General features: G+C 70.6%; 221 protein-coding genes and 1 tRNA gene (2 of these 222 cut by a window edge). 116 read left to right on the top strand and 106 right to left on the bottom strand.

The window, feature by feature from the left end; all coding sequences use genetic code 11:
* A protein-coding gene (locus JUB10_RS08090; RefSeq protein WP_207455323.1) for a CCA tRNA nucleotidyltransferase crosses the window boundary here: on the top strand, window positions 1–1,025 show its 3' portion. The gene continues 403 nt to the left of window position 1, outside the view; the window shows 1,025 of its 1,428 coding nt (coding positions 404–1,428); the start codon falls outside the window, past its left edge; the stop codon is at window positions 1,023–1,025.
* A 123-nt stretch (window positions 1,026–1,148) separates the two neighbouring features.
* On the opposite strand, the gene JUB10_RS08085 is transcribed toward JUB10_RS08090, so the two are convergent.
* A complete protein-coding gene (locus JUB10_RS08085) occupies window positions 1,149–2,228 on the bottom strand; it encodes an inositol-3-phosphate synthase (RefSeq protein WP_207455322.1) in 1,080 nt (359 codons plus the stop codon).
* Window positions 2,229–2,364: 136 nt separating this feature from the next.
* On the opposite strand from JUB10_RS08085, the gene rpsF reads away from it, so the two are divergent.
* Genes rpsF through rplI form a run of 4 tightly spaced genes read left to right on the top strand, consistent with a single transcriptional unit; the run spans window position 2,365 to window position 4,035 of the window.
* Window positions 2,365–2,748 carry a 30S ribosomal protein S6 gene (rpsF, locus tag JUB10_RS08080; RefSeq protein ID WP_207455321.1) on the top strand — a complete coding sequence of 128 codons (384 nt, stop codon included), beginning with the start codon at window positions 2,365–2,367 and terminating at the stop codon, window positions 2,746–2,748.
* Between the two features lie 3 nt (window positions 2,749–2,751).
* The gene (locus JUB10_RS08075) at window positions 2,752–3,267 is read left to right on the top strand and encodes a single-stranded DNA-binding protein (RefSeq protein WP_207455320.1); all 516 of its coding nucleotides are present in this window, start codon (window positions 2,752–2,754) and stop codon (window positions 3,265–3,267) included.
* A gap of 41 nt (window positions 3,268–3,308) precedes the next feature.
* Entirely contained in the window at window positions 3,309–3,572 is a 264-nt protein-coding gene (gene rpsR / locus JUB10_RS08070; protein ID WP_012039648.1) for a 30S ribosomal protein S18, read from the top strand.
* 10 nt (window positions 3,573–3,582) lie between these two features.
* The gene (rplI, locus tag JUB10_RS08065) at window positions 3,583–4,035 is read left to right on the top strand and encodes a 50S ribosomal protein L9 (protein ID WP_207455319.1); all 453 of its coding nucleotides are present in this window, start codon (window positions 3,583–3,585) and stop codon (window positions 4,033–4,035) included.
* Window positions 4,036–4,320: 285 nt separating this feature from the next.
* On the opposite strand, the gene JUB10_RS08060 is transcribed toward rplI, so the two are convergent.
* On the bottom strand, window positions 4,321–4,485 hold the full coding sequence (locus JUB10_RS08060) for a hypothetical protein (protein ID WP_207455318.1): 165 nt from the start codon (window positions 4,483–4,485) through the stop codon (window positions 4,321–4,323).
* 413 nt (window positions 4,486–4,898) lie between these two features.
* On the opposite strand from JUB10_RS08060, the gene dnaB reads away from it, so the two are divergent.
* Window positions 4,899–6,269 (top strand): replicative DNA helicase, encoded by a 1,371-nt coding sequence (gene dnaB / locus JUB10_RS08055; RefSeq protein ID WP_207455316.1) that lies wholly within the window; start codon window positions 4,899–4,901, stop codon window positions 6,267–6,269.
* A 262-nt stretch (window positions 6,270–6,531) separates the two neighbouring features.
* Window positions 6,532–6,696 carry an SDR family oxidoreductase gene (locus JUB10_RS08050; protein WP_242682331.1) on the top strand — a complete coding sequence of 55 codons (165 nt, stop codon included), beginning with the start codon at window positions 6,532–6,534 and terminating at the stop codon, window positions 6,694–6,696.
* Window positions 6,697–6,861: 165 nt separating this feature from the next.
* On the opposite strand, the gene JUB10_RS08045 is transcribed toward JUB10_RS08050, so the two are convergent.
* Complete coding sequence (locus JUB10_RS08045; RefSeq protein ID WP_207455315.1) at window positions 6,862–8,115, bottom strand: MFS transporter; 1,254 nt, start codon at window positions 8,113–8,115, stop codon at window positions 6,862–6,864.
* A gap of 255 nt (window positions 8,116–8,370) precedes the next feature.
* Here JUB10_RS08045 and JUB10_RS08040 point away from each other — a divergent pair, with 255 nt between their 5' ends.
* Window positions 8,371–10,824: a glycoside hydrolase family 2 TIM barrel-domain containing protein gene (locus JUB10_RS08040; protein ID WP_207455314.1), complete on the top strand. Its 2,454-nt coding sequence runs from the start codon at window positions 8,371–8,373 to the stop codon at window positions 10,822–10,824.
* A gap of 86 nt (window positions 10,825–10,910) precedes the next feature.
* Here JUB10_RS08040 and JUB10_RS08035 read toward each other — a convergent pair whose 3' ends face one another.
* Complete coding sequence (locus JUB10_RS08035; RefSeq protein ID WP_207455313.1) at window positions 10,911–13,232, bottom strand: alpha-L-rhamnosidase; 2,322 nt, start codon at window positions 13,230–13,232, stop codon at window positions 10,911–10,913.
* A gap of 245 nt (window positions 13,233–13,477) precedes the next feature.
* Here JUB10_RS08035 and JUB10_RS08030 point away from each other — a divergent pair, with 245 nt between their 5' ends.
* The 8 genes from JUB10_RS08030 to JUB10_RS07995 all read left to right on the top strand — a co-directional run bounded on the left by JUB10_RS08030 (window position 13,478) and on the right by JUB10_RS07995 (window position 26,900).
* On the top strand, window positions 13,478–14,494 hold the full coding sequence (locus JUB10_RS08030) for a LacI family DNA-binding transcriptional regulator (protein ID WP_207455312.1): 1,017 nt from the start codon (window positions 13,478–13,480) through the stop codon (window positions 14,492–14,494).
* Between the two features lie 427 nt (window positions 14,495–14,921).
* On the top strand, window positions 14,922–16,628 hold the full coding sequence (locus tag JUB10_RS15045) for a PKD domain-containing protein (protein WP_207455310.1): 1,707 nt from the start codon (window positions 14,922–14,924) through the stop codon (window positions 16,626–16,628).
* A gap of 149 nt (window positions 16,629–16,777) precedes the next feature.
* Window positions 16,778–19,540 carry an alpha-L-rhamnosidase gene (locus JUB10_RS08020; protein ID WP_242682388.1) on the top strand — a complete coding sequence of 921 codons (2,763 nt, stop codon included), beginning with the start codon at window positions 16,778–16,780 and terminating at the stop codon, window positions 19,538–19,540.
* Between the two features lie 423 nt (window positions 19,541–19,963).
* Window positions 19,964–21,658 (top strand): ABC transporter substrate-binding protein, encoded by a 1,695-nt coding sequence (locus JUB10_RS08015; protein WP_207455306.1) that lies wholly within the window; start codon window positions 19,964–19,966, stop codon window positions 21,656–21,658.
* A gap of 29 nt (window positions 21,659–21,687) precedes the next feature.
* Window positions 21,688–22,629 carry an ABC transporter permease gene (locus JUB10_RS08010; RefSeq protein ID WP_207455305.1) on the top strand — a complete coding sequence of 314 codons (942 nt, stop codon included), beginning with the start codon at window positions 21,688–21,690 and terminating at the stop codon, window positions 22,627–22,629.
* Entirely contained in the window at window positions 22,626–24,389 is a 1,764-nt protein-coding gene (locus tag JUB10_RS08005) for a dipeptide/oligopeptide/nickel ABC transporter permease/ATP-binding protein (protein WP_207455304.1), read from the top strand. The genes JUB10_RS08010 and JUB10_RS08005 overlap by 4 nt, the downstream gene beginning before the upstream one ends.
* Entirely contained in the window at window positions 24,386–25,207 is an 822-nt protein-coding gene (locus JUB10_RS08000) for an ABC transporter ATP-binding protein (protein ID WP_207455303.1), read from the top strand. Before JUB10_RS08005 ends, JUB10_RS08000 begins: the two co-directional genes overlap by 4 nt.
* Before the next feature lie 124 nt (window positions 25,208–25,331).
* Window positions 25,332–26,900 carry a glycoside hydrolase family 43 protein gene (locus tag JUB10_RS07995; RefSeq protein ID WP_307859152.1) on the top strand — a complete coding sequence of 523 codons (1,569 nt, stop codon included), beginning with the start codon at window positions 25,332–25,334 and terminating at the stop codon, window positions 26,898–26,900.
* A gap of 534 nt (window positions 26,901–27,434) precedes the next feature.
* Here the strand turns inward: JUB10_RS07995 and JUB10_RS15040 are convergent.
* Window positions 27,435–28,445, bottom strand: coding sequence for a LacI family DNA-binding transcriptional regulator (locus tag JUB10_RS15040; protein WP_207455302.1), 1,011 nt, complete (start codon window positions 28,443–28,445; stop codon window positions 27,435–27,437).
* 258 nt (window positions 28,446–28,703) lie between these two features.
* On the opposite strand from JUB10_RS15040, the gene JUB10_RS07985 reads away from it, so the two are divergent.
* The 5 genes from JUB10_RS07985 (at window position 28,704) to JUB10_RS07965 (ending at window position 37,741) form a co-directional block, all read left to right on the top strand.
* Window positions 28,704–29,903, top strand: a complete 1,200-nt coding sequence (locus tag JUB10_RS07985; RefSeq protein ID WP_207455300.1) for an MFS transporter — start codon at window positions 28,704–28,706, stop codon at window positions 29,901–29,903.
* 44 nt (window positions 29,904–29,947) lie between these two features.
* The gene (locus tag JUB10_RS07980; RefSeq protein WP_207455299.1) at window positions 29,948–32,434 is read left to right on the top strand and encodes a glycoside hydrolase family 78 protein; all 2,487 of its coding nucleotides are present in this window, start codon (window positions 29,948–29,950) and stop codon (window positions 32,432–32,434) included.
* The gene (locus JUB10_RS07975) at window positions 32,434–34,689 is read left to right on the top strand and encodes a glycoside hydrolase family 3 C-terminal domain-containing protein (protein ID WP_207455298.1); all 2,256 of its coding nucleotides are present in this window, start codon (window positions 32,434–32,436) and stop codon (window positions 34,687–34,689) included. The genes JUB10_RS07980 and JUB10_RS07975 overlap by 1 nt, the downstream gene beginning before the upstream one ends.
* A gap of 69 nt (window positions 34,690–34,758) precedes the next feature.
* Window positions 34,759–36,207: an NAD-dependent epimerase/dehydratase family protein gene (locus JUB10_RS07970; RefSeq protein ID WP_207455289.1), complete on the top strand. Its 1,449-nt coding sequence runs from the start codon at window positions 34,759–34,761 to the stop codon at window positions 36,205–36,207.
* A gap of 70 nt (window positions 36,208–36,277) precedes the next feature.
* Window positions 36,278–37,741: a M23 family metallopeptidase gene (locus JUB10_RS07965; RefSeq protein WP_207455282.1), complete on the top strand. Its 1,464-nt coding sequence runs from the start codon at window positions 36,278–36,280 to the stop codon at window positions 37,739–37,741.
* Window positions 37,742–37,948: 207 nt separating this feature from the next.
* On the opposite strand, the gene JUB10_RS07960 is transcribed toward JUB10_RS07965, so the two are convergent.
* Both JUB10_RS07960 and JUB10_RS07955 read right to left on the bottom strand, forming a co-directional pair.
* Complete coding sequence (locus tag JUB10_RS07960; RefSeq protein WP_207455280.1) at window positions 37,949–38,278, bottom strand: hypothetical protein; 330 nt, start codon at window positions 38,276–38,278, stop codon at window positions 37,949–37,951.
* 138 nt (window positions 38,279–38,416) lie between these two features.
* Window positions 38,417–39,265 (bottom strand): alpha/beta fold hydrolase, encoded by an 849-nt coding sequence (locus JUB10_RS07955; RefSeq protein ID WP_307859151.1) that lies wholly within the window; start codon window positions 39,263–39,265, stop codon window positions 38,417–38,419.
* A 126-nt stretch (window positions 39,266–39,391) separates the two neighbouring features.
* Between JUB10_RS07955 and JUB10_RS07950 the strand changes: the two genes are divergently transcribed.
* The gene (locus tag JUB10_RS07950; RefSeq protein ID WP_207455279.1) at window positions 39,392–40,024 is read left to right on the top strand and encodes a DUF308 domain-containing protein; all 633 of its coding nucleotides are present in this window, start codon (window positions 39,392–39,394) and stop codon (window positions 40,022–40,024) included.
* Window positions 40,021–40,281, top strand: coding sequence for a hypothetical protein (locus tag JUB10_RS07945; RefSeq protein ID WP_207455277.1), 261 nt, complete (start codon window positions 40,021–40,023; stop codon window positions 40,279–40,281). Before JUB10_RS07950 ends, JUB10_RS07945 begins: the two co-directional genes overlap by 4 nt.
* Here JUB10_RS07945 and JUB10_RS07940 read toward each other — a convergent pair.
* The gene (locus JUB10_RS07940; protein WP_207455276.1) at window positions 40,275–40,835 is read right to left on the bottom strand and encodes a CGNR zinc finger domain-containing protein; all 561 of its coding nucleotides are present in this window, start codon (window positions 40,833–40,835) and stop codon (window positions 40,275–40,277) included. The genes JUB10_RS07945 and JUB10_RS07940 overlap by 7 nt on opposite strands.
* A 71-nt stretch (window positions 40,836–40,906) precedes the next feature.
* Here JUB10_RS07940 and JUB10_RS07935 point away from each other — a divergent pair, with 71 nt between their 5' ends.
* The gene (locus JUB10_RS07935) at window positions 40,907–41,896 is read left to right on the top strand and encodes an EamA family transporter (protein WP_207455274.1); all 990 of its coding nucleotides are present in this window, start codon (window positions 40,907–40,909) and stop codon (window positions 41,894–41,896) included.
* Here the strand turns inward: JUB10_RS07935 and purB are convergent.
* Together purB and JUB10_RS07925 are read right to left on the bottom strand one after the other, a co-directional pair.
* Entirely contained in the window at window positions 41,854–43,251 is a 1,398-nt protein-coding gene (gene purB / locus JUB10_RS07930; protein WP_207455272.1) for an adenylosuccinate lyase, read from the bottom strand. The genes JUB10_RS07935 and purB overlap by 43 nt on opposite strands.
* On the bottom strand, window positions 43,248–43,688 hold the full coding sequence (locus JUB10_RS07925) for a low molecular weight protein-tyrosine-phosphatase (RefSeq protein ID WP_207456023.1): 441 nt from the start codon (window positions 43,686–43,688) through the stop codon (window positions 43,248–43,250). The genes purB and JUB10_RS07925 overlap by 4 nt, the downstream gene beginning before the upstream one ends.
* A 193-nt stretch (window positions 43,689–43,881) precedes the next feature.
* On the opposite strand from JUB10_RS07925, the gene JUB10_RS07920 reads away from it, so the two are divergent.
* Complete coding sequence (locus JUB10_RS07920; protein ID WP_207455270.1) at window positions 43,882–44,163, top strand: hypothetical protein; 282 nt, start codon at window positions 43,882–43,884, stop codon at window positions 44,161–44,163.
* The gene (locus JUB10_RS07915) at window positions 44,163–45,626 is read left to right on the top strand and encodes a hypothetical protein (RefSeq protein ID WP_207455268.1); all 1,464 of its coding nucleotides are present in this window, start codon (window positions 44,163–44,165) and stop codon (window positions 45,624–45,626) included. Before JUB10_RS07920 ends, JUB10_RS07915 begins: the two co-directional genes overlap by 1 nt.
* Before the next feature lie 16 nt (window positions 45,627–45,642).
* Here the strand turns inward: JUB10_RS07915 and JUB10_RS07910 are convergent, their stop codons facing one another.
* A complete protein-coding gene (locus JUB10_RS07910; RefSeq protein ID WP_207455267.1) occupies window positions 45,643–46,047 on the bottom strand; it encodes a phage holin family protein in 405 nt (134 codons plus the stop codon).
* 62 nt (window positions 46,048–46,109) lie between these two features.
* On the opposite strand from JUB10_RS07910, the gene JUB10_RS07905 reads away from it, so the two are divergent.
* The 14 genes from JUB10_RS07905 to JUB10_RS07840 all read left to right on the top strand — a co-directional run bounded on the left by JUB10_RS07905 (window position 46,110) and on the right by JUB10_RS07840 (window position 58,688).
* Complete coding sequence (locus JUB10_RS07905) at window positions 46,110–47,186, top strand: histidinol-phosphate transaminase (protein WP_307859149.1); 1,077 nt, start codon at window positions 46,110–46,112, stop codon at window positions 47,184–47,186.
* 22 nt (window positions 47,187–47,208) lie between these two features.
* The gene (locus tag JUB10_RS07900) at window positions 47,209–48,336 is read left to right on the top strand and encodes a thiamine pyrophosphate-dependent dehydrogenase E1 component subunit alpha (protein ID WP_207455265.1); all 1,128 of its coding nucleotides are present in this window, start codon (window positions 47,209–47,211) and stop codon (window positions 48,334–48,336) included.
* On the top strand, window positions 48,333–49,307 hold the full coding sequence (locus JUB10_RS07895; RefSeq protein WP_207455263.1) for an alpha-ketoacid dehydrogenase subunit beta: 975 nt from the start codon (window positions 48,333–48,335) through the stop codon (window positions 49,305–49,307). The genes JUB10_RS07900 and JUB10_RS07895 overlap by 4 nt, the downstream gene beginning before the upstream one ends.
* 29 nt (window positions 49,308–49,336) lie before the next feature.
* A complete protein-coding gene (locus JUB10_RS07890; protein WP_207455261.1) occupies window positions 49,337–50,839 on the top strand; it encodes a dihydrolipoamide acetyltransferase family protein in 1,503 nt (500 codons plus the stop codon).
* A 103-nt stretch (window positions 50,840–50,942) separates the two neighbouring features.
* A complete protein-coding gene (locus tag JUB10_RS07885) occupies window positions 50,943–51,989 on the top strand; it encodes a metal ABC transporter substrate-binding protein (RefSeq protein ID WP_207455259.1) in 1,047 nt (348 codons plus the stop codon).
* A 5-nt stretch (window positions 51,990–51,994) separates the two neighbouring features.
* Entirely contained in the window at window positions 51,995–52,786 is a 792-nt protein-coding gene (locus JUB10_RS07880) for a metal ABC transporter ATP-binding protein (RefSeq protein WP_307859148.1), read from the top strand.
* Complete coding sequence (locus tag JUB10_RS07875; protein ID WP_207455251.1) at window positions 52,779–53,672, top strand: metal ABC transporter permease; 894 nt, start codon at window positions 52,779–52,781, stop codon at window positions 53,670–53,672. The genes JUB10_RS07880 and JUB10_RS07875 overlap by 8 nt, the downstream gene beginning before the upstream one ends.
* Window positions 53,672–54,505: a metal ABC transporter permease gene (locus tag JUB10_RS07870; RefSeq protein ID WP_207455249.1), complete on the top strand. Its 834-nt coding sequence runs from the start codon at window positions 53,672–53,674 to the stop codon at window positions 54,503–54,505. Before JUB10_RS07875 ends, JUB10_RS07870 begins: the two co-directional genes overlap by 1 nt.
* Window positions 54,502–54,897 carry a Fur family transcriptional regulator gene (locus tag JUB10_RS07865; protein ID WP_207455247.1) on the top strand — a complete coding sequence of 132 codons (396 nt, stop codon included), beginning with the start codon at window positions 54,502–54,504 and terminating at the stop codon, window positions 54,895–54,897. Before JUB10_RS07870 ends, JUB10_RS07865 begins: the two co-directional genes overlap by 4 nt.
* 629 nt (window positions 54,898–55,526) lie before the next feature.
* Window positions 55,527–55,763 carry a 50S ribosomal protein L28 gene (gene rpmB / locus JUB10_RS07860; protein ID WP_027464952.1) on the top strand — a complete coding sequence of 79 codons (237 nt, stop codon included), beginning with the start codon at window positions 55,527–55,529 and terminating at the stop codon, window positions 55,761–55,763.
* A complete protein-coding gene (gene rpmG / locus JUB10_RS07855; protein ID WP_096419968.1) occupies window positions 55,763–55,930 on the top strand; it encodes a 50S ribosomal protein L33 in 168 nt (55 codons plus the stop codon). The genes rpmB and rpmG overlap by 1 nt, the downstream gene beginning before the upstream one ends.
* A 5-nt stretch (window positions 55,931–55,935) precedes the next feature.
* On the top strand, window positions 55,936–56,241 hold the full coding sequence (gene rpsN, locus JUB10_RS07850) for a 30S ribosomal protein S14 (RefSeq protein ID WP_207455245.1): 306 nt from the start codon (window positions 55,936–55,938) through the stop codon (window positions 56,239–56,241).
* Window positions 56,242–56,311: 70 nt separating this feature from the next.
* The gene (locus JUB10_RS07845) at window positions 56,312–56,599 is read left to right on the top strand and encodes an HU family DNA-binding protein (RefSeq protein WP_207455237.1); all 288 of its coding nucleotides are present in this window, start codon (window positions 56,312–56,314) and stop codon (window positions 56,597–56,599) included.
* A gap of 109 nt (window positions 56,600–56,708) precedes the next feature.
* On the top strand, window positions 56,709–58,688 hold the full coding sequence (locus JUB10_RS07840; protein ID WP_207455229.1) for a cytochrome c oxidase assembly protein: 1,980 nt from the start codon (window positions 56,709–56,711) through the stop codon (window positions 58,686–58,688).
* Window positions 58,689–58,707: 19 nt separating this feature from the next.
* On the opposite strand, the gene JUB10_RS07835 is transcribed toward JUB10_RS07840, so the two are convergent.
* On the bottom strand, window positions 58,708–59,688 hold the full coding sequence (locus JUB10_RS07835) for a hypothetical protein (RefSeq protein ID WP_242682330.1): 981 nt from the start codon (window positions 59,686–59,688) through the stop codon (window positions 58,708–58,710).
* Between the two features lie 114 nt (window positions 59,689–59,802).
* Between JUB10_RS07835 and JUB10_RS07830 the strand changes: the two genes are divergently transcribed.
* Window positions 59,803–61,107 carry an ATP-dependent DNA helicase gene (locus JUB10_RS07830; RefSeq protein ID WP_307859147.1) on the top strand — a complete coding sequence of 435 codons (1,305 nt, stop codon included), beginning with the start codon at window positions 59,803–59,805 and terminating at the stop codon, window positions 61,105–61,107.
* A gap of 46 nt (window positions 61,108–61,153) precedes the next feature.
* Here the strand turns inward: JUB10_RS07830 and JUB10_RS07825 are convergent, their stop codons facing one another.
* Both JUB10_RS07825 and JUB10_RS07820 read right to left on the bottom strand, forming a co-directional pair.
* Window positions 61,154–61,678 (bottom strand): hypothetical protein, encoded by a 525-nt coding sequence (locus tag JUB10_RS07825; protein WP_207455222.1) that lies wholly within the window; start codon window positions 61,676–61,678, stop codon window positions 61,154–61,156.
* Between the two features lie 114 nt (window positions 61,679–61,792).
* Window positions 61,793–62,200, bottom strand: coding sequence for a DUF4383 domain-containing protein (locus tag JUB10_RS07820; protein WP_207456018.1), 408 nt, complete (start codon window positions 62,198–62,200; stop codon window positions 61,793–61,795).
* 233 nt (window positions 62,201–62,433) lie between these two features.
* Here JUB10_RS07820 and JUB10_RS07815 point away from each other — a divergent pair, with 233 nt between their 5' ends.
* The 3 genes from JUB10_RS07815 (at window position 62,434) to JUB10_RS07805 (ending at window position 64,220) form a co-directional block, all read left to right on the top strand.
* Entirely contained in the window at window positions 62,434–63,303 is an 870-nt protein-coding gene (locus JUB10_RS07815; protein ID WP_207455220.1) for a hypothetical protein, read from the top strand.
* Between the two features lie 81 nt (window positions 63,304–63,384).
* The gene (locus tag JUB10_RS07810; protein WP_207455218.1) at window positions 63,385–63,906 is read left to right on the top strand and encodes a DinB family protein; all 522 of its coding nucleotides are present in this window, start codon (window positions 63,385–63,387) and stop codon (window positions 63,904–63,906) included.
* 77 nt (window positions 63,907–63,983) lie between these two features.
* The gene (locus tag JUB10_RS07805) at window positions 63,984–64,220 is read left to right on the top strand and encodes a glutaredoxin family protein (RefSeq protein ID WP_207456016.1); all 237 of its coding nucleotides are present in this window, start codon (window positions 63,984–63,986) and stop codon (window positions 64,218–64,220) included.
* Here the strand turns inward: JUB10_RS07805 and JUB10_RS07800 are convergent, their stop codons facing one another.
* Entirely contained in the window at window positions 64,221–65,759 is a 1,539-nt protein-coding gene (locus JUB10_RS07800) for an FAD-dependent monooxygenase (RefSeq protein ID WP_207455217.1), read from the bottom strand. It abuts the gene before it with no gap.
* 124 nt (window positions 65,760–65,883) lie between these two features.
* Window positions 65,884–66,771: a CPBP family intramembrane glutamic endopeptidase gene (locus tag JUB10_RS07795; protein WP_207455216.1), complete on the bottom strand. Its 888-nt coding sequence runs from the start codon at window positions 66,769–66,771 to the stop codon at window positions 65,884–65,886.
* A 156-nt stretch (window positions 66,772–66,927) separates the two neighbouring features.
* Here JUB10_RS07795 and JUB10_RS07790 point away from each other — a divergent pair, with 156 nt between their 5' ends.
* Complete coding sequence (locus JUB10_RS07790) at window positions 66,928–68,877, top strand: sensor histidine kinase (protein ID WP_207455215.1); 1,950 nt, start codon at window positions 66,928–66,930, stop codon at window positions 68,875–68,877.
* Entirely contained in the window at window positions 68,874–69,518 is a 645-nt protein-coding gene (locus JUB10_RS07785) for a response regulator (protein ID WP_207455213.1), read from the top strand. Before JUB10_RS07790 ends, JUB10_RS07785 begins: the two co-directional genes overlap by 4 nt.
* 10 nt (window positions 69,519–69,528) lie before the next feature.
* Here the strand turns inward: JUB10_RS07785 and JUB10_RS07780 are convergent, their stop codons facing one another.
* Window positions 69,529–73,059, bottom strand: a complete 3,531-nt coding sequence (locus JUB10_RS07780) for a proline dehydrogenase family protein (protein WP_207455211.1) — start codon at window positions 73,057–73,059, stop codon at window positions 69,529–69,531.
* Between the two features lie 81 nt (window positions 73,060–73,140).
* Between JUB10_RS07780 and JUB10_RS07775 the strand changes: the two genes are divergently transcribed.
* A complete protein-coding gene (locus JUB10_RS07775; RefSeq protein WP_207455209.1) occupies window positions 73,141–74,034 on the top strand; it encodes a LysR family transcriptional regulator in 894 nt (297 codons plus the stop codon).
* Window positions 74,035–74,438: 404 nt separating this feature from the next.
* Here the strand turns inward: JUB10_RS07775 and JUB10_RS07770 are convergent, their stop codons facing one another.
* Window positions 74,439–74,606, bottom strand: a complete 168-nt coding sequence (locus tag JUB10_RS07770) for a hypothetical protein (RefSeq protein WP_207455208.1) — start codon at window positions 74,604–74,606, stop codon at window positions 74,439–74,441.
* Between the two features lie 188 nt (window positions 74,607–74,794).
* On the bottom strand, window positions 74,795–76,012 hold the full coding sequence (locus JUB10_RS07765) for an MFS transporter (RefSeq protein ID WP_207455206.1): 1,218 nt from the start codon (window positions 76,010–76,012) through the stop codon (window positions 74,795–74,797).
* A 167-nt stretch (window positions 76,013–76,179) separates the two neighbouring features.
* Between JUB10_RS07765 and JUB10_RS07760 the strand changes: the two genes are divergently transcribed.
* Entirely contained in the window at window positions 76,180–77,493 is a 1,314-nt protein-coding gene (locus tag JUB10_RS07760) for an MFS transporter (protein ID WP_207455205.1), read from the top strand.
* A gap of 620 nt (window positions 77,494–78,113) precedes the next feature.
* Here JUB10_RS07760 and JUB10_RS07755 read toward each other — a convergent pair.
* Genes JUB10_RS07755 through nadE form a run of 3 tightly spaced genes read right to left on the bottom strand, consistent with a single transcriptional unit; the run spans window position 78,114 to window position 80,413 of the window.
* Window positions 78,114–78,827 (bottom strand): VIT1/CCC1 transporter family protein, encoded by a 714-nt coding sequence (locus JUB10_RS07755; protein WP_207455203.1) that lies wholly within the window; start codon window positions 78,825–78,827, stop codon window positions 78,114–78,116.
* Between the two features lie 51 nt (window positions 78,828–78,878).
* Window positions 78,879–79,583 (bottom strand): hypothetical protein, encoded by a 705-nt coding sequence (locus JUB10_RS07750; RefSeq protein ID WP_207455201.1) that lies wholly within the window; start codon window positions 79,581–79,583, stop codon window positions 78,879–78,881.
* Window positions 79,584–79,591: 8 nt separating this feature from the next.
* Window positions 79,592–80,413 carry an ammonia-dependent NAD(+) synthetase gene (nadE, locus tag JUB10_RS07745; protein ID WP_207455200.1) on the bottom strand — a complete coding sequence of 274 codons (822 nt, stop codon included), beginning with the start codon at window positions 80,411–80,413 and terminating at the stop codon, window positions 79,592–79,594.
* A gap of 68 nt (window positions 80,414–80,481) precedes the next feature.
* Here nadE and JUB10_RS07740 point away from each other — a divergent pair, with 68 nt between their 5' ends.
* From JUB10_RS07740 to JUB10_RS07730, 3 genes are all read left to right on the top strand, one after another.
* On the top strand, window positions 80,482–81,411 hold the full coding sequence (locus JUB10_RS07740; RefSeq protein WP_207455193.1) for a cation diffusion facilitator family transporter: 930 nt from the start codon (window positions 80,482–80,484) through the stop codon (window positions 81,409–81,411).
* An 86-nt stretch (window positions 81,412–81,497) separates the two neighbouring features.
* Entirely contained in the window at window positions 81,498–81,728 is a 231-nt protein-coding gene (locus tag JUB10_RS07735) for a DUF2188 domain-containing protein (protein WP_207455191.1), read from the top strand.
* Window positions 81,725–82,675, top strand: coding sequence for an SDR family NAD(P)-dependent oxidoreductase (locus JUB10_RS07730; protein ID WP_207455189.1), 951 nt, complete (start codon window positions 81,725–81,727; stop codon window positions 82,673–82,675). The genes JUB10_RS07735 and JUB10_RS07730 overlap by 4 nt, the downstream gene beginning before the upstream one ends.
* Here the strand turns inward: JUB10_RS07730 and JUB10_RS07725 are convergent.
* From JUB10_RS07725 to JUB10_RS07705, 5 genes are all read right to left on the bottom strand, one after another.
* Window positions 82,655–83,929: an MFS transporter gene (locus tag JUB10_RS07725; RefSeq protein ID WP_207455188.1), complete on the bottom strand. Its 1,275-nt coding sequence runs from the start codon at window positions 83,927–83,929 to the stop codon at window positions 82,655–82,657. The genes JUB10_RS07730 and JUB10_RS07725 overlap by 21 nt on opposite strands.
* 218 nt (window positions 83,930–84,147) lie before the next feature.
* On the bottom strand, window positions 84,148–87,384 hold the full coding sequence (locus tag JUB10_RS07720; protein WP_207455186.1) for a rhamnogalacturonan lyase family protein: 3,237 nt from the start codon (window positions 87,382–87,384) through the stop codon (window positions 84,148–84,150).
* A 397-nt stretch (window positions 87,385–87,781) separates the two neighbouring features.
* A complete protein-coding gene (locus tag JUB10_RS07715; RefSeq protein ID WP_207455184.1) occupies window positions 87,782–88,090 on the bottom strand; it encodes a hypothetical protein in 309 nt (102 codons plus the stop codon).
* Between the two features lie 59 nt (window positions 88,091–88,149).
* Complete coding sequence (locus tag JUB10_RS07710; RefSeq protein ID WP_207455182.1) at window positions 88,150–88,857, bottom strand: cache domain-containing protein; 708 nt, start codon at window positions 88,855–88,857, stop codon at window positions 88,150–88,152.
* Window positions 88,854–89,678, bottom strand: coding sequence for a FadR/GntR family transcriptional regulator (locus JUB10_RS07705; protein ID WP_307859146.1), 825 nt, complete (start codon window positions 89,676–89,678; stop codon window positions 88,854–88,856). The genes JUB10_RS07710 and JUB10_RS07705 overlap by 4 nt, the downstream gene beginning before the upstream one ends.
* A gap of 148 nt (window positions 89,679–89,826) precedes the next feature.
* Between JUB10_RS07705 and JUB10_RS07700 the strand changes: the two genes are divergently transcribed.
* From JUB10_RS07700 to JUB10_RS07680, 5 genes are all read left to right on the top strand, one after another.
* Window positions 89,827–90,903, top strand: coding sequence for an ABC transporter ATP-binding protein (locus JUB10_RS07700; protein WP_207455178.1), 1,077 nt, complete (start codon window positions 89,827–89,829; stop codon window positions 90,901–90,903).
* A 51-nt stretch (window positions 90,904–90,954) separates the two neighbouring features.
* A complete protein-coding gene (locus JUB10_RS07695; RefSeq protein ID WP_207455177.1) occupies window positions 90,955–92,142 on the top strand; it encodes an extracellular solute-binding protein in 1,188 nt (395 codons plus the stop codon).
* A 72-nt stretch (window positions 92,143–92,214) separates the two neighbouring features.
* On the top strand, window positions 92,215–93,117 hold the full coding sequence (locus JUB10_RS07690; RefSeq protein WP_307859145.1) for an ABC transporter permease: 903 nt from the start codon (window positions 92,215–92,217) through the stop codon (window positions 93,115–93,117).
* Window positions 93,118–93,124: 7 nt separating this feature from the next.
* Entirely contained in the window at window positions 93,125–93,934 is an 810-nt protein-coding gene (locus tag JUB10_RS07685; protein WP_207455176.1) for an ABC transporter permease, read from the top strand.
* A gap of 49 nt (window positions 93,935–93,983) precedes the next feature.
* Window positions 93,984–95,006 (top strand): FAD-dependent monooxygenase, encoded by a 1,023-nt coding sequence (locus JUB10_RS07680; RefSeq protein ID WP_207455175.1) that lies wholly within the window; start codon window positions 93,984–93,986, stop codon window positions 95,004–95,006.
* 91 nt (window positions 95,007–95,097) lie between these two features.
* On the opposite strand, the gene JUB10_RS07675 is transcribed toward JUB10_RS07680, so the two are convergent.
* Window positions 95,098–95,667 carry a hypothetical protein gene (locus JUB10_RS07675; RefSeq protein WP_207455174.1) on the bottom strand — a complete coding sequence of 190 codons (570 nt, stop codon included), beginning with the start codon at window positions 95,665–95,667 and terminating at the stop codon, window positions 95,098–95,100.
* A 171-nt stretch (window positions 95,668–95,838) separates the two neighbouring features.
* Here JUB10_RS07675 and JUB10_RS07670 point away from each other — a divergent pair, with 171 nt between their 5' ends.
* Window positions 95,839–98,214, top strand: a complete 2,376-nt coding sequence (locus JUB10_RS07670) for a multicopper oxidase domain-containing protein (RefSeq protein WP_242682329.1) — start codon at window positions 95,839–95,841, stop codon at window positions 98,212–98,214.
* Between the two features lie 38 nt (window positions 98,215–98,252).
* Here JUB10_RS07670 and JUB10_RS07665 read toward each other — a convergent pair.
* A tRNA-Gly gene (locus JUB10_RS07665) sits at window positions 98,253–98,326 on the bottom strand.
* Between the two features lie 56 nt (window positions 98,327–98,382).
* Here JUB10_RS07665 and dcd point away from each other — a divergent pair.
* From dcd to JUB10_RS07640, 5 genes are all read left to right on the top strand, one after another.
* On the top strand, window positions 98,383–98,988 hold the full coding sequence (gene dcd / locus JUB10_RS07660) for a dCTP deaminase (RefSeq protein ID WP_207455173.1): 606 nt from the start codon (window positions 98,383–98,385) through the stop codon (window positions 98,986–98,988).
* Between the two features lies 1 nt (window position 98,989).
* Complete coding sequence (locus tag JUB10_RS07655; RefSeq protein WP_207455172.1) at window positions 98,990–99,328, top strand: DUF6578 domain-containing protein; 339 nt, start codon at window positions 98,990–98,992, stop codon at window positions 99,326–99,328.
* A gap of 56 nt (window positions 99,329–99,384) precedes the next feature.
* Window positions 99,385–99,822, top strand: a complete 438-nt coding sequence (locus tag JUB10_RS07650; protein ID WP_207456006.1) for a helix-turn-helix transcriptional regulator — start codon at window positions 99,385–99,387, stop codon at window positions 99,820–99,822.
* Window positions 99,823–99,826: 4 nt separating this feature from the next.
* Complete coding sequence (locus JUB10_RS07645; RefSeq protein WP_207455171.1) at window positions 99,827–100,228, top strand: VOC family protein; 402 nt, start codon at window positions 99,827–99,829, stop codon at window positions 100,226–100,228.
* Between the two features lie 68 nt (window positions 100,229–100,296).
* Window positions 100,297–101,364 carry an aminotransferase class V-fold PLP-dependent enzyme gene (locus JUB10_RS07640; RefSeq protein WP_242682328.1) on the top strand — a complete coding sequence of 356 codons (1,068 nt, stop codon included), beginning with the start codon at window positions 100,297–100,299 and terminating at the stop codon, window positions 101,362–101,364.
* An 82-nt stretch (window positions 101,365–101,446) separates the two neighbouring features.
* On the opposite strand, the gene idi is transcribed toward JUB10_RS07640, so the two are convergent.
* Window positions 101,447–101,989 (bottom strand): isopentenyl-diphosphate Delta-isomerase, encoded by a 543-nt coding sequence (gene idi / locus JUB10_RS07635; RefSeq protein WP_207455169.1) that lies wholly within the window; start codon window positions 101,987–101,989, stop codon window positions 101,447–101,449.
* A 111-nt stretch (window positions 101,990–102,100) separates the two neighbouring features.
* On the opposite strand from idi, the gene JUB10_RS07630 reads away from it, so the two are divergent.
* The 5 genes from JUB10_RS07630 to JUB10_RS07610 are packed head-to-tail and all read left to right on the top strand — an operon-like array spanning window position 102,101 to window position 106,197.
* Window positions 102,101–102,970, top strand: a complete 870-nt coding sequence (locus JUB10_RS07630; protein ID WP_207455168.1) for a phytoene/squalene synthase family protein — start codon at window positions 102,101–102,103, stop codon at window positions 102,968–102,970.
* Window positions 102,967–104,640 (top strand): phytoene desaturase family protein, encoded by a 1,674-nt coding sequence (gene crtI / locus JUB10_RS07625; protein WP_207455167.1) that lies wholly within the window; start codon window positions 102,967–102,969, stop codon window positions 104,638–104,640. The genes JUB10_RS07630 and crtI overlap by 4 nt, the downstream gene beginning before the upstream one ends.
* A complete protein-coding gene (locus JUB10_RS07620; protein ID WP_207455166.1) occupies window positions 104,640–104,960 on the top strand; it encodes a lycopene cyclase domain-containing protein in 321 nt (106 codons plus the stop codon). Before crtI ends, JUB10_RS07620 begins: the two co-directional genes overlap by 1 nt.
* Complete coding sequence (locus JUB10_RS07615; protein ID WP_207455165.1) at window positions 104,957–105,307, top strand: lycopene cyclase domain-containing protein; 351 nt, start codon at window positions 104,957–104,959, stop codon at window positions 105,305–105,307. The genes JUB10_RS07620 and JUB10_RS07615 overlap by 4 nt, the downstream gene beginning before the upstream one ends.
* Window positions 105,304–106,197 (top strand): prenyltransferase, encoded by an 894-nt coding sequence (locus JUB10_RS07610; protein ID WP_307859144.1) that lies wholly within the window; start codon window positions 105,304–105,306, stop codon window positions 106,195–106,197. Before JUB10_RS07615 ends, JUB10_RS07610 begins: the two co-directional genes overlap by 4 nt.
* Before the next feature lie 208 nt (window positions 106,198–106,405).
* On the opposite strand, the gene JUB10_RS07605 is transcribed toward JUB10_RS07610, so the two are convergent.
* On the bottom strand, window positions 106,406–106,672 hold the full coding sequence (locus JUB10_RS07605) for a hypothetical protein (RefSeq protein ID WP_207455164.1): 267 nt from the start codon (window positions 106,670–106,672) through the stop codon (window positions 106,406–106,408).
* 135 nt (window positions 106,673–106,807) lie between these two features.
* On the opposite strand from JUB10_RS07605, the gene JUB10_RS07600 reads away from it, so the two are divergent.
* Window positions 106,808–107,737: an aldo/keto reductase gene (locus JUB10_RS07600; protein ID WP_207455163.1), complete on the top strand. Its 930-nt coding sequence runs from the start codon at window positions 106,808–106,810 to the stop codon at window positions 107,735–107,737.
* A 131-nt stretch (window positions 107,738–107,868) separates the two neighbouring features.
* On the opposite strand, the gene JUB10_RS07595 is transcribed toward JUB10_RS07600, so the two are convergent.
* Window positions 107,869–108,669 carry an isocitrate lyase/PEP mutase family protein gene (locus tag JUB10_RS07595; RefSeq protein WP_207455162.1) on the bottom strand — a complete coding sequence of 267 codons (801 nt, stop codon included), beginning with the start codon at window positions 108,667–108,669 and terminating at the stop codon, window positions 107,869–107,871.
* A gap of 32 nt (window positions 108,670–108,701) precedes the next feature.
* Entirely contained in the window at window positions 108,702–110,066 is a 1,365-nt protein-coding gene (locus JUB10_RS07590; RefSeq protein WP_207455161.1) for an MFS transporter, read from the bottom strand.
* A 237-nt stretch (window positions 110,067–110,303) separates the two neighbouring features.
* On the opposite strand from JUB10_RS07590, the gene JUB10_RS07585 reads away from it, so the two are divergent.
* From JUB10_RS07585 to JUB10_RS07530, 12 genes are all read left to right on the top strand, one after another.
* Window positions 110,304–111,614: an ABC transporter substrate-binding protein gene (locus JUB10_RS07585; RefSeq protein WP_207455159.1), complete on the top strand. Its 1,311-nt coding sequence runs from the start codon at window positions 110,304–110,306 to the stop codon at window positions 111,612–111,614.
* Between the two features lie 73 nt (window positions 111,615–111,687).
* The gene (locus JUB10_RS07580; protein WP_207455158.1) at window positions 111,688–112,779 is read left to right on the top strand and encodes a carbohydrate ABC transporter permease; all 1,092 of its coding nucleotides are present in this window, start codon (window positions 111,688–111,690) and stop codon (window positions 112,777–112,779) included.
* A complete protein-coding gene (locus tag JUB10_RS07575) occupies window positions 112,776–113,660 on the top strand; it encodes a carbohydrate ABC transporter permease (RefSeq protein WP_207455157.1) in 885 nt (294 codons plus the stop codon). Before JUB10_RS07580 ends, JUB10_RS07575 begins: the two co-directional genes overlap by 4 nt.
* Window positions 113,660–115,075 carry a glycoside hydrolase family 1 protein gene (locus JUB10_RS07570; protein WP_207455156.1) on the top strand — a complete coding sequence of 472 codons (1,416 nt, stop codon included), beginning with the start codon at window positions 113,660–113,662 and terminating at the stop codon, window positions 115,073–115,075. Before JUB10_RS07575 ends, JUB10_RS07570 begins: the two co-directional genes overlap by 1 nt.
* A 33-nt stretch (window positions 115,076–115,108) precedes the next feature.
* Window positions 115,109–116,131, top strand: a complete 1,023-nt coding sequence (locus JUB10_RS07565) for a LacI family DNA-binding transcriptional regulator (protein ID WP_207455154.1) — start codon at window positions 115,109–115,111, stop codon at window positions 116,129–116,131.
* Window positions 116,132–116,478: 347 nt separating this feature from the next.
* Entirely contained in the window at window positions 116,479–118,332 is a 1,854-nt protein-coding gene (gene dnaK, locus JUB10_RS07560) for a molecular chaperone DnaK (RefSeq protein WP_207455153.1), read from the top strand.
* A gap of 4 nt (window positions 118,333–118,336) precedes the next feature.
* Window positions 118,337–118,960 (top strand): nucleotide exchange factor GrpE, encoded by a 624-nt coding sequence (locus JUB10_RS07555; RefSeq protein ID WP_242682327.1) that lies wholly within the window; start codon window positions 118,337–118,339, stop codon window positions 118,958–118,960.
* 18 nt (window positions 118,961–118,978) lie between these two features.
* A complete protein-coding gene (locus JUB10_RS07550) occupies window positions 118,979–119,959 on the top strand; it encodes a DnaJ C-terminal domain-containing protein (protein WP_207455150.1) in 981 nt (326 codons plus the stop codon).
* 3 nt (window positions 119,960–119,962) lie between these two features.
* Window positions 119,963–120,388 carry a heat shock protein transcriptional repressor HspR gene (locus JUB10_RS07545; protein WP_207455147.1) on the top strand — a complete coding sequence of 142 codons (426 nt, stop codon included), beginning with the start codon at window positions 119,963–119,965 and terminating at the stop codon, window positions 120,386–120,388.
* A gap of 38 nt (window positions 120,389–120,426) precedes the next feature.
* Window positions 120,427–121,044, top strand: coding sequence for a hypothetical protein (locus tag JUB10_RS07540; protein ID WP_207455145.1), 618 nt, complete (start codon window positions 120,427–120,429; stop codon window positions 121,042–121,044).
* A gap of 79 nt (window positions 121,045–121,123) precedes the next feature.
* Window positions 121,124–123,280: an ATP-dependent Clp protease ATP-binding subunit gene (locus JUB10_RS07535; protein WP_207455144.1), complete on the top strand. Its 2,157-nt coding sequence runs from the start codon at window positions 121,124–121,126 to the stop codon at window positions 123,278–123,280.
* A gap of 102 nt (window positions 123,281–123,382) precedes the next feature.
* A complete protein-coding gene (locus JUB10_RS07530) occupies window positions 123,383–124,183 on the top strand; it encodes a DNA-formamidopyrimidine glycosylase family protein (RefSeq protein WP_207455143.1) in 801 nt (266 codons plus the stop codon).
* Window positions 124,184–124,192: 9 nt separating this feature from the next.
* On the opposite strand, the gene JUB10_RS07525 is transcribed toward JUB10_RS07530, so the two are convergent.
* Window positions 124,193–124,825 carry a dihydrofolate reductase family protein gene (locus JUB10_RS07525; RefSeq protein ID WP_207455141.1) on the bottom strand — a complete coding sequence of 211 codons (633 nt, stop codon included), beginning with the start codon at window positions 124,823–124,825 and terminating at the stop codon, window positions 124,193–124,195.
* A 25-nt stretch (window positions 124,826–124,850) separates the two neighbouring features.
* Entirely contained in the window at window positions 124,851–125,468 is a 618-nt protein-coding gene (locus tag JUB10_RS07520) for a dihydrofolate reductase family protein (protein WP_207455140.1), read from the bottom strand.
* 118 nt (window positions 125,469–125,586) lie between these two features.
* Here JUB10_RS07520 and JUB10_RS07515 point away from each other — a divergent pair, with 118 nt between their 5' ends.
* Entirely contained in the window at window positions 125,587–126,636 is a 1,050-nt protein-coding gene (locus JUB10_RS07515) for a zinc-dependent alcohol dehydrogenase family protein (RefSeq protein WP_207455139.1), read from the top strand.
* 337 nt (window positions 126,637–126,973) lie between these two features.
* Here the strand turns inward: JUB10_RS07515 and JUB10_RS07510 are convergent, their stop codons facing one another.
* A complete protein-coding gene (locus JUB10_RS07510) occupies window positions 126,974–127,510 on the bottom strand; it encodes an MOSC domain-containing protein (protein ID WP_207455137.1) in 537 nt (178 codons plus the stop codon).
* The gene (locus JUB10_RS07505) at window positions 127,507–129,192 is read right to left on the bottom strand and encodes a long-chain-fatty-acid--CoA ligase (RefSeq protein ID WP_207455136.1); all 1,686 of its coding nucleotides are present in this window, start codon (window positions 129,190–129,192) and stop codon (window positions 127,507–127,509) included. The genes JUB10_RS07510 and JUB10_RS07505 overlap by 4 nt, the downstream gene beginning before the upstream one ends.
* A 138-nt stretch (window positions 129,193–129,330) precedes the next feature.
* Here JUB10_RS07505 and JUB10_RS07500 point away from each other — a divergent pair, with 138 nt between their 5' ends.
* From JUB10_RS07500 to JUB10_RS07490, 3 genes are all read left to right on the top strand, one after another.
* Window positions 129,331–129,627 carry a metal-sensitive transcriptional regulator gene (locus tag JUB10_RS07500; RefSeq protein WP_207455135.1) on the top strand — a complete coding sequence of 99 codons (297 nt, stop codon included), beginning with the start codon at window positions 129,331–129,333 and terminating at the stop codon, window positions 129,625–129,627.
* 15 nt (window positions 129,628–129,642) lie between these two features.
* The gene (locus JUB10_RS07495) at window positions 129,643–129,978 is read left to right on the top strand and encodes a heavy-metal-associated domain-containing protein (protein WP_207455133.1); all 336 of its coding nucleotides are present in this window, start codon (window positions 129,643–129,645) and stop codon (window positions 129,976–129,978) included.
* A gap of 75 nt (window positions 129,979–130,053) precedes the next feature.
* Window positions 130,054–132,222, top strand: coding sequence for a heavy metal translocating P-type ATPase (locus tag JUB10_RS07490; RefSeq protein WP_207455131.1), 2,169 nt, complete (start codon window positions 130,054–130,056; stop codon window positions 132,220–132,222).
* Between the two features lie 215 nt (window positions 132,223–132,437).
* Here JUB10_RS07490 and JUB10_RS07485 read toward each other — a convergent pair whose 3' ends face one another.
* The 11 genes from JUB10_RS07485 to JUB10_RS07435 all read right to left on the bottom strand — a co-directional run bounded on the left by JUB10_RS07485 (window position 132,438) and on the right by JUB10_RS07435 (window position 143,322).
* Window positions 132,438–132,824, bottom strand: coding sequence for a hypothetical protein (locus JUB10_RS07485; protein ID WP_207455130.1), 387 nt, complete (start codon window positions 132,822–132,824; stop codon window positions 132,438–132,440).
* Window positions 132,821–133,276, bottom strand: a complete 456-nt coding sequence (locus JUB10_RS07480) for a hypothetical protein (RefSeq protein ID WP_207455129.1) — start codon at window positions 133,274–133,276, stop codon at window positions 132,821–132,823. Before JUB10_RS07480 ends, JUB10_RS07485 begins: the two co-directional genes overlap by 4 nt.
* Window positions 133,277–133,359: 83 nt before the next feature.
* A complete protein-coding gene (locus JUB10_RS07475; RefSeq protein ID WP_207455127.1) occupies window positions 133,360–134,466 on the bottom strand; it encodes an ABC transporter permease in 1,107 nt (368 codons plus the stop codon).
* Window positions 134,463–135,344, bottom strand: a complete 882-nt coding sequence (locus JUB10_RS07470) for an ABC transporter ATP-binding protein (protein ID WP_207455125.1) — start codon at window positions 135,342–135,344, stop codon at window positions 134,463–134,465. Before JUB10_RS07470 ends, JUB10_RS07475 begins: the two co-directional genes overlap by 4 nt.
* A 246-nt stretch (window positions 135,345–135,590) precedes the next feature.
* Window positions 135,591–136,247 (bottom strand): response regulator, encoded by a 657-nt coding sequence (locus JUB10_RS07465; protein ID WP_207455119.1) that lies wholly within the window; start codon window positions 136,245–136,247, stop codon window positions 135,591–135,593.
* Complete coding sequence (locus JUB10_RS07460) at window positions 136,244–137,581, bottom strand: sensor histidine kinase (RefSeq protein ID WP_307859143.1); 1,338 nt, start codon at window positions 137,579–137,581, stop codon at window positions 136,244–136,246. The genes JUB10_RS07465 and JUB10_RS07460 overlap by 4 nt, the downstream gene beginning before the upstream one ends.
* A 184-nt stretch (window positions 137,582–137,765) precedes the next feature.
* Window positions 137,766–138,827 (bottom strand): threonine aldolase family protein, encoded by a 1,062-nt coding sequence (locus JUB10_RS07455; RefSeq protein ID WP_207455117.1) that lies wholly within the window; start codon window positions 138,825–138,827, stop codon window positions 137,766–137,768.
* A gap of 321 nt (window positions 138,828–139,148) precedes the next feature.
* Complete coding sequence (locus JUB10_RS07450; RefSeq protein ID WP_207455115.1) at window positions 139,149–140,576, bottom strand: DUF6421 family protein; 1,428 nt, start codon at window positions 140,574–140,576, stop codon at window positions 139,149–139,151.
* A gap of 140 nt (window positions 140,577–140,716) precedes the next feature.
* Entirely contained in the window at window positions 140,717–141,169 is a 453-nt protein-coding gene (locus JUB10_RS07445; protein WP_207455113.1) for a GNAT family N-acetyltransferase, read from the bottom strand.
* Window positions 141,170–141,290: 121 nt separating this feature from the next.
* Window positions 141,291–142,421: a glycoside hydrolase family 26 protein gene (locus JUB10_RS07440; protein WP_307859141.1), complete on the bottom strand. Its 1,131-nt coding sequence runs from the start codon at window positions 142,419–142,421 to the stop codon at window positions 141,291–141,293.
* 58 nt (window positions 142,422–142,479) lie between these two features.
* Entirely contained in the window at window positions 142,480–143,322 is an 843-nt protein-coding gene (locus tag JUB10_RS07435) for an exodeoxyribonuclease III (RefSeq protein WP_207455111.1), read from the bottom strand.
* Window positions 143,323–143,379: 57 nt separating this feature from the next.
* Between JUB10_RS07435 and pyrE the strand changes: the two genes are divergently transcribed.
* Genes pyrE through JUB10_RS07420 form a run of 3 tightly spaced genes read left to right on the top strand, consistent with a single transcriptional unit; the run spans window position 143,380 to window position 146,852 of the window.
* Complete coding sequence (gene pyrE / locus JUB10_RS07430; RefSeq protein ID WP_207455109.1) at window positions 143,380–143,931, top strand: orotate phosphoribosyltransferase; 552 nt, start codon at window positions 143,380–143,382, stop codon at window positions 143,929–143,931.
* A complete protein-coding gene (locus tag JUB10_RS07425) occupies window positions 143,928–145,367 on the top strand; it encodes a hypothetical protein (protein WP_207455101.1) in 1,440 nt (479 codons plus the stop codon). Before pyrE ends, JUB10_RS07425 begins: the two co-directional genes overlap by 4 nt.
* Window positions 145,368–145,376: 9 nt before the next feature.
* Window positions 145,377–146,852 carry a flavin monoamine oxidase family protein gene (locus tag JUB10_RS07420; RefSeq protein WP_207455099.1) on the top strand — a complete coding sequence of 492 codons (1,476 nt, stop codon included), beginning with the start codon at window positions 145,377–145,379 and terminating at the stop codon, window positions 146,850–146,852.
* On the opposite strand, the gene JUB10_RS07415 is transcribed toward JUB10_RS07420, so the two are convergent.
* Together JUB10_RS07415 and JUB10_RS07410 are read right to left on the bottom strand one after the other, a co-directional pair.
* Window positions 146,853–147,560, bottom strand: a complete 708-nt coding sequence (locus JUB10_RS07415) for a Pr6Pr family membrane protein (protein ID WP_207455091.1) — start codon at window positions 147,558–147,560, stop codon at window positions 146,853–146,855.
* 4 nt (window positions 147,561–147,564) lie between these two features.
* Window positions 147,565–148,365, bottom strand: coding sequence for an HAD-IIA family hydrolase (locus JUB10_RS07410; protein ID WP_207455089.1), 801 nt, complete (start codon window positions 148,363–148,365; stop codon window positions 147,565–147,567).
* 266 nt (window positions 148,366–148,631) lie between these two features.
* Here JUB10_RS07410 and JUB10_RS07405 point away from each other — a divergent pair, with 266 nt between their 5' ends.
* Window positions 148,632–149,288 (top strand): TrmH family RNA methyltransferase, encoded by a 657-nt coding sequence (locus JUB10_RS07405; RefSeq protein ID WP_207455080.1) that lies wholly within the window; start codon window positions 148,632–148,634, stop codon window positions 149,286–149,288.
* Here the strand turns inward: JUB10_RS07405 and JUB10_RS07400 are convergent.
* Window positions 149,285–149,575 (bottom strand): hypothetical protein, encoded by a 291-nt coding sequence (locus tag JUB10_RS07400; protein ID WP_207455078.1) that lies wholly within the window; start codon window positions 149,573–149,575, stop codon window positions 149,285–149,287. The genes JUB10_RS07405 and JUB10_RS07400 overlap by 4 nt on opposite strands.
* Before the next feature lie 184 nt (window positions 149,576–149,759).
* On the opposite strand from JUB10_RS07400, the gene JUB10_RS07395 reads away from it, so the two are divergent.
* Window positions 149,760–151,046, top strand: a complete 1,287-nt coding sequence (locus tag JUB10_RS07395; RefSeq protein ID WP_207455076.1) for an adenylosuccinate synthase — start codon at window positions 149,760–149,762, stop codon at window positions 151,044–151,046.
* Window positions 151,047–151,627: 581 nt separating this feature from the next.
* Here the strand turns inward: JUB10_RS07395 and JUB10_RS07390 are convergent.
* The 31 genes from JUB10_RS07390 to JUB10_RS07240 form a co-directional block, all read right to left on the bottom strand.
* Window positions 151,628–152,239: a maleylpyruvate isomerase family mycothiol-dependent enzyme gene (locus tag JUB10_RS07390; protein ID WP_207455074.1), complete on the bottom strand. Its 612-nt coding sequence runs from the start codon at window positions 152,237–152,239 to the stop codon at window positions 151,628–151,630.
* A 251-nt stretch (window positions 152,240–152,490) separates the two neighbouring features.
* Window positions 152,491–152,757, bottom strand: a complete 267-nt coding sequence (gene csrA / locus JUB10_RS07385) for a carbon storage regulator CsrA (RefSeq protein WP_207455071.1) — start codon at window positions 152,755–152,757, stop codon at window positions 152,491–152,493.
* A 48-nt stretch (window positions 152,758–152,805) separates the two neighbouring features.
* Complete coding sequence (locus JUB10_RS07380) at window positions 152,806–153,687, bottom strand: hypothetical protein (protein WP_207455069.1); 882 nt, start codon at window positions 153,685–153,687, stop codon at window positions 152,806–152,808.
* A 19-nt stretch (window positions 153,688–153,706) separates the two neighbouring features.
* Window positions 153,707–155,746 (bottom strand): flagellar biosynthesis protein FlhA, encoded by a 2,040-nt coding sequence (locus tag JUB10_RS07375; RefSeq protein WP_207455066.1) that lies wholly within the window; start codon window positions 155,744–155,746, stop codon window positions 153,707–153,709.
* A complete protein-coding gene (locus JUB10_RS07370; RefSeq protein WP_207455064.1) occupies window positions 155,743–156,846 on the bottom strand; it encodes an EscU/YscU/HrcU family type III secretion system export apparatus switch protein in 1,104 nt (367 codons plus the stop codon). The genes JUB10_RS07375 and JUB10_RS07370 overlap by 4 nt, the downstream gene beginning before the upstream one ends.
* The gene (locus tag JUB10_RS07365; RefSeq protein WP_207455994.1) at window positions 156,846–157,604 is read right to left on the bottom strand and encodes a flagellar biosynthetic protein FliR; all 759 of its coding nucleotides are present in this window, start codon (window positions 157,602–157,604) and stop codon (window positions 156,846–156,848) included. Before JUB10_RS07365 ends, JUB10_RS07370 begins: the two co-directional genes overlap by 1 nt.
* An 8-nt stretch (window positions 157,605–157,612) precedes the next feature.
* Window positions 157,613–157,885, bottom strand: a complete 273-nt coding sequence (gene fliQ, locus JUB10_RS07360; RefSeq protein WP_207455062.1) for a flagellar biosynthesis protein FliQ — start codon at window positions 157,883–157,885, stop codon at window positions 157,613–157,615.
* On the bottom strand, window positions 157,885–158,697 hold the full coding sequence (gene fliP / locus JUB10_RS07355; protein ID WP_207455060.1) for a flagellar type III secretion system pore protein FliP: 813 nt from the start codon (window positions 158,695–158,697) through the stop codon (window positions 157,885–157,887). Before fliP ends, fliQ begins: the two co-directional genes overlap by 1 nt.
* Window positions 158,694–159,137, bottom strand: coding sequence for a FliO/MopB family protein (locus JUB10_RS07350; RefSeq protein WP_207455050.1), 444 nt, complete (start codon window positions 159,135–159,137; stop codon window positions 158,694–158,696). The genes fliP and JUB10_RS07350 overlap by 4 nt, the downstream gene beginning before the upstream one ends.
* Window positions 159,138–159,139: 2 nt before the next feature.
* A complete protein-coding gene (fliN, locus tag JUB10_RS07345; protein ID WP_207455048.1) occupies window positions 159,140–159,835 on the bottom strand; it encodes a flagellar motor switch protein FliN in 696 nt (231 codons plus the stop codon).
* Window positions 159,832–160,719 carry a flagellar motor switch protein FliM gene (locus JUB10_RS15035; protein ID WP_307859139.1) on the bottom strand — a complete coding sequence of 296 codons (888 nt, stop codon included), beginning with the start codon at window positions 160,717–160,719 and terminating at the stop codon, window positions 159,832–159,834. The genes fliN and JUB10_RS15035 overlap by 4 nt, the downstream gene beginning before the upstream one ends.
* A gap of 66 nt (window positions 160,720–160,785) precedes the next feature.
* Complete coding sequence (locus JUB10_RS07335) at window positions 160,786–161,640, bottom strand: OmpA/MotB family protein (RefSeq protein WP_207455046.1); 855 nt, start codon at window positions 161,638–161,640, stop codon at window positions 160,786–160,788.
* On the bottom strand, window positions 161,640–162,404 hold the full coding sequence (locus JUB10_RS07330) for a motility protein A (protein ID WP_207455045.1): 765 nt from the start codon (window positions 162,402–162,404) through the stop codon (window positions 161,640–161,642). Before JUB10_RS07330 ends, JUB10_RS07335 begins: the two co-directional genes overlap by 1 nt.
* Entirely contained in the window at window positions 162,404–162,670 is a 267-nt protein-coding gene (locus JUB10_RS07325; RefSeq protein WP_307859138.1) for a flagellar FlbD family protein, read from the bottom strand. Before JUB10_RS07325 ends, JUB10_RS07330 begins: the two co-directional genes overlap by 1 nt.
* A 222-nt stretch (window positions 162,671–162,892) precedes the next feature.
* A complete protein-coding gene (locus tag JUB10_RS07320) occupies window positions 162,893–164,068 on the bottom strand; it encodes a flagellar hook protein FlgE (RefSeq protein ID WP_207455043.1) in 1,176 nt (391 codons plus the stop codon).
* 46 nt (window positions 164,069–164,114) lie between these two features.
* Window positions 164,115–164,528: a flagellar hook assembly protein FlgD gene (locus tag JUB10_RS07315; RefSeq protein WP_207455042.1), complete on the bottom strand. Its 414-nt coding sequence runs from the start codon at window positions 164,526–164,528 to the stop codon at window positions 164,115–164,117.
* A 7-nt stretch (window positions 164,529–164,535) separates the two neighbouring features.
* A complete protein-coding gene (locus JUB10_RS07310) occupies window positions 164,536–165,774 on the bottom strand; it encodes a flagellar hook-length control protein FliK (protein ID WP_207455041.1) in 1,239 nt (412 codons plus the stop codon).
* Entirely contained in the window at window positions 165,771–166,400 is a 630-nt protein-coding gene (locus JUB10_RS14870; RefSeq protein ID WP_207455040.1) for a C40 family peptidase, read from the bottom strand. Before JUB10_RS14870 ends, JUB10_RS07310 begins: the two co-directional genes overlap by 4 nt.
* Window positions 166,397–166,825: a flagellar FliJ family protein gene (locus tag JUB10_RS07300; RefSeq protein WP_207455039.1), complete on the bottom strand. Its 429-nt coding sequence runs from the start codon at window positions 166,823–166,825 to the stop codon at window positions 166,397–166,399. The genes JUB10_RS14870 and JUB10_RS07300 overlap by 4 nt, the downstream gene beginning before the upstream one ends.
* Window positions 166,822–168,135, bottom strand: coding sequence for a FliI/YscN family ATPase (locus JUB10_RS07295; protein WP_207455038.1), 1,314 nt, complete (start codon window positions 168,133–168,135; stop codon window positions 166,822–166,824). Before JUB10_RS07295 ends, JUB10_RS07300 begins: the two co-directional genes overlap by 4 nt.
* Window positions 168,132–168,755 (bottom strand): FliH/SctL family protein, encoded by a 624-nt coding sequence (locus tag JUB10_RS07290; RefSeq protein WP_207455037.1) that lies wholly within the window; start codon window positions 168,753–168,755, stop codon window positions 168,132–168,134. The genes JUB10_RS07295 and JUB10_RS07290 overlap by 4 nt, the downstream gene beginning before the upstream one ends.
* Complete coding sequence (locus tag JUB10_RS07285; protein WP_207455036.1) at window positions 168,745–169,761, bottom strand: flagellar motor switch protein FliG; 1,017 nt, start codon at window positions 169,759–169,761, stop codon at window positions 168,745–168,747. Before JUB10_RS07285 ends, JUB10_RS07290 begins: the two co-directional genes overlap by 11 nt.
* Window positions 169,758–171,350, bottom strand: coding sequence for a flagellar basal-body MS-ring/collar protein FliF (fliF, locus tag JUB10_RS07280; protein WP_207455035.1), 1,593 nt, complete (start codon window positions 171,348–171,350; stop codon window positions 169,758–169,760). Before fliF ends, JUB10_RS07285 begins: the two co-directional genes overlap by 4 nt.
* Entirely contained in the window at window positions 171,350–171,649 is a 300-nt protein-coding gene (fliE, locus tag JUB10_RS07275; protein WP_207455034.1) for a flagellar hook-basal body complex protein FliE, read from the bottom strand. The genes fliF and fliE overlap by 1 nt, the downstream gene beginning before the upstream one ends.
* On the bottom strand, window positions 171,649–172,041 hold the full coding sequence (locus JUB10_RS07270; protein WP_207455033.1) for a flagellar basal body rod protein FlgC: 393 nt from the start codon (window positions 172,039–172,041) through the stop codon (window positions 171,649–171,651). Before JUB10_RS07270 ends, fliE begins: the two co-directional genes overlap by 1 nt.
* On the bottom strand, window positions 172,041–172,382 hold the full coding sequence (gene flgB / locus JUB10_RS07265; RefSeq protein WP_207455032.1) for a flagellar basal body rod protein FlgB: 342 nt from the start codon (window positions 172,380–172,382) through the stop codon (window positions 172,041–172,043). Before flgB ends, JUB10_RS07270 begins: the two co-directional genes overlap by 1 nt.
* Before the next feature lie 111 nt (window positions 172,383–172,493).
* Window positions 172,494–172,775 (bottom strand): hypothetical protein, encoded by a 282-nt coding sequence (locus tag JUB10_RS07260; protein ID WP_207455031.1) that lies wholly within the window; start codon window positions 172,773–172,775, stop codon window positions 172,494–172,496.
* Window positions 172,775–173,182: a flagellar export chaperone FliS gene (gene fliS / locus JUB10_RS07255; protein WP_307859137.1), complete on the bottom strand. Its 408-nt coding sequence runs from the start codon at window positions 173,180–173,182 to the stop codon at window positions 172,775–172,777. Before fliS ends, JUB10_RS07260 begins: the two co-directional genes overlap by 1 nt.
* Entirely contained in the window at window positions 173,179–174,522 is a 1,344-nt protein-coding gene (gene fliD, locus JUB10_RS07250) for a flagellar filament capping protein FliD (protein ID WP_207455030.1), read from the bottom strand. The genes fliS and fliD overlap by 4 nt, the downstream gene beginning before the upstream one ends.
* A gap of 91 nt (window positions 174,523–174,613) precedes the next feature.
* Entirely contained in the window at window positions 174,614–175,471 is an 858-nt protein-coding gene (locus JUB10_RS07245) for a flagellin N-terminal helical domain-containing protein (protein ID WP_207455029.1), read from the bottom strand.
* Between the two features lie 109 nt (window positions 175,472–175,580).
* The gene (locus tag JUB10_RS07240; protein ID WP_207455981.1) at window positions 175,581–176,384 is read right to left on the bottom strand and encodes a sigma-70 family RNA polymerase sigma factor; all 804 of its coding nucleotides are present in this window, start codon (window positions 176,382–176,384) and stop codon (window positions 175,581–175,583) included.
* A gap of 317 nt (window positions 176,385–176,701) precedes the next feature.
* Between JUB10_RS07240 and flgN the strand changes: the two genes are divergently transcribed.
* From flgN to JUB10_RS07190, 10 genes are all read left to right on the top strand, one after another.
* Window positions 176,702–177,238, top strand: a complete 537-nt coding sequence (gene flgN, locus JUB10_RS07235) for a flagellar export chaperone FlgN (protein ID WP_242682325.1) — start codon at window positions 176,702–176,704, stop codon at window positions 177,236–177,238.
* Window positions 177,235–178,599, top strand: a complete 1,365-nt coding sequence (gene flgK / locus JUB10_RS07230; protein WP_207455028.1) for a flagellar hook-associated protein FlgK — start codon at window positions 177,235–177,237, stop codon at window positions 178,597–178,599. Before flgN ends, flgK begins: the two co-directional genes overlap by 4 nt.
* Entirely contained in the window at window positions 178,599–179,486 is an 888-nt protein-coding gene (locus JUB10_RS07225; protein WP_207455027.1) for a flagellin N-terminal helical domain-containing protein, read from the top strand. Before flgK ends, JUB10_RS07225 begins: the two co-directional genes overlap by 1 nt.
* Window positions 179,483–179,857, top strand: coding sequence for a flagellar assembly protein FliW (gene fliW / locus JUB10_RS07220; protein ID WP_207455026.1), 375 nt, complete (start codon window positions 179,483–179,485; stop codon window positions 179,855–179,857). The genes JUB10_RS07225 and fliW overlap by 4 nt, the downstream gene beginning before the upstream one ends.
* Before the next feature lie 64 nt (window positions 179,858–179,921).
* Window positions 179,922–180,512, top strand: a complete 591-nt coding sequence (locus JUB10_RS07215; RefSeq protein ID WP_307859136.1) for a GNAT family N-acetyltransferase — start codon at window positions 179,922–179,924, stop codon at window positions 180,510–180,512.
* Between the two features lie 30 nt (window positions 180,513–180,542).
* A complete protein-coding gene (locus JUB10_RS07210; RefSeq protein WP_207455024.1) occupies window positions 180,543–181,250 on the top strand; it encodes a histidine phosphatase family protein in 708 nt (235 codons plus the stop codon).
* The gene (locus JUB10_RS07205; protein WP_207455023.1) at window positions 181,234–182,094 is read left to right on the top strand and encodes an NAD(P)H-hydrate dehydratase; all 861 of its coding nucleotides are present in this window, start codon (window positions 181,234–181,236) and stop codon (window positions 182,092–182,094) included. Before JUB10_RS07210 ends, JUB10_RS07205 begins: the two co-directional genes overlap by 17 nt.
* A gap of 37 nt (window positions 182,095–182,131) precedes the next feature.
* Window positions 182,132–182,479 carry a chorismate mutase gene (locus JUB10_RS07200; RefSeq protein ID WP_242682324.1) on the top strand — a complete coding sequence of 116 codons (348 nt, stop codon included), beginning with the start codon at window positions 182,132–182,134 and terminating at the stop codon, window positions 182,477–182,479.
* A gap of 31 nt (window positions 182,480–182,510) precedes the next feature.
* Window positions 182,511–183,074, top strand: coding sequence for a dihydrofolate reductase family protein (locus JUB10_RS07195; RefSeq protein ID WP_207455022.1), 564 nt, complete (start codon window positions 182,511–182,513; stop codon window positions 183,072–183,074).
* A 68-nt stretch (window positions 183,075–183,142) separates the two neighbouring features.
* Window positions 183,143–184,063, top strand: a complete 921-nt coding sequence (locus tag JUB10_RS07190; RefSeq protein ID WP_307859135.1) for an SDR family NAD(P)-dependent oxidoreductase — start codon at window positions 183,143–183,145, stop codon at window positions 184,061–184,063.
* A 52-nt stretch (window positions 184,064–184,115) separates the two neighbouring features.
* Here JUB10_RS07190 and JUB10_RS07185 read toward each other — a convergent pair whose 3' ends face one another.
* The 12 genes from JUB10_RS07185 to purD all read right to left on the bottom strand — a co-directional run bounded on the left by JUB10_RS07185 (window position 184,116) and on the right by purD (window position 196,280).
* Window positions 184,116–185,393, bottom strand: a complete 1,278-nt coding sequence (locus JUB10_RS07185; protein ID WP_207455020.1) for a uracil-xanthine permease family protein — start codon at window positions 185,391–185,393, stop codon at window positions 184,116–184,118.
* A 190-nt stretch (window positions 185,394–185,583) separates the two neighbouring features.
* On the bottom strand, window positions 185,584–187,941 hold the full coding sequence (purL, locus tag JUB10_RS07180; protein WP_207455977.1) for a phosphoribosylformylglycinamidine synthase subunit PurL: 2,358 nt from the start codon (window positions 187,939–187,941) through the stop codon (window positions 185,584–185,586).
* Window positions 187,942–188,168: 227 nt separating this feature from the next.
* Window positions 188,169–189,134 carry a DUF559 domain-containing protein gene (locus JUB10_RS07175; RefSeq protein WP_207455019.1) on the bottom strand — a complete coding sequence of 322 codons (966 nt, stop codon included), beginning with the start codon at window positions 189,132–189,134 and terminating at the stop codon, window positions 188,169–188,171.
* A gap of 186 nt (window positions 189,135–189,320) precedes the next feature.
* Window positions 189,321–190,019 (bottom strand): phosphoribosylformylglycinamidine synthase subunit PurQ, encoded by a 699-nt coding sequence (gene purQ / locus JUB10_RS07170; RefSeq protein ID WP_207455018.1) that lies wholly within the window; start codon window positions 190,017–190,019, stop codon window positions 189,321–189,323.
* A complete protein-coding gene (purS, locus tag JUB10_RS07165; RefSeq protein WP_207455017.1) occupies window positions 190,019–190,291 on the bottom strand; it encodes a phosphoribosylformylglycinamidine synthase subunit PurS in 273 nt (90 codons plus the stop codon). The genes purQ and purS overlap by 1 nt, the downstream gene beginning before the upstream one ends.
* A 297-nt stretch (window positions 190,292–190,588) precedes the next feature.
* Window positions 190,589–191,359, bottom strand: coding sequence for a dimethylargininase (gene ddaH, locus JUB10_RS07160; protein ID WP_207455016.1), 771 nt, complete (start codon window positions 191,357–191,359; stop codon window positions 190,589–190,591).
* 25 nt (window positions 191,360–191,384) lie between these two features.
* Window positions 191,385–192,098: an AAA family ATPase gene (locus JUB10_RS07155; RefSeq protein WP_207455015.1), complete on the bottom strand. Its 714-nt coding sequence runs from the start codon at window positions 192,096–192,098 to the stop codon at window positions 191,385–191,387.
* Window positions 192,099–192,127: 29 nt separating this feature from the next.
* Window positions 192,128–192,739, bottom strand: coding sequence for a nucleoside/nucleotide kinase family protein (locus JUB10_RS07150; RefSeq protein WP_207455014.1), 612 nt, complete (start codon window positions 192,737–192,739; stop codon window positions 192,128–192,130).
* A gap of 4 nt (window positions 192,740–192,743) precedes the next feature.
* The gene (locus tag JUB10_RS07145) at window positions 192,744–193,604 is read right to left on the bottom strand and encodes a VOC family protein (RefSeq protein WP_207455013.1); all 861 of its coding nucleotides are present in this window, start codon (window positions 193,602–193,604) and stop codon (window positions 192,744–192,746) included.
* A gap of 84 nt (window positions 193,605–193,688) precedes the next feature.
* Complete coding sequence (locus tag JUB10_RS07140; protein ID WP_207455012.1) at window positions 193,689–194,144, bottom strand: GNAT family N-acetyltransferase; 456 nt, start codon at window positions 194,142–194,144, stop codon at window positions 193,689–193,691.
* A 37-nt stretch (window positions 194,145–194,181) separates the two neighbouring features.
* Complete coding sequence (locus JUB10_RS07135) at window positions 194,182–195,036, bottom strand: phosphoribosylaminoimidazolesuccinocarboxamide synthase (protein ID WP_207455011.1); 855 nt, start codon at window positions 195,034–195,036, stop codon at window positions 194,182–194,184.
* On the bottom strand, window positions 195,036–196,280 hold the full coding sequence (gene purD, locus JUB10_RS07130; RefSeq protein WP_207455010.1) for a phosphoribosylamine--glycine ligase: 1,245 nt from the start codon (window positions 196,278–196,280) through the stop codon (window positions 195,036–195,038). Before purD ends, JUB10_RS07135 begins: the two co-directional genes overlap by 1 nt.
* Before the next feature lie 222 nt (window positions 196,281–196,502).
* Here purD and JUB10_RS07125 point away from each other — a divergent pair, with 222 nt between their 5' ends.
* Both JUB10_RS07125 and JUB10_RS07120 read left to right on the top strand, forming a co-directional pair.
* Window positions 196,503–196,865, top strand: a complete 363-nt coding sequence (locus JUB10_RS07125) for a sterol carrier family protein (protein WP_207455009.1) — start codon at window positions 196,503–196,505, stop codon at window positions 196,863–196,865.
* Window positions 196,866–196,928: 63 nt separating this feature from the next.
* Window positions 196,929–197,264 carry a hypothetical protein gene (locus JUB10_RS07120; RefSeq protein ID WP_207455008.1) on the top strand — a complete coding sequence of 112 codons (336 nt, stop codon included), beginning with the start codon at window positions 196,929–196,931 and terminating at the stop codon, window positions 197,262–197,264.
* A 20-nt stretch (window positions 197,265–197,284) separates the two neighbouring features.
* On the opposite strand, the gene purM is transcribed toward JUB10_RS07120, so the two are convergent.
* Window positions 197,285–198,373, bottom strand: coding sequence for a phosphoribosylformylglycinamidine cyclo-ligase (gene purM / locus JUB10_RS07115; RefSeq protein ID WP_207455007.1), 1,089 nt, complete (start codon window positions 198,371–198,373; stop codon window positions 197,285–197,287).
* 91 nt (window positions 198,374–198,464) lie between these two features.
* Here purM and purF point away from each other — a divergent pair, with 91 nt between their 5' ends.
* Both purF and JUB10_RS07105 read left to right on the top strand, forming a co-directional pair.
* On the top strand, window positions 198,465–199,919 hold the full coding sequence (gene purF, locus JUB10_RS07110) for an amidophosphoribosyltransferase (RefSeq protein WP_207455006.1): 1,455 nt from the start codon (window positions 198,465–198,467) through the stop codon (window positions 199,917–199,919).
* 656 nt (window positions 199,920–200,575) lie between these two features.
* A complete protein-coding gene (locus JUB10_RS07105; protein WP_207455005.1) occupies window positions 200,576–201,427 on the top strand; it encodes an aldo/keto reductase in 852 nt (283 codons plus the stop codon).
* Between the two features lie 52 nt (window positions 201,428–201,479).
* Here JUB10_RS07105 and JUB10_RS07100 read toward each other — a convergent pair whose 3' ends face one another.
* Window positions 201,480–201,968: a VOC family protein gene (locus JUB10_RS07100; RefSeq protein WP_307859133.1), complete on the bottom strand. Its 489-nt coding sequence runs from the start codon at window positions 201,966–201,968 to the stop codon at window positions 201,480–201,482.
* Between the two features lie 110 nt (window positions 201,969–202,078).
* Entirely contained in the window at window positions 202,079–202,282 is a 204-nt protein-coding gene (locus JUB10_RS07095) for a DUF3073 domain-containing protein (RefSeq protein ID WP_207455004.1), read from the bottom strand.
* Between the two features lie 112 nt (window positions 202,283–202,394).
* Here JUB10_RS07095 and JUB10_RS07090 point away from each other — a divergent pair, with 112 nt between their 5' ends.
* The gene (locus JUB10_RS07090; RefSeq protein ID WP_207455003.1) at window positions 202,395–203,519 is read left to right on the top strand and encodes an FAD-dependent oxidoreductase; all 1,125 of its coding nucleotides are present in this window, start codon (window positions 202,395–202,397) and stop codon (window positions 203,517–203,519) included.
* Window positions 203,520–203,606: 87 nt separating this feature from the next.
* On the opposite strand, the gene JUB10_RS07085 is transcribed toward JUB10_RS07090, so the two are convergent.
* The gene (locus tag JUB10_RS07085) at window positions 203,607–204,227 is read right to left on the bottom strand and encodes a histidine phosphatase family protein (RefSeq protein ID WP_242682323.1); all 621 of its coding nucleotides are present in this window, start codon (window positions 204,225–204,227) and stop codon (window positions 203,607–203,609) included.
* Between the two features lie 53 nt (window positions 204,228–204,280).
* On the opposite strand from JUB10_RS07085, the gene modA reads away from it, so the two are divergent.
* Both modA and JUB10_RS15140 read left to right on the top strand, forming a co-directional pair.
* Window positions 204,281–205,021: a molybdate ABC transporter substrate-binding protein gene (gene modA, locus JUB10_RS07080; protein WP_207455002.1), complete on the top strand. Its 741-nt coding sequence runs from the start codon at window positions 204,281–204,283 to the stop codon at window positions 205,019–205,021.
* Window positions 205,018–206,883 carry an ABC transporter permease gene (locus JUB10_RS15140; RefSeq protein ID WP_374191695.1) on the top strand — a complete coding sequence of 622 codons (1,866 nt, stop codon included), beginning with the start codon at window positions 205,018–205,020 and terminating at the stop codon, window positions 206,881–206,883. The genes modA and JUB10_RS15140 overlap by 4 nt, the downstream gene beginning before the upstream one ends.
* Here the strand turns inward: JUB10_RS15140 and JUB10_RS07070 are convergent.
* A complete protein-coding gene (locus tag JUB10_RS07070) occupies window positions 206,871–207,020 on the bottom strand; it encodes a hypothetical protein (protein WP_207455001.1) in 150 nt (49 codons plus the stop codon). The genes JUB10_RS15140 and JUB10_RS07070 overlap by 13 nt on opposite strands.
* A 91-nt stretch (window positions 207,021–207,111) precedes the next feature.
* Between JUB10_RS07070 and JUB10_RS07065 the strand changes: the two genes are divergently transcribed.
* The 3 genes from JUB10_RS07065 to JUB10_RS07055 are packed head-to-tail and all read left to right on the top strand — an operon-like array spanning window position 207,112 to window position 209,484.
* Complete coding sequence (locus JUB10_RS07065; protein WP_207455000.1) at window positions 207,112–207,450, top strand: PadR family transcriptional regulator; 339 nt, start codon at window positions 207,112–207,114, stop codon at window positions 207,448–207,450.
* A complete protein-coding gene (locus JUB10_RS07060; protein WP_207454999.1) occupies window positions 207,447–208,415 on the top strand; it encodes a permease prefix domain 1-containing protein in 969 nt (322 codons plus the stop codon). The genes JUB10_RS07065 and JUB10_RS07060 overlap by 4 nt, the downstream gene beginning before the upstream one ends.
* Before the next feature lie 37 nt (window positions 208,416–208,452).
* A complete protein-coding gene (locus tag JUB10_RS07055) occupies window positions 208,453–209,484 on the top strand; it encodes a zinc-binding dehydrogenase (protein WP_207454998.1) in 1,032 nt (343 codons plus the stop codon).
* A gap of 133 nt (window positions 209,485–209,617) precedes the next feature.
* On the opposite strand, the gene JUB10_RS07050 is transcribed toward JUB10_RS07055, so the two are convergent.
* On the bottom strand, window positions 209,618–211,675 hold the full coding sequence (locus tag JUB10_RS07050; RefSeq protein ID WP_307859132.1) for an amylo-alpha-1,6-glucosidase: 2,058 nt from the start codon (window positions 211,673–211,675) through the stop codon (window positions 209,618–209,620).
* 138 nt (window positions 211,676–211,813) lie between these two features.
* Here JUB10_RS07050 and JUB10_RS07045 point away from each other — a divergent pair, with 138 nt between their 5' ends.
* From JUB10_RS07045 to JUB10_RS07025, 5 genes are all read left to right on the top strand, one after another.
* Window positions 211,814–212,905 (top strand): LacI family DNA-binding transcriptional regulator, encoded by a 1,092-nt coding sequence (locus JUB10_RS07045; RefSeq protein ID WP_207454996.1) that lies wholly within the window; start codon window positions 211,814–211,816, stop codon window positions 212,903–212,905.
* Window positions 212,906–212,916: 11 nt separating this feature from the next.
* Window positions 212,917–214,152 (top strand): sugar ABC transporter substrate-binding protein, encoded by a 1,236-nt coding sequence (locus JUB10_RS07040; protein ID WP_207454995.1) that lies wholly within the window; start codon window positions 212,917–212,919, stop codon window positions 214,150–214,152.
* 121 nt (window positions 214,153–214,273) lie between these two features.
* Window positions 214,274–215,407 (top strand): carbohydrate ABC transporter permease, encoded by a 1,134-nt coding sequence (locus JUB10_RS07035; protein ID WP_242682321.1) that lies wholly within the window; start codon window positions 214,274–214,276, stop codon window positions 215,405–215,407.
* Between the two features lies 1 nt (window position 215,408).
* Window positions 215,409–216,323: a carbohydrate ABC transporter permease gene (locus tag JUB10_RS07030; protein ID WP_207454994.1), complete on the top strand. Its 915-nt coding sequence runs from the start codon at window positions 215,409–215,411 to the stop codon at window positions 216,321–216,323.
* A gap of 204 nt (window positions 216,324–216,527) precedes the next feature.
* Window positions 216,528–216,680 carry a hypothetical protein gene (locus JUB10_RS07025; protein ID WP_207454993.1) on the top strand — a complete coding sequence of 51 codons (153 nt, stop codon included), beginning with the start codon at window positions 216,528–216,530 and terminating at the stop codon, window positions 216,678–216,680.
* Between the two features lie 262 nt (window positions 216,681–216,942).
* Here the strand turns inward: JUB10_RS07025 and JUB10_RS07020 are convergent, their stop codons facing one another.
* The 5 genes from JUB10_RS07020 to JUB10_RS07000 all read right to left on the bottom strand — a co-directional run bounded on the left by JUB10_RS07020 (window position 216,943) and on the right by JUB10_RS07000 (window position 222,121).
* Complete coding sequence (locus tag JUB10_RS07020; RefSeq protein ID WP_207454992.1) at window positions 216,943–217,281, bottom strand: fluoride efflux transporter FluC; 339 nt, start codon at window positions 217,279–217,281, stop codon at window positions 216,943–216,945.
* A complete protein-coding gene (locus tag JUB10_RS07015) occupies window positions 217,278–217,655 on the bottom strand; it encodes a fluoride efflux transporter FluC (protein ID WP_207454991.1) in 378 nt (125 codons plus the stop codon). The genes JUB10_RS07020 and JUB10_RS07015 overlap by 4 nt, the downstream gene beginning before the upstream one ends.
* A complete protein-coding gene (locus JUB10_RS07010) occupies window positions 217,652–219,709 on the bottom strand; it encodes an APC family permease (RefSeq protein ID WP_207455958.1) in 2,058 nt (685 codons plus the stop codon). The genes JUB10_RS07015 and JUB10_RS07010 overlap by 4 nt, the downstream gene beginning before the upstream one ends.
* 133 nt (window positions 219,710–219,842) lie before the next feature.
* Complete coding sequence (locus tag JUB10_RS07005; RefSeq protein ID WP_207454990.1) at window positions 219,843–221,501, bottom strand: MDR family MFS transporter; 1,659 nt, start codon at window positions 221,499–221,501, stop codon at window positions 219,843–219,845.
* A complete protein-coding gene (locus tag JUB10_RS07000; protein ID WP_207454989.1) occupies window positions 221,498–222,121 on the bottom strand; it encodes a TetR/AcrR family transcriptional regulator in 624 nt (207 codons plus the stop codon). The genes JUB10_RS07005 and JUB10_RS07000 overlap by 4 nt, the downstream gene beginning before the upstream one ends.
* A gap of 71 nt (window positions 222,122–222,192) precedes the next feature.
* Between JUB10_RS07000 and JUB10_RS06995 the strand changes: the two genes are divergently transcribed.
* Window positions 222,193–222,873 carry an HAD family hydrolase gene (locus tag JUB10_RS06995; protein WP_207454988.1) on the top strand — a complete coding sequence of 227 codons (681 nt, stop codon included), beginning with the start codon at window positions 222,193–222,195 and terminating at the stop codon, window positions 222,871–222,873.
* Between the two features lie 30 nt (window positions 222,874–222,903).
* Here the strand turns inward: JUB10_RS06995 and JUB10_RS06990 are convergent, their stop codons facing one another.
* On the bottom strand, window positions 222,904–223,737 hold the full coding sequence (locus JUB10_RS06990; protein WP_207454987.1) for a putative RNA methyltransferase: 834 nt from the start codon (window positions 223,735–223,737) through the stop codon (window positions 222,904–222,906).
* Window positions 223,738–223,823: 86 nt separating this feature from the next.
* Here JUB10_RS06990 and JUB10_RS06985 point away from each other — a divergent pair, with 86 nt between their 5' ends.
* Window positions 223,824–223,988 carry the 5' end (the start) of a MerR family transcriptional regulator gene (locus tag JUB10_RS06985; RefSeq protein WP_207454986.1) on the top strand. Its footprint extends 588 nt past the window's final position, so 165 of the gene's 753 nt are visible here — the first part of the coding sequence; its start codon is at window positions 223,824–223,826; the stop codon falls past the right edge of the window.

Here is a 223,988-nt window from a genome sequence, read left to right as displayed (position 1 = left end):
TGCGGGTGCCGCAGAAGCAGCTCGTCGACCCCTCCGGCGGCCTCGACGACATGCTCGCCCAGCTGCTGCGCACCCCCGTCGACCCCGCGACGAGCTTCGGCGACGACCCGCTGCGCATCCTCCGCGCCGCGCGCTTCACCGGTCAGCTCAATTTCACGGTTGAGGAGGGCACCCTCGCCGCGATGGAGCAGCTCGCGCCGTCGCTGTCGATCGTTTCGGCCGAACGCGTGCGGGACGAGCTCGTGAAGCTGCTGTCGGCGGATGCGCCGCGCCGCGGCATCCGGCTGCTCGTCGACACCGGGGTGGCCGAACTCGTGCTGCCCGAGATCTCGGCGCTGCGGCTCGAGATCGACGAGCACCACCACCATAAGGACGTGTACGAGCACTCGCTCACCGTCGTCGACCAGGCGATCGACCTCGAGAAGCAGCGGACCCCCGACCGCTCCCCCGACCTGGTGCTGCGTCTCGCCGCGCTGCTGCACGACATCGGCAAGCCCGCCACCCGCCGCCTCGAGCCGGGTGGGGCCGTGACGTTCCACCACCACGACGTCGTCGGCGCGAAGCTCGCGACGAAGCGGCTCAAGGAGCTGCGCTTCGACACCGCGACCATCAAGCAGGTGGCGCGGCTCATCGAGCTGCACCTGCGGTTCTTCGGCTACAGCGAGGGCACCTGGACCGACTCGGCCGTGCGCCGCTACGTGCGCGACGCCGGCGACCTGCTCGACCGCCTGCACATCCTGGTTCGGGCGGATGTCACGACCCGCAACCGCCGCAAGGCCGACCGGCTCGCCTTCGCCTACGACGACCTCGAGGAGCGCATCGCGGCGCTCGCCGAGCAGGAGGAGCTCGACGCGATGCGCCCCGAGCTCGACGGCGAGGCCATCATGCGGGTGCTCGGGCTGAAGCCCGGCCGCGAGGTGGGCGAGGCCTACCGTTTCCTGCTCGAGCTGCGCCTCGAGGAGGGTCTTCTGGGCCCGGATGCCGCGGAGCAGCGCCTGCGCGAGTGGTGGGCCGCCCGAGTCTGACGCTCTCTCGGCGGTCGAGTGGCCGCCTCGGCGGCGTATCGAGGCCCTGCTACCCGCCCGAAAGCGCAGAAAGTGCTGCATCCGTCACCGGAAGCAGCACTTTCCGCACTCTCGAGGCCGAGCTCAGGCCCCAGGATGCGCCGCGATGAACTCCTCGAGCAGCTGCCGCGCCACCGGGTCGGGGTACTGCTTCGCCGGGGACTTCATGAAGTAGGCGCTCGCCGACTCGAGGGGGCCCCCGAGCCCGGCATCCGCCGCGATCTTGGCCGCGCGGATCGCGTCGATGACGACGCCGGCGGAGTTCGGGGAGTCCCACACCTCGAGGCGGTACTCCAGGCTCGTCGGCGCACCGCCGAAGCCGTGGCCCTCGAGGCGCACGAACGCGACCTTGCGGTCCTCGAGCCACGGCACGTGGTCGCTCGGCCCGATGTGCACGCCCTCGGCGGGCAGCGTCGTCGTGTCGAGGTTCGAGGTGACCGCCTGCGTCTTGGAGATCTTCTTCGACGCGAGCCGCTGCCGCTCGAGCATGTTGCGGAAGTCCATGTTGCCGCCGACGTTCAGCTGGTACGTGCGGTCGAGCACGAGCCCGCGCTCCTCGAACAGCCGCGCGAGCACGCGGTGGGTGATGGTCGCGCCGACCTGGCTCTTGATGTCGTCGCCCACGATCGGCACGCCGGCCTCGGTGAACTTCGCGGCCCACTCCGGGTCGCTCGCGATGAACACGGGCAGCGCGTTGACGAACGCGACCCCCGCGTCGAGGGCGGCCTGCGCGTAGTGCTTCGCCGCCTCCTCGCTGCCGACGGGCAGGTAGCAGACGAGCACGTCCGCACCCGTTTCACGGAGAACGGATGCCACGTCGACCGGCTCCGCCGACGACTCCTCGACCGCGTCGCGGTAGTACTCCCCCAGTCCGTCGAGCGTCGGTCCCCGCAGCACGGGCACCCCGATCTCGGGAACGTCGGCGAAGCGGAGGGTGTTGTTATGTCCGGCGAAGATCGCGTCGGAGACATCCGTGCCCACCTTCGTCGCGTCGACGTCGAATGCGGCGACCACCTCGATGTCGCGGATGCGGTGCGGCCCGAACACGGTGTGCATGAGACCGGGGACGAGTTCGTCGTCCGAGACGTCCGCGTAGTGGAAGAGGCCCTGCACGAGGGAGCTCGCGCAGTTGCCGACGCCCGCGATGGCCAGGCGGATGCTCATTCAGTTGCTCCTTGAGGTTCTGATGCGTACCGAACTACACTAGGCAGGTTGCCCGGGCCCCTATGGCCATGGGCACGATGCATGACCCTCCTGTCACAGACCGTCTGTGGCCGCTAAGACCAAAGGAGGTGGGTTAGTGACGCATCAGTACGAACTCATGGTGATCCTCGATCCGGAGATCGACGAGCGCACCGTGGCTCCCAGCCTCGATCGGTTCCTCAACGTCATCCGCAACGATGGTGGAACGATCGACAACATCGACATCTGGGGTCGCCGTCGTCTCGCCTATGAGATCAAGAAGAAGTCCGAGGGCATCTACGCCGTCGTCAACTTCACCGCGAACACCGCCGCGACGCAGGAGCTCGACCGCCAGCTCGGTCTGAGCGAGGCCGTGCTGCGCACCAAGGTGCTCCGCGCCGAGGAGGCCATCGCGCAGGTCGCCGCCGCGACCAAGCGTGCCGACGAGCGCGCCGCCCGCAAGGCCGCCGCCCCCGCCCGTCCCGCGAAGGCCGCCGAGTAGTCGATGGCCGGCGAGACCGTCATCACCGTCGTCGGTAACCTCACCGCCGACCCGGAGCTGCGTTACACGCAGAACGGCCTGGCCGTCGCGAACTTCACGATCGCGTCGACGCCGCGCACGTTCGACCGTGCCAGCAACGAGTGGAAGGACGGCGAAGCGCTGTTCCTCCGCGCCAGCGTGTGGCGTGACTTCGCCGAGCACGTCGCCGGATCGCTCACCAAGGGCTCGCGAGTCATCGCGACCGGGCGCCTCAAGCAGCGCTCGTACGAGACCAAGGAAGGCGAGAAGCGCTCCACCATCGAGCTGGAGGTCGACGAGATCGGCCCCTCGCTCCGGTATGCGACCGCGCAGGTCACCCGTGCATCGGGTGGCGGCGGAGGCGGCAGCTTCGGCGGCCGCGGCGGTTCGCAGGGCGCTGTGAGCGACGAGCCGTGGGGCTCCCAGTCCTCCTCGGGCGGCGCTGCCGCTCAGGACGTGTGGAGCAACCCCGGCGGCTACAACGACGAGACCCCCTTCTGATCCGTAGCGGTCAGACGGAATAGACCAGAAAGAAGAAAGACATGGCTGGAAAGAGCAGCGGCGACCGCCGCAAGCCGCTCCGCGGGGCCAAGGGCGGCAAGAACGCCGCTCCCGCGAAGTCGATCCGCGTCGGCGTCATCGACTACAAGGACGTCGCCACGCTTCGCAAGTTCATCTCGGAGCGCGGCAAGATCCGTGCCCGCCGAATCACCGGTGTCTCCGTGCAGGAGCAGCGCCTCATCGCCCGCGCCGTGAAGAACGCGCGCGAGATGGCTCTGCTGCCGTACGCGGGCTCGGGACGCTAGGAGTCACCCGATGTCGAAGCTCATTCTCACGCACGAGGTCTCCGGCCTCGGCTCCGCCGGTGACGTCGTCGACGTCAAGCCCGGTTTCGCCCGCAACTACCTGATCCCGCAGGGCTTCGCCGTGGCGTGGTCCCGTGGTGGCCAGAAGCAGGTCGAGGCGATCAAGGCGGGCCGCGAGGCCCGCGAGCTCGCCACGATCGAAGAGGCCCGCGACCTCAAGGCGCGCCTTTCGGCCGCGACCGTCACGCTGACCGTCAAGGCCGGCGCCGAGGGTCGTCTGTTCGGTTCGGTCCGCCCGGCCGACATCGCCGACGCGGTCAAGGCCGCCGGCATCGCCGAGATCGACCGCCGCAAGGTCGAGATCCCGACGCCGATCAAGTCGACCGGTGACCACGAGGCGACGATCCGTCTCCGCGAGGACCTCGTCGCGACGATCAACCTCCAGGTCGTCGCCGCGAAGTAGTCGCGACACGATCAGCAACCGGCGGTGGGCCCTCACGGGTCCGCCGCCGGTTGTCGTTAACCCGGATGCCGCGTGGCCGCGGTCGCTCGAGGTGAAGTGTCGGGTGAGCGGAGGGCACGAGCAGCGAGCCGGGTGTGCTCTTTCCGGCCCAGAGCGGGCGCTGGCCGCCCTCTCACGCGTTCAGACCGCCGTCCCCCTCGCACACCGCCCATGAGCCTGCAAGGCGGCGCTCAGGGCGGCTCAGCGGGCGCGACCGCCGATTCCTCCCGTCGAGGCCGGACCGCCCTACCGCACGTCGCAGCTCGCGCTGAACCAGTCGCCGGCGATCGACCGGTCGCCGGCACCGCGTGTCGTCGTCGAGGTGCCCGGATGACGGGCGATGCTGATCCCGGTCGGGGCGCTCGTCGTCGTGGATCCGGCGCCCCTAGCGGCTCCGAGGATGCGGCCCACCAGCCCCCCTTGAGGGGGTAAGGTTCCCCCCTTTGTGGGGTCATTTATCCCCCTGTTTGTGCACAGGGTGACCGGATTTCCCACAACCTTGAACCACAGGTCGAAGGTGTGTGCATTCCACATCCTGTGACGAGGAAAAGTCCTGGTCAAGCACCTCTGCGGGTTCTTCCCCACAGGGGTTATCCCCAGTCTTCCCCACATGCCGATCCGGTGAACTGCGGATGAACCGGAGACTTCTCCCCAGAGTTATCCACAGGCCGCGTTTGGCGCCGCGCCGGGGCCGTCCGTACGGTGGGCGCACGACTCGGACGGGGTGAGCCTGCCGCGGGAACCGATGTCGTGGGGTGCGGCTACACCTTCCCGTGAAGCCGAAGACATCCGTTTCGGTGTTGGGGAGCACGGAGGGAATCACTGTGTCGATCGCACATCTCGGTCTCGCTGACTCGCCTCGCCCGCAGGGCGCGGTCGCGGAGCGGACCCCGCCGCACGACCTGCTGGCGGAGCAGAGCGCGATCGGCGGCATGCTGCTCAGCAAGGACGCCGTGGCCGACGTGCTGGAGGTCGTGCGTGCCGCCGACTTCTACATGCCGAAGCACGAGCTGATCTACAACGCGATCCTCAGCCTGTACTCGCACGGCGAGCCCACCGACGTCATCGCCGTCACGGACGAGCTGACCAAGTCGGGCGAGCTCAGCCGCGCCGGCGGCCCCGAGTACCTGCACAGCCTCACGAGTCTCGTGCCCACCGCGGCCAACGCGGGCTTCTACGCCTCGATCGTCGCCGAGAAGGCGGTGCTCCGCCGCCTCGTCGAGGCCGGCACCCGCATTGCCCAGATGGGCTACGCGAGCGAGGGCGAGGTCACCGACCTCGTCAACAGCGCCCAGGCCGAGGTCTACTCGGTGATGAGCGAGTCGGAGTCGGAGGACTACGTCCCGCTGAGCGACGCCGTGCACACCGCCCTCGACGAGATGGAGGCGGCCGCCCACCGCGGTGACGGTCTCACCGGCGTGCCCACCGGCTTCGCCGACCTCGACCAGTTGACCAACGGCTTCCACGGCGGGCAGATGATCGTCGTGGCGGCCCGCCCCGCCATGGGTAAGTCGACGCTCGCCCTCGACTTCGCGCGCGCGGCATCCGTCAAGAACGACATGCCGAGCATCTTCTTCTCCCTCGAGATGGGGCGCAGCGAGATCGCGATGCGACTGCTGTCGGCCGAGGCCAGCGTGCCGCTGCAGGCCATGCGCAAGGGCACGGTCGAGAGCCGCGACTGGACGACGATCGCGTCGACCCGCGGTCGCATCAACGACGCTCCGCTGTACATCGACGACAGCCCGAACATGACCCTGCCGGAGATCCGTGCGAAGTGCCGTCGCCTCAAGCAGAAGGCGGGCCTCAAGATGGTCATCATCGACTACCTGCAGCTCATGACGTCGGGCAAGAAGGTCGAGAACCGCCAGCAGGAGGTCTCGGAGTTCTCCCGTGCGCTCAAGCTGCTCGCCAAGGAGCTGCAGGTGCCCGTGATCGCCCTGTCTCAGCTGAACCGTGGTTCCGAGCAGCGTGCCGACAAACTCCCCGTGATCTCCGACCTGCGCGAGTCGGGCTCGATCGAGCAGGACGCCGACATGGTGATCCTGCTGCACCGTGAGAGCGTCTACGACAAGGAGAGCCCGCGTGCGGGCGAGGCCGACCTCATCGTGGCCAAGCACCGCAACGGCCCGACCGCGACGATCACGGTCGGCTTCCACGGGCACTTCTCACGCTTCGCGGACATGCCGCGCGTGTAGCTGCGTCTGTGGCGGATCACACAAAGTGTCGTTGAGCCATGCAAAGTGTCGTTGTGTGTCACTAGCGACACTTTGCTTGGCAGAGGCTCCGCGAGGTCGCGCAGAGGCGAGTGCGAGCTCTCGGGCGGCTGTTGCTGTTGCAGTCGAGTCAGGATGCTGTAGCAACGGCCGCGCCTCAAGTTCGCGATGACGGCTGTCGAAACCGCGCCGCGCCGCGCCCATCCCATCGCGAAATCGGGGCTCCACGGTCCGAAGAGCGATCTTGCAGGATGCCGAGTCCCGAGCGGCGATCGTGTCTCGCATCCCGCTCGGGCGGCCGGGGCGTCCGGGCGATGTGGAGGGCATCATGATCTACCTCGCCAGCGACGAGTCCGACTTCGCCACGGGTGCACTCTTCCGCGTCGACGGCGGGATGACGACGCTCTAGTTGGACGACCACAGCTGCTGTGTCTGCTGCTGTGGCGCGACAGGGGTGGGCCTACCGCTGCAGGGGTCCGTCGGGCTCCCGTGCCTATATCCACCGACCACGCCGTCGTCGCGCGGCGGAACTACGCGCTCGTCAGCACGGAGCGCTGCGTTGCGATGGGCGAGGTCAACGAGAATTGCGCGCTTCCAGGCTGGTCCGGGACGAGGCGGAGGGGGGCGCGATCAGCGGCCTTGCGACTAACAGGACGAGCAACGACGCAGCGGCGAAGGCTGCAGCGGTAAGGGGCAGCGTCCGGAGCCCCAACTCGTCTATCGCAACGCCGCCGACTACCGCGCCGCCCCCAATCGCGATGTTGAAAGCGGTGGTTTGCAGCGCGGCCGCCGTCGAACGCTGGCGCGGCGGAACGATCCGCATCATCCTGGCCTGAAGCAGCATCGGCACGACCGCGAACACCATCGCCTGCAGCAGCGCAAGGAGCACCAGCGCGGCGACGCTCCAAGCAGCCGTAACGAGGAAGAGCGCACTGAGGGCTGCTACCAGCGCGATCGCCACCACCAACGAAGCGTCTGGGTAGCGGTCTGCGACACGCCCCATAACGGACACGGCAACGAGTGACGCGAGGCCTGTGGCGAGAAGGAACAGTGGAATCGCGTCGGACGGAATCGATGCGATCTCTCCGAGCCACACCACCGAGTACGTGCCGTAGCTCGTCTGCCCTGTTACGACAAGGAGAATCATCAAGCAGATGATGAAGATGGCAGGGAAGGCGGAAGACCCTCGACCCGAGCGATTCCGGTCGGCGACGTCTGAGGCGGTCGGGTGCGTGACCGCCGGCAGCAAGAGGACGACGAGGACTACCACCAACCCCGCGACAACAGCGAGAGTTCCGAACGCCATCCGCCATCCGAAGGCCTGACCGAGCGCATTGCCCAGCGGCACCCCGAGCACTCCCGCGAGGGAACCTCCAGCCGCGGTGAGCGCGGTGGCGCGCCCGAGCTGATCAGGAGGAACTAGGTCGGCGGCGTAAGCGGCGGCGACAGACCAGAAGAGGCCGTGCGCCACGCCGCCTGCCCCACGCGCGATCACCAGGATCTCGAACGTCGGAGCGAAAGCGGTGAGCGCGGTCGCAAAAGCGATGCCCACAAGGGCGACCACGGCGAGTGCTTTGCGGGGTACGCGACGAGTGAGTCCCGCTAGCGGCGTAGTGGTGATTACTACGGCGGCAGCGAAGACCGTGACCATTTGGCCTACGTCGGTCACCGGTCGCCCGAAAGTAGCAGCGATGTTGGGAAGCAGACCGCCGGGCAGGAACTCGGTCGACATGGACACGAAGATTGCAGCGGCAAGGATCAGCAGCCCTCGGCGTGGGAAGTGCGCGCCAGAAAGTGTGCGTTGTTCGAGTCGGCCGACGAGCGACACGGGTTGCCTTCTCATACCCTGGACGCTGCTCAAGCTGGCAGGCGCGCAACACCGCAAGGGGCGGGGGTTCCCACGCTACAGAGCGGTTGACAGACCGCTCTCCATGTGACTCCGATTTGCGCAAGCGCCGTTCGCCGTGTTGCCCACGGCCAGGCTGACGAGTATGCACGATGGAACAAGCCGGCCGAGCCTTCCCGTCGGTACACCTATGAGCCTGGAGCCTGCGCGCTCACGAATCAGCTCGAACGGAGCACCATGAGCAAGCACCTGTTCAACGACGACTGGACGGTCCGTCGAAAGATCAGTGGATTCACCGATCTGATGGGAGGCGCTGGATCGGAGAAGGTCACTCTTCCCCACGACGCGATGATTCATTTCGAACGATCCGCCGAGGCCATCGGGGGCGCGTCGGCCGCGTTCTTCCCCGGTGGAGAGGTCGAGTACACCAAGCGATTCGCCGTGCCCGTGGAATGGCGTGAGCGGCGAGCGACGCTGGAGTTTGAAGGCGTGTACCGCGACGCCATGGTGTATGTGAACGACGAGTTCGCAGGTCAGTGGAAGTACGGCTACTCAGTGTTCCGCGTTCCCCTCGACGCTCAGCTGCGGTACGGCCAGGAGAATGTCGTGCGCGTGGAAGCGCGCGCGGGGCAGGATTCACGCTGGTACACCGGCCTTGGCATCTACCGGGACGTTCACCTCGTCGTCACGCCACTCACACACATCGTGGACGACGAGATCCGGGTCACGACTCCGGACGTCGACGCCGAGCGCGCTGTGGTCGAGACGGCGGTGCTGGTACGGAACGCGAGCCCGACTACGCAGACCCTGACGTTGCAGGTGGAGTTGCGAGACGGCGACGGGAGGGTCGTCGCAGTCGATCACAGCCCGGTCACGATTCGCCCCAATACGACGACGACGATGCGCAACCGGCTCTACGTCCAGAACCCGCAACGTTGGAGTGTCGAGGATCCCAACCTGTACGTCTTCCAAGCCCGTCTGCACGACGAGAAGAGCGGAGTCGATCATCAGGTGGACACGACCTTCGGCATCCGAACCCTTCGATTGGACCCGAAATACGGCTTGCGCATCAACGACGAGCCGATCAAGCTCCGAGGCGCGTGCATTCATCACGACAACGGTCCATTGGGTGCTGCAACCATCCGTCGTGCGGACGAGCGTCGCATCGAGTTATTGAAAGCCGCAGGGTTCAACGCAATCCGTAGCTCGCACTGCCCAGCGAGCCCCGCGATGTTGGACGCGTGTGATCGGCTCGGCATGCTCGTGTTCGACGAGACGTTCGACGCTTGGACCGAGATGAACAAGCCGTACGACTACACCCTTGACTTCCCAGAATGGTGGGCTCGCGATGTCGATGCGATGGTGCGAAAGGACTTCAATCATCCGAGCGTCGTTCTGTACTGCATCGGCAACGAGATTCACGAGTACGGCTCAGGCTTCGGTGGCTCGCTCTCGAGGGAGATCGCCGAGCGGATTCGTTCCAGTGATGAAACGCGGTTCGTCACCACCGCGATCAGCAGCTTCTGGGCCGTCGCGGGTGAAGTCATCGATGACCTGAAGAACCGGTTGGCCAGCGCCACCGCTCGCGGCGTGAACGACGTAATGAACGAGATGAACGAGTTCTTCGAGGAAGTCACCGTGTCGGACATCGTGACCACTCGGACCGCTGAGTCCCACGCCGCCGTGGACATTGCGGGCCTCAATTACGCGGAGGCGCGCTACGCCTCGGACGCGTCGATCTTCCCCAACCGCGTAGTTCTCGGAACAGAAACGAATCCGCGCGTGACTGCCAAGTCGTGGGCGGCGACTCTTGCACACGACCACGTGATCGGCGGGTTTACCTGGACGGGATGGGACTACCTCGGCGAAGTGGGACTAGGGCGCACCGACTACACCGACGACCCGGAGATTCGAGGAGGCGGCGACCCGGAGTTCCCCTGGCTCACGGCATGGGCCGGCGATCTGGACATCACCGGTCATCGCCGTCCGCAGTCGTACTACCGGGAGATTGTGTACGGGCTCCGGAAGGAGCCATACATCGCCGTACTTCGCCCGCAGCAGTACGGTCGGCGCAAACTCGAGTCGCAGTGGGCCTGGAGCGACTCGGTCTCGAGCTGGACCTGGGACCTGCCAGCTGACGCGCGCGCTGAAGTCGAGGTCTACAGCGATGCGGACGAGATCGAATTGGTTCTGAATGGACGTTCTCTGGGGCGCTTACCAGCAGGGTCCGCACACGGGTACCGCGCGCGTTTCGATGTCGCTTACGAGCCCGGCGAATTGTCCGCGATCGCCTTCCGCGGAGGTCGGGCCAGTGAGTGCACGATCCTTCACACCGCACAGGACCGTGTCCTGGTGGCCAGCGTCGACCGCCCTCACATCCGAGCCGATTCCACTGATCTCGCCTACGTTGCCGTCGAGTTCCGCGATCAGCTCGGATACCTCAACACTGCAAGGGACAGCGTCGTTGAGGTTTCGGTAAGTGGTCCGGGCGCCCTTGTGGCCCTAGGCTCCGCTCGGCCGTCGACGATGGAGCGCTTCGACGCCGCCGCGTGCACAACCTTTGACGGGCGCGCCTTAGCCGTCGTACGGCCCACCAGCGAAGGACGGATTGCCGTCACGGTGACCTCGGAGGGCGCGACAGCGGGGGTAACCATCACCGCCGGCGCGGATCTCGCTGCCCGGGGGAACTGATCTGCAGTGTTCCGACGACGACCTCGACACGAGCGAGAGCTGAACCGTCGGACCGATCAGCAACGCGCGGCCGTGGTCCCAGGAGATCACCTCAGAGATCGACGAGCGGGGTTCGAAGCAGCTTCTTCAGCTGAATCCATATGCGCGCGGAGAGGGGCGCGCAACTCGTGTGTTCCCGGGCCCCGTTCGACTGGCGTCTGCCCTTCCAGTTCGATGGAGGCGACGGTGCCATCGGGTACGACGACACTCACGTTGATTTCCCCGTCCTTCACCGCCCAGTCAACGGACGCGGTGCCGAAGGGCGTGTGATGCGTGGCGCCAGCATCGACGATCGGACCCCTCGGGCGAGGCGCGATGCGGATGCGCGAGTAGCCCGGTTCCGCAGGCGCGATCCCGGCCACGGTCGAGTGCAGCCACTGAGCAACCGAGCCGAGGGCGTAGTGGTTGAACGAAGTCATCTCACCGGGGTTGATCGACCCGTCGGGGAGCATGCTGTCCCACCGTTCCCAGATGGTCGTCGCGCCCATTTCCACGGCGTAAAGCCACGACGGCACCTCAGTCTGCAGGAGCAACGCGTACGCGTCGTCGAAGGCATCGGCCGCTGCGAGTGCGTCGAGGATGAGGGCGGTGCCGACGAAGCCGGTGCCGATTCGGTGACCTGCAGCTCGCACAAGTTGGACCAGCCTCTCGCTGGCTACTCGGCGCTGGTCGTCGTCGTCGAGCAGGTCGAGTGTCAACGCGATCGCGTAGGCGGTCTGGGAGTCACTCGTCATCAATCCGCTAGTAGTGATGTAGTTCCGACGGAACGCCGCCGCAATTTCGTCGCCGAACCTTTGATACCGAAGTCGATCCTCTGATCGGCCTGTGACTGCGGCCGCCTTCGAGAGGACTCGGCACGAGTGCGCAAAGTACGCCGTGGCGATTAGGTCAGGTGCCGTAGCGCCGGCCGCCGGGTCGTCCGACGGAGCGATCGGGTCCAGCCAGTCACCGAACTGGAAGCCATTCCGCCAGATGAGGTCGTCGTCGACGGCTGAGGCGACACCATCAACCCAGCGCCGCATGAGCTCGTAGTTCTCCTCGAAAAATGCCGCGTCGCCGGTGGCTTCGTACACGGCGTCGGGGACCAGGGTTGCGGCGTCGCCCCAGACCGCCGCGCGAACGTCTTGGAACTGGTCAATCGCCTTCGCGCGCTCGGGAAACGGAACTTCCGGCACGAAGATCGGGATGCGCCCGTCGTCGCGCTGCTCCGCCGCGACGTCTCGAAGCCAGCCGCGTAGGAATCCCGATGCGTCGTAGAGGAACATGGCGGTCGCTGCGAAGATCGCTATGTCCCCCGTCCAGCCGAGTCGCTCGTCGCGCTGCGGGCAATCCGTCGGCAGAGAGACAAAGTTGCCTCGCGTGCTGGCTACGACGTTCTCGTGCAACTGCGCCAGACCCGGATGAGAGGTGCGGAACCAACCCGTGCGGGTGAGATCGGTGTGAACGAACACCGCCTCGATGCCGTCGGCGAGGGAGTGCTCGTTCGGCCAGCCCTCGACCTGCACGTAACGGAAGCCGTGGTAGGTGAATGACGGCTCCCACTGCTCTACCCCCTGACCGCTGAAGACGTATGAGTCCGTCGCGGCCGCCGATCGGAGCGGCCTCACGCCCAACTCACCGTCCTCGAGGACCTCGGCGTGCTTGAGGACTACTTGCGTGCCGGCCGCGCCTCGAGTGCGGATCCGTGTCCACCCGACGATGTTTCTGCCGAAGTCAATGATGGTCGCGCCACTTGGTGTTGTGATGACTTGTTGCGGTCGGAGTGTTTCGGTTCGGCGTACAGGCGGAGCCGTGGGAGGTTCGAGACGCGCGAGATTCTCTTCGACCACCGTGACGGGCAGCCATCCAGACGAGTCAGCGGCTAGCGCTGCCGCAAGCCTCGCGTCGTAGCGCTCGCCGTCGTAAAGCTCCGCGGAGAGCGTCGGACCGGGTCGCCAGAACCACGAGGAGTCAGTGGCGACGATGTGCACTTGCCCCTCGGGCTCCTCAATCCTCAACTCGGCGATGACGGCCGGACTCTTGCCGTAGACCTCACGTTGCCCGAAGAAGCCGATTCGTCCCGAGTACCACCCGGGACCGACCTCGGCCTCGATGATGTTCTCACCGGCTCTCAGGAGTTGTGCGACATCAGTCGTCGAGTACGTCAATCGATGCCGATAGCTCTGCCAGCCGGGCTCCAGCACGCTGTCGCTGACCACCACCCCGTTGATACGGATCACACCTATGCCGTGAAAGGATGCCCGCAGCTCCGCGGCCGCTCCCTCACTCGCAACGGTGAATCTCTGGCGGAACACGGGCAAGTTGCCGTCGACGCCGCCATTCGAAATGAAGGTCGCGGTCCAACTGGACTCGAAACTAGTGCCGCTCATCGTTTTTCTCCGTGGTCTGCAAGTTGATTGTCGCCACGAGATCGAGGCGCGCTGAAGGTCCTCTGCCGCCAAGCCGATGGATGCAGTCCACAGAGCGTCTGAGCCGGCTTCAGCACTCCAACTCCCTCGTTGTTCGCGCGATGCAGCCAAAGCCGCACGCAGATGCTGCGACAAACACCAGAACACTCCCATCGCCGCAAGCGTGCTTCAATGTGGCAGGACTGAGTTGCGCAAACGGGGCAAAGATGGTGGTTGACGGGTCGATCACGCTGCAAGCCGTCGCGCGCCGTGCCGGCGTTTCGGTCGCGACCGCGTCTCGAGCGTTGGCGGGACGGGGTGATCTGGCGCGTACGACCCGAGAGCGCGTCTTCCAAGCTGCGAACGAGCTCGGCTATGAGAAGCCCACGGGCGCTCGAGGCAGACGGACGACTCTTGATCCTCGCCTCATCGAGGTAGTGCTTGGGAGCTTCGACGACGCGTGGACCGATGCCATCACGAGCGGTGCGAGGGAAGCCGCGTTTCGTCTGGGATTCGACCTAGTTCTGACACTCGAACGTGCAGATCCAGATGATGACTGGCCGGCCCGCGTCGCGACGCGACGACCGTCCGGAGTGATCTTGGGAATCATCCGTCCGACGTCGGCACAATTGGAACGGATAAGCGGCTTGCAAATTCCTATCGTGCTTCTCGAGCCGCGATCCGATCCGGGAGGGGCGCTCGCGAGCATCGGTACCACGGACGAGCAGGGCGGGTATGACGCTGGCCGGGTGCTGATCGCGAGCGGCTACGCGCGGTTCATCGTCGTGACGGGCGAGCCGCGTTACCGGTTCGGCCGCGCTCGTGAAGACGGGTTCAGGCGCGCGATCAAGGAGCAGCACCCCGAGGCCGAAATCATCCGGGTGCACTCGGAGTGGACAGATGCGCGTGTGACGGAAGCGATGCTGCAAGCGCTCACGTCCGATCGAACGCCCGTGGGCGTCTTCGCCTGCAACGACGAGATGGCGCTCACGGTCTACCGAGCAGCGCGGCAGGCGGGGCGCGCAATCCCGGAAGATGTCGGGGTAGTCGGCTTCAATGACGAGCCACGTGCCGCTCGGGCGCAGCCACCACTCACCTCCGTGCGTCAACCGCTTCGGGCGATGGCGGGCCGAGCTGTCGAACTAGTTGCGCAGCTTCGCGGGCACGAGAGCGAGACTTACGAGCGCATCGAGCTTCCCAGCGAACTAGTAATCCGCTCGTCCACCCTTGCGAGTTCTTTGTAACGGTGGACGCGCGGCCACCTAGCAGCGATTCCGTCGTTTGTTGCGGCGAGCTTCGGGTTGGATCCTCAGGTCGGCCGTTGCCCTCCGTCTTCCACCAGCGGTACAGCCTCCTCCGCGCTGCGTGCTGACCCGGGGTGAACGAGGGGAGGTCTCGATGAGCAGCTTGCGCAAAAAGCGAGCTGCGGCGTGCTTCGGGTCGCGTCCCAAGCTTGACTGCGACATGCGCCTTCAAAGCGCCGCGCGCGCCAAGGTTGCTCTCCACATCCACCAATGACGATGGAAAGACGCAATGAATCGAATCCACACGAGAGCCTGCGCTGCGACGGCGCTTGGGGCACTCATACTCTCCTCGATAGCGTTCGGGCCCGCTACAGCTGCAAGCGCCGCCGCGGCCCCTTGCGCCGTCGACAGCCGAGGCGCGATGCAAGTGACAAACGACTGCATCGACCAGCAGTACAACAAGCCGGTCGTCGACGAAGAAGTAGACGTAGCCTCACCCGTTCCTCATCGGAGGATCTCGGGTCATTTCGAGGGCACCAACATCAGCTTCAACATCTACTTACACGCCAGCAATCAAAAGGATCAGTGGCAGGGTCGCTTCTTCCAGTTCACCTATCCCACGACCTTCTCCCCGGAGCAGAACACGGCCAAGGCGGATGACCGCGCCATCGGCTTCGCGCTGACCACCGGCGGCTACGCCGTACAGGCTGGCAACGGTTCCGTCTCGCTCGGGTATCGCCATGGTGCTGCTGCGGCCAAGTTCGCGGAGAAGCTAGCGGCGGCTTACTACGGCACCGACCGCGAGATTTACGGATACCTGTACGGTCCGAGCGGCGGGTCCTTTCAGACGGTCGGTGCGGCCGAGAACACGACGGGCGTGTGGGAGGGCTTCGTCCCGATGGTGCAGGCGGTGCCTACACCGAACAGCTACAACTTCAACGGCAGAGCTGCGGCCGAACTCATCCTGTCCGACAAAGCCGCGGACATCCGCGACGCCCTGCTGCCCGGAGGCAGCGGGGACCCGTACGCCACACTCGATGCCGCCGAGAGCGCCATGCTGACAGAGGTTCATCGTCTCGGCATCCCGTGGGAGGGTTGGGAAAACCCCAACTACCTACTCGGCTACGACCCCGCCTACTTCGGCACGGGTCTTGACTCCGATTCACCGCTCGCCTACGACCCGACCTACGTGGAGGACTTCTGGAAGGCGCCTGGCTACCTCGGCACCGAGCAGACCCCCCTTGGTGAGCGTGTCCGGCAGGAACTCGCCGAAATGGGCGATACGCCTGGCCACCGCTGGAACATTGCGAAGCGCTTCGCCTACCGGTACCAACTGCCGGCCGAGGACGCCGGATGGATCGCGCTCGACCAGTTCCGGAACGAAGACGGCGCTCCGCTCTATCCACAGCGAGCAGTCAAAGAGCCAGGCTTCTCCGGCTTCGTGTCCGGCAATACCGCCTTCGATGGATCGATCAACGGAAAGATGATCGTTGTCTCCAACCTTCACGACGTGGACGCGTTGCCCATCCACACGGACTGGTACCGCCAACGAGTAGAAGCGAGCCTCGGCGACGCGGCCGACGACGCCTACCGCGTGTACTTCAACGATCACGCCGATCATCAGGACGCGCCCCCCACAGGCGAACGGGCCGCGAGTCTCGTCGACTGGTACGGGATTGTCGAGCAGGCCCTGCGTGACTTGTCAGCGTGGGTCGAGCACGACGAACCTGCTCCCGCTTCCACGGTCTACACCGTGGAGGATGCTCAGATCGTCCTGCCCGCTAAGGCAAACCAGCGGGAGGGGCTGCAGCCGACCGTCAAGCTGCACGGTGACCGCGAAGGGTTGCTTCGCGCCGAAGCGAACGAGACCGTCAAGCTAAGCGCAACAATCCAGGCACCTGTCGGGAAAGTGGTGAGGGTCGAATGGGACTTCGACGGGGACGGCACGTACGAGGACGGGCCGGCCGTGAAGCAGCCGCGTAGCACCGTGACGGCCTCGACCAAGCACCAGTTCAAGACAGCCGGCACCTATTTCGTGAGCGTTCGCGTAACGACCCAACGGGACGGCGACAGGGACGCTGTCCACGCATTGGTTTCCAACATCGAACGCCTGCGCGTGGTCGTCTCTCCCTGACGATCGGACGGGTGGGTGGAACCGTCTGAGTTCCGCCCACCCGTGCTTCGCGCTTCGCGGTCAACCTGAGAAGCGTCTCGAGAGTCGAGACCAGAACATCTCTCAAAGGCCGCTCGTTCGACTCGAGCACACTCGACAGAAAGGTGACCATGTTCCTCGCGAGCGCCGACGAAGGCAGCGTTACCGATCGGGCGGAGCCGTTCGAGCTCACCGTCGAGCGAATGACAGAACCCATCGGCGTTGCGACCGCGACGCCTCTCTTCGGGTGGAAGGTCCCGGCAAGCCGCACACAAATGGCCTATGCCATTGAGGTGCGCTCGTCCGCGAATGACGTCGTTTGGGCCACAGGCCGCCGCGAAGGCTCGCTTTCCGTCGACGTGAACTACGCCGGAAGCCCGCTCGAATCCGACACCCATTACTCCTGGCGTGTGCGCGTCTGGGCATCGGACGGGTCCGAAGCTGAAGCAGCTTCGACCTTCGAAACATCGCTTCTGCGTAAGCACGACTGGAAGGCGCGGTGGCTGGTGCCGCATCAGCGACGCACAGTCGTGGAGAGGTACACGATCCGCCAGATCGTCGACGACAACGCGCACCCGATCGGTCCACCGGAGGAACGGCTGCACCCGCCGCAGCACGTGCGCCAAGAGTTAGAACTTGCGTCTGCCCCGACTCGGGCGCGCCTCTATGCGACCGCGCGGGGAATCTACACCGCGGCCATCAACGGCACCGAGGTCGGTGATGAGGTCCTGGCTCCCGGGTATGACGCGTACTCCCAGCGCCTCTCATTCCAGTGCTACGACGTCACCGAGCTGCTCGCCGCAGGTACCAACGTCATTGGCATGACGGTCGCAGACGGCTGGTTCGCCGGACGTGTCGGAATCACGGGATCAAGCGCTCCGTACGGCGACGAGTTGGCCGTGATCTGGCAGCTGTCCCTTAGCTTCCCGGACGGTAGCCATCGCGTCGTGTGCTCCGGCGATGGAGCGGCTCTATCGCACCGCGGTGGGTGGGACTACTCGGATCTCTTCATCGGCGAGCGTTTCGACGCCGCGTCCGAACAGCACGGCTGGTCGACCGCGTCGTTCAAGCCCGATGGTTGGAACGCTGTGGAGGTTCGGCGAGACGACCTGGACGGGCTCGTTCCCTTCGCAGGCGAGCCTGTGCGTCGGATTATGGAGCTAGAGGCAACCGTGGAGCGACGCGGTTCCGACTCGTACCTTGTCGACCTTCAGCAAGTCATTGCGGGTCGGTTGCGTCTGCGCGTGCGAGCCGAGGTGGGGACGGTCCTGACGATCCAACACTCGGAGGTAATCCTTCCGGACGGCTCCTTCTTCGACAACATCGTCGGACCGAACAAGGATCAGCGCGATCTCTTCGTCGCCGGCGGGGTGGAGGTCGAGGAGTTCGAGCCGACCTTCACCTTTCACGGGTTCCGGTATGCAGCTATCACCGCTACCGCGCCTTTCGAGCTGATTGATGCCCGAGGCATCGTCATCGCGTCCGATCTCCGAATCACGGCGGACTTGCGGACCTCGGACGAGCGCATCAACCAGCTGCACCGTAACGTCGTTTGGTCTCAGCGTGGCAACTTCCTTTCCATCCCCACGGATTGCCCGCAACGTGAGCGAGCAGGATGGACCGGGGATGTGCAGGTATACGCTGCCTCGGCGGCAACGAACATGGACGTCCGCGCCTTCGCCGAGAGGTGGCTCGCGAATGTCCGTGCCGAGCAAGCGGCGGACGGCAGCATTCAGCCGGTGATTCCCATCATCCCGACAATGCTCGACGGTGGACCGAGCGACGTGCTCGCAGCCGCGGGCTGGGGTGACGCTATCGCGCTCGTCCCATGGACGCTCTACGGGCGTTACGGCGACCGTCGAGTGCTCCTCGACAACTTCGAGGCCATGTTGCGATGGGTCAACTACCAGCAGGACCAGGCGTCAACACTTCCCGAGCGGATCGCGGGTGGTTCGGCTGACCCCGCCTCCGTGCAGCGCCACCGCAAGATGTGGAATACCGGCCTCCAGTTCGGTGACTGGCTGGCTCCGAGCATCGTGGCCGAGGGCGGCGATCCGGTCGACATGGCGCAGCCGCATCTCCGTAGCGAGATTGTCACCGCGATGTTTCACGCCCACACGACTGACGTTGTGGCTCGCGTCGCCTCCGTTCTTGGCCGCACCCAGGACGCAGAACGGCTCGCGACTCGAGCGATCGACATCCGCGCGGCCTTCATCGACGAATACGTCCGAGATGGGGAACTACCGCTCGACCTGCAGGGACTTTACGTACTCGCGCTCGCCTTCGACCTTGTCCCGCTCAACCAGCGAGACGCGGCGGTCCGTCGATTGCGAAGCCTGATTGAAGCACGGGACTACCACCTCGATACCGGGTTCCTGTCGACGCCCTACCTGCTCGACGTCCTATGGGAAGCAGGAGAGAAGGAACTCGCGAGGACGCTGCTCTGGCAGAACTCGGCGCCGTCCTGGCTGTACGCCGTCGACGCTGGCGCCACCACTGTGTGGGAATCGTGGGAAGCGGTTGCGCCCGACGGTACTCCGTCTCGCTCGTCCATGAACCACTACGCGTTCGGATCCGTGGACGACTGGCTCTTTCGACGGCTCGGCGGCATCGAGCCGATGCTTCCGGGTTATTCGGAGGTGAGGATCGCGCCGGACGTGCTTGGACCGCTGGGATCGGCCAGTTCCTGGATCGACACGGTCCGCGGAAGGATCGCGGTCGAGTGGAATCGGGACGGTGACGAGGTCTTGCTAGACGTTCGCCTTCCCCCTGCATGCGCGGCGACACTCGAGGTCGGCGGCCACATCGAGCGGATTGAGGCAGGCACCACGCACTTCACACGTCGAATCGTCGTCGTGCCGACCGTGCCGACCCGTCGGGCGGAAACTGCATGAATGACGGGGCCCGATCGAGATTGGTCGTCGAGCAATCGGTGGGCAGAGGAGCTCAATGCGAGCCTCCATCGCCGCTAGGGCAATGCAGCGGGCAGTTCCAGTACGTCCTCAGAAGCTTGTGGAACCGACACTGGTGAGATGACGCTTGCGGAGGAGATTCGCGCTTGTGCTTTCGAGCACCCTCATCAAACTTCGGCGTCCGCCACGCGCTGATTGTGCTGCCCGTGTGTGCCTTGCGTTCGATCGTTGGGCGCGATTGATCGGGTGCGAGCGGGCCAGGTGAGGCGCGCTTTCGGCGCCGCGGCACTATCCGGCGCCGGCGCAACAGTGGAACTACGTTGCCGCCGACGGCTCGTCGAGTGGCCTGACAAACAGTCGGGTCGACTCGAGACCCGGCGGAGCCGACCGCCCCGAGAGGCCCTAGTGGCGCCGCGCTTCGGGCGATCGTCGCTGCTGGAAGGCCTGATGGAAAAGGGGTTCGGTTTTTGCGCAAACAGTTGGCGGAGGTTTCGCTGTTTTGTCACCCTTGCCTCGGGACGGCCGGCCTTCCCGGTCACGTGCCACACCTGCAATCGCAACCACAACAAAGGAGTTGACATGCGTACGACAATGCGCCGCACGCTCGCCGTTCTGGCAGTGCCGGCAGCGGCCGCCATCGCCCTGGCTGGATGCACGGCCGGAGGAACCGAGAACAACAACGGTTCGGGCGACTCGAGCACCCTTAGCCTCGGCATGACCGCAGACCTGACGGGCGGTTGGGACGTCGTCGACCAGCCGCCGTACCAGGGCTGGGGTGTGGAGGCTGTGTACGACAACCTCGTTCGGTGCATGCCCGGCGGTGGTCTCGAGCCCGCGGCTGCCGAGTCGTTCGAGATCAGCGATGACCGGCGTTCGTTCACTGCGGTTCTGCGGGACGGGATGGAGTATTCGGACGGTAGCGCTGTGGATGCCGCCTCCGTGCAGGCCTCGTTCGAGGTCATCAAGGAGACCGCGTCCGACCGCTACGGGGATATCACGTTCGATGTCCCCGACGAGAAGACCATCACCATCACTTGGCCTGACCCGCAGCCTCTCATGGAGCTTCGCGTCTGCTTGCCGTGGATCGCGAGCACTGAGTACCTCGCCTCGGAAAACCGAGCGGCAGCGCCGGTCGGGTCGGGGCCTTACACCCTGGACCAGGGTGCGTCCACCAGCGGCTCGATTTATTCGCTCGTCAAGAACCCGGACTTCTGGAACGCCGACGCCTACCCCTACGAGCGCCTCGAGCTTCGCGTCCTGGCCGACGAGACCGCGAGTCTCAATGCCTTGAAGACCGGCCAGATCGACGGCACCATCATCACTGCGGGATCGTACGAAGAGGCGGAGAACGCGGGGCTGAACATCTCCAGCTCCGGCACGGGGCTCACCATGCTGCACCTCACCGACCGGCTCGGCGAGAAGATCCCAGCGCTCGGCAATGTCGACGTAAGGCGTGCGATGAACATGGTTCTCGACAAGCAGTCGATTGTTGACTCCCTGTATGACGGCCACGCCGAGCCGATCTGGCAGCCGTTCCAAAAGGGTCACGAGGCCTACATTGAGGACCTCGAAGAGCCGTACCCGTACGACGTTGAGAAGGCGAAGCAGCTGATGGCGGACGCCGGGTTCGAGGACGGGTTCACGTTCACGGTTCCGACGATGGAAGGCCAGGCGTGGACCGTCATGCTGCCTTACGTCAAGCAGCAGCTAGCCGAACTGAACATCACGGTGGAGGAGACGGCTCTGAGCGGCCCGGACGCCATCGCGGAACTGCTCAGCGGGGACTACCCGGTTCCGCTGTGGACCGTCGGCGGCATCTCGTCGCTCGAGGACGCCAGCATCCACATTCTGCCCACCGGCTTCTGGAACGTCTCTCACCAGTCCGATCCCACCGTCGAGGCACTCTGGCAGCAGATCCTCACGGCGGACGATGAGCAGCGTGTCGAGCTGCAGCAGGAGCTCAACCAGTACGTCATCGACCAGGCCTGGTTCGTGCCGATCCTGTCGCCTGACAACCTGTACGCCTCCGGCGACGGCGTCACCGTCGACGAGATCAGCGACCCGTTCGGGCTGCACCCGCGCCTGATCGACTTCAAGTAAACGGCGGCGGTCGAGGAACGGATCCGCTCATGCTTCTCACTCTTCTCACGCGGCTGGCACGCTCACTCGGAGTGTTTCTGCTGGTCACCATCGTGACGTTCAGCCTTATGTACAGCAACGGCCCGGGCGTCGCCCGAGCCACGCTGGGCCTGAGTGCCACGGAGGAAGACGTGCAGCGCCGCATGGTGGAGCTGGGCCTCGACCGCCCCCTCCTGATTCAGTACCTGGACTGGCTCGGCGGGGTCTTCACCGGCAATCTAGGGAACTCCTTCTTCACGGGTGAAGCCGTGACCTCGGCACTCGCGAACAGGGTTCCGGTCACTCTCTCCTTGACCATCGCGACGGTGCTGATCACGATCGTGATCAGCGTGCTCGCGGGCGTTGCCGCCGCCTACTACGGCGGCTGGATCGACCGCGTCGTTCAATTCTTTGCGAGCATTGGGGCCGCTGTGCCGCCATTCATCGTCGCAGTCATCCTGGTTTTCGCGTTCGCCGTCAGCACGCCCCTGTTTCCTGCGACGGGTTACGTGCGACCGGCTGAGAGCGTCACTGGCTGGCTCACTTCGATCACGCTGCCGGTGATTGCTCTCCTCGTCGGCTCGATCGCCGGCGGAGCCGCTCAAATCCGCGGTGCCGTGCTCGACGCGCTCTCCCGCGACTTCGTCCGCACGTTACGCGCTCGCGGCCTATCGGAACGCGCAGTAGTTCTGCGGCACGTTCTGCGGACCGCCTCCGGCCCAGGGCTCATCGCGTTCGGCCTGATCATGATCGGGCTGCTCGGCGGCGCGCTCTTCGTCGAGCTCGTCTTCGCGCTCCCGGGCATCGGGCAGCTCGCGGTTCTCTCCGCCACCGCCGGCGACGTGCCCATGGTCATGGGAGGCGTCCTCTCGATCATCGTGATCGTGCTCGTGGTCAATTTCTTGGCCGACTTCTCCAACGCGCTACTCAATCCGAAGGCGAGGGCGCGATGAGCCTCCGACCGACCACGACCTCGCTCGCGACGGTGCTGGCTCCGCGAGCGAAGCCTCGCCCGCTGCTCGTCCGGCTCCTGCTCAATCCGCTCGGCGCTCTCTCGGTCGGTTTCCTGCTGATCGTCGCAGCCGCTGGCGCCTTCGCTCCTCTGCTCTCCCCGGTCGACCCGAACTTCACCGATCTTGCGGCCACAAACGCGGCACCGTTCTCGGACGGACACCCTCTCGGCGGCGACTCATCCGGGCGGGATGTGCTCTCCCGTCTCCTCTACGGCACTCGAGAGACGATGCTCGCGTGCGTCATCGTGCTCGCGGTGTCGATGGCATTCGGAGTCGTCGGAGGCCTCATCGCCGGCTACTACCGCGGCAGGGTCGAAACGGTCCTCGAGTTCGTCGCGGACACGATCATGACGCTCCCCGGGCTCGTTCTCCTGATCGCGCTGTATGCGCTAACGGGGCCCAACATGGTCGCCGCGATGTTCGTATTCGGCATCATCATTGCGCCGAACTTCTTCCGGCTGGTCCGAGCCGTTGTAGTTTCCGTGCGCAACGAGCTCTACGTGGACGCGGCAAAGGTCGTCGGGCTGTCGGATCTACGAATCGTGGGACGACACATCCTCTGGGCAGTCCGCGGCCCGATCGTCATTCAGTCAGCCTTTGTCGCCGCGGCGGGCATCAGCATCCAAGCCGGGGTGGATTTCCTGGGGCTCGGCGACCCGAGCAAACCCTCCTGGGGAGTCGTGCTGCAGGACTCGTTCCGCTCCATCTTCCGCAATCCTGTGGCCATCGTCTGGCCCTCGCTCCTGATCAGTCTCGCGATCCTCGCTCTGGTGCTACTCGGGAACGCCCTTCGCGACGTTCTCCAGGCCGCCGGATCCGCGCACCCCCTGTCGTCCTCGCGGCGCCGACAGCTTGCCCGCGAGGCGCAGCCCGCTCCTGCCGACTCGCGCTCCTCCGACTCCGTGCTAGCGATCCGCAACCTACGCGTCGGCTATCCCAGCGGCCAGAACACGGTGCGGGCGGTGCTACACGGTGTGGACTTCGATCTTCGGCGGGGAGAGATTCACGGTCTCGTCGGCGAATCCGGGTCCGGAAAGTCGCAGGTTGCCTTCTCAATCCTCGGCATTCTTCCCAAGGAGGCGGTCGTCCTCAGCGGAAGCATCTGGCTCGACGGCGCGGATCTGCTACGCGACAAGGCGGCGCTGCGAGCGGCGCGGGGCACGCGCATCGGATACATCCCCCAGGAGCCGATGTCGAACCTGGACCCCTCTTTCACTATCGGCGACCAGCTGATTTACGGGCTGCGCGCCGCACGAAAGATGTCCAAGAGCGAAGCGCGCAAGCGCGTCCTGACACTCCTCGATCGCGTGGGCATCGTCGACTCTCAGCGAGTGATGAAGATGTATCCGCACGAGATCTCCGGCGGCATGGCTCAGCGCGTGCTCATCTGCGGTGCGGTCGCGCCAGACCCCGACATCATCATCGCCGATGAACCAACGACAGCCCTCGACGTCACAGTGCAGGCCGAGGTTCTCGAGCTGCTGCGAGAGCTCAGTCGGGAGCGAGGACTCGCGATGATCCTCGTGACTCACAACCTCGGCGTCGTCGCTGACCTTTGCGAGTCGGTGAGCGTCATGCAGGGCGGCGAGATCGTCGAGCGCGGGTCCGTCGACGAGATCTTCCGAGAAGCAAAGAATCCCTACACGCGGGACCTCCTCGAGTCATCGCGAGCCGTCGAGCTGTTGGAGGTCGAGTCGTGAGCCAACCGATCCTCGAGGTCGAGAATCTCGTCGTTACATTCGGCCATGGCCGGCACGCCAAGACGGTGATCTCTGACGTCTCGTTCGCCCTGCATGCCGGGGAGACCCTGAGCATGGTCGGCGAGTCCGGCTCGGGAAAGACGACTATCGGACGAGCGATCCTCGGGCTTGCTCCTGTGTCCGGAGGCACAGTCCGGTACCGCGGGGAAACCATCAGCAACATCTCGCGCAACGCGCGACGCAAGATCGCGCGCGAGGTGCAGGTGATCTTCCAGGACCCGTACTCCTCGCTGAACCCCTCAATGCGCATTGAGGACATCCTGGTCGAGCCGATGGCGGCGGCCGGCGTCGGCGGAGGACGGGCGCGGGTGCGGGAGTTGCTCGACGCCGTCGGCCTGCCCAGCGACGCGGCTAGCCGCTACCCGCGTGAGTTCTCAGGCGGGCAGCGGCAGCGAATCGCCATCGCGAGAGCGCTCGCGTTGGAGCCGTCGGTCATCATCTGCGACGAGCCGACGAGCGCGCTTGACGTCACCACGCAAGCGCGAGTCCTGAAGCTGCTGAAGGACATTCAGGACGCCACCGGGGTTGCCTACCTTTTCATCAGCCACGACCTCGGCGTCGTTCACAACATCAGCGACCGCATTGCGGTGCTGTATCGCGGCGAAATTGTGGAGCTCGACGACGCCCGGACTGTTGCCATGCATCCCAAGGACGAATACACCAGGAAACTCCAGATGGCCGCCCCTGTCGCCGACCCTCAGCTCCAGAAGGAGCGGCGGTCCGCCCGACGCGCGGTCCTGTTCGGGAGCACGGCCTGAGGCGCATTCGCCGGTGTCGTCGTACCAGGCAAAAGGTGGGTCGACCGACAAAGCCGAGCCTGGCACAGACCGTTCCGCGCGCTGGCCTCCAAACGTCCCACACTCGAGACAGGACTTCTACTTCGTGACTACTACCCACGAGACCCACTCCGGCCCAGCGCTCTCTGATACGCCTGGCGCTCTCGGCGCAAGTTCTCGCAATCAAGCGCTGCGGCAGGGGGACCAACGCCTTCTCTCAGCCGCCGAGGAGCCGATCCTCCCTGGCTTCTACCCTGACCCGACCATCTGTCGGGTAGGCGCCGACTACTACCTCGCCAACTCGAGCTTCGAGTACTTCCCCGGCGTTCCTCTGTTCCACAGCACTGACCTCGTGAGCTGGACTCAGCTTGGGCACATCCTGACTCGGCGCAGCCAGTTCCGGCGCGGCGATGACCGGCCGTCGACGGGCATCTACGCCGGCACCCTTCGGCACCGCGACGGTCGGTTTTGGTACGTGACCACCAACGTGAGCGACTTTGCTGCCGGACAGCTCATTGTGTCTGCAGTGGATCCGTCAGGGCCTTGGAGCGAACCGACCTTCGTGCCTGATGCTGTTGGCATCGACCCTGACCTCTGTTGGGACGAGGACGGAACCTGCTTCATCACCTGGAAGGCGATGGATTTCGTCGTCGAGACGGGCATCCTGCAGGCACCGATCGACCTCGCTACCGGCGAGCTCCTCGCCGCCCCCTATCCCATCTGGCAGGGAAGCGGGCTCGATGCGGCAGAGGGTCCGCACCTTTATCGAATCGCCGACCGGTGGTATCTCGTCCTCGCCGAAGGTGGAACCGAGCGCGGACACTCCGTGACCGTCGCTCGCGGGCCCCACCCGTGGGGACCCTTCGAGGCCTGTCCGGCGAACCCGATCTTCTCCCACCGCAGCACCGTGACGCACCCGGTTCAGAACGTGGGTCACGCTGACCTCGTTCAGACGGAGCACGGTGATTGGGCAGCGGTTTATCTCGGCGCACGAGCGCGAGGCTCTACGCCCGGGTTCCACGTGCTTGGCCGCGAGACCTTTCTTGCGGGAATCAGCTGGGTGGATGGCTGGCCGGTTTTCGAGGAGTCGCGGTTCGACGTGCCGCGAATGGATCTCAGCTGGACAGACGACTTCTCCTCCGACCAACTCGATTTCCGCTGGGTGGTTCCAGGCGGGGAACCCTCTTCCTTTGTGTTCCGTCGCGGAGCGAGCGGGCTGGCTCTGCAGACAGCGCCATCGGCACTGCTGTGCACTCGTGTGCGCGACCTCGGGTGGCGCGCGGAGGCGGTCGTCGAGGGCGCTGGCTCGTTCTCGCTCCGTCTCGACGACCGCCACTGGTACGGCCTGGAACTCGACGAGGGCCGAGTGACTGCGCGCGCACAAATGGGTGACGTCCGGCACACGCTTGCTTCCGCAGAGATGACGGCTGATTCCGTGACGCTGGTGATCGAATCGGTGCCCCCAGCGACGCCCTCGGTCCCTCTGGGTCAGGCTGGCCCCGACGATATCGTCCTGTCCGTACGACTCGGAGCCGAGACGCGCGAGCTCGGGCGGCTCGATGGTCGGTATCTATCGACCGAGGTAGCGTCCGGGTTCACTGGCCGCATGCTCGCAATTGGGGCGACGATGCAGTCGCCTGCTCGTGTCTGCTCCGTCGTCTACCGGCCGCAGTAGGGACCGCTTCGCCCGCGGAGGCGATCGGCGCAACGGGGGCGAGCTCCGGCAGCGGAAGACGCAATCGCCTGCCGCCTTCCGGGCCCGCTATTTGAAGACCTCCTGAAGATCAGATCGTTGCGCACGCTACTGACCCGCCCGCCCACCAAACCCCTCGCTACTCACGTGGGCAGAAGCGTTCACCATCGTGGTCCTGCCCGCCGCCCATACTGCTTCGCTGGTTCGCGGCAGACGCCCGGGAAGGGGAGCGCTCCACTAAGACTTCAGCGGCTCCATGTCTGTCCCTGAGGCGGTGCTCGAGTTGGCAGTGGTGGTGGCTCTGTTGACTGTCGTTCCAGATCTCGACGCCACTCTCGTTCGTCGACTGCCCTCTCACGCTCCCGAGCCATCGCTTTCGCTGCCGCCTTCGGTGTTCAAGCAGGACCGACGGGGTCGCGGGCGGAGTCTTGATGCTGTTCGGACAGAAAGCCGCGTCCCTCAGACGCGTCTGACGCCAGTCTTCACGGCCCAATCAAGCGGCGGGCCGCGCCGGGGCTAGCGCTTCGGAGCCGGCCCTGTCGATGCCCGAGCCACCAGCTCGGCGCGGGTCTCCGGCGGCATCGAGGGAGCAGCAGCGCCTTCGGCGGCGCTCAGGGCGAGCGCGGCGATGTACCGGCCGAGCCCGGCAGTGTCGACACGGACTGTCGAAAGCTGCGGCTCGAGGATGGCGGCGACGGGCGCGTCGTCATGACCGACCACGGACAGGTCCTGTGGCACGTCGAGTCGACGTCTCAGTGCCGCGCCCACCAAGGCGACGGCGACATCATCGTTGTAGGCGGCGACGGCAGTGATGCCTCTTCGAAGCATCTCGTCCAGGGCACTTTCAGCGGAACCCGGGTCGAGACTGACCGAGAGGGTGAGCGGCGGGGCCAGTTGCAGAACCTTCGCGGCCCCTTCCGCTCGCGCTCGCCGGGTGGCGACCAGATCGGCGATCCGTGAGTCAGCAGATTCGGCGAATGCGACCCTGCGATGCCCGAGGCTCTCGAGGTGCGTCATCTGGAGCAGTGGACCCTCCTCGGGGTACTCCTCCGCACCGAGGTCGTCCGGGTTCGGGACGATCGCCGGAATGCCGGCGGCGCGCAGCGAGGCGATCTGCTCACTTGTGAAGCGTCCGGTGACCGAGAGCACCACGTCGGGCGCCAGAGTCTCCCAGAGCGGTCGCGCCTGTCCCGTGGGATGCGCCGTGTAGGTGATGAAGCTGTAGCCCGCTTCGTCGAGAACGAGCGACGCCTCTTCCAGGTGCCGCCGCAGGCTGAAATCGAGTGGCCAATCGGGGAGAACGGCCAGGACGATGCGGCTGCGCCCGCTCGCCAAGGCTCGCGCGGCTGTGTGCGGGCGGTAGCCGAGTCGCCGCGCCTCGTCCAGCACCCGCTTCTTCGTCTGCTCCGAGATCGTCTGACCGGCCGTCTCGTTGAGCACGAAGCCCACCGTCGCTCGCGAGACTCCGAGAGACCGCGCGATGTCGGCCGCAGTGACGCGTCGGTGCGAGAGATCTGATCGAGCCACCGTGCTCGTCCTCCATCCTCACGCAGCGGCTACTTGCGCGTGCTAGTTGCCAACGCTAGCATCGCCTCCATTGCTAGCCCGCGCTAGTTCGCCTTCGACAATGGAGTCCCCTTGAGCACTCGCGACGACAACTTCCACGTCACGCCTCCAGCTACTGCTTTCCCCATCGCCAGTTCCACGACCGAGGAGCCGCCGAATGGAGGTCGGGTCGCCGAGACCCCCGAGGTCCCGAAAGTGGGGGCTCGCTACATCTGGCTGATGGTTCTCGCTCAGTTCGGTGTGTTCGTGGCGTTCATCACACCGCTGGCGATCTCCCTGGCGATCCGCGTGCAGGAACTGGCACCGGGCCACGAGGAGTACCTCGGTTACATCACCGGCGCCGGCGCGTTCGTGGTGATGCTCACGAGCCCCTTCTTCGGCGTCTTCAGCGACCGCACCCGTACGCGGATCGGCCGGCGGCGCCCCTGGATGATCGCGGGGATGTTCGTCGGCGTCATCTCGCTGTTCGTGATGGCACTCGCCCCCACGGTGCCCGTTCTCGGGCTCGGCTGGATCCTCGCGCAGCTCGGTTGGGGTCAGGTGCTCAGTAATCTCCAGATCTCGACCGCCGACCGGCTGCCGGAGTCCCAGCGTGGCAAGGTCGCCGGCCTCACCGGCTTCGCCACTCAGATCGCGCCGGTCTTCGGCGTGATCATCGCCGGATCGTTCACGACGCAGAACGTCCTCCTGTTCATCCTCCCGGGCATCGTCGGAGTGGTGTTCGTGACGCTGTTCGTCACGCTGGTTCACGAGGACGACAGCCGAGGAAACACCTTCGGAGACAAGCTGAACGCGGTCACGCTGCTCGGTAAGTACCTCTACAACCCCCGCCGATACCCCGACTTCTCGTGGAACTGGCTCGGGCGCTTCCTCTTCTACTTCGGTCTCACCCTGAACACGACGTTCACTGCGTTCTTCTTCGCCTCGAAGCTGGGCGTCGCCGTCACCGACGTCGCCGGACTCATCGGCACCCTCGGAGCGGTCGGCATCCTCGCGGTGACGGTCGGCGCGATCGGTGGCGGGTTCCTCTCCGACCGCCTGCGGCGCCGCCGACTCTTCGTGCTCGCCGGCGGGGCCGTGTTCGCCGCAGGAGCGGTCCTCATGGCCTTCGCCCCCGACCTGCCGCTGCTGTTCGTCGGTTCGCTCCTCACGTCCGTCGGGATCGGTGCGTTCTCGGCCGTGGACCAGGCGCTCCTGCTCGACGTGCTTCCTGAGCGCGACACCGACGCGGGCCGCTTCATGGGCATCACCGGCTTCGCAACCTCCATTCCGCAGGCCGTCGCGCCTCTCATCGCTCCGCTGTTCCTGGCGATCGGCGCTGTCGGCGACGCGAAGAACTACACCCTGCTGTACGTCGTCGCGGCCGCGATCACACTGCTGGGCGGCCTCGTCGTCCTCCGCATCAAGTCCGTCCGCTGACAGTCGTCGGCTCAATTCGCTCGAATCTCCGAGAGGTATCTCAAGTGGCAGCAACCACGTGGCGCGCGTCCTTCATCAGTGCTTCCGAGCCCGCGCAGGAAGGCGACCCGGCGGTCTACTTCCGGCGCAAGTTCCAGACGGAGGGGGACGTGCGCCGCGCGGTCCTGCAGGTCACCGCACTGGGCATCGTCGAAACTCATCTCAACGGCGCCCGCCTCGGCGAGGACGTCCTCGCTCCCGGCTGGACCTCCTACCGCCACCGCCTCAACGTGACGACTCACGACGTGACCGCGTTGCTGAGGAACGGGGAGAACGTCCTCGGTGCCGTCGTCGGCGAGGGCTGGGCAGTCGGACGACTCGGGTGGGAGAACAAGCGCCAGCACTACAGCGACCGACCCGCGCTGTTCCTGCAGCTCCAGCTCGAGTACGACGACCGCACCGAGATCATCGGCTCCGACGAGAAGTTCTCCGTGGGTGCCGGTGCGGTCCGAGGCAACAGCATCTACGACGGCGAGACCTTCGACGCACGGCTGGAACCGACCGGCTGGACTCAGCCGGGATTCGACGCGGCCGGCTGGAGCGCCGCACAGCTGTTCGACTGGAACCTCGACGCCCTCATCGAACCGTCCGGTCCCGCCATCCGGCGAATCGAGGAACTCGCACCCGTCGAGATCCTCACGAATGCGGCAGGCAACCCGATCGTCGACTTCGGGCAGAACATCTCCGGGTGGGTGCGGCTCACCGTGACAGGCGATACCGGCCGCACCGTGACCCTGCGACACGCGGAACTGCTGAACCCGGCGGGTGAGCTGGAGGTCGAGACCAACCGCACTGCCGCTGCCACCGACCGTTACACCTTGCGCGGCGGCGGGGAGGAGACCTGGGAGCCGCGGTTCACCTTCCACGGGTTCCGCTACGTGGAGGTCGACGGCTGGCCGGGCGAGCTCACCATTGACGCACTCCGCGCCGTCGTAGTGCACAGCGAGATGCGGCGTACCGGTTGGTTCGAGACCTCGGACCCGCTCATCAACCGTCTCCACGAGAACAGCGTGTGGTCGATGCGGGGCAACTTCGTCGGCGTTCCGACGGACTGCCCGCAACGCGACGAGCGCCTCGGCTGGACCGGTGACATCAATGCGTTCGCGCCGACCGCGAGCTTCCTCTACGACGTCCGAGGAGTTCTCGGCTCCTGGCTCGAGGATCTGCACGTCGAGCAGAAGGAGAAGGGCTTCGTGCCCTGGGTCGTCCCCGACATCCTTCCCAACCCGTCCTCTCCTACGGCCCTCTGGAGCGACGTGGCGGTCAGTCTCCCGTGGGCGATGTACCGCGAGTACGGCGACCTCGAGATCCTCCGGCACAGCTACGACTCGATGGCCACGTTCATCCGGCAGGTCGCGGGATTGCTCGACGAGAACGGACTCTGGAGCTCGGGCTTCCAGTACGGCGACTGGCTCGACCCCGACGCCCCCGTCGACAATCCGGCCGGCGGCAAGACGGATCGGCATCTCGTCGCGTCCGCCTACCTGTGCAAGACCACAGCTGAGATGGCGGAGACCGCCGAGCTCCTCGGCAAGCGTGACGACGGCGTCGAGTTCCGTGCACTCGCGGATCGAGTCCGACTGGCGTTCCTCGATGAATACGTGAGCCCGAACGGCCGCGTCGTGAACGAGTCCGCAACCGCGTACGCGCTTGCCATCACCTTCGGGATCCTCAGCGAGCAGCAGCGCCGGACCGCCGGAGCGCGGCTCGCCGCGCTCGTCGCGAAGGCCGGTTACAAGATCTCCACCGGATTCGCCGGAACACCGCTGCTGACGGATGCCCTCAGCAGCACCGGTCACCTCGACGAGGCGTATCTGCTGCTGATGCAGAAGGAGCGCCCTAGCTTCCTCTACCCGGTGACCATGGGGGCGACGACGATCTGGGAGCGCTGGGACTCGGTGCTCCCCGACGGCACCCTCAACTCGACCGGCATGACCTCGCTCAATCACTACGCGCTCGGCGCCGTCTCGGACTGGCTGCACCGCGTCGTTGGCGGGCTGTCGGCCCTCGAGCCCGGCTACCGTCGCATCCGAATCGCCCCGAAGCCCGGCGGTGGCCTCACCTACGCCCGCGTCGCTCACGACACCGTCCATGGACGAGCCGAGGTGACCTGGCGCCTCGACGGCGGGGAGATGCGGCTCGACGTCCTGGTGCCCGACGGCGTCACGGCCGTCGTCGAACTGCCGTTGCATCCTGAAGGACGTATCGAAGAGGCGGGTGCGGGCACGCATTCGTGGCACTACGAAGTGCCCGAGCTCGAACGACCCCAGTACACGATGGACACGCCGCTTGCGACGCTGGCTGACGATCCCGCCGTCTGGCAGCAGATCACGGACGTGTTCCAGACGCACTTCCCCGGTATCCCACTGGACGGCAAGTCACCGGAGGCGGCAGCGATGTCCCTCGCCGTCGTCATGCAGTACATCCCGGGAGCGCCGCCGACGCTCGAGGATGACTTCCGCCGCGCACTGACCCTCGAAGAGGCCCGCTGATGACGAACTTCGACCCGTCCACGCTGACCCTCGAGCAGAAGGCGTCCCTGTTGTCAGGTCGCGACTTCTGGTCGACGAAATCGGTCGAGGACGAGGGCATCCCCTCGATCGTGCTCACCGACGGACCCCACGGGGTCCGCCTGCAGGAAGGGGAAGCGGACCACCTCGGCATCAACGAAAGCGTTCCCGCGACGTGCTTCCCGCCGGCGGTCGCGGTCGGATCCTCCTGGGACCCCGAGGTGGCACAGGAGGTCGGTGCAGCCGTAGGACGCGAGGCGCGAGCGCTCGGCGTCAGCGTGCTCCTCGGCCCCGGAGTCAACATCAAGCGCTCCCCCCTCTGCGGGCGGAACTTCGAGTACTACAGCGAGGATCCGCTGCTGTCCGGTGCCCTCGGGGCAGCTCACGTGCGGGGCCAGCAGGGCGCCGGCGTCGGGGCCTCGGTGAAGCACTTCGCCGCGAACAACCAGGAGACCGAGCGGATGCGCGTCAGCGCCGACGTCGACGACCGAACCCTCCGCGAGATCTATCTCCCGGCGTTCGAGCGAATCGTGACCGAGGCGAATCCGGCCACCGTCATGTGCTCGTACAACAAGATCAACGGCGTCTACTCCTCAGAGAACCGCTGGCTCCTCACCGACCTGCTCCGCGGCGAGTGGGGCTTCGCGGGCGCCGTCGTGTCGGACTGGGGTGCCGTCAGCGACCGCGTCGCGGCCCTCGCGGCGGGGCTCGACCTGGAGATGCCCGGCTCCGGCGGAGGCACGGACCAGCAGATCATCGACGCGGTGCGCTCCGGAGCGCTCGACGAAACAGTCGTCGACGAAGCCGTCCGCCGAGTCGTCGCCCTCACCGCGCTCGCGCCGAAGAACGACCACACCTTCGATGCAGACGCTCATCACGCCCTCGCCCGCCGCCTCGCCACGGAGAGCGCCGTGCTGCTCAAGAACGACGCGGGAGTGCTTCCCCTGGAGGGCGTCGGGGCGACGATCGCTGTGCTGGGCGAGTTCGCCGAGAAGCCCCGCTTCCAAGGAGGAGGCAGCTCCCACATCCGGCCGACCCGCGTCGACGTGCCTCTCGACGCCATCAAGGCACACGCGCAAGCACGGAACATCGAGGTGGTCTACGCGCCTGGATTCTCCATCGACGACCGCGGTGATCAGGACGCGCTCCGCGCTGAAGCCGCAAAGGCGGCCGCCGGAGCCGACGTGACGGTGATCTTCGCCGGCCTCGGGGAGAAGGACGAGTCCGAGGGCTTCGACCGTTCCGACATCGCCCTTCCCGCGGCGCAGGTCGCCCTCATCCGCGAGGTCGCCCAGGTGGCACCGCGAACGGTCGTCGTACTCAGCAACGGTGGCGTCGTCTCGCTCGAGGGCTGGCATGACGACGTCGATGCGATTCTCGAGGGGTTCCTGCTCGGGCAGGCCGGAGGCACGGCCCTGGCGGACATCCTGTTCGGAATCGCCGAGCCCGGCGGCCGTCTCGCTGAGACGATCCCGCTTCGTCTGCAGGACGTGCCGAGCTACCTGAACTTCCCGGGCGAGCAGGGTCACGTCCGGTACGGCGAAGGTGTCATGGTCGGCTACCGGGGCTACTCGACCGTCGGCACCGACGTGCGCTACCCGTTCGGCCACGGCCTCGGCTACACGACGTTCGACAGCCGGGATTTCTCCGCCGAGATCACTGGCGACGACACCGCGAGGGTGACCGTCACCGTGACGAACACCGGTTCGCGCGCGGGCAAGCACGTCGTCCAGATCTATGTGGCGACACAGGCGGGACCGGTGCGCCGCCCGGCGAGAGAGCTGCGGGCGTTCAAGAAGGTCGCGCTCGAGGCGGGAGAGAGCCGGGTCGTCGAACTGTCTCTCCATCGCCGTTCGTTCGCGTACTGGGACGTAGAGCTGCAGCGCTGGGTAGTCGCCCCGGGTGAGTACCGGGTCCAGCTCGGTCAGGACGCCGCCACCGTCCTCGCCGAAGTTGCGGTGCAGATCGTCGGGGACGTGATCATCCCTGAGCTCTCCTTCGACTCGACCGTCGGGGACTGGTTCGCGCACCCGATCGCAGGACCGGCCCTCATGCAGGGGATGACGGCGGCGATGAGCGAGGAGCAGCGCGCACAGGCGGCCGACCAGCAGGAGCAGCTGCGGATGGTCGAGTCGATGCCGATGAAGCAGTTCCTCGGTTTCCTGGGCGGAGCGATCCCGATCGAGGCATTGGAGCAGCTCATCGAGGCGAGCAAGGCCCCGAGGACCGTCGGGTGAGCACCGCCACGACGACGCTTCGCGCAGCGTTTCACGGTGGCGACGCGGATCGGCTGCGGGGGCGTCTGAGTGACTGAGAAGAAGCGTGTGTTCCTCACCGGTGCCGCCGGCAACTGGGGGCGCTACATCCTCCGCGAGTTCGCCGAGCGCGCCGACGAGTTCGACGTCGTGGCACTCGTGCTGCCGACGGGGAAGGACATCGCGGCGATCCGCGCGTTCGAAGGCATGCCGAACCTGCAGGTGCGGTTCGGCGACTTGACGGACTACGCCGCGGTCGAGGCGTGCGTGAAGGGCGCAGACTACGTGCTGCACGTGGGAGCGGTGGTCTCGCCCTTCGCGGACGAGCACCCCGAACTCGCCCATCGGGTGAACGTGGGCAGCATGCGGAACATCATCCGCGCGGTACATGCCCAGCCCGACCCCTCCGCGGTCGCCGTGGTCGGCATCGGCACGATCGCCGAAACGGGCGACCGCAATCCGCCCCACCACTGGGGTCGAGTGGGGGATCCGCTCCGCGTCGCCAGGTACGACGAATACGGGCAGAGCAAGATCATCGCCGAGAAAGCGCTCGTCGACTCCGGGCTGCCGAAGTGGGCGTGGCTCCGGCAGACCGGCATCTTCCACCCGGGCGTGCTCGAGATCCGCGACCCGATCATGACTCACTCGCCCTTCGGCGGCGTCATGGAATGGGTGTCCGTCGAGGACGCGGCCCGCCTCATGGTGAACGTCTGCGGCAACGACGTGCCCGACGAGTTCTGGGGCGGCATCTACAACATCGGCGGTGGCGAGAGGTGGCGCCTCACCAACTGGGAGCTGCAGCTGCGCATCTCCGGGGCGCTCGGCGTCAAGGACGTGAAGCGCTGGTACGACCGCAACTGGTTCGCGACCCGGAACTTCCACGGCCAGTGGTACACCGACTCCGACCGCCTCGAGGAGCTCGTGCCGTTCCGGCAGGACACCCCCGACGCTGCCCTCGAACGCGCGGTCCGCGCGAACCCGGCGCTCCGCGCGGCCGGGCGCGTACCCGCGTGGATCGTCAAGAACCTCGTGCTCAAGCCGCTCACCCTCAAGCCTCGCGGCACGATGTCCTTCATCCGCGACGGTGACGAGGAGAAGATCGCGGCATACTTCGGGTCTCTTGACGAATGGCAGGCCATCGGAGACTGGTCGACGTTCTGGCCGCCCCGGCCCGAGAGAACTCCGTCCCTCCTCGATCACGGCTATGACGAGAGCAAGCAGCAGAGCGAGTGGACGCTGAACGACATGGCGGATGCCGCGCGGTTCCGAGGCGGTCGAGTGCTGTCCGACCGCATGCGCGTCGGTGACATCGCCACGCCCCTCGATTGGGCCTGCGCCCAGGGGCACGTCTTCAAAGGAAGTCCTCGCCTTGTGCTGACCGGAGGACATTGGTGCCCGGAGTGCGTCCGTGACACCGCCGCGTACGCTCAGCAGGCTGAGAGCAGCCCATTCCTCGCACAGCTCGAGGCGGCGCTGCCTGTCGGCACTCGGGTGCCCTAGGCCGTCGGTCACGCACCCCAGTCGGAACGATCGCGAGGTTTTCCCAAGGCGGCCGCCCGACCGTGGAGGCATGACCGCGAGTACTGCCGCTTCGGCCACCCAAGACAAGGGGCTGCTGACGCCGACCGGGCGCCGGAGCCTGCTGAAGCCCGCCCGCCGGGCGGAGCGTAGAGAGGCCGATCAGCTGGCGAAGAGGAAGCGTCGCCAACTGCGGCGAGCCGCCGCCCGGTCGCTCGGGGCGACGGCCCTCGCCGTGGGCCTCACCGTGCTGCTCAGCGTGCCCTCTGCACCTGCGGTGAGCGCAGGAGGTGCAGCTGTGGGGAAGCTGGCTCCGGCAGCGCTCTGGATGCCGACTCTGACGGTCGCCACGCGGGCGACGGACGCCGCGGCCGAGACTCCGCCGGTGCCGGAGGGTGACGGGCTGGTCGGCGACGGAACGGGAGGACCCGTCACCGTCGACGAGCTTCTGAACGCCACGCAGTATCCCGTGCGATGGCCCTTCGACGGCCCCGTACGGGTCTCGAGCGACTTCGGTCCCCGGGTGGCGCCGTGCGCCGGCTGCTCGAGCTTCCACCGGGGCACCGACTTCGTGCCGGGCGATGGCGCCCCCGTCTACGCGATCGCCGACGGGGTCGTTCGAGTGGTCAGTGACAAGGGCGGACTCGGCGTGCACGTGGTGATCGAGCACGTGATCGACTCTCAGATGATCACCAGCACCTATGCGCACATGCAGACCGGGTCCGTCCCGCTCGTGGTGGGTCAGACCGTCGAGGTCGGCGACGTCGTGGGCCGCGTGGGCAACACGGGAAACTCGACCGGCCCGCACCTGCACTTCGAGCTGCACCTGAACGGCATCGAGGCCATCGACGCCTACGCCTGGCTCACGAAGTACGCCGGCTCCGCTCTGGGAGGGGGCGCCGGAACGGTTGTGGGGCATCACTCCCATGACCACGGCGCTGCTGCTCCGAGGTCGGGGGCGGGCTCTTCGGGAGCCGACGCACCTGCCTCCGACTGGACCCTCGACACGCAGCGCACGACCGCACCCGGGTACGAGAACGGCGCACCGCCTGCTGCGGGGCCCACTCCTGCTTCCGGCGCCACGGGTCCAGTACCCGGTCGCACGCCCGGACCGAGCCCGACGCCTGATCCGAGCCCGACGCCGAAACCCACTCCGACGCCCGAGCCGACGCCGACCCCCACGCCCAGCCCGAGCCCGACGCCGACGCCGACGCCCCAGCCAACGCCGACCCCGAGCCCGACGCCCAGCCCCAGCCCGACGCCGGAGCCGAGCCCGAGCCCGACGCCGGAGCCCACGCCGACGCCGACGCCGACGCCCCAGCCAGCCCCGACGCCGACGCCCGAGCCGACTCCCGAGCCGACTCCGGAGCCCGCCCCGGCCCCTGAGCCGACCGCGACGCCGGAGCCCAGCCCCGCCCCCGCGCCGAGCCCGACTCCCGAGGCCTCACCCGCATCAGAAGCGAGCCCGACGGCGGAGCCGAGTCCGGCCCCCGAGCCGAGCCCAGCCGCCGGCTGACCGCCCACGCGAGACGCCCCGATCCCTCCTTGCAGGGTCGGGGCGTCCTCGTTGTTCCGAGGCTCCGAGCGATTGGAGCGATTGGAGCGATTGGAGCGATTGAAGCGGCGGGAGCGCAGCTCTTGTCGAAATGCGCGGTTACTACTGGCCACACCGGCAACGGGTGCGCACGAAGCGATCCGGATTGGGACATCGCGGCGTCGCACATCACCGCCGCGCCGACCGACCCCCGACCGCGGTGAGGAAGGCGGCGACGACCGCGCACAGCGTGGCGAGTTGCAGAGGGATGAGCGCGGCGACGATCACTCCGGTGACGAGGGCGATCAGCGACGACACCAATGCCCCTCGCGTCCGTGACCACAGCAGCGTGACGGTCACGTACGAGGTGCAAAACGCCACGGTGATCAGGCCGGGCAACGTCGCGGGAATGAAGACCAGTACTGGCCCTGCCACGAGGGCGCCCAGGATGGTGCCGGCGAGGGTCCCGAAGAGAACGCCGCGGCCTCGCCCCGGTCGTTCCTCCGGCCGCTCCCTCATCTCGCTCGGACGCTACCAGTCTCACTTGGCAGCGAACCGTCTCCATCGAGGAGATTGGAGAGGTCGCGCAATCGTTCCGATTGGGCAATGCGCGGCGCCACTGTCGCCGCGCTCGTAGCGGGATGGAGCGATTCCACCTCACCCCCGAGCTCCCCGCACCCGCGCGATCGTCTCCGCCGCCACGCGCTCCGGCGCGAGTTCCGGCAGCCAGTGCGTCTCGTCGAGTTCGACAAACCGGTAGCCGGCGGCCACCTGCCGCTCCGTCAGCTCCGCAGCATGCCGGCCCAACGCGAAGTCCCGCTTTCCCCACACGTACGTCGTCGGCACTCTGACGGGGCGACCGGCGGCACCGCGGTCCCGGCGGTCCGGCAGTGCCATCCCCCGGTACCAGTTCAGGGCACCGGTCAGGGCGCCCGGCTCCTGCAGCAATCGCTCGTACTCCGTGGCGTGGGACGCAGGCAGCCCGGATGCCTCGAGCATCCGCGTCATCCGACCGCGCAGCGCCGCTTCGGGCAGCCGTGGCAGCTGGAAGAAGCCCATGTAGGCGGAGCGGAGCAGCTGGGCCGACCGCGGCAGCGACGCGAGCATCGCCCGTGGATGCGGCGTCGACAGCACGGTCATGCTCGCCAGCCGGGCCGGTGCGACCGCGGCGAGGTGCCACGCGACGAAGCCGCCCCAGTCGTGCCCGACGAGGTGCACCGGCGCGGCACCGACGGCGTCGATCAGGCCGAGCACATCGCGGGAGACCTCGGCGGCTCGGTAGTCGCTCCGCCTCGGCGGCCTGGCCTCCCGCGAATAGCCCCGCTGATCGAAGGCGAGGGTGCGGAGGCCTGCGTCGTGCAGCAGGGGTGCGACCGACGACCAGGTCTGACGGGAGCCGGGGAAGCCGTGCAGGAGCACGACCACCGGGCCGTCGAGCGGCCCGCCGTCGGTCACGTCGAAGCGCAGTCCGGAGCGGGTGAACGAAGCGATACGGTCGGCGGGCACGTCCCGATCGTCCGAGGCGCACCTGGGCGTTCGCCGCCCGGCCGCACCCCGGCGGCGTGCAGGAGGCCGCGAGTAGACTGTCGCAGCGCTCGCGCCCGCAGCGCCCGAACGGAAGGGGATGGTCGAGTGCCGATCTCCCTCCCCACCGCTTCCGCGCGGTCCGCGTACTGGCGCGTGCTCGCCGTGCGCGCCGCGGCCGCTCTCGCGCTCGCCCTCGTCATCACGTTCTCGCAGGACCACTCCGCGCGGCTCGGGCTCGTGACTTTCGGCGTGTTCGCCGTGGCATCCGGGGCCCTGACGCTCTGGCTGACGCTGCGCTCGGGACTTCGCCGGTCGACCGCCACCCTGCTGCTCGTGCAGGCCGTCGTCGGGATCGTGAGCGGCGCCCTCGCCCTGCTGTTCGCCGACGCCGGCACGGGGGTCTTCCTCGCGATCGTCACCGCCTACGCGTTGATCGCCGGGGCCCTGGAACTCGTCGCGGGACTGCGCGAGCGACGCACGTCAGCGCTGTCCCGAGAGTGGATCGGCGCGGGCGCGCTCACGGTCCTGCTCGCGGTGGCCCTGCTGCTGCTGCCGCCGGATCTCGCACAGGACTTCAGCGGACCCGACGGGGTCGCCCGCCAGCTCACCGCCGCCATCGTGGGCGTCGGGCTGCTCGGCGCGTGGGCCGCCATCGTGGGCGTGTACTCGGCGATCGGCGCGCTCAGTGTGCGCGGGGCGCGGAAGCATCCGGTCGAACGAGCAGGAGGAGCATCATGAGCGAGCCACGCCGTCGGGACAAGACCCGGCCTCTCGAGCTCGTCGGGCTCAGCGCCATCTTCGGTGTGTTCACCGGCTTCGTCGTCACGGTGGTCACGCGCGACCTCGTGCTCGGCATCATCTTCGGCGGCGTCGCCTTCATCGTCGCGCTCGTGATCTTCGCGATGCTCGCCCTCGCCGTGCGCGGCGACACCGACGGCCGCACGCACCTGTACGAGGACCCCTCCGACGGACCGGACGGCCCGCGCGCTCACTGACCCGGCTCGCCCGCCTGGCGCTCGCGGAACGCGACCATGTTCATGCGGTTGCCGCAGCGCACGCTGCAGTAGCGCTTCGACCCGTTGCGCGACAGGTCGACGAGCAGCCCCTCGCAGTCGTCGGCCGCGCACACTCTGAGCCGGCCCATTTCGTCGGTGCGCAGCACGTCGACGAGAGCGAGCGCGATCTCCACCCGCATGCGCTCGGCGAGCGGGGCATCCGACTCGGTCGCGTGCAGGTGCCAGTCGAAGTCGTCGTGCCGCACGAGCTGCGGCAGGGCTTTGCCCTCGACGAGCATCCGGTTCACCTCCACGACGGCGTCGTCGCGCTCGAGGCGCCAGATCCGCCGCACGAGGTCGCGCGTCGCGGTTACCTCGGCGAGCTCGGCGGCGTCGTTGTCGCGCCGTCCCGTGTAGCGGTGCTCGTCGAGCAGCTCGGTGAGGCGCTCGGGCTTCGCGAGCTCGTCCTCGCCCGTGCGGGAGGCGGACGGGTCGGTGTTGGCGAGCGCCACGATGAACTCCAGCGTCACCTCCGTGTCAGGGGCGAAATGCAATTTGACTCCTTATCGCGCTGACTCTACCGTCAGGAGCGTAACCGTTTCGTGCTCCTGACAGGAGGTGTGCCGTGCGCTCGAAGACCACCACGGGTTTGCTCGTCGCCGTGTCCGCGTCGCTGGCGTTCGGCCTCTCCGGAACCCTCGCGAAGCCGCTGCTCGAGATCGGCTGGAGCCCTGCCGCCGCCGTCACGGCCCGCTCGATCATCGGCGGCGCCGCGCTCGCCGTGCCGGCCCTCATCGCTCTGCGCGGGCGCTGGTCGCTCGTGTGGCAGGGGCGCACGCGCATCCTCCTCATGGCGCTCGTCGGCGTCGCCGCGACGCAGTTGGCGTACTACGCCGCCGTCCAGCGCATCCCCGTGAGCACCGCGATCCTCGTCGAGTACGTCGCGCCGGTGCTGCTGGTGCTGCTCGGCTGGGCGACGACGCGACGGATGCCGCGGGCGCTCGTGCTCGGCGGATCGGTCGTCGCCATGGTCGGCCTCTCCCTCGTCGTCTCCCCCGCGGGTGGCGCCCTCGACGTGCTCGGACTGACCTTCGCCGCGATCGCCGCCGTCGGCTGCGCGGTCTACTACCTCGTCGCGGGGCGCCCGAGCGAGGGGCTGCCGCCGGTCGTGCTCGCCTCCGCCGGGCTGCTCATCGGCGGCATCGCGCTCGGGGTGGTCGGTCTCACCGGGCTCGTGCCGTTCACGGTCGCGTTCGGCGACGTCGACGTCGCGGGCGCCGCGCTCCCCTGGTGGATCCCGTTACTCGTGCTCGGCGTGCTCTCGACCGGCTTCGCGTACGCGGCGAGCATCGCCGGCTCCGAGCTGCTCGGCTCGCAGCTCGCGTCGTTCGCGGGGCTGCTCGAGGTGGTCGCCGCCGCGCTCTACAGCTGGCTGCTGCTCGGCGAGGCGCTCACCCCCGCGCAGGCACTCGGCGGACTGCTGATCCTGGTCGGCATCGCCCTCGTGAAGTGGGAGCCGCGGCCGAGGCCGGCACTCCTCGAACCCGAGGTGCCGGCACTCGACCCCGAGGATCAGACGGATGTCTCCGGACGCGCGATCGCGTCGACCAGCTGAGCGGCGAGGCCCGCGTACCCGGCGGGCGTCAGCGCCGTGAGGCGCTGCTTGGCAGCATCCGAGATGTCGAGTCCGTCGATGAACTCGGCGAGTTCGGCCGCTCCGACACGGCGCCCGCGCGTGAGGTCCTTGAGCACCGCGTAGGGGTCCGCGATCGAGCTCGTGCCCGCGGTCACCTCGGCCCGGATGACGGTCTGGATGGCCTCGGCGAGCACCTCCCAGTTGGTGTCGAGGTCGGCCTGCAGCATCTCCTGCGACAGCGCGACCTCGCCGAGCCCACGGGTGATGTTGTCGATCGCGAGCAGCGAGTGGCCGAGGGCGACGCCGATGTTGCGCTGCGTCGTCGAGTCGGTGAGGTCGCGCTGCAGGCGCGAGGTGACGAGGGTCGCGGCGAGGCTGTCGAGCAGCGCCGACGCGAGCTCGAGGTTCGCCTCGGCGTTCTCGAACCGGATCGGGTTGATCTTGTGCGGCATCGTCGACGAGCCCGTGGCACCCGGCTGCGGGATCTGGGTGAAGTAGCCCATCGAGATGTAGGTCCACATATCGGTGCACAGGTTGTGCAGTACGCGGCCCAGGTGGCTGATGCGCTGGTACAGCCCGGCCTGCCAGTCGTGCGGCTCGATCTGCGTCGTCAGCGGCGTCCAGACCAGGCCGAGCGACTCGACGAACTCACGCGAGATCGCGGGCCAGTCCTGGGTGGGATCGGCGGCGACGTGCGCGGCGAACGTGCCGGTCGCGCCGCTGAACTTGCCGACGTACTCCGTCTCCTCGATCTGCTTCGTCAGCCGCTCGAGGCGGTGGACGAAGACCGCGAACTCCTTGCCCATCGTGGTGGGCGTCGCGGGCTGCCCGTGCGTGTGGGCGAGCATGACGGCCTCGCGGTGCTCGATCGCCATCGAGCGGAGCTTCTCGAGCAGCGTGTGCAGGCGCGGCAGCCACACGGAGCGCACGGCCGCGCTGACAGTGAGGGCGTAGGAGAGGTTGTTGATGTCCTCGCTCGTGCAGGCGAAGTGCGTGAGCTCGGCGATCGCCGAGAGTCCGAGCTCGTCGAGCTTGGCGCGCACGAGGTACTCGACGGCCTTGACGTCGTGGCGCGTCCGCGCCTCGATCGTGGCGAGCTCGTCGATCTCTTTCTGCCCGAAGTCGGCGACCAGGGCGCGCAGCGCGCGGGCCTGGTCCTCGCTCAGCGGCGACGAGCCGAAGAGGCCGTGACCGGTGAGGTAGAGGAGCCACTCGACCTCGACGTGCACGCGGGCACGGTTGAGGCCGGCCTCGGAGAGGTGCTCCCCGAGCTCGGCGACCGCCGGGCGGTAGCGGCCGTCGAGCGGACTGATGGGCTGGTCGGGCAGCGTCATGCGGCTCCCTGTCGTAGTGCGGGTCGGATCTGGGCGAACAGCGCGCGGGCCGAGTGCTCGATCTGGGCGAGCGTGTGGTCGAACATCGCATCATCCGAGTAGTACGGGTCGGCGACGTCGAGCCCGGCGCGGTCGGGGTCGAAGGCGGTGAGCAGGTGCACCTTCGCGCGCTCCTGCTCGGTGGGCGCCCACGCCCGCAGCACGCGTTCGTGCGAGCGGTCGAGGGCGATGACGAGGTCGAGGTCGGCGAACCACGACGGCTCGAACTGCTTCGCGCGGTGCGCGGACCCGTCGTAGTCGCGGCGGATGAGGGCGGTGAGCGTGCGGGGGTCGGCGCGCTCGCCCACGTGCCAGTCGCCGGTGCCCGCGCTCGTCACCTCGACGGAGTCCTCGAACCCCTCCTCGCGAGCGATGGCGCGGAAGACGGTCTCGGCCATCGGCGAGCGGCAGATGTTGCCGGTGCAGACGAAGCAGATGCGGAAACGGGCGCGCTCGTCGCCGGTCCCGTCGAAGTCCACCCCGCGATTCTGTCGCAGATCCCCTCTCCTTCCCAGTCGGGATCTCGGCGGCGGTCTTCACCGACCGCCTATCGGCCGCCCGTCGGCGGGGGTCCCGGACGAGCATGGAACGGTGGCAGGAACCGGGGGGATCACCGATGGACTCGTGGCGGGAGCGCGCCGGGCCGTGGTCGACGACCTCGCCGCGCAGGCGACACTGCTCGCCCGGGTCGTGACCGCGCTCGACCGCGCGGTGCTGTCGACGCCGGCCGTGCCGTCGACCTGGCAGGGCGCCGCCGCGCGGGCGTTCGCGACGCGACGCGACGAGCTGGCCCGCCGGCTGCTGCTCGCCGAGGAGCGGGCGGATGACGCGCGCGGCGCCACGCTCGCCGGCCGAACCGTCCTGGGCGGCTGATGGCGGCCCCGGGCGACATCACGGTCACGACGGGCGGCGTCTCGGTCGTGACCGACGACCTGCTGCACGTCGCCACGCAGCTCGACAAGGTGGAGTCGGCGGTGCTGGAGGCGCTCGCCGCGACCCGCACGGCGCAGCTCGAGGTCTCCCCCGCGCGGCTGCGGTTCGTCGACGCCCCCGCCACCGCATTCGCCGCCGAGGCCGGGCTCGCCGAGCTGCTCGTCACGCTGCCCGGCCTCGCCGTCGAGGCCGCCGAGCTCGCGCAGGGCGTGCGGATCGCGGCGGAGCAGTACGACTTCGCCGAGGTGTCCGCCCACGACGCCGCGTGGACGCTCACCGCGCTCGCCGCGTGGCTCGTGAGCCGCCCCGCCGCAGGCGCGAACGCCGTCGTCGACCGGATGGGACTGCCGGTGCCGGTGCCGCCCGAGCTGAGGGGACTGCTCGAGCGGGCGGGTCTCGCGGTGCCCCCGGCCATGGCGCCTGGCACAGACTTCGCGGAACTGGTGGCCGAGCCGCGCTTCCTCGCGGGCGTGCGGGCGCTCGCCGACGACGCGGCCGCCCGGGTGGACCTGCTGCACGCGCTGCTGCCGCTCTTCGGCGTGCCCGCTGCCGCCCTCGCCCTGAGCCGCGGCATGCGCGCCCCCCTCGCGCCGCCTCTCCCTCATGGGGGGACCGCGCTGCCCGCGACCGTGGCGCCGCTCCCCTCCGCACCGAACCGCGCCGTCGCGACCGGCACCGTGACCCCGGTGCTCGCGCCCGTCACGGTGCGTCCCTCGGGCGGGGCCACGGCGACGACGGCACCGACCGGCGTGGCCGATCGGCTCGCCCGCATCCCGCCCGGGGCCGGCGCGCAGGTGCGCGTGGAGACCTACCGCGCGGAGGACGGCAGCGAGGTCGTCGAGGTGTTCGTCGCCGGCACCGACAGCAAGGCGCCGGTCGTCGGCGGCGACAATCCCTGGGACTGGGAGAGCAACGCGGTCGCGGCCGTGGGCGACGAGTCATCCGACTCCTATCGGGCGACGGTCGCGGCCCTCGAGGAGGCCGGCGTCGATTCCGGGACGCCGGTCAACGTCACCGGGTACTCGCAGGGGGCGCGGATCGCCGCGCTGCTCGCTGCGAGTGGCGACTACAACGTCAACGCGGTGCTCGAGGCGGGCGGTCCGTCCGGCGACGTGCACCTGCCCGCCGACGTCGCCCATGTGGCTCTGCAGCACGACGACGACTTCGTGCCGGCGCTCGGCGGATACCCCGACGACCCGAACGTCGTCGTGGTCGGCCGCGAGGCGCTCACCGCTCCCCCGGGCGACGTGTGGGACGCGCACGCGATCGAGCGGTACCGCGAGACGGGCGAGCTGGCCGACGCCTCACAGGACGACGCCCTGGTACGGGCGATCGGCGCGATGGACGTCCTGCCCGCCGGGGCCGGGGGTACGCGGCAGGACTACCTCGCGAGGCGCGGGTGAGCGGGGCGTGGCCGGGTCAGTCCTTCCGGCGACGCGGGGCGGTCAGCGGCCGCAGCGCGACGCCGATGATCCAGCTCAGGATGCCGAGCACGAGCGCGCCGAGCACACCCCACCAGAACCCGTCGACCTGCAGACCGAACCCGAGCGCGTCGGAGATCCCGGCGACGATCAGCAGCAGCACCCCGTTGACGATGAACGCGATGAGCCCGAACGTCACGAGATACAGCGGGAAGGCCACGATGCGGATGAGCGTGCCGATGATCCCGTTGACGAGCCCGAAGATCAGCGCCACGAGCAGGAACGTCAGCACGGTCGCGGTCGTGTCACCGGGCGGGTACGGCAGCACGTCGACCCCGGAGACGATCAGGGTGGTCAGCCACAGGGCCACCGCGTTCACGACGAGGCGCACGAGGAACGACATGGCCACAGCATGGCAGCCGAAGGGGCCGAGCCCGGGGCATCCGGCGTCCCTAGACTTCCCGGGTGACCGAAACGACGCCGCACGTGCGGCTGCGCCCCGAGATCCTCGCGCTCGCCGCGTACCGGCAGGGCAAGCCGGCCGCCCCCGACGCCTTCAAGCTGTCGAGCAACGAGAACCCCTACCAGCCGCTGCCCGCGGTGATGGAGGCGCTCTCGCACTCGAACGTCAACCGCTACCCCGACGGCGCCGCGACGCTGCTGCGCGAGCGGCTCGCCGAGCGGCACGGGGTGGGCGCCGAGCAGGTGCACGTCGGCGCCGGCTCGATCTCCCTGCTGACGCAGCTCGTGCTCGCCGCGAGCGGCCCCGGCGACGAGATCGTCTTCTCCTGGCGCTCCTTCGAGGCCTACCCGGGCCTCGCGACGGTCGCCGGCGCGACGGCGGTGCGGGTGCCGAACACCCCGGAGCACGCGCACGACCTCGACGCGATGGCCGCCGCGATCACCGAGCGCACCCGCGTCGTGATCGTCTGCAGCCCGAACAACCCCACCGGCACCGTCGTGTCGCAGGCAGCCTTCGACGAATTCCTCGCGAAGGTGCCGCCGACCGTGCTCGTGCTGCTCGACGAGGCGTACCGCGAGTTCGTGACCGACCCCACGGCCGTCGACGGCCACTCGATGCGGCACCCGAACGTCGTCGTGCTGCGTACCTTCTCGAAGGCCTACGGTCTCGCGGGTCTCCGCATCGGCTACGCGGTCGGTCCGGCCTACATCCTCAACGCGGCCCGTTCCACCGCGATCGCCCTCAGCGTCACCGAGCCCGCCCAGCGCGCGGCCCTCGTGTCGCTCGATCACGAGGACGAACTGCTCGAGCGCGTCGCGGCCCTCGTCGAGACCCGTGACCGCGTCTGGCAGGCGCTCGTCGAGCAGGGCTGGGACGTGCCGAAGCCCCAGGGCAACTTCGTCTGGCTGCCCACGGGAGACGCCACCGAGGCGGCCGCGGAGGTCTTCGAGCGGCACGGGATCGTCGTCCGGGCCTTCGCGCCGGAGGGCTTGCGGATCTCCATCGGAGAGCCGGAATCTGTCGATGCGCTCCTAAGGGCTGCCGGTGAGGTTGTCCGCAACCTACTGAAGCGGGCCTAGACCCGGCGGTTAGATTGTGAAGATGCCCGGAACCGCAGCCACGACGGCACAGCCCTCCGCGACCGTGCAACTGCTCTCTCCGGAGGGCACGCTGCGGAACGACGCGCAGGCCGAGGAGTACCTCCCGTACATCCAGGCCCTGACCGAGAACCAGCTCCGTGAGTTCCACCGCCACATGGTGCTCGTGCGCTCGTTCGACATCGAGGCGACCAACCTGCAGCGGCAGGGACAGCTCGCGCTGTGGGTGCCGAGCCTCGGCCAGGAGGCCGCGCAGGTCGGCTCCGGCTTCGCCGCGCGCCCCCAGGACCACATCTTCCCCGCCTACCGCGAGCACGTCGTCGGCATGATCCGCGGCATCGATCCCGTCGACATCCTCCGGATGCTGCGCGGCGTGACGCACGGCGGCTGGGACCCGGCCGCGCACAACAACTTCCACCTCTACACGCTCGTCATCGGTTCGCACGCGCTGCACGCGACCGGCTACGCGATGGGCGTCGCGTTCGACGCGGCATCCGGCACCGGCGACCCCGACGTCGACCAGGCCGTGCTCGTCTACTTCGGCGACGGCGCCACCAGCCAGGGCGACGTCAGCGAGGCGTTCGTCTTCGCGTCGAGCTACAACACCCCCCAGGTGTTCTTCCTGCAGAACAACCACTGGGCGATCTCGGTGCCGGTGACCGTGCAGTCCCGCACCCCGCTCTACCTGCGCTCGACCGGCTTCGGCATCCCCGGCATCCAGATCGACGGCAACGACGTGCTCGCGAGCTACGCCGTCACGACCGCGAACCTCGACGCCGCCCGCAGCGGCGCCGGCCCGCGGTTCATCGAGGCGCTGACCTACCGCATCGGTCCGCACACCACGAGCGACGACCCGAGCAAGTACCGCGATCCCGCCGAGTTCGAGCAGTGGCGCGCCCTCGACCCGCTCCCCCGCTTCGAGGCCTATCTCCGCGGCCTCGGCGAGGGCGACCAGTTCTTCGCGCAGATCGCCGAGGAGGGCAAGGACCTCGCGGCCGACGTGCGCCGCCGCACGCTCGAGGTCGGCGCGCCCGAGGCATCCTCGATGTTCGCCAACGTCTACAGCGAGGAGCACCCGCTCATGACCGCGCAGCAGAAGTGGCTCGAGGACTACGAGGCGGGACTGGCATGACGCAGCTGTCGATGTCGAAGGCGATCAACCAGGGGCTGCGCCGCGCCCTCGCCGACGACCCCAAGGTGCTGCTCATGGGCGAGGACATCGGCGACCTCGGCGGCGTCTTCCGCGTCACCGAGGGCCTCAAGGCCGAGTTCGGCGGCCGCCGGGTCATCGACACCCCGCTCGCCGAGTCGGGCATCATCGGCACGGCGATCGGTCTCGCGATGCGCGGCTACCGTCCCGTCTGCGAGATTCAGTTCGACGGGTTCATCTTCCCCGGCTTCGACCAGATCACGACGCAGCTCGCCAAGCTCACGAGTCGGCACGAGGGCACGCAGGCCTTCCCCGTCGTCATCCGGGTGCCCTACGGCGGTCACATCGGCGCCGTCGAGCACCACCAGGAGAGTCCCGAGGCGTACTTCGCCCACACGGCCGGCCTCCGCGTCGTCAGCCCCTCGACCCCGCACGACGCCTACTGGATGATCCAGGAGGCGATCCGCAGCGACGACCCCGTGATGTTCTTCGAGCCCAAGAGCCGCTACTGGCCCAAGGGCGAGCTCGACGAGACCGCGAGCGGCTTCCCGCTGCACGCCACCCGCGTCGTGCGCGAGGGCACGGATGCCACGCTGATCGGCCACGGCGCCATGCTCAGCGTGCTCACCCAGGCGGCCGACATCGCCGCCGAGGAGGGCACGAGCCTCGAGGTGCTCGACCTGCGCAGCATCTCCCCCATCGACTGGGAGCCGATCTTCGCCTCCGTGCGCAAGACCGGCCGCCTCGTCGTCGCCCAGGAGGCACCCGGCTTCGTCAGCGTCGCGAGCGAGATCGCGGCGAGCGTGAGCGAGGCCTGCTTCTACTCCCTCGAGGCGCCCGTGCTGCGCGTCGCCGGGTTCGACGTGCCGTTCCCGCCCGCGAAGCTCGAGTCCGTCTACCTGCCGGACGCCGACCGCGTGCTCGACGCCGTCGACCGTTCGCTCGCGTACTGACGCAGCTCACTCACCACCGAAGGAGCCCCGTGGCCAAGTCCGAGTTCCCCCTGCCCGACGTCGGCGAGGGCCTCACCGAGGCCGAGATCGTGTCGTGGAAGGTCGCCCCCGGCGACACGGTCGCCGTGAACCAGGTGCTCGTCGAGATCGAGACCGCCAAGTCGCTCGTCGAACTGCCCTCGCCGTTCGAGGGCACCGTCGCCGAGATCCTCGTCGCCGAGGGCGACACCGTCGAGGTCGGCCGCCCCATCATCACCGTCGACTCCGGCGCACCGGCGGCGGATGTCTCGGCGCCCCCCGCCGAGGACACCGGAGCGCCCGCCAAGCCCGAGCCCACCCTCGTCGGCTACGGCACGGCCGGCCACGGCACCTCCCGCCGCCGTCGCGGAGCCGCGGCCCCGGCACCCGCCGCGCCCAGCACCGCCGTGCCCGCCGCCCCGACCGTCGCTCCGGATGCCGAGCCGCACGCGGCCGCGGCCGCGCAGGTCGTCGGCGACGTCAAGCCCACAACCGGGCCCAACCCCGACGTGCCGCCCGCGCAGCCGGAACTCGCCACCTGGGCGCAGCCCTCGACCGAGCCCGCCGCGGCATCCGTCGCTCCGGCCCCGGCTCCGGCGCCCGCTCCGGCGCCCGCGTCCTCCCCCGCCGAGACGCCGACCGGAGTGCTCGCGAAGCCGCCGGTGCGCAAGCTCGCGAAGGACCTCGACATCGACCTCGCCACGGTCACCGCGACCGGCCCGGCCGGCGACGTGACGCGCGACGACGTGCTGCGGCACGCCCGCCAGGCGAGCGCGCTCGCCGCCGCGGCCCCCGCCCCCGCGCCGCAGCCCGCGCAGGGCGACGGCCGCGAGGAGCGCATCCCGGTCAAGGGCGTGCGCAAGGCCATCGCCGGTGCCATGGTCGCGAGCGCCTTCACCGCGCCGCACGTCAGCCTCTTCGTCGACGTCGACGCCACCCGCACCATGGAGTTCGTCAAGCGCCTCAAGAACTCGAGCGAGTTCGAGGGCGTGCGCGTCTCGCCGCTGCTCATCATGGCCAAGGCGATCATCTGGGCCGCCAAGCGCAACCCGACGGTCAACTCGCAGTGGACCGACGACGAGATCATCGTCAAGAACTACGTGAACCTCGGCATCGCCGCGACGACCCCGCGCGGTCTGCTCGTGCCGAACGTCAAGGAGGCTCAGTCGATGAGCCTGCTCGAGCTCGCGACCGCGCTGCAGGGCCTCACCCTCCGCGCCCGGGAGGGCAAGACCTCCCCCGCCGAGATGGCCGGCGGCACCATCACGATCACGAACATCGGCGTCTTCGGCATGGACACCGGAACCCCGATTCTCAACCCCGGCGAGGTCGCGATCGTCGCCCTCGGCACGATCAAGCAGAAGCCCTGGGTCGTCGACGGCGTCGTGCAGCCGCGCTTCGTCACGACGGTGGGCGCGAGCTTCGACCACCGCGTGGTCGACGGCGACGTCGCCTCGCGGTTCGTCGCCGATGTAGCGAGCATCCTCGAGGAGCCGGCGCTGCTGCTCGAGTGAGGCCCGAGACTCGCGCGCATTAGTGAGAACGGTTTTTGACAACAGTTCTCAGCAGGACTATCGTCGCCGTGTCCAATAATCGTTCTCACTTAGAGAGATTCCGATGCGCCGGCTCGTTCCCACCGCCCTGCTCGCCTCGTCCGCCCTCCTGCTCGCGGGCTGCGCGACGTCCGCGACCCCCGCGGGCGGTTCGAGCAGCGCCGCGGGAGCCGGAGGCGAGGGCCTGAGCATCGTCGCGACGACCACCGTGGTCGCCGACTTCACGCGCAACATCGTCGGCGACGCGGCATCCGTCACTCAGCTCATCCAGCCGAACCAGTCGTCGCACAGCTACGACCCCAGCGCCGCGGACCTCACCGCGCTCGGCACGGCCGACGTGCTCGTCGTCAACGGCGCGGGCCTCGAGGAGTGGCTCGACGACGCGATCAGCGCCTCGGGCTTCGACGGCACGCTCATCGACTCCAGCGAGGGCATCGAACTCGCGGAGGGCGCCGAGGCGCACGCCCACGAGCACGAGGGCGAGGAGCACGCGGACGAGGAGCACGCCGAGGAGGAGGGTGAGGCGCACGAGCACGCCGAGGACCCGCACATCTGGACCGACCCCGGCAACGCGCTCGTGCAGGTGCAGAACATCGCCGACGGCCTGATCGAGGCGGATGACGCCAACGCCGACGCGTTCGCGCAGAACGCCGAGGACTACGAGGCGAAGCTCACGGCGCTCGACGAGTGGATCACCGCGAGCGTCGAGCAGGTGCCCGCCGAGCAGCGACTGCTCGTCACCAACCACGACGCCTTCGGCTACTTCGTCAGCGCCTACGGCCTGACCTATGTCGGCGCCGTCATCCCCAGCCTCGACGACAACGCAGAGGTGAGCGCCGCCGAGATCGACGAGCTTGTGCACGAGATCGAGCACACCGGTGCCAAGGCCGTCTTCTCCGAGACCTCGCTCTCCCCCGCGGCCGCCGAGACGATCGCGAGCGAGGCCGGCGTCGAGGTGTACGCCGGCGACGACGCCCTGTACGCCGACTCGCTCGGCCCCGTGGGCAGCTCCGGCGCCACCTACATCGACAGCATCGAGCACAACGTCACCCTGCTCGTGCAGTCCTGGGGAGCCGAGCCCACGCCGCTGCCCGAGGTCTTGTCACAATGAGTACGGTGACCGCTCCGACTCCGATCGAGACCGCGCTCCCCACCGCCGTGAGGCTGGGGGGCGCGGCTTTCGCGTACGGGTCGACCGTCGCGCTCACCGGCGTCACCGGTGACCTGCCCGCCGGCACCGCGCTCGCCCTCATCGGCCCGAACGGCGGCGGTAAGTCCACACTCCTGCGCGGCCTGCTCGGCCTCGTCGGCGTCGCCGCGGGCGAGCTCGACGTGCTCGGCACCCGGCCCTCCGCCGCCCGCTCGCGCATCGGCTACATGCCGCAGAGCGACGAGATCGACCCCGAGTTCCCCATCTCCCTCGCGCAGGTCGTGATGATGGGCCGCTACCGCTCGATCGGCTGGGCCCGCCGCCCCGGGCGAAGGGACCGCGACGCCGTCGCCTCCGCCCTCGAGCGCGTCGGCCTCGCCGACCGCGCCCACGACCGCTTCGGCGAGCTGAGCGGCGGACAGCGCCAGCGCGGCCTGCTCGCCCGTGCGATCGTCAGCGAACCGAGCCTCGTGCTGCTCGACGAGCCGTTCAACGGCCTCGACCAGGCCAACCGGGACGCGCTGCTGGCGATCGTCGCCGAGCTCAAGGCATCCGGAACCGCGCTCGTGCTCTCGACTCACGACCTCGACCTCGCCCGCGCCGCGTGCGAGCAGTCGCTGCTGCTCAACGGGCACCAGGTCGCGTTCGGGCCGACGCACCGGGTGCTGACGCTCGAGAACCTCGAGGCGCTCTACGGCGACGTGCAGGTGGAGCTCGACGAGCACACCCTCGTGGTGCCCGGGCACGACCATGGTTGACCTGCTCGACGCCCTCTTCACCGCGTACGAGCTGCCGTTCATGCGGTGGCCGCTGTTCGCCCTCGTGATCCTCGGCGTCACCAGCGGCATCATCGGCGTGCTGGTGACGCTGCGCTCGCTCGAGTACCTCAGCGACGGGCTCGTGCACGCGGTCTTCCCCGGCATCGTCATCGGCTTCGCGGTCGCGTCGCGCCCCGGCCTGCTCGTCGGCGCCACGATCGCCGCCGTCGTGGCCGCGGTCGCTCTGACGCTCGCCGCGCGACGGGTGGTCGGCAGCGACGCCGCCATCGCGGTCGTTCTCGTGAGCATGTTCAGCATCGGCGTGATCGTCGTCTCGCGGCAGTCCGACTACGCCGGACAGCTCGAGGAGCTGCTCTTCGGCCGGCTGCTGACCGTGCAGGCCGCGGATGTCACCGCGACCGCCGTGCTCTGCGGCATCGCCCTGCTGCTCGTGCTGCCCACCTACAAGGAGCAGCTGTTCCGCGCCTTCGACGCCAAGGCGAGCGAGGCCTCCGGGTACCGCGGCATCGCGCTCGACCTCGCCCTCAACGTCGCCGTCGCGCTCGTGATCGTCGCCGCCGCGAACGCGATCGGCAACCTCCTCGCGCTCGCGCTGCTCATCGTGCCGGGCGCGATCGCCCGCCTGGTCTCGCGCGGGCTCGGCGCGCTCGTGCCCGTCGCCGTCGTGTCGGCGGTCGTGGCCGGATGGCTCGGGCTGAGCGCCGGCTACGCGGCATCCGTCGGCTACGGCGTGCCGCTGCCCGGCGGCGCGACCGTCGTCGCGATCCTCGTGCTCGCCTACCTCGTGCTCGTCGTGGCGACCCGCGGCATCCCGGCGCTGCTGCACCGGCGCCGCTCCCCCGCCCTCGCCCGCGGGGAGGCGTGATGGGCTACTTCGAACGCGCGCTGCTCGAGGCCGTGCTCGCCGGCGGCCTCGCCGGGCTCGTCGGCACCCTCGTCGTGCTGCGCCGACGGGCGTTCTTCACGACGGCGCTGACGCACGCGACGTTCCCCGGCGGTGTCGCGGCCGCGATCGTCGGGGTGCCCGTCGCGCTCGGCGCCGCCGTCGTCAGCGTGCTGCTCGTGGCGATGATGACCGCTCTCGGACGCGTGCGCGGCCAGGGCCCCCAGATCGCCTCCGGCATCGTGCTCACGTTCGGCTTCGCGCTCGGCGTGCTGCTGCAGTCGTTCTTCCCGTCGCTCCCCGTCGACGTCGACAGCTACCTCGTCGGCTCGATCCTCACGACGACGCCGTTCGACCTCGTGCTCACGGGCGCCGTGCTCCTCGTCGCCGTCGTCGCGCTCGTCGTCGCGGGCAAGGAGATCGTGTTCGACAGCTTCGACCGCATCGGCTACCGCGCCGCCGGCTACCGCGGCTGGGTGCCGGAACTCGTCTCCCTGCTGCTCATCGCCGCGACCGTCGTCACCATCATGCCCGCGGTCGGCTCGATCCTCGCGATCGCGCTGATCGTCGCGCCGGCCGCCGCGGCCCGGGCGCTGACCCGTTCGATCGGCGGCACCCTCGTGGTCGCTCCCCTGCTCGGGATGCTCTCCGGCATCGCCGGGCTCTACGCCTCGTCGCTGTTCGCGATCAGCGCCGGCGCGGCCATCTCGCTGGCCGCCGCGCTGGTGTTCTTCGTCGCGCTCGTCGTGGCCGGGCTGCGGCGCTCCGTACTCAGCCGCCGGATGCCCGGCACGGCTACCATCGAGGCGGCATGAAGCGGAACACGTGGCAGCGCGAGGCGGTGCGCAACGCCCTCGGCGAGTCCGAGGGCTTCGTCAGCGCGCAGGCGCTGCACTCCGGCCTGCGTGAGCAGGGCTCGTCGATCGGCCTCGCGACCGTGTACCGCGCGCTCGCCGACCTCGCGAGCGAGGGCGAGGCGGACTCGCTGCAGCAGGAGGGCGAGGCGCTCTACCGCGCCTGCACCCCCGGCAGCCACCACCACCACCTCATCTGCCGCAACTGCGGGTTGACCGTCGAGATCGAGGCCGACCCCGTCGAGCTCTGGGCGCAGCAGGTCGCCGCCGAGCACGGCTTCACCCAGGCGGAGCACGTCGTCGACGTGTTCGGGGTCTGCGCGAAGTGCGCGGCCGCCGGCGCCACGCGCTGAGCCTCTCGCCGCTGCTGCCGCTGGGCGGCATCCGGATGCCTCGGGCCCAGTCCCCCTCGGGCCCCGTCCCCTTCGGGCTTCACCCTGGGCCGCGGCAGCCCGGGGTCGCCGAGAGTACCAAACTGCTAAGCGCCGCAGGGCGGGACAGCAGAATCCGTACACTCGCGGGCGGGCGGGTATGGGCGCGGACCGCTGGGCGGCCGCGGCCACCGGGGGTGCCGTGAGCTCTGGGGCATCCTCAGCGAGCAGCGAGTGTGCGGTAAGTGCTGCGTTCCGCGGCAGAAACAGCACTCGGTGCACAGTCGGCGGGGTGGGCGGGTCGCGATACGGCCGTTTCGCGCCTACTCGACCGGCGAGTGTGCAGAAAGTGCTGCATCCGGCGGCAGAAGCAGCACTTAGTGCACAGTCGGCGAGGCGCGGGAGTCTCGATACGGCCGTTTCGCGCCTACTCGACCGTCGGGAGGACTCAGCCTTGCCGTGGCATCCGTGGTGCCGTACTCTTGATGTTTGGCCGCGCGGGACATCCGCGCGTTCACCTGTACGCACCCCCTCTTCTCGAAGCGGGGATCTCGCGTGCCGACAAGTGACCTTGGGTAGGGCGATCGCCCTACGGTAGCTAGGAGGAAACCGTGGCAGCAGTCTGCCAGGTGACCGGAGCCGTTCCCGGTTTCGGACACAACATCTCACACTCGCACCGCCGCACGAAGCGTCGGTTCGACCCGAACGTGCAGAAGAAGACGTACTACGTCCCCTCGCTGCGCCGTAACGTGACGCTGACGCTCAGCGCGAAGGGCATCAAGGTCATCGACGCCCGCGGCATCGAGTCCGTGGTCAAGGACCTTCTGGCCCGTGGGGAGAAGATCTGATGGCCAAGCAGCAGGACGTCCGCCCGATCATCAAGCTTCGGTCGACCGCCGGTACCGGGTACACCTACGTGACCCGCAAGAACCGCCGCAACGACCCCGACCGCCTCGTGCTGAAGAAGTACGACCCGGTGGTCCGCAAGCACGTCGAATTCCGCGAGGAGCGCTAACCACAATGGCCAAGAAGAGCAAGATCGCCAAGAACGAGCAGCGCAAGGCCGTCGTCGCGCGCTACGCCGAGCGTCGCGCCGAGCTGAAGAAGGCTCTCGTCGACCCGAACGGCACCGACGAGTCCCGCGAGGCCGCCCGCCTCGGTCTGCAGAAGCTCCCCCGCGACGCTTCGCCGATCCGCGTCCGCAACCGCGACGCGATCGACGGACGCCCCCGGGGCAACCTCCGCGACTACGGAATCTCGCGTGTGCGCTTCCGGAAGATGGCCCACCAGGGCGAACTTCCCGGTATCACGAAGTCAAGCTGGTAGGTTTTCCGCGGTTCTCTGAGTATTGACACTCAGGGGAGTAGCTGATTGCTTAGGTCCGAGGAGGACAAATATGGCTGAAAACTCTCTCAACCGTACCGAGCTCGTGGCAGCGATCGCTGCCGAGTCCGGCCAGAGCCAGAGCACTGTGAACGGCGTCATCGACGGCCTGTTCTCGGTTCTCTCGAAGTCGGTCGGCGAGGGCACGAAGGTTTCGATCCCCGGTTGGCTCGCCGTCGAGCGCACCCACCGCGCCGCTCGCACGGGTCGCAACCCGCAGACCGGTGAGTCGATCGAGATCGCCGAGGGTTACGGCGTCAAGATCAGCGCCGGCAGCAAGCTCAAGGCTGCCGCCAAGTAAATCTGCTTCACGCGCGAAAAGGGGATGTCCATGACATCCCCTTTTTCGCGTTGAGCGACGGATGACCCGGGCCCAGCGCTCGGGCTCCGTGGAACGAATAATGGTCGTGATGCCTCGAACGCTCCGCGTGGCCGGGCCTGCCGCCCTGCTCGCCGCCGCCCTTCTCGCGCTCGTGCTCGCGCTGGGTTACGGCGGGGGCGCGGCGCCGCTCGCGCTGCTCGATCCCGGGCCCGTCGTGCGCTGGGGTCTCCCGGCGGCGAAGCTCGTGGTCAACCTCGGGGCAGCGCTCGCGATCGGCGCGCTGCTGCTGACGTGCTTCGCGTTCCGCCGCGACTCCCCCGCGTACAACCGCTCCCTCGACCTCGCAGCCGCCGGCGCCGGCCTGTGGACCGTCGCGGCCACCGCCACCGCGTTCTTCACGTTCCTCAGCATCTACGCGGTGCCCGTCACGCTCGACGAGCGGTTCGGCGCGCAGCTGTCGACGTTCTTCACGACCATCGAGCTCGGCCAGGCCTGGCTCGCCACGATCCTCATCGCCGCGGGCGTCACGGTGCTGTGCTTCGCCGTGCGCAACCAGACCGCGCTCGCGTTCGTGTTCGGCTTCGCCGTGATCGGGCTCGTGCCGATGGCCCGGCAGGGTCACGCCGGCGGCACGGAGAACCACGACGAGGCCGTGAGCGCCCTGCTGCTGCACCTCATCTTCGCGGCCGTGTGGCTCGGCGGGCTGCTCGTCATCCTGCTGGTGCGCAAGCAGCTCGCGGAGGGCGAGCTCGGTCGCGTGCTCACCCGCTACTCGACCGTCGCGCTCGTCAGCTTCGTCGTCGTCGCGATCAGCGGCTACGTCAGCGCGGCGATCCGCGTCGGCGGCTTCGACGGCCTGGGCACGGAGTACGGCGTGCTCGTGCTCGTCAAGGTCGCGGCCCTCGGCGCGCTCGGCCTGTTCGGGCTCGTGCACCGCCGCGTGCTCATCGACCGCATCGTGCGCGGCGACGAGGGGCGGCCGTTCTGGCTGTTCGTCGTGGCCGAGCTCGCCTTCATGGGCATCGCGAGCGGCGTGGCATCCGCCCTCGCCCGCACCGCTCCCCCGGTCGACGAGGTCGCCGCGACCGACCAGACCGCCCCCACGCCCGCCGAGCTGCTGACCGGCGAGGCGCTGCCGCCCGAGCTCACGACCGCCCGGTACTTCACCGAGTGGCGGATCGACCTCGTCTGGCTGCTGCTGACGGCGTTCCTCGCGTTCTTCTATGTCGCCGCCGTCGTGCGCCTGCACCGCCGGGGCGACCGCTGGCCGCTGCGCCGCACCCTCCCCTGGCTCGCCGGGCTCGCCCTGCTCGCCTACGTGACCAACGGCGGCGTCAACGTCTACGAGAGCTACCTCTTCAGCGTGCACATGCTCGCGCACATGCTGCTGACGATGGCGGTGCCGCTGCTGCTCGTGCTCGGCGCCCCCATCACGCTCGGGCTGCGCGCCATCCGCAAGCGCGAGGACGGCACCCGCGGCGGCCGCGAGTGGCTGCTGCTCTTCGTGCACTCCAAGTTCGCGGCCGTGCTCACCAACCCGATCGTCGCCGCCGTCATCTGGGCCGGCTCGCTCTGGCTGTTCTACTACTCGCCGCTGTTCCGCTGGGCGACGACCGACCACCTCGGTCACCAGTGGATGATCGTGCACTTCCTGCTGTCGGGCTTCCTGTTCGCGCAGGCGCTCGTCGGCATCGACCCGCTTCCCTACCGCGCCCCCTACCCGCTGCGGCTCGTGCTGTTGCTCGCGACGATGGCGTTCCACGCGTTCTTCGGGCTCGCCCTCATGCAGGGCACCGGGCTGCTGCTCGCGGACTGGTACGGCGCGATGGGTCGCGACTGGGGCCTCAGCGCCCTCGCGGATCAGCAGGCCGGCGGCGGCATCGCGTGGAGCATCGGCGAGATCCCGACGCTCGCGATGGCCGTGCTCGTGGCCGTGCAGTGGAGCCGCAGCGACGCCCGCGAGACGAAGCGCCTCGACCGTCAGGCCGAGCGGACGAACGACGCCGAGCTGAACGAGTACAACGAGATGCTCGCGCGGATGCAGAAGACGCCGACGTCGCGGCGGTAGCGCCCGCTGCCGGCTGGGCTCAGCTCGCGCGGATGTCGATCCCGCCGTCGTCGCCCACCGTGATCGTGTAGGCCACCTGGAACGGCACGTCCTCGTCGAGCGTCGACACCGTGCCGTCGAAGATCGACACGACCTCGACGACGAGGTGCGCGGCGCCGGATGCCGCGGGCATCACCCACTCCCCGGGCGCCGCGCCCGGCTGCAGGCTCACCTGCGGGTACTGCGCGATCGACCAGCGCGGCACGCCGCGGATGCGGTCGCCGATGACCCGTCCGAACGGGCAGCCGGTCGGCTGCAGCACCTCCTGGGTGGCGCACTGCTCGTCGAGGTAGCTCTCGAGTTGCTCCTGGATCAGCCCCACGAACTCCTCCGAGGCCTGCGCCTGGAGTTCCGTGCGCACCGTCGACGCCGGCTCGGTGACGGCGACCTCGACGTCGTCCGTGGTCACGAGCCGTGACTCGTGATCGAGCTCGTACGCGGCGGGCACCAGCACCGCGTATGCGGCTGGCGCGGCGGCATCCGTCACCGTCACGGTGCCGACCTCGTAGTCGTCGATGCCGCGCGGGGTGATCTCGAGCGTCGCGACGGGGGAGTCGACGAAGCTCCAGCGGGCGAAGAGGCCGAGCAGCGCGGACTCCGGCGTGATCGTGAACCGGGTGCGATGCGTCGAGCCGGCGAGGGAGTACTCGGCCGTGACCGCGCGGGTGCCGTCCGAGGCGTCGGCGACGTTGGTGATCCGGATGCCGCGGGGCCCGCTCAAGGCGCCGGTCGCCGCGAGGGCGTCGTCGGCGCCGTCGGGCAGCTCGACGCCCGGGGTCGTGAGGGCGCCCTCCGCGTCGCCGCGGGCGAGCGCCTGCAGGTATCCCGACACGAAGCCGGACGCGCTGTACAGCGTGAGGTTCAGGGCGGTGACCGTCGCGGCGAAGGCCAGCGCGAGCGCCGCGAGCAGCACGAGCACGAGGGTGCGCCGGGGCCGCCTGTCCTCCCCAGCCCCCGTCATGCCGCAATCCTAGGGTCGCGGCCCGCTCCCGCCCCCGCGGCGGAACGAGCGGGTACCCTGGGGCGCGTCGCCGCCCGCCCGGCGGCGCTTCGCCCGCGCCCTCGGAGGATCGTCGTGACCGACCTGCCGCTCTCACCGGAGCAGAAGGCCGTCTTCGACCTCATCGAGAACAGCCGGGAGCACTTCTTCGTCACCGGCCGCGCGGGCACGGGCAAGTCGACGCTGCTGAACCACCTGTCGTGGCACACGTCGAAGCAGATCGTCATCTGCGCGCCCACCGGCGTCGCCGCGCTCAACGTCGGCGGGCAGACGATCCACTCGCTGTTCCGGCTGCCGATCGGGGTCGTCGCCGACTCCGAGCTCGAGCAGACGCCGGAGCTCCGCAAGCTGCTCAACACGATCGACACCCTCGTCATCGACGAGGTCTCGATGGTCAACGCCGACCTGCTCGACGCGATGGACCGCAGCCTGCGGCTCGCGCGGCAGAAGAAGCACGAGCCCTTCGGTGGCGTGCAGGTCGTGCTGTTCGGCGACCCGTACCAGCTGGCACCGGTGCCGGGCGACGGCGAGGAGCGGGCGTACTTCCGCGACCGCTACCGCTCCATCTGGTTCTTCGACGCGAAGGTGTGGGAGCAGACGCCGCTCACGATCATCGAGCTGCGCGAGATCCACCGCCAGCACGACGACGACTTCAAGGCGATGCTCACGGCAGTGCGGCACGGCCGGGTCACCGCCGACATCGCCGGCGCCTTGAACGCCGCGGGTGCCCGCCCCGCGCCATCCGACGACGTCATCACGCTCGCGACCCGCAACGACACCGTCAACCGCATCAACAAGGCGGCCCTCGAGCGCCTGCCGGGGCGCGCGCTGACGGCGAAGGCGGAGATCAACGGCGAGTTCGGCGGGCGCGCGTACCCGGCCGACGAGGCCCTGCAGCTGAAGGTCGGCGCCCGGGTCATGTTCCTGCGCAACGACCAGGACCAGCGCTGGGTGAACGGCACGGTCGGCACTGTCTCGAAGATCGGTCAGACGGTGTTCGTCGAGGTCGGCCAGGAGGAGTTCGAGGTGCTGCCGCAGACGTGGGAGAAGTACCGCTACTCCTATTCGCAGGCGACGCAGGAGCTGAAGAAGGAGGTCGTCGCCGAGTTCACGCAGTTCCCCCTGCGGGCGGCGTGGGGCGTGACGATCCACAAGTCGCAGGGCGCGACGTACGACCGCGCGATCGTCGACCTCGGCAGCCGGGTGTTCAGCCCGGGCCAGACCTACGTCGCGCTCAGCCGCATCACCTCGCTCGGGGGGCTGTACCTGACGCGGCCGCTGCGTCCTGCGGACATCATCGTCGACCTCGACGTGCGGCGGTTCATGGCGGATGCCCGTGCGGCGTCGAGCGTCAAGACGGCGGCACCCGCCGCGAGCTGACCGGCGAAGGGGGCGGCGTGCGCCTAGTGCCCGTGCCCGGCGGCGCCTAGTGCCCGTGCCCGGCGGGCTCGGTGATGCCGTGCTCGCCGTGCGGGACGGCGTAGAGGCCGGCCTCGCTCGCGGCCAGCGCCGGGGTCGTGATGGCCGCGACGACCGCGGCGCCCGCGGCGAGCCCGAGCAGGTAGCGCCCGGCGGCGGGCGCGGGCCGCACGGCATCCGCCCGTCCCGACCGCAGCTGGATCGACAGCGTGATCGCGATGAAGAGGTTGAAGAGCGTGCCGAGCGCCATGGGCACGAGCGGCAGCAGAGAGGCGGCGCCATCGGCGCCGAGGATGCTCGCGACGAGCAGCAGCGCCCAGATCGCGACGGGCACGAGGGCCAGCAGCCGCGTGGCGCGGGGGAGCGGGAGACGGTCCCGGGTGAGCGCGAGGAGGGCCCAGGCGAGTTCGGCCGCGCCGACCAGGAACATCGCGATGCCCAGGGGGAGAGGAGAGCTGACGACGACCGAGAGGTGGATCACGCCGGCGCCGAGGGCTGCCGTCGCGAGCCACGCCTTGACGATCTGTGACATCAGCTCTCCTTCCGTCCCTGTGGTGGGCGCCGCTGGGTGCGACGGTGCCCGTGTTCGAGTAGTGAGACGGGCCGGCGTGGAGTCACGCCGGCCCGGTCCCGAGGGTGTGGTGGATCAGACGGTCGCGGCGCGAGCGTTGCGCTCGGCGCCGAGGCCCACGACCAGCAGCAGGGCGGCGCTGAGGAAGTGCAGCACGTTGTCCGCACCGTTGATCGCGAGGATGTTGGCCGGGCTGTCGGTGATGAAGAGGCCGACGATGCCGAGCAGCAGGTAGGCGGCACCAACCGTGGTGTTGGTGGCCTTCGCCGCGCTGACGCTCGAGAGGCCCGCGAGGAGCAGGGCCGCGCCGATCAGCAGGTGCGCGACGTTGTGGAAGATGTTGACCTCGAAGATGCCGAGGAGCAGGCCACCCTCGGGGTCGAAGAAGCCGACTCCGCTTGTGACGAAGAACCCGAGGATTCCGACGAGAAGATAGACAGCTCCGAACACGACACCCAGCAGACGGTTGGGGGACTTGCTCAGAGGCGCTGCGGTGTTGCTCATTCCATTGCCTCCTAATGCAGTTGAGTTGCGACCGAAGTAGCCGCACATCTCAAGTTCGTACCCCTCGTTCCTGCGGTTTGGTCATTTCTGAGTGCGTGCTGCACATAACCGAGTCGCGAGTTGTACGTCTGTTGCTAGACAAACTAGGGAAACCCTCGATGTCAAGTCCAAACTTCCTCGCGGACCGGAGTGTTAGACCTTCGTGAGAAGGGATGCACCACGTGACGGGCGACGAGGCCGAGTACGAACGATTGGGCGCGGATGACGCCGCGCTGTCGTTGTTTCGCGCGGTTTACCGCGGCTCCGGCGACCCGCTGAAGGTGCTCGAGCGACGTTTCCGCCCGGATCCGGAGATCGAGCGGCGGCGCCGGATGCTGCGCGAACGGGCGTTCTCCCGCGACGGAGATCCCAGCGAACTCGCAGCTTTCGAGCGTCGTTTGCAGGAGGAGGACGAGGCCGTCGAGGCCGCGCTGCGGGCCGTCCGCACACCCGACTCGGGCGGCGACGGCGCGGGGCGCGGCGATGTCCGCCCCCAGGAGGCTGCGGGCGAGCGAGCACAGGGCCGCGAGAGAACACAGCCGGGGGAGGAGCGCGCCACGGCGTCCGTGCTCCGCGGCCGACTGCTGCTCGCGGGCGTCGCGGTCGTCGCGTTCGTGCTGGGCGCCGGGGTGTTCTGGGCCGGCGGCAGGCTCGCCGAGACCACGGCGGGCGACCCCCTCGCGAACGCCGACCCCTACGCGAACACCCTCGAGCAGGTGCGCGAGCGGGAGCAGGAGGACCGCGACCGGCTGCCCACGTCGGTGACCGCGCGGGTGGTGCAGCAGTCCAGCCGCATCATCGTCGACGCGTTCTACCCCTCGGAGACGATGCGGTCGCCGTGGCGGGTCTTCATCGCCGAGGACGAGCTCGGCTACCGCCTCTGCTTCATCGCGGTCTACGAGCGCGTCGAGAACTCGGTGCTGTGCGTGCCGGAGGGCTCTGCGGACAACGTGCGGTTCGCCGCGTACGCCGAGAACGGCGACACCCTCGCCGTGGACATCGACGCGGGGCGCATCTTCGCGGCGACCTCGCTCGGCGACTGACTCGGGCGAACGGCAGGAATCCGACGGAACGGTGGCCCTTCCGCCGCGGACGCGCCGCGGTCGCTCTGCCAGCATGTGGCCATGCCGATCACGCCCGACACGAAGAACTGGACCTGGGTGCTCGAGCGCGCCTGCCCCGAGTGCGGATTCGACGCCTCCCGCCTCGACGGTGACGAGGTCGCCCGGCTCATGCGAGAGAACGCCGCGGCCTGGCCCGCCGTGCTCGGGCGCGCCGACGTGCGCGAGCGACCGGATGACAGCACGTGGTCGCCCCTCGAGTACGGCGCCCACGTGCGCGACGTCTTCCGGGTGATGACGCGGCGCGTGCAGCTCATGCTCGACGCCGACGACCCCGAGTTCGAGAACTGGGACCAGGACGCGACGGCGCTCGAGGAGCGCTACGCCGAGCAGGACCCGGCGACCGTCGCGCGCGAGCTGCAGGACGCGGGGGAGCGCTTCGCGCAGCGGCTCGAGACCGTGCCCGCGGATGCCTGGGGGCGGAGCGGCCACCGCTCGGACGGCTCCGACTTCACAGTGACGACCCTCGCCCGCTACGCGGCGCACGACCCGGTGCACCACCTCTGGGACGTGCGCGAGCGCTGATCGCGCAGGGCGATCGACCGCGGCCAGCGGCGCCGCGAGGCATCCGTCTAGGCTCGACGCTCGTGTCTGACATCACGATGTACGGAGCCGACTGGTGCGGCGACTGCCGCCGCTCGAAGAAGCTGCTCGACGGCCTCGGCGTGGACTACGCCTACGTCGACCTCGTCGCCGAGCCTGACGCCGCCGACAAGGCGCACGCCATCAGCGGCCGCACGAACATCCCCGTGATCGTCTTCCCCGACGGCAGCCACCAGGTCGAGCCGACCGACCCGCAGCTGCGGGAGAAGCTCGAGCAGCTCGGCGCCCTGCGCTAGTCAGCGGAGCGCCGACCGCAGGTAGGCGAGCGCCCCGGTGACGTCGTCGCCGCCGGCGCGGTACCCGATGTAGCCGTCGGGCCGGATGACCCAGTGGGCGACGTCTCCGCGGCGGAGCCCCAGGCGGTGGTGCGCCGCCGGGTCGCGCACCTCGTCGACGTGCACGGTCTCGAGCAGCGAGCCCCACTCGTGGGCGATGCCGTCCTGCGGCCAGCTGCCCGGTGGCCCGGCGAGCACGATCGCGAACGCCGTCGCCGGAAGGGCGCGCTGCAGCGTGCCGTCGCGCAGCGGGGCATCCGGCAGCCGGTCGCCGGCGCGCGGGCCGCGCTTCAGCCGCGGCTGCCCCTCTCGCGTGAGCGCGCGGCGGCGGTAGCGCACGTCGAGCTCGCCGATCATGCGGAACGCCCGTCGGCGTAGCGGCGCCGACCGCCGCAGCGTCGCGACCGCGAGCCCCGCGACGCGGGGGCGCACGACCCGCAGGAGCGGACTCCGCGAGGTCGCGAGGGCGAACGCGCGATGGGTCGCGGCGACGACGGCCCGGGCCACCGGCATCCGCTCCTCCTCGTACGTGTCGAGCAGCGGCTCGCCCGCCTGGCGGTTGCAGACGAGCGCGAGCTTCCAGCCGAGGTTCACGGCGTCCTGGATGCCGGTGTTCATGCCCTGCCCGCCCGCGGGGCTGTGGATGTGCGCCGCGTCGCCCGCGAGGAAGACCCGGCGCACCCGGAACCGCTGCGCGGTGCGGCTGTGCACCGTGAACATCGTCAGCCAGACCGGGTCGTGCAACCGCAGTCGCGCGCGCGGGTAGCGGTCGACGACCGCCTGCAGCCGCTCGAGCGTGACCTGCTGCTCGGTCATGCCGCGGGGCGCGCCCACGATCAGGCGGAACGAGGCGGGCGACCCGAGCGGGAAGAGCACCAGGGGTCCGGCGGCGCCGACGAAGAAGTGCAGGCGCCCGCGGTCGACGCCCTCCGCCTCGACATCCGCGAGCAGGAACGCCCGCGGTATTGCGGCGCCCGCGAACCCGATCCCCAGCGCGTGCCGCACGGCGCTGTGCGCGCCGTCGCAGCCGACGACGTAGCGGGCCCGGATGTCACGCTCGCCCGTCCCGGTGCGCACCGTGCACGTGGTCTCGTCCGCCCCCTGCCGCAGCTCGACGAGCTCGACGCCGCGCTCGACCTCGACGCCCTCGGCCGCGAGGCGGGCGGTGAGGATGCGCTCGGTCTCGGCCTGCGAGAGGAAGAGCAGGAACGGGTAGCGGGTGTCGGCGACGGAGGGCTCGAACAGCGTGAGCGACCGGTCGTGCCCGCCGGCGTGCATCACGAGCGTCGTCGCGGTGCTGCCGGCCGCGACGAGCTCGTCGGCGACGCCGAGGCGGTCGAGCACCTCGAGGGTGCGGGCCTGGATCGCGAGGGCGCGCGACTCGTGCACGGCGTCGGGGGCGCGGTCGAGGATCCGGAACGGGATGCCCTGCCGGCGCAGCTCGAGCGCGAGCGCGAGTCCCGTCGGGCCGGCGCCGACGATGAGCACATCCGCGTCCACCTCGCCCAGGTTCCTCCTGCCTGCGGCACGGCGTCAATGCACCTCTACCCCTGCGCCGCCCAGGGCTGTCGCAACACGGAAAGGGCGGGGCGGACAGTGCCCGCCCCGCCCGAGGGTCGGAAATTCAGTAGGTCTTCGACGAGCGCCACAGCGGCGCCGTCACGAGAACGCCGACCACGGTGCACAGCGTCGTGACGACGCCGCCCTCCCCGGCCCACAGGTGCGCCGAGTCCGAGAACACGGTCGCGGGCTCCGCCACGAGGTAGAGCGACGCGTTGAGCGCGGCGTGCATCACGAGCACCGGCCAGATGCTGCGGGTGCGGAGCCGCAGGTGCACGAGGGGGAAGGCGAGCGCGACGCACGAGACGGCGAACATCGTGACCGCCCAGGCGACGGGGGTGGAGTCGGCGACCGCGCCCGGCACGAACAGCATCATCGGCACGTGGAACGCGGCCCAGGCGAGCCCGACGATCACGGAGGTCGCTACGCGCGACCGGCGCTGCGCGACCCGCACGGCCAGGAACGAGCTCCAGCCCAGCTGCTCGAACAGTGCGAGCACCATGAACGGCACGACGCCGAGCACGAGCCCGAGCGCGACGGTGAGCGCCGGCGGCATCCCGCCCGCGCCGAGCGCCGCGGCGTCGAAGCGGGCGAGACCGGTCGCCCACACGACCGCGAAGCCGAGGAGCGACGCGACGACGCCGACGAGCCACGCGGCGCCGAGGCGGCGCCAGGGGACGCGGCGGAAGCCCCAGTCGAGGCGGCCGCCGCCGGCGAGCCAGGTGACGAGGGCGGCGATGCCGGGGGCGAGCGACTGCCCGAACAGGGCGAGCTGCGCGCCGACCGGCGCCTGGTCGAGGTGCGCCATGTCGACGCCCTGACTGCGGGCGTAGGCGACGGCCGGCAGCACGATCGCGGCGAGCGTGAGGCCGAACACCGCGAACTGGGCCTTGGGGCGCAGCCGGGGTGCGGCGGTGACGGGGGAGGAGGTGGTGTCGAGTGAGGTTGTCATGCCGACGAGTCCACCGAGCGGACGGACCCGGATGCCTCGGGCGCTGGTCCCCTTCCGGGCTCGACCGCCGACCGGGACCGCGACCGAAAGGGGTCCCGGGTGATTCCGGACCCTGGTCCTATTCCGGTGGAGGCGAGCAGGCCTCAGGATGTGGCCATGACCCGCGCGACGACCCGCCTGCCGTGGCTGATCCCCGCGACGACGGCGGTGCTCGTGCTGCTCGGTTGCCTCTTCGCCGTCGCGGCCGGCGCGGCCGAGACGGGCTACCTCGTGCTCGACGCGGTGGTCGGGGTCAGCTACCCGCTCGTCGGCGCGATGATCGCGTCGCACCGCCCCCGCAACCCCGTCGGCTGGCTGTTCTGCCTGAGCGGCGCCGGGCTCGCGCTGCAGGCGTTCACGGGCGGCTACGCCCTGCTCGGAGCGGAGGAGGGCTGGCCGCTCGCCGCGCTCGCCGCGTGGGTCAGCAACTGGGTGTTCTTCCTCGGCTTCGGTCCGCTGCTCCTGCTGCCGGTGCTCGTACCCGACGGCCGCCTGCCGTCGCCGCGCTGGCGCCCCGTGCTCCGGGTGCTCGTCGCGCTGCTCGTGGTCGTGCAGGTCATGTTGATGTTCCGCGACGAGCTCTGGGTGTGGGGCCGGGTCTCGCCGAACCCGGTCGGGTTCCTGTCCACCGACGCGGTGATCGCACCTGCGTTCGGGGTGCTCGTGGTCGCGCTCGCCGTGGCGGCGGTCGCCGCGCTGTCGGTGCGCCTGCGTCGTCCGCGCGGCAACGAGCGGCGGCAACTCGTGCCGGTGCTCGCGGCGGTCGGCATCCTGGCCCTCGCGGTCGTCGCCGACGCGCTGCTGCCGCCGCTGTCGCCGCTCGGCATCGCGCTGCTCTCCACCGCCCTGCCCCTCGTGCCGATCGCGGTCGCGCTGTCGATGTTCCGCTACCGCCTGTTCGAGATCGAGATCTACCTGCGGCGCACCGTCGTCTACGCCGTCGTCGGCGTCGTGCTGCTCGCGCTCTACCTGCTCGTCGTCACGACGCTGCACGCCCTGCTCGGCCGGCAGACCGACGTCGTCGTGCAGCTCGTCGGCACCGCGATCGTCGCCGTGACGTTCGCGCCGCTGCGCGATGCGGTGCAGCGGGCGGTCGCACGCCTGCTCTTCGGCAGCAGGGGTGACCCGGCGCGGGCTCTGTCGGATTTCGGCCGGCGGCTCGAGGCGAGCGCCGACGCGGGGCGCCTGGTCGACGACGCCGCGCACGCGCTCGCCGCGACGCTGCGGCTGCCCGGGGTCGAGATCGCGGATGCCTCCGGCCGCGTGCTTTCCCGGGCAGGCGCCGTGCCCGCCCGGGCGCACGAACTTCCGCTCACCGCGGCCGGCCGTGCCGAGGGCACGCTGCGGGTGGCGCCGCGGTCCGCGGGCGAGCAGCTCTCCGCGGGGGACCTCGCGGTGCTCGACGAGCTCGCCCGGCAGCTCGGGGTCGCGCTCGCCGCCGTGCGACTCGGCCACGAGGTGCAGCAATCGCGCGAGCAGCTCGTCGTCGCGCGGGAGGAGGAGCGGCGCCTGCTGCGCCGCGAACTGCACGACGGGCTGGGGCCGGGGCTCGCGGCGATCGGCCTCGGACTCGACGTCGCGCAGGCGAAGGCCGGTCGCGACGTCGGCCTCGACGGCGTGCGTCAGCTCACCCGCTCGCTCGTCGCCGACGTCCGGCGCATTGTGCACGACCTCCGCCCCGCGTCGCTCGACGAGCTCGGGCTGCTCGGCGCACTCGAGGATCTCGCGCTCGCGGCATCCGGCGCCCAGATCGTCGTCGAGGGCGACCGGGAGGCGCTGCAGCACCTGCCCGCCGCGGTCGAGGTCGCCGCCTACAGGATCGCGCAGGAGGCCCTCGGCAACGCGCTCAAGCACTCCGGGGCATCCGCCATCGCCGTCCGCGTCGAACGCGAGCCGCACGCGCTCGTCGTCACCGTGACCGACGACGGCGTCGGCGTGCCCGCCGCGGTGACCGAGGGCGTCGGCAGTGGCAGCATGAGGGAGCGCGCCGCCGAGCTCGGCGGCAGCCTGCGGCGAGAGGCCTCGGCCGCGGGAGGGACCATCGTGGAGGCGGTGCTGCCGTTGTGACCGAGACGCCGCTGCGAGTCGTGCTCGCCGACGACCACCCCCTGCTGCGCCACGGGCTGCGCAGTCTGCTCGAGGAGGTCGGCGCCGCCGAGGTGGTGGGCGAGGCCGAGACGGGGGAGCGGGCCGTGGAGCTCGCCCTCGAGCTCGAGCCCGACGTCGTCGTGATGGACCTCGCGATGCCCGGCGCGGGCGGCATCGAGGCGACCAGGGCGATCATCGACGCCCGCCCCGACATGGGCGTGCTCGTGCTGACGATGAGCGAGGACGACGCCTCGGTGTTCGCCGCGCTGCGCGCCGGTGCCCGCGGCTACGTGCTCAAGGGCAGCGACGGCGGCGACTTCCTGGGTGCGGTGCGCGCGGTCGCCCGCGGCGAGGCGGTCTACGGGCCGGGCGTCGCCAGTCGGATCAGCCGCTTCCTGACGGCCGGCCCGTCGCCGACGCCGTTCTCCGACCTCACCGCCCGCGAGCGCGAGATCCTCGACCTGCTCGCCGACGGGCTGAGCAACGCCGACATCGCCGCGAAGCTCTTCCTGAGCATGAAGACGGTCAAGAACCACCTGACCAGCATCTTCGCCAAGCTGCAGGTCGCCGACCGGGCGCAGGCGGCCGTGCGGGCGCGTCAGGCGGGCCTCGGCAGCTAGCGCGGGAGCGTCAGAGCACTCCCTCGGAGAGGTGGTTGGGCGTGCCGAAGCGGTGCGCCGTCACGCTGACCGCCTGCTCGCGCAGGAACGGCAGCAGTTCGAGCCGGCCCGACTCGGTGACCTCGCCGGCCCACACCGCGATGTCCGGGCGGCCACCGGTGGCCGCGGTCACGGTCGAGGCGGGGGCACCGATGAGGCGGATGCGGTGCGGGGCGGCATCCGCGATCCGGGAGAGCCAGGCGGCGTCGTCTTCGACCGCGATCGGCACCGGCAGCTCCGCCGCGAGGGCAGGAGGCAGCGGCAGGGCCGAGCTCACGCTCACCGGCGCGCCGGCCGCGGTCGCGGCTAGCAGCACCCGGGCGAGCTCGTCGACCGTGCCGCCTTCGGCGAGCCGCACGACCACGGGCGCGTCGACCGGCAGGTAGCGGAACACGTTGCGCTCGGAGGCGAGCCCCGAGACATCCGTCGGGGCGAAGTGTGACCCGAGCGCGGCGGCGTCGCTGCCTGCCGCCCGGGTCAGCGACTCACCCGCACCGGCGGCGCGCAGCAGCCGCGCCACCTGATCGGGGACCGGCGCGGAGAGGGATGCCTCACTGCGCGACCACGAACCCAGGCCGACGAGGTAGTTCGGCCCGCCCGCCTTCGCACCGGGGCCGACCGCCGACTTCTTCCAGCCGCCGAACGGCTGACGCCGCACGATCGCCCCGGTGATGCCGCGGTTGACGTAGAGGTTGCCCGCCTGCACGGTCGAGAGCCAGGTGACGAGCTCGCCGGCGTCGAGCGAGTGCAGCCCGGAGGTCAGGCCGTAGTCGACCTCGTTCACGATCGCGATCGCCTCGTCGAGCGTGTCGGCGGTCATCACGCCGAGGATCGGCCCGAAGTACTCCGTGCGGTGGAACGCCGAGCCGCGGCGCACGCCGGCACGAATGCCGGGGCTCCACAGCCGACCCGCGGCGTCGAGCTTCTTCGGCTTCAGCACCCAGCGCTCGCCCTCGCCGAGGGTGGTCAGCCCCTCGAGCAGCTTGCCCTGCGCGGGCTCGATCAGCGGGCCCATCTTGGTGCCGGCGTCGCTCGCGGGGCCGACCTCCAGCGAGGCGACGGCGTCGAGCAGCTGGTTGCGGAAGCGGCGCGACTTCGCCACCGACCCGACGAGCACGACGAGGGACGACGCCGAGCACTTCTGCCCGGCGTGCCCGAAGGCGCTCGTCACGACGTCCTTGACGGCGAGGTCGAGGTCGGCGCTCGGGGTCACGATGATCGCGTTCTTCCCGCTCGTCTCCGCGAGCAGTGGCAGGTCGTGCCGGAACGAGCGGAACAGCTCGGCTGTCTCGTACGCGCCGGTGAGGATGACGCGGTCGACGAGCTCGTGCGCGATGAGCTGCCGACCGAGTTGCTGCTCGTCGACCTGCACGAGAGCGAGCACGTCGCGGGGCACGCCCGCCTCCCACAGCGCCTCGGCGACGAGGGCGCCGCAGCGCTCGGCGAGGGCCGCGGGCTTGAACACGACCGAGGAGCCGGTCGCGAGCGCCGCGAGCACGCCGCCCGCGGGGATCGCGACGGGGAAGTTCCACGGGGGAGTGACGAGCGTGAGCGTCGCGGGCGTGAAGCGCGCGCCGTCGACGCGGTCGAGCTCCAGCGCGGCATCCGCGTAGAAGTGCGCGAAGTCGATCGCCTCGCTCACCTCGGGGTCGCCCTGGTCGAGCGTCTTGCCCGCCTCCGCGGCCATCACCTCGAGCAGCTCCGCCCGGCGCGACTCGAGCACCTCGCCGGCGCGGTGCAGCACGGCCGCGCGCTCGGCGGCGGGCAGCGCGGCCCAGGCCGGGGCGGCGGATGCCGCGGCGCGAAGGATCTCGTCGAGCGCGCGCTCCTCGGTGATCCGCGCGGCCGCCACGGTGTCGACGCCGAGCCGCGACGACGGCACCCGGGCGAGGATCGCCGCGCCCCACTCGCGGTTCTCGGCGACGGCGGGGTCCGTGTCGGGGGTGTTCTCGAAGTGGCCGAGGGTCGGGCGCGTCACCGCGGCGAAGCGGTCGGCCGTGCGGTGCGAGGGCGGCACCGAGTCATCCAGAGCCTCGACGGATGCCCGGTAGCGCTGCTCCTCGCGGGCGAACAGCTGCTCGTTCTCGTGCAGCTCGAACACCGCCGACATGAAGTTGTCGTGCGAGGCGCCCTCCTCGAGGCGGCGGATCAGGTACGCGATCGCGACGTCGAACTCCCTGGGCGCGACGACCGGGGTGTAGAGCAGCAGCCCGCCGACCTCGCGGCGCACGGCCTCCGCCTGGCCCTGGGCCATGCCGAGCAGCATCTCGAACTCGATGCCGCCGGTCACGCCGCGCTGCTGGGCGAGCAGCCAGGCGTGCGCGACGTCGAAGAGATTGTGGCCGGCGACGCCGAGGCGCACGTTGCGGATGCGCTCGGCGTCGAGCGCGTAGTCGAGCACGCGCTTGTAGTTGGTGTCGGAGTCCTGCTTGCTGTGCCAGGTGGCGAGCGGCCAGCCGTGCACATCGGCCTCGACGCGCTCCATCGGCAGGTTCGCGCCCTTCACGAGACGCACCTTGATGCCGGCGCCGCCGCGGGCGCGCCGGGCGGCAGCCCAGTCCTGCAGCCGGATCATCGCGGCGAGGGCGTCGGGCAGGTAGGCCTGCAGCACGATGCCGGCCTCGAGCCGCTCGAACTCGGGGCGATCGAGCAGGCGGGTGAAGACCGCGATCGTCAGGTCGAGGTCCTTGAACTCCTCCATGTCGAGATTGATGAACTTCGCCGGGCTCGCCGCGGCGGCGCGGGCGAAGAGGGGCGCGAGCTGCTCGACGATGTCGTCGACGGCGTGCTCGAACGCCCACGGGTTGTGCGGCGCGACCGCCGCGGAGACCTTGATCGAGACGTAGTCGACGTCGTCGCGGGCGAGCAGGCGGTGCGTGCCCTCGAGGCGACGAGCGGCCTCCCTCTTGCCGAGCACGGCCTCGCCGAGCAGATTGACGTTGAGCCGGATGCCCTCGCGCTTGAGGTGCCCGATCGCGGGCCCGAGCTTGCGGTCGGTCGCATCGACGATGAGGTGGCCGACCATCTCGCGCAGCACGCGCCGGGCGATCGGCACGACGACGTCGGGCAGCACCGGGGCGACCAGCCCGCCGACGCGCACGGCGGCGCGCATCGGCAGGGGCAGGAACTTCGGCACGCGCGGCGCGATCTCGGCGAGCTTGCGGGCGGCGACGCGGGTGTCCTCGGGGCGCACCACTCCGTCGACGAAGCCGACCGTGAAGTCGAGCCCGTCGGGGTCCTTCAGCACGCCCGCGAGCTGCTTCGCGGAGCCGTCGACGGGGAACTGCGCGGCCTCGGTGAGCCAGCGGCGCACGAGCGCGACGACGTCGTCGGTGAGCGCGAGGTGCTCGGCGCGGTCGAGGGTGGTGCGGTCGGCGGTCGCCTCACGGACCGGGGTCGCCGGGCGAGGGTCGGCCGGGGTGGCCGGACGCGGGTCGGCCGGGGTCGCCGGGCGGGGGTCGGCCGCGCCGGTGCGGTCGGTCTCGGGCAGCAGGTCGGTCATGCGATCAGTATCGGAAGCACGAGGAGTAAGCAAAAGCGGATGTTTCTAAGCGATATCGATCAGCAGGGCTAACCTTTCCTCGTGCTCGACGTGCGCCGCCTCGCCCTCCTTCGGGAGCTCTCGATCCGCGGCACGCTCGCCGCCGTCGCGGAGTCGGTGCACCTCTCGCCGTCCGCCGTCTCGCAGCAGCTCGCGCAGCTCGAGAAGGAGGCCGGCGTCGAACTCCTGCGTCCCGCCGGGCGGCGGGTGCAGCTCACGCCGGAGGCGGAGATCCTCGTCGCGTCGGCGACCGAGGTGCTCGACGTGCTCGAGCGGGCGCAGGCGGCGCTCGAGGTGGCATCCGTCTCGGTGCGCGGCACCGTGCGCGTGGCCGTGTTCCAGTCGGCGGCGCTCGCGCTCATGCCGGCGGCGCTCACCGCGATGCGCGAGCAGCACCCCGACGTGCGCATCGAGATGACCCAGCACGAGCCCGAGCAGGCGCTGCACGACACGTGGGCGCGCGACTTCGACATGGTGGTGGCGGAGCAGTACCCGGCGCACGCGGCGCCGCGGCATCCGGGGCTCGAGCGGCAGGAGCTGACGACGGATGCCATCCGGCTCGCCGTGCCCGCCGACTCGCCCATCCGCTCGCTCGACGACGCCCGCGGCGCGGCCTGGGTGATGGAGCCCTACGGCGCCGCCTCGCGGCACTTCGCGGAGCAGCGCTGCCGCCAGGCGGGCTTCGAGCCCGACGTGCGCTACCAGACCGCCGACCTGCAGGCGCAGATGCGCCTCGTGGAGTCGGGCAACGCGGTCGCGCTCATGCCCGACCTCATCTGGACGGGCCGCGGCACGACCTCGCGGCTAGTCGACCTCGCGGATGCCCCGCGGCGGCAGATCTTCACGGCGCAGCGGGGGGCGGGGGCGGCGTCGCCCGCGATGCGTGAGTTCGCGCGGGTGCTGCGGGAGGCGGCGGGGCACCTGGAAGGTGTGTAGCGCTGCCCCTTTGCTGGCGGTGGTCGCTATCGGAGGAGATTCCGGCCATCTGGGTCGGATTTGGGCCGGAAGTGGCCGTTTCTCCTCTGTTAGGCGCCGCCGCTGCTCTGGCTCGCTGACGTTGGTCGCTCACGGGGGAGATTCCCGCGACCCGGGTCTGATTCGGATCGGGTGCGGCTATTTCTCCTCCGCTGGGCGCGGGTGCCGCCGCCCGATCGATAACGGAGGCGTTTCGCGCCCGTGGCGTGGGGAGTGGACGCAGAACGGGGCGAAACGCCTCCGCAATCGATCGCGGGTGCAGGCAACGAAGGAGATTCCGCCGTTCCAGGTCGGATGCCAACCGGCTCGGCCGATTTCTCCTTCGACAGCCGCACTCGCAGCAGGGAAGCAGCCGCGAGGTCGGCTCAGGCCAGCTCGGGCGGCGTGTGCCCCAGCCGCGCCATCACGGCGTGGCTGAAGTCACGGCAGACGCCGCACTGCGGCTCGCTCGGGTGACCGCCGTCGCAGTGCGCGCAGAACAGGAAGCCGTTCACGGCGGAGCGCCCGCCGCCGCAGTCGCACGGCGAGCTCATGGGGTCGTGGTGCTTGTCGGCTGAAGCATGCGGAGACGGTACACGCGGGTCGTGGTCCGGCGTGATTCGGCCGCGTAACAGTCGTGTGAAGAAGCGTCGCATGATGATCGGGACCGAGCCTCCGCCGATCCGGGCACCGAGTGTAGGGCCGTTCGGCCCCCTGTGCCGACTCGACGGATGCCGTCGGCTCACGCCCGGGCGTCGTCGATCCCCCGCAGCGCGAGCGCGAACCCCACGCTCGCGGCGAGCAGTACGCAGCCGGCCGCCACGAACACGACCGGCACCCCCGCGGCGCCGGCGAGCACGCCGCCGAGCAGCGCGCCGAGCGGCATCCCGCCCCAGACGAGCGTGCGGTAGACGCCCTGCACCCGCCCGAAGAGCACCTCGGGGATGAGGGTCTGCCGCAGCGACATCGTGAGCACGTTCCACACCATGACGCCGCCCGCGCCGGTGGCGAGCAGCGCCGCCGCGGCGACCGGGTTCGTCGTGAGTCCGGTGCCCAGGGCGGAGAGCCCGGTGACCGCGCACCCCGCGACGAGTCCCGCCCGCCGGCCGATCGCCCGCGAGACCGCGGGCGCGACGAGACCGCCGAGCAGTCCGCCGACGCCGGCCGCGACCAGCAGCAGCCCGTACGCGGCATCCGGGATCCGCAGCACCTCGAGGGCGAACAGCACGAGGATGCCGTTGATCGCCGACTGGGCGAGGCTCGTCGTCGCCGCGATGAGGGTGAGGCGACGGATGACGCTGTGCCCCCACAGCCACCGCAGGCCCTCTCCGATGTCCGAGCGGATGGACGGCAGAGCGCCCTCGCGTGACGGCGCCCGCACGCCGCGCACCGAGAGCACGAGTACGGCCGCGAGGGCGAAGCCCACCGCGTTGAGCGTCAGGGGCGATGCGGCGGAGAGTGCGAACAGCGCGGCGCCGAGCGGGGCGCCGAGGAACGTCTGCCCCAGCGCCTCCTCGACGGTCAGCAGGCTGTTCCCGCGGTCGAGGTTCCGTTGCGTCACCACCTGCGGCAGCAGGGCGCGGGCCGCGCTGTCGTAGACCGTCTCGGCGGTGCCGAGCACGAACGCCACCACGTAGAGCGCGACGATCGACCCGGCATCCGTCACGACGAGCAGCGCGAGCGCCGACAGCGTGACGGCGCGCAGGCCGTTCGCGACCGCCATCGCCGTGCGCCGGTTCACGCGATCGACGACGGCACCGCTGACGATCGCGAAGAGCAGCCACGGCACGAACGCGAACGACGTGAGGCCGGCGACGAGCACCGGGTCGCGGGTGTACGACGCGGCGAGCAGCGGCAGAGCGGTGCGGCCGAGCCCGTCCCCGAGGTTCGAGACGCCGCTCGAGGCGAAGAGCCGCCAGAACGGGGCGCCGAGCCCTCCGTCGGCCGGCTTCGCGCTCACGTGTTCACGATAGGGGCCGTCGTTCGCGTGAGGGCTCGACTGGTCAACGCACCGCTCACCGGCGCCCGCAGCGACTCGCCACTCACCGACACCCTGACCACTCGGCGTCAGTACGGGGGCGATAGGGCGGATGCCTCCGGGCGTGGCCCCCGGTAGCCTCGACCCTCGTGAGTCGGCGCGGAACGGAGGGCACCATCGCGCGCCGCATCACCGAGACCGTCCTGCCGGAGCGACTCGGCCGCGGCTTCCGCTGGCTGCTCGCCTCGTCGTGGACGTCGAACCTCGGCGACGGGATCGCGCTCGCCGCGGGTCCGCTGCTCGTCGCCTCCCTCACGCAGAACGCGGTGCTCGTCGCGCTCGCCGCGACGATCCAGTGGCTGCCGCCGCTGCTGTTCGGGCTGCTCGCCGGCGTCATCGCCGACCGGCTCGACCGGCGCCGCGTCGTGGCATCCGTCAACCTCGTCCGGGCGGTCGTGCTCGCCCTGCTGACGGCCGCGATCGCAACGGATGCCGTGTCGATCGTGATCGTGCTCGGCGCGCTGTTCCTGCTGTCGACGGCGGAGGTGTTCGCCGACAACAGCGCGCAGTCGCTGACCCCGACGATCGTGGCGCGCGACGACCTCGCCGTGGCGAACTCGCGGCTGCAGACCGGGTTCCTCACGCTCAACCAGATGGCCGGTCCACCGATCGGGGCGGCTCTGTTCACGGTCGGCGCCGCGTGGGCGTTCGGCGTGCAGGCGGTGCTCGTGCTGCTCGCGGCCACGCTCGTGGTGCGGGTGGCGCTGCCGCCCGACGAGCATCCGGATGCCGCGAAGAGCCACCTCTGGCGGGACATCGCCGAGGGCATCCGCTGGACCTTCCGGCACGCCGCCGTGCGCACGCTCGTGCTGACGATCGCGATCTTCAACGTGACCTTCGGCGCCGCGTGGTCGGTGCTCGTGCTCTACGCGGGGCAGCGGCTCGGCCTCGGCGAGATCGGGTACGGACTCATCACCACGGTCACCGCGGTCGGCGGGCTGCTCGGCATCGCGAGCTACGGGTGGATCACCAAGCATGTGAGCCTCGGCAACCTCATGCGCATCGGCCTCATCATCGAGACGCTCACCCACCTCGCGCTCGCGCTGACCACGAGCCCGGTCGTCGCGCTGCCGGTGTTCTTCGTCTTCGGCGCGCACGCGTTCGTCTGGGGCACGACCGCCGTCTCGGTGCGGCAGCGCGCGGTGCCGCGCAAGCTGCAGGGACGCGTCGGCAGCGTCAACACGCTCGGCGTGTTCGGCGGCCTCGTCGTGGGCTCCGGCATCGGGGGAGTGCTCGCCGAGCTCTACGGCGTCACGGCACCGTTCTGGTTCGCGTTCGCGGGCTCGGCGCTCTTCGTCGTGCTCATCTGGCGGCAGCTGCGGCACGTCGCGCACGACGACGAGCGGGCGGATGCCGCGGGCGACGAGCGTCCGGATGCCGCGGGCGGCGTGCCGGCGGCGTAGCCCCTTCGTGCCCGGAGGAGGCCGCGTGGCCGGCCGTTTCGTGAGGCGGCTCGTTCCTTTGGCAGGACATCCGTGATGACGCGCCGCCCCGCGGCATCAGTCACTCGGCGCGTCCCCGCGATCTGTCCTGCTGTAGGCGCAGTCACGTTGTGTAGGACCGCAGCCCTGACGCGCCGGCCCCTGACCCGCAGCACCGAAGGGTCGCGCCATCCCTCCTACACAGCGTGAGCGGGCGTGCGGACGCACGACCGCGTGGCCGACTGGACGCGCAACGTGGGCGGGTGACTGAACGCGCGACGTCGAGCGGTGACACGCCTGCACAATGAGCGCAGCGGACACGAACGCGTGCCGAACACGGCACCACGTGGCGTCTGTAGGAACGCGGTCACCGACACGCCGCCTCGCGGCCGGCAGCATCGGCGTGTCGCGCCGCCGCTCCTACACGAGCCACGCGGTGCGACGCCGGCGCAGCGGACACGAATGCGTGCTCAGCACGGCTGCATGTGGCGTCTGTAGGAACGCGCTCACCGACACGCCGCCCCGCGGCTCCGAAACACCGGCGTGTCGCGCCGGCCGCTCCTACACAAGCCACGAGGATGCGACGCCGCCCGGCGAAGGTCTCAGCCGATCGCGGTCCCCAGCAGCGACCCCAGCGCGAACGTCGCCCCGAGCGCGAGCGCCCCGCCGACCACGACGCGCAGCGCCGGCCGCGCGGCCGACGTGCCGCCGAGCCGGGCGCCCACGGCCCCGGTGAGGGCGAGCGCCAGCAGCACGACGGCGAACGTGACGGGCACGCGCACGGCATCCGGCAGCAGGATCGCGGCGAGCGGCAGCACCCCGCCGAGCAGAAACGCGACGGCGGATGCCGCGGCCGCGTGCCACGGCGAGACGAGGTCGTCCTGGTCGATTCCGTGCTCGACCTCGAGGTGCGCGGCGAGCGCGTCGTGCTCGGTGAGCTCGCGGGCGACCCGGTCGGCCGTCTCGAGGGAGAGGCCCTTCGCGCGGTAGATCGAGGCGAGCTGCGCGAGTTCCGCGTCGGGCTTGGTGGCGAGCTCGCGCTGCTCCATCTCGACGAGGGCGCGCTCGCTGTCGCGCTGGCTGCTCACCGAGACGTACTCTCCGAGCGCCATCGACACCGCGCCGCCGAGGAGGGCTGCGGCACCCGCGGTCGCGATCGGCGCGATCTCGCTGGTCGCCCCGGCCACGCCGACCACGATCGCCGCGACCGACACGATGCCGTCGTTCGCGCCGAGCACTCCGGCGCGCAGCCGGTTGAGCCGACCGTTGACGCCGCCGGTACGCGTCTCCTCCTGAGGGTTCGTCACCGCCGTCATTCCGTCAGAGTGACACCGCGACGACTGGACCGCCAGCCAGGAAAGGCTTGCCTACCCGGCTCGCGGCTCGTCGATGTCGGGCCCCTGGATGCGCTCGTACGTCGGCTGGCGCACGCGCTTGACCCAGTCGTAGTTCTCCGCGCCGGGCACCGGATGCCGCACGGCGTCGAACCGGATCGGCACGTCGAGCGCGCCGGGTTCGCGCGTCAGGTCGAGCTCGGCGAACGGGCGCCACCGGCCGCGGGGCGACGCGGCGTACAGCCGCAGCCGCCACGGCTCCTGCTCGAGCCGCTCCGCGAGCGCGGGCAGCGAGGCGGGCAGGTCGCCGGGGGTGAGCGTCCGCGCGGCGAGCAGCACGGGACCGCTCGGCGACTCGTACGGGAACAGGGTACCGAGCCACGCGCGGGAGGGGGAGCGGTGCGCGGCGAGCCAGAAGCGCGAGGGGAAGCCGAGCCCCGTCGAGGCGAGCTCGATGTCGGCCGGCCCGGTGTCGCCCTCGAAGCGCAGCGCGAGGCCGGGCACGTCGGGCAGCAGCGATGGGAGCCCCGCCGACCGCGAGGCCCGCGCGAGCACGCGCTGCTCGACTGGCGGCTCGTCGACCCAGCGGATGCCGGTGTCGAGCCCCGGTCCGACCCGGCGCACCGTCCCGTGCAGCATGACGCCCGCGCCGTGGATCGGCTTCGGGTGGCGCAGCACCGTGAGGGCGGCGAACGCCCCTTCGAGCACGCGCCCGATGACCGCTGAGACCGGCGGCATCCGCAGGCTCACTGCCACCAGGTGTCGAACATCGACGTGGGCAGCTGGCGCTTGTGCTCCGTCATCCGGTACCGCTTCTCGATCGACTCGGCGATCTCGTCGGGCACGTCGCCGCCCTCGAGGTAGGTGTCGAGCTGTGCGTAGGTGATGCCGAGCTCGTTCTCGTCGGTGCGGCCCGGCATCTCGTCGAGCAGGTCGGCGGTCGGCGCCTTCTCGTACAGGCGGGCGGGCGCGTCCAGGTACTCGAGCAGCGCGCGGCCCTGTCGCTTGCTGAGCCCGGTGAGGGGCAGCACGTCGGCGCCGCCGTCGCCGTACTTGGTGAAGAACCCGGTCACGGCCTCGGCCGCGTGGTCGGTGCCCACGACGAGCCCGCCGAGGTCGCCCGCGATCGCGTACTGCGCGATCATCCGCATGCGAGCCTTCACGTTGCCCTTCACGTAGTCGGGCAGCGTCGTGCCGAGCGCCTCCGCGTACTCGGTCGCGACGCCGTCGACCCCGCCCTTGATGTCGAAGGTCACCGAGCGGTCGGGCCGGATGAACGTCAGCGCGAGCTGCGCGTCGTCCTCGTCGGCCTGCACACCGTGCGGCAGCCGCACGGCGACGAAGGTGGCGTCGCCGCCCTGCTCGCGCACCTGCTCGACCGCGAGCTGGCAGAGCCGGCCGGCGAGGGAGGAGTCCTGTCCGCCGCTGATGCCGAGCACGAGCGTGCGGGCGCCGGTGCGCTGCAGATAGGTCGCGAGGAAGTCGCGGCGCCGCTGCACCTCGGTGGCCGGGTCGATGCTGGACTGAACGTGAAGCGTCTCGATGATCTCTCTCTGCAGTTCGCGCACGATCCGACTCTAGGAGGCGGCGCCCCTCGCAGCGCTGAAAGGTTGCCGACGGGCGTAGCGTCGCAAGGGTGACCGTCTTCATCGCATTCGCCGCGAACGTGCTCGTCGCGCTCGCCAAGTCCGTCGTGGCCGCGCTCACCGGCTCGGCGTCGATGCTCGCCGAGGCCGCGCACTCGTGGGCGGATGCCGGCAACGAGGTCTTCCTGCTCATCGCCGACCGTCGGGCGGAGAAGCACGGCGACGCGGCCCATCCGCTCGGCTACGGCCGCGACGCGTTCATCTTCTCCCTGTTCGCGGCGTTCGGGATCTTCACGGTGGGTGCGGTCGTGTCGGTGTACCACGGCATCCAGAGCATCTTCGAGCCTGAGGAGATCACCGACTACACGTTGAACTACCTCGTGCTCGCCGTCGCTGCGGTGCTCGAGGGCGTCTCGCTCACCCAGTCGGTGCTCGAGGCCCGCCGGGCGTCGAAGCGCTACGGCATCCGCTTCCTCGACTACGTGCTCAACGGCTCGAACGCGACGCTCCGCTCGGTGTTCTTCGAGGACACCGCCGCGCTCGCCGGGCTCGCGCTCGCCGCGGCCGGCATCGGGCTGCACCAGCTGACCGGCGACCCGATCTGGGACGCCGTCGGGTCGATCCTCATCGGCCTGCTGCTCGCCGCCGTCGCGCTGCTGCTGATCAACCGCAACCGGCGCTTCCTGCTCGGCGCGGGCCCCGGCGAGGACTACCGCCGCCGCGCCGCCCTGACCCTGCTCGACCACCCCGAGATCCAGCGGGTGACCGCGCTCTACCTCGAGTTCATCGGGCCCGGACGGCTCTTCCTCGTCGCCGCCGTCGATCTCGTCGGCGACCGCCCCGAGGGCGAGGTCGCCGCGCAGCTGCGGCGCCTCGAGGGCGAGCTCGAGCAGGACCAGTTCATCGGCAAGGCGGTGCTGACGCTGTCGGTGGATGACGAACCGTCCATCGATCTGGGCAGCGTGCACCCCACCCGCTGACCCCGCTCTCTCGGACGGCTCCTCGCCCGCTCGGTGACGACGCTCAGCCGCGGCTGATCGACTGGCGGGAGTCGAAGGGAGCGGTCATGGCCGAAGGCGACGTCACCACCAAGCTCAAGCGAGGGCACTGGGAGAACAGCGTGGAGGGCCGGCCGGAGCTGTCGTCTGGCTTCACGACGAAGGACGAGGCGCTGCAGCGCGGGCAGTCGCTCGCGGCCGAGCTCGGCACGCAGCACACCGTCGCGCCGTACGACCCCGAGGACGAGCGCAACGCGTTCGGCTACGACGAGGCGGGCGCCACCCCGGACGAGGCGTGACCGCCTCGCGCGGTCCCGTCGTCGTCATCACCGGAGCGTCGAGCGGAATCGGGCGCAGCGCGGCCCATGCCTTCGCCCGGCGCGGCTACCGCGTGGTGCTCGCCGCGCGCAGCCGGGAGAGCCTCGTCGTCGTCGCGGGGGAGTGTCTCCGCCTCGGCGCGGAGGCGACGATCGTGCCGACCGACGTGAGCGACGAGGCGCAGGTGCAGCACCTCGCCCGCACGGCCGTCGAACGCTTCGGCCGGATCGACGTCTGGGTGGGCAACGCCTCGGTGTTCGGCTACGGCGAGTTCGAGCGGATCCCCGCCGACGTGTTCGAGGGGATTTTGCGTACCAACCTGCTCGGCCAGGTGCACGGCGCCCGCGCGGTGCTGCCGCAGTTCCGGCGGCAGGGCGCCGGGGTGCTGGTGGTCGTGGGGTCGCTGTACTCGAAGGTGCCCTCGCCGCTGGCATCGCCCTACATCACGAGCAAGTTCGGCACGCTCGGCTTCGCCCTCGCGCTGCGGCAGGAGCTGCGTCGCGAGCGTGACATCCACGTGCGCCTCGTGCTGCCCGCGACGATCGACACCCCGATCTACCAGCACGCCGCGAACTACACGGGGTCGTCGGTGCATCCGCTGCCCCCGATCGTGAGCGCGAAGCGCGTGGCCCGGGCGATCGTCAAGGGGGCCGAGCGGCGTCGCCGCGTCCGCGTCGTCGGTCGGCTGCAGGGGCTGCTGATCCCCGCGTACGCCTCCGCGCCGTGGCTGCTCGAGACGTTCGTGCCCCGGCTCATGCCGTCGGTCGCGCTGCGCGAGCCGCAGGTCGCCGCGGCATCCGGAACCGTCTTCGAGCCCGACCCGACGAGCAACGCCGTCAGCGGAGGATGGCGCTCGGCCCCGGTCAGGCTGCTCGCGCTGGGTGCCGCCGGGGTGGGTGCGACGCTGCTACTGCGCCGGCGGAAGTGAGGCGGCCGCCGCGGCACCGCGCTCGCGCAGGCGGGCGTTGAGCAGGGCGGCGAGCACCACGACGGTCGCGGCGACCGCGGGCGACCAGCGGGCGGCGGATGACCCGAGCGACTCGGCGAGCGCGCCGGTCACGGCCGATGCGGCGGACTGCCCGACGATCACGGCGGAGCCGAGCATCGTCATGACGGTCGCCGAGCGACCGAACGGGCTGCGCTCGGCGCCGAGGCTGTACTGGGTGACGAGGGTGGGGCCGATGCCGACTCCTGCGACGAGCATCGCGGCGAGCAGGGCCACGACGTCGTCCGCCGCGGCGTAGCCGACCGCGCCGGCCAGCAGAACGACGGAGAAGACCAGCCAGCGTGCGCGCAGGGTGAACCGGGCCGGGAACACGGCGACCGAGAGCGCGAGCACCGTCGAGCCGATGCCCATCGCGCCGTAGACGAGTCCCGCCGCGTCGCCCGCGCCCTGGTCGCGCATGAACGCGGTGAGCGACGTGAGCGTGCTGCCGAAGAACATGCCGATGCCGAGGGCGCCGAGCACCGGGACGAGCAGTCGCGGCCGCACCAGCTCGCGGGCCGGCGCGGGGTCCGTCCGCAGGTGCTTCTCGGTGCCCTGCACGCGGCCGCTCGGGTGCAGCGCGAACGCGGTGACGAAGACGACCGTGAGCACGGCGGCTCCGATGACGGGGGCGACCGGGTTCAGGGTCGTCGCGAGCAGCCCGACGATCGCGGGACCGAACACGAAGACGGTCTCGTCGGCTGCGGACTCGTAGGCCATGACCGAGTTCACCGTGCGCACGCGGCGCTCGACCGGAAGTTTCTGGGCGATGAGGCCGACGAGCCGGCTGCGCGACAGCGGGGCGACCTGCGGCGCCGTGGCGCCGATGACGAGCGCGGTCGCCAGCACGGCGGCATCCGGCAGGGTGCTGAAGGCGATCGCGGCCATCGCCAGCAGGGCGAGGCTGTTGGCCGCGCCGGCCAGCAGCAGCACGGGCCGCTGACCGAACCGGTCGGCGGCCATGCCGAGCAGCGGGCCGAAGAGGGCCGTGCCGAGGCCGACGGCGGCGGAGTTCAGGCCGCCGAACGCGACCGAGTCGCGGGCCGCGACCACGAGGGTGAGCACGCCGACGACCATCATCGCGTAGGGGAAGCGCGCGACGAAGGCGACGGGGAAGTAGCCGGCGCCGGCGGCGCGACGAAGACTCGTCTCGGTCGCCGACGGCGTGGAAGAGGTGACCTGCTCGGTCGTGGACATGCGTCCTCCGGGTTCGCGGGTGCCGCCTTAGATGGCCCGCGATGGACCCGAGGTAGATGCACGGTGTCACGACAGGCGACGCCTGCCGACCGGCCATTTCGTCCGGTGAGTCCAGGGTAACCCGGGAGGGGGCGGCCGGGCCGGGATGTCGCTGGGAGCGCAAACGAGGAAGGGGGCGACCGACTCGCGTCGATCGCCCCCTCCTGGCATCCGCCGGATCAGTCGATGCCGACCGGATCGGACACAGCGGTGGCGGTGCGGTAGCCGTCGAGGCTGCCGGTCACCTGCACGGTGATGTCCTTGCCCTTCCACTTGCCGGTCAGGTGGAAGCGCTCCTCGGTCGCCCCGGCGATCGGCTCGCCGTCGGCCAGCCACTGGTAGCCGTAGCCGGGCGTCGGCGACCACTCGCCCTCGTCGACGCCCAGCCAGGCGCCCGACTTCAGTCGCCCGTGCTTGTCGGCCGAGACGATGGCGGGCTCGCCCGCGACCAGCGGCCGGAGGATGACGATGTCGTCGCGCATCTCCGGCAGCTCGGCCTCGTCACCCAGGTAGAAGCTCGCGAAGCCCATCTGGTCGTAGCCGGTGTTCTTGTTGGCCACGCCGTTGCGGTACATCGGGTCGTGCATCAGCGTGCGGATGCCGTACTCGGTGGGCGCGAGCGTCGTGACGACGGCGAGGCGGTTGTCGCCCGTGCGCAGCACGAGCTCCTCGCGCCAGTCGCCGAACAGGTCGGCCTTGAGGGTCGGCGTGCTCTTGTTGCCCGTCGACACGAAGCCCGTGGCGAGGTAGGGCGTCGTGGCGAACGTCAGGTCGTTCACGGTGCTGACGGTCGCACCGCTCACGGCCATCGCCGTCAGTCCTCCGCCGAACCAGATCGCGTACTGCCCGCTACGCAGGTTGTTCGTTCCGTTCAGCAGCTCGCCGGTCACCATGCTGCGCGCACCGTTCTGCGAGTGCCCCTGCGCGCCCGGCCAGCGGTTCGAGAAGTTGCCCGCGACGGCACCCTCCGCGTCGCTGCCCGCGTAGACGCCGTAGACGAGCGAGTTCTCGTAGACGATCTCCCCCTGGTCGTCGAGGCGCTTGCCCTTCATCGGGTCGTGCGCCTCGGGTCCCGGAAGCCAGCCGTAGTGTCGCCCGTTGCGGATGTCGTCGTACAGGTGCTCCTCGTTGCCGGACCACAGCCGCACGTTGTTCTCCGCATCGACCGGAAGCAGCGCGCTGCGGTCACCGTGCCGCAGGGGTGCCCACTCGTTCTGCGGGTTGTTCCGCACGGCATCCGTCGCGAACTCGAAGCTGCCGGCCACCGGCGGCACCCCGCCCTGGCCTTCGATCGTCGGCATGACGTCGCCGTTCAGCACCTTGGGCAGGATCTTCGTCTTGTCCTCGTTCAGACCGAGCACCATCGCCTTCAGCACGACCTCGTCCCAGCCGTCACCGTCGAGGTCGGCGGAGTCGGTGAAGTGGTTGCCGCGGTTCTGGTAGTCGTAGGCGCTGCCGCCGAGCGACCAGTACTCGGGGTCGGCCGAGTCGAACCCCGCCTGGAGGTTCACCTCGCCGTCGACGATGTTGAACGCGGCCAGCGTGGTGCGCTGGTAGTAGCCGCGCTGGGAGACGGCGTACGTGTTCTCGCCGTCGAGCGCGGCGACCACGCCGAGATAGCGGTTGGCGCGGTTGCCCTGGGCGTCGCCCCATGAGGCGGCCTTCCACGGGTGCTCGAGCCAGTAGGCCTCCTTCTCGGCCATGATCTGCGCCTTGTAGTCGCTGGACGAGCTGCCGGCCCCGGGGCCGGGGTAGGCGAGGTAGGAGAAGTTGCCGCGCTGAGTGGCGGGGGTCATCGCCCAGTTCTCGCCGTCGACGCTGCCCTGGTACTTGTGCGGGTAGTCCGCGCTGTCGACAAGCACCCCCTGGCCGGCGTCGGCGTTCCACTCGAACGCCGAGAAGAACTCCTGGCCGTCCTTCGCCGGGCCGATCGGGCCGACGTGGTACGTCTTTATCCAGCGCTTCACCGCCGGGTCGTTCACGCCGTCGTTCCCGCCACCGATGGTCGGGCTGCGGTAGGAGATGGTGAAGCTGTTCAGCAGCGCCCAGTAGGTGTCGAGCGCCTGCTCGTTCCCCGTCGCGAAGTACTCCTTGAACTTCTCCACCGTCGAGTTGAGCCCGTCCTCGCCGCCGACGACGGTGTCGAGGGTGTCCGGGTAGACGACCGACTGCGATTCCTCGTCCCAGTTGCCGATGCGGGTGCCGAGACCGGTCTTGAGCATGAGCTCGCTCTTGCCGTCGGAGTCGAAGTCACCGGCGAACAGCGTCGTCTCGTGGTCATTCGCCGACCGGACGTTGTAGCCCATCTCGACGCGGAACAGCAGCGTGCCGTCCTGCTTGTACACGTCGATGTACTCCGGGGCGGTGGTGGTGTTGCCGCCCCCGAAGATCGGCTCGGAGTACATCGGGTCCTGCTGGGTGCTGCGCCACTTGACGACAATCTCGTACTCGCCGTCGCCGTCGAAGTCGCCGACGGTCATGTCGTGCGTGGAGTACGGGGCGCTCTGCGAGGTGTGCACCGCACCGGCATCCGTCTTCGCGTAGGGGAGCTCGGTGCCGCTGTCGAGCTGCTCGACGTACCGGATGAACTTCCCCTCGAGCTCCGCGTACAGCGCGTCGGTCACGACTCCGTCCGAACCCAGGCCGGCAGCGGGCTGCCAGTCCTCCCCGTTGTAGGTGTTGAGCCGGTCCACCCACCCGGCGAGGTCGTCGGCGGTGACCGGGGTCTTCTCGTCGTGCGCCTCACGGAAGGCGCGCAGCAGGTCCATGTCGACCGTGTACCAGTGCTGCCCGCCGGTGTTCGGGATCACCATGGTCGAGGCGTTGAGGTTGGTGCCCGGTCCGAAGCGCTGGCCGCGGTAGGTGAAGTGCGCGAGCGGAACCGGTTCCGGGGCGGGCTTCAGCGGAATGTAGTGCGCGGCTCCTCGCCCCGACTGTCCCGCCTGTCCCGCGAGCGTCGAGAGCATCGGGGCACTCATGCCCTCCCGGGCTCCCTCGACGCCGTCGATGACGGGCGCGACCTCGTAGACGGACGCGACGCTTCCGTCCGGGTCGGTGTAGTTCGACGGGGTCGAGTTCTCCTTGACGATGCCGGGATTGCTCTTGTAGTCGCTCTCCGGCTGCACGTCGCGCGGTGCGACGGTCGCGATCTTCGCGAAGTCGCCGGCGCCGTCCTTGCGGTAGACGTTCCAGGACAGGCCGTCGGGGTCGTCACCGAGGAAGCGCCAGCTGAGGAAGATCCCCTCCGGGCTCTCGGCGGCGACGAGTCCGCGGGTCAGGTACTCCATGGGACGTGCTTGTGACGTCGGCGCGGCGTTCGCGGCCACGGTCGACAGGCCGAAGCCCGACCAGGTGACCGCCAACGCCAGTGGCAGGGCGATGGTGGTGCGCAGTGATTTCCTCACTGACTGTCTCACTGTTGTTCTCCTCGGTTGATCACCGGCGGAGGGAGCCATGCGCAGGCGAGATGTGGCTCACCTGCTTCCGGCGGGAAGCCCGGTGTGCGGCGTCACTGCTGCGTCCCGGGACTTCTCCGCGGTCTCAGGTCGAACCCTTCGCCGTCGAGCGCGACCTGTTCGCACGGTGAGATGCGGACGGGCCGGTGTGGTGGGCGCCCGGCAGAGCGGTCGAGTCGAGTGCGAGGGGCAGGTCCTCGTCGTGCACGAGCTCGTCTCGTGCCGCTGATGCAGACATCGGTGTCCCATCTCGTCTCGCCGCCGCTGGCAAGCGCTTTCCTGGCCATCGTGCCATCGGCACAGGAGCAGCACAAGAGCCCGGACGACGGATGCCGCGAGAGACCCGCCCGAGGCGCTCCTATTCGAACGGCTCTGACCAGCGCCTGCGTCGTTCCTCGTCGCTCTGCTCCCACCAGGGCACTCCGCGTTCGCCCAGCGCGACCTTGTAGCGCTGAACCTGTCGCCGTGCCTCCCGCTCGCCCTCGACGTCCTGTCGGCGGAGCGCGGCACCCACCGCTCGGCGGGCTGCCATCAGTCCCCTGCGGAGCTCTGCGGCGACGTCCTCCGGGATCTCGGGGTCGGAGGCGCGCCATCGCCGCCCGTCGATCACGACGTAGCGCCCGTCGGCCGTGCGCGCGGGGCCGCCCTGGCGTTCCTCACCGGTCACAGGTGTCTGCTCCTGGTCGTCGCTGACCGGGTGTCGCTCGTCGCTGTGGTTCGCGTTCTTCAGCTCCCCACGAACACCTCGAGGGCGATGCCCCCGCACGTGGCACGCTCGAGTCCGGCGGTGGCGGGCCCGCGCAGGGAGTCGCCGGTCGCCCGGCGCAGGTCGGTGGACAGTACGACGCGGCCGGCGCCGTTCACGATCGTGACGGGCGCGTCCGACGCTTCCGCAAGCAGGGGTGAGAGGTCGCGCTCGACCTCCTCGACCAGCAGATCGAGCCCGGCCACGCCGAGGAACTCCTCCCCGATGAACACCGGAACGGCGAGGGTGATCGTGTACTCGTCGCTGCAGAGGTAGTCGACGTAGGGGCCGGCGACATGCGGCTGGCGGGTCAGCATCGGCATCCGGTACCACTCGAGTTCGCTGTAGTCGATGCGCTCCTTGTTGACCGACTGCCCCGCGAGCTGGAGCTGCTTGCGCTGCGGGCCCTGCCACCAGGCGAGGTGGCTCGGCGCATCGGAGAGCGTGTTGAGGGCGGCGATGAAGCCGGCACCGTACACGGGCGCGACGGTCGCCTCGAAGGTGGCGAGAGCATGGGGTTCGGCCAGCGCGTCGAGCCGCGCGCTCGTGTAGTCGCCGCTCCTCCGAGCAGCCTCGATCGCCTCCGCCACCGCCGACGTCGTCGAGCGCAGCGCCTCGAGCGGGTCCGCGAAGTACGCCCCGACCAACTCCGCGGTGCGCGTGGCCGTGCCGGTATCGCTGCGTGTCATCGTTCCTCCTCGGGTGATGAGCTGACATCGGATGACCCAGCCGCAGGCTCGACGGCTCGGCGCGCGCTCCGCGAGAGCACGCTCTGCCGCTCGATCAACACCTGAGCGGTCGCGTCGAGCATCCGTTCGAAGGCTTCCGGGGCGTCCGCGGGCCGATCGTCCGCGATCGTCTCGATGAGCGCCGACATGAGCTGGTACGACGTCGACCGCCACTCCGGATCGGTGTCGAGCAGCGCGAGGTACGGTGAGAGCTCGAGCTGCAGCCGGATCTGCTCGCGCGTCAGTCGCGCCGACTGACTGAGCGCGGCCAGCTCGATCTGCAGGTCGTCGAACAGGTGCCGCCAGCCGGCGAGGTCGGCGGCGTCCGCCCGCTTCAGGCGGATAGCGAGCTGCCGTGCCTCGCGGGGGTCGGCTCGCTCGGCAGCGAGGCGGATGCATCCTGCCGTCACCGTGCCGTAGTGCACGAGCATGTCCCGGAGAGCGAGCCGTGAGGTGGCCGCGAGCGCGCGCTCCGCGTACCGAATCGGGTCGGCGGTCGCGGCGACGAAGCTGCCGCCCCCTCGCCCGCGGCGCGTGACGACCAGACCGCGGGACCGCAGGGACTGCAGCGCCTCGCGCACGGTGACCGGTGCCACGCCGAGGGTGCGGCCCAGCTCGAGTTCCGACGGCAGCCGGTCGCCGGCCCGCAGCACGCCGCCGAGGATGGCCTCCGCGATGCGTCGCTCGACGAGAGTGGCGCGGCCCTCGTCGCCGATGGGCTGGAAGAGCGCGCGCTGGGTGCGGGTGGGTCCCGCCGATCCCGGCGCCGCTGCTGAGCTCACGGGATCGATCATGGCCCATCCCCGCCCCGTCGACCGCCGATTCGTCTCGAGATGGAAACAACGGCGAAGCATCTATGAAACATGACCTCTGGTTCTATATGTTTAGTCTCGTCGACGAGACCGAGGACGTTCTTGGAGGGGCTCACCCATGGGTGCAACACGAAGTGGTTCTGCGAAGCGCGAGCAGCAGGCGACGGCATCGGCGGGCGTGAGCCTGCAGGGCGTGAGCAAGGCCTTCGGGCAGTTCGTTGCCGTCGACTCGCTCGACCTCGAGGTCCAGCCGGGGGAGTTCCTCTCGATGCTCGGCCCGTCCGGTTCCGGCAAGACGACAGTACTCCGCATGATCGCCGGCTTCGAGGACGTCACCCGCGGACGCATCCTGCTCGGCGACGCGGATGTCACGTCGACGCCGCCCTTCGACCGCGCGGTGAACACGGTCTTCCAGGACTACGCGCTCTTCCCGCACCTGACGATCGCCGAGAACGTCGCGTACGGGCTGCGCGTGAGGGGCGTGAACCGGTCGGACCGGGCGGCGGCGGTCGCGCGGTCGCTCGAGCGCGTCCGGCTCGGGAACGTGGCCGACCGGCTGCCGCACCAGCTGTCGGGCGGCCAGCGTCAGCGGATCGCGCTCGCCCGCGCGCTCATCCTCGAGCCCAAGGTGCTGCTGCTCGACGAGCCGCTCGGCGCCCTCGACAAGCAGTTGCGCGAGGAGATGCAGGTCGAACTCAAGCAGATCCAGCGCGAGGTGGGCATCACCTTCATCTTCGTCACGCACGACCAGGAGGAAGCCCTCACCCTGAGCGACCGCATCGCCGTCTTCAACAAGGGGCACGTCGAGCAGGTCGGAACGGCGACCGAGGTCTACGAGTATCCGCAGACCGCCTTCGTCGCCGGCTTCCTCGGAGTCTCCAACCTCATCCCCGCCGACCACGCCCGCGAGATCACCGGGGTCAACGCGCTCATCAGCATCCGCCCGGAACGCGTCCGCCTGTCCGCACCGGGCACGCCGATCGGCCAGGACGACGTCGCCGTCGACGGCGTGGTCTTCGAAACGGTCTACACGGGGCCGAGCACCCGCTACATCGTCGAGACCGAGCGCGGTCTGCGACTGATCGCCGAACGCCACAACGACCACCACCCCGCATCCGCCACGGCGTTCGGCCGAGGCGACCGGGTGCGCGTGTCGTGGACGAAGGACCACGCCTCGGTCGTGCCAGCGGCCTGAGGCTCCGCGCGTCGGCTCACCAACCACCACCACAACAGCAAGGAGCGACACATGAAGAAAGCACACCTCGCGGTGCCGGCCATCGCGGCCTCGCTCGCCCTCGTCCTCGCCGGGTGTTCCGGCTCGGAGGGTTCGGGCGACCCGGCCGCCTCGGGCGGACTGAACATCGACGTCCCCGACGTGCCCATGCTCGAAGAGCTCGGCGAGGGCGAGGGCGAGGTCAACATCATCGCCTGGAGCGGCTTCGTCGAGCCCGCCTGGAGCGACACCTTCACCGAGGAGACCGGCTGCGTCGTCAACCGCCGTGTCGCCGGCACGAGCGACGAGATGGTGCAGCTCATGCGCACCGGCGACTACGACCTCGTCTCGGCCTCCGGCGACGCGAGCCTCCGACTCATCGCCGGCGGCGACGTCGCGCCGATCAACCTCGACCTCATCCCCAACTTCGGCGACGACATCGTCCCCGGGATGAAGGGACAGCTGTACGACACGATCAACGGCAAGTCCTACGGCGTGCCCATCGGCCGCGGCGCGAACATCCTCCAGTACAACAGCGAGGTCGTCACCGAGGAGCCCACGAGCTGGGACGTGACGTGGGAGAGCGACAGCCCGTACGCCGGGCAGATCATCGGCTACGACGCCCCGATCCACATCGCCGACGCGGCCGTGTACCTGATGGCGCACGAGCCCGACCTCGGCATCACCAACCCCTACGCGCTCGACGAGGACCAGCTCGCCGCGGCGGTCGACCTGCTCAAGGAGCGCAACTCGATCGTGTCGGAGTACTGGGCCGACCCGGTGGCGCAGATCACCTCGTTCACGGGCGGCAACACCGTCGTCGGCACCTCGTGGGAGGTGCTGCGCAAGCTGACCGAGGACGAGAAGTTCAAGAGCGTCCTGCCCGAGGAGGGTTCGACCGGCTGGTCGGATGCCTGGATGATCGCGGCCGAGGCCGAGAACCCCAACTGCGCCTACCAGTGGATGGACTACACCAGCGCTCCCGAGGTCAACGGCGCGATCGCGATGAACTTCGGCATGGCGCCCGCGAACGCGGCCTTCTGCGAGACCTCCGAGGAGGCGGCGGCGCACTGCGAGTACTACAACGCCACCGACGAGGAGTACTTCGAGAAGGTCTGGTTCTGGACCACGCCCATCGAGCAGTGCATCGACGGCCGCACGGACGTGACCTGCACGAACTTCCAGCAGTGGACGGACGCCTGGCTCACCGTCAAGAGCTGATCCGACCGGGTGGGGCCGCGCCGCGGCCCCACCCGCATCCGCCCGTCGTCACCGTCGAAGAAAGGGGAAACGGTGGTCACCAGTCTGCCCGCTCAGGTCCGCCGTCCGCCCAAGGCGGCGAAGCCGCCCAAGAGCTCGCCCGCGCGTCGCACCGGACCGCTCGGTCTCGTGGGGTTGCTCGCACTGCCGATGACCTGGCTCGTCGGGGTGTACATCTTCTCGCTCGTGATGCTCCTCGTCACGGCGTTCTGGACCACCGACCCCTTCACATCGAAGGTCAAGCCGGGCTTCACCTTCCGCAACTTCGAGCAGATCTTCCAGAACTCCGCCTACCTCTCGACCTCGTTGCGCACGCTCGGCATCGCGCTGCTCGTGACCGCGCTGAGCATCCTCTTCGCGGTGCCGCTCGGGATCTTCATGGCGAAGATCGCCGCTCCGTGGCTGCGCGCGGTGCTCGCCGTCGCCGTCACGCTGCCGCTCTGGGCCGGCTACCTGGTGAAGATCCTCGCCATGCGCGTCACCTTCACCGAGGGCGGGTTCTTCAACTGGCTGATGGCGCCGCTCGGGGTGAGCGGTCCGGGGTTCAGCATCACGACGGTCGTGCTCACGCTCACCTACCTGTGGTTCCCGTACATGGCGATCCCCGTCTATACGGCCATCCGGCAGATCCCGGTCAACCTGTTCGACGCCTCCGCCGACATGGGCGCCCGCAGCTGGCGGACCATCCGCACCGTCGTGCTGCCCCTCATCCGCCCGGCGATCATCGCCGGCTCGATCTTCACCTTCTCGCTGAGCCTCGGTGACTACCTCGCCGCGCGCTTCGTCGGCGGCACGACCCAGATGATCGGCAGCGTGATCGCGTCGAACATCAACCTCAACCCGCCGATCGCGGCGGCGTTCTCCGTCGTGCCCATCGTGTTCGTCGTCGTCTACCTCGTCGGGGTGCGCCGAACAGGCGCCCTCGACCGGATGTGAGGCTCCCGTGCTCCGTCTCTCCCGCCCCGCCAAGATCGGCCTCGGATTGATCGTCGCGCTGGTGCTCGCGTTCCTCTACGTGCCGCTCTTCCTCGTCGTGCTCAACGCGTTCAACGGGGCCCGCATCGCCGCGTGGCCCGTCACCGACTTCTCGCTGCGCTGGTGGGAGGCGGCCTTCACGAGCGAGGCCATCCGGCTCGCGGTGCTGAACTCGGTGATCGTCGGCCTCGGCGCCACCGCGATCGCCCTCCTGCTCGGCACGCTCGTGGCGTTCGCGCTGCAGCGCTACAGCTTCTTCGGCAAGCAGACCGTCAACCTGCTCGTCGTGCTGCCGATCGCCCTGCCCGGCATCGTGACCGGCGTCGCGCTCAACAACACCTACAACCAGATCCTCGAGCCCGCCGGCATCCAGGTCGGCTACTTCGGCATGATCATCGCGCACGCCACCTTCTGCATCGTCATGGTGTTCAACAACGTGCTCGCCCGCCTGCGCCGGCTGAACCCGAGCGTGGAGGAGGCGTCGATGGATCTGGGCGCGCGGCCCTGGCAGACGTTCCGGTTCATCACCTTCCCGCAGTTCCGCAGCGCCTTCGCGGCGGGCGGCCTGCTCGCCTTCGCCCTGAGCTTCGACGAGGTCGTCGTCACGATCTTCACGGCCCCGCCCGGGGTCGACACCCTGCCGCTGTGGATCATGAACCAGATGGCGCGGCCCAACGAGGCGAGCGTCGTCAACGTCGTCGCGACGGTGATCATCGTCGCCTCGCTCATCCCGGTCTGGGTGTCGCAGCGGCTCGGACGGGACGTGACGGAGCGCTGAGCGTGCTCGCCCCGCCGAAGCGGCTCCGCTGCGGCGATAAGTTGCCCTGATGGCCGAGATCCTCGTCGTGGGCGCAGGGATCGGGGGGCTCTTCGCCTCCCGACTGCTGGCGACGACCGGGCACGCCGTCACCCTGATCGAGCGGAGCCCCGCGGCATCCGCTGTCGGCGCCGGACTCGTGCTGACGGATGCCGCGGTGCACCGCCTCGCGGAAGCGGGAGTGCAGGTCGGCCCGATCGCCCAGCGGTTGACCGCTCTACGTGTCACCGGTCCTCGCGGTCGCTCCCTCGGCGGCGTCGCGCACCGGTCCGCCCTCGCCCGGCCCGAACTGATCACCGCCCTCTCCGACGGCCTGAGCGAGCTGGCCGACGTGCGCTTCGGCGCCGCGCTGCAGGGGATCCGGCGGGACGGCGATCGGGTGCACTGCACGGTCGCGGGGGAGGAGCGGGCGTTCGACTTCGTGGTCGCGGCCGACGGCATTCGCTCGACGGTTCGTTCCGCTCTGGCGCCGGATGTCGCGCTGCGCTCCGCCCGTCAGGTCTGCTGGCGAGGAATCGTGCCTCGGCGCTTCGGCGACGCGGCGACCGAGCTGTGGACCGGGCAGGAGCGCATCGGCATCGTCCCGCTGACGGGTGGCCGAAGCTACGTCTTCGTCACCCGGTCGACTCAGGACGCCGGCGACGACCTGGCGCCCGTTACGGGGGTGCCGCGGCGCGACGCGACCGCGGTCGAGGCGCTGCGGAGCCTGCCCCGGGAGGCGCTGTTGCGGCACGAGCTCTGGGAATTGGACCGGCCGTTCTGGGGCGTTCCGAGGATCGCGCTGCTCGGCGACGCGGCGCACGCCATGACTCCGAACACCGGACTCGGTGCCGCCCTCGCGATCGAGGACGCCGTCGTGCTGGGCGAGGCCGTGGGTGCCGGGCTCGACTCGGCGGTGGATCGGCACCGGAGAAGCCGCGGGCTGCGGGTGCGTGCCGCACAGCTGGCCTCCCGCACGATCGGGGACTTCGCGCACAGTGAGCGGCGCGTGGCGGTCACCCTGCGGAAGAGGCTGGGGTTGCAACGCGCGTGAGGCCTCCGCGGCACTCTCGTGAACGCGGGGACCATAGGCGTCGGAGCTCCATAGCCGAAGCGCTCGGTGAGCACGACCGCCCGGACGGCGCCTACGCCAGGGCCGCGGGAAGAGCGGTCGGGAGCGCCAGACCCACCGGGTGATCGAGCACCGGGTCGGTGAACTCGGCGAGGAAGCCTGCCGGTGCCTCGCTCGGCGCGAGGTAGCTGACCCAGAACCTCTCCGTGCTGGCGGCGGCGACATCGAGACGTCGGACCGAGGCACCTCGCGGAGTGACACTCGTGCTGCCGGCGATCTGCAGCCGCACCTGCCCCGGCGAGAGCCGGACCGGCGTGCCGCTCTGGTTCACGACGACCATCCAAACGACGACGACGTCGCCCCAGGTCAGGTTGGCGAGCGGGGAGCGCTCGCCACCGTGTCCGTGACCTCGCCCGTCGACCGACCGCGCCGTACTGCCGCCGCGTCGCGGGCTTCGTGTCGCCCGCTCGATCGCGACGCTGCCGAACGACGTCGCGACCGCGACGGGTGCGGCGTCCTGGCCGGTCTCCGACCGGCTACTGCTCGCGGCGCTGGCCGCCGTGATGACGGCCGCGGTGCCCGCGACGGCCACGCCGAACTGCCGCCGGGTCACCCCGGGCGGCACGTGCTGCTGCTCCGACATCCGTACCACCTCACGTCTGGCTTCGGTGGACCGGACGGTACGAGCGAGTCCTTGAGAAAACCATAGGGTTCGACCTCCAAGGAATCCGCAACCCGGGGGGTGTGCCCTGTCGGCGACGTCGCCCTCCGGGGGCGTCGTGGAAGTAGTCGGAAAGTCACCGCGGGGGTCGTGATGAGAGCAAACCCGAGAGCGTTCGAGGTCGGAACCGGGCCGGCCCTGGTCGACGGCGCGGCCGTGCTCGATGTCTTCGTGAACGAAGGGCACGTGCCCATGGTCGATGGAGCACTGGTTTATCACCGCGGCTTCGGCGACGAGGAGACCGCGCCGGATGCCGCGGCGCCAAATCTCGTCATCCGTCCGCGGGTCTTCACGGCCGACGGCCGCATCGTGCAGAGCAGTTCCTACCCGCTCGACGCCCCGGTGCCGCCCAAGGGTCGGCCGGCTCCGGCCGCGCCCGATCCCCAGGTCCCGCTGCATCAGCTCGCCCGTCGTCGGCACTGGGCCAGCTACTTCCCCGACCGCACCTTGATCGCCGAGACGGGCAGCACCGTGCGCCTTCGGGTGCACAACCGGCTTCCGCAGCCGCACGAGCTGACCTTCCACGGTGCCGGCGCGGGCGGCAGCGCCGTCGGCACGGGCCCGATCCCTCCGGGCGGCACCCGGGAGCTCAGCTTCGCCGCGCCCCCCGCCGGCACGTACGTGTACTCCGATCCCGGCAACGCGCCCGTCGAACGGACGCTCGGGCTGTTCGGGGTGCTGCTCGTCGTGGACGCGGCGGCCGCATGGCAACTCAGCAGCGGCGGGCCCGAGTTCGAACGTCAGTGGCTGTGGATCTGCCACGACGTCGAGCCCGAGTGGGCGCGAGCCGCGTCCCGCGGGCAGCGCGTGGATCCGGCGACGATGCCGGCCGTGCCGCGGTACTTCACACTGAACGGCCGGTCGGGCTTCGAGTCGCTCGCGATCACCGTGGACGAGGAACTGAACGCACTGCGCAAGCTCGACACGTTGCCGTCGGGTTTCCCTCGCGCCACGGACGTCCGCGACTTCAGCCGGTCGCCGCAGGAAGGCACGGTGCGCACGGGGCAGCTCATCCGGATGGTGAACGCCGGCATCGTGGGACATCAGTTGCACTTCCACGGCAATCACGTGTGGACGCTGCGGAGCAACGGCACCGACTTCCCGCGCAGCGGCGGACGCGTCAGCGCGGAAGGACGAGTCATCCTGCAGCACTGGGAGGACACCGTCGATCTCGATCCGCTCGACCGCACCGACTCGATGCTGCCCTTCAAGCGACCGCCGGACGTGCTCGACGCGGTCTGGAACGCGCGCGGCGAGGACTGGGTCTACCCGATGCACTGCCACGCCGAGCCGTCGCAGACGGCGGCGGGCGGCTTGTATCCCGGCGGTCTCGTCGCCGATTGGGTGCTCGCCGCGAAGCAGGAGGAGACCCCGCACCACAGGTACCGCAGCCAGGTCGAGTTCGCCTCCGACCAGCCGGATGAAGGGAGCCCCGAAACCCGCTTCCGCACCAGGCCCTCGGTGGCGATGACTCTCGACTTCTTCGGACGGGAACTCCGTTTCCCCGACGGCTCCGAGCACGACGTGTGGAGCTTCGAGTCCGGCGATTCGGGACGCGGACTGCCCGGTCCCCTGGTCCGCGTCACCGAGGGCCAGGTGATGCACGGCACGATCAAGCCGAGCAAGGCGGTGCACACCATCCACTGGCACGGCATCGAACCGGACCCGCGCAATGACGGGGTCGGGCACACCTCCTTCGAGGTGTCCGGCAGCTACACGTACCAGTGGCGCGGGCAGGTCGGCGTGCCCGGAGACCCGAACACGGGCACGGCCGGCACGTACTTCTACCACTGTCACGTCAACACCACGCTGCACGTGCAGATGGGGATGTTCGGCCCGGTCATCATCGATCCCCCACCCGGGGCCGGTGCGCCCCTGCCGGCGGGCGTGCGCCGATACAGCGTCGACGGGCCGGAATACGACGTCGCTACCGAGACCCTGCTCATCCCGTACTCCGTCGACCCGCGGTGGCACGAACTGTCACATGCTGCGGGGCTGTCGGGGGAGGACGTCGGACTCAACCGCTTCGTTCCGCGGCACTTCGTGCTGCTCGGCGGAGCGATCGCCACCCGCCCGCGCGGAGACCGGGTCTGGAGCCTGTCGAGCATGCGTGCGAACCTGCCCGGTGGGGACCGCCGCCCGACGCTGCTCCGGTTCGTCAACGCCGACTACTTCCCGATGCGCATCCGCTTCACGGATGGTGCGGGCCAGCCCGTGCCGATGGCCGAGCTCGTCGGTCACGACGGCCGACCCTTCTGGCACACCGACAACCCCACCGGCCCCGCGACGCCGGTCTGGCGCTCCGGCAGCCGACTGCTCACGAGTCTCATCAAGTCGGGAGCGGCGGAGAAGTACGACGTGCTGCTGCGGCCGCCCGCGGCCGGGCAGTACCGGATCCACGTGGACTTCCTGCACTGGGTCACCGGCCGGATCGCGGCCACGAGGACGGTGCAGGTCACCGCTTCCTGACCCGGAGGGCAGCGCGCGCAGTTCGAAATGAAGTGAAGTGGAGCGAGTGACGGGAATCGAACCCGCGCTACCAGCTTGGGAAGCTGGAGTTCTACCATTGAACTACACTCGCGCAGCCCGGAAACCCGGGCAGGTTCTCGATTGTAGCGGCACCAATACACTGACTGCGTGTTGCTCTCGGACCGCGACATCCGCCTCGAGCTCGACTCGGGCCGGATCGCTCTCGACCCGCTCGACCTCGACATGGTGCAGCCCTCGAGCGTCGATGTCAGGCTCGACCGCTTCTTCCGGCTGTTCGACAACCACAAGTACCCGTACATCGATCCGGCCGAGAACCAGCCCGACCTCACCCGCCTGCTCGAGGTGCGGCCCGACCAGCCGTTCATCCTGCACCCCGGGGAATTCGTGCTCGGCTCGACGTTCGAGCTCGTCACGCTTCCGGATGACATCGCCGCACGCCTCGAGGGCAAGAGCTCGCTCGGCCGTCTGGGCCTGCTGACCCACTCGACCGCCGGCTTCGTCGACCCCGGCTTCAGCGGGCACGTCACGCTCGAGCTGAGCAACGTCGCGACGCTGCCGATCAAGCTGTGGCCCGGCATGAAGATCGGGCAGCTCTGCTTCATCCGCCTGAGCTCGCCGACCGAGTCGCCCTACGGCTCCGGCCCCTACGGCAACCGCTACCAGGGCCAGCGCGGCCCGACCGCCTCGCGGTCGTGGCAGAACTTCCACCGCACCGACGTGACGGTGACGGATGCCGGAGCGACGGGCGCCTGACATGGCGGACGTGCGCGTTCGTGTCGGTGACTGGGAGCACCAGTGCTGCGGCGAGGGGCGCGAACTGGGCGACCGGGTCGAGTGGACGGTGCACCGCTTCGGCGGTGAGCTTCACGAGACGCACCACCACCTCGTCGAGGGGATCGAGCCCCTGGTCGGGCGCATCGTCGCCGTGGACGGTCTGTTCGGCGACGCCGGCGAGGTTCCTCTGCTGCGGCTCCCCGCCGGCACGTCCTCCGAGCACTGGATGACGGATCGCGACCGCCCACTCCGCAGCGCCGACGGCTCGCCCCTGCCCGAGGTCACCGAGGACTTCGTCGTCACCGTGCGCACCGACTGAGCGTCGGCGCCAACCCGTGGCGTCCGTCGGCGGAGCGCACTAGCGTCGGCGCCGTGATGCCGGCCGCGGAACTCGAGAACCTCGCGCACCTGCGCCGCGCCCGCGACCTCATCGACCGCGACTACGCCCTCCCGCTCGACGTGCCGACGCTCGCCCGGCGCGCGCTCATGTCGCCCGCGCACTTCTCGCGCCGGTTCAAGGAGGCCTACGGCGAGACGCCCTACGCGTACCTCATGACCCGCCGCATCGAGCGCGCCATGACGCTGCTCCGCACCGGCATGAGCGTCACCGACGCGTGCATCGCCGTCGGTTGTACGTCGCTCGGCTCCTTCAGCGCCAAGTTCAAGGAGATCGTGGGCGTGCCACCGACGATCTACCGCACGCTCGATCACTCCGCGCTCGCCGCGATGCCGCCCCGCGTCGCGATGGCGGAGGGTCGCCCGGTATCGAGCAGGATCCGAGAAGCGGCGGCATCCGCGGCGCCCGTACGGTGACGGCATGACCATCTCGATCAGGTACTTCAACGTCTCGGTGACGGATGTCGAGGAGTCGCTCGCCTTCTACCGCGACGCCCTCGGGCTCGAGGTGGAGCAGGACGTGGCATCCGGCGACCACCGCTGGGTCACGCTCGGCTCGCCCGCGCAGCCGGGACTCGGGCTGGTGCTCTCCACCCCGTACGCAGGCAGACCCGAGGTCGACGGTGACGCGCTGCAGACCCTGCTCACCAAGGGCTCCATGCCGATCATCGTCTTCGCCACCGACGACCTCGACGGGCTCTTCGAGCGCGTGCGCGCCTCGGGCGCGGAGGTGCTGCAGGAGCCGATGGACCAGCCGTGGGGTCCGCGCGACTGCGCCTTCCGCGACCCGTCGGGCACGACCATCCGCATCGCCGCCGCCTGAGTGGCCGGCACGCCTCTCGATCGCGATTGGCCCTTGGCAACGGATGCCGCGGTCACCACCCTTGAGGCATGCCGACCATGACCTCCGCCCTCGAGACCGTCCAGCGCGAGTTCTTCGCCGAGGGCGTCTACCTCAACACCGCCTCCCTCGGGCTGCCGCCGCGGCGGGTGCTCGACGCGGTGACGGGAGCGCTCGAGGACTGGCGCACCGGCCGGTCGAGCCCGCCGCAGTTCGACGCCGACATCGCCGAGTCGCGGGCGCTGTTCGCCGGGCTCGTCGGAGTCGCCGCGGACGACGTCGCGATCGGCAGTCAGGTCAGCGCCTTCGTGGGTCTCGTCGCCGCCAACCTCTCGGACGGCAGCGAGGTGATCGTCGCGCAGGGCGAGTTCACGAGCGTCGTGTTCCCCTTCCTGGCGCAGGCGCCCCGCGGTGTCACCGTGCGCGAGGTGCCGCTGGAGTCGATCGCGGATGCCATCACCGAGCGCACCGCGCTCGTTGCCGTGTCGGCGGCGCAGTCGGCCGACGGACGCGTCGCCGACCTCGACGCGATCCGCGCCCGGGCGGCGCAGGCGGAGGCGCGGGTGCTCGTCGACCTGACCCAGTCCGCCGGCTGGCTGCCCGTCGACGCGAGTCTCTTCGACTACACCGTCTGCGGCGGCTACAAGTGGCTGCTCGCCCCGCGCGGCACGGCGTTCTTCACCGCCACGGCCGAGGCCGCCGACGAGCTGCTGCCGCACGCGGCCAACTGGTACGCGGGCGCCGAGCCGTGGAACAGCATCTACGGCGGACCGCTCCGCCTCGCCCCCACCATCCGCCGCTTCGATCTCTCACCGGCCTGGCACTCCTGGGTGGGGCAGGCCCCGGCGCTCCGCCTGCTCACCGAGGTGGGGGTGGAGACGCTGCACCGGCACGACGTCGACCTCGCCAACCGCTTCCGGTCGGCGGTCGGGCTCGCGCCGAGCGACTCCGCGATCGTCAGTACGGCGGTGACCGCGGATGCCGCGAGCACGCTGCAGGCCGCGGGAATCGCCGCCGCGATGCGCGCCGGCCGGCTGCGGCTGAGCTTCCACGTGAACAACACCGAGGAGGACGCGGACCGGGCGGCGGAGGCGCTGCGCGGGGTGATCGTCGGCTAGGCAGCTTGGCGTGTGCGAGTCCGTCGCCCGAGACGGGCGACGGCGCTGGCGTCGCGGCGAAGGGCAGAAATGCCCTTCGCTCCTAGCTCCAGCGCGCCCTCGGGAACCCCACCCACGCCTGCAGCTCCCACCCGAGCCACGGGCTGAACGCGAACGGCGTCGCCCGCACCGCCTGCACGAGGGCGTGCGGCTCGACCCACTCGAACTCGGCGACCTCGTCGGGATTCGGCAGCACCTCGTCGAGCGTCACCGCGCGGAACACGGGGCAGATCTCGTTCTCGACCAGCCCCGAGGCATCCGTCGCCCGGTAGCGGAACTCGGGGAGCACCTCTTCTACCCCGGCGACCTCGATGCCGAGCTCGGTCATCGCGCGCCGACGGATCGCGGAGGCCATGTCCTCGTCGGGACCGGGGTGGCCGCAGAAGCTGTTCGTCCAGACGCCCGGCCACGTGCGCTTGCCGAGCGCGCGGCGAGTCAGCAGCACGCGTCCGCGCGAGTCGAAGACCCAGCAGGAGAAGGCGAGATGCAGCGGAGTGTCCGTCGTGTGCACGTCGGCCTTGTCAGCGGTGCCGACCGGGGTGCCGTCCTCGGCGAGGAGCACGACTCTCTCAGTCACGGCGGTCATCGTTGGGGGTACTCTGCCTTCCGTGACGGTGGATTGCGCGATCCGGACGACGCGCAACGAGCGCGAGTCAGCCTAACCGCGCATGGGGCACAGACGCTGGACGGAGTGGTCATGATCGATCGACTGCCTCTGTACGACCGCGTCGCGCACGAGACGGCCGGAGTCGTGATCCGCCGCTACTCGACCAGCTTCGGCCTGGCGAGCAAGCTGCTCGACGGCGCGACCCGCTCGCACATCGAGAACATCTACGCGCTCGTGCGCCTCGCGGACGAGATCGTCGACGGCGGCGCCGCCGAGGCGGGCGTCGACCGGCAGGTGGCGCGGCAGCTGCTCGACGAGCTCGAGGCTGAGACGCACACCGCCCTCGAGCGCGGCTACAGCACCAACCTCGTCGTGCACGCGTTCGCGACGACCGGGCGCGAGGTCGGCATCGGCCCCGACCTCACCGCCCCGTTCTTCGCCTCGATGCGCGCGGACCTCACCGAGACCACCCACACGCCCGACAGCTTCGCCGCCTACGTCTACGGTTCGGCGGAGGTCGTCGGGCTGATGTGCCTCCGGGCGTTCGTGCTGGGCTGCGAGTACACGCCGCAGCAGCACGAGCGGCTGATCGAAGGCGCCCGCCGGCTCGGCGCCGCGTTCCAGAAGGTGAACTTCCTGCGCGACCTCGCCGCCGACTTCGAGACTCTGGGCCGCAGCTACTTCCCGGGCGTCGACGTCGAGAGCTTCGACGAGGCGACGAAGAACCGGCTGCTCGACGACATCGACGACGACCTGCGCGCCGCCCGCGAGACGATCCCCGACCTGCCCGCCGGATGCCGCCGCGCGGTCGCCCTCGCCCACGGGCTCTTCCACGAGCTCTCCCGCCGCCTCCGCCGCACCCCCGCCGACCGGCTCATTGCGAGCCGGGTGCGGGTGCCCAACCCCGTGAAGGTGCGCATCGCCGCGGCCGTCTCGCTAGGACGGCTGGCGGCCCGATGAGCGGCGACCTCGACCAGACCGCCGTCGGCTTCGGGCTCGACCCCGTCGACGAGCTGCCCGACACCGCGGGATCCGACTCCGCGCCGGCGCCCGCTCCGCATGTGGTAGTGATCGGCGCCGGCATCGGCGGCCTCGCGAGCGCGGCCCTGCTCGCCCGCGACGGCTACCGCGTCACCCTGCTCGAAAAGCAGCTCACCGTCGGTGGCCGCGTCGGCTCGTGGGAGCAGGACGGCTTCCGCTTCGACACCGGTCCGAGCTGGTACCTCATGCCCGAGGTGTTCGACCACTTCTACAAGCTGCTCGGCACGAGCGCCGCGGAGCAGCTCGACCTCGTGCGCCTCGACCCCGGCTACCGGGTGTACTTCGAGGACCAGCCCGACCCCGTCGACATCCAGTCCTCCCGGGAGGCGAACGTCGCGCTGTTCGAGTCGCTCGAACCGGGCGCGGGCAGGCGGCTCGAGAAGTACCTCGACTCCGCCAAGGGAACGTACGACATCGCGCTCAAGCGCTTCCTCTACACCTCGTTCGAGAGCGTCACCCCGCTCTTCGTCCGTGAGGTCGTCAGCAGACTCGGCAAGCTCAGCAGCCTGCTGCTGCGCCCCATCCACGGCTACACCGCCCGCGTCGGACGCGACCTGCGCATCCGGCAGATCCTCGGCTACCCCGCGGTGTTCCTCGGCTCCTCGCCGTTCACCACGCCCGCGATGTACCACCTGATGAGCCACCTCGACCTCGAGGACGGCGTGCTCTACCCGATGGGCGGCTTCGTCGGCATCATCCGCTCGATCGAACGACTGGCACTCGCCGAGGGCGTCACCATCGAGACGAATGCCCCGGTGACCCGCATCCTCACCGACGGTGCCCGCGCCACGGGCGTCGAGTACCGGCGCGACGGCGCGACGCGCACGCTCGACGCCGACGTCGTCGTGTCGGCGGCCGACCTGCACCACACCGAGACGGCGCTGCTGCCCGAGGACCGGCAGACCTACGGCGAGGCCTACTGGCGCAAGCGCACAGCCGGACCCGGCGCACTGCTGCTGCTCCTCGGCGTCGAAGGGGAGGTGCCGGAGCTCGAGCACCACACGCTGCTCTTCGCGAAGGACTGGACCGAGAACTTCGACGCGATCTTCGGCCGGAACCCCTCCGTGCCCGACGCGCCCTCGCTCTACGTCTGCAAGCCCTCCGGTATCGACGCGAGCGTCGCCCCCGACGGCATGACGAACCTCTTCGTGCTCGTTCCCGTGCCCGCCGACCCCGCGCTCGGCACGGATGACGCCGAGCGCGAGCGCCTCGCCGACCGCGTGATCGAGCAGATCGCCGCCTGGACGGGCGTGCACGGTCTCTCCGCCCGCGTCCGCGTGCGGCGCGTCATCGCGCCCTCCGACTTCGCCTCGGACATCAACGCCTGGCAGGGTTCGGCCCTCGGCCCCGCGCACACCCTGGCGCAGTCCGCGATGTTCCGCGCGGGCAACCGCAGCCGCACGCTCGAGAACCTCTTCTACGCGGGTTCGTCGACGATCCCCGGCATCGGGCTGCCGATGTGCCTCATCAGCGCGGAGGTGCTCGTGAAGCGGATGCGGCGGGACATCTCGACCACCCCGCTCGCCGAGCCGCTGTCGCCGACGGTCCGTCCGCGACGTGCAGCCCAGCCTGCCCCCGCCGCCGAGTGATGGGCATCCTGTACCTCCTCGCGCTCGCGATCTCGATCACCGGCATGGTCGTGCTCGACCGCCGCTTCGGCCTGTTCTTCTGGCGCGACGCCCGCCGCGCGGCCATCGTGCTCGCCGCGGGAGTCCTGTTCTTCCTCGTCTGGGACCTGTTCGGGATCGGCCTCGGCATCTTCTTCCGCGGCGAGACGTCGTTCATGACCGGACTGCAGCTCGCACCCGAGCTGCCCGTCGAGGAGGTCTTCTTCCTCACCCTCCTCTGCTACCTGTCGATGAACCTCTACGGGGCGTTCAGCGGCCGAGGCGGGGAGGAGACGCCATGACCTACTGGCTGCTCAACGCCGTCTTCCTCGGCATCGTGGCCGTCGTCGTCGCGGTCGCCGTGTTCCGCCGCCTCCCCGTCCGCTGGGCCGCGGTCGCCGGCGCGATGGTCGTCGTGCTCGCGATGACCGCGGTGTTCGACAATGTGATGATCGCCGTCGGGCTCGTCGGCTACGACCCGACCCGCATCAGCAACGTGTTCGTCGGCATCGCGCCCGTCGAGGACTTCGCCTACGCGATCGCCGCCGTGCTCCTCCTACCCGCGCTGTGGTCGCTGCTGCCCCCGCGGCGCCGGAGTGACCGCCGCCCGGTCGACGCCGCCACCCGCGCCGGGAAGGAGCGCCCGTGACATCCGCCCTCGATCGCCCGTCCGCCGGCACCGTGCTCAAGGCGGTGTTCGCCTCGAGTCGCCCGCTCAGCTGGGTGAACACGGCATTCCCGTTCGCCGCCGCGTACGTCCTGTCGACCGGACGCATCGACGTCGCGCTCGTCGTCGGCACCCTGTACTTCCTCGTGCCCTACAACATCGCGATGTACGGCATCAACGACGTGTTCGACTACGAGTCCGACCTGCGCAACCCTCGCAAGGGTGGCGTCGAGGGTGCCCTGCTCGCCCCCGCGCTGCACCGCCCGATCCTCCGCTGGGTGCTGTGGTCGAACGTGCCGTTCCTCGTCGTGCTGATCGCCCTTGGCGGCCCCCTCTCCTGGCTGGTGCTCGCCATCAGCGTGTTCGCGGTCTACGCGTACTCGGCACCGGGCCTGCGCTTCAAGGAACGGCCGTTCCTTGATTCGCTGACCTCGAGCACGCACTTCGTCTCGCCCGCACTCTATGGACTCGTGCTCGCCGGCACGGCGTTCACGCCCGAGCTGTGGATGGTGCTCGCCGCGTTCTTCCTGTGGGGGATCGGTTCGCACGCGTTCGGTGCGGTGCAGGACGTGCAAGCCGACCGCGAGGGCGGCATCGCCTCGGTCGCCACCGTCGTCGGTGCCCGCGCGACGGTGCGGCTCGCGGTCGCGGCCTACGTGCTCGGCGGGGCGCTGCTGCTGTTCACCGAGTGGCCCGGGCCCCTGGCATCCGTGCTCGCCCTTCCCTACGCGATCAACGCGGGGCAGTGGTGGAACACGACGGATGCCACGAGCGAGGACGCCAACCGCGGCTGGAAGCGCTTCCTGTGGCTCAACTTCGTGACGGGGTTCCTCGTCACGATGCTGCTCATCTGGTGGGCGTTCGTCCGCTGACCGGAGCGCCCGGGCTGCTGACGCCGGGCTGCTGCACGGCCGGGGTCCCCGGAGGCGGTCGCGGGGTTCGCGGCCGCGGCTTGCGAAGGAGAGTCCGGCCGTTCAGGTCCGATTCCGACCTGATGGGGCGGTTTCTCCTTCGCCAGCCGCATCAGAACCGGTCGGCAGCCGCACCTGAGCCGGCCGCCAGCCGCACCTGACCGCCCCGCTACGACCCCTCGATGTGTCGGCGCACGTCGTCGCGGTCCATCTCGTCATCCGGGTTCGGCGTGCGGAAGTTCGTGTCGGCGTGCACCCGCCCGGCGAACTCGTCCTCGGCGTCGGGGTGCACCCGCGCGTCGACCGGGTCGGCGCCCGTCGGCTCGACCTGCTCGATCAGCGCGTCCTGAGGCACGCCCTCGTCGCCGCTGCGGGTCGTGCGGGCGTCGCCGGTTCCCGGCTCGCCGCTCATGATCGGGGCGTCTGCATCGCTCATACCGCCCATGCTTCTCCCGCCAGGTGAACGCCGGGTGTGACTGTGGGTTCGCCGGGCACGGGAAGCGGATGTCACGGGTCTCGGTTACCGATGGATGGCGGGCGCAGCGCCCGCATCCGTGCAAGGAAGGAAATCATGACCGGTCTCGACTTCGGCACCCTGGTCCTCGGCGGCAACGTGTTCGGCTGGACGGCCGACGAACGGGAGAGCTTCGGGGTGCTCGACGCGTTCGTCGCCGCAGGCGGGCGCTCGATCGACACGGCCGACGTCTACTCCTCGTGGGCTCCGGGCAACTCGGGCGGCGAGAGCGAGGCGATCATCGGGCGATGGCTCGCGAGCCGCGGCGGTCGCGACCGGGTCACCATCGCGACCAAGGTCTACTCCCTCGAGACGCGGCCGGGCCTCTCCGCCGCGAACATCAAGGCGGCCGTCGACGACTCGCTCGCCCGGCTGCACAGCGACTACATCGACCTCTACTACGCGCACCGCGACGACGAGACCGTGCCGCAGGAGGAGTACCTCGCCGCGTTCGACGACCTCGTCAAGGCGGGCAAGGTGCGCGAGATCGGCGCCTCCAACTTCAGCCCCGAGCGGCTGCGCAGCGCCGACGCCCTCGCGCACGCGAACGCCCTCACGCCGTTCACCGTCGCGCAGGACCGCTGGAGCCTCGTCGAGCGCGACATCGAGCACGAGCATGTCGCCGCCCTCGAGGAGCTCGGCCTCGTCGAGCTGCCCTACTCCTCGCTCGCGAGCGGCTTCCTCACCGGCAAATACCGGCCCGGACAGGACGTCGACTCCGTGCGCAGCGGCACGGCGAAGGCCTACCTCGAGAAGCCGTACAGCGCCGACCTGCTCACGGCCCTCGACGAGATCGCCGCGGCGCGCGGCGTCTCGGTGACCGCCGTCTCCCTCGCCTGGCTGCGCGTGCAGCCCACGGTCGGCGCGCCCATCGCGAGCGCCCGCACCGTCGAGCAGCTGCCCGCCCTCGTCGAGTCGATGACCCTCGAGCTCGCCGACGACGAGGTCGCCCGCCTCAGCGGCATCACCGCGCCCGTCACGGTCTGACGGATGACCCGGGGCGTCGGCCGCTTCGGCCGGCGCCCCCTCGGTCGGCGCAACCCACGACGACGGCCTCGACGCGCGGCGGCTCCACCGGATGCCGCGACGGCAGGGCTACGACGGCAGCCTCGGCCCGGTCAGTACTGGAACCCGAGCTCCTCGGGGTAGTCGCCCAGCATCGTCAGCTGCCGCGTCGCCCGCTGCAGGTGCGCGAGCGTGAGCCCCATCGTGCGCGGGCCGAAGCTGACGCGCGCGATGCCGAGGTCCGCCAGCCGGGAGAGCGACGGCATGCCGGGCCCGCCGATCACCGCCACCGGACCGGGGATGGTCTCGACGGCGCGCTCGATCCGGTCCTCGTCGGCGAGGCCGAGCATGAAAATGCTCGTCGCGCCGGCGTCGAGGTAGCGCTTGGCGCGATCCATGGCCTCGTCCCACGCGGTCGGGTCGCCCGCGAGCACGTCGACCCGCGCGTTGATCGCGAGCGGCACCTCGAGCGCGTCACCGGCACGGCGGGCGGCGGCGACGCGTTCGGCGGCGTCCTCGGCGGAACGGAGAGATCCGGCCGCGCTCTGCAGCGAGTCCTCGATGTTCATGCCTGCCGCGCCCGCCTCGACGAGCCGCGTGACGTTGTGCTCGACACCCGCGGCATCCGGGGCGTAGCCCTTCTCGAAGTCGATCGACACCGGGTGCTCGGTCGCGTCGATGACGAGCTTGGCCGCCCGCAGCGCCTGCGTGAGCGTGAGTCCCTCGTTGTCGCTCACCCCGTGGGCCTCGCTGATGGCGTGGCTCGCGGTCGCCAGCGCGGCGACCCCGGGCACCGCGGCGACGATGCGCGCGGTGATCGAGTCCCACACGTTGCAGACGATGAGCGGTTCGCCGGGACAGTGCAGGCTCGTCAGGATCGCGGCCTTGGCCGCGGTGTCGGGGTGGTGAGTCATGCTCCCAGCATGGCCGGGCGGACGGCCGGCGGCTAGGGGAGCGGCGCCGGCGCCTGCTCGCGCACGAAGAGCATGAGCACGAGACCCGCCGCGAGCACGACGACGATGCCGAGGATGCCCCACGCCGTCGCGCCGAAGAGCGCGATGAACAGCGCCCAGAGCCCGGGGGAGAGGAACGACGCCGCGCGGCCGGTGGTCGCGTAGAGGCCGAAGATCTCGCCCTCACGCCCGGCGGGCGTGACCCGGGCGAGGAACGACCGCGACGCAGCCTGGGCGGGTCCGACGAAGCAGCAGAGCAGCAGCCCGCCGATCCAGAACGCGATGTCGCCGATGTCGCGGAGCACGAAGACGGCGAGCCCGGTCACGACGAGACCGGTGAGGGCGGACAGGATGACCCGGCGCGCACCGAACCGGTCGTCGAAGCGCCCGGAGATGATCGTCGAGATCCCGGCGACGAGGTTGGCGGCGATGCCGAACACGACCACCTGCATGAATTCGAAGCCGAAGACCTGCGCGGCGATGACGGCGCCGAACGAGAACACACCGCTGAGACCGTCGCGGAAGACGGCGCTCGCGAGCAGGAACCAGAACGTCTGCCGCGCCTCGCGGAACAGCCGCGCGATGTCGCGGGCGAGCAGCCGGTAGCTCTGCAGGAACCCGACGCGGCGCTCGGGACGCCCCGGCACCTCGGGAACGGCGAAGAGGATCGGCAGTGCGAAGAGCACGGTCCACACGGCGCACCCCAGCGCGACGACGCGATAGGGCAGCCCGTTCTCGGTCGGCAGGCCGAACCAGCCGGCGGCGTCGGCGACGACGACGAGCACGAGGGCGAGGATGCCGCCGAGGTAGCCGAAGCCCCAGCCGAGCCCGGACACGCGTCCGACGGTCGCAGGGGTGGAGACCTGCAGCAGCATCGCGTTGTAGTTGACGCCCGCGATCTCGTTGAAGACGCTGCCGATCGAGACGAGCGCGATGCCGAGCACGAAGTAGGCGGGCGCGGCCTCGACGAAGAACAGCAGCGCCGTGCAGGCGACGAGCGCCGCCGTGTTGATCGCGAGCCAGAACTTGCGCCGCCCCGCGGCATCCGCCCGCTGTCCCATCACGGGAGCGAGCACCGCGATCACGAGTCCGGCGAGGAAGCCGGCGAGCCCGAGGCCGCTCGCGAGCTCGGCGAGGCCCGCCTCGTAGGTGGGGTCGCCCTCGCCGAGAGCGGCGACCGACGGGTCGAGGAACGCGTCGGAGGTGAGGTACAGCGCCGTGAAGATGAAGGTGAGGATCACCGTGTTGAACGGCTGGGTCGCCCAGTCCCAGAAGGCCCAGGCGACGACCCCGCGGCGGGGGGCGGGGGTTCCGGATGCCTCGGCGACCCGTGCAGAGGCGCCGTCGGTGCTGCTCATGAGCGGAAAGGTACACCGCGGCGGGTAACGGGACGGGAACCGGGCGGAGAATTGCTCACCACTGCCGCTTCTTCACGAACGGGTAACGAATCGCCGTATCGTGAGAGCGCTCTCAAATTCGCCTTGACAGCGCCGCATCCGTCCTCTTAGCCTTGCCGAAACAGTGCATGGGAGCGCTCTCACGCATCGTGGGAGCGCTCCCATTTCTATTCCCCCTGCACACACAAAGGAGTGACCGTGCCGTTCACACGTCGTACCAAAGTCGCTGCGGCTCTCGCCGGAGCGACCTCGATCGCCCTCCTCGCCACCGGTTGTTCCGCCGGCGGCGGAGGCTCAGAGTCGGGCGAGATCGAGCTGACCATCACCACGTTCGGAACCATGGGCTTCGACGACCTCTACAAGCAGTACGAGGAGGAGAACCCGGGCATCAAGATCACCGCCAACAACATCGACACCGGCGGTAACGCCCGCACCGACGCGTTCACCAAGCTCGCCGCGGGCTCCGGCCTCTCCGACGTCGTCGCGATCGAGGAGGGCTGGCTCGGCTCGATCATGGAGGTCTCCGACCAGTTCGTCGACCTGCGCGACTTCGGCATCGAGGACCGCAAGGGCGACTGGGTCGACTGGAAGTACGAGCAGGTGACCGACGCCGACGGCCGCGTCATCGGCTACGGCACCGACATCGGCCCCGAGGGCCTCTGCTACAACGGCGCCGCCTTCGAGGCCGCCGGCCTGCCCCGCGACCGCGAGGCCGTGGCCGAGCTCTTCGGTGGCGAGAACGCCAGCTGGGAGCGCTACTTCGAGCTGGGCAAGCAGTACAACGAGGCCACGGGCAAGGCCTGGTACGACCACTCCGGCTTCGTCTGGAACGCCATGGTGAACCAGCTCGACGAGGGCTACTACACCGCCGACGGTGAGCTCAACGTCGAGGGCAACGCCGAGCTCGAGGAGCGCTTCGGCTGGATCGCCGACGGCGCCGAGAGCGGCCTCTCCGCCGCGCAGACCGCGTGGGACTGGAACGGTGGCAAGTCGTTCGTCGACGGCACCTTCGCGACCTTCGTCTGCCCGGGCTGGATGCTCGGTGTGGTCGAGGGCCAGATCGAGGCCGGCGGCGGTGACGCCAGCACCGGTTGGGATTTCGCCGACGTGTTCCCCGGCGGTGCCGCCAACTGGGGTGGCTCGTGGCTCTCGGTTCCGACGAGCTCGCAGCACCAGGAGGAGGCCGCGGCTCTCGCGTCGTGGCTGAGCGAGCCCGAGCAGCAGGTCGCGGCGTTCGAGGCCGCGGGACCCTTCCCGAGCACGGTCGACGCGCAGGAGACCCTCGCCAGCGAGGGTGAGCCGGAGGAGTTCTTCAACGGCGCTCCCACCGGTCAGATCCTCGCCGAGCGTGCCAAGGGCGTGAAGGCCCAGTTCAAGGGCCCGGACGACTCGGTCATCCAGGAGAACGTCTTCGGTCCGGCGCTGCAGTCGCTCGACCGTGGCGAGGCGAACGGCGACCAGGCGTGGCAGAAGGCGCTCGACCTTCTGAACGAGCTCGTCGTCGAGTAGCAACACCCAGAACCGAGGGGGCTCCCGGTCGTGCACCGGGAGCCCCCTCCCACTCTCTCGAAAGGCGTCAACGATGACTTCGACCATCAGCCGCCCGGCGGCGCCGGCTCGCCAGCCGGAGGAGCGCAAGCCCTCGCGCGGTCGCTCCGACCTCACGTTCCGGCAGCGCCTCGGCCGGTTCGACGTCAAGGCGTCGCCCTACCTCTACATCTCGCCCTTCTTCATCACCTTCGCGGTGATCGGGCTCTTCCCGCTCGTCTACACGCTGTGGGTGTCGCTGCACGAGTGGCAGCTGCTGCAGGGCCAGGGCGCCTTCGTCGGCTTCGACAACTTCACCGCCGTGCTGCAGGACCGGTTCTTCTGGAACTCGATCTTCAACACCTTCAGCATCTTCCTGCTCTCCTCGGTCCCGCAGATCGCGGTGGCTCTTCTGATCGCGGCCGTGCTCGATCAGAACCTCAAGGCCAAGACGTTCTGGCGCATGAGCGTGCTGCTGCCCTACGTCGTCGCCCCCGTCGCGGTCGCCCTCATCTTCTCGAGCATGTTCGGCGAGCAGGACGGTCTCGTGAACAACCTGCTCGGCCTCATCGGCATCGACCCGATCCAGTGGAAGCACGACACGCTCGCGAGCCACGTCGCGATCGCGACGATGGTCAACTGGCGCTGGACCGGCTACAACGCCCTCATCCTGCTCGCCGCCATGCAGGCGATCCCGCGCGACCTCTACGAGTCCGCCGCGATCGACGGCGCCGGCAGCACGCGCCGCTTCTTCTCGATCACCATCCCGAGCATCCGCCCCACCCTGATCTTCGTCATCATCACCGCGACGATCGGTGGGCTGCAGATCTTCGCCGAGCCGCGCCTCTTCGACGCCGCGAGCGCCGGTGGCCTCGGCGGTGCCGACCGGCAGTTCCAGACGACGGTGCTCTACCTGTGGGAGATGGCGTTCTTCCGCCAGAACTTCGGCGAGGCCGCCGCGATCGCCTGGCTGCTGTTCATCCTCATCGTGGCCTTCGGGCTCATCAACTTCCTGCTCTCGCGCCGGATCGCCTCCGGCGAGGCGAGGGCGATCAAGCGTCGCAGCGGCAAGCGCCTCGAGGCGCACCGCGTTTCGCAGGGACTCGTCGGCGAGGCCGCCGGCGTCGACGGACAGGAGAAGTCATGACCGCCCCGGCTCAGAGCAGGATCTTCCCTGCGCGGCGCCCCGCCGCCCTCCCCAAGCGCCGCGGGTTCGCCGGGCGCCCCGGGTTCCTCAGCTACGGCATCCTCGCGGCCGTGCTGCTCGGATCGGCCTACCCGCTGTGGTGGTCGTTCGTCGTCGGCAGCGGCACCAACGCGACCCGTGGCGAGACCCTGCCGCTGATCCCCGGCGGCAACTTCCTCGCCAACGCGGCACGCGTGCTCGACGCGATCCCGTTCTGGACCGCGCTCGCCAACAGCGTGATCGTCTCGACCGTCATCACGGTGTCGGTCGTGATCTTCTCGACGCTCGCCGGTTACGCGTTCGCGAAGCTGCGCTTCAAGGGCCGCGACGGGCTCATGGTGTTCGTCGTGGCGACGATGGCGATCCCGACCCAGCTCGGCATCATCCCGCTGTTCATCATGATGCGGCAGCTCGGCTGGACCGGAACGCTCGGCGCCGTCATCATCCCGACGCTCGTCACGGCGTTCGGCGTGTTCTTCATGCGCCAGTACCTCGTCGACGCGATCCCCGACGAGCTCATCGAGGCGGCGCGCATGGACGGCGCGAACCAGTTCCGCACGTTCCTCAACGTCGCGGTGCCGGCCGCCCGGCCCGCGATGGCGATCCTCGCCCTCTTCACGTTCATGATGGCCTGGACGGACTTCCTCTGGCCGCTCATCGTGCTCAACCCGACGAACCCCACCCTGCAGACGGCGCTCGCGCAGCTGCAGTCGGGCTACTACGTCGACTACTCGATCGTGCTCACCGGTGCGGTGCTCTCGATCGTCCCGCTGCTGGTGCTGTTCCTCGCGGCAGGCCGCCAGCTGGTTTCCGGAATCATGCAAGGAGCAGTGAAGGGCTGATGACGCTCGACCCCACCTCATACACCTGGCCGCAGGGCTTCCTCTGGGGCTCCGCCACGGCCGCCGCCCAGATCGAGGGCGCCGCTCACGAGGACGGCAAGGAGGACTCGGTCTGGGACCACTACGCCCGGGTCCCGCAGGCCGTCGCGAACGGCGACACCCCTGAGGTCGCGGTGGACCACTACCACCGGATGCCCGAGGACGTCGCGCTCATGAAGCGGCTCGGGCTCGGCGCCTACCGCTTCTCGGTGAGCTGGGCCCGCGTGAAGCCGGGCGATCGCGAGGTCAACCCGAAGGGGCTCGACTTCTACTCGCGCCTCGTCGACGAGCTGCTCGGAGCAGGCATCCTGCCCTGGCTGACGCTCTACCACTGGGACCTGCCCCAGGCGGTCGAGGAGACCGGCGGCTGGGCCAACCGCGACACCGCCGCGCGCTTCCTCGACTACTCGCTCGCGGTGCACGACGTCCTCGGTGACCGCGTCTCGCACTGGACCACGTTCAACGAGCCGCTGTGCTCCTCGCTCATCGGCTACGCCGGTGGCGAGCACGCGCCCGGACGCCAGGAGCCGCGCGCGGCCCTCGCGGCCCTGCACCACCAGCACCTCGCCCACGGTCTCGCCGTGAAGGCGCTGCGGGAGGCGGGCGCCGAGAAGCTCGGCATCACGCTCAACCTCACGAACGCGATCCCGAACGATCCGAGCGACCCCGTCGACCTCGACGCGGCCCGCCGGCTCGACGCGATCTGGAACCGCGCCTTCCTCGAGCCGCTCGTGCTCGGCGAGTACCCGGCCGACTTCCTCGAGGACGTGCGCGAGCACCGCTTCGAGGAGCTCGTGCACGAGGGCGACCTCGCCACGATCGCGCAGCCGATCGACTTCCTCGGCGTGAACCACTACCACGACGACAACGTGAGCGGCCACCCGCTCGGACCGGATGCCCCGCGCGGACTCCGTCCGACCGAGAAGCCCGGTCGCTCGCCGTTCGTCGGCTCGGAGCACCTCACGTTCCCGACGCGGAACCTGCCCCGCACGGCCATGGACTGGGAGGTCAACCCCGAGGGGCTCACCCGCCTGCTCGTGCGCCTCGGCCAGGAGTACCCCACGCTGCCGCCGCTCTACGTGACGGAGAACGGTGCCGCCTACGAGGACGAGGTGTCCGAGGACGGGGCGATCCACGACACCGAGCGCACGAACTACATCCGCGAGCACATCCGCTCGGTCGCCGAGGCGATCGACGCCGGAGCCGACGTGCGCGGGTACTTCGTGTGGTCGCTGCTCGACAACTTCGAGTGGGCCTGGGGCTACAACAAGCGCTTCGGGATCGTGCGGGTGGACTACGACACCCTCGAGCGCACCCCGAAGGACAGCGCCCTCGAGTACGCGAGGATCATCAGCCCCGTCGGCGTCGGGATCTAGACTGCGGGCAGTACGGCGTGGAGAGGAGTCGCGATGACCACCGATGCGACTCCCTCCGCGCCCACTCTCGAGCAAGTCGCGGCCAGGGCGGGCGTCTCGCGCTCGACCGTCAGTCGCGTCGTCAACGAGTCGCCGCACGTCACCGATGAGGCCGTCGCCGCGGTGCGCGAGGCCATCGAGGCGCTCGGCTATGTGCCGAATCGCGCCGCCCGCACGCTGGCCAGCCGGCGCACCCACGCGATCGCGCTCGTCGTACCGGAGTCGACGGCCAAGGTCTTCGCCGACCCGTTCTTCGCCTCGGTCGTGCAGGGCGTCGCGCTGCACCTGGCCGACACCGACTACACGCTCACGATGATGATCGCGTCGGAGGCGAACTCCGAGAAGACCCGGCGCTACCTGCTGGGCGGCAACGTCGATGGCGCGCTCGTCGTGTCGCACCACTCGGGCGACCACTCCTACGCCCGCCTCGGCCGCAGCCTGCCCGTCGTCTTCGGCGGTCGCCCGCTCTCGGCCGAGGAGAGCGGCAGCTACTTCGTCGACGTCGACAACGCCGCCGGCGCCGAGGCTGTCACCCGGCACCTCATCGAGGCCGGATGCCGCCGCATCGCGACCATCTGCGGACCGCAGGACATGCCCCCCGGCGTCGACCGGCTGTCGGGCTGGCGCCGTGCCGTGCAGAGCGCGGGCCTTCAGGACGACCTCGTCGAGGTCGGCGACTTCTCGCCCCGCAGCGGCGCCGAGGCGATGACCCGCCTGCTCGACGGCGGCCAGGAGTTCGACGGCGTCTTCGTCGCCAACGACCAGATGGCGGCCGGCGCGCTGTCGGTGCTGCGGGCCCGCGGCAAGCGGGTGCCGGCTGACGTCGCCGTAGCCGGTTTCGACGGCGACATCTACGGCGAGACGAGCGAGCCGCCGCTCACGACCGTGCTGCAGCCCTCCGTCGCGCTCGGCGCGCGCATGGCCGAGGTGCTCGTCGACCGCCTCGAGGGTCGCGAAGTCGAGCGGGTCACGATGATGCCGATCGACCTCGTCGTGCGCGCGAGCACGCGCCGCTAGCCGCCCCGTCTGCGCCCCGGTTCCGCCGGTCGCTCGGTCCGAGGGGCGAGCAGGATGCGGACCGGTCTGAGCGTGCGCTCGGAGGCCGCGAGCCGAGGGGGTTCGCGCACGAGTCATCCGGGTGCCGGTCAGCCGGCATGCGTAACGTTCGGGAGGCGATCGTCGAGCCGGCACGACGTCTTTCCGCCGGGCTCGTACCTGTGCCGGCTTGAGAGCTTGAGCCGGGCTAGCTCAAGTTTCGCCGTGAGCGACTTGACAGCCTCGGGCGACCTGCAGAAACTTGAGTGTGCGGGACTCAAGTTGCCCGCCTTCGACTTGCACCAATCAACGAAGGAGAAGCAGAGCACATGGCTCGAGCTGTAGGAATCGACCTCGGAACCACCAACTCGGTGGTGGCGGTCCTCGAGGGTGGCGAGCCCACCGTCATCGCCAACGCGGAGGGGTTCCGTACGACCCCGTCGGTCGTCGCCTTCACCAAGGACGGGGAGGTGCTCGTCGGTGAGACCGCGAAGCGCCAGGCCGTCACCAACGTCGACCGCACCATCGCGTCAGTCAAGCGCCACATGGGCACCAACTGGACGACCGAGATCGACGGCAAGCGCTACACGCCGCAGGAGATCTCGGCGCGCACGCTCGCGAAGCTCAAGCGCGACGCCGAGCAGTACCTCGGCGAGCCCGTCACCGACGCGGTCATCACCGTGCCCGCCTACTTCAACGACGCCGAGCGTCAGGCGACGAAGGACGCCGGTGAGATCGCCGGCCTCAACGTGCTGCGGATCATCAACGAGCCCACCGCCGCGGCCCTCGCGTACGGCCTCGACAAGGGCAAGGAGGACGAGCTCATCCTCGTCTTCGACCTCGGTGGTGGAACCTTCGACGTCTCCCTCCTCGAGGTGGGCAAGGACGACGACTTCTCCACAATCCAGGTGCGCGCGACCGCCGGTGACAACCGCCTCGGTGGCGACGACTGGGACCAGCGCATCGTCGAGCACCTCATCAAGCGTTTCAAGGACTCGACCGGCGTCGACGTCTCGAACGACCGCATCGCGCTGCAGCGCCTCAAGGAGGCCGCGGAGCAGGCGAAGAAGGAGCTGTCGAGCTCGACCTCGACCTCGATCCAGCTGCCCTACCTCTCGCTCACGCAGAACGGCCCGGCGAACCTCGACGAGTCGATCACCCGTGCGCAGTTCGAGCAGCTCACGACCGATCTGCTCGAGCGCACCAAGAAGCCGTTCCACGACGTCATCCGCGAGGCCGGCGTGCAGGTGGGCGACATCGCGCACGTCGTGCTCGTCGGTGGTTCGACCCGCATGCCCGCCGTCAGCGAGATGGTGAAGAGCCTCACCGGCAAGGACCCGAACAAGGGCGTCAACCCGGACGAGGTCGTCGCCGTCGGCGCCGCGCTCCAGGCCGGCGTGCTGAAGGGTGAGCGCAAGGACGTGCTGCTCATCGACGTCACCCCGCTGAGCCTCGGTATCGAGACCAAGGGCGGCATCATGACGAAGCTCATCGAGCGCAACACGGCCATCCCGACCAAGCGCAGCGAGACCTTCACGACCGCCGACGACAATCAGCCGTCGGTCGCGATCCAGGTCTTCCAGGGCGAGCGCGAGTTCACCCGCGACAACAAGGCGCTCGGCACCTTCGAGCTGCAGGGCATCGCCCCCGCTCCGCGCGGCGTGCCGCAGATCGAGGTCACGTTCGACATCGACGCCAACGGCATCGTGCAGGTGCACGCCCGCGACAAGGGCACCGGCAAGGAGCAGTCCATCACCATCACCGGTGGCTCGGGCCTGCAGAAGGACGACATCGAGCGCATGGTGCGCGAGGCGGAGGAGCACGCCGCCGAGGACAAGCGCCGTCGCGAGACCGCCGAGATGCGCAACAACGCCGAGCAGCTGAGCTACTCGGTCGACAAGCTCATCAAGGACAACGCCGACAAGCTGCCCGACGACGTCAAGACCGACGTGCAGGGCGACGTCGACGCGCTGAAGACCGCGCTCGCCGGTGACGACGACGAGGCCGTGAAGACCGCGTTCGACAAGCTCTCCTCGAGCCAGCAGCGTCTCGGCCAGGCGCTCTACTCGACCGAGTCGCAGCAGCAGCCGACGGCGGATGCCGCGGGCGGACAGCAGGCCTCGGGCAGCGACGAGGACATCGTCGACGCCGAGGTCGTGGACGACGACAACGACAAGAAGTGACCCGATGACTGACGAGAACAAGAACGACCCCGAGGAACTGCGTCCTCAGGGCGAGGGGGTGCCGGCCGACGCCGGCGCCCCCGACTCCGAGGACCTCGCGCCCGAGGACGACTCGCCGGCCACGGCGGAGGGCGTCACGGCCGGTGAGCCCGGCGGCGAGCCGCTGAGCGACGCCGACCAGACGCTGCTCGACCAGGCGGCCGCGGACATCGTCGCCGAGATGCGCAGCGACATGCTGCGCGCCCAGGCCGAGCTCGTGAATTTCCGCGCCCGCGTCGAGCGCGACCGCCAAGCGAACCGCGAGGCGGTCATCGCCGAGGTCATCCGCTCGCTGCTGCCGGCGATCGACGACCTCGACCGCGCGGAGGCGCACGGCGACCTCGAGGAGGGCACCCCGCTCGCGATCATCGCGTCGAAGCTCCGCGCGGGCTTCGCCAAGTACGGCCTCACCAAGGTCGGCGAGAAGGGCGAGGTGTTCGACCCCAACCGTCACGAGGCGCTCGTTCAGCTGCCCACGCCGGATGCGACGCAGAACACCGTCGCGGACGTCATCGAGCCCGGCTACCTGCTGGGTGAGCGGCTCATCCGCGCGGCCAAGGTCGCCGTCGCGGTACCGGCGGCGGAGTAATCGGAAGGGAGGCGCTCCATGGCTAGTCAGGACTGGTTCGACAAGGACTTCTACGCCGTGCTCGGCGTCTCGAAGGATGCCTCCGACGCGGAGCTGAAGAAGACCTACCGCAAGCTCGCGCGGCAGTATCACCCGGACTCCAACCCGGGCGATGCTGCCGCCGAGGCTCGGTTCAAGGAGATCAGCGAGGCGTACTCGGTGCTCTCGGACCCCGAGCAGCGCACCGAGTACGACCAGATGCGCGCGATGGGCTCCGGCGCGCGCTTCACCGCGGGCGGCCAGCCCGGCGGCTTCGAGGACGTCTTCGGCATGTTCAACCGCGGGGCGGCCGGCGGCCGCGGCCAGCGGTTCCCCGCGGGCGGCGGCGGCTTCGAGGACCTTCTCGGCGGCATGTTCGGCGGCGGCGGGTTCGGCCAGTCGAGCGGCGGCTTCCGCGGCTTCGGCGGCCCGACCCCGGGACGCGACGCGGAAGCGGCTGTGACCCTCGACTTCATGACCGCCGTCAGCGGCGACACCGTCGAGCTGCGCGTCGACGACCGCCCGATGAAGGTCCGCATCCCCGCGGGCGTCGCGGACGGACAGAAGATCCGGCTGAAGGGCAAGGGCGAGCCCTCGCTCGACGGCGGCCCGTCCGGTGACCTCGTGCTCACCGTGACCGTGCGCCCGCACCCCGTGTTCGAGCGCGACGGGCTCAACCTCCGCGTCGACGTGCCCGTCACGTTCGTCGAGGCGACGCTCGGCGCGACGATCGAGGTGCCGACGCTCGGCGGCGAACCGGTGCGCCTGCGCGTGCCGGCGGGCACCCCGAGCGGACGCGTGCTGCGTGTCAAGGGACGCGGCATCACGACGACGAAGGGCACGGGCGACCTGCTCGCGACCATTCAGATCGCGGTGCCGTCGCACCTGCCGCACGGCGCCCGCGAGGCGCTCGAGGCGTTCGCCGCGGCGATGCCGCAGGAGGATCCCCGGGCCGACCTGCTCGACCGCGCGAGGGTCTAGCCCATGGACGAGAACTCCCCCGTCTTCGCGATCGCGGTCGCGGCGGAGCTCGCCGGGATGCACCCGCAGACGCTGCGGCAGTACGACCGTCTCGGGCTCGTGGTGCCGCAGCGCACTTCGGGCAAGTCGCGGCGGTACTCGATGCGCGACGTCGTGCAGCTGCGCGAGGTCGCCCGGCTGTCGGCCGAAGGGCTCAACCTCGAGGGCATCCGGCGCATCCTCGAGCTCGAGAACGAGGTCACCGGTCTGCGCTCGCGGGTGCGGGAACTCGAGTCGGCGCTCGCCGACGAGGTCATTGCGCGCAAGGGCATGCGCATCTTCGCGGCGGGGGAGTCGGGCGACGTCGTCTCGCTGCGCGCGGGCACCCGGGTGCAGCGCGCGCGCGAGCTCGTCGTCTGGCGCCCCCTGCCGCGCGGCGAGCAGGACTGAGGCGGCGACCCGTCGGATGCGGCCCCTAGCCTGAGCGCATGAGCGCCTACCCGTCGTATCCGCCGGCTTCCGTCCTGCCGCCGCGCCCGCCGCTACGGCCGGAGCACCGGCGGGCCGCCTTCCTCGCCGGCGGCTGGGGCTTCGGCCTCTCGACGCTCGGCGGCGGCGTCATCGGGCTCGCGTTCGCCGCCCTGCTCGTCGGCCTCGTGCTGACGTGGATCGTGGGCCTCGCCGCCGTGAGCGAGGCGGGGGCTCGCGCGGAGCTCACCGACGCGCTGCGCGGTTTCGAGGTGCTCGCCTCGCCGCCCGTCGTCGCGCTCTTCGTCGCGACGCTCTTCCTCGGCGCCGCGCTCGTCGCGCTCGGGATCGTGCTCAGCGCCCGCATCCTGCGCCGACGCGGCGTCGACAAGCCCTGGGCGATCACCTGGGCGGGCTGGGGCGTCGCCGTCACGGCATCCGGAGTGCTGGGCTCGATCACGTCGCTCGCGGGCAACGTCGCGAGCCTGCCGCTCGGGGTGTTCCGCGGTCGGGTCGACGTGCCGGTCGAGCTGATGATCGCCGCCGGCGTGGTGGCGGCGCTCGTCGCGCTCGCGGTCAACGTGGTCATCGGCGCGCTCGCGTGGTGGTGGATGGCGCACGTGCTGCGGCCGCGCTGAGGGAATGCCGCGGCTCCTGGTGCCGTTGTCCCTATCGACCTAAACTTGAGTCAGACCTACTCAACTTCTGAGGAGAACTATGGCGAACATGCAGGGCGCTCCCTCCACCCAGGAGGAGCAGAAGACCGCGCTCGAGCAGTACGGCGTCAACCTCACCGAGATCGCCAAGAGCGGCAAGCTCGACCCCGTGATCGGCCGTGACGCCGAGATCCGGCGCATCAGCCAGGTGCTGACGCGGCGCACCAAGAACAACCCCGTGCTCATCGGCGAGCCCGGCGTCGGCAAGACCGCGGTCGTCGAGGGCCTCGCGCAGCGCATCGTCGCGGGCGACGTGGCCGACTCGCTGAAGGACAAGCAGCTCGTCGCGCTCGACATCTCCGCGCTCATCGCCGGGGCCAAGTACCGGGGTGAGTTCGAGGAGCGGCTGAAGGCCGTGCTCAAGGAGATCAACGACTCCGACGGCGGGATCATCACGTTCATCGACGAGCTGCACACGCTCATGGGCGCGGGCGGCGGCGAGGGCAGCGTGGCCGCGGCCAACATGCTCAAGCCGATGCTCGCCCGTGGTGAGCTCCGCATGATCGGCGCGACCACGCTCAACGAGTACCGCGAGTACATCGAGAAGGATGCCGCGCTCGAGCGCCGCTTCCAGCAGGTGTACGTGGGCGAGCCGAGCGTCGAGGACACCGTCGCGATCCTGCGCGGGCTGAAGGAGCGCTACGAGGCGCACCACAAGGTGACGATCGCCGACTCCGCGCTCGTCGCCGCGGCGACGCTGTCGAACCGGTACATCACCGCGCGTCAGCTGCCCGACAAGGCCATCGACCTGATCGACGAGGCCGCGAGCCGGCTGAAGATGGAGATCGACTCCTCGCCCGTCGAGATCGACGAGCTCAAGCGCGCCGTCGACCGACTGCGCATCGAGGAGCTCGCGCTCAAGAAGGAGAAGGACGAGGCCTCCAAGGCGCGCCTCGAGAAGCTCCGCGAGGACATGGCGGCGAAGGAGGCCGAGCTGCACGACCTCGAGCAGCGCTGGGCCGCCGAGAAGGCGTCACTGCACGGCGTCGGCGACCTCAAGACCAAGCTCAACCAGGCGCGCATCGACCTCGACCGCGCCATGCGCGAGCAGCGCTACCAGGACGCCTCGAAGCTCAACTACGAGACCATCCCCGAGATCGAGAAGGCGATCGCCGCCGCCGAGCAGGCCGAGCAGAGCGGCCCGCGCATGGTGAACGAGCAGGTCACCGACGAGGACATCGCCGCCGTGGTCGCGGCCTGGACCGGCATCCCGGTCGACAGGCTGCGCCAGGGCGAGACCGAGAAGCTGCTGAACCTCGAGGCCGAGCTGGGCAAGCGCCTCATCGGTCAGCGCGACGCCGTGCGTGCGGTCAGCGAGGCGGTGCGCCGCACCCGGGCCGGCATCGCCGACCCCGGCCGGCCGACCGGGTCCTTCCTGTTCCTCGGTCCCACCGGTGTCGGTAAGACCGAGCTCGCGAAGGCGCTCGCCGAGTACCTGTTCGACGACGAGAAGGCCCTCGTGCGCATCGACATGAGCGAGTACGGCGAGAAGTTCAGCGTCTCGCGGCTCGTCGGTGCTCCTCCCGGGTATGTCGGCTACGAGCAGGGCGGTCAGCTGACCGAGGCGGTGCGCCGTCGGCCCTACTCGGTGATCCTGCTCGACGAGATCGAGAAGGCCCACGCCGACGTGTTCGACATCCTGCTGCAGGTGCTCGACGACGGCCGCCTCACCGACGGCCAGGGCCGCACGGTGGACTTCCGCAACACGATCCTGATCCTCACCTCGAACCTCGGCTCCCACTACCTGACCGACCCGGTCATGCCGTGGGCGGAGAAGGACGCCAACGTGCGCGAGCTCGTGCGGCAGACCTTCAAGCCGGAGTTCGTCAACCGCCTCGACGACATCGTGGTGTTCGCCCCGCTGTCGACCGAGGACCTGGGTCAGATCGTGTCGCTCTACATCGACCGGCTCGCCCGGCGCCTGTCCGACCGCCGGCTCGAGCTCGCCGTCACTCCGGATGCCCGCAGCTGGCTCGCCGAGCAGGGCTACGACCCGATCTACGGTGCCCGCCCGCTGCGCCGGCTCATGCAGCGCGAGATCGACGACAAGCTCGCCCGGGCGCTCATCGCCGGTGACATCCGCGACGGCGACACCGTGCGGGTCGACCTCGACGCGGACGGGCTCGTGGTCAGCCGGATGGAGTTCCAGGCCGCGTAGCGCTTGTGAGAGGAGGGGCGGATGCCACGGGGCATCCGCCCCTTCGTCGCTCCCAGCGCTTGCACCGCTCGGAATGTCGGTGGTGCCGCCTAGTCTCGGGCCGTGCCCGAGGGTGACAGTGTCTTCCTGCTGGCCGGCCGCCTGCGGCCCGTGCTCGACGGGCGCGCGCTGGTGGCCGGCGAGCTGCGCAGTGGCGCCGCCGCCGGCACGAAGGTCGGCGGGTGGCGCGTGCTCGGGCACGACACCCACGGCAAGCATCTGCTCACCCGCTTCGACAACGGCGCCACCCTGCACACGCACATGCGGATGCAGGGGTCGTGGTCGTTCACGTCCTTCGGGCGCCGGGTACCGCGCCGCGTGGAGCAGCAGGTGCGCGTGCGGCTGCAAACCGACCGGGGCGACACCGCGTGGGGCATCGACCTGCCCGTCGTCGAGCTGCTGCCGACGGAGCGGGAGCACGACGCGATCGGTCACCTCGGCCCCGACCCACTGCGCGCCGACTGGGACGCCGCCGAGGCGGTGCGACGGCTCGAGGCGCGCGGCGACCGCCCGGTGAACGCGGCGCTGCTCGATCAACGCAACCTCGCCGGGCTCGGCAACCTGTGGGTCAACGAGCTCTGCTTCCTCCGCGGGCTGAACCCGTGGCGACCCATCGGCACCGTCGACGTCCCCTCCGTCGTCACGGCGGCGGCGAGGGCACTGCGTGCCTCGACGCAGGTGCCCGGCCTGTATCAGGTGACGACGGGCATCGCCCGCAAGGGCGAGAGCCACTGGGTGATGTGGCGCGGGGGCAAGCCCTGCCGGCGCTGCGGCACTGTCATCGAGTCGATGGACGAGGTGCCGAACGACCCCGAGCGGCGGCACACCTGGTGGTGCCCGCACTGCCAGCCGGCGCTCCCCTGACCGGGGCGCTCAGTCCGCGACGACGCGGCCGTCTTCGATCCCGAACGTGCCGGGGTCGAAGGGCTCCGGCTCGAGCGCGACGTAGGTGGTGCCGTTCGGCAGCGCCCGCGACTCCAGGCAGCGGTAGCCCGACGCCGGGGCATCCGTCGAGAACAGCCGCTTGCCGCCGCCCACCGTGATCGGGAACGTGACGAGGCGGTACTCGTCGAGAAGGCCCTGCTCGTGCAGCGTGCGGGCGAGCGTCGCGCACCCGTGCATCTGCAGCTCGCCTCCCGGGCTCTCCTTCAGCCGGCGGATGCCGTCGAGCGGGTCGCCCTCGACCAGCCGGGCGTTGGTCCAGCCCACCTCGGTGAGGGTCGACGACACGACGTGCTTCGGCGCGGTGTCGAGCACGCGTGCGGTCGTGTCATCCGGATCGTCGACCTGGGGCCAGTAGGCGGCCATCAGCTCGTAGGTGGTGCGCCCGAAGAGCAGCGCCTCGGTGCGCGCGAACCAGGAGTCGACGACCTCGCCGACCCCGTCGTCGAAGTAGGGCACGCCCCAGCCGCCCCGGGTGAAGCCGCCCGTCGTGTCTTCGTCGGGGCTGCCCGGTCCCTGCACGACGCCGTCAAGGGTCATGAACTCGTGCACCACGAGCCGCATCGTCGTCTCCTTCCGTTTCCGATCGTCAGTTGACCGCGGGATGAGCGGCGTAGCGCACGAGCACGTTGTCCGAGCCGGGAAGGCTCTGCGCTCCCAGCAGGGCGAAGCCGACCGGAGTGCCGCGCGGGCTGTCGAAGACGGGGATGCCGCCGCCCACGACGGTCGGCGAGATGGTCAGATGCACCTCGTCGACGAGATCGTCGGCGAGGAGGCGGTTCCACGTGCTGCGGCTGCCGAAGACGACGATGTCGCCGTCGCCCTGCAACCGCACCTCGCCGAGTCGCCGCGCGGCATCCGCCCAGCCCACCACCTCGGTGCTGTCGGCCCAGGCGTTGTCGGCCGGCACCGCGAAGTCGTCGGCCACGACGAGCTTGCGCACCCGCGACCAGCGCCGGCTGATGGCTCGATTGACGTCGTCGACCGCGCGGTCGACCGGGTCGTGCGGGGCGTTCGCGATGCCCGGCCAGTAGCCGCTGAACAGCAGGAACGAGCGCGGCCCGAGCAGCACGACGTCGGCGGCCTCGAGGCGCTCGAGATTGTCTGCGTCGAACGCGGCATCCATGTTGAGGAACAGCATCGACTTGCCCGGCCCGTCGAAGTAGCCGTCGAGCGAGACGATGTTGCTCACGATCACCCTGCGCACGAGGCCCCTCCTTCGCGGATCTCTCGGGGCACGGTACGCCCGCGACCCAGTTCCGTGAAAGGGGGAGTCCGACGAATTGCGGGCGCGGCTCCCAGGCGTGCGGGGGTAGCGTCGAAGGGTGCGTGCCACTCTCATCCACGGTGAACGGGACATCCGCCTCGAAGAGGTTCCCGACCCCCAGCTCTCGACCGGTCACGATGCGATCGTGCGGGTCTCCGCCGCCTGCGTGTGCGGCTCCGACCTCTGGCCCTACCGCGGGGTCACCGACACCACCGAGCCGCGGCGCATCGGCCACGAGTTCGTCGGCATCGTCGAGCAGGTCGGCGAGCACGTGACGCAGGTCAAGGTCGGCGACTTCGTCATCGCCCCGTTCTACGACTGCGACATGACCTGCGCGAACTGCCTCAACGGCGTCAGCACCTCGTGCCTCAACGGAGGCTGGTGGGGCGCCGAGCAGCGCGACGGCAGCTTTGCCGACGGCGGGCAGGGCGAGTTCGTGCGCGTGCCGCACGCCGACGGCTCGCTCGTCGCGACCCCGGAGAAGCCCTCCGCGGCGCTCGTGCCGCACCTGCTCACCCTCGCGGACGTCATGGGCACCGGCCACCACGCCGCCGTCTCCGCCGGCGTGACCGACGGCTCGACCGTGGTCGTCGTGGGCGACGGGGCCGTCGGCCTCTGCGCCGTCATCGCGGCGAAGCGACTCGGTGCCGGCCGCATCGTCGTGATGTCGCGCAACCCCGCCCGCCAGGCGCTCGCGAAGGAGTTCGGCGCGACCGACATCGTCGAGGAGCGCGGCGACGACGGCGTCGAGAAGGTCAAGGCGCTGTTCGACGGCATCGGCCCCGACGCGGTGCTGGAGTGCGTCGGCACCGCCGAGAGCATGGACCAGGCGATCCGGTCCGCCCGCCCCGGTGGACGCGTCGGCTACGTCGGCGTGCCCAACGGCGGCGCCGAGCTGCCCATCCGCCGCCTCTTCGGCTCGAACGTCTCGGTCGGCGGCGGCGTCGCGCCCGTGCGCAACTACATCGAGGAGCTGCTCCCCGACGTGCTCGAGGGTCGCATCAAGCCGGGCCGCGTGTTCGACGCCGAGTTCGCGCTCGACGACATCGCCGAGGCGTACGCCGCGATGGACGAGCGTCGCGCGGTGAAGAGCTTCGTGCGGCCGTAGGGGCTTGTGCCACTGCCGCCTCGGCGGTCGAGTAGCGGGCGGAGCCCGCGTATCGAGACCCGGTGGCGTTGGGTAGGAGCGGCGACCCCGCCACGCCGTGAGGGCGCGGCGCGGCGCGTCGTTTCTCCTACACACCGTCGGTGCGTGGGTCTCGATACGCCCGCTGCTCGGGCTACTCGACCGCCGGTTGCGCGCGGCTCTTGTTGGGCGCGGCCGGGTGGGGTCACCGGCCGGCGCAACTCATGAACGCCGACGGTGACGCGCCGTGGCGGGGCGGCGCGTCGCGACGTGGCTCATGAGTCACGCCTAGGGGCGGCAGCTCAGAGTCATCCGCGGGTCACTCGATGCGCAGCAGGGCGGGTCCCACCCGCAGCACGCCGTCGGCGAGCGGTTCGGCGCGGATGCCGCCGCGGCCCCGCATCGCCCTGTGCGCGCCGTCGGCGATGACCGTGTTCATCCAGCCGCAGGGGCGGGCCGGGCGGTGGCCCTGGAACCTCACTCCGCCCGCGCCGGCGTCGAGGGTGAAGCGGCGGCCTGCGAGGGCGTCGACGTCCACGCCGCGCAGCAGCACGTTGCGCCGCGTCTGAGCGAGCCCCGGCACTGGCACTCCGAGATCCGACGCGAGGGCCTCGAGCGCCTCGAGCGACTGGAAGGTCACCGCGGCGGTGCGGTGGGCGGAGTGCCCGAAGTAGCGGTCGCCCGGGATGCCGAGGTGAGCGCGCACCTCGAGCTCGTCGCGCAGCTCGGGTGCCTCGCCGGCCGGCAGCGGCCCGTCGGCGGGGCGGCCCTCGTAGCGGTGCACGGGCGACACGAGCAGCTCGACCACCTCGACCGGCGTCTCGACCGGGAAGGGCAGCGCCGCGGCATCCGTCATCGCTTGAAGAGCTCGCGCACCTCGCGCCGCAGTACCTTGCCGATGAGCGAGCGGGGCAGCTCGTCGACCGCGATCACGCGGCGGGGCACCTTGTAGTCCGCGAGCACCTGCTTGGCGTAGTCGCGGATGGATGCCTCGTCGAAGACGGCGCCCTCGCGCAGCACGACGGCCGCGGCGACCTGCTCCGCCCCGCCGGAGCGGGAGAGCCCGACGACGGCGGCCTCGCGGACGTCCGGATGCCCGAGCAGCGACTCCTCAACCTCGCTGGGCGAGACGTTGTAGCCGCCCGTGATGATGAGCTCCTTGACGCGGTCGACCACCTTGACGAAGCCGTCGGGGGAGACGACCACGATGTCACCGGTGCGGAGCCAGCCGTCGGGCGTCAGGGTCGCGGCGGTCTCCTCGGGGCGCTGCCAGTAGCCGCCGAACACCTGCGGTCCCTTCAGCAGCAACTCGCCGGGGGTGTCGGGGCCGACGTCCTCGCCGTGCTCGTCGATCACGCGGATGTGGGTCGACGGGAAGGGCACGCCGACGGTGCCGGGGCGGCGGGTCGGTCCGATCGGGTTGCCGAGTGCGACGGGCGACGACTCGGTCATGCCGTAGCCCTCGACGAGGTAGCCGCCGATCGCCTCCTCCCAGCGCTCCACGGTCGCGACGGGCAGGCTCATCGCCCCGGAGATCGCGAAGCGGATGCTCTTGAGCGACGAGGCCCCGTCGCGAGCCGCCCTGGCGAGCCGGTCGTAGACGGGCGGCACCGCCGGCAGGAATGTCGGAGGGGTGCGCTTCGCTGCCGACAGCACGAGGTCGAGGTCGAAGCGCGGGAAGAGGACGAGCCGCGCGCCGATCGACATGGCGAAGGTGAGGCAGAGCGTGAGTCCGTAGGCGTGGAACATGGGGAGCACGGCGTAGAACGTCTCGCGTCCCTCGGTGAGGCCCGGCACCCACGCGCGACCCTGCAGCGCGTTAGCGCGCAGGTTGCGGTGGGTGAGCATGACCCCCTTCGGCGTGCCCGTCGTGCCGCTGGTGTAGAGCAGCACGGCGAGATCGTCGACCGTCGGACGAGGCTGCGACGCAGAGAGGCGGCGGCTCGCGGCGACGTCCGCCCAGCGGGTGAAGCCGGTGCCGCGGAGCTTCGTCGTGATCGCGGCGCGGGACTCGCGGGCGCGCTTGACCGGCAGCGACAGGGCGATGCGGGTCGTGAGCGGCATCGCCTCGGTGAGGTTCACGGCGACGATCGCGTCGACCGGGATGTCGGCGGGGAAGGCACGGATGGTGTCGACGACCTTGTCCCAGGCGATGACGACGCGGGCGCCGTGGTCCTCGAACTGGTGCCGCAGTTCGCGTGCGGTGTAGATCGGGTTGTGCTCGACGACGACCGCGCCGAGCCGAAGCACGGCGTAGAACGCGATGACGTGCTGAGGGCAGTTCGGCAGCACGATGGCGACCCGGTCGCCCTTCGAGACGCCGAGCTTGCGGAGGCCCTCGGCGACGCGCTCGATGCTTTCCGCGAGTTCGCCGTACGACGTCTCGGCACCGAAGAACTGCAGCGCGGGCCGCCGCCGGTAGCGGCGGGCCGTCTCGTCGATGACGTCGCTGAGGCTCGTCGTCGGGAGCTCGATGTCCGCCGGAACGCCGTCGGCGTAGGAGGCGAGCCAGGGGCGGTCGGCGAACGGTGTCGACATGCGGTCAGTGTGGCAGGTCGAAACTGAGAGCGGCGCGCGAGTCTGCGCCCTCTGCACGACGTCCCGCCAGCTCAGCAGGAACCCCCGGACATCGGCTACGCTGCTGTTACCCCTAGGGGGTATCGAGAAGGGACAGGCATGGACGACCACGGCACCCACGGTTACGTCGCCGACAAGGACAAGCTGCTCGCGCGGCTGCGTCGCGCCGAGGGACAGGTGCGCGGCATCCACCGCATGGTGGAGAACGACACCTACTGCATCGACGTGCTCACGCAGGTCTCCGCGGTCACCAAGGCGCTCGAGAGCGTTGCGCTCACCCTGCTCGACGACCACCTCACCCACTGCGTCGCCGAGGCGAGCGCGAACGGAGGACCCGTCGCGGAGGAGAAGCTCCGCGAGGCGTCCGCCGCCATCGCCCGTCTCGTCAAGGCCTGACCGAAGGAGATCAGAATGATCGAACTGCCCCTCACCAACAACGCCCCCGCCTCCTCGCACGGCGGCTGCGCCTGCGGCTGTGGCGGCCACGGAGCGAAGGCCCAGACCGAGCAGGCCGCGGCCGAGGCCCCCGGCGCCGTCCGCACGGAGCTCGCCGTGACCGGCATGACCTGCGGCCACTGCGTCTCGAGCGTCCGCGAGGAGCTCGGCGAGCTCGACGGCGTGCAGGACGTCGACGTCGCCCTCGTCGCCGGCGGCGTCTCGACCGTCACGGTCACCAGCGTGAAGCCCCTCGACGACGCCGCCCTGCGCGCGGCGATCGACGAGGCCGGCTACGCGCTGGCCGAGTAGCAGCAGCCAACGGATGACGGATGCCGGCAGCCCCGCCGGCATCCGTCATCGTCGACCCTGAATCCAGGAGACCCCATGGCTGACCAGACCTCGATGCTCGAACTCGAGATCGGCGGGATGACGTGCGCCGCGTGCGCCAACCGCGTGGAGCGCAAGCTCAACAAGCTGCCCGGCGTCAGCGCCGCCGTCAACTACGCCACCGAACGCGCGAGCGTGACCGCACCGGAGGGCTTCGACACCGAGACCCTGATCGCCGCCGTCGAAGCGGCGGGCTACACCGCCGCCCTCCCCGACCCGGAGCCGAGCGACGCCCCAGACCGGCTGCGTGCCCTGCGCACGCGGCTCGTCGTCGCCGCCGTGCTCACGGTCCCCGTGCTGCTGCTGTCGATGGTGCCCGCGCTCCAGTTCGACTACTGGCAGTGGGTGGCCCTCGTGCTCGCGGCGCCGGTCGTGACCTGGGCGGCGTGGCCCTTCCACCGTGCGGCCGCCGTCAACGCCCGCCACGGCGCCGCCACGATGGACACCCTCGTGAGCCTCGGCGTCCTCGCGGCCTCGGCGTGGTCGCTCTGGGCGCTGCTCTTCGGCGGCGCCGGCGAGCCCGGCATGCAGATGGAGTGGCGCCTCTTCGGCAGCGGCGAGAACGAGATCTATCTCGAGGTCGCCACCGCCGTGACGACGTTCCTGCTCGCAGGCCGCTACCTCGAGCAGCGAGCCCGACGCGAGTCCGGCGCCGCGCTGCGCGCCCTGCTCGAGCTCGGGGCTCGCGAGGCGACAGTGCTCCGCGACGGCTACGAGGTGCGCGTCGCCGCGTCCGACCTGCGCGTCGGGGAGCACTTCGTCGTCCGGCCCGGTGAGCGCATCGCCGCCGACGGGATCGTGCGCGACGGGGCATCCGCCGTCGACCAGAGCCTGGTGACGGGGGAGTCCGTGCCGGTCGAGGTCGGTGCGGGCGACCGTGTCATCGGCGCGACGATCAACGCGGGCGGCCGCCTCGTGGTCGAGGCGACGCGGGTCGGCGCCGACACCGAGCTCGCCCGCATGGGTCGCCTCCTCGCCGAGGCGCAGAACGGCAAGGCCCAGGTGCAGCGCCTCGCCGACCGCATCTCCGGCGTGTTCGTGCCGATCGTGCTCGTGCTCTCCGCGCTGACCTTCATCGCGTGGTGGCTCCTCTCAGGCGATCTCGAGGCGGCCTTCACCGCCGCGATCGCGACCCTCATCGTCGCCTGCCCGTGCGCGCTCGGGCTCGCCACCCCGACCGCCCTGCTCGTGGGAACCGGACGTGGCTCGCAGCTCGGCATCCTCATCCGCGGACCCGAGGTGCTCGAAGACACCCGCCGCGTCGACACCGTCGTGCTCGACAAGACCGGCACCGTGACGAGCGGCCGGATGACGGTCGAGACCGCCACCGCGGACGACGTGCTCGCTCTCGCCGCCGCCGTCGAGGCGGGCAGCGAGCACCCGATCGCGAGCGCGATCGTCGACGCCGCTCAGGCCCGCGGACTCGCGGTGCCGTCGGCGACGCAGTTCACCACCACCGCGGGCTTCGGGGCCTCCGCCCTCGTCGAGGGCGTGACCGTGACGGTCGGGCGGCCCGAGACTCCGGATGCCGCGATCGCCGCTGCGCAGGCGGCCGGCTCCACCGTCGTCGTCGTCGCCCGCGGCGGTGAGACCGTCGGCACCATCGCGCTCCGCGACACTCCTAAGCCCTCGAGCCGCGACGCGATCGCCCGATTCCGCGCCCTCGGCCTCCGGCCGGTGCTGCTCACGGGCGACAACGCCGGGGCGGCGCAGTCGATCGCCGCGGAGGTCGGCATCGACGACGTGCGCGCCGAGGTGACGCCTGCCGGCAAGCTCGACGCCATCCGCGCCCTGCAGGCCGAGGGACGCGTCGTCGCCATGGTCGGCGACGGCGTCAATGACGCGGCCGCGCTCGCCGCAGCCGACCTCGGCGTCGCGATGGGCGGGGGCACGGATGCCGCGCAGGCCGCGAGCGACCTCACCGTGGCATCCGGCGACCTCACCGCCGTCGCCGATGCGATCCGCCTCTCGCGGCGCACGCTGCGCGTCATCAAGGGCAACCTGTTCTGGGCGTTCGGCTACAACGTCGCCGCGATCCCGCTCGCGATGGCGGGGCTGCTGAACCCGCTGATCGCCGGTGCCGCGATGGCGCTGTCGAGCGTGTTCGTGGTGACGAACAGCCTGCGGTTGCGCCGGTTCAAGCCGCTCGCGGCCTCGCAGGAGTAGCGGCCTCGCTCGACGGTCGAGTAGCGGCGGAGCCGCGTATCGAGACCCTTCTCTGACGGTACTGAGGTCTCGATACGCCCGCTGCGCGGGCTACTCGACCGCCGGGGATGGGCGCTGCGCGCGGTTGGCAACTCCGCACCGGAACGGCGAGCCTGCACGTGATCCGATGCGGGGTTGCCGTTCGGGTGCGGGTTCCCTGGCGTGCTCGGGATCCCTCAGAACAGGGTGCCACCCGGGGCTGCGCCGTTGACGAGCGCGGTGCCGACGGCGAACAGCACGATCGAGAGCACGAGCCCCGCGGCCGCGACCCACAGCGCGCGACGCTTGCGCACGAGCAGCACGATCGAGACGACGACCGTGACGAGGGTCACGAGGGCGGGCCCGAACACGGCCAACCGGATGCCGGCGCTCAGCGCGCCGAGGTCGCACGCGGTCTCCGCCGGGTCGGAGCAGGCGAGGGTGACGAGCCCGTACCCGATGCCGAACCCGACGAAGGAGATGGCCGAGACGACGAGGGTGACGAGCAGGAGTCCCGTGAGGAGCGCCGCTCGTGACATCCGGGGTCGCTCGGGGACGTCGACCTCGCGGAACTGTCCGCTCATCGCAGGACGCGGTCGCGGATCGCCTTCAGGTCCGCGACCGGCGCGAAGAAGCCCGACCAGCCGGAGTCGAACATGACGCCGTACAGGCCCATCTGCGCGTAGTCGTCAGCGAGCCCCACGACGCCCGCGGAGGGCATCGCCAGCATCCGCCTCGTCTGCTCCGCGGGGATGCCCATGCGGGTCGCGGCCTCGCGCGCCCGCTCGAGCGACGTGAACGCGAGCAGCATCGGCCCCTGCTCCAGCACGATCGCCATCGGCTGCACCACGGGCGGCTCGCCGCGGGGAATGAAGAACCAGTACTCGAGGCCGTGCACCGCGCTCCACAGAGCGTCCTGCAGCTCGACGTCGGCGGGGCCGGCGTGCTCGGCGGCGGCGGAGAGGCGGTCGATGTCCTCGCTCAGCGACCGCTGCGATCCCGCGTCGGGCAGGTTCGGCGGCGAGGGCTGCGTCATGGTTCGAGGGTACTCGCCGGCCGCCGACGAACGACGAGGCGGCCGCCCCCGAGTGGGAGCGACCGCCTCGATCGGTGCGGGGATCAGCCCTTGAGCGCGTCGCGCAGCTTCACCCTGGCGCCCATCCGCAGGAGGGCGTTCTCGTAGATCTTCGACCCGGCGAGCACGACCACGACGGTGGAGACGATGATGATCGCGAGCGAGAGCAGCGGCTCCCACCACTCGGCGGTGCCGAGGAAGATCCGCATCGGCATCCCGACCGGGGCCGAGAACGGCACGTACGACATGATCCCGACGATGAACTCGTTGTCGCCGAACAGGATGATCAGGAAGTACGGGATCATCACGAGCATCATCACCGGGGTGGTGACGGTGCCCGCGTCCTCCTGCCGGGAGACGAGCGCGGCGCTCGCGGCGAAGGCCGCGGCGAGCAGCACGAAGCCGATCACGAAGAACACGACGAACCAGGCGATCGACGGGCCGAGGTCGCCGAGCAGTACGTCCTGACCGGTGACGAGCAGCCCGACCGCCGAGAGCAGCGCGATCGCGAGGATCTGCGCGAAGGCGAGGGCGCTGTTGCCGAGCACCTTGCCGGCGAGCAGCGCGCGGGCGGGGATCGCGGACATCAGGATCTCGACGACGCGGGTCGACTTCTCCTCGACGACGCTCTGCACGATCATCTGGCCGAACGTGATCGCCGACATGAAGAACGCGAGCCCGAAGGCGATGCTGACGAAGTAGACGATCAGCTCGTCCTGGTCCGCGGGCTCGAGGATCGTCACCTCGGGCGAGACGCTCAGCGCCTGCACGAGCCCGTCGGGCACGTCCTCGAGGCCGATGATCTCGTAGCCGCTCGCGCTCGACGACGGAAGCACGGCCGCGTCGACATGACCGTCGCGCACGAGCTGCTCGGCCTCCGCGGCATCCGACGCCTGCGTCACGTCGAGCCCGGGAAGGTCGGCGACGTCCGAGGTCTCGGCGGTGGTCGCCACCGGGATGGTCGAGGACGCGGCGTCGCGGGCGGCGAACCCGCTGATGACGATGGATGCCAGCACTGCGAGCAGCAGGATGCCGGTCGAGATCAGGAACGACTTGCTGCGCAGCTTCGTCGTGATCTCGCGGTTCGCCACGAGCAGCGTGCTCTGCACGAACGACGGGGCCGCGACGGGCGCCTTGGTCTGCGTGGTCACTGAACGACCTCCTTGAAGATCTGGGTGAGCGACGGATGCTTCGGCGCGAAGCTCGCGACCGGCCCGAGCTCGAGGGCGTGGCGCAGCACGGTCTGGGCGGCGGCGGAGTCCGCCTCGAAGAGGGCGTAGCCGGCGTCGAACTGCAGCACCGTGACGCCGGGGACCTCACGCACCCAGGCCGCGTCGCCGCCGGTCAGCAGCTCGTACTGGGAGCCGCGGTTCTCCGCCTGCAGCCGCTCGCGCGACCCGCTCGCCCGGATGGTGCCGCCGGCGATGACGACGATGTCGTCGCACAGCCGCTCGACGACGTCGAGCTGGTGCGAGGAGAAGAGCACGGGGGCGCCGCGGCGCGCGACGTCCTGCAGCACCGAGAGCACGACCTCGACGGCCATCGGGTCGAGTCCCGAGAACGGCTCGTCGAGGATGAGCACCTCGGGGTCGTGCACGAGGGCCGCGGCGATCTGGGCGCGCTGCTGGTTGCCGAGCGAGAGGCTCTCGACCGTATCGTTCGCGCGCTCGGCGAGGCCGAGACGCTCGAGCAGGTCGCCGGCGTTGGTCGCCGCCTGCTTCGCGGCGATGCCGTGCAGCCGGGCGAGGTAGACGAGCTGCTCGTGCACCTTCATCTTCGGGTACAGGCCGCGCTCCTCCGGCATGTAGCCGAAGCGCCGGCGGTCGCCGGCCGACAGCGGCGTGCCGTCGAGGGTGACGCTGCCGGAGTCGGCGCCGAGCACCCCCAGGATGATCCGCATCGTCGTGGTCTTGCCCGCGCCGTTGCCGCCGACGAAGCCCGTCAGTCGGCCGCGGCCGACCTCGAACGAGACCCCCTCGAGGGCGACGCGCTCGCCGAAGCGTTTGGTCACCTGATCGACCTTGAGCATGTCCGCTCCCTTCCGTCGTGGATCACGCTACGGAGAGGGGCGGATGCAGCGGATCAGCCGTGCGACGGTTCGTCGGCTCCGCCTGCAGGGGGAGGGGATGCGTCGGGGGCTCCGCCCGGCGGTCGCCGGGGGCGACGGCACGGGGGACCGATTTTGCGCGGCCGCGCCTCGCCTGCGCGTCAGCGGTTCTCGCCACGCGCTCCATGCGACACCGGCAGAGCGCGGCAGGGATCGGCGGGAAACCCGTCAACCGCCGGGAACGACGAGCCCGTGCTCGTACGCGAACACGACGGCCTGGATGCGGTCGCGCAGCCCGAGCTTGAGCAGCACCTTCGACACGTGCGACTTCACCGTCGCCTCCCCGAGGTAGAGCTCGCGCGCGATCTCCGCGTTGCTCATCCCGCGGGCCACGAGGCCGAGCACCTCGCGCTCGCGCTCGGTGAGGTCGTCCGCGGCGGCGCTCGGGGTGACGGCGCGGGGGCGCGCGGAACGCTCGATCACTCGCCGCGTGACATCCGGGCTCAGGAGAGCGTCGCCGCGAGCCACGACCTGCACGGCCTCGACGAGCTGCTCGGGCGACGCGTTCTTCAGCACGAAGCCGCTCGCGCCCGCCTCGAGCGCGTCGAAAAGGTAGTCGTCGCGGTCGAAGGTGGTGAGCACGAGCACGGCCGGCGGATCGTCCGTCGCCATGATTTGCCGGGTGGCTGTGAGGCCGTCGACGCCGGGCATCTGCACGTCCATGCAGACGATGTCGGGGCGCAGCTCCGCCGCGCGAGTGACCGCCTGCTCGCCGTCACGGGCCTCGCCGACGACGACGATGCCCGGCTCCGACTCGAGAATGACACGGAAGCCCGCGCGCACGAGGTCCTGGTCGTCGACGAGGAGCACACGGATGCCGCTCACGCGCCCGCCCCCGTCGCGACGGTGACCGGCTGCGGCGTCGCCGCCGTTACGGTCGGGATGTGCGCTCGCACGAGGTAGCCGCCGCGCGGGCGCGGCCCGAGCTCGAGCGTGCCGCCGACGGCGGCGATCCGCTCGCGCATGCCGACGTGGCCGAGCCCCGCGCCCTTCGCGCCGGCGATGGGGCTGCCGCCGGAGTCGGTGACCTCGAGTTCGACGGCGCCGTCGAGGTAGCGCAGGCGCATGTCGAGCGACGCGGACGCCCCGGCGTGCTTGACCGTGTTGGTGACCGCCTCCTGGGCGACGCGGTAGAGCGCGAGCGCGACGGTCGGGGTGAGCGGGCGCTCCTGCCCGACGACGGTGACGGATGCCGTGAGGCCGGCCCGCCGCGCCTCGTCGATCAGCTGCGGCAGCTGCTCGACGCCGTGCGTCGATGCCGCATCGGTGGCATCCGTCTCGGTGCCCTCGGTGCCCTCGGCGCCCTCGTCGCGCAGGGTGCCGAGCAGGCCGCGCAGCTCGGAGACCGCCTCGCGCGCGCTCGACTCGATGGCCTCGAGCGAGCGCACGGCCTGCTCGGGATCGCGGGCGAGCACGCGTCGCGCGGCGCCTGCCTGCACGCCCATGACCGAGACGTGGTGCGCGACGACGTCGTGCAGCTCGCGGGCGATGCGCAGCCGTTCGCGCGTGACCGCCTGCGCGGCGGTCCGCTCGCGCTCGGCGGCGAGTTCCGCGGAGCGCACCTCGAGCGTCGCCCGCTCCCGGGCCGCCCGCCAGGCGTGGTCGCCGAAGTAGTAGCCGCCGCCGAAGTACAGCAGGTTGGTGAGGATCTGGATCAGTCCGAAAGCGACGAACGGCGAGAGGGTGCCGACCATCGAGAGCCCCTCGATGCCGCCGTTGCTGCCGGTGGTGAACAGCGCGATGAGCAGGTAGACGAACATGCCCAGGATGACGGCGGCGCGCACGAGCATCGCGACCCGGCGATTGCGGCCCCACGCGCCGACCGTGTAGATCGCGATGAACAGCGTGATGTTCGCGAACAGCAGCTCAGGCACGTAGAGCAGCTGTCCGGCGACGAACAGCACGCTCACAACGATCAGCACGAGCTCAGGCGCGCGGCGACGCAGCGCGATCGGCAGGTTGTGCAGGGCGATGACGAGCAGGCTCAGCCCGAGCGGGGCGGGCTCCTCGTAGAAGCCCGCGCGCCAGTAGAGGCCGTAGCTCACGAGGGCGCCGGCGAACAGCACGGCCGCGAGGATCGCGTCCTGGCGGTATCCGCGCCGGTCCGGTCGCGGGCGCTGCCAGTCCTCGCCGAGGGGATCGGGCAGGGTCGTGGTCACGGCATCACGGTAACGGGCGCGAACGGCGGGGGAATCCGCCTTGTGGGGGAGGGGTCCGTCTCGCGGTGGGCGCGGCGAGATGTCAGTTGTGGTTGTTCAGAGCGGCGGATGACACGCAGAACTGACATCTCGATGGGTGCGGGGTCGATTCGTGGCTGCGCCGCTATGCAACCGGCGGTGGCCGCTACAGGCGGCCGATCTCCTCGCGGATCGCGGCCGCGAACGCGTCGATGTCGTGCTCGGTCGTGTCGAAGGAGCACATCCAGCGGACCTCGCCTGTGGCGTTGTTCCAGTCGTAGAAGCGGAACTTCGAGCGCACCTTGTCGGCGACGCCGGGCGGCAGGATCGCGAACAAGCCGTTCGCCTGCACCTTCTGCGTGAACGTCACGCCGGGCACGTCGACGAGGGCCGCGTGCAGTCGCGCGGCCATCGCGTTGGCGTGCGCCGCGGAGCGGTACCAGAGGTCGCCGTCGTACAGCGCGAGCAGCTGCGCGCTGACGAAGCGCATCTTCGAGGCGAGCTGCATCGTGGTCTTGCGCAGGAACTTGAGCCCGTCCACGGCATCCGGGTTGATGGCGACGACGGCCTCGCCGAACATGATGCCGTTCTTGGTGCCGCCGAGGCTCACCACGTCGACGCCGGCGTCGGTCGTGAAGGCACGCAGCGGCAGCCCGAGGGCCGCGGCGGCGTTGCTGATGCGCGCGCCGTCCATGTGCACGTGCATGCCGTTCGCGTGCGCGAAGTCGGCGATCGCCCGCACCTCGTCGGGCGTGTAGACGGTGCCCAGCTCGGTCGACTGAGTGAGGCTGACGACCATCGGCTGGGCGCGGTGCTCGTCGCCCCAGCCCCACGCCTCGACGGCCACGAGCTCGGGCGTGAACTTGCCGTCCGGCGTCGGCACCGTCAGCAGCTTGAGTCCGCCGACGCGCTCGGGGGCGGCGTTCTCGTCGGTGTTGATGTGCGCATTGGTGGTCGCGACGACCGCACCCCAGCGCGGCGACATCGCCTGCAGCGAGAGCACGTTGGCCCCGGTGCCGTTGAACACCGGGAACGCCTCGGCCTGCTCGCCGAAGTGCCCCTTGATCACCTGCTGCAGGCGGGCCGTGTACTGGTCCTCGCCGTAGGCGACCTGGTGGCCCTCGTTTGCGGCGGCCAGCGCAGTGAGCACCTCGGGGTGCACTCCGGCGTAGTTGTCGCTCGCGAAGCCTCGGACGGCGGGGTCGTGCAGTCGTTCCACGTGCTTCATCCTCTCAGGGGTCGGGGGTGCGGATGACTCGGTGCGGCGCCGAGGCGCGGTGCCGGGCATCCGGGATCTAGGCCGAACCGATGCGGCGGATCCCGAGCAGAGCTGCACCGGACGGGCCGTTCCGGGCGGGAGCCATTTCGAGCCGCGGAATCTGCGTCACGTCACGAGAGTTCGCGACGCATTGCAGAAAACGCAGCTCGTCCGTTCGCCGGACCAGAACGGCGAGACCTGAGCAGAACGGCGCGGGAGTCGCCGCTCCGGTAGGGGTGGGGCCGCCCGCGGCATCCGTTCCTGGTGCGGATGCCACGGGCGGCAGCTCGGTCAGAGCTCTGAGCGTCCGGTGATGCCGGCGGTCGACGCGATGACGTCGCTCATCTTCTTAATCAGCGCCTCGTAGAACATCGACAGCGGGAACTCGTCGTCCATCACGAGGTCGGTGAGCCCCTTCGGCGGGCCGTCGAGCGGCAGCTCGCGCTTGGCCCACTTCGACGCCGGGTGCGGCGTGAGCGTGCCCGACACGAGCTCGTACGCGGCGAGCCAGTGCGCCGTCTTCGGACGGTCGATCGAGCGCCAGTACAGGTCCTCGATCTCGCGGCCGAGCGCGTTCACGACATCCGGGACCTCGTCCCAGTCGATCGCGAGCTTGGTGTCGGTCCAGTGCAGCACGTGGTGCTGGTGCAGCCACGCGAACAGCAACTGGCCGCCGAGCCCGTCGTAGTTGCGCACCCGCGACCCGGTGATCGCGAACCGGAAGATCCGGTCGAAGATCACCGCGTACTGCACGAGCTTCGCCCGCTCGAGCAGCGTGCGCTCCTCGTCGGTCAGCAGCTCCTGCGCCCGCAGCCGTCGCTCGATCGACACCGACTCGCGGAACGCGGTCAGGTCGCAGCGCAGCTCCTCCAGCGAGTAGAGGAAGAACGGCATCCGCTGCTTGATCATGAACGGGTCGAACGGCAGGTCGCCGCGCATGTGAGTGCGGTCGTGGATGAGGTCCCACATCACGAAGGTCTCCTCCGCGAGCCGCTGGTCGTCGAGCATCCGCTGGGCGTCCTCCGGCAGCTCGAGGTGCGTGATCTCGGCGGCGGCCTTCACCACGCGGCGGAACCGCGCGGCCTCCCGGTCGGCGAAGATCGCGCCCCACGTGAAGGGCGGGATCTCGCGCACCGGCACCGTCTCGGGGAACAGCACCGCCGAGTTCGTGTCGTAGCCCGGCGTGAAGTCCACGAACCGGATCGGCACGAACAGGGCGTTGGAGTAGTCGGATGCCTCCAGCTGCGCGACGAACTCGGGCCAGATGACCTCGACGAGCACCGCCTCGACGAGCCGGTCGGGCGAGCCGTTCTGCGTGTACATCGGGAACACGACGACGTGCGCGAGCCCGTCGGCGCGGGTCAGCTCCGGCCGGAACGCGACGAGCGCGTCGTGGAAGTCCGGCACGCCGAAGCCCTCCGCCGCCCAGCGCTCGAAGTCGACCGCGGCCGCCTCGAGGTACGCCGCGTCGTGCGGGAGCAGGGGCGCGAGCTCGCGAAGGGTGCGAGAGACGGTGGCGACGTGCTCACGCGCGGCGCCGTGCGCGGCGGCATCCGGAATCGAGCCGTCCTTGATCTGGTGGGGACGCAGCTCGAGCGCGGCGGCCTTGAGCGCGAGCCAGGCGGGATGCGTGGCCACCTCCTCCGCGGTCGCGATGCGGCCGTCCTCGACGACCTCGGGCTCTCCGATGATGGCCGCAGGCAGATTGATGCTGGTCATGGTGTCCCTCCCGTCGTCTGGTCGTGGTGGTGCTGGACTCGCTTCCGAGGCTAGTGACGCCGCGACGGCCGCCGACCGGCGCGCAGCGCTCGATCGTTGCGTCGGCGCCGGTTCCCGCGCAAAGAAGCAGCGGAACGGAGTCAGACGAGTCGGCGGTAGTAGAAGTACATGGGCTCGGAGGCGCCCGGCTCGATGTTCGTGAAGCCGTGGCGCTCGTAGAAGCGGCGGGCGTCGTGGTCCTCGCCGTCGACGTTGATCTCGAGCTCCTCGGACCCGCCGGCACGGGCGGTGTCGGACGCTGCGGAGAGCAGCTCCGAGCCGAGGCCCCGACCGCGGAGCGCCGGGCGCACGTAGAGCTCGTCGAGCAGCGCGATCGTGCCGTCGGCCCAGACGCTCTGGCGGAAGGAGACGACGGCGACGCCGTCGTGCTCGCCCGCGAGGAGGACGACCACGTCGTCGCGACCGGCGAGTACGGCCAACCGGGCCGTGAGCGCGTCGACACCGGGCGTCGGGGTGTCGAACTCGCGGTTGAACGCGTCGAGCAGGGAGGCCGCGGTCGCGGCATCCGTTCTCGTCATGCGGTGCACCGGCATGGGGTCAGCCTGGCGCGCGTGTGCCGCTGAGGGGAAGGGCCTCGATACGCGCCTTCGGCGGTACTCGACCGGCGGGGCTGGTCTACGCCGGAAGGGCGGCGCTACTCGACCGCCGGACGGGTCAGCAGCGCGGGCTGCCCGTCGCGTACTCGAGGTCGTCGGGCAGGTCGGCGAGGAACTCGTCGCGCACCTTGCCGGAGACGCGCCAGTCGACCTCGCCGCCGATCTCGACCTCGTCCTTCCTCCAGTCGAACCAGTTGATCATCTTCAGCAGCGGCAGCTGCGCGGCGGTCTGCTCGCCGAACACCTGGCGCCACCAGCGCTGCTTGATGTCGAGCTCGTCCGGCCCGTCGGCGTTGGTGTTGAAGAGGGCGGATGTCTCGGGGATCGCCACCGGCTTGCCGTGCTGCTCCCCGTAGGTGCCGTAGAAGTCGGGCAGCACCGTGTCGTCGCCGCCCGCCCCGCGGTATTCACCGCGCAGCTGGCTCACGAACTTGTCGTCCTCCGGCAGTTCGTTCTCGCCCCAGGGGTAGACGTCGCCCCAGTGGTACAGCGACATGCCGACCCAGTCGACGTACTCGTCGCCTGGGTAATAGGGCGCGTAGGGGTCGTCCGCCATGGTCAGCCGCCCGTTGCCGTCGAGGTCGAGGAGACCGAAGTCCGCGGCATCCGGCTTCGACTCGTACTGCCCGCCGGTGAACGGGTAGCCGCCGCCGTAGTTCGGGGCCCACATCATCGTCGACGCGGGGGTGTCGTGCACGGCGTCGGCGACCTGCCGGAACGCGGCGACGTAGGCCTCGGGCTGCTGGCCCCACTCGTACCAGGAGCCGTTCATCTCGTGCGCGAACCGCACGACCACCGGCACGCCGCGCTCGTTGACCTCGGTCAGCCGCTCGGCGAGCGCGTCGACGTCGTCCTGGTCGAGGCGGAGCCCGTCGTGCGGCTCGAGCGTGAGCAGCAGCGTGCCGCCCTCCTGCTCGACCTGGTCGACGGCGCCGCCGAACCACTCGATCTCCTGCTTGCTCATGGGGAAGCCCGCGAACGACACCGCGACGGCGGGGGCGAAGCCCATCCGCTCGCTGAACTCCTGCAGCGTCTCCTCGCCCCAGTTCAGGTTGACGCCGAACAGCGCGCCCGTGTCGGGAGCCTTCGTGGGCTCGACCTGGCAACTCGCGGGGGAGGCGCAGGCCGAGAGGGAGAGGGCGAGCAGACCGGTTACGGCGCCGAGTGCGAGACGGGTGGAGGCGGGCACCACCGAAGCCTAGACGGGGGACAGCGGGGTACGCGAGCCCGTCTTCAGGGGACAGTGCCTAGAAGATCATCGGACGGTCGTCCTCGTCGCCCACCTCGAGCTCGAGGTCGACGTGCACCGGAACGTGGTCGCTCGGCGCCGTGCCCTTGCGCTCGTTGCGGTGGATCGTCGCGCCGGTGACGAGGTCGCCGAAGCTCTCGCTGCCGATGATGAAGTCGATGCGCATGCCCTCGTTGCGGGGGAAGCGCAGCTGCTTGTAGTCCCAGTACGTGAAGAGGCCCTCGGGCACGAGCGGCCGCACGGGATCGGTCATCCCGATGTCCTCGAACGCGAAGAACGCCTCGCGCTCGGGCGGTGAGACGTGTGTCGAGAAGCCCTCGACCACCGCGGGGTCGCCGTTGTCGACGTCGAGCGGGGCGATGTTCCAGTCGCCCATCAGCGCCAGCGGGGCGCCGTCGTTCTCCTGCAGCCACTGCTTCGCGTGGTCGCGCAGCCGGAACAGCCAGTCGAGCTTGTACTCGTAGTGCGGGTCGCCGAGGCTGCGGCCGTTCGGTACGTAGAGGCTCCAGAGGCGCAGGCCCTCGACGGTGACGCCCATCGCGCGGGCCTCGAGCGGCAGGTCAGGCCCCTCCTGCCCCTTGAGGAATCCGGGCTGCCCGGGGAAGTGGTCGACGACGTCCTCCATCGGCAGCCGGCTCGCGAACGCGACGCCGTTCCACTGGTTGAGGCCGTGGATGGCGAGCTCGTATCCGGCCTGCTCGAACTCCTCGGCCGGGAACTGCTCGGGCTTGCACTTGATCTCCTGCATCGCGAGCACGTCGATGTCCTCGCGCACGAGCCAGTCGACGACGCGGGTGGAGCGGGCGCGGATCGAGTTCACGTTCCAGGTGGCGACACGCATGAGGTCACGGTAGCGGCCCCCGCTGTCACCTCTCCGACCTCCGCTTACCCTTGACTCGTGACCGACGCCCGCCAGCAGCTCATCGACCACATCTCGGCCGAGGCCGTCTTCCACGGCGACTTCACGCTCACGAGCGGCAAGAAGGCGAGCTACTACATCGACCTCCGCAAGGTGAGCCTCGACCACCGCGTCGCGCCGCTGATCGGTCAGGTCATGGTCGACCTCATCGCCGAGATCCCGGATGTCTCCGCGGTCGGCGGGCTCACGATGGGCGCCGACCCCATCGCCGCCGCCGTGCTGCACCAGGGCGCCGCCCGCGGCCTGTCGTACGACGCGTTCGTCGTGCGCAAGGAGCCGAAGGACCACGGCCGCGGCAAGCAGGTCGAGGGCCCCGAGCTCGCCGGCAAGCGTGTCATCGTGCTCGAGGACACCTCCACCACGGGTGGCTCCCCGCTCAAGGCCATCGAGGCGCTGAAGAAGGTCGGCGCCGAGATCGCCGCCGTCGCCGTGGTCGTCGACCGCTCGACCGGCGCGCGCGAGGTCATCGAGGGCGCGGGCTACCCCTACTACGCCGCCATCGGACTCGAGGACCTCGGGCTCGCCCCGTGACGTCCGACCGCGACGAGGGCAAGACCGGGGCGACGGATGACCCGGGGCTGACCTCCTCCGATCCCGCCGCGCCCCCGACGTGGTGGACCGAGATCGTGTCGTCCTCCGACGACGCCGACGAGCCCGCCGCGCCCGAGCAGCCGACCGCCCCCGCCGCGCGTCCGGTTCCGCTCGCACCGCGTCCCATGCCGCGCGAGTCGGCACCGACCCCACCGCCGGCGGTGCCACCGAGCTCGTACCCGCCGGTCGCCCCACCCGCCGCGTCGCCGCCGCCCACCATGCCGCCGCGCTCGTATCCACCGGCCGCCGCGCCCGCACCGTCCGCGTCGCCGGTGCCGTCCGCGACCTCGGCACCCGCGCCCTCGGCCTCCGCTCCGTCCGCCCCCGCCCGACCGGCGTCCCCCGCGGACGACGACGCGACGCAGGCGCTGCCGACCCACCACGTGCCGACGCCCAAGGCCGAGCGGCTGGAGAACCAGCCGCCGCCCCCGCTGCTCGAACACCGCATCCCGTTCGCAGGGGCGACTCCCGTGTCATCCGCCCCCACCCCGCCGCCCGCGAGAACGGCCGCCGTGGGCGACGCGGCGCCTGCCGACCCGGACGACGACGCGACCCACGCGATGCCGACGCATCACCTGCCGCGGCCCCGCGCGCCTCGCGAGTCCGACGCCGCCCCGGTGTCGAACAAGAGCTGGAGCCTCAGCGCTGGAGGCGCCCCGACCGGCCCGGTGCCGGTCTTCGACTCCCCGCAGCAACCGGTGCCGTTCACGCACCCCGCGATCGTCGAGCAGCAGACGCGGCGGTCGCGCCGGACGGACGAGGCCGACGTCGCCGCGGCATCCGTTCCCCGCAGCGGTCGCCCGCCGCTCACCAGGAGCGAGGTCCGGCTGGGCCTGGTCGCCGCCGCGCTCGTCGTCGTGATCGCGCTGATCGGCCTGTTCATCCTCGGCACGCGGCTCGCCCCGGCGCCCGAGGTCGTGTCGCTGCCGACCCCCACGGTGACGGCGCTGCCGGTGCCGCCCGCCGACGACGAGCTGCCCGACGCCCCGCTCGAGCCCGGCACCTACTCCTGGAACGAGCTCGCGGGCGGCGAGTGCCTCGACCCGTACACGGGACCGTTCGCCGAGGAGTTCACGGTCGTCGACTGCGACGAGTCGCACCCGGCGCAGCTCGTGTTCCGCGGCGCGTTCCTGGCCGACGACGACCCCACCGCGTATCCCGGCGTCGAGGCGCTGCAGCAGCAGATCGCCTCGCTGTGCAGCACCCCCGGCGCGATCGACCTCGACCTCGCGAGCGCCTACCGCGACCTGCAGCTCGAGGGCAGCTACCCGGTGACCGCCGAGGAGTGGGACGCGGGCTACCGCGACTACTACTGCTTCGCGAGCCGCAGCTCCGGTGAGCCCCTCGAGGGCTCGATCGCGGCCGGCGGGGAGTAGAACGTAGGCATGACGGCTGGGTTCACGCGACGCGGCTTCCTGCTGGGAGGCGTCGGCGTGCTCGCGCTCGCCGCGTGCACCACCGACGAGCCGGAGCCGAGCGCGACGCCGACCCCGACCACCGAGCCGGAGCCCAGCCCCTCGAACGACTCGCTGCCCGCGCCCGCCGCGTTCGAGCGGTCGACATGGAGCACCAACGAGGCCTTCCTCGGGGCCACGAGCTTCCTCGCCGTCGGCGGCACCACCGAGGCACGCGCGACCCTCGGCTCCAGCGTCGGCCGACGCCTCTTCTTCGCCGGCGAGCACACCGCGGTCGAGCACCCCGGCATGGTCACCGGCGCCTGGCGGTCCGGGCTCCGCGCCGCGCAGGAGGTGCTCGGCGTGGCCGAGGATGGCGACCGCGTGCTCGTCGTCGGCGCCGGCATCGCGGGCGCGACCGCCGCGGCCGAGATCGCCGCCGAGGGCTACGAGGTCATCGTGCTGGAAGCACGCGACCGCTCCGGCGGGCGCATCGGGTCGGTCGCCGACGACCGGTGGCCCTTCCCCGTCGAGCGCGGCGCCGCCTTCCTCGACACCGAGGCGGATGCCGAGCTGCTCGCCGTGCTCCTCGAGCAGGGCATCGAGACCACCCCGCTGTTCGGCCGCGAGGTGCGCGACGCGGACGGCCGCCCGGGGGAGCAACCGGTCTCCGGCTCTGGCGTCGTGGCATCCGCCCTCGCGCTCGCCGCGGACGCTCCCGAGGACGTCAGCCTGCTCTCCGCGCTCGGCGCCGCGATCGCCGCGCAGCCGGGCGTCGACTCCGCCTCGCTCGGCGCGTACCTGCGCACCGTCATCGAGCCGCGCACCGGCGCCGCGAGCACAGCGGTCTCGGCGAAGAACGGCGTGCAGGAGCGCATCGATCCCCTCGAGCTCATCGGCGACGGCGAAGACGTCGGCCGCCCGGTCGCGGTGACCGGCGGCCTCGAGAACCTCGTCCGGTCGCTGCTCGACGGCCTCGACGTGCGGCTCGGCAGCGGCGTGGCGGAGGTCGACGTGCGCGACGACGCCGTCGGCGTGCGGCTGAGCACCGGCGAGTCGCTGTCCGGGCACCGCGTCGTCGTCGCCGTGCCGCTCGGCGTGCTCAAGGCCGGCGGAGTCACGTTCGACCCGCCGCTGCCGCAGGCGCACCTCGACGCGCTCGACCTCGTGGGCGTCGGCAGCCGCGAGAGCGTACTGCTGCGCTGGGAGGCTCCCTTCTGGGACACGGATGCCACGCTGTGGACCGTCACGGGCACCGACAGCCGCTTCGCGTGCTGGATCAACCTCGAGCCCTCGACCGGTGAACCCGTGCTGATCGGCGTCGCCGCCGCCGACTCGGCGGAGTACCTCGCCCGGCTCGGCGACCAGCAGGTGCTCGACCTCGCCGTGGCGGCGCTGGTGCCGTTCCGGGCGGCGCCCGGCGCCTCGACCGCGCCGACCGAGACGGCGGAGCCGAGCGAACCCTAGCTACCGGGCGGACAGGGTCAGCTCGCGCACCTCGTCCTCCGACACCGCGGCGGCGGTGTGCCGCACCTCCGGCGGCAGCACCCGGCCCGAGGCGATGAGCGCCGCGCACACCGCCGCGAAGATCACGCCCGCGAGCGCGCACGCCCCGACCGTGATCGGTGGCGTCACCTGGATCGGGTCGAGGAAGAAGTAGGGGTACCAGCCGACGATGCCGCCGCGGATGACGGTGTAGACCGTCCACACCGCGGGGAACGCCAGCACGAGCAGCAGCACTCGCCACCGCGCCCGCGGGCGCCCGGGAGCGAACAGCCAGTCGAGGATCGCGTACACCGGCAACGCGTAGTGCAGCACGTGGCTCGACCACGGCGCGTAGAGCGGATACCCGCTCGCCGTCGCCTGCGCAGTGATGCCGATGAAGACGAGGCCCGACACCACCTGGTACGTCGTCACGAGCAGGCGGGCGGCCCCGAGCCATCCGCCGTCGGTCGGCGCCCTCAGCGCCCGGATGCCGCCCGCGATCCACAGCAGCACGGCGAGCAGCGCGCTCTGCACGGTGAAGTACGACAGGAAGTTGCCGATTACCGGGCCGGCCGTGCCACCGAGGCTCGCGAGGTACGACCAGAGCGTGACGACCGCGAGCAGCGCGACGGCCAGGCGGATGCACCCGAAGACCCGCCTGGTGGTGGCTGAGGTGACCCGCAGCCGCACGTTCTCAGAGGACGTCGGTCTCGAACGGCTCGGACACGAGGAGGTCGGCCACGCTGTCGAGCACCTCGTTGGGGCGGAACGGGTAGCGCTCGATCTCGGCGTGGTCGCTGATGCCGGTGAGCACGAGCACCGTGTGCAGGCCCGCCTCGATGCCGGCGACGACGTCGGTGTCCATGCGGTCGCCGATCATGCCGGTGGTCTCGCTGTGGGCGCCGATCTTGTTCAGCGCGGAGCGGAACATCATCGGGTTGGGCTTGCCGACGACGTAGGGCTCCCGGCCGGTGGCCTTCGTGATGAGGGCGGCGATCGCGCCGGTGGCGGGCAGCGGGCCCTCGCGGCTGGGGCCGGTGGCATCCGGGTTGGTCACGATGAAGCGGGCGCCGGCGCCGATGAAGCGGATGGCCTTGGTGATGGCCTCGAAGCTGTAGTTGCGGGTCTCGCCGACGACGACGTAGTCGGGGTTCGTCTCGGTCATGATGAAGCCGGCCTCGTGCAGGGCGGTGAGGATGCCCGCCTCACCGATCACGAACGCGCTCGCCCCGGGGGCCTGGGACTTGAGGAACTCCGCGGTGGCGAGGGCGCTGGTCCAGATCGACTCCTCGGGCACGTCGAGGCCGGAGGCGCGCAGGCGTGCGGAGAGGTCGCGCGGGGTGAAGATCGAGTTGTTGGTGAGCACGAGGAAGGGCTTGTCCTGGTGCCGCCACTGCTGCAGCAGCTCGTTGGCACCCGGGATCGGCCGGTTCTCGTGCACCAGCACGCCGTCCATGTCGGTGAGCCAGCACTCGATGTCCTCGCGGGCAGTCATGCCGCAATGGTATTGGGCGCGCCCGAGGGCGAGGTTCGTGTGACGCCGCCGGCAGGGGCCGGACGGGGTGCCGGGTCGGCGTAGGTCATGTGCGACGCGGATGACTCGCCGTGCCCGCCCGGCGTGGCGCGTGCCTGCTCATGATCTGCTCCGCCTCGCGCCCGCGGGTGGAACCGGCGCTGATCACGAGCGACGCGGATGACACGCCGCGGCCGCCCGGCGCGCCGCGCGCCCACTCATGAGCTCGACCGACGGGTGCGGCAGCGATGCGGCAGGATCGACGCGTGACTGAGCCGACCCCGACCCACGAGTGGACGACGCACGGCGTCGGGCCGTGGCCGGGGGAGTGGCCGACCGGCGAGCACTACGACCCCGAGCTGCTCGAGCACGGCGACACCCGCAACGTGATCGACCGGTACCGGTACTGGCGGATGGACGCGATCGTCGCCGACCTCGACACCCGGCGGCATCCGTTCTCCGTCGCGATCGAGAACTGGCAGCACGACATGAACATCGGCTCGATCGTGCGCACCGCGAACGCGTTCCTCGCCGAGACCGTGCACATCATCGGCCGGCGCCGCTGGAACCGCCGCGGTGCGATGGTCACCGACCGCTACCAGCACGTGCTGCATCACGCGGATGTCGCGGAGTTCGCCGCCTGGGCGCGCGAGCACGAGCTTCCGATCGTGGCCGTCGACAACGTCGAGGGGTCGGTGCTCGTCGAGACGTTCGACTTCCCGGAGCGCTGCGTGCTGCTGTTCGGCCAGGAGGGCCCGGGTCTCAGCGAGGAGGCGCTCGCCGCGGCATTCGCCGTCGTCGAGATCGCACAATTCGGGTCGACGCGCAGCATCAACGCGTCGGCGGCGGCGGCCATCACTATGCACGGCTGGATCCGCCAGCACGCGACGCTGCCGAGTAGTTAGGCCGCGACCTCGCCGGCGTCGCTCCGCACCAACTGCTCGCGGACGCCGTCTTCGAGGGCGGCGGGCACGGCGAGGAGCATGGCACCGAGCATCGCCTCGTGCTCGCGCACGGCGATCGCCTCGATGAAGTGACGGGAAAGCGTCGGGTGCTCGGCCATGAGCCGCGCCATCATTTCGGAATAGTCGATGAGATCGAATCCGCCGGCGGTGCCGATGATCGGGGTGCCGGTCGGATTGGAAGACGTATCGGTAGTCACCTGGACCCCGTTCTGGAGCCCCTCGCCCATGACCTTCAAGGTCCGTGCAACTGCAACGGAATATCGGAAAGGTCCAGCGGAGGCTGCGCCGGAAGTCTCCCATCGATCTGGAGGATGTTCCACTAGAGGGACTAGTGACCAATGCCACTAGAAATTGCTGGTCGCAGCGCTGGATAGGATGGGGTGCAATCCCCCGACCAGATAGGGAGAGACGATGCCCGCGATCGTGCTGATCGGAGCCCAATGGGGCGACGAAGGAAAGGGCAAGGCGACCGACCTCCTCGGCAGCCGCGTCGACTACGTCGTGAAGTTCAACGGCGGTAACAACGCCGGACACACGGTGGTCGTCGGCGACGAGAAGTACGCCCTGCACCTGCTGCCCTCCGGCATCCTGTCGCCCGGCGTCACGCCCGTCATCGCGAACGGCGTCGTCGTCGACATCGAGGTGCTCTTCCACGAGCTCGAGGCGCTCTCCGCCCGCGGCGTGGATGTCTCGAAGCTCCTCGTCAGCGCCAACGCGCACGTCATCACGGGCTACCACCGCACCCTCGACCGGGTGACCGAGCGCTTCCTCGGCAAGCGCCAGATCGGCACGACCGGCCGCGGCATCGGTCCGACCTACGCCGACAAGATCAACCGCGTCGGCATCCGGATGCAGGACATCTTCGACGAGAACATCCTGCGGCAGAAGGTCGAGGGCGCCCTCGAGCAGAAGAACCACCTGCTCGTGAAGGTCTACAACCGCCGCGCCATCGAGGTGAACGAGATCGTCGACGAGCTGCTCGGGTACGCCGAGCGTCTGCGTCCGATGGTCGTCGACACCGGGCTCGAGCTGAACCGGGCGCTGGATGCCGGCCAGACCGTGCTCTTCGAGGGCGGCCAGGCCACGATGCTCGACGTCGACCACGGCACCTACCCCTTCGTCACGTCGTCGAACGCGACCGCGGGTGGCGCCTCCACCGGTTCCGGTGTCGCTCCGAACCGCATCGACCGCGTCATCGCGGTGGTCAAGGCGTACACGACCCGCGTCGGCGCCGGCCCGTTCCCGACCGAGCTGCACGACGAGTGGGGCGAGTTCCTGCGCTCGCGCGGCTTCGAGTTCGGCACCACCACCGGGCGCCCGCGCCGCACCGGCTGGTACGACGCCCCCATCGCGCGCTACAGCGCCCGCGTCAACGGCGTGACCGACTTCGTGCTGACGAAGCTCGACGTGCTGACCGGCCTCGAGAAGATCCCCGTGTGCGTCGCCTACGAGGTCGACGGCGTGCGGGTCGACGAGGTGCCCGTCTCGCAGTCGGACTTCCACCACGCGAAGCCCATCTACGAGGAGTTCGAGGGCTGGGCCGAGGACATCACCGGCGCCCGCGCCTTCGACGACCTGCCGCCCGCCGCGCAGGACTACGTGCTCGCGCTCGAGCAGATGTCGGGCTCGCGCATCTCGGCGATCGGCGTCGGCCCCGACCGCGACGCGATCGTGGTGCGCCACGACCTGCTCACGTAGGAGCTGCTTGCACTCGGACGGCCGGTCGCCCTCGCGGGGTGCCGGCCGTCCGTGTTTGGCCGAGCTCGCGGCATCCGCTGGCTGCGAGATGTCAGTTGTGCGGCTCATCCCGGCGGATGACCCGTGGAACTGACACTTGGGGCGCTGCCTCCTGGTCGAGATGTCGCGAGTGGTTGCTCTGCGGCCTCGAGAGCAGCCATTCGGAGCATCTCGTTCACGAGCGCGGGAGGCCGGCTGCCAGACATCCGCCGCCCTTCGGCGAGGTGTCAGTTGTGCGGCTCATTCCGGCGGATGACCCGTGGAACTGACATCTCGGGGAGCGCGGGTGCGTCGAGGTGTCGCAGGGCCGCCCGTCCCGGATGGCAGTCGTGGTTGCTCGCGGTGATGCGGGGCAACCACGGGTGACACAACTGGGCTTGTTACTTCGAGCCGCGGATGTTCGCGGCTATCCGTGACAACCGCGGCTGATGGAGCGGATGCCGCAGGGCTAGCGACCCAGATGTCAGCCGTGGTTGCTCAGCGGTGCCCGCAGCAACCACAGGTGACATCTCGAACAGGGAAGGAGCGCCCCGCGGCATCCGTCACACCATGCTGAGACCCGGCGGGAGCGGCTCGCGGCCGGTGAGGCCGCGGAGGAGCTCCTCGCCGTGGCCGCGCACCACGAGGGTGCCCGCCGCGAGGGCGGCGGCGTCGGCGATGGCGTGCAGCGGCAGGTTGTGCGGGATGCCGGTGGCGCGGGAGAGGTCCATGGTGTGCACGACCAGCTCGAAGACGCGGGTGCGCAGGTAGTCGTGCAGGGCGATGCCCATGCCGCCGATCGAGACGAGCCGGTTCTGCGGGGCCGCGTCGATGAGCGCTCTGGTGCGGCCGAGCGCCGCCGCGATCTGCGAGACCGGGTCGTCGCCGAGCCACACGCCCGCCTCGACGCCTCGTCGGGCGATCGCCTCGTCGTCCGCGGCGAGCTGCTCGTAGATCGCCGTGTAATAGGTCTCCGCGTCGGGGATCGACACCTGGCCGGGCTCGTCCTGCTGCAGGTACTGCTCCGTGGTCAGGATCGCGCGGGCGGTGTGGCCAGCGAGGCCGCGCACGTCCCAGACGCCGAGGCCGGGCTCGGTCCACTGGTCGTTGCGGATGCGGGAGACGACCCCGAGGAACGCATCCGCGGACTGGCTGAACATGGCGACGCTGCTCACCTCTTCATCGATACACCACGCGGGTGCGCGGAACCAATCCGGCGGCGCGCCGCGCGTCGGCGTGGCGGAGTTGTGGGGTGGCTGCCGAGGCGGCCAGTGGACCAGGGGCGACCAGATCACGGGTGCACACTTCCGGGGCGAGCGGAAGCAGACGTTGCGGCTGAGCGCGGCGCCGCTCAGCGAGCGGAGCCCAGCGTGCGGCGCCGCTCAGCGAGCGAGGTCAAAACGCTTGAGCCGAGGCGACGCCGAGCTCAGCGCGAGCTCTCGTCGCCCTCCGGCCGCGCGGCGGGCCGCGGTGCCCCGAGCGCCGCACGCAGCAGCGCCTCGGTGTCGGCGGGCGAGGCCGCCGCGGTGTTGGCCTGCGAGACGGCGTCGATGAGCTCGCCGCGCTGCACCTTCACCGAGCGGGGGGCGTCGATGCCGATGCGGATGGAGTCGCCCCGCACCTCGACGACGGTGACGACGATGTCATCGCCGATGCGGATGCGCTCTCCCGCCTTGCGGGTCAGAACGAGCATGCGACCAACTCTAGGGCGTGTACCCCGCGACGGATGCGGCGGCGCGGGTCAGCCGCGGAGGCGGGCCCGGAACTGGCCGTCGACCCAGCCGATCGGGGCGCCGAGGTCCTCGACGGTGGCGGCGCTCGCCGTGGCATCCGCTCCCACGACCGCGAGCGCGTCGACCGGCACGACCTCGCCGAGGGCGTTGAGCCACGCGGCGGTGTCGCCGGGCTTGCGCCCCGCGTCGACGACCGCCCAGGTCTGGTCCGGCTGCAGCCCGCCGAGGGCGTCCGGCACCGAGAGCGCGGCGCGGTCGGGCAGGCGCCAGCCGACGACGACCGTCTCTCCGGATGCCACGGCCGCGGCCCGCGCGGCGAGCGACTGCCGCCGGTCGGCGACGGCTGCGTCGTGGCCCTCCGTCTCGCCGCCGAGGTAGATGGCGGGACGGCGCATCTCGCCGAGCATGGAGTCGAGCACGCCGTCGACGTCGCTGCCGCGGCCCACGACGAGCACGAGGTCGCCGGGTCCGTTCAGCGGGCGCGGTCCGGCGGGCGGGGCGGCCTCCGCGGCGAGACCGAGGTCGTGCCGCAGCCGGGCGAGCACGTCGTCGAACTCGACGGAGGCGGAGGGCGAAACGGAGGCGGAGGGCGAAACGGCGGCGGAGGAACCCTCGGACGCCTCGGGCGTGTACCGCTCGAAGTCGCGCGCCTCCTCGGCATCCGCGTCGGCGAGCAGCGCCGCGATGCCGACGCGCTGGGCCGGCGCGGTCGCGAAGGAGAGGGCGGGCTCGGCGACGTCGAGCAGGTCGGCCGCCGAAGGCTCCTCCCACTCGATCTCCACCTCGACGCGGCGCCGGCCCAGCAGACCGGGCAGCCCGGGAACGCGGACGCGCTCGGCGGAGAGGATGCGCACGGGGCCGGGGTGTTCCTCCCGGAGGCGCTCGATCACCTCGGGGATGGAACGGCCGTCAAGACGCGATCGTCTGGGCGGCATTGACGAGCCCCACCGTGTCGATCGGTCGCTTGGCGACCGTCACCTCCTGGTACGAGAGCACCGGCAGCGCGAAGCCCTGACCGGCGACGAGCCGCTGCACCGCGGGGCGCAGCGCGGGGGCGCACACGAGCACGACCGACGAACCGGCCGCGGTGGCGGTCTGCACCGCGGTGCGCAGCGAGCCGAGCACGGCGTCGAGCCGCGACTGGTCGAGCAGCAGCTGCGAGCCATGCTCGCTGGGGCGCAGCACCTCGAGCATCGACTGCTCGAGCTCGGGCGCGATCATGATGACGCGCAGCACGCCGTTCTCGAGGTGACGGGCGGCGAGGGCGGGGCCGAGCGCGCCGCGGGCGGCCTCGATGAGTCCCTCGGGGTCGAGCGACGCCTTCGCGCGCAGGGCGAGCGCCTCGTAGATGCGCCCGAGGTCGTTGATGGGCACCTCCTCCGCGAGGAGTCCCTGCAGCACACGCTGCACCTCGGCGAGGCTGAGCTGCGCGGGCACGAGCTCCTCGACGGCGGCCGGGTTCTCCTGCCGCACGGCCTCGGTGAGCACGCGGACGTCCTCGCGGCTGAGCAGCCGGGCGGCGTTCTGCACGATCACGGACTGCAGGTGGGTGACGAGCACCGAGACGCGGTCGATCACGGTCGCGCCGGAGAGCTCGGCGCTCTGCCGCAGCTCCGCGGGGATCCACTTGCCGCTGAGCCCGAACACCGGGTCCTCGGTCACCTCGCCGGGCAGCGCGTCGAGGTAGTCGCCGAGCGCGAGCACCTTGCCGTTCGGCGCGATGCCGCGACCGACCTCGACGCCGGCGACGCGGATCGCGTAGGTCGACGGGGGCAGCTCGATGTGGTCGCGGGTGCGCACGGGCGGCACGACGATGCCGAGGTCCCCCGCGATCTTGCGGCGCAGGGCGCGCACGCGCGCGATCAGGTCGTCGCTCGAGCCGGAGACGATGCCGACGAGGTCGGTCGACAGCCGCACCTCGAGCATCGGCACCTTCATCTGCTCGATGAGCTCCTCGGGGGTGTCGGCACGGTCGACGGATGCCACTGGCACGGGCTCCGCGACCGGCACCTGCCTCGCCGCGGCGCGCTGCGACATCACGATCAGCGCGATGCCCACGAGCAGGAACAGGAAGAACGGCATCCCCGGGATGAGCCCCATGACGATCGCCGCGCCGCCCGCGATGCGGAGCGCGAGCGGGGACTGCGCGAGCTGGGCGCCCGCCATCGTGCCGAGCTCCATGTCGGCGTTCGCGCGGGTGACGATGACACCGGTCGACACGGCCATGAGAAGGGCGGGGATCTGCGTGACGAGGCCGTCGCCGATCGTCAGCAGCGTGTAGTGACCCACCGCCTCCTCGATCGCCATGCCGTCCTGCAGCATGCCGATGGCGATTCCGCCGATGAGGTTGATGATCAGGATGATGATGCCCGCGATCGCGTCGCCCTTGACGAACTTCGAGGCACCGTCCATCGCGCCGTAGAAGTCCGCTTCGGCGGCGACCTCGGCGCGGCGCTCGCGCGCCTGGACATCCGTGATGAGGCCGGCGTTCAGGTCGGCGTCGATCGCCATCTGCTTGCCCGGCATCGCGTCGAGGGTGAAGCGGGCGCCGACCTCGGCGACGCGCTCGGCACCCTTCGTGACCACGACGAACTGGATGACGACGAGGATCAGGAACACGACGAAGCCGATGATGAGCGACCCCGAGATCGCGACGTGCCCGAACGCCTCGATGACCTGCCCGGCGAAGCCGTCGCCCAGCACGAGCCGGGTCGAGGCGACGTTGAGCCCGAGCCGGAACAGCGTCGCGACGAGCAGCAGCGACGGGAACACCGAGAAGTCGAGCGGCTTCTTCACGAACATGCTCGTGAGCAGGATCACGAGCGACAGCAGGATGTTGAGGATCAGCAGCAGGTCGAGCAGCCCCGCTGGCACGGGCACGACGAGCAGCAGCACGATGCCGACGACGGCCACCGGCACCAGGAAGCCGGTCAGGTCTCTGCGGTTCACGCGATCCTCCTCGTGAGTCGCTGCTGGAAGGCGGGCACGATGTGGATCCCGGATGTCGTGCCGCGCTGCTTGAGGGCCATGACGAACGCGAGCACGCGCGCCACCGCGGTGTAGAGCTCGGCGGGGACCTCGGCCCCGACCTCGCACTCCGCGTGCAGCGTACGGGCGAGCGGGATGTCCTTGACGATCGGCACGCGGTTCGCCTCCGCCTCCTCGCGGATCCGCGCCGCGACCTCGTCGGAGCCCCGGGCGACGACGCGCGGGGCGGAGCGTCCCGGCTCGTACTGCAGGGCGACGGCGATGTGCGTCGGGTTGACGAGCACGACGTCGGCGTCGGCGACCGAGGCGATCATGCGGTTGCGGCTCATCGCGAGCTGGCGCGCGCGGCGCTGCGAGCGCACGAAGGGATCGCCGTCGGAGTTCTTCATCTCGTCGGCCACCTCCTTCTTCGTCATCCGGGACTTCTTGCGGTTGCGGCGGGCGACGACGAGCACGTCGGCGAGGGCGAGCGCGAGGCCGGCGATGACGGCGGCGCGCAGCAGCTCGACCATGCCGCGGGTGGCCTGCCACATGAGCTCGCCGAGCGGCAGCCCGCCCGCGCTCATCAGGGTGGGCACGAGGTCGAGCGCGACGAGGGTCAGGGCGACGGCGACGACCGCGGTCTTCAGCAGCGCCTTCGCGCCCTCCCACAGCGCGTGGGTGCCGAACGTGCGCTTCAGCCCCGTGAGCAGGTTGAACTGCTCGTAGTGCGGCCGGCTCTTGCGGAACCGGATGCCTCCCTGCAGCACGGCCGCGGCGAGGGTCGCGACGACCGCGGCGGCGAACAGGGGGCCGACAGTGCCGAGGATCGAGTCGAAGCCCCGGTTGAGCGCCGTGAGGGCCATCTCGGCGTCGGGGTTCGCGACGGCGGCGTCGACGAGCAGGAGCTGTTCCACGCCGGCGTCCGTGCCCGCTGTCACGACGCCGGTGAGGGCGAACCCTGCCGCGCCGATGCCGAACCACGCGGTGAAGTCCTGCGAGGTGGCGAGCTCCCCCTTCTCGCGCAGCTCCTTGCGGCGCTTGGGGGTCGCTTCTTCGCTGCGCTCCGAGGCATCCGACATCAGCCCAGCCCTCCCAGCAGGTCGAGCGCGTCGCCGGTGAGGGCCTCGACGACGGCGGGGATGCTCGTGAACAACGTCACGGCGAGCACGAGGGTGAGGGCGATCTTGAGCGGGAAGCCGAGGCTCAGCGCGTTGAGCGCGGGTGCGACGCGAGTGAGCAGGCCGAGCCCGACGTCGGCGAGGAACAGCACGACGATGAGCGGTCCGGCGATCTGCAGGGACGCGATGAACATCTGCACGACGGCGTCGACGAGGCGCTCGGCGGTGATGCCGAGGTCGAGACCGCCGCCGAGCGGGACCGCGTCGAACGAGCGGGCGAGGCCGGCGATGATGAACTGGTAGCCGCTGGTGGCGAAGAGCAGCGTGAGCGCCGTCATGTGCAGCAGGCGGGTGAACTGCGCGCCCGTGACCATGGACTGCAGGTCGTACGCCTGGGCGAGGGAGAAGCCGCCGAAGAGGTCGATGAGCGACCCGGCGGACTGCACCGCCGAGAACACGACCATCACGAGGAAACCGAGCGCGGCGCCCGTCACTAGCTCCACGACGATCGCGCCGACGAAGCCCGCGGTGTCGAGCGAGGACGCGCCGCCCTCGGCGCGGGCGGACATCGCGAGGCCGAGGCCCAGCGCGAGCATGCCCTTGATCTGCAGCGGGATGCTGTTGTGCGAGAACGGCGGCGCGATGACGAGGAACGCCACCACGCGGATGCTCGTGAGCAGGGCGGTCTCGAGCCAGGCGAGGCTCAGCGTCGTCGTCAGCACGGCGATCAGCCGCCGAGCAGGGTGGGGATGCGGTCGAACATCGAGCCGGTGAAGTCGACGATCTCGGTGATCATCCAGTGCCCGCAGACGATCAGCGCGACGCCGACCGCGAGCGCCTTCGGCACGAACGAGAGCGTCACCTCCTGGATTTGCGTGATCGACTGCACGAGCGAGATCGCGAAGCCGACGACGAGTGCCGTGATGAGCACGGGGGCGGAGATCTTCGCGCCGACCATGAGGGCGTCGATGGCGATGTCGAGTACCGCGCCGGTGTCCATCAGCCGCCTCCGTAGCTCTGGATCAGCGACGTGATGATGAGCGACCAGCCGTCGACGAGCACGAACAGCAGGATCTTGAACGGCAGCGAGATCATCACCGGCGGCAGCATCATCATGCCGAGCGACATCAGCACCGCGGCGACGACGAGGTCGATCACGAGGAACGGCACGAAGATGACGAAGCCGATGATGAAGGCCGCGCGCAGCTCGGAGATCATGAACGCCGGGATCAGGGTGAACAGGTCGACGTCGGCGAAGTCCGCGGGGTTGGGCTGCCCGGCGGCGCGGAGCATGAGGGCGAGGTCCTCCTCGCGGGTCACCGAGAGCATGAACTGCCGCAGTGGCACGACCCCGAGTGCGAGCGCCTGCTCGAACGTGATCTCGCCGTTGAGGTAGGGCTGCAGTGCGGTGTCGAAGACCTCGGTGAGGAACGGGCCCATGATGAACAGCGACAGGAAGAGCGACAGCCCCGCGAGCACCTGATTCGGCGGGATCGTCGGCAGCGAGAGCGCGTTCCGGGTGATCGCGAGCACCACGAAGATCTTCGTGAACGACGACATCATCAGCAGCAGCGCGGGCGCGACCGACAGCAGCGTGACCGCGAGCAGCACCAGGATCGCGGATGCCGGGGCGCCGTCCGGTCCGTTGATCTCGACCGACACGACGCCGCCGTCCGGCACGGCGGGGGTCGCGGGCGCGGTCGGCTCGATCGGCGCGATCGGCCGGGCCAGCGCGGCCGTCGGGGCGAGCAGCACGAGGGCCGCCGTCCCGGCGATCACTCCCGCGACCGCCGCGACGGAACGCAGCCTCACCCGCGACCCTGCAGGCTCGACGCCGCGGCCTGCCAGGTGGCGGGGTCGAGCAGCGACGGGCGGGCTCCGCCGGCGATCGCGCGGCGGGGACGCTCGGCGACGTGCCGCGCCTGGATCCGGTCGCGGCGCAGCGGCAGGGTGGTGACGCGCGCGGCATCCGCGAGTTCGGTGGCGAAGTCGGGCACGGGCGCGTCGACGGCCTCGAGCAGGGTGACCTGGTGCTCGGTGACGCCGAGCAGGTAGCGGCGGCCCTCGGCCTCGACGACGGCGACGGATGCCTTGCCGCCGAGCGCCTGACGCCCGATGACTGTGACGGCGCGGTGCTGCGCGCGGGGGCGACCTCCCTTGCCCAGGCGCTTCTTCGCGTACAGCAGCACGGCGACGATCACGCCGAGCGAGACGAGTACGCGCAGCAGCGCCAGGCCGGAGTCGCCGTCCACGCTCAGTCCGTGCCCTCGGTGACGTCGAGGATCTCGGTGATGCGCACGGCGTAGTCCTGGTCGACGACGACGATCTCGCCGTGGGCGATCAGCCGGCCGTTGAGGAGGATGTCGGCGGGGGACCCGACCGAGCGGTCGAGCTCGACGACGGCGCCGGGCTCGAGCCCGAGCACGCTGCGCACCGGCATCCGGGTGCGCCCGACCTCGACCGTGAGCGTCATCTCGACGTCACGGATGCGGCCGAGGCGGGAGGCGACCTCGCCGATCGGCGGCACGGGCACGGCGGTCGCGTTGTCCTCGGCGAGACGCACGGCGCACCAGCCGAACAGGCCCTGCGTCGTGGTGAGGGCGTAGACCGCGGTGCCGCGGGCGTCGAAGACGAGGGAGGCGGGCTCCTCGCGGGCGTCGCTCAGCACGCCGGTGCCGAGCACGGCGCCGGCCGCGTCGAGCGAGGAGCGGAGCACGTCGACGAGGGAGAGCTGCTCGCCGAGCGCGGCGTCGACCGCGAGCAGGGACGCCGCGTCGGTGAGGGCGATCGCGAGCTCGGCCGAGCGGGCGCCGACCCAGGTGCCGCGCACGGCGGAGACGCCCGGCCCCGGGCGGTCGGTGGTGGGGACGGCGGTCACGGCGACGACGTTCGGCACGGCGGCCGCGATCGTGGCGGCGACGTTCTCCTCGATCGTGAAGGTGGAGGTCATCGGGATCCTTCCTCTGCGGAGACGACGACGCAGGCGAGACGGGCGCCGTTGCTGCCGAGCGCCGCGCGGCCGAGGGGTTCGCCCTCGACGGTCAGCTCGAGCGCGCGGCGACGCGGATGGGGGAGGGGGAGCAGGTCGCCGACGCTGAGGCCGAGCACGGCGTCGGAGGTGACGGTGACGGGCGCGAGGCGGAGGCCGACCTCGACGGGCACCTCGGCGACGGCGCGCTGCAGCAGCTCGGTCACGTTTTGAGGGGCCAGGCGGCGCACCCCGCCGAGCTGGGGGAGGATCCGGTCGGTCGGGATCGCGAAGGTGCCGAACCACACGTGGCCGCCGGCGGAGAACTCGACCCACGCGACGACCATGAGCTCGGTCGTAGGAGCGGCCTGGGCGACCTGGGCCTTGTACTGCAGCGACTCCAGGCGCAGGTCGTCCACGAGGAGTCCGCCGAAGGAGTAGCGCACGTCCTCGAGAGCGTCGGCGAGCACCCGCCGGATGATCGCCTCCTCGACGGTCGTGAGCTCGCGCTCCGGGGCATCCGCGAGCAGGCCGCCGCCGAGCATCTGGTTGACCCAGGCGAGCGCGGCGGAGAGGGGGAGCTGCAGCACGGCGCGGGCGCCGTCGCCGAAGGTGCAGACGGCCATGAGGGTGGTCTCGGGCAGCACCGACGCGTACGCGCTGTAGGTCTGCACGACGACGCCGGTGGTCTCGACCTGCGCGACGACGCGAAGCTTGGCGGTGAGCTGCGTGCTCCACTGGCGGGCGAACGTGTCGAAGCCGGCCTCGAGCAGGCGGGTCTGGTCGCGGGTGAGCACGGCCGGCCGGCGGAAGTCGACGGGCTCGACGTGGGGAGGGGTCGCCGCGATAGTGCCCACCTGTCCCACGGCACGCACTATCGACCGACCCGCAGGGCCGGTTAGTCGGTGTTCAGTCCCCCGTTCGGGGGTGGATCAGTGTCCGGTCGAAGCCGGCTCGGCATCCGAGTGGTCGTCCACCTCCTTGTCGTGCGCCGGCTCCGCCTCCGCGGGCTTCTCGGGTGCCGCCTCCTCCTGCGCCTTGACGTCGCGGATGACGACGACGTCCACGCGCCGGTTGGCGGCGAGTTCTTCGGGGCTCGTGCCGCTCGCGATGGGGCGGGCATCGCCGTAGCCGGTGGCGCCGATGTGCTCGGGCACGATGTGGCTCACCTCGACGAGGCGCCGCAGCACGCTCGTGGCGCGGGCGGACGACAGCTCCCAGTTGTCGGCGTACTGGCCGGTCTGGCGCAGGTCGGCGTGGCCCTCGACCGAGATCTGGTTGTCGGTGGTCGCGATCTCCGGGCCGATCACGTCGAGCGCCTGCTGCGCGAGGTCGGTCAGCTCGGCGCTGTCGCTCGCGAAGAACGTCTGCGTGCCGACCAGGCGGATGCCGAGGCCGCGCTCGTCGAGGGTGAACTCGACGGCATCCGTGAGCCCGAGCTCGGCGAGCTTCGCGGCGATGCGGCTGCGCAGCGCCTCGAGCTCGTTGAGTTCGGCCTGTGCCGCGTTCTCGGTGGCGAAGAAGCCCTGGCCCTCCTCGTCGAGCATCTCCTCGGGCACCACGACGCCTTCGGACATGTCGGTCGACTCCGACGGCTCCTGACCGAAGCCGGTGGCGAGAGAGTTCTTGAGCTCCTCGTACTTCTCCTGGTCGATCGTCGCCATCGCGAACAGCACGATGAAGAGACACATGAGCACCGTGACCATGTCCATGTAGGAGACGGCCCAGCGCTCGTGGTTCTCGTGCTCCTCGTGCTCCTCGCGCTTGCGCCGGGAGGGCTTGGACATCAGGCCGCCTCCGGCAGCGCGTGCGCCGGCACCATCGCGCGGAGGCGTTCTCCGACGATGCGGGGCTGGCCGCCCGACTGCACCGCGAGGGCGCCCTCCATGATGAGCGTCATCCGCTCGGCGTCGAGCTCGGCGAGCTTGGTGAGGCGGCCGCCGAGCGGCAGCCAGAAGAAGTTGGCGGTGACGAGACCCCAGAAGGTCGCGACGAACGCGGCGGCGATCGAGTGGCCGAGGGACGACGGGTCGGAGAGGTTCTCCAGCACGTGGGTGAGCGAGATGACCGTGCCGACGATGCCGACGGTCGGCGCGTAGCCGCCCATCGAGTTGAAGAACTTCGCGGCGCTCTTGTTCTGCCGGGTCGTCGTGTCGACGACGTCCTCGAGCATGATCCGGAGTTCCTCGGGGTCTGTGCCGTCGGCGATGTTCTGCAGCGCGAGCTTGACGAACGGGTCGTCGACCTTCTCGGCTTCCTTCTCGAGTGCGAGCAGGCCGTCGCGGCGGGCGGTGTCGGCGAGGCCGACGAGCTGGTCGATGACCTCGCCCGGCTTCGGCACCTTGCCCATGATCGCGCGGGGCAGTGCCTTGAAGGCACGGATGGTGTCGCCAAGCGTGGTCGACGCCATCGAGACGCCGATCGTGGCGCCGAAGACGAGCACCATCGGGGGGACGAGGATCAGCGACGTGGGGTCGCCGCCCTCGAGGAAGATCATCGCGATCATCGCGACGAAGGCGATGACGATGCCGAGAATGACGCCGAGGTCCATCACGTCCTCCTGATCGGGACGACGCCGGGCTCGGTCACGGGGGCGAGTTCGCGCACGACGCCGTACTGGCCGCTGGAGCGCATGTCCTGGGCGCGGGCGAGCACCCGGGCGCGGTAGTCGGCGATCATGTCGATCACGTCGCTCATGGACTCCGCAATGATGTAGCTGGAGCCGTCGACCGTCACCAGAGTGGTGTCGGGACTGGCGTGGATCCGCTCGATCAGATCGGGGTTCACTGCGAACCGGCTGTCGTTAAGACGGGTCACCACAATCACCGTGCCGCGCCTCCTTCCCTGGATTCATGGCGCTGGTACTTGCTGCACTGTCGGCCGCCGTGTGGCATCCGTTAGTGAGGCCGCAGATTTTTCTTCGACACGCCGCGTGGCATCCCCGCTCGGGGGTCACGGATGGGGCATGCGAGCGGCTTACCCGGAACGACGAAGCGCCCGCCGACACGTGGTCGACGGGCGCTTCCGGATGCTTCGGCGTCAGCGCTTGAGGCTCGTCAGCTCCTGCAGCACCTCGTCGGAGGTCGTGATGATGCGGGCGTTCGCCTGGAAGCCGCGCTGCGCGACGATCAGGTTCGTGAACTCGGCGGAGAGGTCGACGTTCGACATCTCGAGCGCACCCGCGACGAGCGCGCCGGTGCCGCCCTGGCCGGGAGCGCCGACCGTCGCGTCGCCCGAGTTGACGGTGGGACGGTAGGCCGAGCTGCCGGTCTTCTCCAGGCCGCCGGGGTTGACGAAGTTCGCGAGCGCGATGCGGGCGAGCGGCACCTTGTCGCCGTTGGAGAAGCTGCCGGTGAGGATGCCGTCCTTGCCGAGGCTCCAGCTGGTGAGGGTGCCGGAGGGGCTGCCGTTCTGGTCGGAGATGCTCACGCTTGCGGGGCCGCTCCAGTTGGTTACGCCGCTGAGGTCGACAGCGATGCCGTCGACCGTCAGGGCTCCGCCGCCGGTTACGCGTCCGTCCACGAATGTGATGTTCGTAGTCTGCGTGGTGCCGTTCGCGTCCTCCGCCGCGGCGCTCCAGACGCCGTTGGCGTCGCGCGAGAAGCTGACGGAGAGGGTGCGCTCCGCGCCGCTGGCGTCGTACGTGACGATGTCGCGCACGAGCTCGGTGCCGTTGGGGGCGTCCGAGGGCAGGTTGCCCGTGACGGTCGCGCCGGTGGTCGGGGTCGGCGCGCTCACGGCATCCGTCGGCAGGGTGATCGGGCCGAGCACGCCGCCCTCGTTGAGCTGCCCATTCACCGACTGCCACCCCTGCACGATCGCGCCGTCGGGAGTGACGAGGCGGCCCGCGGTATCGAAGTCGAACGAGCCGGCGCGCGTGTACAGCGTCTCGCCGCCCGCGTTGACGATGAAGAAGCCGTCGCCCGCGATCATCAGGTCGGTCGCACGGCCGGTCGACTGCGTCGCGCCCTGGGTGAAGTTCGTGGAGATACCGGCGACCTGCACGCCGAGACCGATCTGTGCGGGGTTCGTGCCGCCGACCTCGGCCTGGGCGCCGCCGGCGCCCTGCACCACCTGCGACAGCGTGTCCTGGAACTGTGTGGAGGAGGACTTGAAGGCGGTCGTGTTGACGTTGGCGATGTTGTTGCCGGTCACGTCGAGCATCGTCTGGTGGGCACGGAGGCCCGAGATGCCGGAGTAGAGGGAGCGGAGCATGGCGGCTGCCTTTCGGTGAGGACGGAAGAGGTGTGGGGGTCTGGGGTCAGGCGGTGATCGCGCTGACGGCGTCGAGGCGGACGGTGGCGTCGCCGACCTTGACCATCGGCACCGAGTCGGCGAAGTCGACCGAGCTGGCGGTGCCGGTCACGGCCTTGCCGTCGGCGTCGAGGTAGCTGACGGTCTTGCCGACGAGCCCGGAGGCGGCGATGCGCATCTGCAGCGAGAAGTTCTCCTCGTTCAGCGAGGTGAGCTTCGTGATCTGCTCCATCTGAGCGAGCTGCGTCGTCTGGGAGATCATCTGGTTGGTGTCCATGGGCGAGCTCGGGTCCTGGCTGCGCAGCTGGGTGACGAGCAGCTGCAGGAACACCTCGCTGTCCATGGTCTGCTTGGGCGCGGTCCTGCTCGTGCCCTGCGTGTAGAGGGACGAACCGGCGAGGCCGTCGATCGACGAGGTCATGGCGCTCCTAGGCGTAGAGGTCGAGGCCGGCGATCGCCGGGCTGGTCGGGGGAACGGATGCCGGCAGCGCGGCGCCCGTCGTGGTCGAGGTGGCCGCCGGGTCGCGCGGCGGCGGTGCGGCGTTCCCGCGCCGGTCGTCGTGCGCGCCGCCGCCGCGGCCGTTCTGGCCGCCTGCGCCGTCCTGACGTGCAGTGTCCTGCCGGGCGGCGTCCTGGCGGGCCGCGTCCTGGCCGGGGCCGTCGTGCGCGGACAGGTCGAGGGTCGCGGAGCCGCTCGCTACCGCCAGGTCGCGCCGGAGGTCGCCGAGCACCGAGCGGAGCGCGTCGCGCCCGGCGTCCGTGGGCGCGTAGAGCTCGACGCGCAGCTGATCGCCCGCGACATGCGCGCGCACCGTGACCGGGCCGAGGTCGTCCGGGGCGACCCGCACCGTGATGACGTGGTCGCCGTCGCCCTGCGTGATGACCGCGGCGACTGGCCCGGTGAGTTGCGTCGCGAGGGTCGGGGCCGGCGCAGCGGGTGCGACGGGGGCCGGCGGCGCCACCGAGGCGGCGGAGGCCGGCGCAGCCGGTGCGGGCGTCGCGGGCAGTGCGCTGGGGGCGGTCGTCGCCTGCGGTTGCGCGGGCTCGACGGGAGCGTCGGCGACCCGGGTGCTCGCCACGGCGCGCGGAGCGACCGCCGGGGACGGAGCCGAGACCGCGATGGACGGTGTCGTCGCCGCTTCGGGGGCCGGTGCGACGGCCGCCGGCGCGGGGTTGGTGGCCGCAGTGGCCGGCACGGCGGCGGCAACGGAGGGGGCGGGCTCCGACGTCGTCACGGCCGGTACCGCCGAGGGGGCAGGCGTGGAGGCTGCCTGCGCGTCCGGCACCGCGACATCCGGCAGCGAGAGCTCGTTCGAGGCGGGCGCCACCGCTGCCGGTGAGTCGGGTGCCTCGGTCGGGGTCGCCTCGGAGTCGGTGACGGTGCTCAGAGCGGGCGCAACGCTTGCCACCGGCGGAGCGGGCGGCGTCATGCCGAGCGGCAGCATGGGCAGGAGCGGCGCGGGCGCCGAGGCATCCGTTCCCAGCTCGTCCGCCCCGGCGGCGCCGGCGGCGAGCGCGGGAGCGCCGTCGGCAGGCGCCGGTGCGGCGAGGGCGTCGGTGAGCGTGCTGAGCAGCGCGTCGAACGTGCCCTCGAGCGACGATGTCGCCGTCGCCGAACCCGCGGCGGGAGTCACGAGGGGCAGGGCGGCGTCCGCCCCGACCCTCATCGGCCCGCTCCCGACAGGGTGCCGAGCATCGTCGAGCGGAGCGCGGCGGCGATGTCGGCCTGCGAGGCGGCGGCCGGTGCGGTCGCGCCGGCCTCCGCGGGGACGAGGCGGCGGATCGTCATCTCGTTCTCGTTCCACCACAGGTCGGCGATCTGCACGTCCTTGCCGGCGCGCGGAGCGTGCAGCATCTTGCCGTCGCCCACGTAGATGCCGATGTGGCTGTTGTCGTCGGCGACGACGAGGTCGCCGGGCTTCGCCTCGGCGAGCGAGGGGATCTCCTGCCCGAGCGCGCCCTGCCCCGAGACGAGGCGTGGCACGTCGATGCCGAGGTCGGCGAACACGCGCTGCACGAGGCCGGAGCAGTCCATGCCCTCGCGGGTGGTGCCGCCGAAGACGTACGGAACGCCGAGGTACTGCTTCGCGGCGGCGACCACGGCGCTGCCCGTGGCCTCGCCGGTCGTTGGGAGCAGCGAGTTGGTGTCCTCGACGCCGGCAGCCGAGAGCACGGAGGCGAACTCGGTGGCGGATGCCGCTGAGGCGGCCGACGCCGCACCACTCGTGCTCGGGGTGGCGCTGAAGCGTGCGGCGAGCTCGTTCATGCGGGCTGCGATGTCGGCGACGCTCACGGCTGATCCTCCCTGCGGGGCCGGCGAAGGGCGAACTCGTCGAGCTCGAGCTGTTCACGGCGCTCGTCCTCGGCGCGGAGGTGCTCGGCGTGCCGCGTCGCGAGCTTCTCGAGCGCGGCGGTCCGGGCGCGCGCGGCGGTATAGCCGTTCGAGGCCTCAGCCAGTCGAGCGCTCTCCGCCTGCTGCAGCTCGTCGAGTGCGGCGAGCATGTTGCCCGCGGTGGCTCGGCCGGCGGCGACGGCGCTGAGCGCCGCGGCATCCGTGACGTCAACGAAGCTCTCGCGCAGGCCGTCGCGCACCTTGAGGCGCCTCGCGGAGGTCTCGCGGGAACGGCGCACCGCACCCTCGAGCGTCGCGCGGGCCTCGTCCTCACGGATCTGGCGCAGCCGCAGGAGGCCCGCGAGCGGGAACTGTCGGGCGCTCATGCGGCGACCTCCAACCGGGCGGCGAGGGCGGCGAGCTGAGCCCAGGCCGCAGCGGCGGGGGCGGGCTCGTCCATCCGCTGACGGAGGAGGGCGTCGATCGCGTCGGCGTTCGCGAGGGCGCGGTCGACGAGCGGGTTCGAGCCGGGATGGTAGGCGCCGATGTCGAGCAGGTCCTTCACCCCGTCGCGGGCGGCAAGGGCGGAACGGACGGCCGTGACCTGCGCGAGGCGCTCGCGGGAGGTGACCTTGCTCGCGAGGCGCGAGACCGACGCGAGCGCGTCGACGGCCGGGAAGTGACCGGCGACGGCGAGCTTGCGGTCGAGCACGACGTGCCCGTCGAGGATCGAGCGGGCGGCATCCGCGATCGGCTCGTTGTGGTCGTCGCCGTCGACGAGCACCGTGTAGATGCCGGTGATCGAGCCGGTGCGGGCGGTGCCGGCGCGCTCGAGCAGACGCGCGAGCACGGCGAACGTCGAGGGCGGATACCCGCGGGTGGCGGGCGGCTCGCCGACGGAGAGGCCGACCTCGCGCTGCGCCATCGCGACGCGGGTGAGGGAGTCCATCATGAGCACGACGTGACCGCCCGCGTCGCGGAAGGACTCTGCGATGCGGGTGGCGAGCTGCGCCGCCCGCAGGCGCACCACGGCCGGCTCGTCGGAGGTGGAGACGACGACGATCGAGCGCGCGAGACCCTCGGGCCCGAGGTCGTCCTCGATGAACTCGCGCACCTCGCGACCGCGCTCGCCGATGAGCGCGATGACGGAGATCTCGGCCTCCGTGCCGCGGGCCACCATCGAGAGCAGGGACGACTTGCCGACGCCCGAGCCGGCGAAGAGGCCGATTCGCTGACCACGTCCGATCGGGGTGAGGGTGTCGAGCACGCGAACGCCAGTGTGCAGCGGGGTGTCGATGCGGGCCCGGTCGAGCGCGTTCGGGGGCTCGCCCGCGAAGTCGATCTCGTCGGCGCCGAGCGGACCGAGTCCGTCGATCGGGCGGCCGAGGCCGTCGATGACGCGGCCCAGGAGGCGCGGGCCGACCGGCACCCGCGGCGGGGTGCCGAGCACGGCGGGGTCGCCGACGCGCAGGCCGTCGAGCCGGCCGAGGGGCATGCAGCGCAGGCGGTCCTGCGTGAGCGCGACGACCTCGGCGGGAGTACCGGCGGTGCCGACCGCGACGAGGTCGCCGATGGCGCCGTCGAGACCGGTCACCTCGATGCCGAGTCCGACGACGGCCGCGACGGTGCCGACACGGCGGGGGCGGGCGGCGCGGACGGCCGCGTCGAGGCGGCGGTCGAGGAGGGCGATGCTCACGCGGCCACCTCCTCTTCGTCGAGGGCCGCGGCCGGCGCGGGCTGCTCACGGAGGGCCGCGAGAGCGGCGTCGAGTGCGGTGCGCACCCGGGCGTCGAGGAACCCGCCCGGGAAACGCGCGACCGCGTCGCCGCGCTCGAGCGCCGGGTCGGGCTGGACGCTGTGACCGAGTGCCTCGATGGCGCTCCTGTCGATGAGCGCGAGGTCAGCGGGATGCAGTGCGATCTCGAGGCGCACGCTGAAGTCGCGGTCGGGCAGCACCCGGTCGAGGGCGGCGCGGGCAGCGGCCTCGGGCTCGGTGAGCCGGTGCCCGAGGATCGCCTCGGTGAGGCGACCGGCTCCGTCAGCGAGGGCGTCGACGACCTCTTCGAGCGCGGGCACGGTGGCGCGGGAGATCGCGGCGGTCGCGGCCTCGAGGGCGGCGAGCTGCTGCTGCATCCGCGTCTCCAGGGCCGCGTGGCGCGCGGCATGCGCGGCGTCGAGCGCGCGCGTGCGGGCGTCGAGTTCGGAGGCGGCCCGGCGGAGTCCCTCCGCGTAGCCCGCGGCGAAGCCGCGCTCCGTCGAGGCCGACCGCGAGTTCACGGCGGGGAACTCGATAGCGGCGAAGGCGTCAGTCGACATCCGAGCCGCCTCCGTCCCGGTCGACCTCGATCGAGCCTTCGGCGTGCAGCTCGCGCATCGAGCGGACGATGACGGCGCGGGCCTCCTCGACGGCGGACTGCTTCGGCGTGCCGAGCAGCTCGATCTCCTCGGCGAGCAGCTCCCGGTTGCGTCCGGAGATGTTCGCGGTGATCAGTTCGACGATGCGCTCGTCCGCGCCGGACATCGCGGCGGCGAGGCCCGCGGGCTCGATCCCGCGCAGCACCTTCTGCACGTCGCGCGGAGCGAGGAACAGGATGTCGTCGAAGGAGAGCAGCTGGGCGCGGATGGCGGCCGCGAGGGTGGGGTCGAGCGCCTCGATGTCCTCGAGCAGCGATTTCTCGAGGGCGACGTCGGAGCGGTTGATGATCTCGACGAGCGGAGCGATGCCGCCGATCTGCTCGTCGTTGGGCGCGGCGGCGACGGTGGCGCGCAGCCGGTCCTTGAGCACGTCGGCGACGATCGACGCCGCCTCGGGCGTGGGGGTGCCCATGGTCGCCATCGCGCGGGCGACGCCGACCCGGTCGGACGGCTTCAGCCCGGAGATGACGACCGACCCGGTGGTAGCCGGCAGCTGGGCGAGCACGAGCGCGATGGTCGCGGGCAGCTCGCCGTCGAGCAGCAGCACGAGCTTCGGCGGCTCGACGTCGGCGAGGAACTCGAAGGAGGCGCCGGCGACCGACGTCGCAACCTTTTCCATGACGCCGGCGGCCTTCTCGGTGCCGAAGGTCGCCTCGAGCAGCGCCGTGGCGACCTCGTGACCGCCGCGCGTCTGCGACGGGCCCTCGACCGTGAGTCGCTGGAACTCCTCGAGGGCGGTCGCCGCGAGGTCGCTGTCGACGCGGCGCAGCCGCACGACTTCGGCGGCGATCTCCTCGGCCTCGAGCTCGTCGAGGCGCTGCAGCACCGCCGCCGCCCGCTCCTGCTCGAGCTGCATGAGGACGATGGCGGCCTTCTGGACGCCGGTCAGATCGCGCTGGGGGCTCATCGGTTGCTGCGCTCCTCCATGAGACTGCGGAGGAGCTCGGCCGTGCGGTCGGGGTCGCGGACGGCCATCGACGCGATCTCGGAGCGAGCGCGGTCGCTCGGGCTCGGCGGGTTGTCGAGCATCTCGAGCGGGCTCGGCTCGGCCGCCGCGCGGAGCTGCACGGTCGGGGCGGTCTGCTGCTCCACGGCCTCGCGCATCACGGCGAGCTCGCCGAGGTCGAGCGGCTCGCGGTCGGCGATGCGGCGGCTGCGGCGGACGAGGATGAGCGCGCCGATCGCGAGGACGAGCACGACGGCGATCGCGATGATCGCGGTGCGGATGAGCCCGGCGATGCGGTCGGCCTCCTCCTGGGCGGCGGCGTCGCGGAGGGCCTCGGCGGCGGTGTCGGCGGCGGCCGTGCTGAACGGCATCGCCTGCACCGTGACGACGTCGCCGCGGCCGATGTTGACGCCCGCCGCGGCGGCGACGAGCGACTCGATGCCGGCGACGTCGACCATGCCGACCGCGTCGGAGTTGATCGCCACGGAGACCGTCTGGCGGGTGATCTCGCCGGCCGGGATCGTCATGACCTCGGTGACCTTGTCGACCGCGTTGTTCCGGGTGGTCGACTCCGACGTGTAGGTGCCGTCGCCGGTGCCGCCCTCGGGCACGGCGATGTTGTCAGGGCCGAGCACGCCCGCGCCGGTGCCGGCGCCCGAGCCGGTGTAGCTCTCGGTGTCGGTCGATTCACTCAGCGCCGGGGCATCCGCCGGCACCTCGTACGACTCCGTCGTGCGCTGACCGGACTGCATGGTCGGGGTCGCCGACACGACGACGGTCGCGTTGCCCGCGCCGACGACCTCGTCGAGCATCGCCTGAACGGAGGCCTGGGTCTGCGCCTGGTAGTCGGCGAGCTGCTGGTCGGAGCCGCCGGTCGCGCCGACGCCGACGGCGGAGAGCACGCGGCCCGCCGAGTCGGTGATCGCGACGTTCTCGGGCGCCAGTCCGTCGACACTCGCCGAGACGAGATTGGTGACGGCTTGCACCTGCTCCGACGAGAGGCCGGAGCCGCTCGTCGCGACGAAGACGGATGCCGTCGGAGGCGTCGTCTGCTCGGCGAACACCGTCTCCTCGGGGATCGCGAGCTTCACCGACGCGGTGTCGACGCCCTTGATCGCCTCGATGGTCTTGGCGAGCTCGCCCTCGATCGCGCGCTGGTAGGTGACGTTCTGCTGGAACTCCGAGCTCGTGACGCCCATGTCGTCGAGGAGGGAGTAGCCGTCGGACTGGTCGGAGGGCAGGCCCGCGGCCGCCGCCTCCATGCGCTGGTCATAGACGGATGCCTCGGGCACGAGGATCGTCGACCCGCCGTCGGACAGCTGGTACTCGACGCCGTTCGCGCGCAGCTGCTCGACGATCGCGCTGGCATCCGACCCGCTGACACCGGAGAAGAGGGGCACGAGCTTCGGCGCGGTGAGCCAGGCGGAAAGGGCGACGACGGCCGCGACGAGGAGGCCGGCGCCGAGCACGGCGAGCACCTTCTGGGCGAGCGAGAACGAGCGAACGGCGGCGAGGAACTTCGCCCAGGTGCCGGTGACGACAGCCGGCATCAGGCCTGCATCCTCATGATCTCGTTGAACGCGTCGACGCCCTTGTTGCGCAGGGTCGAGATGAGTTCGAGCGAGACCTGCGCGCGCGTGGCGGCGATCGTGGCGTCGTGGATGTCGCTCAGGTCGCCGGTCACGGCAGCGACGGCGAGGCTGTCGGCGGTGCCGAGCTGGCCCTGCACGCCGTCGACGGCCTGGGCGAGGGTCGCGGCGAAGTCGGAGCCGGAGGTGCTGGGCGCGGCAGGCCGGGTGATCGACGGGGCGGCGAACGCCCCGTCGATGGCGCCGATCGAGAAGGTCATCAGCTGCGTCCGATCTGCAGGGCGGCGAGGTAGGTCTCGCGAGCGCGGTCGACGACGGCGGCGTTGGCCTGGTAGCCGCGTTGGGCCATGATCAGGGCGCCCATCTGCTCCGACATGTCGATGTCGGGGTAGCGCACCATGCCGTCCTCGTCGGCGAGCGGGTGGTCGGGTTCGTAGACGAGCCGGCCCTCGGCGTCGCCGTACGCGGCACCGGCGACGTGCACGCCGGAGGTGCCCTCGCCCGCCTGCGCGACGATGTAGCGCGCCTGGAACGCGTCCTCGTTCGTGCTCGTCGCGGTGTTCATGTTCGCGAGGTTGTCGGAGACGGCGTCGAGCCACTTGCGGTGCACGGTGAGGGCGCTGCCGGCGATGCCGATCGCGTCGAAGGTCATCAGTTCGTCCTCAGCGCCGAGCGGACGGTGGAGAACTCGAAGCCGACCGCGGTGCTCGCGAACTGGTAGCGCAGCACCGTGTCGATGTTCGACAGCGTCTCGGTGTCGAGGTTGACGTTGTTGCCGTCGAGGCGCGTGGGCTCGAGCGAACGGGCGGTGCTGGCGGCGGCGCGACCGTCTCCCGCCTCGACCGAGGCCGTGAGGGCATCCTCGAACGTCACCCGCTGGGCCTGGTAGCCGGGGGTGTTGACGTTCGCGATGTTCTGCGCGATCGCCCGCTGGCGCTGCGCGAGCGCGTCGAGGGCGCTCGTGAGCGCGGTGGTGGTCACGGATGACAGCACGCGGATGGTCTCCTCGTCGCCGAGCGGGCCCGTCCGTGGCCTGGGGAAGGTGGAGCCATCCGTGGCTCGTCGTGTCTTATCGGCAGGTGCGCGAGCGCTGTTAGGTGAGACTCAGCCCTGGATGTCGAGGTAGCGAGGAGAGGTGTCGCCGGATGACGCGGAGCGCACCGTCGCGAGGTGCTGCGCGACCGCGGCGCGCTCGTCGCTCGTGCGCCGGATGGCTGCGGCGAGGTGGTCGCGCACCTCGTGCATGCGTGCCAGCAGGTCGGCCGGTGGCCGCCCGAGGCCCTGCGGTGGCTGCCACGGCTGCGTCGACTCCGCGTACTGTTCCGCGGCGGTCTCGAGCTCCGCGAGCACGTCGAGCCACGCGTCGCGGCGCTCCGCCTCGGTCATCAGCCGACCCGGGCGACTGCCACGGGAGCCACGGACTGTTCGAGGGCCTGCGTCCACGCCTCGCGCAGCGGTTCGAGCAGGCGGATGCTCTCGCGCGTGCGCTCAATGTCGCGGTCGATGTTCGCGGAGATCAGCGCCTGCGACACGTAGCCGTAGATGGCCAGAAGGTCCTTCGCGCCGTCCCACTTCGTGACGTCGAGCGAGGACTGAAGCTCGGCCACTATCGCCTGGGCGTGCAGCAGGTTGACGCGGGCGGTCTCCCAGTCGGCGCGCTGCTGGCCCTGCTCGGCGCGGGCTAGGTCGAGGAGGAGCCGGTCGTACAGCATGACGAGCAGGCGGCCGGGGCTCGCGGAGAGCACGGCGGCCTCGGTTATAGCGCGGCGGGCGGCGACGGGGGAGGTGATCACTTCTTGGCTCCGGTGTTGTTCGTACCGAGGGTCGCGAGCTGGCCCTGGAGCCAGGTCTGCTGGGACTGGAGGTTGCTGAGCTGCACCTCGAGCTGGGCGTAGGTGCGTTCGAGGGTGCTGCGACGGGACGCGAGGCGGTCGTCCCAGCTCAGCACCTGGTCGCCGAGGGACTTCACGAGGTTCTGCTGCCCCGTGATGCGGCCGGTGATGGTGCCGTCGAACTTGTCGGAGGCGGCATCGCCCACCTTCTGCACGCGTGCAGCGATCGCCGAGAGCGTGCTCTGAACCGCGGCGGGGTCCTTCGCGAGCGCCTCCTTGAAGGCGGCGTCGTCGAACTTGATGGTGCCGTCGCGCTGCAGTTCGATGCCGATCTCACTCGGCGACCGGTCGTTCACCGGGTAAGAGATCGCCTCGGTGAGTCCCGTGCGCACTGACCGCGCCGTGCTGTCGCCGGTGAAGATGCCGGCCTTGGTCGAGCTCGCGCCGGTCGACGACGTCGTCGACGTGACGGTGCTGTTCGCTGTGATGAGCGAGAAGACGGAGTTGATGTCGTCGACGAGCTTCTTCGCTGCCGCGGTCTGCGCGTCGACGTCGGAGCTGACTGCGATCGTCGCGGCGGCGGTGGTCTTCTTGCTCACCGTGATGTCGACGTTCGGGAGGACCTCGGCGAAGGTGTTGGTCGACGACGTAATCGTCGTTCTTACGGCGGGGTCGGGTGAGTCGGCCCAAAGGGTGAGCTGCGCGTCCGAGGCGGCAGTTACGAGGTCGGTATCGAGGCTCGTGGTGAAGGTGGCGGCCGCGCCCGTGTCCTTGCTCGAGAGCTGGATCCGGTATTGAGCGGTGCCGTCGGCCGCGGTGCCGCTGCGGACCTTCAATGCGGTGATGCCGGCGGTGGCGCTGTCGTTGATGCTCTTGACGACGCTGTCGATGCTGGTCGGATCGAGGGCGATGGTCTGGGTGGTGCCGCCGCGGGTGATGTCGAGTGTCGAATCACCGCCCCAAGAGGTCATTGACTTCGAGACGCTGACCTGGCGTGCGGCGACGGCGTCGACGGTGATCGCCATCGAGCCCGGCGCGGCTCCCTGCTTCGTGGCGACGGCGATCGAGTCATCCGTCGAGGTGCCCTTGGTGAGCGCGAGGGAGCCGGCCTTCGCGAGGTTCTCGGCGGTCGTCGTGACGGATGCGACGCGGGTGTTGAGGGTCTGCAGCGCGGAGATGAGCGTCTGCGTCGAGCTCACCTTGTTGGTGAGGATCGTGCGCGGAATCGCCTCGACCGCCATGAGCGAGTCGATCAGCGCGGTCGTGTCGAGACCGCTCGCGATGCCGTCGAGCGAGACCATCGCGTCCTCCTCGGTGCGTCCGGTGGTCGTGGAAGGCAGAAGGGACGATCGACGCGGTTTGTGCCGTCGCCGATCGCCCCCTGCTCAGCTACTAGCCGAGGAGCTGCAGAACGCCCTGGTTCGACTGGTTCGCCTGCGCGAGCATGGCGGTGCCGGCCTGCGACAGGATGTTCGCACGCGTGAACTTGACCATCTCGGACGCCATGTCGGTGTCGCGGATGCGCGATCCTGCGGCCGACAGATTCTCCGAGGAGACCTGGAGGCTGCGGATGGCCGACTCGAAGCGGTTTTGCACCGCACCGAGGTCGCCACGAGCCGCGGAAACAGCGGTGATCTGAGCATCGATCAGGGCGATGGAATCCGCGGCGCCACCAGCGGTGGTGAGGTCGACTCCATTGAGTCCGGTCACCACCGTGTCAACGTCGGCGCCCGTGAGATTGATGGTGATCTGGTTGGACTCGTCAGCGCCCGCGCCAACCTGGAAGCTGAGGGAGGTTCCGTTAACCGCTCCTGCCGCTCCGTCCGTGTCGCCGGCGAGCAGGTAAATCCCGTTGAAGTTGGTCGTCTCGCCGATGCGGGTGAGCTCCTCCGTGAGGGCCGTCACTTCAGCGGTGATAGCTTCGCGGGACTGCTCGTTGTTGGAGTCGTTACCGGCCTGCACCGCCAGGTCTCGCATACGCTGCAGGATGGTGTGAACCTCGGTCAGCCCGCCTTCCGCCGTCTGGATGACGCTGATGCCGTCCTGCGCGTTGCGGGCGGCCTGGTTGAGGCCGCTGACCTGCGAGCGCAGGCCCTCCGAGATCGCGAGGCCGGCGGCGTCGTCAGCCGCGCGGTTGATGCGCAGACCGCTCGAGAGCTTCTCGAGCGACTTCGACAGGTCGTTCTGCGTGTTGCTGAGGTTGCGGTACGAGTTGAGTGCCGCAACGTTGGTGTTGATCTGCATGCCCATATTGGTTTCCTCCCTGATGCATGACGGTTACCGAAAGGCCATCCGTGGCCTGACGAGGGGAGCTATCGGCGGCGGCGCGGGAGCCGTTAGCGCGATAGCAGAAGTTTTTTCACGAGACGGACTGACCCGCCGCGAGCGGCGTGCGCGGACCGAGTCGCAGCAGCGCGTTCTCCGCGAGGCGCGCGAGGTACGCGGTCCGGGCGGCGGTCGAGGCAGCGGCGGCGGGAGCGGGAACGCCCTCGTCGCCGTAGTGGTGCGTCAGCCCGTCGCGCATGAGCTTCATCGCCTGCGTGCGCTGCTGCGACACCGCCGAGTGCGTCACGCCGAGCTCGTCGGCGATCTCGCCGACGGGGCGGTCGTGCACGTAGATCTGCTCGACGATGTAGCGCATCTTCTCGGGCAGGGCCTCGAGCGCCGCGCGCAGGTGGCGGAGCCGCTCCGCCTGCAGGGCGCTCTCCTCGGGCATCGTCTCCCGCGAGACGAGCACCGTGTCGACCTCGTCGAGAGTGGTGACGGTGCGCGCGGCGTCCGTCAGCGTGTCCTTCGCGGTGTCGCGGTCGACCCCGAGCGACTCCGCGATCTCGTCGACGGTGGGCGTGCGACCGAGGGCGTGGGTCAGGGTGTCCTGAACCGCGAGCGTCTCCTTGATGCGCTTGCGGGTGCCGCGGCCGGCCCAGTCGTTGGCGCGCATCTCGTCGGCGAGGGCTCCGACGATGCGCCGACGGGCGTAGGCGCCGAAGGGCACGCCGAGCGTGTCGTCGAATGAGTCCGCCGCCGTGATGAGGGCGAGCGACCCGGCCGAGGCGAGGTCGTCCCGTGAGAGGTGGGTCGCGCGGGCGGCCACCTCGCTGACCAGATACCCGACGAGGGGCAGGTTCTCGACGACGAGCGCGTTGCGTTCCCGTCTGTCCACCATGGCGTTTCCCCGTCCGTTCGTGCTTCTCCGCATGCGGCATGGGGTACATGCCGCATCCGACATCGCGCGTCGCCGTCATCGGAGATCACGCTGCGGCGCCTCGGTAAGAGACGGTGTTGCGCGTGTCTCTGTATTTCGCGAGGCGCGAGCGTCAGTGAACCAGTACCGATGTGCCGCTACAACGAAACGCCACCCCCCCAGTACGGGGGACCTCCCAATTGGTGGGACAGGGCACGCGAAGAGGACATTCGGGGTACAGGAATTGTCAGTTGACGGGGCTAACATTCCGGGAACTACGGCCGATTGTCCTCGTCATGCAGCTGCAGATGGAGGACATCGGGGCCGGGACCATCCCCGGGCTCGCGTCGGCGAACACGAGGGGGAATCCCATGGGCGCGACCGAGCTCTCCGCACTGCTCTGGCGCGAACGCGAGTGGCTCGAGCTGCTGGTGTTCAAGCTCGAGGTGCAGCAGCTGCTGCTCACCGCCGGCCGCTCGCGCTGGGTCGAGCGCTCGAGCCGGGAGGTCGAGCACGTCGTGCGCTCCCTCCGCGAGGCCAGCCTGGCCCGCACCCTCGAGAGCGAGGCCCTCGCCGAGGAGTGGGGTCTGCCGGCGGATGCCACGCTGCGCGACCTCGCCGACGTGAAGAACCAGCCGACCTGGTCGGACCTGCTCTCCTCGCACCTCCGCGCCCTCGTGGAACTGGCCGACCAGGTCGCCCAGCTCCGCGCCTCCAACGAGCAGCTGCTGCGGTCGTCGCTCCGCTCCACCCAGGAGACCATCGCCGACCACCAGCCGCCGGCCACGCGCCGAGACGGCGACGTCGCGCGCTTCCTCGACGAGGACCTGTGAGCGGCTTCTCCGGCCTCAACTCGGCCTACACCGCGCTCGTCGCCGCGCGCGCCGGCATGGACGTCGTCGGGCAGAACGTCGCGAACGCGACCACCGAGGGCTACACGCGCCAGCGCGTCGTGAGCTCGGCGATCACCGCACCGCCGTCGGTGTCGCCCCGCGCGGGGGCGGGAGTCGCGGTCGACTCCATCGCTCGGCTCGGCGACGGGCAGCTCGACGCTCGCGTGCGCCTCACCGCCGCCACCGCGGGCTACACGTCCTTCCGCGCGGGCGCCCTCGCGGCGATCGAAAAGGGCACGCACGAACCCGGCGAGGGCGGGCTCTCGGCTCGGCTCGATGCCTTCTGGTCGGCGTGGGCCGACGTTGCGAACGAGCCCGGGGAGGCGGCGCCTGCCTCCGTGCTGCTGCAGACCGCCGGCACGCTCGTGTCCCAGCTCGCTGCCGGGCGCGAGGCCCTGACGACGCAGTGGGCACAGGCGCGGTCGGATGCCGAGGCGCTGGTGGCCTCCGCGAACGACGCCGCGGCCCGGTTCGCTCAACTCAACGTGCAGATCCGCGACGGGCTCGCGGCGGGCGGTTCCGTGAACGAATTGCTCGACCGACGCGAGGTGCTCGCCGCAGACCTCTCCGCGACCCTCGGCGCCACGCTGCGGCCTCAGGCCGACGGGACCGTCGACGTCGTGGTCGACGGGGACGCGCTTGTGTCCGGAGGAACGGCGCGGAGCCTCACCGTCGCGGGCGACAGGACCTACAGCGATGCCCCGACGGCCTCCGTTCGGATCGAATGGACCCACCGCACCGGCGTGGCAGTGACCGTCAGCGGCGGCGAAGTCGCCGGCGCGCTGTCGGTGCTCGGTGAGGACGGGCCGATACGCGGGGCCGTGAACAGTTACGACGCTGTTGCTGCCGCGCTCGTCGAGACCGTCAACGGTGTGTACGCCGAGAAGAACGTGCCCTACAAGTTCTTCGACGAGACTGCGCCGGTGACCGCTGCAACGCTGAGGGTCCTGCCGGAACAAGCGGCCGACGTCACCGCCGGCACGGGCGCCCTCGACGGCTCGATCGCCGAGTCGATCTCGAAACTCCGCGGCACCGACGCCGGGGCCGGTCGCGTCTGGGCCGACTTCGTCTCCTCAATCGGTACGCAGGCGCGGGACGCGGCGAAGGCGAGCGAACTCGCCGATCTCGCGGCATCGACCGCTGTGGACGCCCAGCAGTCGGGGGCCGCGGTCGACATGGACGAGGAGAACGTCAACCTGCTGATGTACCAGCGCGCGTATCAGGGTGCGGCCCGCGTGCTGACGACCGTTGACGAGATGCTCGACGTGCTGATCAACCGCACCGGAGTGGTGGGCCGCTGATGATCGGACGGATCACGGATCAGTCGCTGCTGCGCGCCGCGCAGAGCAACCTGCAGTCGAGCAAGAACACGCTCGCCGTCGCGCAGGAGCGGGCCTCGTCGCTCGCCGCGATCGGCAAGCCCTCCGACGACCCCCGCGGCGCGGTGACGAGCATGCAGGTGCGGTCCGACATCGCCGCCAACGCGCAGCACGCCCGCAACGCCGACAATGCGGAGGGCTGGCTCACCACGATCGACTCGGCGCTCTCGCGCAGCACCGAGCTCGTTGGGCGGGCGCGCGTGCTGCTGCTCCAGGGCTCCAACGACGGCTCGATGTCGCAGACGGCACGCGACGCGATCGCGGCAGAGCTCACCGGCCTGCGCGACAGCCTTCTTCAGCAGGCCAACTCGACGTACCTCGGCCGCAGCGTCTTCGCGGGCACCAGCGACGCGGGCAGCGCGTTCGGATCTGGCCCCGACTACGACGCGACACCGGTGTCCGGTGTGGTGAACCGCGAGATCGCGGAGGGCGTGACCGTCCGCGTGGATGCCGACGGCGCGAAGATCTTCGGCGAAGGCGACAACAGCGTGTTCCGGGTGCTTGACGATCTGGCCGCGAAGTTGAAGTTGGGCACCTCGATCTCCGGCGACATCGCGCGCTTCGATCAAGTCACCGCCGGTATCGTGGGCGCGAGCGCGGAGGTCGGCTCGCGGCACTCGCTCGTGCTCCGTACGCAGGAGGATCTGATGGCCCGCAACGTCGAGCTCGAGACGAGCCGCGCCGGCGTCGAGGACCTCGACCTCGCCGAGCAGCTGCTCGAGCTGCAGTTCCAGGAGAACGCCTACCAGCGCGCCCTCGCCGTCACCGCCCGAGCCCTGCCCGCCACCCTCCTGGACTACCTCCGATGAGCGCCACCCTCAGCCTGCTCGAGCCGCCGCCCGGGCTCGCCCCGCACCGCAGCTTCGAACTCCGAGAACTCGACGGCGCCCCCGGCGTCTTCGCCATGGAGTCGACGGACGGGCCGCTGCGCGTGTTCGTGCTCGACGCGTCGGTGCACGCGGCGACGTACCAGCCGGAGCTCTCCGACGAGGATGCCTCGCGCCTCGGCATCACCGCACCGGAGGACGCCCTCGTGCTCCTCGTCGCGACGCCGCACGACGCCGGCATCCGGGTCAACCTGCTCGCGCCCATCGTGGTCAACGCGACGACGGGGGTCGGCAACCAGGTGATCCTCGACCAGGACCTGCCGCTGGCCGCCGAGCTGCCCCTCGCGAACTGAGCTCGCGACCCGCTCGACCGTGTCGGCCCGTCGCCCCACGCCCGCTTCGCTGAGCGGGCGCTTCGTGCGCCTCGAACCGCTGACCGAGGAGCACTACGGCGACCTCTTCGCCGCCATCGCCCGGCCCGAGGTCTTCGCCGGCGGCTACGGCGGCGGTCCGGCCGGGCTGCCCACGGATGCCGCCAACTTCCGCGCCTTCGCCGACGCGTACTACAACCGGGAGCGCAACAACCCCTACGTCGTCCGCCTCGTCGGCGGACCGGCCGACGGCCTCGTCGTCGGCACCTCGACGCTCGGGGACTTCGACGAGCCGAACGAGGCGACCCACCGCGGCTGGACCGCCTACGCGCCCGAGGTCTGGCGCACCGCGGTGAACGCCGAGACGAAGCTGCTGCTGCTCGGGCTCGCGTTCGACTCGGGCTTCGGCCGCGTGAAAATCCAGGCCGACGTGCTGAACGAGCGCTCCCGCGCCGCGATCGCGGGCATCGGCGCGACCTTCGAGGGCATCGTGCGCCGCGACAAGCGACGGGCGGATGGCTCGTGGCGCGACGCCGCCGTGTTCAGCGTCATCGTGGACGACTGGCCGCGCGTGCGGGCGGGCCTCGAGAAGCGGCTCGCCGCGGCATCCGGACCCGTCGTACCGCGTCCGCGTTAACCTTCGGGTCGCCAGGGCTAGCGTGAGGGGATGACGGTCACGCGGCTGACGCTCCTGAGACATGGCGAGAGCGAGGCCAACGTGGCCGCCGCCGAGGCGGAGCGCCGCGGCGACGAGCGCATCGCCGTGCCGGCCCGCGACGCCGACGTCGAGCTCACGGAGCTCGGCCGCCGGCAGGCGGAGGCGACCGGCCGCCACCTCGCCACGCTGCCGGCGCCGCAGCAGGTGTGGGTCTCGCCCTACGTCCGCGCTCGTCAGACCGCTGCGATCGCGCTGGAGACCGCCGGCTTCAGCCCCGAGGTCACGGTCGACGAGCGGCTGCGCGACCGGGAACTCGGCATCCTCGATGCGCTGACGTCGCGCGGCGTCGACGCGCTCCACCCCGCCGAGGCCGAGCGCCGGCGCTGGCACGGCAAGTTCTACTACCGCCCGCCGGGCGGCGAGTCGTGGGCGGATGTCGCGCTGCGGCTGCGCAGCCTGCTGCGCGACCTCGACGACGTCGACGGGGAGGTGCTCGTCGTCACCCACGACGCCGTGGTGACGCTGTTCCGCTACGTGTGCGAGCGGTTCGAGGAGCGCCCCCTGCTCGACGAGGCGCGCGCGAACCCCATGCCGAACGCCGCCCTCACCCGCCTGGCCCGCACCGCCGGCGGCTGGACCGCCGAGAGCGTCAACGACGTCGCTCACCTGGCCGAGATCACCACCCACCGAGGAGAGACCGATGGCACCCGCGTCTGAAACCGTCGACCGCGCCCTGCTCGCCTCGATGCCGCTGCCGCAGCCGGGCAGCTCGAAGAACGACCGCGGCGACGTGCTCGTCGTCGGCGGCGCCCGCAAGACCCCGGGCGCCGCAGCCCTCGCCGGCCACGGCGCGCTGCGGGTCGGCGCCGGGCGGCTGACCATCGCCGTCGCCGAGTCGGTCGCGCCCGCCCTCGCCGTCGCGTTCCCCGAAGCCGGCGTCGTCGGGCTGCCGGAGACACCCGGTGGCAGCGTCGCGGGCACCGCCGCCGACGCGCTGAAGGGCGAGACCGAGGCCGGCGTCGTCGTCGTCGGCCCCGGGCTCGACGATCCGGACGAGGCCGCCACGCTGCTCGAGCACCTGGTGCCGATGCTCGACGCGGAGACGCCCGTGCTGCTCGACGCCTACGCGCTGGGTTGCCTGGCGACGCACGACGAACTGCGCTCGGCCGTACGCGGCCCGCTCATCCTCACCCCGAACGAGACCGAGGCAGGGTTCCTGCTCGGGCGCGACGTCGACGACCTGGCGGCGGATGTCGCCGAGATCGCCCGCCGCTTCGACGCCGTGGTCACGTGCCGCGACTACGTCGCGGACGGCTCGGGCCGCCTCCTCACCGCCCCCGTCGGCGGTCCGGGGCTCGGCACCTCGGGCAGCGGCGACGTGCTCTCTGGCGCGGTGGCGGGGCTCGTCGCGCGCGGGGCGTCGCCCCTCGAGGCATCCGTCTGGGGCACCTACCTGCACGGCGCGGCCGGCAACCGACTCGCGGCGCGGATCGGCCCGCTCGGCTACCTCGCGCGGGAACTCGCGGACGAGCTCACGCCGACCCTCGCCTCGCTGGCCTGACCGCCGCGGAAGGAGTGGGCTTCGCTACGCTCGACCCATGGACGCTCGACCGATGGATCTGACCGGCAGGCCGCTGAGCGGTGACGAGCGCGAGGTGCTCGAGGAGCTCACCGAGATCAGGCACTCGATCGACAACATCGACGCCGCTCTCGTGCACATGCTCGCCGAGCGCTTCAAGCTGACCCAGCAGGTCGGGCGGCTCAAGGCGGCGAGCGGGCTGCCGGCGAGCGACCCGGAGCGGGAGCGTGTGCAGATCGCCCGCCTGCGCTCGCTCGCCGAGGAGTCCCGGCTCGACCCCGACTTCAGCGAGAAGTTCCTGAACTTCATCGTCGCCGAGGTGATCCAGCACCACGAGGCGCTCGGAGCCCCCACCTCCGCCGAGTGACGGTGTCGGTGGTCGCTCCTAACCTGCGCGCATGGGGAAGATCATCTTCGACACCGCGACGAGCCTGAACGGCTGGATCGCAGACGAGAACAACTCGCTGGCATGGCTCTTCGCCGTGCCCGGCGGCGAGTCCGCCGACGCGGAACTGCTGCCGCAGACCGCGACCGTGATGGTCGAGGGCTCCACGTCGTACGAGTGGGTGCTCGCCGAGTCAGACATCCTCGCGAACCCGGAGAAGTGGCGCGAGTTCCACGGCGACAAGCCCGTGTTCGTGTTCACGAGCAGGCAGCTGCCGAAGCCCGAGGGCGCCGACATCCGCTTCGTCTCAGGGTCGGTGGCCGACGTGCTGCCCGCCATCCGCGAGGCGGCCGGCGACGGCGACATCTGGGTCGTCGGCGGCGGCGACCTCGCCGGGCAGTTCCTCGACGCCGGCGCGCTCGACGAGATCGCGATCTCGGTGGCGCCGGTCGCGCTGACGGGCGGGGCGCCGCTGTTCCCGCGGCGGATCGAGTCGGATCGGCTGCACCTGGTGTCCGCGACCGCGGTCGGCGAATTCGCCCGGCTGATCTACGAGGTGCGTCCGGCGAACGGATGACCCGGCGCGGGCCGTCTCACAGGCGGCAGGCGGGCGACCCCCAGGCATCCGCTCCTAGGGTCGATCAGGTGACCTGGCTTCCCTCCCGCCTTCCCGCTTCGGCCGGCCGCACCTTCGTGGTGACCGGCGGCAACGCCGGCCTCGGCTACTTCGTGAGCGAGCAGCTCGCGTCGACCGGCGCCCACGTCGTGCTCGCCTCGCGCAGCCTCGAGCGGGCGGCGGCCGCTCAGCAGCGCATTCGCGAGAACGTTCCGGGCGCCTCGCTCGACGCGGTGCAGCTCGATCTCGCCGACTTCGCCTCCATCCGGCGCGCGGGTGAGGCCCTCGCCGAGTACGGGCGCCTCGACGGCCTCGTGCTCAACGCGGGGATCACGTCGGGTTCGCGCTGGCGCGAGATCACCCGCGACGGCCACGAGATGACCGTCGGCACGAACTACATCGGACACTTCCTGCTCACGGCGCTCGCCTGGCCGGCGCTCGCCCGCACGGCCGGCAGCCGCGTCGTCACGCTCGGGTCGCTCGCGACCGTGCAGGTGCCGCTCGACGCCGACGACCTGCAGAGCGAGCGCAAGTACAGCTTCTGGCGCTCCTACGGCTTCTCGAAGCACATGGCGCAGGGCTTCGGCTTCGAGCTCGACCGCCGGGCACGGGCCGCCGGACGGGACGTCACCACCGTCGTCTCGCACCCCGGGCTGTCGCTCGACACGCTCTCCAAGCGCCGCGAAGGGATCAACGACGTCACCCCGCTCGCCCGCGTCGCGCTCACACCGATGGCCGCCGCCGCCCAGGGCAAGAACCGGGGCGCCGCGCCCATCGTGCGTGCCGCGCTCGACCCGTCACTCGTCGGCGGCGAGTACGTCGGGCCGCAGTACCTGCTGAAGGGGCGGCCCGTGCTGCAGCAGCCCGTCGAGTCATCCGCCTCGCCGGAGTTCGGGCGGCGGCTGTGGGAGCTGTCGGAGGACTGGACCGGGCGGACGTTCGAGGTCTGAAACGAGGGAGGGCCGAGCGTGAATGCCCGGCCCTCCCGATCGCTCCGCGACGCTAGTGCGCCGCGCCCGGGACGTCCGTGCCCCGGAGCCGCCCGAGGAACGTCATCAGGTGGTAGATCACGAGCGACGCGACGGTGCCGAGAATGATGCCGCCGAACGACACCGCGCCCGCGTTGAGGGTGAAGTCACCGATCGCGATGATGAGGCCGACGCCCGCCGAGAACTGGTTCTTCGGACGGCTGAAGTCGACGCGGTTCTCGACCCAGATGCGCACGCCGATGATGCCGATCAGGCCGTAGAGCGCCGTCGTGATGCCGCCGAGCACGCCGGCGGGCACCGAGAAGATGATCGCGCCGACGACGGGGGAGAGGCCGAGCAGGATCGCGACGATTCCCGCGACCCAGTAGGCCGCGGTCGAGTAGACGCGGCTCGCGCTCATGACGCCGATGTTCTCGCCGTACGTGGTGGTGGGCGAGCCCCCGCCGATGCCGGCGATCACCGTGGCGAGGCCGTCGGCGAAGAGGGTGCGTCCGGCGAGCGGGTCGAGGTCGCGCTCGGTGAGCTGGCCGACGCCCTTCACGTGGCCGAGGTTCTCCGCGATGAGCGGCAGCACGACCGGCACGAACATCAGGTACACGGGCAGGTAGGCGAGGTCGAACACCGGGAGGGTGAACTCGGGCAGGCCGAACCAGGCGACGCCGGTCAGGTCGAGCGTCACCTCACCCGCGAGCGCGGCGACCGCGTAGCCGACGACGACGCCGATGAGGATCGCGAGGCGCCCGATGAGTCCCTTGAACAGCACCGAGACGAGCACGACCGTGAGCAGGGTGATCGACGCGATGACCGGGGAGGCCTCGAAGTTGTTCTTCGCGGCGGGTGCCAGGTTGAACCCGATCAGCGCGACGATCGTGCCGGCGACGACGGGCGGCATCACCGCGGAGAGCCAGCGGGTGCCCGAGAGGTTGACGATCACACCGACGAGGGCGAGCAGGATGCCGACGACGATCACGCCGCCGAGCGCGACGCCGCGGCCGTTCGACTCGACGGCCGCGACGAGCGGCGCGATGAACGCGAACGAGGAGCCGAGGTAGCTCGGCATCCGGTTCTTGGTGATCAGCAGGAACAGCAGCGTGCCCAGCCCGGAGAACAGCAGCGTCGTCGACGGCGGGAACCCGGTGAGCAGCGGCACGAGGAACGTCGCGCCGAACATCGCGACGACGTGCTGAGCGCCGAGGCCGATCGTGCGCGGCCAGCTCAGTCGCTCCTCCGGAAGGACGATCGCGGATGCCTCGACGGTGCGACCGTCTCCGTGCGTTTTCCAGATGGCCATGATGCTCCGCCTTCCCGACGCCGCCGTGGCGCCCGGTGAACCGTACCGGCGTCTCGTTGCGGCCGTGTTTCGGCGCGCGGGTGCGTGCGGTGCATGGCCGGTAGGGCGGGTAGGGTCGCGCCGCCGTGCGGGAGTAACGACGAGGGCGCCCCCGCCGCAGCGGGAGCGCCCTCGTCGGTTGCGGGGTCGATCAGCCGATCGTCGCGCCGAAGTACTGCGGCAACGTGCCGCGCGAGGCCTCGCGCAGCTCGTCGATCGAGGCCGTGAACAGGTCCTGCACCTCGAGCGTGTCGCTCGTGGCATCCGTGACGCCGATGCGGAGCACGGGGTAGCCGCGGCCCTCGCAGAGCCCGAGGAAGCGAACGTCGTCCTCGCGCGGCACCGACACGATCACGCGGCCGGTCGACTCGCTGAACAGCGCGGTCGCGGCGTCGACGCCGTCGCGGTCGAGGATGTCGCCGAGCCAGACGCGCGCGCCGATGCCGAAGCGCAGCACGCTCTCGACGAGCGCCTGAGCGAGACCGCCGTCGGCGAGGTCGTGGGCGCTACCGATGAGCGACTCCTGCGCGGCGCCGTGAAGCAGACCGGCGAGGTCCTTCTCGCGCTGCAGGTCGGCCTTCGGCGGGCGGCCGCCGAGGTGTCCGTGCACGGTCCCGGCCCACGCCGAGCCGTCGAGCTCGAGGTCGGTCGTGCCGAGGAGGTAGATGTTGTGGCCGTCGTCCTGCCAACCGGACGGGATGCGGCGGGCGACGTCGTCGACGATGCCGAGCACGCCGACGACGGGCGTCGGGTGAATCGGCTGGTCGCCGGTCTGGTTGTAGAACGAGACGTTGCCGCCGGTCACGGGAATCTCGAGCTCGAGGCATCCGTCGCTGATGCCCTCGACGGCCCGCTTGAACTGCCACATGACCTCGGGGTTCTCCGGGCTGCCGAAGTTGAGGCAGTCGCTGACCGCGACGGGGGTGGCGCCGGTGACGGCGACGTTGCGGTACGCCTCGGCAAGGGCGAGGCGGGCGCCCTCATACGGATCGAGCTGGCAGTAGCGGCCGTTCGCGTCGGTGGCGACGGCGAAGCCCAGGCCCGACTCCTCGTCGACGCGCACCATGCCCCCGTCATCCGGGAAGCTCAGCGCGGTGTTGCCGAGCACGTACTTGTCGTACTGGTTCGTGATCCAGCTCTTGTCGGCGAGGTTCGCGCTCGCGACGAGGGCGAGCACGTCGCCCTTGATGTCGTCGCCGGCCGTCGGGCGGGGGAGGTTCGCCGCGGTGTCCTCGTTGAGGGCGTCGATCCAGCTCGGGTACTCGACGGGGCGCTCGTAGACGGGGCTGTCGACCGCGACAGTGCGCGGGTCGACGTTGACGATCTCCTCGCCGTGCCAGTTGATGACGAGGCGGCCGGTGTCGGTGACCTCGCCGAGCACGCTCGTCTCGACGTCCCACTTCTTGGTGACCGCGAGGAACGCGTCGAGCTTCTCGGGACGGACGACCGCCATCATCCGCTCCTGGCTCTCCGACATGAGGATCTCCTCGGCGGTGAGCGTGGGGTCGCGCAGCAGCACGTTGTCGAGCTCGATGTACATGCCGCCGTCGCCGTTCGAGGCGAGCTCGCTGGTCGCGCAGCTGATGCCGGCGGCGCCGAGGTCCTGGATGCCTTCGACGAGCTCGCCCTTGAACAGCTCGAGGCAGCACTCGATGAGCACCTTCTCGGCGAACGGGTCGCCGACCTGCACGGCGGGACGCTTGGTCGGGCCGCCGTCCTCGAACGTGTCGGATGCGAGGATCGACGCGCCGCCGATGCCGTCGCCGCCCGTGCGGGCGCCGAACAGCACGACCTTGTTGCCGACGCCGCGGGCGTTGGCGAGGTGCAGGTCCTCGTGGCGGAGCACGCCGACCGCGAGCGCGTTGACGAGCGGGTTGCCCTGGTACACCGGGTCGAAGTAGGTCTCGCCGCCCAGGTTCGGCAGGCCGAGGCAGTTGCCGTAGAAGCTGATGCCGCCGACGACGCCGTGCACCACGCGGGCGGTGTCGGGGTGGTCGATCGCGCCGAAGCGCAGCTGGTCCATGACCGCGACGGGGCGCGCGCCCATCGAGATGATGTCGCGGACGATGCCGCCGACACCCGTGGCCGCGCCCTGGAACGGCTCGACGTAGCTCGGGTGGTTGTGCGACTCGATCTTGAACGTGACCGCCCAGCCCTCGCCGACATCCACGACGCCGGCGTTCTCGCCCATGCCGACCATCAGCCGCTGCTTCATCGCGGGGCTGACCTTCTGGCCGAACTGGCGCAGGTAGATCTTCGAGCTCTTGTAGGAGCAGTGCTCGCTCCACATGACGGAGTACATGGCCAGCTCGCCGCTCGTGGGGCGGCGGCCGAGGATCTCCCGGATGCGCTGGTACTCGTCGGGCTTCAGCCCGAGGGCGGCGTAGGGCTGCTCCTTGTCGGGCGTCGCGACGGCGTTGGCGACACTGTCGACGGATGCCGCGGGGCGGCTGCCCGGCCGGGCGCCGTCGCCGGCCTGGCCGGTCTCGGTGCCGGCATCCGGACCCACCTGCACCACCGGCGCATCGGGGTTCGGCGTCGTCTCGGCGCTCACGCTCTGGCCGCTGGTCTCGGTGCTCACGGGGCTCGATCCTACCGGCGCGGCGGGGGACCGGGGCGGGGTGGTGCGCGGGGGTCGGGGTACCGGGTGGTGCGACTTCCCGCAACCGCCCTCCCGACTCCGAGAGCTCGGGTCTGAGCAGTCGCAAGCAGGCATCACTATGCCTCCCTGCGCTCTCAACGAACGTCGTACTGCCTGCTGTCTTCGTACGCCACCCTGATCCGGTGCTGCGTCGCCCCGGGGCTCGCCAGAATCCCGGCCTTCCTCACCCGGATCACTCGGAAGCCGGCGAGGTGAGCCGACTCCAACCGGTATTGGTCGTGCTCGTACTGGCGACTGTCCGTGCGGTGCTGCTCGCCGTCGTACTCGAGGAGCAGACGGCGCTCGGGCCACCCCATGTCGAACCAGCCGATGAGATTACCGCTGCGGTTCCTGACTGCGAGGTCCGTCTCGGGCTCGGGCAGCCCCGCGGAGACGGCGAGCAGCCGGAGTCGGGTCTCGAACGGAGAACTGACACCGGTGCGGGCAAGGCCGGCGGCAGTGCGCAACGCGCGGGCACCGCGACCACGATGGTTCTCGGCCGCTTCGACCAGCTGCTCGACCGTTGCGAGCGGGCGGATGTCGGTCGCGCGGCGGTACCGCGGCACGTGCACCATGGCGTCGGCGACCGCCACGATGTCCACCAGCGGAAGCGCGTGCAGCTCGACGAACAGCCGAATCGGCTCGGAGACGGGGAGCCCGAAGGGCGACCAGGCGCCCTGGTCGGTCGTCCGATGCCCGGTCACTCCGCGTCGCCGGAGAGGCGTGAGCGGTGCGGCCGCCGAGACGTGCACGGTAGGGTCGGCGAAACCCAGAGGGAGCGGGAGGTCCAGGAGCGCGACCGCGGTGAGATGCGAGAACCTGTCGCCCGATCGGAGGACCGGTTCGAGCGCGAGGCAGCGAGCCTTCGCACCCGCCCGGCCGACGAGGCCCGCCGGAGCAGCGGGGGTGCGAAGCCCGTGGAAGGGCGCTGCTAAGTCTGTGGCGGCGAGCCGATTCCGGGTCACACCCGCAGCTCGGGCCTCCGCCACGGTGAAGGCCCGGCCGAGGGTCGGCGGCAGTGCGGATCGCTGGTTCACGCCGACAGGGTGCAGGGCCGCCACTGCGAGGGCGGCCCTGGCGTCGCTGCCTGTGAGGTACTACGCGCGCCTGACGACTGAGGACGAGGACCGCCCGCGCGAGAGCGCAGATACGCCTAGTGCGCCTTTGGTGCCACTGCGCATTCTTGAGCTTTCGGGCCCGGCGTCGATGGTCTCGGCCCGCGGACGCGGGCTCGACCGCCCGGGGGCCTACGCCCGCGCGAGCAGCGCGTCCAGCGCCGAGGTGAAGAACCGCAGCCCGTCGACGCCCGACGCCATCGCGGCCTCGGTGTCGGGGCCGAAGCCCGGCTCGGTCGCGTGCTCGGGGTGGGGCATGAGTCCCACGACGTTGCCGCGCTCGTTGCAGACGCCCGCGATGTCGTTGATCGACCCGTTCGGGTTGACGTGCGTGTAGCGGAAGACCACCTGGCCCTCGCCCTCGATGCGCTCGATCGTGGCGGGGTCGGCGACGAAGCGACCGTCGGCGTTCTTGAGCGGGACGATGATCTCCTCGCCCTGCTCGAAGTGCGTGGTCCACGCCGTCGAGGCGTTCTCGACCGTCAGCACCTGGTCGCGGCGGATGAACTGCTGGTGCGCGTTGCGAGTGTGCGCGCCGGGCACGAGCCGCGCCTCCGCGAGCATCTGGAAACCGTTGCAGATGCCGAGCACGGGCATGCCCGAGTTCGCCGCGTCGATGACCTCGGCCATGATCGGCGAGCGCGACGCGATGGCGCCCGCGCGCAGGTAGTCGCCGTAACTGAAGCCGCCGGGCAGCACGAGGGCGTCGACGCCCTGCAGGTCGTGGTCGCCGTGCCACAGCGCGACGGGCTCGGCGCCGGCGAGGCGCACGCCGCGGCGGGCGTCGACGTCGTCGAGCGAGCCGGGGAAGGTGATGACGCCGATACGCATCAGTGGGTCTCCCCGGCGGGGCTCTCGTCGAGCACGCTCACGGAGACGACGTCCTCGATGACCGAGTTCGACAGCATCTCGACCGCGAGCTCGCGCACCTCGGTGAGGAGCGCCTCGTCGGCGGGGCCGTCGGTGGTGAGCTCGAACCGCTTGCCGATACGCACGCCCGTGAACGCGGACTTGCCGAGGCGCTCGAGGGCACCGGCGACAGCCTTGCCCTGAGGGTCGAGGATCTCGGCCTTCGGCATGACCTCGACGACGATCGTGGGCACAGCGGCTCCTTGGGGTTCAGTGCGGGGGACCGCTGCAATTGTAGGGCGGATGCCGCGGGCAGGCTTGGCCGAGGTAATCCGAGGCAGCGGGAAGCTGGAGACAGCGGCTCAAGCGGATGCCGCGGGCAGGCTCGGCCGGGGTCATCCGAGGGCCGCGGGAAGCTGCAGCACCCGCAGAGCGCGGATGCTGCGGGCTGATCAGCCGGGGTGCTCTGAGCAGTGGGAAGCCGGTGCGCCCGTGAGCCGGGGCCCGGCTCACCCCGGTTGCTCAACGCCGCAGCGGACACCCCGCCGAACTCAGAACTCCCGCTCGCGCACCCGCACCGACAGGCACGTGACGCACCCCTCGAGCTTCTCGAACTCGCCGACCGGCACCTCGAGCACGTCGAGGCCGCGGCCGCGCAGCAATTCCGCGGTCTCGGGCGCGTTGTCGGAGATGAGCACGCTGCGCTCGTCGAGCACGACGACGGCGTTGCCGTGCGCCTCGGGAACGGAGAGGAACTGCCCGAACAGCGACGCGTCGTCGACGAGCGGCGGGTAGCCGATCACGATGCCGTCGGGCAGCGCGGTCACGGCCGACTTCAGGTGCAGCACCTTCGTGACGGGCACGACGGTCACGACGTAGCCGCGGGGCTCGACGATCGCGCGGAGCTGGGCGATGCCCTCCGCGTTGGTGCGGCTCGACGCCCCGACGAAGATCTGCGGACCGATCTTCAGCACGTCGCCGCCCTCGAGGGTGCCGGGCGACGTGATGCGCGCAGTCTCGACGCCGAGCTGCTCGAGCGTGCGCGCCATCGACTCGACCTCGCCCTGCCGCGACTCTGCACCGGGGTTGGTGAGCACGGCGAGGTCGCCGAACATGACGACGACGTCCTCGACGAAGACGCCGTCCGGATGCTGGTCCGCGGCGTCCACCTCGACGATGTCCCAGCCCCGCGAGCGGTACGCGTCGACGTAGGCCTCCCACTGCCGGAGCGCGAGGTCGGGGTCGACCGGCTGACGGTCGAGATGGGTGAGCTCGCCGTCCTCGAGACGCGGCGAAGGACGGCGGACGAGCAGACGCTTCATGGCCGGAGCCTAGCGGCGCCGCGAGTCAGTCGAGGTGCCGCAGGTAGCGCTGCGGTGCCTCGAGGAACGCCCGCCACGTGCGCACGAGGTCGAGGTCGTCGTACTCCGACCGGCGCAGCCCCCACTCGCCGACCTCGTAGAGCACCGCGTCGGGCAGCGCGGCGAGCACCGGCGAGTGGGTCGACAGGAGCACCTGCGATCCGCCCGCGACGAGGTCGCGGAGCAGGCCGATGAGCGCGAGGCATCCGGAGAGCGACAGCGCCGACTCCGGCTCGTCGAGGACCCACAAGCCGCGCATGCCCGACCGCTCGAGCACGATGTCGAGGAAGGACTCGCCGTGGCTGCGCTCGTGGAAGCCACCGAAGCCGATGTTCTCGAGGTACGTGTACAGCCCGTGCATCGTCTCCGCGCGCAGGAACAACCCGCGCTTAGGCGCTCCCGCGCCGCGCACGAGCCGCAGGTGCTCGGCGAGCGGAGATTCCGACGGCCTGCTGCGCACCTGCGCGTTCGTCGTGCCGCCCTCGGGGTTCAGTCCGAACGCCACGGCGATGGCCTCGACGAGCGTCGACTTGCCCGCGCCGTTGTCGCCGACGAGCACGGTGACCGGTGCGAGGTCGAGGCCCTCGTCGAGCAGTTGCCGCACGGGCGCCAGCGTGCCCGGCCACGAGTCGCGCGGCAGCGGGGTCAGCGGATGCTCCTCCACCCGGCGGACGGGGAGCACGGAGAACGGCGAGCTCATGGCCGCATCCTGCCCGCCGCCCACGACACTCAGCCGAGGGCGACGACGTGGTCGGCCCGCGCGGCGGTCGGTTCGATCAGCACCGCGTTGCGCTCGTCGGGTCCGAGGGCCCAGTCGCGCGCGTCATCCGGCGCCTTGCCGTACCGCTCGTGCCGGGCGATCAAGCGGGCGAGACGGATGTCGCGGGGCACCGAGACGAAGAGCGCGAGGTCGAGCAGCGGGGCGGCGTGCTCCCACCCGCCGCGGTCGAGCAGCAGGTAGTTGCCTTCGACGAGCACCACCCGCGGGGCCGGCGGAATGGTGATCGCGCCGGGCACGGGCTCCTCGATCGTGCGGTCGAACCCGGGCGCGACGACGGGCCCGTCGCCCTGCAGCGCGCGCAGCACCGCGAGGAAGCCGTCGACGTGGAAGGTGTCGGGCGCGCCCATCCGGTCGCGGCGGCCGAGCTCGACGAGGCGCGCCTGCGGCAGGTGGAAGCCGTCCATCGGCAGCACCGTCGCCGTCGGCACGAGGGCGGCGAGCTGCTCCGCGATCGTGGACTTGCCCGAGCCGGGCGAGCCTGCGATGCCGATGACGGTGGTGGGGCGGCCGCGCGCGGCATCCGTCACGACGCCCGCGACCTCGTCGAGGGTCGTCAGCATGACCTCAGTCTGCCGCGGTCACCCGCAGCGTGTTCGCCCACGGGTCGTCGAAGGCGAGGGTGCGCCCGTCGTCGCGTGTCCGGATGCGGGAGTGGCGCAGGCGCTCGCCGAGGGCGCCGAGGTCGTCGGCGGCGGGCACGGTGATCTCGACGAGTCCGAGCCCGAGGGTCGGCTGCCGGCGGCCGGCGCCGCGGCTGTTCCACACGTTCATCGCCATGTGGTGGTGGTACTTGCCGGCGCTGACGAACACCGCCGAGCCGGGGATCTCGATCGTCTGCTCGAAGCCGAGCACGTCGACGTAGAACTGCTTCGCCGTCGCGGTGTCGCCGACCGAGAGGTGCACGTGGCCGACGGACGCCCCGCCGATCCGCGGGTCGGCGACCGCCGCCTCGGTGAGGTGCTCGTTGAGGAACCCGTTCGGGTCGAGGTACAGCGTCGACATCTCGATCTGCCCGTGCGCCCAGCTCCACTGGGTGCGGTCGCGGTCCCAGTAGAGCTCGACGCCGTTGCCCTCGGGGTCGTCGAAGTAGAAGGCCTGGCTGACCAGGTGGTCGCTCGAGCCCGTGAAGCTTCCCGGATGACGCGAGGCGACCGAGTACACCGCCGCTGCGAGGGCCTCGCGCGTCTCGAGCAGGATCGCGGTGTGGAACAGCCCCGCCTCGTGCGGCCCCGCGTGCTTCAGCTCGGGCGCGTGCTCGAGGATCACGACGGGCGTGGTGCCGCGGCCGAGCACGGCCCCGTTTTCGGTCGTCGCAAGCACGTCGAGGGTGACGGCGTCGCGGTAGTACGCGGTCATCCGGTCGAGGTCGGCGACGCGCAGAGTCACCGGTCCCATCGAGGTGTCGGCGGCGAGCGTCTCGGTCATGCTCGGAGGAACGGCGGATGACTCGGGCCTATTCCTGCCGCCGCCGGTCGTGGCCCCTCGGCCCCTGACGGAAGGCAAGGCCCCTTACAGCGCCTTCCCGTAGCACTTCGACAGCGGCTCGCCCACGTAGTAGCCGAAGTTCGGGATGAGCTCGTAGCCCTCCCGCTCGTAGAACCGGATCGCGTCGGGCTGCTCGTCGCCGGTCTCCAGCACGAGGCGGTCCCAGCCTCGGGCGCGGGCGTCGTTCTCGAGGGCGCCGAGCACCGCGACCGAGACACCCGTGCCGCGGTGGCTCGGGCGCACGTACATCCGCTTGATCTCGCCGTGCGACGCATCGAGCTGGCGCAGCCCGCCGCAGCCGACGGGGGTGCCGTCCTCCGCGTACGCGACGAAGAACGCCGTGATGTCGCTCGCGCTGGGCGCCGGGCCGGGCTCCGAGTCGGGGGTGCCGTAGCGCAGCTCGATCTCGGCCCGCTGCTCCGCGCGCAGCTCGCTCGCGCCGGCATCCGCCCAGTCCACCTGTTCGATCCGCAGAGTCACGGCACAGATTCTGGCAGGGCCGGAGCGGCAGCCGGGCTCAGAGCGAGGTCAGCCGGTCGATCAGCTCGGCGTAGCGGAGGGCCGTGCGCTCGACGATCTCGAGCGGCAGCGTGGGCGGCACGCCCTCGCCGTCCCAGTTGGCACGCAGCCAGTCGCGCACGATCTGCTTGTCGAAGCTCAGCCCGCGGGGGCCGGTGGCGTCCCAGTAGCGCGACGAGTCGGAGGTCAGCACCTCGTCGCCGAGGGTCGTCGCGCCCGTGACCGGGTCGGCGCCGAACTCGAACTTGGTGTCGGCGAGCAGCACGCCCCGCTCCTCGCACACTACCGAGGCCTGCGCGAAGATCGCGAGCGACAGGTCGCGCAGCTCGGCGGCGCGCTCCTCGCCGACGAGTTCGACCGTGCGCTCGAACGTGATGTTCTCGTCGTGCTCGCCGTACTCGGCCTTGAACGCGGGCGTGTAGATCGGCTCGGGCAGACGGTCGCCGTCCTGCAGGCCCTCGGGCAGCCGGATGCCGCAGACGGTGCCGTGCTCGCGGTACTCCGCCCAGCCGCTGCCGGTGAGGTAGCCGCGCACGACCGCCTCGATCGGGTACATGTCGAGCTTCTTGACGACCGAGGCGCGGCCCGCGACGGCGGCCGGAACGGGCTCGTCGAGCAGATGGTTGGGCACGTCGAGGCGCGCGAACCACCACGTCGACAGCCGCGTGAGCAGCTCGCCCTTGCCGGGGATGCCGGGCTCGAGCACGTGGTCGTAGGCGCTGACGCGGTCGCTCGCGACCACGAGCATCCGGTCGGCGGCGCCGTCCTCCGGCTCGTACAGGTCGCGCACCTTGCCGGAGTAGGTGTGGCGCCAGCCCGGCAGCTCGAGGGCGGATGCCGCGTGCCCGGCCATCAGACGTTCGCCGCGATGTCGGTGCGGAACTGCACGCCCTCGAGGCTGATCATGCCGACCGCCTCGTACGCGCGAGCGCGGGCCTCGGCGACATCCGCGCCCCTCGCGACGACGCTGAGCACGCGGCCGCCGCTCGAGACGAGGTCGTTGCCGACGATCTGGGTGGCGGCGTGCGCGATCGTGACGCCGGGCACACGGAGCGCCTCGTCGAGGCCCTCGATCACGCGACCGGTCGCCGATTCGGCGGGGTAGCCCTCGCTGGCGAGCACGACGGTGACGGCGGCGCCGCTGGAGAACTCGGGGGTCGGCGCCTCCTCGAGCGTGCCGGTCGCGGCCGCGTAGAGCAGCGTCGACAGCGGCGTCGTGAGGCGCGGCAGCACGACCTGCGTCTCCGGGTCGCCGAAGCGGGCGTTGAACTCGATGACCCGGATGCCGCCGGGCGTGAGGATCAGGCCGCAGTAGAGCAGTCCGATGAAGGGGGTCTGCTCGTGCTCGAGCTGCCGGATCGTGGGAACCGCGATCGTGTCGACGACCTCCTGCACGAACCCTTCGGGCAGCCAGGGCAGCGGCGAGTAGGCGCCCATGCCACCGGTGTTGGGGCCCTCGTCGCCGTCGAGCAGGCGCTTGAAGTCCTGAGCGGGGGAGAGCGGGGCGACGTCGTGGCCGTCACTGAGCAGGAAGAGGGAGACCTCGCGGCCCTCGAGGAACTCCTCGACGAGCACGCCGCCCGAGGCGAGCCAGAAGGTCGCGTGCTCGACGGCGGCGTCGCGGTCGGACGTGACGAGCACGCCCTTCCCGGCGGCGAGGCCGTCCGCCTTGACGACGTAGGGGGCGCCGAACTCGTCGAGCGCGGCGATCGCGTCCTCGAGCGTCTCGGCGCGGTGGGCGCGGCCGGTGGGCACACCCGCGGCGTCCATGATCCGCTTCGCGAAGGTCTTGCTGCCCTCGAGCTGAGCCGCGGCCCTGCCCGGACCGAAGACGGCGATGCCGCGGTAGCGCAGCGCGTCGGCGACACCCGCGACGAGCGGGGCCTCCGGACCGATGACGACGAGCTCGATGTCGTTGTCGATGGCGTACTCGGTGACGAGCTCCGCGTCGGTGGCGTCGAGCGCGACCGCGGGCACGTCGAGGCCGATGCCAGCGTTGCCGGGGGCGATCGTGATGTCGTGGCCGGCGTTCTCGGAGAGCAACGCGGTGACGATGGCGTGCTCGCGCGCGCCGGATCCGAGGACGAGGATTCGCACGGGACAAGCGTAGCCAGGGGTTCGGGGTCCTCCGGGCGGGGTCTTGCGTGCTGCCGGATCTCAATACGCGGGTTGCGCCCGCTGCTCGACCGACGAGGTGGGCCCCACTCGCCCGACGGGGCCGCTCGATGTGCAGGTCTTGCCGGCGTGCGCACCTCCTACTGCGCAGCGTGCGAAGAAGTGCGCAGCTCGCCCAGCCGGCGGCCGTCGTAGGGTCGGAGCATGGCCCGCCCCCGCATCGATCCCGCCGCCGGAGCCGTCGCCGTGCAGGCCGTGCTCGACGCGGATGCCTCGCGCGACACCACCGCGCTCGCCGTGCGGTACCTGCTGCAGGTGCTCTCCGACGAGGCGCCCGGCAACACCGTCGAGGTGCGGGTGCCGCCGTTCGGCGCGGTGCAGGTGGTCGAGGGCCCGCGGCACACGCGCGGTACCCCGCCGAACGTCGTCGAGACCGATCCGACGACGTGGGTCGAGATCGCGACCGGCACGGCCCTCTGGTCGGAGGCTCTGCTCGCCGGGCGCATCAGCGCGTCCGGGTCGCGGTCCGATCTCGGGGCGCTGCTGCCGCTGAAGTGGCGGGCGTAGAGCGTTCGCTCCGAGCATCCGTTGCCGTCGGCGCCGCCCGCGGGAACGCGGGACAATGGATGCGTGACCGACCCGAACGAGCGTGAGATCCCGGATGCCACCGAGTCGGAGCAGCGCGTCTCGGTGCGCCGCGCCCCGAAGATCCCGGTGTTCCTCGTGCTCGGCGCGGGCCTCGGCGCGATCGCCGCGTACCTGCTGACCTCGCTGTTCCCGATCGACCCCGAGGTCGGCTTCGGCGCGACCTTCGGCTACTTCGCCCTGTGGGGCGTCTCGATCGGCCTCGTGATCGGCGGCGGCATCGCCGTCGTGCTCGACGTGCTGTCGCTCAAGCGCGCCCGGGAGCTCGCCGCCGCACGCGAGTCGGTGTCGACGCCGCTCGAGGGCGAGATCGAGGAGTAGGGCCGCCTCGCACCGCGGCTCTAGTCGCGGTAGCTGCCGACCAGGCGCACGGCGCCGCCGTCGACGCCCTTCGCGCCCTGCTCGAACCCGTCGAGGTCGCGCGCGTCGGTCGACACCTCGGCGACGCGCCACGTGTCGATGCCACCCGCGGTGAACGTCTCCGCGACGGCGTCCGCCTCGGCCGCATCGACGACCGCGAGGAAGCCGATGCCGAGATTCCAGGTGCCCTCGGTGCTCTCGAGGCTCATGCCGTTCCAGTCGCTCAGCACGCGGAACACCGGCGACGGCGACCACGTCGAGCGGTCGACCTCGGCCCAGGAGCCGCGCGGCAGCACACGGGCGAGGTTCTGCGCGATACCGCCGCCCGTGACGTGGCTCAGCGCGCGGATGCCCGCATGCTGGCCGATCGCGTCGAGCACGGGGGTCGTGTAGAGCCGGGTCGGCTCGAGCAGCGCCTCGCCGACGGGGCCGAGCTCGTCGGAGACATCCGTGTACTTCAGTCCGCGCTTGGCGAGGATGGCGCGCACGAGCGAGAAGCCGTTCGAGTGCAGGCCGGATGACGCGAGCGCGAGCACGACGTCGCCGGATCGCACCCGCTGCGGGCCGAGGATCGCGTCGGCCTCGACCGCGCCGACCGCGGCGCCCGCGACGTCGTAGTCGTCGGGACCGAGGAGGCCCGGGTGCTCGGCGGTCTCGCCGCCGACGAGGGCGGTGCCGGTGGCCGCGCAGGCGTTGGCGATGCCCGCGACGATCGAGGCGATGCGCTCGGGCACGACCTTGCCGCACGCGATGTAGTCGGTCATGAACAGCGGCTTCGCGCCGGTGACGACGATGTCGTCGACGACCATGCCGACGAGGTCCTGCCCGATCGTGTCGTGCTTGTCGATCGCCTGCGCGATCGCGACCTTGGTGCCGACACCGTCGGTCGAGGTCGCGAGCACGGGGCGCTGGTAGTCCTTGAGGAAGGAGACGTCGAACATGCCGGCGAAGCCGCCGACCCCGCCGAACACGTTGGGTCCGTGCGTCGCCGCAACGGCCGCCTTCATCAGTTCGACGGCGTGATCGCCGGCAGCGGTGTCGACGCCGGCCTCGGCGTAGGGGTTGGCCATGACTGCGCGCTCCTCGAGAGCATGGGAGGATGTGTGCTCGGTCCCGCTTCCGGGGCAGTCACCGATCCTATTGGCTGGAGCTCCCTCCCGAATGTGCGGCATCGTCGGCATCGTCTCTTCGAGCACCGTCAACCAGCAGGTGTACGACGCACTCGGTCTGCTGCAGCACCGTGGACAGGACTCCACCGGCATCGCCACCGCCGAGGGACGCACCTTCCACATCCACAAGGCGCGCGGCCAGGTGCGCGAGGCGTACCGCACGCGCGACATGCGCTCGCTGCTCGGCACGATGGGCCTCGGACACGTGCGCTACGCGACCCGCGGCACGGCGTCCAGCGAGCAGGAGGCCCAGCCGTTCTACGTGAACGCGCCGTACGGCATCATCCTGGTGCACAACGGCAACCTCACGAACACGCGTGAGCTGACGCAGGAGCTCTTCCACGTCGACCGCCGTCACCTCAACACGAACTCCGACACCGAGCTGCTCGTCAACGTGCTCGCGCACGAGCTGCAGGCCCAGGTGACGAGCGAGCAGCTCGACCCCGACCAGGTCTTCAACGCGATCGAGCGCGTGCACGAGCGCGTCGAGGGCTCGTACGCGGCGATCGCGATGATCGCGGGGCAGGGTCTGCTCGCGTTCCGCGACCCGTTCGGCATCCGCCCGCTCGTGCTCGGCCGGCGCGAGGGCCGCGACCACGACGAATGGGTCGTCGCCAGCGAGTCGCTCGTGCTCGAGGCCGGCGGCTACGAGGTCATCCGCGACGTCGCGCCTGGCGAGGCTGTGTTCATCAGCATGCAGGGCGAGATGGTGTCGCGTCAGTGCGCGAAGAACCCGGTGCTCGTGCCGTGCTCGTTCGAGTACGTGTACCTCGCCCGCCCCGACTCGATCATGAACGGGATCTCGGTCTACGAGGCCCGGCTGCGGCTCGGCAACCGGCTCGCGGACACCGTCGCGAAGCACGCACCGCTCGGCGACATCGACGTCGTCATGCCGATCCCCGACTCGTCGCGCCCGGCGGCGATGCAGGTCGCGCAGAAGCTCGGCGTCGAGTACCGCGAGGGCTTCTACAAGAACCGCTACGTCGGCCGCACCTTCATCATGCCGGGGCAGGAGCAGCGCACCCGCTCCGTGCGGCAGAAGCTCAACGCGATGTCGAGCGAGTTCAAGGGCAAGAACGTGCTGATCGTGGATGACTCGATCGTCCGCGGCACTACCTCTCGCGAGATCGTCGACATGGCCCGCGCCGCCGGCGCGAACAAGGTCACGTTCACCTCGGCCGCCCCGCCCGTGCGCTACCCGCACGTGTACGGCATCAACATGCCGACGCGGCACGAGCTGATCGCGCACGACCGCAAGATCCCCGAGATCGCGCAGGCCCTGCACGCCGACCACCTGATCTACCAGGAGGTCGAGGACATGCACGCCGCGATCGTCGAGGGCTCGAGCGTCAAGGACCTCGAGATGAGCCCGTTCACCGGGCAGTACGTGACGGGCAGCGTGAGCCCCGAGTACCTGAACTGGGTCGAGGCGAACCAGGCGAGCTGAGGCTGGGCGCGCTGCGTCCGTCTGCCGCGGCTTCCCCGCTGGTCGGGACGCACCCGATCGCGAAACCGGCATGCGGTTGTATGCCGTCTTGGCGATCGGATGCCGCGCTGCCAGCGCCGAGGGTCAGGGACGCGCCCGAACGTGAAAGCGGCATGCGGTCGTATGCCGGTTTCGCGATCGGATGCCGCGTTGTCGGCGCCGCGGGCGGGACGCACTGAACGTGTGAGCGGCACGCGCTTGTATCCCGGAGTGGCGGTCGGTTGCCGCGTTGCCGCCGCCGCGAGTCGGGACGCACCGAACGGAGAATCCGCATGCGGTTGTATGTCGAAGCGGCGATCGGATGCCGCGTTGCCGGCGCCGCGGGTCGGGGACGCATCGGAACGTGAAAGCGGCATGCGGTTGTATGCCGGAGTGGCGATCGGATGCCGCATTGCCGGCGCCGCTGCTCGCGGGCTGGTCCCACCCCCGCTGCTCCGCTGCTCGCGGAGCGCGAACCCGCCATCAATCTGCGACTCCGTCATCTGCCGAGTGCGGGCTCGTGGGTCGATGGCGGGGTTGCGCCCGCACCCCGTCACTGACGGTTGACTGTGCGTGTGCTCCTCGATTCGCGTCCATGGGCTGGGCGCTTCTAGCGTGGAAGGAGCGAAAGGAGCGAGATGACAGCCGCTGAAGACATCCCCACCGTCATGCTCAACAACGAGGTCGAGATCCCGCAGCTCGGCTTCGGGGTTTTCCAGATCAAGCCGGAGGAGACCAAGCAGGCCACCCTCACGGCGCTGGAGATCGGCTACCGCCACATCGACACCGCCCAGATGTACGGGAACGAGGCCGAGGTCGGCGAGGCCGTGCGCGAGTCCGGGCTCGAGCGCGAGCAGGTCTTCGTCACGAGCAAGCTGAACAACGGGTACCACGACCCGCAGGCCGCGGCCGACGCGTTCCAGCGCTCGCTCGACGTGATGAAGTTCGACTTCCTCGACCTGTTCCTCATCCACTGGCCGCTGCCGACGATCGACATCGACTACGTCGACACGTGGAAGGCGCTCGAGAAGATCCTCGAGTCCGGACGCGTCGAGGCCATCGGTGTCTCGAACTTCCAGCCCGCGCACCTGCAGCGCCTGTTCGACGAGACCGGTGTCGTGCCGGCCGTCAACCAGATCGAGGTGCACCCGTACTTCGCCAACAACGAGACGCGCGAGTTCAGCAAGCAGCACGGCATCGCCGTCGAGGCGTGGTCGCCGATCGCGCAGGGCAAGGTGCTCGGCGACGAGACCATCACCGGCATCGCGCAGCGCCTCGGCAAGACGCCGGCGCAGGTGACGCTCCGCTGGCACATCCAGCGCGGCGACATCGTGTTCCCGAAGTCGGTCACCCGCGAGCGCGTGGTCGAGAACTTCGAGCTCTGGGACTTCGAGCTGACCGGCGACGACATGTCGGCGATCGACGGTCTCGACAAGAACGAGCGCATCGGGCCGAACCCCGAGGAGTTCGACTACATCCCGCAGGACTGACGCTCTGCGGCAGCGAGGGCCGGTCCCTTCGGGGGCCGGCCGTTCGCGTTGGTCAGGCCGTTCCGCCCTCGGCATCCGTTCGCGCTCTCGGCTCGCCGAGCACGTCGAGGTAGTGCGGGTTGTACATCACGCCGAGCACGTTGCCGAAGGGGTCGACGACGGATGCCGTGACGAACCCGTCCTCGCGCTGAACGAGCGGCTCGTACACGACGGCGCCGAGATCCTGCAGCCGTTCGAGTGCGGCGCTCACGTCGTCGACGTGCCAGAACGCCACGGCCCCGCCGGGCTCGCGCGCCTGGCCGTCGCCGGCTCCGGGAGCGAAGCGCCGGTCGATGATGCCGAGCTCGTGCTGGTAGTCGCCGATGCGGAACTCCACGTAGGCCGGAGGCTGCCCGGGTGGGTAGGAGTAGTACGCGTCGATACCGAGCAACTCGGCGTACCACCGCCGCGCGGCATCCAGATCGTCCGCGAAGAAGCTGATCGTCGCGAGTCCTCGCAGCATGACGCACTCCCCGTCGCCGATGGGCGCGCGAGCGGACACCCGCGCATGCTCATGCTGGCGTGCGAGGCGGACGGCCGCCAGGCGTGGCGACGCACACCCGCCTACGGCAGGATTCGCCCGTGCCGGGAGATGCATCCGTCAGGACACGGTCAAGCGGTCTTGCCGCGACCTTCGTCCTCGTCGTCGTAGTCGTCGCTCGCGCCATACGACGCGTACTCCGGCCACTTCTCTTCGTCGGCGTGCGATCCGCCGCTCAACTCACGCTCGAGCGATGCATAGTTCGTGTCGGGGCTGAAATACTTCAGCTCCCGGGCCACCTTGGTGTGCTTCGCCTTCTGACGGCCGCGCCCCATGCGTGACTCCCTCGTGTCTTGCGCCCGAGCCCTGAAGGCATGACGGGACCACCTGATCGAATGAAAACCTGGCCGTTAGCGTATCACGCGCGAGTAGTAGACGATTGAAGCGATGCCCTTCTGGAGCCGTTCGAAGCCCCCGCCCGAGCCGGAACCCCTTCCGCCGCACAGGGCGAAGGTCGTCGTCATCGGTGCTGGTCAGGCCGGACTCTCCACCGCGTATTACCTGAAGCGGCTCGGCATCGAGCCGCCCGACGACCTCGTCGTGCTCGACCGCGGACCCGGCACCGGGGGCGCGTGGCAGTTCCGGTGGGAGGCACTGCGCCTCGGTTCCGCGCACCGCGTCAACGATCTGCCCGGGATGCAGGAGCTCGGCCTCAGCTTCGAGACCGCCGACCGCAAGCGGCCGGCGAAGGACGTCGTCGCCGAGTACTACCGCCTCTACGAGGAGCACTTCGAACTCGCCGTGCGCCGTCCCGTCGAGGTGACGCGGGTGTTCAATCGCGAGCTCGACCTCGTCGTCGCGACGGAGGGCGGCCAGGAGTACATCGCGGATGCCGTCGTCAACGCGACCGGCACCTGGGGTGCGCCCTTCGTGCCCTGGTACCCGGGCCTCAACACCTTCGCCGGTCGCATCGTGCACACCTCCGACTACCGGCAGGCAGAGGACTTCGAGGGTCAGGACGTCGTCGTGGTCGGCGGCGGCACGAGCGCGATCGGGTTCCTGCTTGAGCTCGAGCACACCGCGAAGTCGCTCACCTGGGTCAGCCGCCGCCCCATCGATTTCCTCGACGAGGGCGAGCTCGACATCGAGGCCCGGCGGCAGGCGGTCGAGCAGCAGGACGAGGCCGCCCGCGCCGGGCGAGCCCTGCCGAGCATCGTCAGCGGCACCGGAGTCGCGCGCACCCGCCGCATCCAGGCCGGCATCGAACGCGGCGTGCTCGACCGCCGCGAGATGTTCAAGGCGATCGAGCCCGACGGCGTGCGCTTCTCCGATGGGTCGTTGCAGCACGCCGACGCGATCATCTTCGCGACCGGGTTCCGGCCCGAGCTGCGGCACCTGTCGCCGCTCAGGCTGCGCGAGAAGACGGGCGGCGTCACCGTCGGCAACGGGGCGGCGTACCGAGATCCGCGCATCTTCTTCGCCGGGTACGGGCCGCAGGCGTCGACGATCGGCGCAAACCGGGCCGGACGGATGATCGCGCGCCAGGTGGTCGCGCAGTTGTCGAAGTTCTAGGGGCGCGGCTCGGTAAGAGCTGCGCGGGGTCTCATTGAGGCCCCCGGTACGGAGAGCTGGCGCGGGCTACGGCCGGCGGGCCGCTGCCTAGTCGAGCGCCGGCAGGATGATGTTCCACTTCACGACGGCCGGGTTGCCGTGCTCGCGGCCGAGGACCGAAACCGCGCCCGTGCCGAGGTAGAGCGAGCGGCCGAGCATCGGCTCGCCGAGCCACGTCGCCGCGAACACCCGCAGCAGGTGCGAGTGCGCGAACAGCAGCACGTCCTCGCCCGCCTCGAGGGTCGGCGTCACCCGGTCGATCACGTCGCGGCAGCGCTCGGCCACCTCGGCGAGCGTCTCGCCGCCGGGCACGCCGTCGGTCCAGAGCAGCCAGGGCCGCCCCACCTGCTCGGAGATCTCGGGGGTCGTGAGCCCCTCATATTCGCCGTAGTCCCACTCGACGAGGCCCGGCTCGACCTCGGCCTCCGGATGACCCGCGAGCGCCGCGGTGTCGCGGGCGCGCTGCCGCGGGCTCGTCAGCACGAGCCCGAACTCGCGGCGGCCGAGCGCGATGCCCGCCCGCCGCGCCTGCTCGCGCCCCTCGTCCGTCAGCGGGACGTCGGTCGCGCCGGTGTGCCTCCCGGTGCGGCTCCACTCGGTCTCACCGTGCCGCACGAGCACGAGGTGCGGGCGGGTCGCGGCCGGCAGCGCGAGGGAGAGCTCTTCCATTCCTCGATCGTCGCGCATCCGGATGCCTCGGCGCGCGCGATTAGGCTCAGCCCATGCTTCGCGCCGCGCTCGCCGCGGGGGCCGTCGCGGGGGCCCTCGTCGTGTCCGGCTGCGCGCCCGCGGCCGCCGAGCAGGAGGCATCCGTCACCGTCTTCGCCGCCGCGTCGCTGACGGGCGTGTTTCCCGAACTCGCCGAGCGTTTCGAGGCCGAGTACCCCGGCACGCGGGTGGAGCTGAGCTTCGCCGGGTCCTCCGACCTCGCGGTGCAACTCGTCGAGGGCGCGCCCGCCGACGTCTTCGCGAGCGCCGACGAGGCGACGATGCAGCGGGTCGCCGACGCCGGGCTGCTGCAGGAGCCGGCCGCGTCGCTCGCGACCAACGCCCTCGAGATCGCCGTGCCGGTCGGCAATCCCGCCGGCATCGCGTCGTTCGCCGACCTGGCCGACGCCACCGTCGTGGTCTGCGCGCCGCAGGTGCCGTGCGGCGCCGCCACCGAGCGCGTCGAGCAGGCGACAGGCATCGCCCTGTCCCCGGTCAGCGAGGAGCCGTCGGTCACGAGCGTGCTCGGCAAGGTCGCCGCCGGCGAGGCCGATGCGGGCCTCGTCTACCGCACCGACGTGCTCGCCGCGGCGGACCGGGTCGAGGGGGTGCCGTTCCCCGAGTCATCCGGTGCCGTCAACCGCTACCTGATCGGGCGCACCGGCGAGAGCGCCCTCGCGCGCGACTTCGTCGACTTCGTGCTCGGGCCCGAGGGGCGCGACGTGCTCGACGCCGCCGGCTTCGGGGCGCCGTGAAGACCGCCCTCGTTCCGCGGTGGGTGCTCGCCCTCGCCGCGGTCGGCGCCGTGTTCGTGGTGCTGCCGATCGTCGCGATGGCGCTGCGCCTCGACTGGACCCAGCTCGGGCCGCTGGTCGCCTCCGCGGAGGCGCGCGACGCCCTGCTGCTGAGCCTCCGCACCTCGCTCGCCTCGACCGTGCTCTGCGTCGTGCTCGGGGTGCCGATGGCGCTCGTGCTCGCCCGCGTGCGCTTCCCCGGGCAACGGATGCTGCGGGCCATCGTGCTCCTGCCGCTCGTGCTGCCGCCCGTGGTCGGCGGCATCGCGCTGCTCTACACGTTCGGCCGGCGCGGCCTGCTGGGCGGTGCCTTCGAGGTGCTCGGCGTGCAGATCGCGTTCTCGACGCTCGCCGTCGTGATCGCGCAGACGTTCGTCGCGCTGCCGTTCCTCGTGCTGAGCCTCGAGGGCGCCCTGCGCGCGATCGGCACCCGCTACGAGGAGGTCGCCGCGACCCTCGGCGCCCGCCCGACGCGCGTGCTGCGCCGCGTCACCCTGCCGCTCGCGCTGCCGGCGCTGCTCTCGGGCACCGTGCTGTCGTTCGCGCGGGCGCTCGGCGAGTTCGGCGCGACGCTCACCTTCGCCGGGTCGCTGCAGGGCGTCACACGCACGATGCCGCTCGAGATCTACCTGCAGCGCGAACTCGATCCGGATGCCGCGATCGCGCTCTCCCTGCTGCTCGTCGTGGTCGCCCTCGTGGTGGTCGCGCTCGCCGGGCGCCTCGACGCCCGCGCCGCACGCCTGCAGAGCGCGCCGGCCCGCGTCGAGCGGCGGGCGCGCGAGCGGGAGCAGCAGAGACAGTCCGCCAGGTGGAACACGCCGGAACCCGTCGCGCTCGCGCTCGAGGCATCCGTCGCCGACCGCGGCTGGCAGGTGGCGCTCGACGTCGCGCCGGGCGACACCGTCGCGGTGGTCGGGCCGAACGGCGCGGGCAAGTCGACCCTGCTCGGGCTGCTGGCGGGTGGCCTGCGCGCCGACTCCGGGCGAGCGACCGTCGGCGGCACCGTGCTCTTCGACGGACGCGCCCACCTCGCGCCGCACCAGCGTCCGGTCGCGATCCTGCACCAGGACCCGCTGCTCTTCCCGCACCTCAGCGTGCTCGAGAACGTCGAGTTCGGCCCCCGGTCACGCGGGATGTCGCGGCTCGAGGCCCGGGCGGCCGCGTGCACCTGGCTCGCCGAGGCCGACGCGCTGGACCTGGCGGAACGGATGCCGCGCTCGCTCTCCGGCGGGCAGGCGCAGCGAGTCGCGGTCGCGCGGGCCCTCGCCGCCGAGCCCGGGGTGCTGCTGCTCGACGAGCCGCTGTCGAGCCTCGACGTCGCGGCCGCCCCTGGCATCCGGAGCATGCTCGCCCGCGTGCTCGCCGATCGCACCGCGGTGCTCGTGACCCACGACGTGTACGACGCGCACGTGCTGGCCGACCGCGTGGTCGTGCTGGATCGCGGTCACGTCGCCGAGGTGCGGCCGCCCGCCGAGCTGTTCGCCCGCCCGCGCACCCGCTTCGCCGCGCAGCTGGCCGGCCTCGAGCTGCTCGAGGGGCGGATGCACGACGGGGCCTTCGAGGTCGACGGTGTCGCGCTTCCGGTCGACGCGGCCGACGGCCCGGCGTGGGGTGCGCTCGCCCCCGACGCGGTGCGGCTCGAGGCAACCGACACCTCGGTCGACCTCGCGGTCACGCTCATCGAGCCGCGCGGCGACCACGTGCGCGTGCACCTCGGTCCGCTCGCCGCCGACGTGCGACCTGCGGATGCCGCGCGGCTCGCGGTCGGCGACGTCGTGCCGGTCACGGTGCCGGCGCAGGCGTTGACCGTCTACGGGCGGTAATCGTCGGGGCGTCGACGCAGGTCCGTCTCGGCCTGCGACGGCCGGATGCGCCCGTGCGGCGCCGCGAGCGCGGTGAGGAACACCTGCACGGCACGGGCCAGGACTCGTAGCGGCGCGAGCAGCGTCCTTCGGATCATCGGGGCCTCCTCGCGCCGACGCTAGTGAAGACGGAGGAGGACGATAATGCGCCGTCGCCATTGGTGTGCCTAACACAGTATCGTGAGCGACATGGACGACGACCTCCTCTCCGGGCACCTCCAGGAGCTGCGACGCGGCACGGTGGTCCTCGCGTGCCTCGCCCTGCTCCGCCGCCCCGGCTACGGCTACGCCCTGCTCGAGTCGCTCGATCAGGCGGGCTTCCCGGTGGAGGCCAACACCCTGTATCCCCTCCTCCGTCGCCTCGAGAAGCAGAAGCTGCTCGAGAGCGTCTGGAACACGGACGAGTCCCGTCCGCGCAAGTTCTACGTCACGAGCCCCGACGGGGAGCGCCTGCTACGTGCGCTGCTCGAGGACTGGAACTCCCTCACGACTGCCATCAGCACCCTTCGAGAAGGGAACGAGCAATGACCACCCTCACCGACCGCTACGTCTACGCCGCCCTGCGCGCGTTGCCCGAGCAGCAGCGCCCCGACATCGAGCGCGAGCTGCGGGGATCGATCGCCGACGCCGTCGACGCCCGCCTCGAGGCCGGCGAGCCGGAGGAGCAGGCCGAGCGCGCCGTGCTCACCGAGCTCGGCGACCCGGTGCGCCTCGCCGCCGAGTACGTCGACCGGCCGCTGTACCTCCTCGGGCCCGACGTGTTCCTCGACTGGTGGCGCCTGCTCAAGGTGCTGCTCGCGGTCGTGCTGCCGACCGTCGTCTTCGCCGTCGTGCTCGCCAACCTCATCGCGGGAACGCCCGCCGGCGGCATCGTGGGCACGGCGATCGGCATCGCGCTGTCGGTCGCCGTGCACCTCGTGTTCTGGACCACGCTGGTCTTCGCGCTCGTCGAGCGCACCGCCCCCGAGAAGCGCGGACTCGCGCCCTGGACGCTGGAGCGCCTGCCGCAAATGCCGACCGCCAAGGGGCGACTCGCCGACGTCATCGCGACGACCGTGTTCGCGGTCATCGCCGTCGGCGCTCTGGTCTGGCAGCAGTTCTCCTCGGTTTTCACGGATGACTCGGGCGCCCCGATCCCGCTCTTCGAGCCCGCGCTCTGGAGCTTCTGGCTGCCCTACTTCGCCGTGCTGATCCTCGCCGAGATCCCGATCGCGGTCGCCGCATGGTGCACCGGCCGCTACACGACGCGCCTCGCGTGGATCAACGTCGCGCAGAACGTGCTGTTCGCCGTGCCAGCCCTGTGGCTGCTCTTCACCGAGCGGCTGTTCGCCGCGGCGTTCTTCGAGGCGCTCGGGCAGCCGGGCCTCGACGACGCGCGCAGTCCGCTGGTCGCGGTGATCACGGCGGTCACGCTCGGCATCGTGGTCTGGGATTGTGTCGACGGGTTCCTCAAGGTGCGCCGCACCGGTCCCGTCCGCGCGGAGGCCGTCTGACGATGCGATCGGTACAAGCAACTCAGGGAGACGAACGATGAAGGCCCTGCTCTACGAGACCTTCGGTGGACCGATCGGCGTCGCGGACGTGGCGGCGCCGGCCGTGCCGCCGGGCGGCGCCGTCGTCCGCGTCGCAGCCTCCGGGCTCTGCCGCAGCGACTGGCACGCCTGGGTCGGTCACGACGACACCGTCGCGCTGCCGCACGTGCCGGGACACGAGTTCGTCGGCACGGTGGAGGCGGTCGGCGCCGGAGTGCAGCGGTGGAGGGTGGGCGATCGCGTCACGGCGCCGTTCGTCAACGGCTGCGGCGAGTGCGTCTGGTGCCGCTCCGGGCAGGCGCAGGTGTGCCCGAACCAGACGCAGCCGGGCTTCACCCACTGGGGCTCGCACGCGGAACTCGTCGCCGTTCGCGCCGCCGATCTCAACCTCGTCGCCGTGCCGGACGCTCTCGACGACGCCTCGGCGGCGAGCCTCGGCTGCCGTTTCGCGACCTCCTATCGAGCGGTCGCCGAGCGCGCCCGTGTGGAGGCGGGGGAGTGGGTCGCGGTCTTCGGCGCCGGTGGCGTCGGTCTCAGCGCGATCATGATCGCCGCGGCCCGGGGCGGCCGCCCGATCGCCGTCGACCGGTCGCCCGCGGCCCTCGAGCTCGCGCTGCGGCTCGGCGCCGAGCACGCGGTGCTCGCCGAGGACGACATCTCCGCGCGCATCGCCGACCTGACCGGAGGCGGGGCGCACGTGAGCATCGACGCGGTCGGTGCTGCCGCCACCGCCGCACAGGGCGTGCGGTCGCTCCGCAGGCGCGGACGCCACGTGCAGATCGGGTTGCTCGCCGAGGGCATGACCGCCCTGCCGCTCGACCGGGTGATCGCCTGGGAGCTCGACGTGCTCGGCAGCCACGGCATGGCCGCGGCGGACTACCCGTCGATGCTCGGGCTAGTGGCATCCGGGGCCCTGCGTCCGCAGGAGCTGCTCACCGGAACGGTCGGGCTCGCCGAGGCCGCCGAGCTGCTGCCGCAGGCCGGCACCGCCTCGCCGACCGGCATCACGGTGCTCGACCCGCGGCGGTGACGGTGGCCCGGGCCGTTTCGGCAGGTCCCGGGCAGAACTGCTCAGGACCTGCAGAAGGGGTCCGGATGACGCGGGCGTGCGAGGGTCTCGATACGCCCGCTGCGCGGGCTACTCCGCCGCCGGAAGGGCTGGCTCAGCCGACCTCGATGGGCGCGCCGCTCGCGCCGGTGACCTCGCCGTCGGCGTTCACCGCGATGGTGACGACGGCCTCGCCGAAGCGGAGTCCTCGCACGGTGAGCGCGCCGAGCGCCGTGGCCCCGGCGGGCGCGACGTGGAGCACGCCGCCCGGGGCATCCGGGGTCAAGCCGAGCGCGCTCGCGAGCACGCTCACGGCCGCCGCGGCCGACCACGCCTGCGGGCGGCAGGCGGCAGGGTAGGGCACGGGGCGGCTGAGTTCCGAGGCGGGGTCGCCCGAGTGCAACTCGGGCATGCGGTAGTCGAAGCCGGATGCCGCGGCGAGCAGCCCCTGCATCAGCACGCCCGCCTCCTCGACGAAGCCGTCGCGCGCGAGGCCCGCGATCGCGATCGCGGTGTCGTGGGTCCAGACGCTGCCGCCGTGGTAGCCGAGCGGCCAGTACCCGGCCGAGTCGGTGGACATGGTGCGCAGCCCGTAGCCCGACGACAGCTCGGGCGAGACGAGCCGCCGCGCGACGAGGGCGGCCTGGCGCTCGTCGAGCAGGCCCGTGCCGAGCAGATGACCGAGATTCGAGGTGACGGTGTCGACGGGGCGCTTGTCGCGGTCGAGCGCGATCGCGGGGTAGGCGCCGCCCTCGGCATCCACCCAGAACGTCTCGTGGAACCGCTCGCGCAGCCGCGCCGCCCACTGCCGCCACTCGGTGCCGTCGGCGAAGTCGAACGCCTCGAGCAGCTCGGCGCCATGCATCGCGGCCTCGTAGGCGTACGCCTGCACCTCGCACAGCGCGATCGGGCCGTCGGCGAGCGTGCCGTCGCGCCACTGCACGCTGTCGCCGGAGTCCTTCCAACCCTGGTTCGAGAGACCGTGGCCCGTCTCGTCGACGTACTCGAGGAGTCCGTCGCCGTCGCTGTCGCCGTAGTCGCGCATCCAGTCGAGCGCGGCGACGAGGGAGGGCAGCAGTGCGCGCACGTCCTCGTCGGGGAGGCCCCACTTCCACGCGTCGTACAGCAGCCCGATCCACAGGGCGGTCGCGTCGACGGTGCCGTAGTAGAGCGGCGGCAGGGCGACGCCCTCACCCGGGATCTCGAGCGTCTCGCGGCGCAGTTCGTGCATGATCTTGCCCGGCTGCTCGGCGCTCGCCGGGGTGTGCTCCTCGCCCTGCAGCCCGGCGAGCACGCGCAGGGTGCCGGCGGCGAGCTCGGTGCCAAGGGGCAGCAGGAAGCGCGCGGCCCAGATCGAGTCGCGGCCGAAGAGGGTGAAGAACCAGGGCGCGCCCGCCGCGAGGAACACCGAGTCGGGGTCCTTCGTCGTGGTGAGGCGCAGCGACTCGAGATCGTCGAGCGCCTGCGAGACCCAGCGGCCGAGACGGTCGTCGCCCGCCGCGATCACGGGCACGCTCCACGGCACGTCGGTCTCGACGCCGGCGACCACGGCGTCCGCGTCGGTCGCTCGGAGTGACCAGGTGACGGATGCCTCGGAGCGCGGCGCCACGGTCAGGTCCCAGGTCAGGGTGATGCGCGTGCCGTCGAGGTCGACGGTCGCGCCCGGAGCGGAGAGCGTCGCCGTGACCGCGCCGTCGGCCCACGTGGCATCCGTCTGCTCCTCGCCGGCGACGACCTGCACGTCGGCGGGAGCGCCGAGTCCGGCCTTGATGTCGTCCATACCGGTCGCATCGGCGACGAGTTCCACGCGCACCGCGGTCGCGAGCTCGCGGCCGAGCCGGCTCGTCAGGGTGAAGGTGGTGTCGACGCCGCTCGTGTGCACGCGACGGGTCAGCCGGGAGCGGACGTCGGGGTCGGCGCCGTGGTCGTCGAGGCCGCGGTGCAGGGCGGTGAAGTGCACGGCGCTGGCGCCCTCGGGGGCGGTGGCGATGTGCTCGCCGGGGTCGCCCCCGACCGTGACGGACTCCTCGCGCACGAGCCGCACGTCGCCGAGGTACGCGCCCGAGATGGGGGTCGTGCCGATGGCGCCCCGCTCGTCGGACCAGACCTGCGACGGGGCGCGGAGCACCACGATCCCGTCGTGCAGCAGCGGTTGCAGTCGTGTCGTCGACACCTGTTCGACCATCCCGGTGGAGCTCCCTGCGCTCGTCGGCGGGGCCGGCCTCGTTGACAGACCCTCGTACCCGAGCAAATATAGTGACCACGATTTGAACGATCAAAGTTCTTCGGATCGGCTTGCGAGGAGGCGGGCATGGGAGTACAGCCCACGGTGGCGGACGTCGCCCGCGTCGCCGGAGTCTCGCGACAGACCGTGTCCAACGTGCTCAACAGCCCCTCGATCGTGCGGGAGGGCACGCGGGAGCGGGTCGAGCAGGCGATCCGTGAGTTGGGGTACCGCCCCCACGCATCCGCCCGGCGACTGCGGACCCGTCGCTCGTCCACGATCGGCATCCGGCTCGACGCGATGGCCGCAGGGATCTCGGGTTCCATCCACGACCGGTTCCTGCACGCCCTCACCGCGCAGGCCGCCGAGCGGTCGATGCGGGTGCTGCTCTTCACCGCGCAGGATCCCGAGGACGAGATCGAGCAGATCCGGCGGCTGAACGACGCCGCCGACGTCGACGCGTTCGTGCTGACCTCGACCTTCCACGGCGACCCGCGCACCGAATGGCTCATCGACAACGAGGTGCCGTTCGTCACGTTCGGGCGCCCCTGGGGTGTCGACGACATCAACGATCCGCGCCACCACTGGGTCGACGTGGACGGGCGCGCGGGCGTGCGCGCGGCGACTGAACATCTCCTCGCGCAGGGACGCCGCCGCGTCGCGTTCCTCGGCTGGCCCGCCGGTTCCGGCACGGGCGACGACCGCCGCCGCGGCTGGGAGGACGCGATGCGTCCCGTCGTCGGCGAGCATGCGCTCCAGGAACTCGTCGTCACGAGTGAGGACGGCGCCCCGCTCGCCCGCCACGCCGTCGTCGACGCGTTCGGCCCCGTGCTCGAGGTCGACGCCGTCGTGTGCGCGAGCGACTCCCTCGCGCTCGGCGCCCTGCTCGGACTCGCGTCCGTCGGGCACCGCGAGGTGCCGGTCATCGGCTTCGACGACACCCCGGTCGCGGATGCCGTCGGCTTCTCCAGTGTCGAGCAGCAGCTCGACCGCGTCGCTGCCGGCGTGCTCGAGCTCCTGCTGGGCGAGACCGGCGACTCCGTCGTGCGCGGCGCCGACTCCGCGCATCGGCTCGTGACCCCGCGCCTCGTGGTCCGTGAGACGAGGCCGCTTCTCCATCCAGACCCCGGTCCGGCGTCGCTGCCGGGCAGGCACCAGGAAACGGGCTCGCGCCCATGAAAGGAAATGCAATGAAGCAGCAGAAGACGGCGGTGCGGGTCGCATCGCTGGCGGTGGCCTCCGGGCTCGCCGTCGCGCTCGCCGGGTGTTCCGGCTCCGGTGGTGGCTCCGGCGACGAGGGCCTCACGATGCTCATCGGGTCCTCCGGCGACGCCGAGACGCAGGCCGTGCAGTCCGCGGTCGACGCCTGGAGCGAGGAGAGCGGAGTCGACGTCGAGGTCGTCGCGGCGAGCGACCTCACCCAGCAGCTCGGCCAGGGCTTCTCGGGCAACAACCCGCCCGACATCTTCTACATGAGCTGGGACCAGTTCCAGACCTACGCCTCGAACCAGTACCTCGAGCCCTACGCGTCCGACCTGGCGAACTCGGGGGACTTCCTCCCCACGTTGACGGAGACGTTCACGTTCGAGGACGAGTTCTACTGCGCGCCGAAGGATTTCTCGACCCTCGGCCTCGTCATCAACACCGACCTGTGGGCGGCCGCGGGGCTGACGGACGCCGACATCCCGACCGACTGGGCGTCGCTGCAGAACGCCGCGCAGCGCCTGACCGACAGCGGCGTCACCGGCCTCTCGTTCGGCGCCGAGTACGCCCGCATCGGTCTCTTCATGAACCAGGCCGGCGGCTCGATAGTCAGCGAGGACGGCACCGAGGTCACGGCGGACAGCCCCGAGAACGTTGAGGGGCTCGAGTACGTGCAGGGCCTCCTCGAAGCCGGCGTGCTGCAGTTCCCGGCCGACCTCGGCGCCGGCTGGGCCGGCGAGGCCTTCGGCACCGGAACGGCAGGCATGGTGATCGAGGGCCCGTGGATCAACGGCGCGCTCGAGGCGGACTACCCCGACGTGAACTACCAGGTCGTCGAGCTCCCGGCCGGCCCTGGCGGGCAGTCGACCTACAGCTTCAGCAACTGCTGGGGTATCCCGGCGGGCTCGGAGAACCTCGAGGACACGACGGGCCTCGTCGAGTTCCTGACGAGCGACGAGCAGCAGCTCGCCTTCGCCGACGCCTTCGGTGTCATCCCGTCGACCGAGGCGGCCTCGCAGGAGTACGCGACCACCTACCCGGAGAACCAGGCCTTCGTGGCGGGTGCCGAGTACGCCGAGAGCCCCGTCGCCTTCGCCGGCGCGGCCGACGTGATCGCCGACTTCAACGCGTCGCTCGAGTCGCTCGACTCCGCGGATCCGCAGGCCCTCCTGTCCGACCTGCAGTCGAACCTCGAGGCGGCGCTCGAGGAGAGCCGGGGCTGACGCCCGACCCGGCGGTCGGGTAGCGCGGCATGGAGGATCGAAACCTCGCTCACTTCGTGAGGCTCTCGATCCGTCGACCGCCTACTCGACCGCCGACACCCACCAGAAAGGAGGGCGCCAGTTGGCCAAGCGCTCAGGCATCCGCCGCAACGAGGCGGTGTCCGGATGGCTCTTCACGCTGCCGTCCATCGTCATCATCGGCGTCTTCCTCGCCCTGCCGATCCTGCTCGCCCTGTGGGTGAGCTTCACGAACTGGAACGGACTCGGATCGCCCATCGGCGGTCGCGCCCAGTTCGTCGGTGCCGAGAACTACGCCGACGTGCTCACCGAGGACGGCCTCGCACGCGAGGACTTCGGCACCAGCCTCCGCAACAACATCTACTACGTGCTGCTCGTCGTGCCACTGCAGACGGCGCTCGCCCTGTTCCTCGCGGTGCAGGTCAACCGGCGAGTGCTCAAGGGGCGCGGCTTCTTCCGCACCGCGTTCTACTTCCCGTCGGTGACGAGCTCCATCGCGATCACCGTGGTCTTCCTCTTCCTCTTCAGCGCCTCGGGTGCGGTCAATCAGCTGCTCTCGGTGCTCTCGATCGACGGCCCGAACTGGTTCAACGACCCGAGCGGTGTCATCCACAACCTCCTGGGTGCGGTCGGCGTCACCTCCGCCCCCGCGTTCCTCGCCGGCGAGGGTCCGCTCGGCCTCACCTGGTGGAGCTGGCTGAGCGGCCCGTCGGTCGCGATGGTCACGCTCATCGTGCTCGCGATCTTCACGACGTCGGGCACGTTCATGCTGCTGTTCCTCGCCGCGCTGCAGAACATCGGCGAGGAGATCGACGAGGCCGCCGAGATCGACGGGGCGGGCGTCTTCCGCAAGTTCTTCTCGGTGACGCTGCCGATGCTGAAGCCGACGCTGTTCACCGTGCTGACGCTCGGCCTCATCGGCACCTGGCAGGTCTTCGACCAGATCTACCTGACCGGCGCCGGCGCCCCTGGCAAGACGCTGCTCACCCCCGCCTTCCTCGCCTACGACACGTCGTTCGAGGACCTGCGCTGGGGACGAGGCGCCGCGATCGCGTTCATCCTGTTCGCGATCATCGTCGCGCTGACGCTGCTGCAGCGCTGGATCCTGCGCGACCGCGACACCGAGAAGCGCCGCGACCGCAGGCGCATCAACCCGAGCGACGACCAACGGCAGAACGAGGCCGCGCTCGCGCAGGGCACGATCCGGCTCGAGGCCGGGGCCGGACGGAGGGACTGACATGACCGCGATCGCGGAGAAGCCGACCACGACCGAGCCGCGCGGGCACGACGGCCGCGTCATCACGCCGCGCAAGCGCCGCCCGAGCGCGCGGCTGCTGACCGGCGCGACCCTGAGCTACCTGATGCTCGTCGCCCTCGCGCTGATCTACATCTACCCCTTCCTCATCTCGATCGCGTCGAGCTTCAAGACGGATGCCGAGGCGACCCAGAACGCGCTCGCGCTGCTGCCCGGCACGGTGACGTTCGCCGCGTACGACCGGCTGTTCAACGACACCGACATCGCTCGGTGGGCGGGCAACTCGGTGCTCATCACGGTGTTCGTCACGATCGGCCGCATGTTCTTCGACTCGCTGGCGGGCTACGCGCTGTCGCGGTTGAAGTTCCGCGGGCGGACGCTGCTGTTCGCCGCGTTCCTCGCCGTGCTGAGCGTGCCCAACGTCGTGCTGCTCATCCCGCGGTTCCTGATCCTGCAGCAGCTCGGCATGTACGACAGCTACGCCGGCATGATCGTGCCGCTGCTGTCGACCGCCGCGGGCATCTTCATCATGAAGCAGTTCTTCGACTCGATCCCGGTGAGCGTCGAGGAGGCGGCACGCATCGACGGCGCCGGCGTCTTCCGAACGTTCTGGACCATCGTGCTCCCCATGGCCCGGCCCGCTCTCGTGACGCTGTTCATCCTCAGCTTCCAAGGCTCGTGGAACGAGTTCGCGCACTTCGTCGTGTCACGGCAGAGCAGCGAGCTCAACACCCTGACGACGGGGGTCGCCTCGCTCGTCTCGGGGCAGCTCGGCGAAGGCAACCAGTACCCGCTGCAGCTCGCGGCCGCCGTGCTCATGACCATCCCGGTCGCAATCCTGTTCTTCATCTTCCAGCGCCGGATCATGAACACGACCGCGGGAGCCGAGAAGGGCTGACGGATGACTGGAGCGCGGTGCCCCTCGAGGCCCCGCGGCGGTCGTGGTGCCGGGCTAGCGCGATCGGCAGTGTTCCGGCCAGGCATCCGAAATCCGCATGCTGCTCGTCTTTGGCCAGCGCGGCGGGGCGGGGGTCGAGTACCGTATCGGGTCCGCATCTTCGGCCCCCGTTCGAGGGCCATCGACGCCAGGAAGCCAGTCCCGATGTTCAAGTCCCCTCTTCTCCGCGCGCGCCTGCTCGCCGCGGCCGTCGCCCTCGCCGGCGTGATCGCCGGCCTCGCCGCTGCCGAGCCCGCGTACGCGAAGGCCGCCGTGAGCGCCCCGTCCGCAAGCACCGCGGTCGACGGCATCCGCTAGTCGCTAGCGCTGCTTCGGCGCTGCGCTGCCGCGGAGCCCGCTCGCGTGCCATGGGCGTCCCTTCAACAGGACAAGCCCGGCGACACGCCGCCCGAGCGCGCGGAGACTCGGCGCGTCGCGGCATCTGTCCTGCCGAGAGAACCGGCCGGGCACTGCGGCCTCTGTAGGAGCCCCGTACCGACACGCCGCACCCCGCCACCGGTCGCGCGGCGCGTCGCGGCGCCCGTCCTACAGACGCCGCAACCAGCGGGTCACGCGCGCCTCACACCAGCGCCGACGCCACCACGAACCCGGCCCCCGCGAGCCCGATCCCGAGCACGAGGTTCGCGGCGACGGATGCCACGGCGACCCGCCACCGCCCCTCGAGCGCGAGTTCCACGGTCTCGAGACTGAACGTGCTGAACGTCGTGAGGCCGCCGGCGAGCCCGGTCACGAGCACGAGCCGCAGGTCGGCGGGTGCGATCGCGACGACGGCGCCCGCGAGCGCGCTGCCGACGGCATTCACGGCGAGCACGCCCCACGGCGCCGGCAGCGCGACGGTCACCAGTTGACGCAGCACCGCGCCGAGCGCGGCCGCGACGACGGTGACGAGCGCGATCATGCGGCGTCCGCTGGGGGAGTGAGCGCCCGCCCGAGCGCGAGCCCGCCAAGCGCGGCCGCGAAACCGAGCACGAGCGTCGCGACGATGTAGGTCACCGCGGCCGCGAGCGGCAGCGTGATCGCCGACACCGCGACCGCGGAGAACGTCGTGAACGCGCCGAGCAGCCCAGGACCGACGCCGAGCCGCACGAGCCGCGGCGCCACGGGCCACAGCCACGCCGCGAGCAGCGCGAGCACGAGCGAGCCGAGCGTGTTGATCGCGAGCGTGCCCCACGGGAACGCGCCGGGCGGCACGGTCGAGTCGACCGCCAGACGCACCGCGCCCCCGGCGAGTCCGCCGAGGGCGACCGCGCCGAGGTCGGCCGCGCGGCTCACAGGCCGTGCGGTCCCTGCCCCGTGAGGGCGTCGCGCTTCTCCGGCCGTCCGGGGGTCGCGTTGAGGTCGCGCGGGCGCCCGTCGAGCGGGATGTGCGCTCGCTTCAGCGGAGGACGCAGGGGCTCGCCGCGACGGTCCTGGCCGGGCAGCGGCCGCGACGTGCGCGTGTAGAGCGCGCGCGACGAGTCGAGCAGCCACGGCACGACCGCGACGGTGACGCCCGGGCACAGCATGAGGCGGTTGCGGATGCGGCGGGCGCGGTGGTTGTGCAGCAGCTCCTCCCACCAGTGGCCGACGATGTACTCCGGCGTGTAGACGGTGACGACCTCGGGGCCGACCTCCTCGCGCCGCTGCTTGATGTGGTAGATCAGCGGCGTCGCGATCTCGCGGTACGGCGAGGGCACGACCGTGAGCGGCACCTCGATGTTCTGCTTCTCCCACTCGGCGAGCAGCTTCTGCGTCGCGGCGTCGTCGGTGGAGACGTGCACGGCCTCGAGCGACGCGTGCCGCGCGGCGATCGCGTAGTCGAGGGCCTTGAGCACGGGCTTCTGCATGCGCCCGACGAGCACGATGCCGTGGTCGCCGGCCGAGCCGAACTCGGTCACGTCGTCGACCGCGATGTCGCGCTCGACCTTGCCGTAGTAGCGGTTGATGCGCAGCATCACCCAGAACAGCACCGGCATGATCGCGAAGACGAGCCACGCGCCGTGCGTGAACTTGGTGATAGTCACGACCACGAGCACGACGCCGGTGAGGGTCGCACCGACCGCGTTGATCGACAGCGACCGCACGACGGTCTGCCGGTCGGTGCAGCCCTCGCGCAGCATCCGGAGCCAGTGGCGCACCATGCCGATCTGGCCGAGGGTGAAGCTCACGAAGACGCCGATGATGTAGAGCTGGATCAGCCCGGTGACGCTCGCCTGGTAGACGAGCAGGATGACGGATGCCGCGAGCGCGAGCACGATGACGCCGTTGGAGTACACGAGGCGGTCGCCGCGGGTGAGCAGCGACTTGGGTGCGTAGCTGTCCTTCGCGAGCACCGAGCCGAGCAGCGGGAAGCCGTTGAAGGCGGTGTTCGCGGCGAGGAGCAGCACCGCGGCGGTCGCGGCCTGGATGACGAAGAACGGCAGGCTGCCCGCGCCGAACGTGGCGGCGGCGAGCTGCGCCATGACGCTGAGCTGCGGCTCGGTCGCGCACTCGGCCCAGCCGACGAGGTCGCAGGGGGCCTCGGCGTAGTGCACGCGGGCGATGAGCGCGAGCGCGGTGACGCCGACGAACAGGGTGATCGCGATGCCGCCCATGAGCACGAGCGTGCGCTGGGCGTTGCGCACCTTCGGCATCCGGAACGCGGGCACGCCGTTGCTGATCGCCTCGACGCCGGTGAGCGCGGAACATCCGCTCGCGAAGGCGCGGAGGAGCAGGAGCACGAAGGCGGCCTGCGAGAGCTCGTGCGCTTCGACGGTGTACTGCGAGCTCTCGGCGATCGGGGCGTCGCCGGCGAGCGTGCGGGCGAGGCCGACGACGACCATGACGAGCACGCTGCCGATGAAGAGGTAGGTCGGCACGGCGAACGCCTTGCTCGACTCGGAGACGCCGCGGAGGTTCACGGCGGCGAGCACGATGACGAAGCCGATGGCGATCTCGACGCGGGCCGGGTTGAGTTCCGGGAACGCGGAGATGATGTTGTCGACGCCCGACGCGACCGACACGGCCACGGTCAGCACGTAGTCGACGAGCAGGGCGGATGCCACGACGAGCCCGGCCTTCTCGCCGAGGTTGCGGTGCGCCACCTCGTAGTCGCCGCCGCCGGACGGGTAGGCCTTGATCAGCTGGCGGTACGACGCGACGACGACGACGAGCAGCACGACGACGGCCGCCGCCACCCACGGCGCGAACGACAGGAACGCGAGCCCTCCGAGCGTCAGGATCAGCAGCAGCTCCTGCGGCGCGTACGCCACGGAGGAGAGCGGGTCACTGGCGAAGATCGGGAGAGCGAATCTCTTCCGGAGAAGTTGCCCCTCGAGCTTGTCGGACGGGAGAGGTTCTCCGAGCAGCCACCGTTTCGGCGACCGACCCTCAATAGTCACGAGCGGCGACTATACGCCGATTGACAACGGAATCAAGGACGAAAGTCCTGGTCGGAAGTCCGGTTTCGCCCGAGGCTCAAACCGGACTCCCGACTCCTGGTCAGTCCTTCGTAGGAGCGCTCTCCCGATGCTCGCCGGTCGCGGCGGCGGGCGCCTGACGGTTCGCGCGCTGCTCGGCCTCGAGCGCTTCGGCCTCCTCGCCGCCGACCGCCTCGCCGCGGGCGATCATGCCCGCGACATCCGACAGCGGGATCTGCTTGAGGAAGAGCGACAGCAGGAACGCGGCCGCGAGGAACGGCAGCAGGTACCAGAACACGGGGGCGAGCGCGTCGGCGTACGCGGCGACGATGTCGGTGCGCAGCGCCTCGGGCAGGGCATTGAGGGTGGCCGGGTCGAGCGTGGCGGTGGACTGCGCGGCATCCGCCTGCGAGAAGCCCGCGCCGGAGAACGCGCCGTTGAGGTTGTCGGAGAGCCGGCTCGTGAAGATCGCGCCGAACACCGCGATGCCGAGCGAGGCGCCCACCTCGCGGAAGTAGTTGTTCGTGCTCGTCGCGGTGCCGACGTCCTTCGGGTCGACGGCGTTCTGCACGACCAGCACGACGACCTGCATGATCAGGCCGAGGCCCGAGCCGAAGAGCAGCAGGTAGACGCAGATGAGCCAGATCGGGGTCTCGGCCGAGAGCTGCGTCATGAAGACCATCGCGACGGCGGTGACGAGGGTGCCGGCGATGGGGAACAGCTTGTACTTGCCGGTGCGGCTGATCGCGATACCGGACGCGATCGAGGTGCCCATCACGCCGACCATCATCGGCAGCATCAGCAGGCCGGACTCCGCGGCAGAGGTGCCCGACGCCATCTGCAGGAACGTCGGCACGAAGCCGATGGCCGCGAACATGCCGAGGCCCAGCGCGAAGCCGATAGCGGTGGCGTTGACGAAGACCGCGTTGCGGAAGAAGCCGAGCGGGATGATCGGGTCCTCGGCGCGGGCCTCGACGAGCACGAAGACGATCGCGGCGGCGAGGAAGCCCGCGCCCCACATCCACGTCTCGAGCGCGCCCCAGCCGTGGTCGGAGTCGCCGCCGAAGTCGCTGAAGAAGACGAGGCACGTCGTGGCGATCGAGAGCAGCACGACCCCGGCGACGTCGATGCGCTTCGTCGCGCGCTTGTTGGGCAGCGTGAGCGCGAACCAGGCGATCGTGAAGGCGGCGATGCCGACGGGGATGTTGATGTAGAACGCCCACTGCCAGGTGAGGTGGTCGACGAAGAAACCGCCGAGCAGCGGGCCGCCGACGGCCGACAGGCCGAAGATCGCGCCGAGCGGGCCGAGGTACTTGCCGCGCTCGTTCGCGGGCACGATGTCGGCGATGATCGCCTGCGAGAGGATCATGAGCCCGCCGCCGCCGAGGCCCTGGGCCGCGCGGAACACCACGAACGACCAGAAGTCGCCGGCGAAGGCGCAGCCGATGGAGGCGAGCGTGAAGAGGGCGATCGCGATCAGGAACAGGTTGCGTCGCCCGAGCACGTCACCGAACTTGCCGTAGATCGGCATCACGATCGTGGTCGCGAGCAGGTAGGCCGTCGTGATCCACGCCTGGTGCTCGACTCCGCCGAGCTCGCCGACGATCGTCGGCATGGCCGTGGAGACGATCGTCTGGTCGAGGCTCGAGAGCAGCATGCCCGAGATCAGGGCGGAGAAGATGATCCAGATCCTGCGCTTGGTGAGCAGCAGCTGGGGCGGCGCCGAGGCGGTCGCGGTCATGCGGAGTGTCCTTCGTGGGTGGGGAGGAAGAGGGAGCGGGCGAGCTCGGCGTTGGCGTGCACGAGCTCCTCGAAGGAGCGCTCCTCGTCGGGGCGCAGGAACTGCTGCATCGAGCGGTGCAGCAGGATGCCGCCGAACTGCACCGCAAGGGCGGGGCGCGGGTCGTCGGGCGGCAACTGCTCGACCTCGGCGATCGCCTCGGTGAGCTTGCGCTCGCCCTCACGGTTGACCTCGAGCATCGTCGCGAGGAGCTTCGGCTCGTCCTCGAGCAGGCTCATCAGCTCGAGCGCCTCGTCGCGCCGCCCCTCGACCTCGTGGAAGTGGTCGATCGCCACCTGCGCCATCCGGTCGACGAGCGGCCGGGAGCGGTCGCGCTTCAGCGACTCGAAGACGATCTCGTCGTCCTCATCGTCGTGCGAGCGCCCGATGACGGCGTGCTCCTTGGTCGCGAAGTAGTTGAAGAAGGTGCGCCTCGCGATGCCGACCTCGGCGCACAGCTCGTCGATCGTGAAGCCGCTGAGGCCGACCTCCCTAGTCAGGTCGCGGGCTCGGGCGATGAGGTCGGCGCGGGTGCGCTCCTTACGCCGCTCGCGGAGCCCTGGTGTTGCACTCGGCGTCACGAGTGCAATTATGCACCCTTGCCGCGCCGTGCATCCAGACGTTTCACACGCCACCCGTGTCAGATCGAACAATGACCGATCGTCAGCTCTCCGTTGTCCTGTTCGACATCGACGGCACGCTCGTCGACTCCAACTACCTGCACGTCGACGCGTGGCACCAGGCCTTCGCCGACCTCGGCGTCCACGTGCAGGCCGCGCACGTGCATGCCGCGATCGGACTCGACTCGACCAAGCTGCTCGAGCGACTGCTGCAGGAGCGCGCGGAGGAGCTCGGCGACCGGGCGAAGGAGCTGCACAGCGAGTACTACGAGAAGCACGCCAACCGGCTGCACCGCTTCGACAAGGTGACCGAGCTGTTCACGGCGCTGCGCGAGCGCGGGCTGCGGGTGGTGCTCGCGAGCTCGGCGCCGCAGGAGGAGCTCGAGCTGCTGCTGAAGGCGATCGACGCCGACGAGCTCATCGAGGCGGCGACCTCGTCGAGCGACGTCGAGACCGCGAAGCCGGAGCCCGACGTCATCCAGGCCGCCCTGCAGAAGGTCGGCGCCGACGCGGCCGAGGCGATCATGGTCGGCGACGCCCGCTGGGACGTCGAGGCCGCTCGCAACGCCGGTGTCGACACGATCGGCGTGCTCACCGGCGGTCGGGGCGTGGGCGAGCTGACGGATGCAGGAGCGCTCGCCGTCTACGCCGACCCGGCCGACCTCCTCGAGCACCTCGACGAGAGCCCGATCGCGGAGCGCCTGCGCGGCTAGCGCCCGCGCGGCGACGAGCGCCTGCCGCGGCTACCGCTCGGCGCGCACCGCCCAGGTCGAGACCACGACCGAGACGGTGACGTCCACGGGAAGGGTGAGCGCGGCGACGCGCTCGGTCACCTGGTCGGCCGTCACGTGGTGCGCGCTCGGCCCCATCCGCACCTCGCGCGAGACGTCAGGCTCGTCCATGGACACGGTGTACTCGAGGGACCGCTCGCTCAGTCGCTCGAACGCGGCGAGCGAGGCGGCGAGCCGCTCCTCCTTCTGCGGGTCGACGTCGAGCAGGCCGAGCGGTCCGCGCAGCTCCGTGAGGTGGCGCGGCGTCGGCGTCACGACGACGAGCACCCCGTCCGGCGCGAGGATGCGCGCGAGCTCGGCCCCGTTACGCGGCCCGAAGACGCTGAGCGCCGCGCTCGCGGCACCGCTCAGCACGGGGAGCGGGCGCCAGGCGTCGGCGGTCGCCGCGGCGGCGCGCTCGTGGGCGCGAGCGGCGCGGCGGGCGGCGTAGGGGGAGAGGTCGAGACCGAGGCCGACGAGCCGCGGATGCCGCTCGAGCACCCGGCCGAGGTAGTACCCCGTGCCGCCGGCGACGTCGACCACGAGCCCGTCTGTGTCGGGCACCGCATCGGCGAGCGCGTCCGCGATCGCGGCGTAGTGGCCGGAGCCGAGGAAGTCGGCGCGCGCCGCGACCATCTCGGCGGTGTCGGCGGAGGTCGCCGTCCTGCCGCCCGCGACGAGCGACGCGTAGCCCTGCTTCGCGAGGTCGTGCGTGTGGCCGCGCTCGCAGACGAGGGAGCGCTCGCGCTGCGTCATCCGCTCGCCGCACACCGGGCAGGCGAGGGCGGCGACGACGGCGGGAAGCATGACGCGACCCTACCGACCCCCGCTTATCGGGCTTGACCTTGACGTTGCGTCAACCTCTACCGTCGTCGCTGAAAGAGGGAGATGGCATGGACTGGTCGATCCAGGAGGTCGCGCGGCTCGCGGGCACGACGTCGCGCACGCTGCGGCACTACGACGACATCGGGCTGCTCGCCCCCTCGCGGATCGGCGGCAACGGCTACCGCTACTACGACGCGACCGCGCTCGCCGCGCTGCAGCGGATCCTGCTGCTG

It is taken from the genome of Desertivibrio insolitus (assembly GCF_017355965.1).
GTDB lineage: Bacteria > Actinomycetota > Actinomycetes > Actinomycetales > Microbacteriaceae > JAFIQW01.
This window is presented reverse-complemented; position numbering and strand designations above follow the sequence as displayed.

Excerpts from the sequence above, each read along its gene's own strand:
- JUB10_RS08085 (WP_207455322.1), bottom strand. The coding sequence starts at position 2,228 with ATGAGCATCCGCCTGGCCATCGCGGGCGTCGGCAACTGCGCGAGCTCC.
- JUB10_RS08075 (WP_207455320.1), top strand. The coding sequence starts at position 2,752 with ATGGCCGGCGAGACCGTCATCACCGTCGTCGGTAACCTCACCGCCGAC.
- rpsR (WP_012039648.1), top strand. The coding sequence starts at position 3,309 with ATGGCTGGAAAGAGCAGCGGCGACCGCCGCAAGCCGCTCCGCGGGGCC.
- rplI (WP_207455319.1), top strand. The coding sequence starts at position 3,583 with ATGTCGAAGCTCATTCTCACGCACGAGGTCTCCGGCCTCGGCTCCGCC.
- JUB10_RS08040 (WP_207455314.1), top strand. The coding sequence starts at position 8,371 with ATGAGCAAGCACCTGTTCAACGACGACTGGACGGTCCGTCGAAAGATC.
- JUB10_RS08035 (WP_207455313.1), bottom strand. The coding sequence starts at position 13,232 with ATGAGCGGCACTAGTTTCGAGTCCAGTTGGACCGCGACCTTCATTTCG.
- JUB10_RS08030 (WP_207455312.1), top strand. The coding sequence starts at position 13,478 with ATGGTGGTTGACGGGTCGATCACGCTGCAAGCCGTCGCGCGCCGTGCC.
- JUB10_RS08020 (WP_242682388.1), top strand. The coding sequence starts at position 16,778 with ATGTTCCTCGCGAGCGCCGACGAAGGCAGCGTTACCGATCGGGCGGAG.
- JUB10_RS08010 (WP_207455305.1), top strand. The coding sequence starts at position 21,688 with ATGCTTCTCACTCTTCTCACGCGGCTGGCACGCTCACTCGGAGTGTTT.
- JUB10_RS08005 (WP_207455304.1), top strand. The coding sequence starts at position 22,626 with ATGAGCCTCCGACCGACCACGACCTCGCTCGCGACGGTGCTGGCTCCG.
- JUB10_RS07985 (WP_207455300.1), top strand. The coding sequence starts at position 28,704 with ATGGTTCTCGCTCAGTTCGGTGTGTTCGTGGCGTTCATCACACCGCTG.
- JUB10_RS07975 (WP_207455298.1), top strand. The coding sequence starts at position 32,434 with ATGACGAACTTCGACCCGTCCACGCTGACCCTCGAGCAGAAGGCGTCC.
- JUB10_RS07965 (WP_207455282.1), top strand. The coding sequence starts at position 36,278 with ATGACCGCGAGTACTGCCGCTTCGGCCACCCAAGACAAGGGGCTGCTG.
- JUB10_RS07960 (WP_207455280.1), bottom strand. The coding sequence starts at position 38,278 with ATGAGGGAGCGGCCGGAGGAACGACCGGGGCGAGGCCGCGGCGTTCTC.
- JUB10_RS07945 (WP_207455277.1), top strand. The coding sequence starts at position 40,021 with ATGAGCGAGCCACGCCGTCGGGACAAGACCCGGCCTCTCGAGCTCGTC.
- purB (WP_207455272.1), bottom strand. The coding sequence starts at position 43,251 with ATGACGCTGCCCGACCAGCCCATCAGTCCGCTCGACGGCCGCTACCGC.
- JUB10_RS07925 (WP_207456023.1), bottom strand. The coding sequence starts at position 43,688 with ATGGCCGAGACCGTCTTCCGCGCCATCGCTCGCGAGGAGGGGTTCGAG.
- JUB10_RS07915 (WP_207455268.1), top strand. The coding sequence starts at position 44,163 with ATGGCGGCCCCGGGCGACATCACGGTCACGACGGGCGGCGTCTCGGTC.
- JUB10_RS07910 (WP_207455267.1), bottom strand. The coding sequence starts at position 46,047 with ATGTCGTTCCTCGTGCGCCTCGTCGTGAACGCGGTGGCCCTGTGGCTG.
- JUB10_RS07900 (WP_207455265.1), top strand. The coding sequence starts at position 47,209 with ATGCCCGGAACCGCAGCCACGACGGCACAGCCCTCCGCGACCGTGCAA.
- JUB10_RS07895 (WP_207455263.1), top strand. The coding sequence starts at position 48,333 with ATGACGCAGCTGTCGATGTCGAAGGCGATCAACCAGGGGCTGCGCCGC.
- JUB10_RS07885 (WP_207455259.1), top strand. The coding sequence starts at position 50,943 with ATGCGCCGGCTCGTTCCCACCGCCCTGCTCGCCTCGTCCGCCCTCCTG.
- JUB10_RS07875 (WP_207455251.1), top strand. The coding sequence starts at position 52,779 with ATGGTTGACCTGCTCGACGCCCTCTTCACCGCGTACGAGCTGCCGTTC.
- JUB10_RS07870 (WP_207455249.1), top strand. The coding sequence starts at position 53,672 with ATGGGCTACTTCGAACGCGCGCTGCTCGAGGCCGTGCTCGCCGGCGGC.
- JUB10_RS07865 (WP_207455247.1), top strand. The coding sequence starts at position 54,502 with ATGAAGCGGAACACGTGGCAGCGCGAGGCGGTGCGCAACGCCCTCGGC.
- rpmG (WP_096419968.1), top strand. The coding sequence starts at position 55,763 with ATGGCCAAGCAGCAGGACGTCCGCCCGATCATCAAGCTTCGGTCGACC.
- rpsN (WP_207455245.1), top strand. The coding sequence starts at position 55,936 with ATGGCCAAGAAGAGCAAGATCGCCAAGAACGAGCAGCGCAAGGCCGTC.
- JUB10_RS07845 (WP_207455237.1), top strand. The coding sequence starts at position 56,312 with ATGGCTGAAAACTCTCTCAACCGTACCGAGCTCGTGGCAGCGATCGCT.
- JUB10_RS07840 (WP_207455229.1), top strand. The coding sequence starts at position 56,709 with ATGCCTCGAACGCTCCGCGTGGCCGGGCCTGCCGCCCTGCTCGCCGCC.
- JUB10_RS07835 (WP_242682330.1), bottom strand. The coding sequence starts at position 59,688 with ATGACGGGGGCTGGGGAGGACAGGCGGCCCCGGCGCACCCTCGTGCTC.
- JUB10_RS07825 (WP_207455222.1), bottom strand. The coding sequence starts at position 61,678 with ATGTCACAGATCGTCAAGGCGTGGCTCGCGACGGCAGCCCTCGGCGCC.
- JUB10_RS07815 (WP_207455220.1), top strand. The coding sequence starts at position 62,434 with ATGCACCACGTGACGGGCGACGAGGCCGAGTACGAACGATTGGGCGCG.
- JUB10_RS07810 (WP_207455218.1), top strand. The coding sequence starts at position 63,385 with ATGCCGATCACGCCCGACACGAAGAACTGGACCTGGGTGCTCGAGCGC.
- JUB10_RS07805 (WP_207456016.1), top strand. The coding sequence starts at position 63,984 with ATGTACGGAGCCGACTGGTGCGGCGACTGCCGCCGCTCGAAGAAGCTG.
- JUB10_RS07795 (WP_207455216.1), bottom strand. The coding sequence starts at position 66,771 with ATGACAACCTCACTCGACACCACCTCCTCCCCCGTCACCGCCGCACCC.
- JUB10_RS07790 (WP_207455215.1), top strand. The coding sequence starts at position 66,928 with ATGACCCGCGCGACGACCCGCCTGCCGTGGCTGATCCCCGCGACGACG.
- JUB10_RS07780 (WP_207455211.1), bottom strand. The coding sequence starts at position 73,059 with ATGACCGACCTGCTGCCCGAGACCGACCGCACCGGCGCGGCCGACCCC.
- JUB10_RS07770 (WP_207455208.1), bottom strand. The coding sequence starts at position 74,606 with ATGAGCTCGCCGTGCGACTGCGGCGGCGGGCGCTCCGCCGTGAACGGC.
- JUB10_RS07755 (WP_207455203.1), bottom strand. The coding sequence starts at position 78,827 with ATGACGGCGGTGACGAACCCTCAGGAGGAGACGCGTACCGGCGGCGTC.
- JUB10_RS07750 (WP_207455201.1), bottom strand. The coding sequence starts at position 79,583 with ATGCCGCCGGTCTCAGCGGTCATCGGGCGCGTGCTCGAAGGGGCGTTC.
- JUB10_RS07735 (WP_207455191.1), top strand. The coding sequence starts at position 81,498 with ATGGCCGAAGGCGACGTCACCACCAAGCTCAAGCGAGGGCACTGGGAG.
- JUB10_RS07725 (WP_207455188.1), bottom strand. The coding sequence starts at position 83,929 with ATGTCCACGACCGAGCAGGTCACCTCTTCCACGCCGTCGGCGACCGAG.
- JUB10_RS07710 (WP_207455182.1), bottom strand. The coding sequence starts at position 88,857 with ATGACACGCAGCGATACCGGCACGGCCACGCGCACCGCGGAGTTGGTC.
- JUB10_RS07700 (WP_207455178.1), top strand. The coding sequence starts at position 89,827 with ATGGGTGCAACACGAAGTGGTTCTGCGAAGCGCGAGCAGCAGGCGACG.
- JUB10_RS07695 (WP_207455177.1), top strand. The coding sequence starts at position 90,955 with ATGAAGAAAGCACACCTCGCGGTGCCGGCCATCGCGGCCTCGCTCGCC.
- JUB10_RS07680 (WP_207455175.1), top strand. The coding sequence starts at position 93,984 with ATGGCCGAGATCCTCGTCGTGGGCGCAGGGATCGGGGGGCTCTTCGCC.
- JUB10_RS07675 (WP_207455174.1), bottom strand. The coding sequence starts at position 95,667 with ATGTCGGAGCAGCAGCACGTGCCGCCCGGGGTGACCCGGCGGCAGTTC.
- JUB10_RS07670 (WP_242682329.1), top strand. The coding sequence starts at position 95,839 with ATGAGAGCAAACCCGAGAGCGTTCGAGGTCGGAACCGGGCCGGCCCTG.
- JUB10_RS07655 (WP_207455172.1), top strand. The coding sequence starts at position 98,990 with ATGGCGGACGTGCGCGTTCGTGTCGGTGACTGGGAGCACCAGTGCTGC.
- JUB10_RS07650 (WP_207456006.1), top strand. The coding sequence starts at position 99,385 with ATGCCGGCCGCGGAACTCGAGAACCTCGCGCACCTGCGCCGCGCCCGC.
- JUB10_RS07645 (WP_207455171.1), top strand. The coding sequence starts at position 99,827 with ATGACCATCTCGATCAGGTACTTCAACGTCTCGGTGACGGATGTCGAG.
- JUB10_RS07640 (WP_242682328.1), top strand. The coding sequence starts at position 100,297 with ATGCCGACCATGACCTCCGCCCTCGAGACCGTCCAGCGCGAGTTCTTC.
- idi (WP_207455169.1), bottom strand. The coding sequence starts at position 101,989 with ATGACCGCCGTGACTGAGAGAGTCGTGCTCCTCGCCGAGGACGGCACC.
- JUB10_RS07630 (WP_207455168.1), top strand. The coding sequence starts at position 102,101 with ATGATCGATCGACTGCCTCTGTACGACCGCGTCGCGCACGAGACGGCC.
- crtI (WP_207455167.1), top strand. The coding sequence starts at position 102,967 with ATGAGCGGCGACCTCGACCAGACCGCCGTCGGCTTCGGGCTCGACCCC.
- JUB10_RS07620 (WP_207455166.1), top strand. The coding sequence starts at position 104,640 with ATGGGCATCCTGTACCTCCTCGCGCTCGCGATCTCGATCACCGGCATG.
- JUB10_RS07615 (WP_207455165.1), top strand. The coding sequence starts at position 104,957 with ATGACCTACTGGCTGCTCAACGCCGTCTTCCTCGGCATCGTGGCCGTC.
- JUB10_RS07605 (WP_207455164.1), bottom strand. The coding sequence starts at position 106,672 with ATGAGCGATGCAGACGCCCCGATCATGAGCGGCGAGCCGGGAACCGGC.
- JUB10_RS07600 (WP_207455163.1), top strand. The coding sequence starts at position 106,808 with ATGACCGGTCTCGACTTCGGCACCCTGGTCCTCGGCGGCAACGTGTTC.
- JUB10_RS07595 (WP_207455162.1), bottom strand. The coding sequence starts at position 108,669 with ATGACTCACCACCCCGACACCGCGGCCAAGGCCGCGATCCTGACGAGC.
- JUB10_RS07590 (WP_207455161.1), bottom strand. The coding sequence starts at position 110,066 with ATGAGCAGCACCGACGGCGCCTCTGCACGGGTCGCCGAGGCATCCGGA.
- JUB10_RS07580 (WP_207455158.1), top strand. The coding sequence starts at position 111,688 with ATGACTTCGACCATCAGCCGCCCGGCGGCGCCGGCTCGCCAGCCGGAG.
- JUB10_RS07575 (WP_207455157.1), top strand. The coding sequence starts at position 112,776 with ATGACCGCCCCGGCTCAGAGCAGGATCTTCCCTGCGCGGCGCCCCGCC.
- JUB10_RS07570 (WP_207455156.1), top strand. The coding sequence starts at position 113,660 with ATGACGCTCGACCCCACCTCATACACCTGGCCGCAGGGCTTCCTCTGG.
- JUB10_RS07565 (WP_207455154.1), top strand. The coding sequence starts at position 115,109 with ATGACCACCGATGCGACTCCCTCCGCGCCCACTCTCGAGCAAGTCGCG.
- dnaK (WP_207455153.1), top strand. The coding sequence starts at position 116,479 with ATGGCTCGAGCTGTAGGAATCGACCTCGGAACCACCAACTCGGTGGTG.
- JUB10_RS07555 (WP_242682327.1), top strand. The coding sequence starts at position 118,337 with ATGACTGACGAGAACAAGAACGACCCCGAGGAACTGCGTCCTCAGGGC.
- JUB10_RS07550 (WP_207455150.1), top strand. The coding sequence starts at position 118,979 with ATGGCTAGTCAGGACTGGTTCGACAAGGACTTCTACGCCGTGCTCGGC.
- JUB10_RS07545 (WP_207455147.1), top strand. The coding sequence starts at position 119,963 with ATGGACGAGAACTCCCCCGTCTTCGCGATCGCGGTCGCGGCGGAGCTC.
- JUB10_RS07540 (WP_207455145.1), top strand. The coding sequence starts at position 120,427 with ATGAGCGCCTACCCGTCGTATCCGCCGGCTTCCGTCCTGCCGCCGCGC.
- JUB10_RS07535 (WP_207455144.1), top strand. The coding sequence starts at position 121,124 with ATGGCGAACATGCAGGGCGCTCCCTCCACCCAGGAGGAGCAGAAGACC.
- JUB10_RS07525 (WP_207455141.1), bottom strand. The coding sequence starts at position 124,825 with ATGCGGCTCGTGGTGCACGAGTTCATGACCCTTGACGGCGTCGTGCAG.
- JUB10_RS07510 (WP_207455137.1), bottom strand. The coding sequence starts at position 127,510 with ATGACGGATGCCGCGGCGCTGCCCTTCCCGGTCGAGACGCCGGTCGAG.
- JUB10_RS07505 (WP_207455136.1), bottom strand. The coding sequence starts at position 129,192 with ATGTCGACACCGTTCGCCGACCGCCCCTGGCTCGCCTCCTACGCCGAC.
- JUB10_RS07500 (WP_207455135.1), top strand. The coding sequence starts at position 129,331 with ATGGACGACCACGGCACCCACGGTTACGTCGCCGACAAGGACAAGCTG.
- JUB10_RS07495 (WP_207455133.1), top strand. The coding sequence starts at position 129,643 with ATGATCGAACTGCCCCTCACCAACAACGCCCCCGCCTCCTCGCACGGC.
- JUB10_RS07490 (WP_207455131.1), top strand. The coding sequence starts at position 130,054 with ATGGCTGACCAGACCTCGATGCTCGAACTCGAGATCGGCGGGATGACG.
- JUB10_RS07485 (WP_207455130.1), bottom strand. The coding sequence starts at position 132,824 with ATGAGCGGACAGTTCCGCGAGGTCGACGTCCCCGAGCGACCCCGGATG.
- JUB10_RS07480 (WP_207455129.1), bottom strand. The coding sequence starts at position 133,276 with ATGACGCAGCCCTCGCCGCCGAACCTGCCCGACGCGGGATCGCAGCGG.
- JUB10_RS07470 (WP_207455125.1), bottom strand. The coding sequence starts at position 135,344 with ATGCTCAAGGTCGATCAGGTGACCAAACGCTTCGGCGAGCGCGTCGCC.
- JUB10_RS07455 (WP_207455117.1), bottom strand. The coding sequence starts at position 138,827 with ATGAAGCACGTGGAACGACTGCACGACCCCGCCGTCCGAGGCTTCGCG.
- JUB10_RS07450 (WP_207455115.1), bottom strand. The coding sequence starts at position 140,576 with ATGACCAGCATCAATCTGCCTGCGGCCATCATCGGAGAGCCCGAGGTC.
- JUB10_RS07445 (WP_207455113.1), bottom strand. The coding sequence starts at position 141,169 with ATGCCGGTGCACCGCATGACGAGAACGGATGCCGCGACCGCGGCCTCC.
- JUB10_RS07435 (WP_207455111.1), bottom strand. The coding sequence starts at position 143,322 with ATGCGTGTCGCCACCTGGAACGTGAACTCGATCCGCGCCCGCTCCACC.
- JUB10_RS07420 (WP_207455099.1), top strand. The coding sequence starts at position 145,377 with ATGACGGCTGGGTTCACGCGACGCGGCTTCCTGCTGGGAGGCGTCGGC.
- JUB10_RS07410 (WP_207455089.1), bottom strand. The coding sequence starts at position 148,365 with ATGACTGCCCGCGAGGACATCGAGTGCTGGCTCACCGACATGGACGGC.
- JUB10_RS07405 (WP_207455080.1), top strand. The coding sequence starts at position 148,632 with ATGCGGCAGGATCGACGCGTGACTGAGCCGACCCCGACCCACGAGTGG.
- JUB10_RS07400 (WP_207455078.1), bottom strand. The coding sequence starts at position 149,575 with ATGGGCGAGGGGCTCCAGAACGGGGTCCAGGTGACTACCGATACGTCT.
- JUB10_RS07395 (WP_207455076.1), top strand. The coding sequence starts at position 149,760 with ATGCCCGCGATCGTGCTGATCGGAGCCCAATGGGGCGACGAAGGAAAG.
- csrA (WP_207455071.1), bottom strand. The coding sequence starts at position 152,757 with ATGCTCGTTCTGACCCGCAAGGCGGGAGAGCGCATCCGCATCGGCGAT.
- JUB10_RS07370 (WP_207455064.1), bottom strand. The coding sequence starts at position 156,846 with ATGTCGGATGCCTCGGAGCGCAGCGAAGAAGCGACCCCCAAGCGCCGC.
- fliQ (WP_207455062.1), bottom strand. The coding sequence starts at position 157,885 with ATGGACACCGGCGCGGTACTCGACATCGCCATCGACGCCCTCATGGTC.
- fliN (WP_207455048.1), bottom strand. The coding sequence starts at position 159,835 with ATGACCTCCACCTTCACGATCGAGGAGAACGTCGCCGCCACGATCGCG.
- JUB10_RS07335 (WP_207455046.1), bottom strand. The coding sequence starts at position 161,640 with ATGTCCAAGCCCTCCCGGCGCAAGCGCGAGGAGCACGAGGAGCACGAG.
- JUB10_RS07330 (WP_207455045.1), bottom strand. The coding sequence starts at position 162,404 with ATGGACCTCGGCGTCATTCTCGGCATCGTCATCGCCTTCGTCGCGATG.
- JUB10_RS07320 (WP_207455043.1), bottom strand. The coding sequence starts at position 164,068 with ATGCTCCGCTCCCTCTACTCCGGCATCTCGGGCCTCCGTGCCCACCAG.
- JUB10_RS07315 (WP_207455042.1), bottom strand. The coding sequence starts at position 164,528 with ATGACCTCGTCGATCGACGGCCTCGCCGGTTCGTCCCTCTACACGCAG.
- JUB10_RS07310 (WP_207455041.1), bottom strand. The coding sequence starts at position 165,774 with ATGAGGGTCGGGGCGGACGCCGCCCTGCCCCTCGTGACTCCCGCCGCG.
- JUB10_RS07300 (WP_207455039.1), bottom strand. The coding sequence starts at position 166,825 with ATGAGCGCCCGACAGTTCCCGCTCGCGGGCCTCCTGCGGCTGCGCCAG.
- JUB10_RS07290 (WP_207455037.1), bottom strand. The coding sequence starts at position 168,755 with ATGTCGACTGACGCCTTCGCCGCTATCGAGTTCCCCGCCGTGAACTCG.
- JUB10_RS07285 (WP_207455036.1), bottom strand. The coding sequence starts at position 169,761 with ATGAGCCCCCAGCGCGATCTGACCGGCGTCCAGAAGGCCGCCATCGTC.
- fliF (WP_207455035.1), bottom strand. The coding sequence starts at position 171,350 with ATGCCGGCTGTCGTCACCGGCACCTGGGCGAAGTTCCTCGCCGCCGTT.
- fliE (WP_207455034.1), bottom strand. The coding sequence starts at position 171,649 with ATGACCTTCTCGATCGGCGCCATCGACGGGGCGTTCGCCGCCCCGTCG.
- JUB10_RS07270 (WP_207455033.1), bottom strand. The coding sequence starts at position 172,041 with ATGACCTTCGACGCGATCGGCATCGCCGGCAGCGCCCTCACCGTGCAC.
- JUB10_RS07260 (WP_207455031.1), bottom strand. The coding sequence starts at position 172,775 with ATGACCGAGGCGGAGCGCCGCGACGCGTGGCTCGACGTGCTCGCGGAG.
- fliD (WP_207455030.1), bottom strand. The coding sequence starts at position 174,522 with ATGGTCTCGCTCGACGGCATCGCGAGCGGTCTCGACACGACCGCGCTG.
- JUB10_RS07245 (WP_207455029.1), bottom strand. The coding sequence starts at position 175,471 with ATGGGCATGCAGATCAACACCAACGTTGCGGCACTCAACTCGTACCGC.
- flgN (WP_242682325.1), top strand. The coding sequence starts at position 176,702 with ATGCAGCTGCAGATGGAGGACATCGGGGCCGGGACCATCCCCGGGCTC.
- JUB10_RS07225 (WP_207455027.1), top strand. The coding sequence starts at position 178,599 with ATGATCGGACGGATCACGGATCAGTCGCTGCTGCGCGCCGCGCAGAGC.
- fliW (WP_207455026.1), top strand. The coding sequence starts at position 179,483 with ATGAGCGCCACCCTCAGCCTGCTCGAGCCGCCGCCCGGGCTCGCCCCG.
- JUB10_RS07210 (WP_207455024.1), top strand. The coding sequence starts at position 180,543 with ATGACGGTCACGCGGCTGACGCTCCTGAGACATGGCGAGAGCGAGGCC.
- JUB10_RS07205 (WP_207455023.1), top strand. The coding sequence starts at position 181,234 with ATGGCACCCGCGTCTGAAACCGTCGACCGCGCCCTGCTCGCCTCGATG.
- JUB10_RS07200 (WP_242682324.1), top strand. The coding sequence starts at position 182,132 with ATGGACGCTCGACCGATGGATCTGACCGGCAGGCCGCTGAGCGGTGAC.
- JUB10_RS07195 (WP_207455022.1), top strand. The coding sequence starts at position 182,511 with ATGGGGAAGATCATCTTCGACACCGCGACGAGCCTGAACGGCTGGATC.
- JUB10_RS07185 (WP_207455020.1), bottom strand. The coding sequence starts at position 185,393 with ATGGCCATCTGGAAAACGCACGGAGACGGTCGCACCGTCGAGGCATCC.
- purQ (WP_207455018.1), bottom strand. The coding sequence starts at position 190,019 with ATGCGTATCGGCGTCATCACCTTCCCCGGCTCGCTCGACGACGTCGAC.
- ddaH (WP_207455016.1), bottom strand. The coding sequence starts at position 191,359 with ATGAAGCGTCTGCTCGTCCGCCGTCCTTCGCCGCGTCTCGAGGACGGC.
- JUB10_RS07155 (WP_207455015.1), bottom strand. The coding sequence starts at position 192,098 with ATGAGCTCGCCGTTCTCCGTGCTCCCCGTCCGCCGGGTGGAGGAGCAT.
- JUB10_RS07150 (WP_207455014.1), bottom strand. The coding sequence starts at position 192,739 with ATGCTGACGACCCTCGACGAGGTCGCGGGCGTCGTGACGGATGCCGCG.
- JUB10_RS07145 (WP_207455013.1), bottom strand. The coding sequence starts at position 193,604 with ATGACCGAGACGCTCGCCGCCGACACCTCGATGGGACCGGTGACTCTG.
- JUB10_RS07135 (WP_207455011.1), bottom strand. The coding sequence starts at position 195,036 with ATGGCCGGGCACGCGGCATCCGCCCTCGAGCTGCCGGGCTGGCGCCAC.
- JUB10_RS07125 (WP_207455009.1), top strand. The coding sequence starts at position 196,503 with ATGGCCCGCCCCCGCATCGATCCCGCCGCCGGAGCCGTCGCCGTGCAG.
- purM (WP_207455007.1), bottom strand. The coding sequence starts at position 198,373 with ATGGCCAACCCCTACGCCGAGGCCGGCGTCGACACCGCTGCCGGCGAT.
- purF (WP_207455006.1), top strand. The coding sequence starts at position 198,465 with ATGTGCGGCATCGTCGGCATCGTCTCTTCGAGCACCGTCAACCAGCAG.
- JUB10_RS07105 (WP_207455005.1), top strand. The coding sequence starts at position 200,576 with ATGACAGCCGCTGAAGACATCCCCACCGTCATGCTCAACAACGAGGTC.
- JUB10_RS07095 (WP_207455004.1), bottom strand. The coding sequence starts at position 202,282 with ATGGGGCGCGGCCGTCAGAAGGCGAAGCACACCAAGGTGGCCCGGGAG.
- JUB10_RS07090 (WP_207455003.1), top strand. The coding sequence starts at position 202,395 with ATGCCCTTCTGGAGCCGTTCGAAGCCCCCGCCCGAGCCGGAACCCCTT.
- JUB10_RS07085 (WP_242682323.1), bottom strand. The coding sequence starts at position 204,227 with ATGGAAGAGCTCTCCCTCGCGCTGCCGGCCGCGACCCGCCCGCACCTC.
- modA (WP_207455002.1), top strand. The coding sequence starts at position 204,281 with ATGCTTCGCGCCGCGCTCGCCGCGGGGGCCGTCGCGGGGGCCCTCGTC.
- JUB10_RS07070 (WP_207455001.1), bottom strand. The coding sequence starts at position 207,020 with ATGATCCGAAGGACGCTGCTCGCGCCGCTACGAGTCCTGGCCCGTGCC.
- JUB10_RS07065 (WP_207455000.1), top strand. The coding sequence starts at position 207,112 with ATGGACGACGACCTCCTCTCCGGGCACCTCCAGGAGCTGCGACGCGGC.
- JUB10_RS07060 (WP_207454999.1), top strand. The coding sequence starts at position 207,447 with ATGACCACCCTCACCGACCGCTACGTCTACGCCGCCCTGCGCGCGTTG.
- JUB10_RS07055 (WP_207454998.1), top strand. The coding sequence starts at position 208,453 with ATGAAGGCCCTGCTCTACGAGACCTTCGGTGGACCGATCGGCGTCGCG.
- JUB10_RS07045 (WP_207454996.1), top strand. The coding sequence starts at position 211,814 with ATGGGAGTACAGCCCACGGTGGCGGACGTCGCCCGCGTCGCCGGAGTC.
- JUB10_RS07040 (WP_207454995.1), top strand. The coding sequence starts at position 212,917 with ATGAAGCAGCAGAAGACGGCGGTGCGGGTCGCATCGCTGGCGGTGGCC.
- JUB10_RS07030 (WP_207454994.1), top strand. The coding sequence starts at position 215,409 with ATGACCGCGATCGCGGAGAAGCCGACCACGACCGAGCCGCGCGGGCAC.
- JUB10_RS07025 (WP_207454993.1), top strand. The coding sequence starts at position 216,528 with ATGTTCAAGTCCCCTCTTCTCCGCGCGCGCCTGCTCGCCGCGGCCGTC.
- JUB10_RS07020 (WP_207454992.1), bottom strand. The coding sequence starts at position 217,281 with ATGATCGCGCTCGTCACCGTCGTCGCGGCCGCGCTCGGCGCGGTGCTG.
- JUB10_RS07005 (WP_207454990.1), bottom strand. The coding sequence starts at position 221,501 with ATGACCGCGACCGCCTCGGCGCCGCCCCAGCTGCTGCTCACCAAGCGC.
- JUB10_RS06995 (WP_207454988.1), top strand. The coding sequence starts at position 222,193 with ATGACCGATCGTCAGCTCTCCGTTGTCCTGTTCGACATCGACGGCACG.
- JUB10_RS06990 (WP_207454987.1), bottom strand. The coding sequence starts at position 223,737 with ATGCTTCCCGCCGTCGTCGCCGCCCTCGCCTGCCCGGTGTGCGGCGAG.